Below are 188,000 nucleotides of genomic sequence, written 5' to 3'. Positions count from 1 at the left end.
CACCTATGGAAAAGCGCAATAAAGTGCTGATGGTTTCAAAAACAATGAGCCAGAAACGCGCAGAAGATCTGGAACGGATCACAAGTGAGTATGGAACGATGCTCCGTATGAATCGCAGTATTCAGGCAGAAGGTTCTTTTGCTGACGTAAAAGAGGACATGAATTTTCGAAGATATCTGTATCGTGGAAAGGCAAATGCACTGGCAGAGAGCATCCTTCTGGCGATGGGACGAAATATCAATAAGCTTCATTGCAAGATTCAGACCGGAAGAACGGGAAGTTATCTTTTTCCATTAAAAAGGGCATAGATTTTGATAGTTGAAAACAAAACAGCCTGAAATCAGGCATGCCGAAAGGGATGCCTGGGAATGAACTGCGTTTATAAAGAATGGCATCGAAAACATAACCGATTTCGATGCCATTTGGGCATAAAGCAGGGCTGCCGCCCAGCAAAAAATATTTGCTAATGCGACAGCCCCCTTATAAAAATCGGGGCAACAGGATTTGAACCTGCGACCTCTCGGCCCCCAGCCGAGCGCGCTACCAAGCTACGCCATACCCCGGAAGTAAATTCATTATATCAGAATCCAGGGAAAAATCAACAAAAAAATCATGGATCTTTCTGTGCCGTTGCAAAGCTGCACGGGAATTGATATAATGAAATACATGAAAACAGGAAGGAATCAGAAAAATATATGAAACCTACGATCCTTTTATACCATCTGCCGGAGGGCGAGAGACTGTTAAAGATCAAAAAAGCGCTGTTTCCACTTGGAATGAAGCTTCGCGCAGTGAAGAAGGAAGAGTATCTGGAACCGGTGGGATATCTCGCAGGAGTGAAGGAGATCACTTCCTGCGGCGAGATCTACGACGGAGAGGACTTTGAAAAAGAGATGATGGTGATGGCAGGTCTTACGTCCGGACAGGTGGACCGGGTGATCCTGGCGCTCAGAAAGGCAGGAGCCGGACGGATCGACTACAAGGCAGTGCTCACACCGACGAACCAGAACTGGAATGCGCTGAAATTGTATGAAGAGCTTGCGGGAGAGCACGCGCGGATGAATCAGTAAAAAGCATACCCGGACGGGAATTGGAAGAAACTGATGACAGATCGTGCCAGGGCGGAAAAACTGCAAATAGGCATGGGAAACAAAAATGGTTAAGAATGTCTGATCGGACCATAGAGTGGAGGAATCAGCCGATGAAAGATGAAAAAAAGCAGAAAAAAGAAGTCCTGAAAAAAGAGATGGAAAGACTTGGAAGCCTGCAGCGGGAATGTAAGGAGGAAAAGATCCCGGTCTATCTCCTGTTTGACGGGTATGATGGCGCCGGAAAGGGCGTTCAGATCGGGCGTCTCATGCAGGCGCTTGATCCGAGAGGATTTGACGTTTACACCGGAGACAAGGATACCGAGGAGGAGGCACTCCGCCCGTTCCTCTGGAGGTTTGCGGTCCATGCCCCGGCAGCGGGGCGGATCGCGATCTATGACACGAGCTGGTACCGGGGAGTCCAGGCGGACCGCTTTGAGGGGATCCTGAAGGAGAAACAGGTGGATGCAGCGTTTGAGGATATTCTTGCATTTGAACGCTGTCTCGTGGACGGCGGAACAGTCATCGTGAAGCTGTTCCTCGAAATATCGGAAAAAGAACAGGCAAAACGGTTTGAAAAACTCCTGGGATCAAAGGATACCGCATGGCGCGTGACAGAAAAAGAGCGTGAGAGGAATGCCCACTACGGAAAATACAAAAAGATCAGCGACGAGATGATCCGCCGGACCGATATGCCTTACGCACCCTGGTATGTGATCGATGCGAAGGATAAGACGGAAACGGCCCTTACAGTGATAAAGACGGTGGCAGATGTTCTGGAAAAGGCGCTTGAGAAAAAACGGGCAGGAAAAGAGCCGGAACTTTTTGAAGCTCCGCTCCCGCCGGACCGGTATGAAAAAGGGATTCTTGCGAAAGCGGATCTTACGAAGAGCCTCAAGGAGGCAGAGTACCGGAAAAAACTGGCAAAGCTCCAGAAACGCCTGGAGACGCTCCACGGGGAACTCTATCGTCTGCGGATCCCGGTGATACTGGGATTCGAGGGATGGGATGCGTCTGGAAAAGGCGGCGCGATCAAGCGTCTGACAAGCCACCTCGACCCGAGAGGTTACAAGGTCTGCCCGACGGCATCCCCGAATGACCTGGAAAAATCCCACCACTATCTCTGGAGATTCTGGAACAATGTGCCGAAGGCCGGACATATCGCGATCTTCGACCGGACCTGGTACGGAAGAGTCATGGTGGAGAGGATCGAGGGATTCTGCTCCGAGGCAGACTGGCATCATGCCTACCGGGAGATCAACGAGATGGAAACGCATTTCGTCAATTCCGGAGCACTTGTCCTGAAATTCTGGATCCAGATCGACAAAGATGAGCAGGAACGGCGCTTCAATGACAGGATGAAAAATCCGAAGAAACAGTGGAAGATCACGGACGAGGACTGGAGAAACCGGGAGAAGTGGGATTCCTATGTCCTTGCAGTGAATGAAATGCTGGAAAAGACCTCCACGAAGGACGCACCCTGGATTGTCGTGGAAGGAAATTCCAAATGGTATGCGAGGATCAAGGTCCTCGAGACTGTGGCGGACGCCATGGAGAAAAAGATAAAAGAAGTGGAAAAAGATAAGAAGAAATGAGTAAAGTTGTGATTATCGGCGGCGGGGCAGCGGGAATGGCTGCTGCCATCGGCGCCGCGGAGTGCGGACATGACGTCTCCGTCTATGAAAAAAATGAAAAGCTTGGAAAAAAGATCTATATTACAGGAAAAGGAAGATGCAACCTGACAAACGGCTGCGATACGGAGGACCTGTTCAGACACATGGTCTCCAACGGAAAATTCCTCTACAGTGCGATCTACGGGTTCACGAATTTCGATATCGTGGATCTCGTGGAGGCAAATGGCTGTCCGGTAAAGGAAGAGCGCGGCGCAAGGATGTTCCCGGTATCGGATCATGCATCCGATGTGACAGGGGCTCTGGAGCGGAAGATGAGATCCCTCGGCGTAAAGATCTTTCTGAATGAGCCGGTAAAGGATATCGTGATCCGCGAGGAAAAGGCAGCCGGGATCATCTTGGAAAAATCAGGAAAGACCGTAGAGGCCGACGCGGTGGTGATCGCCACAGGCGGACTTTCCTACCCGTCTACAGGGTCTACCGGGGACGGATACCGGTTTGCAAAGGAGGCAGGCCATACGGTGACACCGCTGTCACCGGCGCTTGTCCCGTTCGTGTGTGCGGAGGACGATGTGAAAGAGCTTCAGGGACTTTCCCTGAGAAATATAGAGGTGACGGTCTGGAACGGAAAGAAGGTTCTCTGGAAAGAATTCGGGGAAATGCTGTTTACCCATTTTGGCGTCAGCGGACCGGTCGTTTTAAGCGCCAGCAGCTATGCTGCGAAGATCATCAGAAAAACGCCTCTTAAGATGGATATCGACCTGAAACCGGCGCTCTCGAAAGAGCAGCTGGACGCCAGGATCCTGCGGGATTTCGACGAGGCGAAGAATAAGCAGTTCAAGAACGCGCTGAACCATCTCTTCCCGGCAAAACTGATCCCTGTGATGATCAAAAGAAGCGGGATCGATCCGGAAAAACAGGTCAATGAGGTGACGGCTGAGGAGCGGAAGCGCCTGGTTGACCTCACGAAGGCATTCACGGTAACGCTCACAGGACTTCGCGGATATAATGAGGCGATCGTGACCCAGGGCGGCGTGAATGTGAAGGAAGTAAATCCGTCCACGATGGAGTCGAAGAAGTTAAAAGGTCTCTACTTCGCCGGAGAGGTCCTTGACCTGGACGGCGTCACCGGCGGATTCAACCTGCAGATCGCCTGGTCGACGGGAATGCTGGCCGGAAGAAGTGCGGAATAAATGAACAGTCACGAATAAATAAAAAAACTTGAAATAAACTAAGGGGAGAATGACATGTCTTTTAATGTAGCGATCGACGGCCCGGCAGGGGCCGGAAAGAGTACCGTGGCAAAATCTGTCGCGGCACTGAAAAACTTTATCTATGTGGACACCGGAGCGATGTACCGGGCCATGGCACTCTATTTTCTTCGAAAAGGCATCGACAAAACGGACGAGAGTGCGATCAACGCCGCGTTGGGTCAGGTGGAGATCACGATCCGCTATGAGAACGGTGCGCAGCAGGTGATCTTAAACGGTGAGAATGTGTCCGGTCTGATCCGCACCGAGGAGGTCGGAAATATGGCATCTGCGACTTCTGTCTATAAAAAGGTCCGGGAGAAGCTTGTAGAACTCCAGAAGGAGCTGGCGAGACAGGCGGACGTCATCATGGACGGCCGCGATATCGGAACCTGCGTCCTTCCGGATGCCGACGTGAAGGTGTATCTGACTGCAAGCTCCGCAGTCCGTGCAAAACGCCGCTACAATGAGCTCAAAGAGAAAGGCACTGACTGTGATCTCGACGAGATCGAGAAGGACATCATCGACCGGGACTACCGGGATATGCACCGGGAGAATTCTCCGTTAAAGCAGGCGGAGGATGCGGTGCTTCTTGACAGCTCCGACATGACTCTGAAGGAAGTTGTGGACGCGATCGTTGCGATGATCGAGAAAAAGCAGGGTGCGTGACATGGAAGTAACAGTGGCAAAGACAGCGGGCTTCTGCTTTGGCGTGAAGCGTGCTGTGGAAAAAGTATATGAGCAGATCGGAAAGACGGAAAAACCGATCTACACCTACGGTCCGATCATCCACAATGAACAGGTCGTGGGGGATCTTCAGGAAAAAGGAGTGGAGGTCATCGACACTCTGGAAGAGCTGAGGACGATCCGCGATGCCGTTGTTGTGATCCGTTCCCACGGCGTCGGAAAAGATGTCTATGACATTTTGAAAGAAAACGGAGTGGAGATCGTCGATGCCACATGTCCGTATGTAAAAAAGATCCACCGGATCGTGGAAAAACAGACCGCAGAGGGAAGAAGAGTCCTGATCGTCGGCAGTGAGGACCATCCGGAAGTGCAGGGCATCAAGGGCTGGGGTGATGAGAGGACAAAAGTCATCGAAAACATGGATGATTTCCGCAGACTGGAATTACCGGAGGACGAAAAGCTTTGTATCGTATCCCAGACGACATTTAATTACAAGAAATTTCAAGATCTAGTTGAAAAAATTTCTAAAACGCGGTATGATATAACTGTTTTAAATACGATTTGCAATGCAACACAGGAAAGACAAGTGGAAGCGATGAGGATAGCCTCGCAGGTGGACGTGATGCTGGTTATCGGCGGGAAACACAGCTCGAATACCCAGAAGCTATACGATATCTGCCGGAAGGAATGTAAAAACACCTATTACATCCAGACTCTGGGCGACTTTAATCCTGAATGTATTAGTTCTGTGCGCAGTGTAGGTATTACGGCCGGGGCGTCAACCCCAAACAATATTATCGAGGAGGTTCATACTAAATGTCAGAATTAAGTTTTGAACAAATGTTAGAAGAATCATTAAAAACAATACGTACAGGAGAGGTTGTCACCGGTAAGGTCATTGACGTAAAAGAAGACGAAATCGTTTTAAATATTGGTTACAAGTCTGATGGCATCATTACCCGCAGTGAATACACAAACGAGTCCAATGTAGACTTAAGAAATCTTGTACATGTTGGTGACGAGATGGAAGCCAAAGTCGTAAAGGTGAACGACGGTGAAGGTCAGGTTGCTCTTTCTTACAAGAGACTGGCTGCAGACAGAGGAAATAAGAGACTTGAGGAAGCATTCGAGAACCATGAAGTTCTTACTGCCAAGGTTTCCCAGGTTCTTGACGGCGGTTTAAGCGTGATCGTGGACGAAGCAAGAATCTTCATCCCGGCAAGCCTTGTATCCGACGTATATGAGAAAGATTTATCCAAATATGCTGATAAAGAGATCGAATTCGTGATCACAGAATTCAATCCGAGAAGAAGAAGAGTCATCGGTGACCGCAAGCAGCTTATCGTTGCTAAGAAGGCTGAGATGCAGAAAGCTCTCTTCGAGAAGATCGCTGTAGGCGACAAGGTAGAAGGAACTGTTAAGAACGTAACTGATTTCGGTGCATTCATCGATCTCGGCGGCGCTGACGGTTTACTCCACATCTCCGAGATGTCCTGGGGCAGAATCGAGAACCCGAAGAAAGTATTTAAGGTTGGCGATAAGGTAACAGCTCTCATCAAAGACATCAACGGTGAGAAGATTGCCCTTTCCATGAAGTTCCCGGAGACAAATCCGTGGGCAAACGCTGCTGAGAAGTACGCAGTAGGCAACGTAGTTACTGGTAAAGTAGCTCGTATGACTGACTTTGGTGCATTTGTTGAGCTTGAGCCGGGCGTAGACGCTCTGCTTCACGTATCCCAGATCTCCAGAGAGCACGTTGCAAAACCGGCTGATGTACTTTCCATCGGTCAGGAGATCACTGCAAAGATCGTTGACTTCAACGAGGCAGACAGAAAGATCAGCTTAAGCATGAAGGCTCTTGAGGCTGACAACGCACAGGAGCAGACAGAGGAGTAATCCGGAAGTCTTTGATCTGAAATGAATTTTTTGGGACATCACAGTTGTGATGTCCCTTTTTTGGCTTAACGGGAAATTTCAACGGAACTCCCTGTTAAGCAAAAGGGCATTGCCTGCCCGGGGTGCGCACTCCAAAGTGCCCGGATTGCCGCAGAAATGCCGCAATCCGGATCCTTTCTACAAAAATGCGTAAGGGATTTGTAAATGAAATCCTAGTGTATTTTCAAGAATTATATGCTAAGATATGCCTACAAAAAAGAAAACAGCTGCGACAACTTTTTTGAAATCTGGAAAATTTGAGGAGGAACTGATATTATGAAGAATATGAAAAAAATGACTGCGCTGGCATGTGCAGCGATGATGATGGCATCTATGGGAATTACCGGATGTGCAAAGGCGGACGGACAGACAAAGGAAGAGACAAAAGCTGTTGTCGTTGAGACTCCGGCAGGAACGGAAACTTCCGCAACGACAGAAAATGAGGCGACAATGCTTCCAGGCGGCGAAAACCCGGAGGGCACAGGAGCGGAGGCAGAGAGTGAAGACGCTCCGTTTGTCGGCACCGTTGTTTCCATGGAAAACGGTGAGCTTACGATGAACCGCCAGGTCGGGGATTCTACCGAGGAAGTGATCATCACGATCTCTGATGATACAAAGATCCTCGACGGCGTCAACGGTTACCCGGTTGAAGCAGATACTCTGACGGAAGGAAAAGCAGTGAACGTTTATGTGGGACCGGCGATGACAATGAGTCTGCCGCCGATCGCGAACGGGATCATGATCATCACGGATGTTCCGGAGGACGCGGCGTTCCCGAAATATACCCAGGTAGAGAGCCTTGATCAGGGAAGTGCAGACGGAGAGTTCGTTTTAACAACCGTGGATGGCAGCGAATACACGATCACGGCTGAGACAAGACTTCTTCCGTATCTGACTAAAAATATCGTTTCCGAGGAAGATCTCACAGAGGGAACCGATATCCTCGTCTGGACATCTGCAGATGATGCCGCAAAGACAGAGAAGATCGTGATCTTCCAGAGCGGAAACTAAGGGAATAAAAAGACAGGATCCGGGCATACTTCCTTTACGGAAGGAGTGTGGACCATTGTCTAAAAAGAAAAGGGAACCGATCGATCCGGAGCATATAAAGCCGGAGGATCGGATGAAATTTGAGATCGCGAAGGAACTGGGACTTGCCGACAAGGTTGTAGCCGGCGGGTGGAGGTCACTCACTGCAAAGGAGAGCGGACGGATCGGCGGTCTTATGACAAAAAAGAAAAGAGAGCTGTCTGCGGGGGAAGAACACATCTGATGAGGAGAAAAAGGAAAATTTTCGGACCGAAAATTCCTACCCGCAAAAAGTAACAGGAAAACTGCCGTTGAACAACCGGCAGTTTTCTTTTATAATGAGGAAGAAAGAGTTTGGCTGAATGCAAGTGAGACATGATCCGGAGAGGATGGAAGATGATGAAGGTATCGCTCGTCTGCTTTACGAGAATGGGATTTGAAACGATGAAAAAGATCGCCGGGACGGGGAGTGCCGGCGGAAATGAGGAAAAATGGGACACGTCGCTGTGGGTCGCAGGGCGTTACGCGCTCCGGCTTGCCAGGGAAGATGCCGGTCTTCCTTATCAGGCGATCGCGGAGGGCGGACTTTCCGCGTGGACCGGGGCGGAGTTTCAGCGCTCGGATGCGCTTATTTTTGTCGGCGCCTGCGGGATCGCTGTCCGCGCCATCGCCCCGTTCGTGCAGGATAAATTCCATGATCCGGCCGTTCTCTGCGTGGATGAGGCGGGAACGTTCGTGATCCCGCTCCTTTCCGGTCATGTCGGAGGAGCAAACCGCCTGACGGAGTTTGTGGCCGGTGGGATCGGGGCGGTCCCTGTCGTCACGACGGCGACGGATGTGGAACGGAAATTCGCAGTGGATGTCTTTGCAAAGGATCACGGGCTTGTGATCACAGACCGGGTACTTGCAAAAAGGATCTCGGCGGATATTCTTGCGGAGGAACCGGTTGGCGTGTTCTCGGATTTCGGCTTTTCAGGATGGAAAAAAATACCGGAAGGACTGTTTCACGACCGGCTCTGTAAACGGAATATCCGGATCACGGTGTCGGACCGGGAGAAGGACGGGATCCCGTCAGACCGTGTCCTGCGCCTCGTACCGAGGTGTGTGGCACTGGGGATCGGATGCAAACGGGGAACTCCCGCGGAGAAGATCCGAGAGACGGTGGAGGACGCTATGAGGCGGAACGGGATCGACCTCAGAAGCGTCTTTGCGGTCGCGAGTATCGATATCAAAAAGCAGGAACAGGGGATCATCGATTTTGCAAATACGCTGCAGGTCCCGTTTCTCACCTTTTCCAGTGAGGAGCTGAACAGCCAGCCGGGAACGTTTACAGAGTCGGAATTTGTCAAAAAGACGACGGGAACCGGAAATGTCTGCGAGAGATCTGCGGTGGCAGCCTGCCGGATGGGAGTCAGAGACTGCCGGATCTTATTTAAAAAGGAAGCGGGAGATGGCGTGACGGTGGCGGCGGCGTATGATCCCAGGCTGTAAAAAGATGCTATGCGGCAGCGCTTGTGATGTACACGGATAATAGGAGAGAAGAGACTATGATGATTCTTGTAAACGGAGGCAGTTCGAGCGGAAAATCGGCATTTGCGGAATCGCTGATCCTTGAACAGGATAAAAGAGAACGGGCGGAAGAAAATAAGACCTGCCCATCCTGGTATCTGGCGACGATGATCGCCTGGGATGAGGAGTGCAGGGAGCGGATCCAGAAACACCGGAATATGCGGGCGGAGAAGAATTTCAGGACGATCGAATGTCCGGTGGATCTTGAAACGGCGGAGATCCCGGCTGGGAGCCGCTGTCTTCTGGAATGCGTTTCAAACCTTGCGGCGAATGAGATGTACCGGGGAGATATGAAGAATCCGGAGGAACATGCAAAAGAGAGGATCCTTGCCGGAATCGAAAAGGTCAGGAAGAAGTCCGGCTTTTTCGTGATCGTGACAAATGATGTCTCCGGAGATCAGGGGGCATACTCGGAGGAGACGGAAGAGTACCGGAACCTTCTGGGAGAGATCAATATTGCGCTGGCCGGGGAGGCCGATGAAGTGTATGAGGTCCTCTGCGGAATTCCGGTAAAGATAAAAACTGCGGAGAAGAACACGGCTCAGAGAGAGGACAAGGAGAAAATGGAGCATATGACAGACGGGATCACGCTGATCACAGGGGGAGCGCATCAGGGGAAAGCGAAATTTGCCATGAAAAGGGCGGTGGAGAACAGAGAAGACCGCTTTATCTGTGCGGCGGACGGAGAAAAAACGCGATTTGCCGATGCGTTCAACGCGGAGGTGATCTTAAATCTTCATATATATATAAGAAGAATGATCAAGGATCCGGACGAGTCGGGACTGCGGACGGAATATCCGGCTGGAAATGAGGAAAATTGCGGGGACAGGGCGGAAGCGTGCATGTACCGCTTTCTGGATGAAATTCTGGAAAAAAATCCGGCAGCAGTCATCACCTGTGATGAGATCGGCTGCGGGATCGTCCCGGTGGACGCGGATGACCGCCTCTGGCGTGAGATGACCGGGGACGCGTGCCAGTATCTGGCAGCACGCGCGGGAACGGTCTTTCGCGTTGTCTGCGGGATCCCGGTGCTGTTAAAAGGCGGTGAGCAGTGATGGAATACGGACACGGCGGTGATGTTTACCGGAACCGGAACGTGGAGCTTGACTTTTCGATCAATGTAAATCCACTGGGGATGCCGAATTTTGTGTGGGAGGCGGCGATGAAGAGCATCGCACTCAGCACCAGATACCCGGACAGTACCTGCGGAGCACTCCGCGCGAGAATGTCGGAACTTACCGGGATCCCGGGGGAGATGATGATCTTCGGGAACGGCGCTGCGGAGCTGATCTTCCGGCTGGTGCAGACGTTATGCCCGAAGAAAGCCGCGATCCCCGCCCCGTCTTTTATGGAATATGAGACCGCACTGAAAGCATGTGGGACGGAAGTTTCCTTTTTTTACTTAAAAGAATCGGAATCCTTTTTTCTAAACATTTCCGAATATCTGGAATTTCTGAAAAAAGAACGCCCCGATATGATCTTTTTGTGTACACCGGCAAATCCGACCGGTGCGATGATGAGAAAAGCGGATCTCTTAAAGATCCTCGACTACTGCAAAAGAGCGGGGATCGTTGCCGTGATCGATGAATGCTTTATCGAATTCTTAAATGAAGAAAAGGCGGATGGCTGTATCCGGGAATTTCTGGCGTGGAAGGAAGGAATGCCGGAAAATGGGGGAACGTTATTTCTCCTCAGGGCATTTACGAAGACATACGCGATGGCGGGACTGCGGATCGGCTATGGATTCTGCACGGATCCGGGACTTATCGAGCGGATGGAAGAAAACTGGCAGCCGTGGAGCGTATCGATCCCGGCCCAGGAAGCTGGGCTGGCGGCTCTTTCGGATGAGCGGATCCCGTTCCTGAAAAAAATGCGGGAGCTGGTGGAAAAGGAGAGAAAGGTTCTCTCGGACGGACTCACAAAGGCGGGATTTACAGTGTTCCATTCGGAGGCGAATTTCCTTCTGTTTAAGGATTTTAAGACGGAGCAGGAATCGTGGCTGTACGAGTTTTTTCTGGAACACGGGATCCTGATCCGGTCCTGCAAAAACTACAGGGAACTCGATTCGAGATTTTACAGGATCTGCGTCCGGACGCACGAGGAAAATCTTGAGTTTCTGGAGATCCTGAAAGAGTACCGGTAATTCCGTATGGCGAGGCTGGAACTGCCGGGCTGAAAAATTTTCGGAAATTTATAAGCAAAAATAATAAAAAAGTGAAAAAAATTATATGAATTGACGGTTGCTAAAATTCGACAAAGCTGTTATACTCTAGGATAATAACTGGAACTGACGCAACGACAGTTTTTAGTTATATTTTTTTTAAACATAATAAAACAGAAGAAAGAGAGGGAACCATAAAATGGGTAAGATCATTGGTGAAGGTATTACATTTGATGATGTGCTCCTTGTACCTGCATATTCTGAAGTAATCCCAAATCAGGTTAATGTTTCAACACACCTGACAAAGAAAGTCAAACTCAATATTCCATTTATGAGTGCCGGCATGGATACCGTTACTGAGCACCGCATGGCGATCGCTATGGCGCGACAGGGCGGAATCGGTATCATTCACAAAAACATGTCGATCGAGGCGCAGGCTGAAGAGGTAGATAAGGTAAAACGTTCTGAAAACGGAGTTATCACAGACCCATTTTATTTGTCCCCGGAACATACATTAAAAGATGCAGATGAGCTGATGGCAAAATTCCGCATTTCCGGTGTTCCGATCACTGAGGGTAAAAAGCTTGTCGGAATCATCACAAACCGTGATCTGAAATTTGAGGAAGATTATTCCAAGAAGATCAAAGAGTGCATGACTTCCGAGCATCTGGTTACAGCTAAAGAAGGCGTAACCATGGAAGAAGCAAAGCGCATTCTTGCAAAGGCAAGAGTCGAGAAGCTTCCGATCGTCGATGAAAACTTTAACTTAAAAGGACTCATTACGATCAAAGATATCGAGAAACAGATCAAGTATCCGAACTCCGCAAAGGATGACCACGGAAGACTTCTCTGCGGTGCCGCAATCGGAATCACAGCAAATGTTCTTGAGAGAACGGAAGCCCTTGTAAATGCAAAGGTCGATGTTGTTGTTCTCGACTCTGCGCACGGACACTCTGCGAACGTTATCAACTGCGTAAAGATGATCAAGGAGAAATATCCGGATCTTCAGGTAATCGCCGGTAACGTTGCAACGGGTGAGGCTACAAGAGCCCTGATCGAGGCCGGCGTTGACGCTGTCAAGGTTGGTATCGGACCGGGATCGATCTGTACGACACGTGTCGTTGCAGGTATCGGTGTTCCGCAGATCACTGCTGTTATGGACTGCTATGCAGTTGCGAAGGAGTACGGTATTCCGATCATCGCCGACGGCGGTATCAAGTATTCCGGAGATGTTACAAAGGCTCTCGCAGCCGGCGGTAATGTCTGCATGATGGGATCCATGTTCGCGGGCTGCGATGAGAGCCCGGGAGACTTCGAACTTTATCAGGGAAGAAAATATAAAGTTTACCGTGGAATGGGATCTATTTCTGCTATGGAGAACGGCAGTAAGGACCGTTACTTCCAGTCGAACGCGAAGAAGCTTGTTCCGGAAGGCGTTGAAGGACGTGTTGCTTACAAGGGATTCGTTGAGGATACCGTATTCCAGATGCTGGGCGGTCTTCGTGCCGGTATGGGATATTGCGGTGCTCATGATATCAAAGAGCTTCAGGAGAACAGTCGTTTTGTTAAGATCTCCGCAGCCGCACTCCGCGAGAGCCATCCGCATGATATCCACATCACAAAAGAGGCTCCGAACTACAGCGTAGACGAATAATTTTAATCCCGAGAGGGCAGCAAAAGGCTGTGCAGGCGGCGGAAACGCTGTTCCCTGCACAGCCTTTTTTCGGACTGTGTGTATTTAGAAATAAGGGACCAGATGGAAAATTTTATGAAGATGCTTTCGACCCAGGCGATCCTGCTCGTGTACATGGCGGTGGGATTTTACTGCAGAAAGCGTGGAATTATTGAAAAAAAGATGCAGGGAAAGCTCACGGATTTTGTTCTCAGGATCACGCTGCCCTGTATGATCTTTAACTCCTTCAGCATGCATATCACATTGGACATGTTAAAACAGGCGGCCCTGTGTCTCGGAGTGGCGTTTTTTATCTGCTTCGCGGCATGGCTCGGTGGAAAAGTTGTCTACAACATGTATCCGAAGGAGAAAAAATCCGTCTTACAGTATGCCACACTCGTCAATAACGCGGCGTTTTTGGGGCTGCCGATCGTGAAGGCGGTGCTCGGCGAGGCGGGAATGTTCTTGGCGTCGATCTTTATTATCCCGAACCGTATCTTTATGTGGACGGCGGGAGTATCGATTTTCACGGCGGAGGCGGATAAAAAGGCTGCGTTTAAGAAGGTCATGCTGAATCCGTGCGTGATCGTGATCTTTATCGGACTTTTCAGGAGCTTCACAGACTTTACTCTGCCGGAATTTCTGGCAAAGTCTATCACAGGACTTGGAAACTGTACAACTCCGCTGTCCATGGTCCTGATCGGAACGATGATGACGGAACTGACACCGGCGTCCTTTAAGGACTGGAGTACTGTGTACCTGGCGTTTATGCGCCTTGTGGCACTGCCGTTTCTGGCGCTCTTTATCATGCGCCTGTTAAATGCAGATCCGATCATGACAGGGTGCGCGGTGATTCTTACAGCGATGCCTGCGGGAAGCACGACGGCGCTTCTGGCGGAGAAATATGGATCGGATCCGGTGTATGCGTCGAAATGTCTGCTTACCAATACACTGTTCTCTTTGATCACAATTCCGATCATGACATTATTTATATGATATCAGGGTCAAAAGGTCTGAAGTCCGACGCAAGCTTGCTTGCAGTAGTATAGGTTTACCTGGGGTTCCAGGAGAAAGGGAAAACGGCTGAATTATAAGGAAAAGCCGGAATAAAAGAAGTTTTATGAGTATTTTAAATGTAGAACACCTGAGCCATGGTTTCGGAGACCGGGCTATCTTTACGGACGTTTCTTTCCGCCTGTTAAAGGGGGAACATATCGGTCTCATCGGAGCAAACGGTGAGGGAAAGTCCACATTTATGAATATCATCACCGGAAAGATGATGCCGGATGAGGGAAAGGTCGAATGGTCGAAGAATGTCCGTGTGGGCTACTTAGACCAGCATACCGTGCTTGAGAAGGGTATGACGATCCGCGACGTGCTTAAGAGTGCCTTTTCCTTCCTCTTTGAGATGGAGGAGAAGATGAACGACATCTGCGCGAAGATGGGAGACGCCTCTGAGGAAGAGATGAACGCCATGATGGAGGAGCTGGGAACGATCCAGGATCTTCTGATGGCGCATGACTTCTATATTATCGACTCCAAGGTGGAGGAGATCGGACGCGCCTTCGGCCTCGACGAAATCGGTCTTGACAAGGATGTTGACGAGCTCTCCGGCGGACAGAGAACGAAGGTCCTCCTTGGAAAGCTTCTTCTTGAAAAGCCGGATATCCTGCTCCTCGACGAGCCGACAAACTATCTGGATGTACAGCATATCGAGTGGCTGAAGCGGTATCTTCAGGATTACGAGAATGCCTTTATCCTGATCTCCCACGATATCCCGTTTTTAAACAGCGTGGTAAACCTGATCTACCATATGGAGAACCAGAAGCTTGACCGCTATGTGGGTGACTATGACCGGTTCATGGAAGTCTACGAGATGAAAAAGAGCCAGTTGGAGGCAGCTTACAACCGCCAGCAGGCAGAGATCGCGAAGCTTCAGGATTTCGTCGCGAGAAACAAGGCCCGCGTCGCGACGAGAAATATGGCGATGTCGAGACAGAAGAAGCTGGACAAGATGGAGGTCATCGAGCTTGCAAAGGAAAAACCGAAGCCGGAGTTCCATTTCCTGAATGCAAGGGCAACCGGAAAACTGATCTTTGAGACGAAGGATCTTGTGATCGGTTATGATGAACCACTTTCAAAACCGCTTAATTTCCTCATGGAGCGCGGCGAGAAGATCGCGGTCATTGGCGCCAACGGTATCGGAAAGACCACCTTCTTAAAGAGCATTCAGGGCCTGATCCCGGCAATCTCCGGAAGTGTTGAGGTCGGTGATTACCAGTTTCCTGGCTACTTTGAGCAGGAGATGGCACCGGGAAATACGACGACCTGTATCGAGGAGATCTGGAAGGAATTTCCGTCCTACACCCAGTACGAAGTCCGCTCTGCTCTTGCAAAGTGCGGCCTGACTACAAAGAATATCGAGAGCCAGGTCCGTGTTCTCTCCGGCGGTGAGCAGGCAAAGGTCCGTCTCTGTAAGCTTATGAACCGGGAGACAAATGTCCTTCTTCTCGATGAGCCGACGAACCATCTGGATGTGGATGCGAAGGATGAGCTTAAGAGAGCACTTCAGGAGTACAAAGGAGCAGTCCTCCTCATCTGCCACGAGCCAGAGTTCTATGACGGACTGGTGTCGAAGGTTTGGGATCTCAGTAAGTGGTCGTTGAAGATTTGATATATTTACAATTGAAGAAATCCGTGTCCTGTACAACGAAATCTGCAGGACACGGATTTTTTGTGCAATGGGAAATTCCGGTAAATGAAATGCATCAATACGGAATTTACCGGAAAATGGTCAGCGTTTATTTTTCTCTGTATGCGGCAGCCGTCCCCGGAGGAATCTCTTTTTGATCTCCGGCCACGAAAACGGGATCAGCGGATAGATATAGCTCTTTCCGGCGATGGTGCGGTTGAATACGATGGAGCAGACGGCGATGGCGGTGCCGAGGATGAAGCCCCAGACGTTTAAGAGGGAGGTGAGGATCAGCAGGATCACACGCATGAATTTTAGCGCGTAACCCATCTCGAAGCTTGCCTGAGAGTAATTGGCTATGGTGACAAACGCCATGTAGAGCATGGTTTCGGAATTGAACCAGCCGGATTTTACAGAATATTCGCCGAGAACAATACCGGCGATAACACTTAACGGTGTGGTCAGCATGCTCGGCGTATTGACTGCGGCGAGACGCAGGCCGTCAATGGCAAATTCCAGGATCAGAAGCTGGAAGATCAGGGGAACGTACATGTCATCTGCCAGTTTGATAAATTCCAGCCAGCCTGGGATCCAGTTCTGATTCTGCATAAAGAGAAGCCACACCGGGGTCAGAAACAGGGTGAGAAATGAGACTGTCATTCTGGAAAGACGCAGGTAGGTTCCGGTCACCGGCGGGAAGTAATAGTCATCTGCCTCCTCGATAATGTCAAAGACTGAGGATGGCAGGATCATGCAGGCGGGGGAATTGTCAACAAGGATGACGATGTTTCCCTCCAGAATAGACGCCGCAGCCGTGTCCGGACGTTCAGAAAAACGGAATTTTGGGAACGGGTTGAACCATTTGTGGGGAAAGATACATTCTGCCAGACTTTCCTGATTCATAGTCAGAGCATCTACATGCAGATTTTCGATGCGGTCCTTGATCTTATTTAGCAGATCCTCGTCCACACGACGTTTCATGTAGCAGATCGCGATGTCTGTGTGGGAGCTTTCTCCGGTCTGCATGATCTCCACCGTGAGATTCACGTCCCGGATCCGGCGGCGGATCAGGGCGGTATTGAAGATCATGGTCTCCACGAAGCCATCCCGGGAGCCTCGGAGCACCTTGTCTTTTTCGGGCTCCGAAACCCCACGGGCCGGGTAAGTACGGCAGTCGATGAGGATTGCCCGGTCATACCCGTCGATTAAAAGACAGGAGAGGCCGGAGAGAAGCTGAGTGAAGATGATGGTATCATCGGTCTCGATGGTGGTTTCGCCGTAGTGGACATGCTGCTTTGCAAAGTCATGGGCGGATGCCGGGAAAGCATCCGGCTTTATGGAGGCGAAGTCCTGCATCAGCCGCAAAAGGATCTCATCCTTTGTGAAGCCGTCCACAAAGTACAGGCAGGCATTTTTGCCGGCGATGGTCAGCGTGCGGTAGACAATGTCAAAGTTCTTTGAAATGTCCAGAATTTCGTGAAAGTGTGAGATGTTCTGGTCGAAGTTGGTTGAAATATTCATGGCTCATTGGTCCTTTCGAGGATAATTACAGTGTAAAGGCAACGCTTCAGCAAAGCTGCGGATTTACTGTGATGGCTGCAGTACAGTATAGGATTTCTTAAAAATATGAAATTATGCGGGGATACATGGCATCTGTATGTCACCAGCAAATGTGTGCAGTATACAAAATTCTGACTATATCGGACAGAACGGCCATAGAATGGATTGTTTTTTTGTAAAAACAACGAATTTGCTTTTCTGTGACGGACGTTTGTACGGAAGATAGTAAATATATACAATAAAATTGTGCAAATTTAACTATATTTACCATAGCATTTCCGGTAATATTTTGTTATACTGCATAAGCATTGAAATTGAAGGGGTATCAATTTCGAGGAACTGTATAATGCAAGGAAATTGTACGTGAATGAAAGGCTGTGCTCAGTGGGGGAGCACAGCCTTTCGCCATTCCAGCGTTGCCCATATGCAGTTCAGCGAATGCGAGTGTCTATGCAGGCAGGTTTGCAGCGCACACGTACTTGCTGAACTGACACATGGTCGAACGATTCATGAAATATATATAAAACAATCGAAAAGCCATAGCTCTTTTCAGAAAAAAAGTGTATAATAAAAAGTAATCATTCAGCCATGCGGAAATTTTCAAAACAATAGAAAGCACCGTTTATGACTGAATTGTTGTATAACGGGTAGCTGCGAAGATACGGAACAGTTGCTGTAACGGAATACACTCCAGGATTGACTGAACATCTGCGCGCAGCGCGGCCATCAAAGTCAGAATAGATTAAGGAGAATAGACATGAAAGATGGATTTATCCGGGTGGCGGCAGCCACCCCAGATTTAAAGGTTGCGGATCCGGTGTTTAACCGGGAGCAGACCTGGAAGATGATGCAGGAGGCGGCGGATCAGGACGTAAAGATTCTGGTGTTCCCGGAACTGGGGCTTACCGGATATACCTGCGGTGATCTGTTTTTACAGGATACGCTGGTCGATCAGGCAAAGGAAGAACTCTTATGGCTCTTAAATGCATCAAAAGCGATGGATATGCTGACCTTCATCGGACTCCCGTGGATGAAGGACGGAAAACTTTATAACGTGGCGGCTGTTATCAAGAGCGGAGAATTATTGGGACTCGTTCCGAAGAGACATCTCCCGAACTATTCTGAGTTCTACGAGCTCCGCCACTTCAATCCGGGTCCGGTAAAGCCTGATGTGGTAGAGTGGGGAGAACGCCTGGTCCCGTTTGGAAGCAAGGTTTTATTCCGCTGTACAAATATCCCGGAACTTGTAGTTGCCGCGGAGCTCTGTGAGGATGTTTGGACGATGGATCCGCCCAGTGTATCCCACGCGAAGGCCGGAGCTACCGTGATCGCAAACTGCTCCGCCAGCGATGAGACCACAGGGAAAGCGGGATACCGTGAGACACTGATCGCCGGACAGTCTGCCCGCCTCGTATGTGCGTACATCTATGCCAATGCCGGAGAGGGCGAGTCCACCCAGGACCTCGTCTTCGGCGGACATGATATCATTGCCGAGAACGGAAATATCCTTGCGGAATCCGAGCGTTTCAAAAACGGCATGATCACGGCGGACATCGATCTTTACAGACTTAAAAACGAGAGAAGAAGAATGACCACATGTCAGCCGGGTGCGGAGACTGAGGACTATGATTACATGGACTTCACCTTAAATAAAACGGAGCTCACATTAAAACGCTATGTCGATCCGGCACCTTTCGTTCCGTCAAACGAGAAAGAGAGAACCGCACGCTGTGAGGAGATCTTAACGATCCAGGCGATGGGCTTAAAGAAACGTCTCGCCCACACCGGTGCCAAGAGCGCGGTTGTAGGAATCTCCGGCGGACTCGACTCCACCCTGGCACTTCTCATCACAGCGAGAGCCTTCGATATGCTGGGCATTTCGAGAGAAAATATCCTCTCCGTCACGATGCCGTGCTTCGGAACTACGGACAGAACCTACAACAACGCAGTCACGCTCACAAAGAAGCTGGGTGCGACATTAAGAGAGGTAAATATCAGAAAAGCAGTTTCCACCCACTTCGAGGATATCGGACATGATCCGGCGATCCATGATGTGACTTACGAGAACTCTCAGGCGAGATACCGCACATTGATCCTTATGGATCTTGCGAACAAGACAAACGGTATGGTCATCGGAACCGGAGATATGTCCGAGCTGGCTCTCGGCTGGGCTACTTACAACGGTGACCACATGTCCATGTATGGCGTGAACGCTTCTGTTCCGAAGACACTGGTCCGCCATCTTGTCCGTTACTACGCGGATACCTGCGGTGACAAGGCCCTTGCGGATGTTCTTTACGATGTTCTCGATACCCCGGTGAGCCCGGAGCTTCTGCCGCCGGAGGACGGAAAGATTTCCCAGAAGACGGAGGACCTGGTCGGACCTTACGAGCTTCACGATTTCTTCCTCTATTATATTCTCCGTTACGGTTATCATCCGGCGAAGATCTACCGCCTGGCGAAGATCGCTTTCGCGGGAGTTTACGAGGACAAGGTGATCTACAAGTGGTTAAATACCTTCTACCGCCGGTTCTTCGCACAGCAATTCAAGCGTTCCTGCCTGCCGGACGGCCCGAAGGTCGGATCTGTTGCGGTTTCTCCGAGAGGAGATTTGAGAATGCCGAGTGACGCGGCGAGACGGATCTGGATGGATGAAGTGGAGAAACTTGACCCGGAGGCAGATCGATGATCACGAGTACAAAAAATGATCAGGTAAAAGCGGTCATCGAGTTAAAGAAGAAAGCGAGAGCGAGAAACGAACAGGGACTTTTCGTTGTCGAGGGAGTGCGGATGGCCGCTGAGCTCCCGAAGGATCAGGTTAAAAGTATCTATGTTTCTGAAACCTTCGCGAAAAATCCGGAGAATGCCGCAATTCTTGCAGAATACCCGGGATATGAACTTGTCAGTGATCAGGTGTTTGCGGCAATGTCCGATACACAGACGCCTCAGGGTGTGCTGGCACTTGTCAGACAATTTTCCTATGGAATGGAGGATCTTTTAAAGAATGATCGTCCCGCCCACCTGATGGTTCTGGAAAATCTTCAGGATCCGGGAAATCTCGGAACGATCTTGCGAGCCGGAGAAGGTGCGGGGATCACGGGACTTATCATGAGCCGTGACACTGTGGACCTCTATAACCCGAAGGTGATCCGCTCCACCATGGGATCCGTGTTCCGTGTCCCGTTCTATTATACGGATGATCTGGAACAGACGGTCCTGGATCTGAAGGCGCGGGGAATCCGTGTTTTTGCGGCCCATCTTGCAGGAAAGAATAATTACGAACAGGAAGATTATACTGGTAATACAGCATTCCTGATCGGAAATGAGGGAAACGGGCTGACAGAAAAGCTTTCCAACCTGGCAGATACCTGGGTGAAGATCCCCATGGCGGGAAAGGTGGAGTCCTTAAATGCCGCCATCGCAGCATCGATCCTGATGTTCGAGACGGCGAGACAGCGGCGCGCGTAAAGGAGTGATTTTATGGATATGATCGGATGGCTGGTAGCCTTTGTAATTCTGATCGGAATCGAGGCGGCGACTATGGCGCTCACGACGATCTGGTTTGCAGGCGGCGCGTTGTTTGCGTTTTTCGTTGCGATCTTTGGCTTTTCTGTCAAAATGCAGCTTGTAGTATTTCTGGTCGTATCGTTTCTCATGCTGCTCTTTACGAGACCGCTCGCAGCACGGTTCATCAACCGGGAAACCGTGAAGACGAATGTGGACGGACTGATCGGAAGAAAGGCGAAAGTGATCACAAAGATCGACAACAATGAGCCGTCCGGAGTTGCAGTCGTCAATGGGCAGGAGTGGACGGCGAGATCTGCGGATGACGCAGTGACGATCCCTGTGGGGACCCATGTGCTCATAAAGGAAGTCCGGGGCGTGAAGCTTATTGTGGAACCGGTTTCCGAAACCTCTGAAAGCCAGAAATAAAATTTTTCCCAAAACTCATAAAGGAGGATTTAAATATGCCAGCAATTTTAGTATTAGTACTGATCTTTATCATTCTGCTGATCCTTGTTTCCTGCATCCGTATCGTGCCTCAGGCACAGGCGATGGTCGTGGAGAGGCTTGGCGCATACCTGGAAACCTGGAACGTGGGAATCCACTTTAAGGTTCCGTTTATCGACCGTGTTGCAAAGCGCGTTCTCTTAAAAGAGCAGGTCGTTGACTTTGCACCGCAGCCGGTGATCACAAAGGATAACGTAACCATGAAGATCGATACGGTCGTGTTCTTCCAGATCACGGACCCGAAGCTCTACGCATACGGCGTTGAGAACCCGATCATGGCGATCGAGAATCTGACCGCTACTACGCTCCGCAACATCATCGGTGATCTGGAGCTCGATCAGACGCTGACCTCCCGTGAGACCATCAATACAAAGATGCGTTCCGCGCTGGATGTTGCGACAGACCCGTGGGGAATCAAGGTCAACCGTGTGGAGTTAAAAAATATTATTCCGCCGGCAGCGATCCAGGATGCCATGGAGAAACAGATGAAAGCTGAGCGTGAACGCCGTGAGGCGATCCTCCGCGCGGAAGGTGAGAAGAAGTCTACGATCCTTGTGGCAGAAGGTAAGAAACAGTCCGCGATCCTCGATGCGGAGGCAGATAAGCAGGCAGCGATCCTTCACGCGGAGGCGGAGAAGGAGAAGCGGATCCGCGAGGCGGAAGGACAGGCTGAAGCGATCTTAAAGATCCAGCAGGCAAATGCTGATGGTATCCGGATGATCAAGGAGGCAGGTGCTGATCAGGCAGTTTTACAGTTAAAGAGTCTTGAGGCATTCGCGAAGGCGGCAGACGGTAAGGCAACAAAGATCATCATTCCGTCTGAGATCCAGTCCCTGGCCGGCCTTGTGACAAGTGTAACGGAGATTGCAAAGAAGAGTGAAACTGAGAATTGATCTTGAAAAAGAATATGGGATCGTCTTAGAGGGCGGCGGAGCCCGGGGTGCGTACCAGATCGGCGTCTGGAAAGCGCTCCGGGAAGCCGGCGTTAAGATCAGGGGAGTCGCGGGAACGTCAGTAGGGGCGTTGAACGGCGCACTGATCTGTATGGATGACCTGGAAAAAGCGGAGGAGATCTGGGGGACTATGACCTACTCCACGGTATTCCGGGTGGATGATCCCATGATCGCAAAACTAAAGAAATTCGGCGTTCGATCCATGAAAATGACCGACGCGGCGGCAGAATTCAAACGGCTGTTTTCAGACAGGGGGCTTGATATCGCCCCACTCAAAAAACTTCTGGAAGAGACGGTGGATGAGGAGCGGATCAGGCGCTCACCACGTGATTTCTGTGCCGCGTCATTTTCAGTCACGGACCGGAAGGAAGAGGACTTTGATGTGAAGGAAGCGCCGCCGGGAACCATGAAGGACATGATGATGGCCAGCGCTTACTTTCCGGGCTTTAAGCAGGAAAAAATCGGCGGAAAGACGTATCTGGACGGCGGCAGCGTCAACAATGTCCCGGTCGATCTTCTGACGGACCGGGGATATAAAGATATCATCGTGATCCGCCTTTACGGGATCGGCGTGGACCGGAGAAAGTTTATGGAGATTCCGGCGGACGTGACGATCCATGAGATCGCACCGGGGAGAAATCTTGGCGGGATCCTGGAGTTTGACAGCGCAAGGACGAAGAAAAACATGAAGCTCGGCTATTTCGACGGGCTGAGATTTCTTTACGGACTCTGTGGGCGGAAATATTATCTTGACATGCCATATTCCGAGGCGTATTATTTTGGCAGGATCATGTCGGAGCTTGACCTCTTTAAGATCTGGCTGAAACCGTATGTGAAAGAGGACGAATTCGCGAAGCTCACGGGTTACCGTGTCTACACGGAAAAGATCTTTCCGTTTCTCGCAAAGAAGCTGAGGCTTTGCAGCGAGTGGGACTACAGGGATCTTTACGGTGCGGTCCTTGAGCTGTTTGCAAAAAAGATGCAGTTGGAAGTCTACCGTGTATACACGCCGGATGAGATCGTTGGGAAGATCCATGAACTGCTTTCGGATAAGCTGACGGTAGGATAGAGATATGAGGAGAACGCTGAAATATGGCGGAAAACAATAAAAGAAGAAGGGTCAGGAGCGAATCCATGGCGCTTGATGCCATGCATATCATCATCGGGATCGCCGTGGTGGTCATGTCCGTCATTTCGTTTCTTGACACGGAGAGGTACATGTTCCTCTTTCCGGTGATCTTTTTCCTGGCGGCGGTTTTAAATCTCGCCACAGGAAAATACTGGCTCTCCCGGACAAAGCGGGAGCGGCGGAGAAGAACTGCGGCGGTGTTCCAGATGGGATTCGGAACGGTCCTGCTGATCTTCACGATCTTAAGCGCGGTTAGCATTTGGTAGGAACTGTTGGAGGTAATGAGATGAAGGGAGAAATCCTGAAATTATTAAAAGAGACAGACGGCTATATTTCCGGACAGGAGCTCTGTGAGAAGTTCGGTGTATCGAGGACAGCAATCTGGAAGGTGATCAATCAGCTGAAAGAAGAGGGCTATGAGATCGAAGCGGTCCGGAATAAAGGATATATTCTGAAAGGATCTGCGGATGTGCTCTCGAAGGAAGAGTTGGAAAGTACGATCCATACGAAGTGGGCAGGAGAGAATGTCGTATTCTTTGAGGAGACAGTCTCCACAAACAACGAGATCCGGAGCCTTGCGGAACAGGGCGCGCCCCACGGGACTCTGGCAGTTGCGGAACAGCAGCTTGGAGGAAAGGGAAGACGGGGCCGTGTCTGGACATCCCCTGCGGGAGTCGGGATCTGGATGAGCATGCTGTTGAGACCTCAGATCGATCCGCTGGCTGCGTCGATGCTGACGCTGGTCATGGCTCTTGCGGCGAAAAAGGGAATTGAAATATCGACGGGACTGAAATCGGAGATCAAATGGCCGAACGATCTTGTATTGAATAAGAAGAAGATCTGCGGGATCCTGACGGAGATGAGCACGGAACTCATGGAGATCCAGTATGTGATCCCGGGAATCGGCATTAACGTAAACCAGAAGGATTTCCCGGACGACATTAAGGCTACCGCAACTTCCCTCTACATAGAGAGCGGAAAGATCCAGAAGAGAAGCGAGATCATCGCAGCGATCATGGAGGCCTTTGAGGGATACTATGACACGTTTATCAAGACTCAGGATATGTCGGGACTCATCGAGGAGTACAATGCGAATCTCGTAAATCTCGGCAATGAGGTGTGTGTCCTGGACCCGGCGGGCGAGTTCCGCGGCGTTTCCGAGGGGATCAACAAGGAAGGCGCATTGCTTGTACGTCTCGCTGACGGCACGTTAAAGGAGATTATCTCCGGGGAAGTTTCAGTCCGCGGAGTCTATGGATATGTATAAGGAAGAAATGAATGTTTCGGGGGCGGATCTCTATTCCGGCCTCCAGAAAATCTTTCCGGATGAGAAGAACCTCACCCTGACGGAGCGTCTGGATGCCGCGAGAGGACCGCTCCTTTCGTGGTATCGGGAAAACAGGAGAGATCTCCCGTGGCGTGAGAACCGGGATGCCTACCGGATCTGGATCTCGGAGATTATGCTGCAGCAGACGAGAGTCGAGGCAGTAAAACCGTACTTTGCCCGCTTCATGGAACACTTTCCGACCGTGCAGGCGCTGGCGGATTGTGAGGAAGAGGAACTTTTCAAGTGCTGGGAAGGTCTTGGCTATTACAGCAGAGCGAGAAATCTGAAAAAAGCGGCAGAGATCATCGTCTCCGAATACGGAGGAGCGCTTCCGGCAGACCACGCGGCGCTTCTCTTACTTCCCGGGATCGGAAGTTACACGGCGGGAGCGATCGGCTCCATCGCGTTTGGTCTTCCTGTCCCTGCAGTTGACGGAAATGTTATGCGGGTCCTGTCAAGAGTGGCGGGAAGCTATGAGGATATCTTAAAGCAGGCAGTGAAAAAGAAGATGGAACTGGCGGTGGAGGAGACCCTGAAAACTTTAAAAGAAGGAGAAGCCGGGGACTTCAACCAGGCTCTCATCGAGACGGGAGCGATCGTCTGTGTGCCGAACGGAGCGCTGCTCTGCGGAGCACCGTGCCCGTTCTATACCGTCTGTGAGGCGAGAAAAAAGGCTCTGACCGCAGAGATCCCGGTGAAAACACCGAAAAAGAAAAGGAAAATAGAGGAAAAGACCGTATTATTAGTGGAATACGGGGATAAAATAGCCATTAGAAAGCGGGATGACACAGGGCTTCTGGCATCCCTCTATGAGTTTCCGAACCTGGAGGGAAAACTTTCCGGGAAAGAAGTGCTGGAGCAGATGAAATGCAGAGCTGTGATCGAGAAAGAACTCCCGACGGCAAAGCATATTTTCAGCCATGTGGAATGGCATATGAGCGGATATCTGATCCGTGTAACAGAAGAAATTCCGGGACTGCTGTTTGCAGATCGGGAAGAGCTGAAGGAAAAGTATCCGATCCCGAATGCGTTTGCGGCTTATAGAAAGATTGCAGCTGCGCAGACAATGGACAGCTGCGAGAGCTAGTTGAAAGTATGGAGCGTGATCATGATGAAAAAAATGATATTTCTTTTTAATCCCCGTTCAGGGAAGGAAGCCATTAAAAATCAGTTATCCGATATCCTCGGGATCTTCTGCAGGGCAGGTTATCTGCCGTCCGTCTATGTGACCCAGGAGCCGGGAGATGCGGCAAAGATCGCCGAGGAGTATGGCAGTGAGGTAGAGCTTTTTGTCTGCAGCGGCGGGGACGGCACATTAAACAGCGTGATCTCCGGCATCATGAAGTTAAAAAAAAGACCGGAGATCGGGTATCTTCCGTCCGGTTCCACGAATGATTTTGCAAGAAGTTTAAAGATCCCTGCAAACCTCACGGAGGCAGCGCGGGATGTGGTGAGCGGTAAATCCTACGGTGTCGATATCGGAAAATTCGGGGATCAGAGGTATTTTGTGTATATCGCAGCGTTCGGAGCGTTTACTGAGGTTTCCTACAGTACGCCGCAGGATGTCAAAAATGTTCTCGGACATCAGGCGTATATCCTGGAATCAATCAAGGCGCTGGGAAAGCTGAAGTCTTATAAAATGCATATTGCATGGGATGACGGCGAGGCAGACGGGGAATTTATCTTCGGAATGGTGACAAATACCACGAGTGTCGGCGGATTCAGCGGACTCGCTCCGAAGGATGTTTCGTTCCATGACGGTCTGTTTGAGGGCTTGTTTATCCGGACACCGAAGTCACCGGTGGACCTTCCAAACATCTTAAGCGGACTCCTCCTGTTCCCGGAACAGGAAAATAAGGATATGATCCGGTTCAAGTCATCAAAATTCACGGTGACTGCAGATGAGGATGTCCCGTGGGTCCTCGACGGTGAGTTCGGCGGGGCGGTAAAAGAGGCGAAGATCGAGAATGTAAAGGAAGCAGTCACTCTGAGCTGCAGCCCGGAACCGGAAAAAAAGGAAGAGAAGACGGAAAACTGATCGCAAAGCGGCATGAGATATTTCGAATATGCTAAAAATCAGTGAAAAATTCAAGGAAAAAAGTTGAAAAATGTCGCTGGATGGTATATAATGAACTATCGTGGAGCAGTTTGAGCAAGCCCCAACCTGAAAGGACGTTATTCAGTGGAAAAAGAAGTATTTTTAGACAAACTTAAGAAACTTGTCGCACTCGGCAAGTCAAAACAGAATGCCCTTGACGCGACGGAGATCAACGACTTTTTTGCCGGAGATAACCTCGGACCGGAGCAGATGGACGAAATTTATAATTACCTGGAGCATAACAATATTGATGTTGTGCCGGTAATCGATGACGCAATGCTTGCGGATGATTCCATGCTTCTGGACGATCTGGATGATGACTACCGTGAAGACAAGGACGGAGAGGACATTGACTTAGACGCCATCGACCTTCTGGAAGGTATCGGAACAGAAGATCCGGTCCGCATGTATTTAAAGGAGATCGGTACTGTGCCGCTTCTTTCCGCGGATGAGGAGCTTCGTCTCGCGAAGAGAAAGGCAGAGGGAGATGAGTCTGCGAAAGAGCGCCTGATCGAGGCAAACCTGCGTCTTGTTGTAAGTATCGCAAAGCGTTATACAGGACGTGGAATGAGTTTCCTGGATCTTGTTCAGGAAGGAAACCTTGGTCTTATTAAGGGCGTTGAGAAGTTCGACTATACAAAAGGATATAAGTTAAGTACATATGCAACCTGGTGGATCCGTCAGTCCGTGACGAGAGCGCTTGCAGATCAGGCGAGAACGATCCGTGTTCCGGTTCATATGGTAGAGACGATCAACAAGATGTCAAAGATGCAGAGAAAGCTGACCCTGGAACTTGGCTATGAGCCGTCCGTGACAGAGCTTGCGGAAGCGCTTGATATGTCAGAGGACAAGGTCATGGAGATCATGCAGATCGCAAGAGAACCTGCATCCTTGGAGACTCCGATCGGTGAGGAGGATGACTCCAACCTGGGCGATTTTGTTGCGGACAGCAACGCGGTTACCCCGGAGGGAAATGTAGAGTCTGTAATGCTGAGAGAGCACATCGATGCATTATTAGGCGATCTCAAAGAGAGAGAGCGTCAGGTCATCGTGCTTCGATTTGGTCTTGAGGATGGACATCCGAGAACACTTGAAGAGGTAGGAAAAGAGTTCAACGTAACGAGAGAACGTATTCGCCAGATCGAGGCGAAGGCGCTCCGGAAACTCAGAAATCCGGTCCGCAGCAAACGGATCAGGGATTTCCTGTAGAAACTCGTTTCAAAAAAGATGAAAGCGGATCGCAGGTGCGGATGTGTCTGGTGGATCCGAAAAAGAGATACAGGCAGCAGGAGAAGATCCGGCTGCCTTTTTTCTCTTCCTTTATTGGAGAATTTATGAATAAACGAAATTATCAGAAAGAATTAGAAAAAAAACTGGAGGAACTTCAGAGCGGGGGAGGGGTGCCGACGCTGTTTCTCCATAGCTGCTGTGCACCGTGCAGCAGTTATGTCCTGGAATATCTCTCCCGGTATTTTGAGATCACGGTCTTTTATTACAATCCGAATATCTACCCGCCGTCCGAGTACGAGGAACGGACTTCGGAGCAGGAGCGCCTGATCCGGGAATTTAACGGAGAGTGGGAAAACGAGGCGAACCGCCATCCGATCCATTTCGTGGCGGGAACGTATGTGCCGGACGATTTCTACACGGCGGCAAAAGGCCTGGAACAGGAGCCGGAAGGCGGCGCACGGTGTACGGAATGCTTTAAACTCCGCCTTTCCGAGGCTGCGAGGGAGGCAAAAGCCGGCGGGTTCGATTTCTTTACAACGACCCTCACGATCAGCCCGTTAAAAGATGCGGAGCGGCTGAACCGGATCGGGGAAGAGATGGGAAAAGAGTACGGCATCGAATTTCTGCCGTCGGATTTCAAGAAGAAAAACGGATATAAGCGATCCACGGAGCTCTCCAGAGAACACGCGCTGTACCGGCAGAATTACTGCGGGTGCGTGTTCTCGAAGAGAGAGGCGGAGGAGAGGACCGGGCGCAGCGAATAGGCGTCACCGGAGAGACCAGTACAAAACTCCGTCCTTTTCCGTGCGGTCGATCACACCGGTCTCGAAAAGCCAGTCGAGGCAGGAAAAGAGCTTTGGCCAGGTGTGGAGATAGGAGAACAGGAAGGAGTAGCGGTAAGTCTGCATGCGCTGGATGTAGAGCGCCTGGTCGAGTTCCAGGAGAGTCATCGGGCGATTACTTTCTGCCAGTACCTGACGGAGCTGTGTGCAGCGCTCCCCGTATCCGGCGATGATCCGGTCGGTCTCTTCTTTGATCTCTGTGAATTCACCGTAGTGCCCCGGGAGAAAACGGTATCCGCTGTAATCAGATGCGAGTTCCCTGAGGGAAGCGAAGTATTCGGTGAGGAGATGCTGATCCTTTCCTGAGGTGATGACGATGGGAACAAGGCCGAGGATCACCTGGTCGGCGCAGAAGAATAACTTTGCATTTCGTTCAACAAGTCCGCACTGACCGGAGGTATGTCCGGCAAGGGAGACGACTTCGAAGTCGTAACCGCCGTAAGAAAGACGGTCTCCGGGGGCGATGGGCGTGAATGGAAAGTCGAAATTCACGTTGTTATCCCTGGCGAGCTGGTCGGCGCCTGCCTTGATTTCCTGCCATGCGTCCGGAGTCCGTTCTTTTGTGACTCCGACTTCACTTGTGTAGGAGCGGCGCATATCATTGTCCTCATAAAAACGATGGTAGCGGTCGGAAGAGGCTGCGATCTCTACCGGATTCATGAACGCCCGGGCGCCGTGGTCGGTGAAAAAGGAGACATAGCCGCTGTGGTCTACATGATTGTGGGTCACGAAGATGTCGAGATTCCTGCAGTCGATGGAGAGCTCGTTCAGGGCTTGTTCCATCTCCGACAGACACTCCGGCACGTTCCAGGAGGTGTCGATCATGAGGCTTCGTTCGCTGCCTTTTATAATATAGAGGTTTCTGGATGAAGTCCTCATGTTTTTGTTCGTCAGGATGATCTTATATAAGTTTGGGGCAAGTATTTTCATTGGGGAAAACTCCTCGTTGGATATTTGGACGTGCCGGCATTCCAGTCGGGACAGGATCGTGAAGGCTGGCCGGACACGTTGCTTGTGCACGATATTGTTTTGATTGTAGCCCGGTGAGGGGAAAATGTCAAACGATTCCGGGGGATGCTCCGTTGACATTAGGGGAATTGTAGTATACAATGAAACTGCCTGGTCATGAATAAAAACGTCGTAAATGAGGAATGGTCATTTGGGGCGGTTTTTACTTGTTTATGAACTTACAATCAGAATAGGAGGAATTAGGTAATGGTAGAAAGAAAAGTTACAGTCGTAAACCCGACCGGTCTTCATCTTCGCCCGGCGGGACTGCTCTGCCAGACATCCATGAAGTTCGATTCTAAAGTGATGATTTTTTATAAAGAAAAGGAAATCAACGCGAAGAGCGTATTAAACGTAATGGCATCCGGGATCCGCTGCGGCGATGAGATCACCGTCCACTGTGACGGACCGGACGAGAAAGAGGCCATTGAAGCAGTCTGCAATCTGATCGAGACAGGACTCAAGGAATAAGATCCGGAGAGCAGTACAGGACGATCAGGTTATGCTCTGTACATAAAATGCAAGGCAGAATGTATGCTTGAATGTAACTATTCAGTAGGTCTGCGCACTTGCTGCGCTGACCGTAATAAAACACAGGTCTGGAGGCAAAAATCCCATCGGCGAAGCCGATCTGGAATGGATTTTTGCTCGTAACTGTGAGGGTACTGAACAGTTACGCCTGAATAACAGTTAGAAAGTGAGATAGTAATGAGCGAAACAGCAGAAAATTGTACCCATAACTGCGGAACCTGCTCCGCAAACTGCGGAAGCAGAACGAGCGAGCCGCAGAGCTTCCTTGAGAAGTTAAATCCGGCGAGTTCCGTAAAGAAAGTGATCGGCGTAGTCAGCGGTAAAGGCGGCGTCGGAAAGTCTTTAGTTACATCCTTAATGGCATGCCGGATGCGCGCGACAGGTGCGAAAGTCGGAATCCTTGATGCCGATATCACAGGACCGTCGATCCCGAATGCATTTGGGATCCATGACGGCGTGACCGTGACACCGGACGGAAAACTCCTTGTTCCGGCGACATCCTCCACCGGGATCGATGTGATCTCCTCCAACATGCTTCTGGAGAATGAGACAGATCCGGTGATCTGGCGTGGTCCGGTGATCGCCGGTGCGGTAAAACAGTTCTGGAGTGAGACACTCTGGCAGGATATCGACTACATGTTCGTTGATATGCCTCCGGGAACCGGCGATGTGCCGCTTACTGTATTCCAGTCACTTCCGGTCAACGGGATCATCATCGTGACATCCCCGCAGGAGCTTGTCTCCATGATCGTTGAGAAGGCCGTCAACATGGCGAAAAAGATGAACGTTCCGATCCTCGGACTTGTTGAAAATATGAGCTATCTCGAATGTCCGGACTGCGGAAAGAAGATCGCAGTATTCGGAGAGAGCCGTATCGAGGAAGTCGCGAAAGAATACGGAATTCCGGTTCTCGCGCAGATCCCGATCCGTCCTGAGATCGCAAAGGCTGTTGATGAGGGAACGGTCGAGTATGTGAAGGCGGATTTCCTTGATCAGGCTGTGAAGGCTGTGGAAGAAGCGTAAGAAAAGAGAAATAGATCAGAACACGAAGTACAGGGCGGCGAACATGGTTGCTGCCCCGTACTTTTTTGCGTGGCGGGAATTGATAAAAAACGCTTTGCTATAGAAAAAACCTATAATAACTTATTTCTTATCTATATTGGACGAATAGGTTAAAACGTGGTATCTTATTAGCACACACAGAGATTAGAAAATGTACGGCTGACACGTACATGGGAGGATAAAATTGATTCAGTTAGACCATATTACAAAGACGTTTGATACCGGTGCGGAAAAAGTCCATGCGGTCTCTGATGTCACACTTCATATCAGGAGTGGTGAGATCTTCGGTATCATCGGATTCTCCGGTGCCGGAAAATCCACACTGGTGCGATGTATCAACTTACTGGAACGACCGACGAGCGGAACCGTCACGGTTGACGGAAAAGTTCTCACGGATCTTCCGGCGAAAGAACTCAGGGAAGCGAGAAAGAAGATCGGAATGATCTTCCAGCATTTCAACCTGATGAGATCCAGAACAGTCGGAGAGAATGTCGCTTACCCGTTAAAGGGAAGCGGACTTTCCAAAGCACAGATCAAGGCGAAAGTGCGGGAGCTTTTAGAGCTTGTCGATATCGCAGAAAAAGAGAATGCGTATCCGAGTCAGCTTTCCGGCGGACAGAAACAGAGAGTTGCGATCGCGAGAGCGCTTGCGAATGATCCGAAAGTTCTCCTCTGCGATGAGGCGACGAGCGCCCTGGATCCGCAGACGACGGGGGCGATCTTACAGCTCTTAAAACACTTAAATGAAAAGCTCGGCATTACCATCGTGATCATCACCCATGAGATGGCGGTCGTCAAAGAGATCTGTGACCGCGTAGCCGTCATGGAACACGGTAATGTCGTGGAGGAAGGCGATGTCTACTCGATCTTCGCAGCACCGAAGGCGGGGATCACGAGAGACTTCATCCGCACGACATCCAACCTTCAGAAGATCGAAAAGCTGGTCGAGGAGAAGTCACCGCTTGTCGCATTAAAGCCGGGTGAAAAGATCCTGCGGCTGAATTACATTAAGAAGAATACGTCGGAGGCACTGATCTCCGAAGCTTCCAGAAGATTCAGCGTGGATCTGAATATCATCTTTGCAGATATTGAGATCGTTCAGGACGCCCCGATCGGCGGAACTGTGGCGATCGCAAGCGGAACGAAGGAGAATATCGAAGCCGCGATCGAATATCTGAAGGAGAAGAATGTTGGAGTGGAGGTGATCGAGAATGCTTGATTTCTTAAATGCGATTATCCCGAATGTCATGTCAAAGCCGGATGAGCTTTTCGAAAGCTTCGGTCAGACGATCTACATGGTCATCGTGTCAGGTGCGATCTCCATGGTGTTCGGTCTTTTCTTTGGGATCATCCTCACTGCGACAGCTCCGAAGGGTGTCCTGAAAAACAAGGTGATCTTCAATATTTTAGATAAGCTGGTCAACATTTTCCGTTCGATCCCGTTCGTAATCCTTCTGACAGCGCTGATCCCGCTGACCCGTATGGTCGTCGGAACAGCGATCGGTACAAAGGGTGCGATCTTACCGCTTATTTTCGGAACGGTCCCGTTCTTTACGAGACAGATCGAGAGTGCGCTCGCTGAAGTTGACTACGGTCTGATCGAAGCTGCGGAGAGCATGGGAAACAGCCCGTGGGAGATCATCCTCCGCGTATACTTAAAGGAGAGTGTCCCGGGGATCGTCCGTGCAATGCAGATCACATTTATCAGCCTGGTCGGTCTTACCGCGATGGCCGGTGCGGTCGGCGGCGGCGGACTCGGCGATTTCGCGATCCGTTATGGTCACTCCAGAGGGCAGACCGATGTCACCTATGTAACCGTCATCATCATTCTGATCATGGTAAGCCTGATCCAGAGTACCGGTTCCTATGTGATCAAAAAGACGACTCACTAGAACGGTGGTTTCAGATTAAAATTGCTTGAAACGGAGAGGAACTATTTCCGGGCCGTATCAATAAAAGGAACTGTCCGGTCCGCACAGCGAATGCGAATGAAAACGGGCAGTGACAAAGAAAGTTCAGGAGGAGAAATATTATGAAGAAAAGAGTTTTAGCACTTGGCGCAGCAGCAGTTTTAGCATTATCCTTAACCGCATGCGGCAGCAGCCAGAAGACAGAGACAACAGCGGCAGCAGCCGATACAACCGCAGCCGGTTCTGAGGCAGCAGCTGATACAACAGCAGCCTCCGGCGAGAAGACAGTCATCAAACTCGGTGTTGTAGGTGAGAACAACGAGCAGTGGCAGCCGGTCATCGACAAGCTTGCTGAGGAGAACATCGACCTTGAGCTTGTAAAATTTGCGGATTATCCGCTTCCGAACCGTGCATTAAATGACGGTGAGATCGATCTGAACTCTTTCCAGCACATCGCTTACTTTGAGGATGACTGCAAGAACAACGGTTATGATCTTTCTATCATCGGTGAGACCATCATGGCTCCGTTAGGCCTCTACTCCAACAAGATCAAGGACGTATCCGAGATCAAGGACGGTGATATCATCGCGATCCCGAATGACGCTACAAACGGCGGCCGTGCATTAAAACTTCTTGAGTCCGCAGGTCTGATCAAGGTTGATCCGGCAGCAGGCTACACACCGACAAAGAAAGACATCACAGAGAACCCGTTAAACCTTGACATCAAAGAGGTTGAGGCAGCAAATACAGCAAGCCTTCTTCCGGACGTTGCAGCAGCAGTCATCAACGGCGGTCACGCAGTTGACAACGGTTTAAACCCGAAGAAAGATGCGATCTTCCTTGAGAGCGTGGAAGAGGGATCTGACAACCCGTACGTCAACATCATCGTTGCAAGAACAGCTGATAAGGACAACGAGCTTTACAAGAAAGTAGTCGATTATTTCCGTACACCGGAAGTTGCAAAAGTGATCGAGGACACTTACAAGGGAGCTTACATCCCGACATGGGAGTAACTCCTGAAATCACGGCCATAAAATAAAAAGATGGGAAAGACAGGACAGGGTACCGAAAAGGGATCCTGTCCTTTTCTTGTGAACGAGAGAGAAAAAGCCGGAGAAAGCTTCTGAAGGCGAAAAGAATGCCCGGGCAGACCAGAAGAACGGGGTACAAAAAAATCATGTGCCGGATACAAAAATTTCCTGTGGGATCAACAAAAGAGAACAGCTTGCTTTTTAACGGAAAATCCCGTATGATTTACATAGATATTACAGAATGACGGCAGATTTTACATATTTCGTACACATGCGATCGCAGAAAGGGACAAAAGAATGTCAAAAATTACATCCGGCAGAAAAGGCAATATCGATATGACACAGGGCGTGATCTGGAAACAGCTGGTTCTTTTTGCAATCCCGCTGATCATGGGAAATATCTTCCAGCAGCTCTACAACACAGTGGACAGCATTGTCGTGGGAAACTATCTCGGAACATCGGCGCTGGCTGCGGTCGGCGCGACGACGGCGATCTGCAATACGCTGGTAAACTTCTTTAATGGGATCTCGATCGGTGCCGGAGTTGTGATCAGCACGTGTTTCGGTTCCCGGAATCATGAAAAGCTCCACGAGGCGGTCGAGACGACGATCCTGTTTGCAGTGATCGTCGGATGCTTTGTCTCTCTGATCTCGGTCTGGGTTGTCCCGCTGATGTTAAAATGGATGTCAACGCCGGATGATGTGATCGGACCGGCGGGAGAGTATTTAAAGATCTATTTTGCCGGAGTTCCGGTCCTCTTTCTTTACAATATGAGCAGTGCGATCTTAAGGGCTGTGGGCGACACGAAGCGCCCGTTAAATTTCCTGATCATCAGCAGCTGTTTAAATATCGCTCTGGATATTCTCTTTGTTGCGAAATTTGGCTGGGGGATCAGCGGTGTCGCGATCGCTACGGTGATCGCCGAGGCAGTTTCTGCTGCTTTTGCGTGCTCGACTCTTATGAGGACGAAGGAAGCACATCGCCTTGTTCTTCGGGACCTTCACATCAATAAATCCTGCCTCGGCGAGATCTTCCGGATCGGTCTTCCGGCGGGAGTCCAGCAGGGACTCACTGCGTTTTCCAACGCGCTTGTGCAGTCGTATGTAAATGGACTTGGCTCTTCTATCATCATGGCGGGCTGGAGCTGCCACTCAAAGATCGACCAGTTCGCAATCCTGCCTGCCCAGAGTATGGGACAGGCCGCGACAACGTTCGTGGGACAGAATCTCGGAGCAAAGAATGTGAAGCGTGCGAGAGACGGCGTCAAACAGGCAGTGTTCATGGGTGTGGGCGTGCTGATCTGCATCTCCGGCGCGATGGCAATTTCCGCAAGATCCCTGGTATCCCTTTTCAACCAGGATCCGGATGTGCTGCACTATGGAACCTTATTTATCCTGATGACGGTCCCGTTCCGCTTCTGTAGTTCCTTCAACCAGATCCTTGCGGGTTCCTTGAGAGGATCCGGGGATGCAAAGGGACCGATGTGCATCATGCTCTTCAGCTTCGTTGTCTGCAGACAGATCTATCTCTTCTTCGTGACAAAGATCGCATTCAACGAGTATACGGTCGGAATGGGATATCCGGTCGGCTGGATCGTATGCGCGATCCTTTCCTTCCTGTATTACAGAAGGAGCAGATGGGAAGAAAAGGTAAAAGAAGATTAAAAAATCAGTATAAACGCAGAAAACGACCTCTGTGTCAGGATCCTGATGAAAATCATAAGGGCTTGACCTGAGGTCGTTTTAAATAGTGGGTGGAATTTCCAGTTGTTTTGCTATGAACAGGCAGGGAAAGTGGGACGAATCGCCTTTCCATTGCCGGTGTCATTCGTCTGGCAGAATGTCGGGGAATGCCGAGACCGGAAAACTTGGAGATAGACGAAAATATGATTTTGTGCTATACTTCAATTTGCATGTATACAGGCGATCACGAGCGCAGGAGAGGGAAAAAGCCTGCAGATTGCCGGAAAACAGCAAATGCGGATCACGATCACCGGATAAGCAGCCAAAAGTGTGAAAACTGCGGATCGTGATATCATGACAGAAGAAAAGAGACAACTATGTTCGGGCTTGGAACGATCATCAATGTCACTGCGATCGTCGCGGGCGGCGTGATGGGGTTATTATTTGGAAAGAAACTGACGGAGCGTTATCAGAGCAACCTGATGATGGCGTCGGCGCTCTGCGTATTGTTTATCGGAGTCTCCGGCTGTATGGAGCAGATGTTAAAACTGACGGAAAACGGGCTTTCTTCATCGGGATCCATGATGATGATCGCCTGTTTTGCTGTCGGGGCGGTTCTCGGCGAGTGGATCGATCTCGACACGAAAATGGAACGGTTCGGGGAATGGCTGAAGGAGAAGACGAAAAGTGACGGCGACAATGCGTTCGTGGATGCATTTGTGACGGCTTCCCTGACCGTCTGTATCGGAGCGATGGCGGTTGTCGGATCGATCCGGGACGGAATTTACGGCGACTATTCGATCCTCACGGCAAAAGCTGTTCTCGACATGATCATCGTCGCGATCATGACGGCGTCCATGGGAAAAGGCTGTATTTTCTCGGCGATCCCGGTCGGGATGTTCCAGGGGGCGATGACGCTCCTTGCGAAGGTGATCGAGCCGTTCCTGACGGATGAGGGACTGGCGGACATGTCCCTGACAGGATCGGTCCTGATCTTCTGCGTCGGAGTGAACCTGATCTGGGGAAAGAAGGTCAAGGTGGCGAATCTGCTGCCGGCGATCTTTCTTGCGGCGGTGTGGCCGTATTTCCCGTGGGCGTAACGCAGAAGTTGAGAAAAGGCAGAAATTCTGTGAAAAAGAGTAATCCTTTTTTCAGGACAACAATGAAAAGATTAACGACAGATTTTTATGCATGACGGTGCAGGAACGGAACCGTTGTGCGAGGAAGAAAAACGTCGTCTGGAAAAATACAGAAGCCGTATGAACGAAGGAAATAGCGGCTGTACAACAAGAAACAGGAGGATTTTATGATATTATCCTGCAGCAATATCTGCAAATCGTTCGGAAGCGACGATATTATCAAGAACGCTTCCTTTCATATTGAAGATCATGAAAAAGCGGCGATCGTCGGCATCAACGGCGCCGGAAAATCAACATTGTTAAAGATCATCGTGGGTGAGCTGGCACCGGATTCCGGCGAGGTCGTGCTGGGAAGCGGAAAGACACTGGGGTATCTGGCACAGAATCAGGATCTTTTAAGTCACCGGACGATCTATGAGGAGATGCTCGATGCGAAAAAGTCGGTCATCGAGATGGAAAACCGGCTGAGAGATCTGGAAAATTCGATGAAAACGGCCTCCGGGGAAGCGCTGGAGACCATGATGAACCAGTACAGCCGCTTGAGCCACGAATTTGAGCTCATCAACGGCTATGCCTGGAAGAGTGAGATCGTCGGAGTCTTAAAGGGACTCGGATTTACGGAGGAAGAGTTTTCCAAACAGATCTCCACACTGTCCGGCGGACAGAAGACAAGAGTTTCTCTGGGTAAACTTCTTCTCACAAATCCGGACATCATTCTCCTCGATGAGCCGACGAACCACCTGGATATGTCCTCCATCGCATGGCTGGAGACATATCTCTTAAATTATCGCGGAGCGGTCCTGATCGTTGCCCATGACCGGTATTTCCTCGATAAGATCGTAACAAAGGTCATCGAGCTGGACAACGGACATGCGATCGTGTACTCCGGAAACTATACGGCCTACAGTGAGAAGCGGGCGCAGATGCGCGCGATCCAGATGAAGGCGTACTTAAACCAGCAGCAGGAGATCAAACATCAGGAAGCGGTCATCGAGAAATTGAAGTCCTTCAATCGGGAAAAGTCCATCAAGCGGGCGGAGAGCCGCGAAAAGATGCTCGATAAGATCGAGGTCCTGGAAAAGCCGTCGGAGGTCAACGACGCAATGGACATCCGCCTGGAGCCGAATATCCTGAGCGGAAATGATGTACTGACGGTCAACGGACTTGCGAAGTCCTTTGGCTCCCAGACCTTGTTTACGGACCTCAGCTTTGATGTCAAGCGCGGCGAGCGCGTGGCGATCATCGGGGATAACGGAACGGGAAAGACGACGATCTTAAAGATCATCAACGGTCTTGTCGAGCCGGATGCCGGTGAGATCATTCTTGGTTCCAGAGTCCACATTGGCTATTATGATCAGGATCATCAGGTCCTGCACATGGAAAAGACGCTGTTTGAGGAGATCTCCGACGCATATCCGGGAATGTCCAACACACAGATCAGAAGTACGCTGGCGGCGTTCCTGTTCACCGGGGATGACGTGTTTAAACGGATCGGGGATCTGAGCGGCGGTGAGAGAGGACGTGTGTCGCTTGCAAAGCTCATGCTCTCCGAGGCGAACTTCCTGATCCTCGATGAGCCGACAAACCATCTGGATATCACATCGAAGGAGATTCTGGAGAACGCGCTGAGCCACTACGGCGGAACTGTGCTCTATGTCTCCCATGACCGTTATTTTATCAACAAGACCGCGACGAGGATCCTGGATCTCACCGGAAAGCGGATGATGAATTATATCGGAAATTACGATTATTATCTGGAAAAACATGACGCGATGATGACGGCCCATTTCGGAAACGAGGCGCCGGAGAGTGCCGGCGGGATCGTCGGATTCGGCGCGTCGAAGACAGGAGCGGCGGCGGAGACTGCCGGAAAGGCTGTGGAGAATCCGGCAGCGGATGCCGGCGGAAAGCTCGACTGGAAGGCTCAGAAGGAAGAACAGGCCCGCCAGAGAAAACGCCAGAACGATTTAAAGAAGGTCGAGGATGAGATCCACAAGCTGGAGACAAGAGACGGGGAGATCGACGGCCTCCTCTGCGATGAGAGCGTCTTCTCCGACGTTGCGAAACTCATGGAGTTAAACAAGGAAAAAGAGGAGATCGCAGGAAAACTGGAAGTTCTCTACGAAAAGTGGGAAGAACTTGCAGAATGATCATGACTGTCTAACAGCCCGCGCTGCAAAAGGGGCAGGCTTTTATACAGAGTGAGCTCTCGGCCCTGTGGGAATGCAGGATTGAATGCTTACGAATACAGACATACTCAAAGGAAAATGCTTCGTCCGGTCTGGGGAGATTTCGGGCGGGGCATTTTTCCGTCTGGGCAGTTTGCGCATTTTACTGACAAAGATTTGACAAATAATATAGATATAGGTATAATAAAAGACAGCGTTATACTGAGAAGGTGGAACTATAAAATGACAGACGAGAGACAGATCTCAAAGGCGGTAATCTCAAGACTTCCGCGTTATTACAGATATCTGGGCGAACTGATGGAGGAGGGGATCGAGAGGATCTCTTCCAACGAACTGAGTGCCAGAATGAAGGTGACAGCGTCCCAGATCCGTCAGGATCTTAACAATTTCGGCGGCTTTGGACAGCAGGGATACGGATACAATGTGAAATATCTCTACACCGAGATCGCGAGGATCCTGGGGATCGACAGACAGCACAACCTCATTATCATCGGTGCCGGAAACTTAGGTCAGGCGATCGCCAACTATACAAATTTTGAGAAGCGCGGCTTTATGATCAAGGGAATGTTCGATATCAACCCGCGCCTGATCGGTCTTGTGGTCCGCGGAGTCGAGATCCGTGGGATCGATGACCTGGAGCAGTTTATTGTCGACAATGAAGTACAGATCGCGGCTCTCACGATCCCGAAGTCCAAAGCACCGGAGATCGCGGAGCGCCTGGTAAAAGCCGGGATCAAGGCGATCTGGAATTTTGCCCATACAGACTTAAATGTGCCGGATGATGTAGTCGTTGAGAATGTACATCTTTCCGAGAGCCTGATGCGTCTTTCCTACCGTGTCTGCAGCATGCAGGATGAGCGGGAGCGGAAAGCAAAGGAAAAAGCAGAACAGACGGGAACCAATGAGACATGTTGATTGGAGTTGGCTGTGATTTGATCGAAATTGAGCGTGTGAAAAAAGCCTGTGAAAAAGAGGCTTTTTTGACGCGTATCTATACCGAGCGCGAGCGCCGGCAGGCAAAGGGTGATCCCCGGGTCCTTGCCGGCACTTTTGCGGTTAAAGAAGCAGTAGCGAAGGTGTTTGGAACGGGATTCCGGGACTTTATGCCGGTCCATGTGGAGGTCTTAAGGGACCCGCTTGGAAAGCCGTATGTCGAACTTCATGCGGGAGCAGAGATGAAGGCGGAGGAGCTCGGGATCAGGACGATCCAAGTGTCGATCTCTGACACGAAGGACCATGCGATGGCGTTTGCCGTCGGAGAGGGGGATGCCGGATGAAAGCAGTTCTGAGCGGAAAAGAAATGAAAGCGTTTGACACCAGGTCCATCAGGGGGTACGGGATCCCGTCCCTGGTGCTGATGGAGCGGGCGGCTCTTGCCGTTGCGGAGAAAGCGGAAGAGATCCTTAAGAGAGAACAGGCAGAGACAGTCTGGTCCGTCTGCGGTTTTGGAAATAACGGGGCAGACGGAGTGGCCGCCGCCAGGATGCTGTTCTTAAAGGGATATAATGTGAAGATCCTGTTCCCGGGACGGGACGGAAAAGGGAGCGAAGAGCTGGAAGCCCAGTTAAATATCGTGAAAAGGCTGGGGATCCCGGTGATGACGGCGGAAGAACTGCCGGATGCAGAAGAAAAACGATCCCCGGCGCATCCGTTTGCAAAGACGGTGACAAAGGCGAACGCATGCCGCGGCGTGATCCTGGATGCGGTCTTCGGGATCGGTCTTTCGAGAAATGTGGAAGGTGCATACAAAAAGCTCATTGACTGGATCAACCGCAATGAGGATATGAAGACGATCGCTGTGGACATTCCCTCCGGCATCAGCTCCGACACAGGAGAAGTCATGGGGGACGCGGTCCGCGCGGATGTGACGGTCACTTTCGGAATGAAAAAGCTCGGACAGGTTCTGTTCCCGGGAAGAGAATACTGCGGAGAGCTTCTGGTCAGGGATGTCGGTTTTGTGCCGGAGAGCAGCGCGGAGCAGGAAAAACACGTGCAGATGCTGGATCGGGAAGATCTTTTGAGGATCCCGGAAAGGACGCCGGATTCCAACAAGGGAACATACGGAAAAGTCCTCGTGATGGCGGGGGCAAAGAACATGGCGGGAGCAGCCTGCCTCTCCGCGAGAGCGGCATACCGGATGGGAGCCGGACTCGTGAAGATCTTTACACCGGAGGAAAACAGGATCATCGTCCAGGAAAAACTCCCGGAGGCGATCCTTTCCAGTTACGATGCGAGAGAAGCCGGAAAAGATCCGGAGAGCTTTGCGAGAAAGATCGCAAGGGAGACGGAATGGGCGGATGTGATCGTTCTGGGGCCGGGGATCGGCATGGAGGATCATGCGCGGCTCATGGTGGAAAACGTCTTAAAGGACGCGTATGTGCCGATCATTCTTGACGCGGACGCGCTGAATCTCGCCGCGGAGTACCGGGAACTCACCGGTTATTTTACAGAAAATATCATCGTGACGCCGCATATGAAGGAAATGTCGCGGCTCACAGGAATTCAGATAGAGGAGATCAAGGAAAATCCGATCCGTGCAGCGAGAGAGTTTGCAGATCAGTACGGAGTGGTCTGCGTCTTAAAGGACGCGGCGACCGTGATCGCGGGAAGAGACGGAAAGACCTTTGTCAATGGAAGTGGGACGCCCGCTATGGCAAAGGGAGGTTCCGGGGATGTTCTGACCGGTGTGATTGCGGGACTGATCGCGCTGGGGCTTGAGGAGAGCGATGCGGCTTCCCTCGGAGTCTATGTGCACGGTCTGGCAGGGGAAAAAGCGGCGAAGCGCTTCGGCGTCCACGCAGTCCTTGCCGGGGAGATCGCGGATTGCCTTTCGGAGGATAGAGAAAATGAAATTTGACAGAATTTATACAGAGATCGATCTGGGTCATATAGAGGAAAACATGGAGGCGATGGAGAAAAATCTCCGCCCGGGGACAAAGATGTACGGAGTCGTGAAAACGGATGCTTACGGACACGGCGCCGTTCCGGTCGCGAAGACGATTGACCGCTTTGTATGCGGATATGCGGTCGCGACCGTTGAGGAAGGTGTGCAGCTGCGGAAACACGGGATCACGAAGGAGATCCTGATCCTCGGTCCGGTCGCTGCTCCGAGATACGAGGAGTGCGTCCGGCAGGAGCTCTGCATGCCGGTCTTTGAACTGGATAAGGCAGAGGGAATGTCAGAAGCTGCAGAAAAGCTGGAAAAGACAGCCCACGTCCATATCGCGGTGGATACCGGAATGAGCCGGATCGGACTCAGACCGGACACGGCGTCCGTGGAGATGGTAAAAAAGATCGCGGCGCTTCCGGGAGTGAAGATCGACGGCATGTTCACGCATTTTGCGAGAGCGGATGAGGCGGATAAGACTGGTGCGAGACAGCAGTATGATCGGTTTAAGAACTTCTGCGATGCTGTGAAGGCAGCAGGCGTGGAGGTTCCGGTCTGCCATTGCTCCAACAGCGCCGGGATCGTGGAGATGCAGGAGATGAACATGGATGCAGTCCGCGCCGGGATCACGATCTACGGTCTGTACCCGTCGGATGAGGTGAGAAAGGATATCCTCACGATGAAGCCGGCGATGGCACTGAAGAGCTTTATCACGTATATCAAGGAGATCGGGCCTGGAACTGAAGTCAGCTACGGAGGAACGTTCAAGGCAGACCGGACGATGCGGATTGCGACAGTCTCCGCCGGTTACGGGGACGGATATCCGAGAAACCTGTCCGGCCGCGGGGAAGTGCTGATCCACGGAAAGCGCGCGAAGATCCTCGGCCGCGTCTGCATGGACCAGTTCATGGTGGATCTTACCGGGATTCCGGAGGCCAAAGAGGGAGATCTTGTGACCCTGATCGGAAGAGACGGGGAGGAAGAGATCACGATGGAGGAGATCGCAGAGGTTTCCGGCGGCTTCCATTACGAGATCCCGTGTCTGATCGGAAAGCGGGTTCCGCGTGTGTATGTGAAGAACGGAAAGGTCCTCGGGATCATGAACTGCCCGGATGAGGAGTATGTCGGATTCTGACCGGCACGCCGCCGCGATTTCTGAATAAAATATCATAAGTGGGGAACAATCTGAATACGGAAATGTCAGGGAAGCTGTCAAAAAAGATGCCGTTATGGCTTTGACAGCAGCCCCGGACTCTCCGCAGAAATTCAGACGGAGCGTGAGACTTGTGATCATCAGACGGGGCGATATTTATTATGCGGATCTAAGACCGGTGGTAGGTTCTGAGCAGGGAGGTGTGCGCCCTGTGCTCATCATCCAGAACGATGTGGGAAACAAACACAGTCCGACTGTGATCTGTGCGGCGATCACATCGAGGATGAATAAGGCGAAGCTTCCAACTCATGTGGAGTTATCCGCGAGGGACTGCGACATGATGAAGGATTCGGTGATTCTCTTGGAACAGTTGAGGACCATCGACAAGCAGCGATTAAGGGAAAAGATCTGCCATCTTGACGGGGACCTGCTGGACCAGGTAAATGACGCATTGAAGGTGAGTCTGGAACTTGGCGGTTTTTGAGGACCGTGCGGGGAGAAAAAACTGCTACATAATCGCAGTTTGGCGCTGCAGTGCGCGGGCATGGAGGACCCGTGTACTGTAACGTGAAAAGTGATACGGCGGAATGATTCCTTGACGGGCATGGAAATAGATGTTATAGTGGACGAAATACGGAAAAAAGTAACTGAAAAAATAGGATAGTTATGGAAAGATAAAGGAGTGTTGGAAAATCTCATGGACGATGGCAATTCATGGATAGGAATTGTTCTGTTTGCCGCATCAGTGATCCTGTTTGCGGTGATGTACGGATTCGGTGCGGCCGTTCAGGCCCTGAACACCAGTGCGCTGGAGGATGAGCGCGACGAAGGAAACAAGCGGGCGGAAAAACTTTTAAAGATACAGGAAGACCCGTATCTCTTCATCCGCACGAACCAGCTCGCGACGAGTATCCTGACGCTTGCGATGGGCGCGTCCTCGCTGGCGTTTGTGGTAAAAAAACTCACGGCTTTAATCGGGACGCATACACAGATCCCGCATCCGGCAGCGGTGGGGATCGCCTACATTGCGGGACTCGTCGGGATCGCATTTCTGCTCACGGGGCTCGGGATCGTGATCCCGAAGCGCATCGCGGCAAAGAGCCCGATCCGCTTCTGTTATAAAGTTCTGCCGCTCGTGGAACTTGTGACAAAATGTCTCTTTCCGTTTGCGTGGCTGATGGACCAGTTTGCCTATATTTCCTTAAAGACGGTTGGGATCGATATCCGCGAGAAGGATGACAACGTGACTGAGGAAGATATCATGTACATGGTCAATGAAGGCCATGAACAGGGCGTTCTGGAGGCCAGCGAGGCGGAGATGATCACGAACATCTTTGAGTTTGACGATAAGGTGGCGGCGGATATCATGACACACAGGACCGCGGTCATCGCACTCGACGGGGAGATGACTCTGAAGGAAGCGCTCGATTTCGTTGTGAAGGAAGCAAATTATTCGAGATTTCCTGTTTATTCCGAAGATATCGACAATATCATCGGCATCCTTCACATGCGCGACATGCTCCACTATACGGATTCCAAGGACCATCTGAACACGCCGATCGCAAAGATCAAGGGCCTTTTGAGAAGTCCTCATTTCATCCCGGAGACGAAAAATATCAACGCTCTTTTTAAGGAGATGCAGTCCCAGAAGATCCACATCGAACTTGTGGTGGATGAGTATGGTCAGCTTGCCGGCATCGTCACGATGGAGGACATTCTCGAGGAGATCGTCGGAAATATCCTCGACGAGTACGACAAGGAAGAGCCGGATATCGTATCCCGGAAAAACGGTACATATGAGCTCACGGGTCTCACCCTTCTGGACGACGTGGAAGAGACGCTCGGAGTGGAATTTGATAAGGAAGATAAGGACAATTTTGATACCCTGAACGGTTTTATGGTATCGAGGATCGGACATATCCCGAAGGTTGGAGAGAAGGGAAGTGTCAGGATCGGGGATTACCTCTTAAAGATCATGAAGGTGGAGAACAAGGTGATCCAGACCGTTCTCGCGATCCCGCTTCCGAAGGAGAAGAGCGGAACAGAAGCGAAAAACGGGAACGAGATGAATGAGAAAACTGACAGGAAAAAATAAAAAAACATCCTGCGGCCGGTACATTGGGTACTGACTGCAGGATGTTCTTTTTTATTCAACAGGAAATTCCGATGGAACTTCCTGTTAAATAAAAAGGCACTGCGTGCCTAAGATGCGCACTCGCGCGAAGATGATGGTTGTCGCAAGCGACCGCGCTCGGCGCGAGAATGTGCCGAGGCACATTCTTTTCTATTCCTGGCTTCGGAAGTTAACGGTTCCGGTGGCCGGATCCATGGAATCTACGATCGCCAGGGACTCTAAGTGGTAGCCGAGATTTCGGATGACCTGTCCGCCGATCTGGAATCCTTTCTCGATCGCGATGCCGATTCCCTCAACGGTAGCGCCTGCGTCATGGACGATCGAGATCAGTCCCTGAAGCGCGTAGCCGTTCGCAAGGAAGTCGTCGATGATCAGAACGTGATCGTCCGGGGAAAGGAACTTTTTTGAGACGATAACCTGGTTCTTGCATTTATGGGTGAAGGATTCAACTTCCGCCACATACATTTCGCCGTCGAGGTTGATGCTCTGGGATTTCTTTGCAAATACGACCGGCACATGGAAGTGCATTGCCGCGATACAGGCGATACCGATACCGGATGCCTCGATCGTCAGGATCTTGTTGATATTTTCATTGGCAAAACGGCGCTTGAATTCCGCACCCATCTCGTCAAAAAGCTCGATATCCATCTGATGGTTTAAAAAGCTGTCAACCTTTAATACGTTTCCTTCTTTTACCACACCGTCTTTTGCGATGCGCTCTTCTAAAAAGTTCATGTTTTCTCCTCCGTCAATCACTCTTTTTGAGTATCTTTGTATTGTATCCAATTATAGCAATATCGGGGAGAGATTACAAGATAAAAAGCGGCGGGCCGTGGATGAGATAAAAAGTTATTTTTCGCAGGCAGGAATTTTCTGAATTGAAAATTCTGTATCATACAGTAGTGGTTGCCGGTTACTTTTCACGGGTAGGAATTTTCTGAACTGAAAATTCCGTATGATACAGTTGTGGTCGCCGATTTTGCCGATTCGGAATGCGGAGCATCGGCAAAATCCTGTTACAGTGCGCGGGCATAGAGTGCCCGTGTACTGTAACGGTTGCCGATTTGTTTATGAAATTTTAATGGCGGTCATACTTGCGGGGGCGGCGGGAGAGTGATATCATGGACAGACAACTGGAAAGCGGTTCACCAGCTGCAGCCAACTGATCAACGATAAAAAGGTTCCCGGCAGCAATTGGCGGGTGTGGAAAGGGATCATTACTTTTATGGATAAATATGAGGTTCTCAAACAATATTTCGGTTATGACGCGTTCCGGGACGGGCAGGAGAAGATGATCGATGCGATCACTTCCGGCAGGGATGTGCTGGGGATCATGCCGACGGGCGCAGGAAAGTCCCTGTGTTATCAGATCCCGGCTCTGATGGCGGGGGCAAACGGGGGGATCACGCTGGTGATCTCGCCCCTGATCTCACTTATGAAAGACCAGGTCAGCGCCCTGAACCAGGCGGGCGTTCATGCTGCGTACCTGAACAGTTCCCTGACGGCGGGACAGTATTATAAGGCGCTCGGATATGCGAGAGAGGGACGGTATCCGATCATCTACGTCGCTCCTGAGCGGCTTCTGACTCCGGAATTTCTTGATTTTGCCGTCCATGCGAAAATCGCCATGGTGGCGGTCGATGAGGCGCACTGCGTCTCCCAGTGGGGCCAGGATTTCCGGCCAGGATACTTAAAGATCGAGGAATTCCTGCGGGCACTTCCGGAGCGCCCGGTCGTCAGCGCCTTTACGGCGACCGCGACTGCGGAAGTCCGGGATGACATTATCGATCTCTTAAAGCTGCAGGATCCGGTCGTGACGACGACGGGATTTGACCGCCCGAATCTCTACTTTGAGGTTCAGAGCCCGAAAGATAAATATGCGGCAGTAAAAACATATATCGAAGAACATGCAGGACAGTGCGGCATCGTCTACTGCCTGACGAGAAAACTCGTGGAGGAAGTGACGGAGAAGCTGATGAAGGACGGATTCTCCGTGACGAGATACCATGCGGGACTTTCCGACAGCGAGAGAAAGCAGAATCAGGAAGATTTTATCTTCGACCGCGCCCAGATCATGGTGGCGACAAACGCGTTTGGAATGGGGATCGACAAATCGAATGTCCGCTTTGTGATCCACTACAACATGCCGAAAAATATGGAGAGTTACTATCAGGAAGCCGGGCGCGCAGGGCGTGACGGGGAACCGGCGGACTGTCTGCTCCTGTACGGCGGGCGGGATGTCGTGACGAACCAGATGTTTATCGACAACAACCGTGACAACGAAGAGCTCGACGATGTGACAAGGCAGATCGTTGCGGAGCGCGACCGGGAACGGTTAAAAAAGATGACATTCTACTGCTTTACGAATGACTGCCTCAGGGAATATATTCTCCGGTATTTCGGGGAGTACGGAAGCGGATACTGCGGAAACTGTTCTAATTGTAAGACACAGTTTGAGGAGACGGATGTGACGGAGATCGCGAGAGCCATCGTCGGCTGCGTCGCGGAGTGCCGCGGGCGGTACGGGACAACGGTGATCCTCGACACGGTGCACGGAGCTTCGACGGCGAAGATCAGGAATTATCACATGGATGAAAATTCCTTTTACGGAAAGCTGGCAAAAGTCCCGGTCTACAGGTTAAGACAGGTTTTAAATTTTCTGCAGATAAAAGAATATCTGGTGGTGACCTCTGACGAGTACGCGATCGTGAAGCCGGGAAAGAATGCGGAAGCGCTTTTAAACGACGGTGAAACGGTCATGATGAAGCTTCCGAAGGAGCAGGAGAGAGTGAAGACGGGGAAGATCTCCGGCACGAAGAAGCCGAAGATGGCAGCCGGTACCGAGTCGTTTACGGAGGTGGAGACGACACTGTTTGACCGGTTAAAAGAACTGCGCCGTGAGATCGCGCGGGAGGAGAAGGTTCCACCGTATATCGTATTTTCCGATAAGACTCTGGTGCATATGTGTCTGATCAGACCGAAGAATAAGGAAGAAATGCTGACGGTCTCCGGAGTCGGGGAATTTAAGTATGCGAAGTATGGGGAGAGATTCCTGAAAGTTTTTGCGGATAAAACGGATTCCGTTTCCTGACAAAAATCGTCTGACAAATTGTGGAAAACCTACAATTATTGTGGGATATTGAGAAAAGGTTACTTTTCACGGATAGGAATTTTCTGAACTGAAAATTCCGTATGATAACGTTGTGGTCGTGGATTTTGCCGATTCGGAATGCGAAGCATCGGCAAAATCCTGCTACAGTGCGCGGGCATAGAGTGCCCGTGTACTGTAACAAGAAAAGGTAAAAACAGGAAAATCAAGCTTGACGAATCCGGCGTATAGGTGTATGATAAGGACAGTTTCACTTACATGCGTTAAAGCGTAACGCAACAACGCATTTGAGAATGTGAGATCCCGTCTGAAGGGGAGGATCTATAGATCCTGAAAATGACAGCGGGATGTTACAAAAAAGAAAAACTGAGGGGAGATCGATATTATGAAAAAAGTAACAGCACTTGCAATGGCGGCCGTTGTAGCGGCTTCCGCATTAACCGGATGTGGATCCAGTTCCACAGCAGAGACAACAGCAGCTGCAGCAGAGACAACGACAGCAGCGGCCGATTCCACAGAAGCAGCAAAAGAAGATGGAAAGACCTACAATGTGGGAATCTGCCAGTTAGTACAGCACCCGGCACTTGATGCGGCGACAGAAGGCTTCGAGGCTGCATTAAAAGATAAACTCGGTGACAATGTTAAATTTGATCTTCAGAACGCATCCGGCGATTCCGCTACCTGCGCAACGATCATCAACCAGTTCGTTTCCAACGATGTGGACCTGATCCTTGCAAATGCGACTGCAGCACTTCAGGCAGCGGCAGCAGGAACCAGCGAGATTCCGATTCTCGGAACTTCCATCACAGATTACGCGACAGCGCTTGATATCGACAACTGGACAGGTACGACAGGTCTCAACATCTCTGGTACCTCCGACCTTGCTCCGCTCGACCAGCAGGCAGCAATGTTAAATGAGCTGTTCCCGGATGCAAAGAATGTCGGCTTATTATACTGCTCCGCAGAGCCGAACTCCAAATACCAGGCAACAACCGTAAAAGGATATCTTGAGGATCTCGGATATACCTGTAAGGAATACACCTTCGCAGACTCCAACGATATCGCTTCCGTAACAACAACAGCAGCAGGCGAGAACGATGTTCTCTATGTTCCGACTGACAATACAGCTGCTTCCAATGCAGAGATCATAAACAATATCTGCCTTCCGGCGAAAGTTCCGGTAATTGCAGGTGAAGAAGGAATCTGCTCCGGATGCGGCGTTGCAACTCTTTCCATCGACTACTACGATATCGGATACAAAGCCGGTGAGATGGGCGCAGAGATCCTGATGGACGGCAAAGATGTAAAGGAAATGCCGATCGAGTTTGCACCGGAGGTAACAAAGAAATACAATAAGGCAAACTGTGAGGCACTTGGAATCACGGTTCCGGATGACTACGTTGTGATCGAAGAATAATAACGACTTGAAATTATGAGGACATCAGGGTGGCAAACAGCAAAAACTTTTGTCACCCTGTTTGTTATCATTAGCCATAGGAGGAAAGAAACGTGAATTTTGCAACATTGTTTAATGCATTGCCGGGTGCCTGTGCACAGGGACTCATCTGGGGCATCATGGCGATCGGCGTTTATATTACATATAAGATCCTCGATCTTGCAGACCTTACCGTGGACGGAACCATGTGTACGGGAGGTGCTGTCTGCATCATTTTCATGTTAAACGGACATTCTGTGGGAGTGTCCCTGTTTGCGGCGTTTATCGCGGGAATGATCGCGGGCCTTGTGACCGGAATCTTTCACACGGCGATGGGGATCCCGGCGATTCTCGCGGGAATCCTGACTCAGCTTGGTCTCTACTCTATCAACCTTCGCATTATGGGTGGTAAGGCAAATCAGGCCATCAGTGTGGATAAGTATGATCTTTTAGTGTCTCTCCGTTATGTAAAGGGAGTCGCTTTTTATAAGAACACGATCTTCGTGACGGCATTGATCATTGTGATCCTGATCGGAGTCCTCTACTGGTTCTTCGGAACGGAGATCGGATGTTCCATCCGTGCCACAGGCTCCAATCAGAACATGTCACGTGCTCAGGGTATCAATACCGATTTCACAAAGATCTTAGGTCTTATGATCTCCAACGGAATCGTTGCCTTTGCGAGCGGCTTATATGCTCAGTATCAGGGCTTTGCGGATGTCAATGCAGGCCGTGGTGCCATCGTGATCGGTCTTGCAGCCGTTATCATCGGTGAGGTCGTTTTCGGAAAGATCAGCCAGAACTTCGGTTTCAAGCTGTTCTCCGTTGCCTTCGGCGCGATCATTTACTATCTGGTACTTCAGGTCGTACTCTGGATGGGATTAAATTCCAACGATTTAAAACTCCTGTCAGCTCTTGTTGTTGCGGTATTCCTTGCGATCCCGTACATGAAAGGCAAATATTTCTCTAAACCGGTAAAAAGAGGAGGTGCACCTCGTGCTTGATCTTCACAATATTTATAAAACCTTCAATGCAGGAACCGTCAATGAAAAGACTGCGTTAAACGGATTAAATCTTCATTTAAACGAAGGCGATTTTGTCACCGTCATCGGCGGAAACGGAGCAGGAAAATCTACCATGTTAAATGCGGTCGCAGGAACGTGGCTTGTGGACGAAGGAAAAATCACCATCGATGATATCGACGTGACAAAACTCCCGGAGCATAAACGTGCGAAGTATCTTGGACGCGTATTTCAGGACCCGATGACAGGAACGGCTGCCACCATGCAGATCGAGGAGAACATGGCCCTGGCGGCGAGAAGAGGAATGACGCGCTCCCTGAGACCGGGGATCACCGCGAAAGAGAGAGAATTCTACAGAGAACAGTTAAAGATTCTGGGACTTGGCCTGGAGGAGCGCCTTACATCGAAGGTCGGTCTTCTCTCCGGCGGACAGAGACAGGCGCTGACACTTCTCATGGCAACCTTAAAGAAGCCGAGACTTCTTCTCTTAGATGAGCACACGGCGGCCCTCGACCCGAAGACGGCGGCGAAAGTCCTCGAGACGACGGATAAGATCGTAAACAGTGAACATCTGACCACTCTGATGATCACTCACAACATGCGTGACGCCATCGCACATGGAAACCGCCTGATCATGATGAATGCGGGCCATGTGATCTACGATGTGGCAGGTGAGGAGAAGAAGCACCTGACGGTTCAGGATCTTCTCGCGAAGTTTGAGGAAGCCGCGGGCGGCGCGCTCGCGAACGACCGGATGATCCTCTCATAGGCTTTTGAGATGCGGAATCAGAAGCGATATATTATATAGAAGAAACAGATCAGAAGATGGAAAGAGGCAGTCGATTTTGCGAAAATGCGGGACCGGCTGTCTTTTTTTATGCGGCAGTAAATGCAGCGAAAAATGGTAACTGTTCAGCAGGTCTGCACACTTGCTGCGTTGACTGTAATAAAATACAGGCTTAAAGGTACAAATATGTGGGCGGACATTCTTTTATAGAAAAGACTGGATTTTTTTACAAAGACGTTGTATAAAGAAGATGCGGTCGAGAGGATGTGCAGCCGGCTGCAGTCAAAGGCGGCAGAGAGAATGTCGCTTTCAGGAGGAAAAATTTATGAGCAAATCTGCAAAAAATGATAAAACAAAGACAAATGTGATGCGGCTTTTAGATGCCGCAAAGATCTCGTATGAGTCAAAGGAGTACCCGGTGGATGAACATGACCTATCCGGGAGCCATGCGGCTGACATGCTGGGAGTGGACCACGGGAGTGTGTTTAAGACTCTCGTGCTGAAAGGAGAGCGCACAGGTTTTCTCGTCTGCTGTATCCCGGTGGATGGCGAGGTGGACTTAAAAAAGGCAGCAAAAGCGGCAGGAGATAAGAAGGTGGAGATGCTTCCGATGAAGGATCTTTTGGCCACAACAGGCTATATCCGCGGCGGCTGTTCCCCGATCGGCATGAAGAAAAAGTTCCCGACATTTATCGATGAAGCGGCTTTAAATTATGAAACGATCGCGGTCAGCGCCGGCCAGAGAGGCTTTCAGGTCCTGCTTTCCCCGCAGGCTCTTGCGGACTATGTCGGGGCAAAACTTCTGGATCTTCAGCAAAATTAGTTGACATAACTGAAAACGTTATGGGAAACCACTCAAAAATGGGAACTCAATATTTAACAAAATTGTAATATTTGCAATATTTTATACTTGCCAATACTACCAAAAATCCAGATTTTGTGCGGATTATATTTGGAAAAACTATTAAAAAAATGTAACAATCTTTAAAAAACAGACTGTAAAATGTAACAAAGTTGTGCAGGACTTATTGACATTCGCCCCCTCATTCTCCTATAATCACAGACACCGGCCGGAAAACGGTCGGAATGAACAACCGGCGACAGGACGGAGAAAGAGGGTATTCAAATGAATCCATGGAACTCATTTCTTCAGACAGTCTTTCAGTTTGTGAAATCACTCTTCGGCGGTGTGACAAAGAAGATGCACCGGAATGCGGCAGTCCTCACGATGGGCGCAACACTGATCGCAGTGATTCCATTTACAGCGGTGGACTTCCAGGGCGGAGGCAAAAACGCGATCGTCGCGTATGCCGAGACGCAGGGAGGTTCGGATGAAGACAGTCTGGAGGAGACAGAAGATACTGCTCTTCCGGAAACAGACGGAAATGTTTTAGAGGATGAGACGACAGCGGATGAAGCATCATCCGCAGAGACGGAAGCAGATATCAGGACAGAAACAGAAAATACAGAGACGAAAGAGGAGAGCATCACAGAGCCTGCTGCAGGATCGGAAAATGCGGACACGGATCATGGTCCGGAAGAAGCTGTAGAAACAGAAACTGCGGCTGCGGCGGATGAAGTGAGCGGGATCACGCAGGCAGAGCCGGAAACAGAGGTGTCCGGGGAAGCCAGGGTACAGGCGGCAGCAGAAGAGACCGTCGTGGCAGAGGAACCTGCAAGAGAAGCGTTCACGGGGTATTCCGAAAGCGACTACAATGTTCTTCTCCGGATCGTTCAGGCGGAAGCCGGAAACTGCGACATCGAAGGACGTGTCATGGTGGCAAACGTGATCTTAAACCGTGTGGAGGACGATGCATTCCCGAACACGATCACGAAAGTCGTTTACCAGAAGCACCAGTTTTCCCCTGTGGGAAACGGATCCATCAAGCGTTGCAAGGTCACGGCCGAGACCGTAGAGGCAGTCGAGAGGGCACTTTCGGGTGAAGATCTGACAGACGGCGCCCTGTATTTCATGAACCGGCGGGCATCCTCCAGGAAGAACGCGAGCTGGTTTGACAGACATCTGGAATTCCTGTTTAAACATGGAAATCACGAGTTTTTCCGGTAAAAACTCCGGGTCAGATAAAAGGATTAGAATAAAAAAGGATAAGGGAAAAGCGGCATGCGACAGGCGGTGAAGATCGTTTTGGGGCATGCCGCTTTTTACAATTGACATTTATACTCCGCCATGGGATAATAAGACACTGGTATCGCAGAAATACCTGTGAAATTGAAATATGGAAAAACGGTTTCGCCGTGAGCAGGAGAAAATATATGCGGCGGAACGATGATATTGGAATACATGAAAGAGGAAACAGAATGAAGTTAAAAAAAGTTTTTTTCGACCTTGACGGGACACTGACGGATTCCATGCCGGGGATCACGAAAGGCGTTCAGTATGCATTGAAGCATTATGGGATCCAGGTGGATGACCTGAATGTTTTAAAACCGTTTGTCGGTCCACCGCTCTCCGACAGTTTTAAGGAGTATTACAATTTCTCCGAGAAGGACGCGGAGGATGCGATCTACGTGTTCCGGGAATATTACGATGTGGAAGGATGGAAGGACAACGCACCGTTTGCCGGAGTTGAGGAGATGTTAAAGTCCTTAAAGGACGCAGGACTCGAACTCTATGTGGCAACTTCCAAGCCGGAGGTGACCGCAAAGCGCGTGCTGGAATATTTTCATCTGACAAACTACTTTAAATTCATCGGCGGCGCGTCCCTGGATGAAAAGCGCGTGAACAAGGATGACGTGATCCGGTATGTGCTGGAAGAAAACGGGATCGGCGAGGAAGAAAAGAAATCCGTGATCATGGTGGGCGACCGGAAACATGACGTGGAAGGCGCGAAGAAGACGGGACTTTCAGTGGTAGGCGTGCTTTACGGATACGGCAGCAGGGAAGAGCTTCAGGATGCCGGGGCAGATTATCTCTGTGAAACTCCAGGAGAGGTTGCAGAGCTGTTAAGATCGCTGGCTTTTGCAGATGGAAATTCCCTGAACTGAAAATTCTGTATCATACAGCGGCTGCGATCCTGACGGTCCGGAATGCGAAGCAGCGGCAGGATCGTGTTTCAGTTTCAGAAACCGGACGTTTTTACAGGCAGAAAAGTGTACGGATCCGACAGTAAGAAAATTGGTTACTTTTCGCGGGTAGGAATTTTCTGAACTGAAAATTCCGTATGATACCGTTAAGGCCGCGGATTTTGCCGATCTGGAATGCGAAGCATTGGCAAAATCCTGTTACAGTGCGCGGGCATGGAGTGCCCGTGTACTGTAACAAAATTGTACGGTACCATGAAATGGAACTTGAAAAATGATCGATGATGCGCTATAATAGTTGTCAGTGAAAGGGAATGTGATTCCTGGGATGTTCGACACTCCTGTCTATTTTGAACCTACATTTTGACATACGGGATTCCTACATCCTTGAACGGATGCCAGGCCTCCATCGAGTGGAAGGCAGATGTTTAAGTGCGGATGCCCACCTAGCACTGCTAGGCGTCAATTATTCAGGAAACGGCATTTTGGGATTGCGAAAGATAAAAAAGCAGCGAGAGATCGCTGCTTCTTTTCGTTTAACAGGAAATTTGCCGATGCTCTGCATTCGTTCAGATTTTGCTAAGGCTCTTTTCTAAATATGAGAAGTATGGTATGATGATGCCATGGTCGACGGTACAAAATGGTTTCGATAGACGGAAAAAGAGAAGTAACTGCAAAGGAGAAACTTTTATATGAAAAATGAACGGTTCGAACGGTACATTTATACAGGTGTGACGGCGATCCTGGTATTGATCGCGGCGGTGTTCGTCGTGTTTCTGTTTCTGGAAAGGTCGGCGGTGTTTGCCTTTCTGGGAAAGGTTCGTTTTGTGCTCGCACCAGTGATCTATGGAGCGGTTCTGGCATTTTTAATGTCCCCGGTCTACAACTGGTGCTACCGGCTGACTGTGTATACAGGAAAGTCCGGGGAGCCAAAGGCAAGATTTAAAAATGAAAAACTGGGTGCTTTTTTCGGAAGAAGCGTGGGAACAGCTGTCAGCCTTGTATTTCTTTTGGCGGTGATCGTCAGCCTTTCCAGTATGATCATTCCGCAGCTGTATTCCAGTATCGTAGGGATCATCAATATGATGCCGGAATACTTCCAGAATGTGTATGACTGGCTGACGGATTTCTTCGTGAACAATCCTCCGGTGGAGCAGGCAATCTTAAATATTTATGAGCAGTCGGCCCAGTATTTCCAGAACTGGATGGAGACAGACCTGATGTCGAATCTCTCGAACTTCCAGAATTTCCAGAATATCGAGAAGATCCTCGGCGGTGTTTCCAGCGGTGTCATGAATCTGATCACCCTGACAAAAAATCTGCTGATCGGGCTGATCGTCATGATATATCTCTTAAACATCAAGGAATCGCTCTCGGCACAGGGAAAGAAATTTATCTATTCGATCCTGCCTTTGAAGGCGGCGAACATTGTAGTCGGAGAGTTCCGTTTTATCAAAAAAGCGTTTTCCGGCTTTATCATCGGAAAGCTGATCGATTCCCTGATCATCGGAATCCTCTGCTTTATCCTGATGAACCTGTTCAAACTCCCGTATGAGCTGCTGATCAGCGTGATCATCGGAGTGACGAACATTATCCCGTTTTTTGGACCTTTTATCGGGGCTGTACCGTGTGCGATCCTCGTATTCCTCATCAGTCCGAAACAGTGCCTTTACTTTATCGGTCTGATCCTGGTACTCCAGCAGTTTGACGGAAATATTTTAGGACCGAAGATCCTTGGAAACTCCACAGGCGTTTCCAGCTTCGGAGTCCTGTTCTCGATCCTGCTGTTTGGCGGACTGTTCGGATTTGTGGGAATGATCATTGCAGTTCCGCTGATGGCGGTCATCATCCACGTTTACAGACAGATCCAGGATCATTTTCTTGCGAAAAAGAATCTGAGTCAGGAAGAAAACGACTATGTAAAACTGGACCGCATTGACGAAAAGAGCGGTGAGTATATCAGGCGCACGGACAAACAGTAAGTCCGGATGTTTTCACGCGGGAAGAACCCGTGTACAGTGACCGGGCCGGGTTTGCCCGGGAAAGGAATTATGAACGAGAGTAGGAAAATGATAAACTGGATGGCAGGGGTCACGACATTTGTCGTGGCACTGCTCATCGTGATCGTACTTCTGGACACGGAACAGGATGGAGTTTCTCTGGCGGCAGCGTCCAGAACGGTCGCTCTGACGCTGGAGTCGGAGAGCGGGATCCTGGAAAATGCGCCGGAGACATCGAACTTTGACGAAAAACTTTCTGATCAGTGGTATGTAAAATATATGGATTACCTGTATGGGCAGGGATATCTTGACAGCGGGGTGATTCAGGCGGATGAGAGGAGCGCGACATCCGCAGTTACATACGCAGTCCTTTCGGACTGGGCGAAGAAGGCATCAGAGGAGGGAAAAGGGGAAACCGATGCACTCCTTTCCTATGTGGATGCCGGGGACCGCGCAAAAAAAGCAGTTTCCAGCGAAAATTTCTGGAAATTTTATGATGCGTTCCGTGAAGCCGCAGATCCGGAAGGGGCGGTTGCCGAGGTCGAGACGGATCTTTACGGGACTCCGGACAATGTGGACGGAGCTCCGGCATGGACGGCATACACAAGGGACGGGACCTTCCAGTTTGAGGGACTTTATCTGGATAACTATATTGACCGGAAGATCCGCTTCCTGGCGAGAGACGATGAGATCTTAAAGGTGGAGACGATGGTCTCTGACGAGATCGTCTACGAGAACGCCTGGATCTCTGGATTTTCCGGGCGGACTGTGACCGTCTTTATCGGAAATATCCAGAGGGAATTTCCGGTAAAGGGAGTATTAAAGGATGAGAGTGAGATCTCCGGCCAGATCGGGGATCTGTATTTAAAGGGCGGTCAGCCAAAGCGGCTGGTGCTGAAAAAGGAAAAGATCACCGGAACCGTTCTTGCGGTCCGCGATACGGAGATCGAGATCGATGGCTACGGCAGTGTGCCGCTGGCGGATCAGTTTAAGATCTACCGCACATATGGGGTCCTGAGGGAGCAGCAGAAAAAGGACATTCTTGTCGGTTACCACATGCAGGAGTTTGTGGTCGCAGACGGGGAGATCTGTGCGGCACTCACGACGGAGAAACCGGATATCGACGCGATCCGTGTCCTGATCATGACAAATGGTTTTAAGTCTCTGTTCCACGACTCGATCACGCTTTCCTGTGATTCGATGGCGGTCCTGGAATACGGGGATGAGAAGGATGCGAAGACAGAATCCATCGCGGCAGGAGAGACGGTGACGATCAAGCCGGGCGACTCCAGACTGGCAAGCGGACGTCTCACCTTCAAATCCGCCAACGATGGCGGGATGATCACGGTGCACAGCTTAGAGCGTGCCCAGGGAACTCCGGTCTATCCGGGACATATGGAGATCACGGAGGAGCGCGACGGACTGTTGCTCTTAAACGAGGTGGATCTCGAGGAATACTTAAAACGGGTAACGCCGAGCGAGATGCCGCCGACTTATGAGCTGGAGGCACTGAAGGCTCAGGCGATCTGTGCGAGAACTTACGCATGGCGCCAGATCCAGGGCAACGCCTATTCCACTTACGGCGCCCATGTGGATGACAGCACGAATTTCCAGGTATACAACAATACATTGACGTATGATTCCACGGATGCTGCTGTGAATGAGACGTTCGGGCAGCTTCTGGAATACAACGGGGACCCGATCGAGGCGTTCTATTACTCCACATCCGACGGACATGGGACCGACGGAAGTGTGTGGGGAGCGGATGCGTCCAACACGCCGTATCTCAGAGCAGTGACGATCAACGACAAGGCGAAAAAGCTGGATCTGACTTCGAATGAAGCGTTTGAGAACTTTATCAAAGATGAGAATACAGATGCTTACGATTCCGATTTCCCGATGTTCCGCTGGAACACAAAGACGACCAGCACGATCCTGGATGAGAAGATCGGCGGTGTCGGCCGGATCACAGGACTTACGATCACGTCGAGAGGGGCCGGCGGATACGCAAAGACCCTGAAGGTCGTGGGAACGGAAGGTTCCAAGACATTCTCCGGACAGAGCAAGATCCGCAGCGTTCTTGGAAATTCATCGCTTGTATACAACAGAAAAGACGGATCAACATCCACGGGATGGGATACACTTCCGAGCGGCTTTATTTACATCGAGAATAACGGCACCGATGAAAACCAGGTGACGACGTTTACGATCTATGGAGGCGGCTTCGGGCATGGCGTCGGCATGAGCCAGAATGGCGCCCAGGGCATGGCAAAGCAGGGAAAGACCTGCCAGGAGATCCTGAAGTTCTTCTATGATGGATGTGGGCTGATGGATATCAGTGAAGTGAATTGATCGAATTGAATATCGAAAAAAGGTCCATGAAAAGTAACGAATGATCACTTTCATGGACCTTTTTTGTCTGACAGGAAATTCAGATGGAACTTCCTGCTAAACAAACTTTTTTTATTAACAAAGAAGAATGGTGCTGTAAAACTATTTCCGGTACAGATATTTCGGCACGCCGTTTTCCATCACGCGCTTCGGCTCGCCCTGGATCAGCGGGAGAGCGTAAGCGAGGAAATCATCGGTGATATCGTTTCCTGCTGCGGAGATCCATTCCTTCGGGAATTTTTTCTCCTGGTTGCAGATCAGGCTCACATCCTCCGCTGCACAGTGCATTGTGTACGGAACATCGGAGTCACGCTTGAAGGCGATCATCTTTTTTGTCTCTCCGGCGAGGACAGCCTTCACACCGGCAGCACCGGCCATGGCAGCTTCCTCGATATCAGTCTCGGATACCATCATTCCGCTGCAGCGCTGGTTGACATTCAGCTCGATCGAGCGGACTTTGACACCGAATTTATCGCGCACAAAGCTCTCTAAGACTTCGCCGCATCCGGTGAGCATCTTGTGACCGAAGGAGTCGAGTTTTGCGGCGTCGGAGTACTCACAGATGAATGTGCCGCCCTCATCGGCGATTCCCTCAGAGACGCATACGACGAGGTTCGGAGACTTTTTGAACGCTTCCTCCAGGTCTTTATAGAACTGCTCTAAGGAGAACGGAGCCTCCGGAAGGTAGATCAGATATGGATTGTCACCTTTGTATTTTCTTGCCAGTCTGGAAGCCGCGGTGAGCCAGCCTGCGTGGCGTCCCATGATCTCGACGATCGTGACGGATTTCTGCTGGTAGACAGAGGCGTCGAGGACGATCTCGCGGACAGTGGAAGCGACATATTTTGCAGCACTTCCGAATCCCGGTGTATGGTCGGTGAGGACCAGATCGTTGTCGATCGTCTTCGGAATTCCGATGAATTTCACGTCACTGCCGATCTTCTCCGCGTAGCGGGAGAGCTTGTCGACGGTATCCATGGAGTCGTTTCCGCCGACATAGAGGAAGTAACCGATGTTCATCTCACGGAAATTGTCAAAGATCGCCGGATAGACTTCACTCTCGAGGTCTGCCGGAAGCTTATAGCGGCAGGAGCCGAGGTATGCGGCCGGAGTCAGCTTTAAGAGCTCCAGTTCTTCATCGGAAAGATCTGTGGAAAGATCCATCACATGGTCTGCGAGGAAACCTTCGATCCCGTTGATCATTCCAAGTACATGTCCGTCCGTACCGGATTCCTTAAATGCTTTGACTGCTCCGTAAAGACTTGCATTGATGACGGCGGTCGGTCCGCCGGACTGTCCGATTACAAGGTTTTTCATAAGATTCTCCAATCTGAGTAAATTTGCAGCGATCCGTCTGAGAAATGACCGGTCTCGCAGCAGATGAACTTCCATCCGGATCTTTTGGGATGGAAGTTCAGGATTCGTTTCTGTATTTATTATAGAAAAAGGTGAAGGGAAAATCAATCATCTTTTGAGCAGGTTCGATAAAGTGCGTATGATACAACTGCGGTCGCAGATTTTGCTGCGGAGAAATTTTTTTAGAGGTGTATAAAACAGGAAAAACAGGCAATCCTATGATCAGTACCAAAGAAAAAGATTAATACTTATCCTCCCCTTTTTAATACCTTGCCCGTTTGCCTGGTGCAGCGGGTGAGGTATTTTTTGAAAAATGAGGAGGAATACAACGTAAAAAGTTATATTCAAAATATTTGAATGGAAAAGCTTGACAAAGCATATACAAAGGATTACTATCAGAATTAATAATATGGTTATAAAAACTACATCATATAGGATATAAAACAAAATCAATGGGAAAGGAATGCAAAAACGATGAGCAAAAAAGGATGGAAAGCCGGCGCAGTCCTGGCAGCGGGAGCAGGGATCACAGCGGTACTTGCGGCGAAGAAACGGGGAAACAGAAATGCAGAAAAGACAGACAGGTCTTTTGCGGGAAGCAGGTCTGACTACCGCAACACGGAACTCGGAAAGCATGATAAGAACAGCAAGGGGATCTACTACACAAACGGAAACTATGAGGCATTCGCCCGCCCGGAAAAACCGGCGGGGATCGAGGAGAAGTCGGCGTACCTTGTGGGAAGCGGCCTTGCGTCCCTGGCGGCGGCCTGCTTCCTTGTCCGTGATGCGCAGATGCCGGGAAAGAACATCCACATTTTAGAGGCGATGGACATTGCCGGCGGTGCCTGCGACGGGATCGACGATCCGACGAGAGGATATGTCATGCGCGGCGGCCGTGAGATGGAAGACCATTTCGAGTGCCTCTGGGATCTGTTCCACAGTATCCCGTCCCTGGAGATCCCGGGTGCGTCCGTTCTCGACGAATATTACTGGTTAAATAAACATGATCCGAACTATTCCCTCTGCCGGGCGACGGAACACCGCGGGGAAGATGCCCACACAGACGGGAAATTCCGGCTGAGCCAGAAAGGCAGCATGGAGATCATGAAGCTCTTCTTCACAAAGGATGAGGATCTCTACGACAAGACGATCGAAGACGTGTTTGACGATGAGGTGTTCCGTTCCGATTTCTGGCTTTACTGGCGGACCATGTTTGCCTTTGAAAACTGGCACAGCGCCCTGGAGATGAAGCGGTACTTCCAGAGATTCATCCATCATATCGGAGGACTCCCGGACTTCTCCGCACTGAAATTCACCCGATACAACCAGTATGAATCCCTGATCCTGCCGATGCAGAAATATCTGGAGGCAGCAGGCGTGGAATTCCGGTTCGGCACGGAAGTCACAAACGTCCGCTTTGAGATCAAAGACGGAAAGAAGACGGCCCGTGCCATCGAGTGCCGCACAAAGAACGGGGAGATGGAGATCCCGCTGACGGAGAAAGACCTGGTATTCATCACAAACGGAAGCTGCACGGAAGGAACGATCTACGGGGATCAGGATCATGCACCGTTAGGAGATGCGGAAGTCCGCAGCAGCGGCTGCTGGAGCCTCTGGAAAAAGATCGCGGCCCAGGATCCGGCTTTTGGACATCCGGAAAAATTCTGCTCCGATATCGAGAAGACAAACTGGGAGTCCGCGACTGTCACAACCTCGAATGAGGAGATCATCGACCAGATCAAAAAGATCTGCAGACGTGATCCGAGAACAGGAAAGGTCGTCACCGGAGGCATCGTGAGCTGCCGGGATTCCAGCTGGCTCTTAAGCTGGACGATCAACCGTCAGGGACAGTTTAAAAACCAGAAAAAGGATGAGGTTTGCGTCTGGGTATACAGCCTGTTCACCGATGTTCCGGGAGATCATGTGAAGAAACCGATGAAAGAGTGCACCGGTAAGGAGATCACAGCTGAGTGGCTGTACCATCTCGGAATCCCGGTGGAGGACATCGACCGGCTTGCCGGGGAAGCATGCAACTGCACACCGACGATGATGCCGTATATCACAGCATTCTTCATGCCGAGAAGAGCCGGCGACCGCCCGGATGTGATTCCGGACGGATCTGTGAACGCGGCCTTCCTTGGACAGTTCGCAGAGACACCGAGAGATACGATCTTCACGACCGAATATTCTGTCCGCACGGCCATGGAAGCTGTTTACGGACTTTGCGGCGTGGACCGCGGTGTGCCGGAGGTCTGGGGCAGCGTTTACGATGTGAGAGAACTTCTGGACAGCACCGTGAAGCTGATGGACGGAAAGTCTCCGCTCGAGATGAAACTTCCGATGCCGTTTGAGATGATGAAGAAACCACTTCTTAAGAAAATCGACAGGACGATCGTAGGAAAGCTTCTGAGAGATCATGATGTTCTGAAGGACTGGATGTTAAAATAAGAAAAACACGGGCAGCGCACGGACTGGAGAAGTCCGTGCGCTGCTGTACGCAGTAGGAATTTTCTAAACTGAAAATTCCGTACAATACAGTTGTGGCAGCAGATTTTGTCGATTCGGAATGCGAAGCATCGGCAAAATCCTGTTACAGTACGCGGGCATGGAGTGCCCGTGTACTGTGCGCTGTTTTTAAGAATTCGTAAGGGAAAATGAATGGATTCCGGGGAAGATCTGCGGTAGGATATAGAAAACGGAACGATCCGGAAAACGCGGATCCCGATCTGCGTCGGCGTTCCGGCGGATAACGACGAATAAAACAGGATTTGGAGAAGAAAAGTATGAGAAAGTATGGATTATATCTTTTGATCGCGGTTGGTCTTCTTGCGGGCTGCCAGAAAAAATATACGGCGATGGATACGACGACTGCACAGACTTCTGCGGAAGAGACAAAGACAACAGAAAGTGCAAAAGTGACGGTATCGGAAGAATCAAAAACATCCGGTGAGACAGATGCAAAGGAGCCGGAAAGCACAGGAAAGCTGGATCCGATCCCGATCGCGGTGACAGGCGAGTACGATGGGGAGTGGGACGACAGCCAGACTCCGATCATCACGTCCCGGTGTGACAGGGTCTTTGTCCAGGGAGACGGATATGAGGCGTTAAAGAGTGCACTCTCGGCAAAAAATGATGAGATGGCGGCTGCGCACAAAAAGGAATACGAGGAGTATAAAGTGGAAGCGATAGACATGCGGAAAGAGTTTACAGACGCAAAGTTCACGTATGCCTGCAATTATGAATTCCAGCCGATCCGTTTTGACGGGGCGGTTGCCAGCATGTCCTGGCTGAAGTATTATGATATGGGCGGTGCGCATCCGACCGCCTACAACGATTATTACAATTTTGATACACAGACCGGAAAACAGCTGGAGCTTTCTGATATGGTGAAAGATATGGACGGATTCCGGAGCTATGTAAAGGAAGAACTTGCGGGACGCGCGGCGGACGGAGAGCTGTTCGATGGCTATGAAGATACGGTGGACACGCTGTTTGATGGAACGAACGCAGATTCCAGCCTGGAGTGGGCCATCACGGAAAATGGGGTGAGCGTTTACTTTGCTCCATACGAGATCGGACCGTATGCGGCGGGCGAGATCGAGATCGCTGTCCCGTTTAAGGACCATGAGTTGATGTTTGAGGAAGCCTACATGGGTGCTTCCACGGATGGATGGGCAAAAAAAGTGGATCCGTGGGATACCGTGACTTATCGTTCAGGGGATGTGGACGCAAGCGTCTGCTATACATATGAAGAGCCGGAGACGGAAGATGACTTTACAAGAAAACTCACGATCGAGCGGGAACAGAACGGGAAAAAGGATACGTTTACCGAAGATGTTTACGGAAAGATCGGGGATACCTGGCTTGTCATGACGGATGACGGACGTTCCTATCTCTACATGGAGCTTTCCAGTGAAAATGACTGGAAGACCATGGAGGTGTATGATCTGAACGGTGAGAAGGTGGCGAAAGCCGGCAGTTCCACAGACAGCGTAAACGGCGCGCCGATCCAGACTCCGGATGCTTTTTATCTCACAAGACGGATCGATGCGCTCGGAACATACAGTGCGTACCGGAAATTCCATGTGGGAGCGGACGGTATGCCGGAGGCGGACGGAAATGTGTATACAAAGATCCGCACTGCCGATTCCCATGAAGACGAAATGCCGCTCGTATCGACGAGAGCGCTGCCGGTAACACTTTTCGGAGCTGACGGAAGCGAGACGGAGGCAACTATGCCGGTCGGGACTAAATTCTATGTGAGAGCGACGGATGAAGAGACGTTTGTGGACATGGAACTGGAAGACGGAAGAAAATGCCGGATCGCGGTCAGACAGTCCGGCGATGGCTGGGGATTCCTGATCGATGGTGTCTCCGAGGAGGAGTGCTTCGAGTTTGTTCCGTATGCGGGATGATGATTTGCTTGACAAACCATATCCTCATGCTAAAATGGACTTATACAGAGCTGGCGCCCGCATGCGCGGAGACGGCAGCAGAACATGATTATGAGAGATAACAGGAGGGGGAACCAATGAAATTTTTCATTGACACAGCCAATGTGGAGGAGATCCGTAAAGCAAACGATATGGGAGTGATCTGCGGAGTTACGACAAATCCGTCCCTGATCGCAAAAGAGGGAAAAGATTATGTTGAGACCCTGAAAGAGATCGCGTCGATCGTAGACGGACCGATCAGCGGCGAGGTAAAGGCAACGACAACGGACGCGGAAGGAATGATCGCAGAGGGACGTGAGATCGCGAAGATCCATCCGAATATGGTCGTAAAGATCCCGATGACCGTTGAGGGATTAAAAGCAACAAAGGTCCTTGCATCGGAAGGAATCAAAGTAAATGTTACCCTGATCTTTTCTGCAAACCAGGCACTTCTCGCAGCGAGAGCAGGTGCAGCTTATGTATCTCCGTTCGTAGGCCGTCTTGATGATATCTCCCAGCCGGGTATCGACCTCATCGAAACTGTTGCCGAGATCTTCGCACTTCATGATATCGAGACAGAGATCATCGCAGCAAGTGTCCGCCACACAATGCATGTGACAGAGTGTGCACTTGCAGGCGCTGATATCGCGACGGTTCCGTACAAAGTGATCGAGCAGATGACACATCACCCGCTGACAGATCAGGGAATCGAGAAATTCCGCAAAGACTATGAAGCAGTTTTCGGCAAATAAGAAAAATTCATGAGGACGCCTTCGGGCGTCCTTTTTTTGCGCGCTTTTTTGTGATAAAGAGGTAGAGGGAAGAACAGTAAAGACACAGAAAAGCAGATTTTGAATGATAAGAGAGAGCAGGACATTGGGAGATGTGTACTGTGTTAACCGGTAAAAGCTTTACCGGATCATAAAACAGATCAGAATAGTTTATAAAAACAAAAAAGAACAAAGAATACATATAATATAGACAATCTAAAAAGAAAGGTGATAAAGAAAACATGGAAACACCAGAAACAAAGAAAAATAAGGCGGCATCCGCCGTCATCCAGACCGCGATCATCCTGTTCTGCCTCACGGTCTATGCCGCAGGAGTCGTTCTCTTCATCCTTCCGTCGGGCATGATCGCGGCGGGGGCCACGGGCCTGGGACTTTTTGCGGAACACTACTTCGGGATCCCGCTCTCCGGCTTTGTGGCGATCTTTAATATCGCCATGTTCGGACTCGGATGGCTGGAACTCGGAAAGAAATTTGCGGCGACAACACTGATCGCGACTTTTTATTATCCATTTATCCTGAACAGGTTAAGCGCGCTGGCGGGAAACTTCGTTTTCACAAAAGATCCCATGCTCTGCGCGATCTTTGCAGGAGTGATGATCGGATTTTCGTTGGGGATCGTGATCCGCTCCGGAGCATCCACCGGCGGTATGGACATTCCGCCGCTCGTGCTCCAGAAGCGGCTTAAGATCCCGGTTTCCGTGTCCATGTACGCGTTCGACGTGGCGATCTTACTGTCCCAGCTTCTTTTCCGTGACCGGGAAAAGATCCTTTACGGGATCATCATGGTCATGATCTACACGGTGATCCTCGACAAGATGCTCATGATGGGCAAAAAGCAGGTGCAGGCGAAGATCATCAGTGAAAAATATGAGGCGATCAATCTTGCAGTACAGCAGCAGCTTGACCGCGGGACGACCCTGTTCAAGGTCGAGGGCGGTCATCTGAGAAAGCCGTCCATGGCTGTTGTTACCGTTGTTTCCGGACGGGAGCTCCAGAAATTGAACCGGATCGTCATGGATATCGATCAGGAAGCATTCATGGTGGTCCATCAGGTCGGAGAAGTCCGTGGGCGGGGCTTTACGGAGATGAAACGTCATCTGGAAGCAGGAGGTTTAAAAAATTAACTGCATCACGAGACAGGCATTAGAAAAAAAGTTTCTTAAATTTTTCTGACGAAAAGGGATAAAAATGTTGCTAAAGCGGGGAAAAACTCCTTGAATTTTGCATCAAATCCGTTTATTATTACACTAGGCAGAAATTTGATTTTCGTCAATTTAAGGAATAATGGAGGAAAGCAAAATGACAAAAACGTCGGCAATCAACAGAATTCATGATTTGCTTGATGACAACAGCTTTGTTGAAGTTGGTGCTTATATTACTGCCAGAAGCACTGATTACAACATGCAGTCTCAGGAAACCCCTGCAGATGGTGTTGTTACCGGTTATGGCACGATCAATGGCGCTCTCGTCTATGTGTACAGCCAGGACGCGTCTGTTATGGGCGGATCCATCGGCGAAATGCACGCAAAGAAGATCGAGAAGCTCTATCATATGGCTATGAAAATGGGCGCACCCATTATCGGGCTTGTTGACTGTGCAGGATTCAGACTTCAGGAAAACATGGATGCTCTGGACGGCTTCGGCAAACTTTATGTCTGCCAGGCAATGGCATCCGGTGTGATCCCGCAGATCCAGGCTGTGTTTGGAAACTGCGGCGGCGGAATGGCTGTGGCATCTGAAATGGCTGATTTTACATTTATGGAACAGGAAGCAAAAATGTTTGTGAATGCTCCGTTTGTAATCGCTGAGAACGATGCTGATAATTCCAGCGCTGAGTATCAGGCAAAAGAGACAGGAAACGTATGCGCGACTGGCTCCGAGAAAGAAATTTTCACAGAGATCAGAAACCTTGTTTCCATCCTCCCGGCAAACAATGAGGATGACATGTCTTACAGCGAATGTGAAGATGACTTAAACAGAATCTGCACAGACATCGAAAATTGCGCAGGCGATACATCTATCGCTCTGTCCATGATCTCCGACGATAGCTTCTACATGGAAATGAAGAAGGACTATGCACCGGAGATGGTAACGGCATTTATCCGTTTAAACGGAGCTACCGTTGGCTGTGTTGCAAACCGCAGCGAAGTTTATACAGACGGCGAGAAGACTGCTACTTATGACGCAGCCCTTACCGCAGCAGGATGTGAGAAAGCAGCAGCATTTGTAAACTTCTGCAACGCTTTCGAGATCCCGGTACTTACACTCGTCAATGTAGACGGCTACAAGAACTGCAAATGCAACGAGAAGAAGATCGCGAAGGCGGCAGCACGCCTGACCTACGCATTCGCAAACGCAGATGTTCCGAAGGTAACTGTCGTTGTCGGCAAGGCAAACGGAACAGCAGGTCTTACCATGAACAGCAAGTCCATCGGTTCTGACATTGTATACGCATGGAAGAACGCGAAGATCGGCGTTATGGAAGCAGCACCGGCTGTGAAGATCATGTATGCTGACGAGATCGCAAAGGCTGACAATGCGGCAGCCCTGATCAATGAAAAAGCAGCACAGTATAATGAGATGCAGGCAAGTGCACTTGCGGCAGCAAAGAGAGGATATGTAGACGATATCATCGAGGCTTCCGAGACAAGACAGCGTGTAGTTGCTGCATTTGAGATGCTGTTCACAAAAAGAGAGGATCGTCCGTCCAAAAAGCACGGAACGATCTAATATGAGGTGGCTGAAATATGAAACAGAGAATTAGAAGAATCTGGCTTGCACTCTGCATGGCAGTTTGCCTCTTCACGCTTGCAGGATGCTCTGCAGCTGCTGACACCGCTGAAACAATCGATCCACAGATCGAAATGGCGATGCAGTCCGGCTCCCAGCAGTACCTGGATCTGTTCAACCAGATGGATGACGCTTCCGTCGAACAGGCCCTTGCAACAAGCGTAAAGAACAAAGATACTGTTATGGAGAATGCGTTAAAATCCTGGGATTCCATTAAGGATGACCTTGGCGCGTTCGTTTCCAGCGAGACAGCAGTCGTTACAAAAGGTGATGACGGCTATATCGCAAGAATGAACACCGTTTACGAGAAGAGAGCGATGGAATTCACTCTGATCGCGGACGAAGATCTCAGCAAAGTTGAGACAATTTCCTTCTCCCCGGTTTACACAACAGGCGAGAAGATGGCGAAAGCCGGAATGAATACCTTAATGGGTATGGGCGTTGTATTCGTAGTCCTGATCTTCATCAGCTGGCTGATCAGCATGTTCAAATACATCAGCGTATTTGAGGCAAAGATGAAAGCAAAGAAGAATGCGGCAGCGCCAGCACCGGCAGCACCAGCAGCTCCGGCCCCTGCAGCAGCAGCGGCTCCGACAGCAGCTCCGGCTGAGGAGGAGAACCTTACCGATGATACAGAACTCGTTTCCGTAATCACAGCAGCAATCGCAGCTTACGAGGGAAAAGAGACTGTTGACAACGGACTTGTAGTCCGCTCCATCAAACGTGTTTCTAACAGAAACTGGAATTAATATTATCAGGAGGAAATCACAATGAAAAATTATACAATCACAGTAAACGGTAATGTATATGAAGTAACAGTAGAAGAGGGCTTCACAGGCGCAGCTTCCGCACCGAAGGCAGCTCCGGCTCCGAAGGCAGCACCGGCAGCAGCACCGAAGGCAGCTCCGGCACCGGCAGCAGCTCCGGCAGCTCCGGCTGGCGCAGCAGGCGCAGTAGCAGTTACAGCTCCGATGCCGGGTAAGATCCTTGGCGTTAAGGCATCTGCAGGTCAGGCTGTTAAGAGAGGTCAGGTTCTCCTGATCCTTGAAGCTATGAAGATGGAGAACGAGATCGTTGCTCCGCAGGACGGCACTGTTGCAACAATCAACGTTGCTGTTGGTGATTCCGTAGAGCCGGGTGCTACACTCGCTACATTAAACTAATTTTCTGCTGACTGCAGATTCCACATGGAGGGATTAACATGGAATACATTCAAAATACACTTTTGAATCTTCTTCAGCAGACAGCATTCCTGAACTTAAGCGTAGGAAACCTGATCATGATCTTAGTTGCGTGTATCTTCCTTTACCTTGCAATCGGTAAAGGGTTCGAGCCGCTTCTTCTTGTGCCGATTTCCTTTGGTATGCTGCTCGTAAATATCTATCCGGATATTATGCTGAGCATTGAAGATTCTTCCAACGGTGTTGGAGGACTTCTTCACTACTTCTATTTACTGGACGAGTGGAGTATTCTCCCGTCCCTGATCTTCATGGGTGTCGGCGCTATGACAGACTTCGGTCCGCTCATCGCTAACCCGAAGAGCTTCCTTTTAGGCGCTGCCGCACAGTTCGGTATCTACGCCGCTTACTTTATGGCTATTTTCATGGGCTTCAACGACAAGGCAGCCGCAGCGATCTCCATCATCGGTGGTGCTGATGGCCCGACATCCATCTTCCTTGCAGGTAAGCTTGGACAGACTGAGTTCATGGGACCGATCGCCGTAGCAGCTTACTCCTACATGGCCCTCGTTCCGATCATTCAGCCGCCGATCATGAAACTCTTAACAACGGAAGAAGAGAGAAAGATCAAGATGGAACAGCTTCGTCCGGTATCCAAACTTGAGAAGATCCTCTTCCCGGTTATCGTTACGATCGTAGTTTGTATGATCCTTCCGACAACAGCTCCGCTCGTTGGTATGCTTATGGTTGGTAACCTCTTCCGTGAGTCCGGCGTTGTTAAACAGTTACAGGAGACAGCTTCCAACGCTCTTATGTACATCGTTGTTATCGTACTCGGTCTCTCCGTTGGCGCTACAACAAGTGCTGAGAGATTCTTAAAAGTTACAACCATCAAGATCGTTATCCTTGGACTTATCGCGTTCGCGTTCGGTACAGCAGCCGGCGTTATCTTTGGTAAGCTCATGTGCAAGGTAACTGGTGGTAAGGTTAATCCGTTAATCGGTTCTGCCGGAGTATCCGCAGTTCCGATGGCAGCCCGTGTATCCCAGAAGGTTGGTTCTGAGGCAGATCCGACAAACTTCCTTCTGATGCATGCAATGGGTCCGAACGTAGCAGGTGTTATCGGTACAGCAGTTGCTGCCGGTACCTTCATGGCTATCTTCGGAGTTTAATTGAAACCGAAACTTTTGATATAGGGGAGGTCTGCTCAGGCAGATCTCCCGGTAGGAGGATAATAAAATGGCAGAAGTTCAGAAAAAGCCGGTTAAGATCGTTGAGACCGTTCTTCGTGATGCGCATCAGTCTCTCCTTGCAACAAGAATGACGACTGAGCAGATGCTTCCGATCGTTGACAAAATGGATAAAGTTGGCTACCACGCAGTAGAATGCTGGGGCGGCGCTACTTTTGATGCCTGCCTGCGTTTCCTGAAAGAAGATCCGTGGGAGAGACTCAGAAAGCTGAGAGCCGGTTTTAAGAATACAAAGCTCCAGATGCTGTTTCGTGGTCAGAACATCCTTGGATACAATCATTACGCGGACGATGTGGTTGAGTACTTCGTACAGAAATCCATCGCAAACGGAATTGATATTATCCGTATTTTCGACTGCCTGAATGATATCAGAAACCTTGAGACTGCCGTTAAGGCGACAAAGAAGGAAGGCGGACATGCCCAGATCGCCCTTTGCTACACATTAGGCGATGCGTATACACTTGATTACTGGAAGAATATCGCTTCCGAGATCGAGAGCATGGGCGCTGACTCTCTCTGCATCAAGGATATGGCTGGTCTTTTAACTCCGTATGCGGCTTCCGAGCTCGTTACGGCATTAAAGCAGGGCACTAAACTGCCGATCGACCTGCACACGCACTATACCTCCGGTGTTGCTTCCATGACATACTTAAAGGCTGTGGAAGCAGGCTGTGATATCATTGACTGTGCAATGTCTCCGCTGGCTCTCGGTACATCCCAGCCAGCAACAGAAGTTATGGTCGAGACATTCCGCGGAACCAAGTATGATACTGGTTACGACCAGAATCTGCTTGCAGAGATCACCGATTACTTCACTCCGATCCGTGAGGAAGCTTTAAAGAGCGGACTCCTGAATCCGAAGGTTCTCGGTGTCAACATCAAGACTCTCCAGTACCAGGTACCGGGCGGAATGCTTTCCAACCTTGTTTCCCAGTTAAAGGAAGCAGGACAGGAAGACAAGTACCGCGCAGTGCTTGAGGAAATCCCGAGAGTAAGAAAAGATTTCGGCGAACCGCCGCTTGTAACTCCGTCCTCCCAGATCGTTGGTACACAGGCTGTTATGAACGTTCTTTCCGGCGAGAGATACAAAATGGTTCCGAAGGAATCCAAGAAGATCATGATGGGCGAATTTGGTAAGACGGTGAAACCGTTCAACAAAGAAGTCCAGAAGAAGATCATCGGTGACGCGACTCCGATCACCTGTCGTCCAGCAGATCTGATCCCGCCGCAGTTACCGAAATTCGAGAAGGAGTGCGCACAGTGGAAGCAGCAGGATGAGGATGTTTTATCCTACGCTCTGTTCCCGGCTGTAGCGAAAGACTTCTTCGAGTACCGCGAAGCACAGCAGACGAAGGTTGACCAGAAGACTGCTGACAAAGCGAATAAAGCTTATCCGGTATAATTTTGCAGTAAATCTGAATATCAATTGACGAAAAAAGTGAGTCCGGCATTTCCGAGAGGAGGTGCCGGATTTTTTTAACAGGAAATTCCGATGGAACTTCCTGTTAAAAAAAGGCACTGCGTGCCTAAGATGCACACTCGCGCGAAGATGAAGATTGTCGCAAGCGACCGCGCGAGGCGCACGAATGTGCCGAGGCACATTCTATTTAACCAAACTTTTACAAAACCCTTAAGAAAATGCGGCAATATTTGGAATTTGTGTGAAGTTTTCCCTGCGCGGTTGACAGAAAAGTGCCTTTGTCATTATAATGGGTATGATGTCGGTTTTATGCAAAAAATCACGAAACCGGCAGTGGGAGAGAAGAAAAACATGACAAAAAAACAAAAAAGAATTCTGGCGCTGATGCTGGGAGCGGTCCTTTTGGGGGACTGCGCGGCTCGGACCGGAACGATGATATCCGGACTGTCTCTGGCGTATGCGGCGACAGGTTCGGCGACGGTAAATGCGACTACCCTGAATGTGAGAAGCACACCGGGGACGACGGGATCCGTCGTAAAAAAGCTGGCCTACGGGGCGGCCGTCACGGTGGTCTCCGAGACAGCCGGATCGGATGGAAAAACCTGGTATAAGATCCAGTTTTCTTCCGGATCCGGGACGCAGGAAGGCTACGTCCGGTCAGATTATATTAAATTCCCGGTGTCCTACAGCTATGACTCCACGTTTGAGAATTATCTGAACAGTCAGGGATTCCCGGAAAGCTATAAGGTGTCTCTGCGGACACTTCACACGGAGCATCCGACCTGGGTCTTTCAGGCTCAGAAGACGGGGCTGAACTGGAGCGACGTGATGGCGGCGGAGGGAGCTGTCGGAACGAATCTGGTATCAAAATCCAGCATTTCTTCCTGGAAATCCACAGAGTACGGTGCCTATGACTGGAATACCGGAATCTGGACAGGCTTTGACGGATCGTCCTGGGTGGCGGCATCAAAAGATATTGTCGCCTACTATATGGATCCGAGAAACTTTTTGAATGATACTTACGTGTTCCAGTTCCTGCATCATGCTTACGACAGCAATGCGCAGACGAGAGAGGGACTTACAAGCCTGATCACCGGAACATTCCTGGAAAAAACACCGGAGTCGACAACCGCGGCGACCCAGAGCGTGCAGGAGACCACCGGTTCCGGAAACTCTCCGGTCGTCAATAACAGCGGAAGCACAGGGACTTCCGGCTCGCTCCAGCAGGGAGAGAGCTATGGACCGGGAATGAGCACGGGCACATCCGGAGGAACTTCTTCGGGAAGCAGCTCCGGCAGTACCGGCAGTCAGGGCGTGAGTCTTGAGGGCCCTGGTTCCACAGTGAGCTCCACGATCAGCCAGAGAAAAGTGATTACGACGGCACTCCCGGAGGTCGAGTACGGCCCGGGAATGGATGCATCCTCGATCACCGATGACAATACCGGTGCGTCAAACACATCTCCGGTACCGACCGGGCAGACTTATGTGGATATCATCATGAAGGCGGCTGCGCAGACCGGTGTCAATCCTTACGTTCTCGGAGCGATGATCCTTCAGGAGCAGGGAACCGGAAAGTCGGGAAGTATTTCAGGAAAGACCGCAGGCTATGAAGGATATTATAACTTCTTTAATGTCGGCGCTTTTGCGTCGGGATCCATGTCTGCAATTACAAGAGGACTCTGGTATGCATCCCAGTCGGGAAGTTACGGCAGACCATGGAATTCCATTGAGAAGTCCATCATTGGCGGAGCGACCTACTACAGCGAGAATTTCCTGAAAAACGGACAGGATACCTTCTATTTAAAAAAGTTTAATGTGCAGGGCAGCAATCTGTACAAGCACCAGTATATGACCAACGTGGAGGGCGCGGCCGGAGAGGGCGCGAAGCTCGCAAGAGCATATACGGATGCGATGAAGAAACAGGCACTTGTCTTTAAGATCCCGGTGTTCAATAACATGCCGGAAACAGCGTGCGCGAAACCGACCGTGAACGGAAGCCCGAACAATAAGCTGTCCGGAATCACGATCGACGGATATTCCCTGACACCGACTTTCAGCAAGGATACGGAGAAATATGACCTTGTTGTTGATTCTTCCGTTTCCTCCGTCAATATCCGCGCGACGGCGATCGACTCCAAGGCAACTGTCAGCGGAGCCGGTACGATCAGTCTCGGCAGCGGAACGACAATCGTTAAGATCGTAGTGAAGGCAGAAAACGGTGATACGAGAACATACCAGGTTTCCATTGCAAAAGGAAACGGAAACGGCAGTACAACTGTTGTCTCCCCGTCAACGGGCAGCTCGGCGGGAAGTCAGTCCGGATCAACGGTGGGACCTGGCGGTTCGACAGGTACATCGAGCTCCGGAAGCACTCCCGGCAGTAGTTCCGGAACTTCCGGTCCGGGAAGCAGCACTTCCGGGACACAGAGTTCCTATCCGGAAGGCGCTTCCGGCTCCGGAAAGCTCGTGACGACATCTTCGGGCACGACCGGTACCTCCGGAAGTACGAATCCGGGAAGTACAGGTTCGTACCCGGAAGGCGCCTCCGGCAGCGGAAAACTTGTGACAGCGTCAAGATAGAACAAAACGTATTACAGGTCTGTTTCTGGAAAGACTATGCCTGGATCAAGATGATATAGGAGCTTATTCTGACAGGGACCGTGATTTACCCATTGCCTTTGCGGACAGGAGATCAGGTATTTGTCTGAATGAGCTGGAATAGGAGAAGAATATGAAACAATGTATGAAAAAACTGGCGGCAGGACTGCTGGCGTTCGCGCTGATGGTCATGCTGCTGCCGGCAGGATCCATGGTCTCTTTTGCGGGCTCCGGGAAACTCTCATTTTCCGACCCGACCGTTTCGGTGGGAGATCAGGTATCTGTCACGATGAAGATCACTTCGGACGGAGCTCTCGGTTCCTCGGACGTGATGCTCCAGTATGATGCGGATGCCCTTGAATTTGTCAGCGGAACAAATGCAAACGGCGGCGCCGGTTCGGTCCGCGTGACCGGTTCTGCGGAAGCCGCAGACCAGAAGGTATTCAGTTTTACACTGAAATTTAATGCCTTAAAGGCGGGAACTTCCTCCATCACGGTGACATCCCAGGAGGTTTATGATGCAGATTCCAAGGCTGTAACACTTGACCATGTCGGAAGTGCTTCCGTGAAGATCAATGCGGCGGCGTCTTCCTCCAAAGATGCGTCCCTGTCATCCCTTGAAATCTCACCTGGTACGCTGAAACCGGCGTTCTCCGCTGATGTTACGGAGTACACGGCTGCGGTTTCCAGCGATGTGACTTCCATAACGGTCAGTGCACCTGCAAAAGATGGAGCTGCAAAGGTTGCTATCAGCGGAAATGATGATCTCCAGGACGGGGAGAACACGATCACCTGTACCGTTACGGCGGAAGACGGGGAGACAACAAAGACGTACACGATCGTTGTGACAAAGTCTGACGAGGCGGCATCTTCCGATGAGGAGACAACTGCGGATTCCACTGAGACAAGCGGCGGTGTTGTCGGCGAGGAAGGCAACTGGACGGTTGCGGATACCTTTGATGATTCGGAACTCCCGTCCGGCTTTACTGCGACGGAGATCGAGTATGAGGGAAGAACCGTAAAGGCAGCGACAGATGATTCTGGAATGACCCTGCTTTACATGACCGATGATACCGGCAAGGGAGATTTCTTTGTATACAACAGTGAGACCGGAACATTATCCGCATATGTGGTCGTCAAAATGGCGGAGAAGACGGTTGTCGTTCTTCCTCCTGAGTGCATCCCTGAGGGAACAGCTCTTCCGGACGGATTTGCCGAGTGCACCATCGATATCGGAGATCATACGGTTCACGGCTGGATCTGGAAGGACAGCGGAGATTCTGCTCCGGAATACTGTGTAGTCTACGGCCGGAACGAAAATGGCGATGAAGGCTTCTACCGCTATGATCAGAAAGAGATGACGCTCCAGCGTTATTTCCAGGATCCGGATGCGGCAGATGCGCGCAGCAAGTACTTAAAGGTTGCGGAGGATTACAACAGTCTGTTAAAGGACTATGAGATTCGCGGATTCTTTGTGATCGGACTCTTTGCACTCTGCATTATCTTAGTGATCATTGTGGTCGTTCTTCTGCTCAGAAAGCCGAAGGCACCGAAGAACCCGGGCCGCGACAGATACGATGACGAATATGATGACTACGAAGACGGACGGAAAAACAGAAAGTCCGGGAAGCAGACAACGAAAAAGTCCGGAATGACAGCGAAAGCACCGGAGAGAAGACCGGCCGCAAGACCGGCTGCCCGCACAGAAACACTTCCGTGTGAGGAAGAGGAAGAAGCGCCGCGCAGAAGACAGCCGGCTGCACAGACACGCCGTCCGGCGGTACAAACCCGTGAAACGGTGAGAACGGAAAGACCTTCCGCAGAAACCGGAACAGCAGCACCGGAGAGACCGGCAAGACCTGTCAGAAAGAATGTCACAGATGTGGAAAAAGATCTGTCGAGAAATCTTGCGAAGGAAGCGGAAGCCGCGAAAGCAGCTCCTGATAAGAAGACAGAGAATGATGATGGCTTCGAGTTCATCGATCTGGATCTGTAAGGAAATGTAAAAAACAACGAGCCAAAGTCCGCGCTTGCGCGAGACCTTGGCGACTGTCGCGATAACAAGGGGAAACTCGCGAAGCGTGTTTTCACTTGCCTGATCGGCTTAAACGTTGTGTACATGGAGAATGATAGAATAAAAAAGGTCTGAGCAGCATTAAAGACTCAGACCTTTTTGTGCAAAAAGTTTTATGTGATAAAATCAGCTGTTTCTTACCGGTTCATCTCACTTACCGGACCTGTGGAATGATGTTCGCGGATGATCCGGTCGATCTCTTTGAAATCGGAGGACGGAAGATCGCCGGGTACCGTGTTTTTGACGCTCGATGTGGCATTTCCGAACTGCATGGCCTTTTCAGGGTCGCCGTATTTTAAGAGTCCAAAGAGGACACCGGCCACATAGGCGTCACCGGAACCGATCCGGTCGATGACATCGATGTCGTTGTAAGGCGCCTCTGTGTAAAATTTATCAGAGCGTGCGTCGTAGACGATCGAAGTGAAGTTGTGTTTTCTCGGGCTGATGACCGTGCGCTGGGTGGTGGCAACGATCTTTACGCCATAATCAGTGGCATAGCTCTTCATGATCTCCTTCAGGTCACCGGTCTTTTTGAACATCCGGCGGCTTGTCTCCTCGGAGACAAAGAGCACATCGACGAGCGGAAGGATCTCCTCGATCGTCTTTCTGGCATCTTCCTCACTCCAGAGGTTCGCGCGGTAGTTGACATCGAAGGAGATCGTAGCTCCAGCGGCCTTGAATCGGCGGATCAGCTCCACGGCAACATTCTGCATGTTCTGACAGAGCGCTAACGAAATTCCGCTCGTGTGGAACATTCTCGCGGAGTGGTAGATGTCATCCGGGATCTCACTCATTTTGATCCTCGTGACGGAAGCCTGATGGCGGTCATAGACGATCGTAGGCTTTCTCGGGGCAGCACCCATCTCGTAATAGTAGAGTCCGAGTCTTGCATCCGGTGTGTCGTCATAGACGAGATAGTCATCGGATACGCCGACAAAACGGATCCTGTTTTTAATGAAAGTTCCGAGCTCATTCTGCGGAAGTTTGGAAACGATACCGGTACGAAGTCCTAAAAGGGCAACGCCGGAAGCAACATTGAGTTCCGCTCCGCCGGCACGCTTTTCGAAGATATCGCCATCGACGATGCGGGCATGGCGCGGCGGGGAAAGGCGCAGCATGATCTCACCAAATGTTATCAGATCGAAAGAATTCTTGTCCATATCATTTCCTCCGGATTTTATATATTGTGAAAAATTTAGCAGGTTATAAGGACAGTATAATCCCTGAATACAGATTCGTCAAAGGATTTTCTACATTTTCAGTCAATAATTTTCACCCTTTTTCATTGGCAGAAATTTCGGTTCAGAAGATTCCTGCCGGTAAAAAGGAAAGATAACATAGTCAAGGATGTAAATCCTGTAAAATTTCCCCTTTAATTCTTTGATAAAGTGTGCTAATATTTAGTATTATATCTATAACAGTTCGATATCTGATCCTGCCGGAAAAGGAAATACGGCGGAAATTGAAAATAGAAGGATGTACGGGCATGTTATTGAAAAAACGAAATGGAGGAAATTGATATGGCTGAGAATATGACACCGGCTGAGGAAACAAAAGAAGTAGTTTCCAAAAACTTTATCGAGCAGGAAATTGATAAAGATCTTGCGGAAGGAGTATATGACCATGTCCAGACCCGGTTCCCACCGGAGCCGAACGGCTACCTTCATATCGGACATGCAAAATCGATCATCTTAAACTCCGGTCTCGCAAAAGAGTATGGCGGAAAGTTTAATCTTCGTTTCGATGATACAAACCCGACGAAGGAAAAAACGGAGTTTGTACAGTCGATCACAGAGGATGTAAAGTGGCTTGGCGCTGACTTTGAGGACAGATTGTTCTTTGCTTCCAACTACTTCGACACAATGTATGAGTGTGCAGTAAAGCTGATCAAAAAGGGAAAAGCGTTTGTCTGCGATCTTTCTGCTGACCAGATCAAGGAGTACCGCGGTGACTTCACAACACCGGGTAAAAACAGCCCGTACCGTGACCGTTCGATCGAGGAGAACCTCCAGTTATTCGAAAACATGAAGAACGGTATGTACAAGGACGGTGAGAAGGTTCTCCGTGCGAAGATCGATATGGCATCCCCGAACATCAACATGCGTGATCCGGTCCTCTATCGTGTTGCCCATATGACACACCACAACACGGGAGACAAGTGGTGCATCTACCCGATGTACGACTTCGCTCATCCGATCGAGGACGCAGTCGAGCACATCACACACTCCATCTGTACTCTGGAATTTGAGGATCACAGACCTCTCTACGACTGGGTCGTAAGAGAATGTGAATTTGAGAATCCGCCTCGTCAGATCGAGTTCGCAAAGATGTACCTGACAAACGTTGTAACCGGAAAACGTTACATTAAAAAACTCGTTGAGGACGGGATCGTGGACGGCTGGGATGACCCGCGTCTTGTTACGATCGCTGCTCTCAGAAGAAGAGGATATACACCGGAATCTTTAAGAATGTTCGTGGATCTCGTCGGTGTTTCCAAGGCAAACAGCTCCGTCGACTATGCGATGCTGGAGTACTGCATCCGTGAGGACCTGAAGTTAAAACGCCCGAGAATGATGGCTGTTCTTGATCCGGTCAAACTCGTGATCGACAACTATCCGGAAGGACAGACCGAGATGTTAAGTATCCCGAACAACCTTGAAAATCCGGAGATGGGCGAGCGTGAGGTTCCGTTCTCAAGAGAACTCTACATCGAGCGCGAGGACTTCATGGAGAATCCGCCGAAGAAGTATTTCCGCCTCTTCCCGGGCAATGAAGTGCGTCTCATGGGAGCTTACTTCGTGACATGTACCGGTGTTGAGAAGGATGAAAACGGAAATGTGACAGTGATCCACTGCACATACGATCCGGAGACAAAGAGCGGTTCCGGATTTACCGGAAGAAAGGTAAAAGGAACGATCCACTGGGTATCTGTTCCGACAGCCGGAAAAGTCGAGTGCCGTCTCTATGAGAATATCGTGGATGAGGAAAAAGGAAAGCTGAACGCAGACGGAACCCTGAACTTAAATCCGAACTCCAAGACCGTCACGACCGCATATGTAGAGCCGAAGCTCATGGAGGCAAAGGCTTACGACAGCTTCCAGTTTATGAGAAACGGTTATTATTGTGTAGACTGCAAGGACAGCGAGGAAGGAAAGCCGGTATACAACCGTATCGTTTCCTTAAAGAGCTCCTTCAAGCTTCCGAAATAAAGATTTATGGAATTGATCGTACCGTTAAATGTACAGGGGGACAGGCCTCTGTATGAACAGATCTATCAATATATCAAAGATGAGATCCGAAAAGGCAATATAAGACCGGAAAAGCAGCTCCCTTCATCCAGGGATCTTGCGAAGAGCCTTAAGGTCAGCAGGAGTACGACGCAGCTTGCGTATGAGCAGCTGGTGTCGGAAGGTTATCTTGAGGCAGTTCCGCGAAAGGGTTATTTTGCGGCGTCACTGGACGGAATTTTTCCTCCGGTGGCGCGGTCTGCCGTTGCCAGAACGGATCAGAAAAGAGAGCTGTCCTCCGGCATGGAACAGGAAAATGCCGGGGAGCAGCTCTTTTCGGAAAAAATGGAAGTGGATTTTTCCCCGCGCGGGATCGACCTGGAGGGCTTTCCCTATGCGACCTGGAGAAAGATCAGCCGTGCTGTCCTGAAGGAGGAGGACCGGGATCTTTTTTTGAAGGGGGATCCGCAGGGAGACCTGATCCTCAGGGAGGCGATCCGGGAATATCTCCATGCGGCGCGCGGCGTGAACTGCGATGCATCCCAGATCATCATCGGAGCGGGAAACGAATATCTTCTGATGCTGCTCTCCCAGCTGCTCGGAAAAGATGCAGTGATCGCAATGGAAGATCCCACTTACCGACAGGCGTACTGGGTATTATCCGGCGTGGGGCATAAAGTCCTGCCGGTGGGGATCGATAAGAATGGATTCTGTGTAAAGGAGCTTGAGGATCAGACTGCGCAGGCCGCGTATGTGATGCCGTCCCACCAGTTCCCGACAGGGATCGTGATGCCGGTAAAGCGGAGGCAGGAGCTTTTATCCTGGGCGGGAGAGCTTCCCGGAAGGTATCTGATCGAGGATGACTATGACAGTGAATTCCGGTATAAGGGAAAACCGATCCCGGCGCTCCAGGGGATGGATCAGACGGGTTCGGTCGTGTATATGGGAACCTTTTCGAAGGCTATCGCCCCTGCGATCCGTGTGGGATACATGGTGCTTCCGGAAAGTCTGCTTTCCGTATACCGCAAAAAGGGAAGATTTTATTCCTCGACGGTATCCAGAGTCGATCAGAGGATCCTGGCGAATTTTATTTCCGGGGGATATTTCGAGCGCCATCTGAACAGGATGCGCGAGATCTACAAGGGAAAGCATGATGTACTCCTTGGTGCATTAAAACCATTGGAAAAACGGTTCGAGATCAAGGGGGAATACGCGGGACTTCATGTTCTTCTGACCGACAGAAAGGGTGAAGCGGAACAGGCGCTTTTAGCGAAGGCAGAAGAAAAAAAGGTCCGCGTCTACGGTCTGTCCGGATTTTGTATGGAAGAAAGGCGGGCAAAGGAATCCCACACGATCGTTCTTGGGTATGCAGGACTTACAGAAGAGGAGATCCGGAAGGGCGTGGAACTGTTGCGCGAAGCGCTGGAGTGAAAAAAGGATAGAGGAAAAGATACAAAAAGGGATATACATTTGAAAATGTATATCCCGAAGATTCAAAAGTGACTATTGAAATACATCGTGCTTCTCGTATCCGAGGTCGGAGGAGAGGGCGGATGCATAAAACTGGACAAGATCTCTCTGGGTCTCAAGAAGTTCCGGAGAGCCGATCCGGATCTCCGGGGCAATAATGCCGATGGAACCTGCAAGCTCGCCCTCAGAGTTGAAGACCGGGGCACCGATCCCGACAGCATCGTTGACATATTCTCCGCGGGTAATGGCGTAGCCGTCCTGGCGGATCTTTTTTAACTCTTCGCGCAGATCATCCGGGCGGACATGCGGGAACGCCTGGTCGTGGATGATGATGGTTCGGAAATATTCGTCGATGAAGGTCGGACTCTGCCATGCAAGGAGGACCTTTCGGATCGCTCCGCAGTGCATATACATCTCGTAGCCGAATTCCTCGACGACCTTTAAGTGGCTCGGACCATCGACTTTCTCGATCACAAGGCCCTTATTGCCGACCGGGATCACGAGATAAGCGTCCTCCTTTGTCTGCTTTGCGAGCTGCGTCAGGATACTGTGGGCAGCATCCTGAAGACGGATCCCTCTGGCGGCAGCCTTTCCTAAAGGAATAAGTGCCGGACCGAGCCGGTAGGTGTGGGATCTGTCATCGCGGATCACATACTTTTTCTCACAGAATGTCTGAAGGATCCGGTGTACCGTACTTGGGGGAAGCTCCATCGCTTCCGCCAGTTCCGCGATCGAGAAATTGCGGTTTTTTTCTTTCAAAACTTCTAATAGCTCCATGGAGCGGAGAAGACTTTGTATCATTCAGTTTTTCCTTCCTCCGTATCGTCCTCAACTACAACGGAGGATGTTTTTTCATTTGCTGCAGATCCCTCTGCCGCAGAGCTGCTGTCTGCTGCTGTTTCGCAGGTTCCCTCTGCTGCTGAACATTCTGCTGTATCGGGATCTTCTTTTTTTTCTGCTGCAGGATCATCGGCGGTCTCTGCGTCTTTTCCAGAGTTGATCGTAATATAAGTTCTTTCCGGAGCATTTTCCGCTTTCTCTTCATTTTCATCAGAAGGGGAATCTTCTTCCTCGTATTCGTGAAAATCCTGATCGAGCTCATCATTGAAGGATTTTAATTTCAGATAGTAGGAGATACCGGCCGCAACTGCGCCGCCGAGCATCGCGCCAAATGCGATAAGAAGGCCTGATTTCTTTTTTGACATGGTTCATTCTCCTTTCCGCTGCATCCAGAGGATCGAAGATCCTGCCTGCAGCCGCCAGTCTGCTATTTATAATCATAATCGAATTCATGGGAAAAAGAAAGAGATAATTATGAAAAAAGTTAAAAAAATGTATAAAACCAATGAAAAGTTTTTACAGTATACGGACATTCCATGCCCGCCTACTGTAACAGGAAGATTCCCGGAAGGCTTGTCTGTATGAAGATTCTCCGCGTAAATTGATATATATTGAACGATTGACGGAGGAAAATGCAGAAAATTCATAGGTCACAAATTTTTCATAAAATAATTAGCACTCATGACTTGACAGTGCTAACAACATGTGCTATAACATGATTTGTGACGAGGGGTCAGGGAAAAGACCTTAGTCAGACTGAATAAGATAAAAGAAAAAAAGAATTGTGACTGAAAATTACAGAGCGGTCACAAGAGCTTGTAAAATGACAAGGAGGAGTCAGTAATGAAATTAGTACCATTATTTGACAGAGTTGTTTTAAAACAGTTAGTTGCAGAAGAGACCACAAAATCCGGTATCGTTCTTCCGGGTCAGGCAAAGGAAAAACCGCAGCAGGCAGAAGTGATCGCTGTTGGTCCTGGCGGAGTTGTTGACGGAAAAGAGATCAAGATGCAGGTAAAACCGGGCGATAAGGTCATCTACTCCAAATACTCCGGAACAGAAGTAAAAGTTGAGGAAGAAGATTACATCATCGTAAAACAGAATGATATTCTTGCAGTGATCGAATAATCACTTATTATTGATTGGAGGAATCTTAACATGGCTAAGGAAATTAAATATGGCGTTGAGGCCAGAAAAGCTCTTGAAGCTGGTGTAAATAAACTTGCTGATACCGTTCGCGTAACGATCGGACCGAAAGGAAGAAACGTTGTTCTCGACAAATCCTTCGGTGCTCCGCTCATCACAAACGATGGTGTTACGATCGCAAAAGAGATCGAACTGGAAGACCCGTTTGAGAACATGGGCGCACAGCTGTTAAAAGAAGTTGCAACAAAGACAAACGATGTTGCCGGTGATGGTACAACAACCGCTACCGTTCTTGCACAGGCTATGGTAAATGAAGGTATGAAGAACCTGGCAGCAGGTGCAAACCCGATCGTATTAAGAAAAGGTATGAAGAAAGCTACCGACGAAGCTGTTAAGGCGATCGCAGAGATGAGTGAGCCGATCAGCAGCAAGGACCAGATCGCAAGAGTTGCAGCAATCTCCGCAGCAAGCGATGAGGTCGGCGAGATGGTTGCAGACGCAATGGAGAAAGTTACAAACGACGGCGTTATCACAATCGAAGAGTCCAAGACCATGAAAACAGAGCTTGACCTTGTAGAAGGTATGCAGTTCGACCGTGGATACATTTCCGCATATATGTGCACAGATATGGAGAAGATGGAGGCAACTCTTGATGACCCGTATATCTTGATCACAGATAAGAAGATCGCAAACATCAACGATATTCTTCCGTTACTCGAGCAGATCGTTAAGACAGGTGCAAAGCTTCTCATCATCGCTGAGGATATCGAAGGCGAGGCTCTTACAACTCTTATCGTCAACAAGTTAAGAGGTACATTCAGCGTAGTTGGCGTTAAGGCACCGGGCTACGGCGACAGAAGAAAAGAGATGTTAAAGGATATCGCGATCTTAACAGGCGGTACTGTGATCTCTGATGAACTCGGTCTTGACCTCAAGGATGCTACAATGGAGCAGCTTGGACGTGCAAAATCCGTTAAGGTTCAGAAAGAGAACACGATCATCGTTGACGGTCTCGGCGACAAGAAAGCCATCGCTGACAGAGTTGCCCAGATCAAAGGTCAGATCGAAGAGACAAAATCCGATTTCGACAGAGAGAAACTTCAGGAGAGACTTGCAAAACTCGCTGGCGGCGTAGCTGTTATCCGTGTAGGTGCTGCTACTGAGACAGAGATGAAAGAAGCAAAGCTTCGTATGGAAGATGCTCTTGCAGCTACAAAGGCAGCTGTTGAAGAAGGTATCATCGCAGGCGGCGGATCTGCTTATGTTCATGCAGCAGAGAAGGTTGCAGCTCTTGTAAACGGCATGGAAGGCGATGAGAAGACCGGCGGAAAGATCATCTTAAAGGCTCTCGAAGCTCCGTTATTCCACATCGTATCCAACGCAGGTCTTGAGGGTGCTGTGATCGTAAATAAAGTAAAAGAGCTTCCGGTTGGCCAGGGCTTCGATGCTTACAACGAAGAGTTTGTTGATATGATCAAAGCTGGTATCCTTGATCCGGCTAAGGTTACAAGAAGTGCATTACAGAACGCAACAAGTGTTGCTTCCACACTCCTTACAACAGAGTCCGTTGTTGCAAACATCAAAGAAGAGACTCCGGCAATGCCGGCAGGCGCAGGCGGAATGGGCGGAATGATGTAATTTCTTCCGGATCCGTGCAATCTGAATGAAAATAAAAAAGACCATCGGCGGTTCTTTGGGCCGTCGGTGGTCTTTTTTTACAAGTTACGGCATTTTTGAAAGCTTGCTGTTCTGGTATTCTCCGGACCAGGTCACATCCCGGTCAAACCAGGGGAGCGGAGGAAAGGCTTTTGCGTCCTCCTCGGAGGAAAACTCAATCTCCGCGAGCATGAGTCCGGCGAATTTTCCTTCAAAGACATCGAATTCCACGGTGAGATCCTCGCGTCCCGGGACAGGGAGCAGGTAGCGTTTTTTCGTGAGGACGTTCCCGTCCGCTTTTGTGAGCAGGTGGGCGTAGGCCTCTTTTGTGAGCGGAAGATTATATTCTTCCCTCGCGAGAAGTCCTTTGGATTTGTAGGTGAGGTAGTAGTTGTCATCTTCCTTCCGGATCCTCACCACAGGTTCGGTGCAGAGGTATGCCTGTTCGATCTCATGAAGAGGGAAGGACCCATAGTTTTCAGGAGGTGTCGTGACGAGAAATTTGCGTTCGATTTCCATGATAAATATCCTTTCTGGGATGCCGGCGGTTGCGGCAGAAGATTTGATCGCCAGTTCTTATGAAATTACCGGCAGTGATTGAAACAAACTGTAATAAATCATATCATATCGCAAGGAAAAAGTAAGGTCTTTTGTAAAAAAACATGTTACAATATCAGTAAACAAATGTAGATGAAAGTTCAGCGGTTCCAGTATGCGGAATCCGGGAGAATGTCCTGTTTTTGCATATCGGTCAACACCGTTCATGAAAAAAGGAGGAGTGCGTATGTGGACAAGGGCAGAGTTAAAGAACCGTGCAAAAATGTGTCTGAGCAGATATTACTGGGCGGCATTTGCGGTGAGCCTGATCTTTGCGATCCTCAGCGGATTCGGCGGATCGAATGCAAACACGCAGAGAGTTACAAGCTACCTGGAGCAGAATGCGACGGGAAGCAGCCGGGATGACCAGAGCGGTCTTTTGATCGGTGAATTAGGAGGCGACGGCAGCCTCAGTGGAAGTACCCAGAGTGGTCTTGCCAGCGGGATCGAGCTTGTCCCTGGACTTGGCGACGCTTACGGACCGGGAGCCGGAAATGCCGGATCCATGGTTGCGAGCAACCTGTTTTACCGTCTTTTCGCGGGAGCGGTGGTCGTTATTGTGATCGTCTCTGTCGTGATCGGAATTTTTGTACAGCCATTGTTTGAAGTCGGACGGAACCGGTTCTATCTGGAAAGCCGTGTGACGGGGCAGTCGGCGGGTGTCGGAAAGATCTTCTGGGGATTTTCCAATGGATATTTAAAGATCGTGGGAACCCAGTTCCTTCGGGGACTGATCACAGAGAGTGTTGTGATCCTGGCCAGTCTGTTGGGATTTCTTGTGATCTTGTTTAATGGTGTTGAATGGATCGGTAGTGTATTTTGGGCAGTAATGATATGCGCTACGATAGGAGCTTTTGTTTCTGTTTATTTCCAGTACTGCTATCTGATGGTTCCATATATTCTTGCTGAAAACCCGGATATGAAGACGATGGAAGTTTTAAGACTCTCGAAAGAGATGATGGATGGACAGAAATGGAACGCCTTTGTACTCGGCCTTTCCTTCCTGGGATGGCAGCTTTTAGGAACCCTGCTCTGCGGTATCGGAACCTTCTTCGTCCAGCCGTATGTGGATGCAACCTTTGCGGAGCTTTACGCAGTGCTTCGCGGACCATATTCGGGACGCCTGAATGGATTCGGAGGGGAACCGTTTGTACAGAATAACGCGCGCTATGGCGGACAGTATGTGGAACCGGACAGTGTGAGAGATGTCGGTGGGAATGAAAACCCGGGCGGCGGATACGGTGCGTATGGAACCGGAAATATGAACGGCGGCTATGGACAGAATGGCGGAACCGGTTATTCGTACGGACAGGGACAGAACAGCGCCTCGGACAGCTGGAATGATATGCCGCAGGAGCCGTATCAGTATCATGGACCAGAGCAGACCGTGGATTCTTCCGCACAGCAGCAGGCGGATGCAGAGGATCGCGGAACAGAAGTAAAACGGTCGGAGGGCGGACCTGGACGCGGATATTATCTGAACGGGAAATTTTATCCGTATACGGATGATGAGAAAGACGGACAGTGATGTTGAAAAAATGTAACTATTCAGTAGGTCTGCGCACTTGCTGCGCTGACCGTAATAAAGCACAGGTCTGGAGGCAAAAATCCCATCGGCGAAGCCGATCTGGAATGGATTTTTGCTCGTAACTGTGAGGGTACTGAACAGTTACGAAAAAATGAGATTTGCGGGGGATTTCTACTGCGTTATAAGGCAGGGATTTCCCCCGCACTGCGATCAGAAAGGTGCGTAAATGAAAATGGCAAGAGTATATGCGTTTGTGGCAGACGGAATGGAAGAGGTGGAGTGCCTCGCGGTGTGTGACTGCCTGAGAAGAGCGAAAGTGGATGTGAAACTGGTCTCCATCATGGGAAGAAAGATGGTGACGGGATCCCACGGTTTTAAGATTGAGGCGGACTGTCTGTTCGAGGAGATCGGGGATGACGCAGATGTGCTGTTCCTCCCGGGCGGACTTGTCGGAACGAATAACCTGAAGGCACACAGAGGTCTGGCAGAGATGCTGAAGGCCCATGCTGCAGCAGGAAAGCGGCTTGCGGCGATCTGTGCGGCTCCGAGTGTTTTAGGGGAGCTCGGTCTTGTCGAAGGTCATCGTGCGACCTGCTATCCGGGGTTTGAGAATCAGATGAAGGGTGCGGACTGCCGCGGCGACGGTGTGGTGACGGACCGGCTGATCAGTACCGGACGCGGAATGGGATGGGCGATCGACCTTGGGTTGGAGCTGATCCGTATTCTGGTGAGTGAGAATGAGGCGGAGAAGATCAGAAAGGCGATCCAGTATGAGAGATAAATAGACTCGCTGAGGGTGTTGGCTGAGGTACGCGGTGAGTATCCGGGCAGGTGCACGCGGGGATGCGGGGACGGTTCCGCTAAGCTTGCGTGTGCCTGCTAAAGGCGGAACACAGATGCCGCAAACTCGCTGCGCTCAGACAGTGCGGCATCTGTGTTCCAACGCAGTCACCCGCGAGCTAAGAGGAACCAGATCCCCGGATCAAGGTGCGCCTGCCTGGATACTCACCGCTGTGAGGCAGGCGCGTTATGTGAGCGTGGTGTGCCGGGAATGGTATGGACTGGCAGGCGTGGGGAGAGAATGCAGGTATTTGCAGCAAGAATATCCCGTATTTTCTGGATTTTTTGTAATTTAGGTCTGGTCTTTTTATGCGTCTTATGTTATAATTTCATGCGGCGCTATGTGCGCGTGACGGAGAAGTGATGCCTGCGGGCGGATTTTTCGCTGAGCGGCCATCATAATGCCGGAAAACGTGTAACGCCCAAAAAGCGGCAGTTACGAGATCATACGGGCGGGACCATCCGATCCCCGCTATCGATATATTTAAGGAGGAACTCATAAAATGAGCGTACAGGTTGAGAATTTAGAGAAGAATACGGCAAAACTTACAATCGAAGTGCCGGCAGAAAAGTTTGAGGAGGCTGTACAGCATTCCTATAATAAGAATAAGGGTAAATTCAATATCCCGGGCTTCAGAAAAGGAAAAGCTCCGTTCAACATGATCAAGAAGATGTATGGTGTTGGCGTATTCTACGAGGATGCCGTTGATGAAGTGATCGACGCAAGCTATCCGGATGCTGCAAAGGAGAGCGGACTTGAGATCGTTTCCCGTCCGGCTGTTTCCATCGAGCAGATCGAGGAAGGAAAGTCCTTCATCTACACAGCAAAGGTTGCTGTTAAGCCGGAAGTTACTCTTGGCCAGTACAAGGGCGTAGAGGTTCAGAAGACAAAATCTGACGTTACAGAGGAAGATATCGAGACAGAGATCAAGCGCGCAAGAGAGAAAAACTCCCGCCTGATCACAGTTGAGGACAGAGGCGTTGAGGATGGCGATCAGGTAACGATCGACTTCGACGGTTCCGTAGACGGAAAGAGATTCGAGGGCGGCAAGGCTGAGGACTATCCGCTTACGATCGGTTCCCATACATTCATCGACAACTTTGAGGAGCAGCTCATCGGCAAGAAGACCGGCGAAGAGTGCGAAGTAAACGTAACATTCCCGGCTGAGTACCATGTAGAAGAGTTAAAGAACAAACCGGCTGTATTCAAAGTAAAAGTAAAAGAGATCCAGAGAAAAGAGCTTCCGGAAGCAAACGATGAGTTCGCAAGCGAAGTATCTGATTTCGATACAATGGAAGAGTACAAGAAAGACCTTACAGAGAAATTACAGGCTGAGAAGATTGAAGCAGCTAAGACAGCAGACGAGGATAAGGTCGTTGCTAAGGTAATCGAGAACGCAACAATGGAGATCCCGGATCAGATGGTTGAGGAGCAGGTTAACGGTATGGTCAACGACTATGCGCGCAGACTTGAGAGCCAGGGTATCTCCTTCAAGCAGTATGTTGAGATCACAGGCATGACAGCTGAGAAGATCGGCGAGCAGATGAAGCCGCAGGCGATCAAGAGAATTCAGACAAGACTTGTTCTCGAGGCAGTTGTAAAGGCTGAAAACATCCAGGCTGACGATGCTGCAGTTGAGGAGCAGTTCGACAAGATGGCTGCAGACTTCAAGATGGATAAAGAACAGATCAAGGGTATGTTTGGTGAAGAGCAGATGGCACAGTTAAAAGAAGACCTTGCTGTACAGAAAGCGATCGACTTCCTTGTAGCTGAGGCAAAGTTCGTTGACTAATCAGGGCAACATACTTTAGACGGATCTGCACAGAAAACATGGTGGAAAGTGGTCCGATGACGGACCATGACCCGCATTCAGAGGGGGTTGCTGCGGAGAGCTTTTCGCGGCAATCCCCAGTCGGTTATACAGGGATAGTTCCGAAATGTGTGCAGACAGCCGGAATTTTGACGGTGAGCACAGGTTCCGGACAGATATTTCTGTGTGCCGCGATCATAAAAGAAAAGATGGAGGAAATAATATGAGCTTAGTACCTTATGTGCTTGAATCTACAAGCAGAGGAGAGCGTTCCTACGATATCTATTCCAGATTATTAAAAGACCGTATTATTTTCCTCGGTGAGGAAGTAAACGATGTGAGCGCGAGCCTTGTTGTGGCTCAGCTCCTGTTCCTGGAATCCGAGGATCCGAATAAGGACATCAACCTTTATATCAACAGCCCGGGCGGTTCCGTAACGGCCGGTATGGCGATCTATGATACGATGAACTATATTAAATGCGACGTATGCACGACCTGCATCGGTATGGCTGCAAGCATGGGAGCATTCCTTCTCTCCAGCGGTGCGAAGGGCAAACGTTTTGCGCTTCCGAACGCTGAGGTCATGATCCATCAGCCGTCCGGCGGGGCACAGGGTCAGGCGACGGAGATCAAGATCGTTGCGGAGCAGATCTTAAAGACAAAAGAAAAGCTCAACAAGATCCTGGCTGCAAACACAGGGCAGCCGCTCGACGTGATCGCCCGCGATACGGAGAGAGATAATTATATGACAGCGGAAGAGGCAGCCGCATACGGCCTGATCGACCGCGTGATCACAGGACACTAGGTCCGGTTATAAATTTAGAATTGAGGTGCGAACATGCCAGTAAGACCTGAGGAAAAGATCAGATGTTCCTTCTGCGGAAAGAATCAGGATCAGGTAAGAAAAATGATAGCCGGCTCCAACGGCGTCTATATCTGTGATGAGTGTATCGAACTCTGCAGTGAGATCCTTGAGGAAGAACTCGGAAACGAGGAGGAGGAAAGACCGGATTTCTCCGGAATCAACCTCTTAAAACCGAAGGAGATCAAAGAATTTCTGGACGACTATGTGATCGGACAGGATGAGGCGAAGAAAGTTCTTTCCGTGGCTGTTTACAATCATTATAAGAGAATCACATCGAAGAAGGAAAGTGATGTTGATCTTCAGAAGAGCAATATCCTGATGCTCGGTCCGACCGGATCCGGCAAGACTTATCTTGCGCAGACACTTGCGAAGCTTTTAGGTGTTCCGTTTGCGATCGCAGATGCAACGACGCTGACTGAGGCCGGTTATGTCGGCGAGGACGTGGAGAACATCCTCTTAAAATTGATCCAGGCAGCAGATAACGATGTGAGCCGTGCGGAGTACGGTATTATTTACATCGATGAGATCGATAAGATCACAAAAAAATCCGAGAATGTGTCCATTACCCGTGATGTTTCCGGCGAGGGCGTCCAGCAGGCGTTGTTAAAGATCCTGGAAGGTACTGTTGCAAGCGTTCCGCCTCAGGGCGGCAGAAAGCATCCGCAGCAGGAGCTGATCCAGATCGATACGACGAACATCCTGTTCATCTGCGGCGGTGCTTTCGATGGCCTTGAGAGAATTATCGAGTCCAGACTGGAGACAAGTTCCATCGGCTTCGGCGCGAAGATCGTGGATAAGAAAAATACGGATATCAGCAAGCTGTTGAAGCAGGCGATGCCGCAGGATCTTACGAAATTTGGTCTGATCCCGGAGTTTGTCGGAAGAGTCCCGGTGATGGTATCCTTAGATCTTCTGGATGAGGATGCCCTTGTGCGGATCCTCACGGAGCCGAAGAACGCGCTCGTAAAACAGTATCAGAAGTTATTTGAGCTGGATGACGTGAAGCTGGAGTTCACTCCGGAGGCTGTCCACGAGATCGCCCATATGGCGGTGGAGAGAAAGACGGGAGCAAGAGGACTCCGTGCGATCATGGAATCTGTCATGATGGATACGATGTACGAGGTTCCGTCTGATTCCAACGTGGGTATCTGTACCGTTACGAAGGATGCGGTGGACGGAAAGGAAAAGCCGGAATTCGTATACCGCGATGTGACGGTGCCGAAAAAGGCGTTGTCCGGAAGATCCAGAAAAGATGGAAACGGGGAGATCGCGTAAGAGAACGGCTCTCCTTACAAAATGAACCTGCAGGACCCGTATCCCGCAGATAAGAGGGGCTGCTGCGCACAGAAATGTCACGGCAGCCTTTTTGACGCAATGTATCCGGAAACTGCCGGAGACGTTTTTTACAAATACGATCGATAGGACAGCCGCATTATCCGATGGGATGCGCTGACCTGTCTGAAACTGTCTCATAGAAAAAGGCGGAAATCACGACGATCGGAATGTCGGAAACGGATTTCCGCTCAGGAGAAATGAATGGAAGATAAGAAAATTACGATGCCGGCTGTGGCACTCCGGGGACTTACGATCCTCCCGGGAATGGTGCAGCATTTTGATATCAGCCGGGAAAAATCTGTCCGCGCGGTGGAGACAGCCATGATGGGAGACCAGAAGGTCTACCTTGTGACGCAGCGGAATCCACAGCAGGAGGTGCCGACGGCCGCAGATCTGTATCAGATGGGAACGGTATCCCAGATCAAACAGATCGTGAAAATGCCGAACGGGATCCTGCGCGTGATGGTGGAAGGATTAGAGAGAGCGGCTCTTCTCACACTGTTCGAAGACGGACAGTATCTGGAGGCGGAGATCGAGGACGCTCCGATGCAGGAGGAGCAGCTCTCGGATACCGTGAAGGAAGCGATGAGCCGGATCGTCAAGGAAAAACTTGAGGAGTTTGGAAACGCGAACCCGAAGGCGGTGAAGGACTTTATCGGAAGTCTCCTCGTGATCACAGACCTGGAGCCGCTCCTGACCCAGACAGCGAACGAATTCCCGTGGGATTTTGCTGTAAAGCAGGAGCTTCTGGAATGTGACTATGTAAGCCACCTCTACGACCGGATCGTGTATTATCTGATGCGTGAGATCGAGATCCTGATGATCAAGCGTGATTATCAGGGAAAAGTAAAGGAACATATCGATAAGAACCAGCGCGACTACATCCTGAGGGAAGAGCTGAAGGTCATCCGTGAGGAGCTGGGAGATGATGCCGGGGCGGAGGACGCTGACGGGTATCTGGAACAGCTTGAAAAGCTGAATGCGGATAAGGAGACAAAGGAGAAGATCAAAAAAGAGATCCAGCGTTTCAAAGGCATGCCGGGCGGAAGCCAGGAGGCAAATGTCCTGCGCACCTATATCGAGACGGTCCTCGAGATGCCGTGGAAGAAGACGTCCAGGGACAATCAGGACATCATCCATGCGAAGGAAGTGCTGGAGGAAGATCACTATGGTCTGGAGCAGGTAAAAGACCGCGTTCTGGAATTCCTTGCGGTCCGCGCCCTCACAAAGAAAGGCACAAGCCCGATCCTCTGCCTTGTGGGACCGCCGGGAACAGGTAAGACCTCCATTGCGAGATCCGTGGCCCGCGCGCTCGGAAAGAAGTATGTAAGGATCAGCCTCGGCGGCATTCACGATGAGGCGGAGATCCGCGGCCACAGAAAGACGTATGTCGGCGCGATGCCGGGCCGGATCGCCGATGCGATGCGCCAGGCAGGCGTGGCGAACCCGCTGATGCTCCTGGACGAGATCGATAAGGTCTCCGCGGACTACAGGGGAGATGTCTCGTCTGCGCTCCTTGAGGTCCTTGACGGAGAGCAGAATGGGAAATTCCGCGACCACTATCTGGAAATCCCGTTAGACCTTTCCGGAGTCCTCTTTATCGCGACAGCCAACGATGTGTCCACGATCCCGAGACCGCTCCTTGACCGTATGGAAGTGATTGAAGTGTCCAGTTACACGGAGAATGAGAAGTTCCATATCGCGAAGAAATATCTCGTTCCGAAGCAGTTAGAGAGAAACGGACTCACAGGGGAAATGCTCTCCTTCAGCGATAAAGCGCTGGAAAAGATCATCCACAACTACACGAGGGAAGCCGGAGTCAGGAACTTAGAGCGCCGGATCGGCGAGATCTGCCGGAAGGCGGCAAGAGAATTCCTTGAGAAAAAACGGAAATCCGTGCATATCACAGAGGGAAATCTTCAGAAGTATCTCGGAAAAGAAAAGATCACCTTCGAGAATGCCAACGAGGAGGATGAAGTCGGGATCGTGAGAGGTCTCGCATGGACCAGCGTTGGCGGGGATACTCTCCAGATCGAAGTGAATGTGATGCCGGGCGACGGAAAACTCCAGATGACAGGCCAGATGGGCGATGTCATGAAGGAATCCGCGCAGATCGCACTGACGTATGTAAGATCTGTGGCTGACCGGTATGGTGTGGAAAGCAAATATTTTAAGGAACATGATCTGCATCTTCATATTCCGGAAGGTGCGGTGCCGAAGGATGGCCCGTCCGCGGGCATCACGATGGCGACTGCGATGCTCTCCGCAGTGACCGGCAAAAAGGTCCTCGCCAGCGTTGCAATGACCGGCGAGATCACTCTGCGGGGGTGTGTACTGCCGATCGGAGGCTTAAAGGAAAAGACACTTGCGGCGAGAATGGCACATATGAAGAAGGTGCTCGTGCCGGACAAGAACCGGCCGGATATGGCGGAGATCTCGAAGGAGATCACGAAGGGCATGGAGATCGTGTTCGTGAAGACCATGGACGACGTGGTGCGCGAAGCGTTCGCGTGATACAGGAAAGCTGCACCAGCCAGATAGAAGGAGAATAGGAATGGTTATCAGAAATGTGGAACTTGAGACCGTCTGCGGTGTGACGAGCACACTGCCGGAGAATACGCTTCCGGAGTTCGCGTTCGCGGGAAAATCAAACGTGGGAAAATCTTCCCTGATCAACGCACTCATGAACCGGAAAGCGTTGGCGAGAACGTCCTCCCAGCCGGGAAAGACCCAGACGATCAACTTTTATAACATCAACGGAGATCTCTATTACGTGGATCTCCCCGGCTACGGTTACGCGAAAGTTCCGCAGTCTGAGAAGGTAAAATGGGGCAAGATGATCGAGAATTATCTCCATAAGTCCCAGATGTTAAAATGCGTCTTTCTTCTCGTGGACATCCGTCATGAGCCGTCTGCCAACGATAAGACTATGTACGACTGGATCGTTTACAACGGCTTCCGCCCGGTCATCATTGCGACGAAGCTTGACAAGATCAAGCGGAGCCAGATCCAGAAACAGGTAAAACTCATCCGGACCGGTCTCGGAATGGAGAAACAGGATATCCTGATCCCGTTCTCCGCTGAGACCAAGCAGGGAAGAGAGGATATCTGGACGCTCATCGACAAGATGGCTGCCGGAGAAGATCTTCTGACCGCCGAGGAGGAGATCCAGGCGGAGAAAGCCGCGGAATGGGCTGCGAAAAAGGCTGCGAAGGAAGCGGAAAACGCAAAGAAGGAACAGGAATAAGAGAATGTAAACAAAAAAGCGGCATTGCCACAGAACATGATCTGTGGAAATGCCGCTTTTGAATATCATCCCTTCATCAGCGTTTTCATCACATAGGAGTAGATCTCCTGGCTCCGCTCCTTCCAGTGGCTGGCCATCGTCTCGGCCTGGTCTTTGTCGGGGACGGAGAGATCGAAGCCGATGAGGATGGATTTTCCCTCCCGGACTTCGCAGTGAACGATGTAGTCCTGGTTTGTTGATTTATAGAAGTCGGAGATGACGCCAACCTCGTTGCGGAGGCGGAATTTGTTCTCTTTTAAGTAGCTGTCGATATCCTCGATGATCGCGGGGGAGATATTGTTTCCGAAGAAGGAGAGCGTGTCGTCACCCTCTTTTGTGATCTCGTAGCGGGAGGAATTGTGGGTGGATTCCATCCGGATCAGCCCCGCCTCTTTCAGCTCATTTAATGCCTGCTGGAGCGTAAAATACGTTGTATATTCATGATCCAGGAAAAAATCCGTGAGCTGGGAGTTTGTCAGCGGAAAGTTGACATGGTCCAGCATATATAAGATCATCAGTTTGTAGAGCGTGATCGGATCAGATAACATAGGGGTTGCTCCTTTATTTTAGAGTCTGTAAAAATCTTTGCGAATACATCTATTTTACAGGTTTCACTGAACGGATTCAAGTCCTTTTTCCGGCTTCCCATGAAAAAGGTCGAAAATTGTAGTGAATTTGAACGGAAAATGTGCTATGATGATACCACGAATATTTCAGCAGATCGCAAAAGCGCGGGGCGCAGAGCGATCGGGTATCGGATAATGAATTTAAGGTGAATGAATATATGAGAGAACGGATCATGCGCCTTTCCAGAGGAATCGTGGACGCGGAGACGCCGAAGCTGTTCCTTGAACCTGCGAAGGTCGAGGAGACTCTGGGGAGCGATACAGTTTATAAAAGAGAACTATACCTGGCAAGCGAGAATAATTTGTATATCAAAGGTCTTGCCTACTCAAGCCACAGCCGTGTAAGGATCTTAAAGAGTGCCTTCGGAGGCTTAAGAAACCATATTGTCTACGAGGTCGACACCTCCTGGTGCGAGAACGGAGACCTGATCAGGGGAAACTTCACGCTTGTCACGAACAGCGGAGAACTGGAGGTTCCTTTTCTTTTTCGTGTCGAGATGATCGAGTCCGTCCGTGTCCTGTCAACCCTGAAGACGATGGAAGACTTTGTGGAGCTGGCAAAAAGAGATATGGATCTGGCGCTGCGACTTATGGAGTACCGGGATTTTACGGAAGCGCCGTTCTTTAAGGACCTGAAGATCCGCACGATCTATGAGGGATTGAAGGGACATGGAAACCGCCAGAATGCATTGGAAGAGTTCTTCCTGGCAGCAGGCGTGAAGGAGCCGATCGAACTGACTCTTTCGACGGCGAAAAAGGTCTACGACAGACCGAAGGATATCGTGAGCGATAAAGTAGTCCTCCGGAAGAACACCTGGGGATATATCTATATGGAAGTCCGTGCTGACGGTGATTTCATCGAGATCCCGAAAAAAGTCATCACTCAGGCGGATTTTGAGGATGACCGTCTGGATCTCCGCTTCCGGATCCATCCGGAGCGGATGCACCGCGGAAAGAACCTGGGTGCGATCCGTCTTCTCACGGTCCACGGAGATACGGTGATCCGGATCGAGGCAATGGGAGAGGAACCGGAGAAAAAGCGCGCCGAGGGCGAGATCAGCAAGGCCGGTGTCTGCCGGTATATGAAACTCCGCGAAGCTTATGAGAGCGGACTTTACGACAAAAAACTCGTTCTCGGAAAGATCCAGAATGAGCTGGATGCGATCCGCGGCGCAAACGGCGGTTCCGTGATCCTGTCCTTACTCCAGGCGGAGACGTATCTGGATGCGGGAAGACCGGATCAGGCAGCGTTATGCCTGGATGATTCCTGGGAGACGGTCGCGGCTCTGAGAGACCGTCTCGGAACACTTTACTGCTACTATCAGTACCTTCAGTACCGGTTGGAGCCGGATGAGGAGAAAAAGGACGCGGTGATCCGCCTGTTCCGGAAGAAACTGGAGGATGCCAACGGGAGATTTTATCTGCAGCTTTTACAGCTGAAAATGATGCCGGAGATGTATGAGGAGGAGGAAGCGCTCGCGGAGAGCTTTAAGATGCAGTATAAGAACGGCTGCCGCAGCCCGTTCCTCTATATCGAGACGATCCGGCTTTTCGGGAAGAACCCGGAGCTTTTAAAGACGATGGATGTCTTTGAGATCCACGCTCTCTACTACGGGGCGATGAACGGACTTGTGGGGGAGGAACTGGCGGAGCGGATCTGTGCGCTGGCGCCGGGGGCGAAATTCTTCCACCGCCTGTATTACAGACTGCTCGCAAAGCTTTATGAAAAGTATCCGACGAAGGAGATGCTGACTGCGGTATGCTGTCTCCTGATCAAGGGAAATGTCCGCGGAAAAGAGAGCTTTTCGTGGTATGAAAAGGGGATCAGCCAGGAGATCAGTCTCACGAGGATCTATGAATATTTCCTCTATGCGCTTCCGGATTCCTACGAGCAGATGATGCCGCGCCAGGTCCTTTTATACTTCTCCTACGAGAGCGCCCACCTGGACCAGAAGAGCCGGGCGGCTCTCTACGCGAACGTGGCTGCCTATATTCCTCAGGATGATCCGCTCTATAAAAAATACGAGCGCGAGATGGAAAAGTTTGCCATGGAGCAGCTGTTCGAGTCCCGGATCAATAAGAGACTCGCGGTGATCTACAAACATATCATCTACCGGGACATCATCGATGAACAGGTGGCGCGGGTCTTACCGGGGATCTTAAAGGCGAACCGGATCCGGGTCAAAGATTCGGCGATGAAATATGTGATCGTCTCCAACGAGATCCTGACCGGCGAGGACGCTTACCCACTGCAGGACCAGACGGCCTATGTGCCGCTGTTTTTTGAGGACAGTGTGATCATGTTCCAGGATACCTTCGGAAACAGGTATCTGGACGTGGAATATACGAAAGAACCGGTTCTCGACGAGAAAGAACTGGAAGAAAAATGCTTTGAGATGTATCCGGAGCACCCGATGTTAAAGATGAAGGCGTGCCTGGAGATCATGAAGAAAAAAGATCTCGATAAAGAGGATGTGACTGAGCTCGAGACGGCTCTGGACAACCTCCCGGTGAAACCTGCCTATCAGCAGAAGATGCTGACGAGGATCATTTCCTATTACCGCGCGGCTCTCTCAGGCGATGATGAGGTGATGGACGCGGAGGGCGGTGCGTACCTCTTAAAACTTGATAAAAAGACACTCTCCAGACCGGAGCGTGTGGATGTCTGCGAGACGCTGATCGTCCAGAGTTACATGGTCCAGGCCTACGAGATGATCAAAGAGTTCGGCGAGGAGCAGATCCGCGTGAAACGGCTTGCGGCCCTTGTATCCCAGCTGATCCTGGACCGGATGTTCGAGGAGGATGAGCTGCTTCTCCACCTCGCGGGCCGCGTATTCGCGGACGGTCACGGAGACAGCGTGATCCTTGATTATCTCTGTGAACATTATAACGGCAGCGGCGAATCCATGTACCGGATCCTTGCGGAGGCTGTGAAGAACCATGTGGAGACATACGATCTGGAGGAGCGCCTGCTTGCCCAGTACCTGTTCTCCGGCTGTGAGAAACATATGGACACGGTATTTGATCTCTATGCGTCGAGAAAAGAGACCAGCGATGTGATTGTGAAGGCGTACTTTACGGTGAAGTGTACGGAGTATTTTCTGCGGGATGTCGTCCCGGGGGATAAAGTGTTTGCGTACCTGGAAGGCGCAATCCATGGGATGGAGCTTCGGAAAGTCCCGGAAATCTATCTTCTGGCACTGGCAAAATTCTACTCTGGCCAGGCATCCATCTCCGAGGAGCAGAAAGAGCTTCTCTCCCGGATGATGGATATTCTCTCCGCACGCGGCATGGTATTTGCGTGGTATAGGGATCTGGCGAGATATGTGGAAATGCCGGGCGAAGTCATGGACAAGGAGATCATTGAGTACCATGGACGGCCGGACGGAAGACCGATCTTAAAGATCCGGATCCTGCCGGATGAGGAAGAGTTCCATGAGGAAGAGATGAACATGGTCTATAAGGGGATCTATGTGCGTCAGAAGCTCTTATTTGACGGCGAGATCATGGAATACGAGATCTGGGAGAATGAGGACGGAACGATGGTGAAGAAGGCGGAGGGCGAAGTGACCTGCAGCGAACCGGCGACCGGGGACAAAGGCAACCGCTTTACGGCTCTGAATTCCATGAATCTCTATCTCGGAATGAAGGATGACCGGAAATTGAAAGAAAGCATGACAGAATATGTGACGGACAGTCAGATCGCGAAAAAACTGTTCCGTCTGGCGTAACGAGGACAAAGGAATGGAGAAACTGATCATTGGCATCGACCTCTGCGATAACTACACCCAGGCAGCTGTCCTGGGGCGTGAGGATGCGTGGATGCTCCCGACCGTCATCTGCAGAAAGAAGGCTGCGGAAGAGTGGTATGTGGGGGAAGATGCGTACAAATATACGCTGGTGGGCGAGGGAGTCATCGTTGACAAGCTCCTTAGCCTGGCGGCAAAAGAAGGAACGTCCACTATCGGAGGCGTGAAATACGGCGGAATGGAGCTGCTGCAGAGATTCCTGGGCAGCATCCTCGCCATGGTCCGGGCAGAGTACGGCGGGCAGAAGATCGACGAGCTGGTCATCAGCCTGAAAAACATGGAGATGAAGCTTTTAGAAGGTCTTACGGCCAGCGTGGAGGCCCTAGGCGTTCCGAAGGGATGCATCCATATCGCAAGCCACACGGAATGTTTTGTCCACTATGTGTTAAACCAGAGGAGAGACGTCTGGGGAGGCCAGGTGGGGATGTTCTCCCTGTCGGACGAAGATCTGCGCTACTATGAACTGAAGGTCACGAGAGGACCCCGCCAGATGACGGCCATGGCGGAGCACGAGGAGCTGGAAGAGGGCTTTAGCCTGAGCGTCCTGGATACAGGCTCCGGGGCAAAGATGGCGGATAAGATCCTCTGCGCCTGCGGGGAGCGTTTTCTGCAGAAAAAGATCTTTTCCTCGATCTTCCTGACGGGAAAAGGCTTTGCGAGAACAGACTGGGCGCCGGAATTCATGAAACAGATCTGCAACAGGAGAAGAGTCTTTGTGGAGACGGCTCTCTTTGCGAAGGGCGCTGCCATGAAGGCGGAGGAATACTTAACCGAGAGCGATTCCCCGTCATTTGTCTGCCTCTGTGAGGGCAAATTATGGTCCACGGTCTCCATGGAGGTCATGAAGCGGGACGCGAAGTCGGAGCTCGTCCTGGCATCTGCCGGTGAGAGCTGGTATGAGGCGAGAAGTGTGGTCGAAGTGATCCCGGACGGGGAACGTGAGATCATGTTTACGATCACGCCGCAGCAGGAGCCGAAAAAGAAACGCCAGGTGAAGGTTACCCTTGACGGATTCCCGGAGCGTCCGAATAAGACGACGAAGATCCGGGTGGCTGTCGGCTTCCTCGATGAGAAGACGATGGTGGTCAAGCTCACAGACCAGGGATTCGGGGAGCTGTTCCCGAAGACGGACGCGGTGGTCCGCCAGGAGGTGACGTTATGAGTCTGATTCTCTGCAGACAGGAGCCTGTGAAGATTCCTCTTTATATCGAAGATCTTGGGATCCATATCTATTCTTCCCAGGAGCTCTGCTATGTGATCTACAATAATCCGCTGCTGGTTCTGGAGGACTTTATCGACAGCCGCCTCACGGAGTTCCTCCGGAGTGAGCTGCGCATGCCGTTCCTCGCGGAGAAGATCGAAAAATGGATGGAGAGCCGCGGTGCGACGGAGGAGATCCTGTATCTGATCCTTCAGGAGTGCAACTATTATTCCCCGAAGGAGCAGGCTGTTTACCGTCAGACGGTAAACGGATTAAAGAAACTCACGGAGGAAGAATACAAGAAACGCCGTGCGGATTATTTTTACGGTCTTGATCTCTTCGGAAAAGCAGTCACGATCTACGAGCAGATCTTAGACGGGGCAGGACGCCATCTCTCCGGGGATTTCCGCGGGAAAGTCTGGAACAACATTGCAGCCTGCTATGCGAAGCTTTTCTGCTACCAGAAGGCGATGCATGCCTACGAGAACGCCTGGAATGCAAAGGCGGAGGCGGAGTATGTGAAGCGCATGTACTTCCTCACGGCGCTGAATCCGGAGCTTAAATTAAAAGATAAGTTCCAGGAGATGATCGGGGAGGATGACAAGGAAGTCTGGGATCAGGAAGTGAAGGAGGCAAGGGAAGAGGCGGAAAAAGCGCCGGAGACCTTAAAACTTGCCGCTGTGTTCGAGAAAGACCCGGCCGGCCGGATCGCGGCGGCGGGGGATGTGCTGAACCGCTGGAAGATGGAATACAGGAGAATGCTGTAAGATCATTTTCACGGGCAGAAGTTTTTGGACCGGAAAATCCTGTGTGATACAGGGACAGTGGTGGATTTTGCTGACTTTTTCCTTGACATTTTATCAGGATTCTACTATATTAGGAAAGAGCAGTCGGAAAATATTTGCGGCTGTGAAGCGAACCGGATGAAAGAAAGAGCCGGTCTGGGAAACAAGTGAAAAGCTGGGAAGAAGAGGAGTACATTTTTTGCGCCTCCAGAGAGAACTGTCCATTGGCTGGAAGACGGTTTGGGAATGCGGAAATGGAAGGTAGCTTCGGAGCCGGAGCAGTGAACGGAAAGTAGCTGTTCCCGGGGAGAAACCTCGTTAAGAACAAATGAGATACTGTCTGAAGGATCGGAAGGTCCTGGGGATGGTGAATAAAGGTGGTAACGCGGTGATTCGCCCTTTGCATGAATGTGCAGAGGGCGTTTTTGTTTTAGCGGGAAAGTCCGGCAGGATTTCCGGAAAAACAAAAGGCATCGGCAACAGGAGTACAAAACGATGACAAAGAAAGATTCCAAACAGAAAAAAGTACAAATCACAAACTGCGAGACCTGCGCCTTTTACACATATGATGAAGAGTATGGCTACTACGTCTGCGAGGCGGATCTGGACGAGGACGAGATGTCTGCGTTCCTTCGGGGAAGTGATTTTTCCTGCGGGTTCTACCAGCTTGATGATGAATATGCCATCGTAAGAAAACAGATGTAGAAAAGAATAAGGAGAAGACCATGAAAGAACTGGAAAAGACCTACAATCCGGCGGACATTGAAGACCGCCTGTACCAGAAATGGCTGGACAACAAGTATTTCCATGCAGATGCGGAGAGAGGAAGACGTGAGGGCAAGAAGCCGTTCACGATCGTAATGCCGCCGCCAAACATCACAGGACAGCTTCATATGGGCCACGCTCTTGACAACACGATGCAGGATATCCTGATCCGTTACAAGAGAATGCAGGGCTACGAGGCACTCTGGCAGCCGGGTACTGACCACGCAGCCATCGCTACCGAGGTCAAGGTTATCGACAAGTTAAAGAAAGAGGGCATCAACAAGAACGACCTCGGACGTGAGGGATTCTTAAAAGAGGCCTGGAAGTGGAAAGAGGAGTACGGCACAAGGATCATCAAGCAGCTCCACAAACTCGGTTCCTCCGCGGATTGGGACAGAGAGCGCTTCACGATGGACGCAGGCTGCTCCGAGGCTGTTTTAGAGGTATTTACACGCCTTTATGAGAAAGGATATATCTATAAAGGATCCAGGATCATCAACTGGTGTCCGGTCTGCAAGACATCCATCTCCGACGCTGAGGTTGAGCACAAGGAGCAGGACGGCTTCTTCTGGCACATCAACTACCCGATCGTAGGCGAAGAGGGAAGATTCGTTGAGATTGCGACCACAAGACCGGAGACACTGCTCGGCGATACAGCCGTTGCCGTAAATCCGGAGGACGAGCGCTACAAAGATATCATCGGAAAGATGTTAAAGCTTCCGCTCACAGACCGCGAGATCCCGGTAATCGCAGATGAGTATGTTGACAAGGAATTCGGAACCGGCTGCGTAAAGATCACACCGGCTCACGACCCGAACGACTTCGAGGTCGGAAAACGCCACAACCTGGAAGAGATCTGCATCATGAACGACGATGCGACGATCAATGTTCCGGGCAAATACTTCGGCATGGACCGCTATGAGGCGAGAAAAGCCATGGTCGAGGATTTGAAGGAAATGGGACTTCTCGTGAAAGTTGTTCCGCACAGCCACAATGTCGGCACCCACGACCGCTGCGGCACGACCGTAGAACCGATGGTAAAACCGCAGTGGTTCGTAAAGATGGATGAGATGGCAAAACCGGCGATCGAGGCATTAAAGAGCGGCAAATTAAGATTCGTTCCGGAGAGCTTCGGAAAAACATATCTCCACTGGCTCGAGGGAATCCGCGATTGGTGTATCTCCAGACAGCTCTGGTGGGGCCACAGGATCCCGGCTTACTACTGCGAAGAGTGCGGTGAGATGACGGTTGCAAAGATGATGCCGGAGAAGTGCCCGAAATGCGGCTGCACACACTTAAAGCAGGATGAGGACACCCTCGATACCTGGTTCTCCTCCGCATTATGGCCGTTCTCCACACTCGGCTGGCCGAAGGAGACCGACGAGATGAAGTATTTCTATCCGACAGACGTTCTCGTTACCGGATACGACATCATCTTCTTCTGGGTCATCCGTATGGTATTCTCCGGACTTGAGCAGACCGGCGAGTGCCCGTTCAATACGGTCCTGATCCACGGCCTTGTCCGCGATTCCCAGGGACGCAAGATGAGTAAGTCCTTAGGAAACGGGATCGATCCGCTGGAAGTCATCGACAAGTACGGTGCAGATGCTCTCCGTATGACTCTTATGACAGGAAATGCTCCTGGAAACGATATGCGTTTCTACTGGGAGAGAGTCGAGGCGAGCAGAAACTTCGCAAACAAGGTATGGAACGCGAGCCGTTTCATCATGATGAATATCGAGAAGGCACCGGCAGGCGAGGCGAAGCTCAGTGACCTTACGGCAGCAGATAAATGGATCCTCTCCAAGGTCAATGATCTTGCGAAGGAAGTTACGGAAAACATGGACAAGTACGAGCTCGGAATTGCCCTCCAGAAGGTTTACGATTTCGTTTGGGAGGAGTTCTGTGACTGGTACATCGAGATGGTAAAACCGCGTCTCTGGAACGATGAGGACCAGACGAAGGCGGCGGCGATCTGGACCTTAAAGACAGTCCTGATCAATTCCTTAAAGCTTTTACATCCGTTCATGCCGTTCATCACGGAAGAGATCTTCTGCAATTTACAGGATGATGAGCCGTCCATCATGATCTCCTCCTGGCCGGTATATAAGGAAGAGTGGAATTTCGCTGAGGATGAGCATGCAGTCGAGGTCATCAAGGAGGCTGTCCGCGCGATCCGTAATGTGCGTACATCCATGAATGTTCCGCCGAGCAGAAAGGCGAAGGTGTTCGTTGTGACTGAGGATGCTGATCTCACAAAGATTTTTGAGAACAGCCGTGTATTCTTCAGCACGCTTGCTTCTGCGAATGAGGTTGTGATCCAGAAGGATAAGACAGGAATCGGCGAGGATGCCGTATCCGCAGTGATCCCGAAGGCAGCGATCTATATGCCGTTTGCGGAGCTTGTTGATATCGAGAAAGAGACGGAGCGCCTGAAGAAGGAAGAGGAGCGTCTTACGAAGGAGCTTGCGCGTGTAAACGGAATGCTTGCGAATGAGAAGTTTGTGAGCAAGGCGCCGCAGGCGAAGATCGATGAGGAGAGAGCGAAGCTTCAGAAGTATACAGAGATGATGGAGCAGGTGAAGACTCGGTTGGCGCAGCTTGGAAAGTAAGTGATAGCGCGAAAGTGCTGATGATGTAGGGGCAGCCGCAGGTGTTTATTACCTGTGGCTGTTCTGTTTTGAAGGGAAGGTTGTCTGAGAGGTTGGCGGAAGTACGCGGTGAGCGTCCAGGCACTCCTGTCCGGATGCTCACCGCTGGTGGCTGGCAATGATATATGGGTCGCTCGCTGGCGCTTTGCTCGGTGATGGCGGTGAATGTCCATGTGTGGTGAGTTTTGCTGGAATGCGTCGAATTGTTCCGACAGGTTCAGGTTGCAAATTTGATGAGAAACGGGTATCATATGTGAGAGAAGCAGGTCACGACGAGGAGGAGTTTTCTTGGAGTACATAACGATGCAGGAGGCGTGGGATCAGATCGAGGCAATCCCGGGGTATGCGAGGAAGAAGAGCGGGATCCCGAAGATACGGGAGTTTCTCGGGCTTTTGGGCGATCCGGACCGGGAGTTTCAGGTGATCCATGTTGCCGGGACGAACGGAAAGGGTTCGGTTTGTGCTTTTTTGACATCGATGCTCTGCGAAGCGGGAATCCCGTGCGGAACGTTTGTTTCGCCGCATCTGGTGGATATCCGGGAGCGGTTTCTGATCGGCGGGGTGATGGTCCCGGAGGCGGATTTTGTAAGGGCGTTTCTGGAGGTGCAGGCTGCCTGTGAGAAATGGACTGCGCGGGGAACGCTTCATCCTACCTACTTTGAGTTTTTGTTTTACATGGGACTTTGTATTTTCCGGAATGCCGGTGTGGAGGTTCTGGTCCTGGAGACGGGAATGGGAGGTACATATGATGTGACGAACGTGGTGGAGGATCCGCTTGTTTCGGTCATCACGTCCATCAGCATCGATCACACGGCGTTTCTGGGATCGACGATCGCGGAGATCGCGGCGCACAAGGCGGGGATCATAAAGCGGGGCCATCCTGTGGTATATGACTGCAGTTCTCCGGAGGCGGCAGCGGTGATTTCTGCGAAGGCTGAGGAGCTGGGAGTACAAAAGTTTCCTGTGACGCCGGAGACGGCAGGTCGCGGGATCCGAACCCATCTCGCGGGTATGGAGGCTGATACGGCTGCCCGGCTGGACAGAAATCTGCTGGAGCTGTCTTACCGCGGAAGAGATGTGCTGTTTGAGATCCCGTTTGAGGCGCCTTACCAGTTTATGAACGCGGCGCTGGCGATCCGGGCGTTAGATATCTCGGGACTTCCTGTGACACCGGAGCAGGCGAAGGCAGGGGTTCGGAAAGCAAAATGGCCCGCGCGGATGGAACAGATCTGTCCGGGCGTATACCTTGACGGGGCGCACAATGAGGATGGGATCCGGGCGTTCCTGGATGCGGCCTGCAGGCTGAAGAAATTGCGGGATCCGGATCATGTGAGGATCCTGTTTGCGGTCTCCGCGGACAAGAAGTACCCGGAGATGCTGGCTGAGATCAGAGAGCGTCTGCAGCCGGATTTCTGGATCCTTGCGAAGATGGAGTCCCATCGGACGCTTTCCGTCAGGGAACTGGAGGAGGCGGCAAAAGTGCTTGCCGATCAGGAATGCGGGAAAAAAACGGAAATCCTGGTTTGTCCGGATGTGAAAGAGGCGTTAAACCGTCTGTTCCGCATTCACGGGGAGCATGATCTGACTTTGATCGCCGGATCGCTGTATCTGGCGGGGGAAGTGAAGGAGTGTTTCGGGAACTCAGGCTGAGAAAAGTGATAACGGATGCCGCGGAAGATACGAAAGCGGCAGCAGGAGCGGCGGTCTCGTGCATGGAACGGACTGCAGCGATAAAGGAGAGACAGATATGATCAATTTTGAAGAAGAGATCGAGCGTTTTAAACCGAGTCTGGAGGTCGAGGCGGTCAGCGATGCGATCGTAAAGAGTGACCTCACAGATATGGCTGACATCATGATGGACATCATGAAGGATATCAAGAAGGAAAAGTAATATATGGATGAAATGCAGAAGATCCAGTACGCGGCGAACAGCTATTATAACCGTGGTCTGGAAATGGCAAAGGAGAGAAACCTTTCAGGGGCGGCGAGATTTTTAAAGCGCGCCCTGCAGTTTAATAAATACCACACGGATGCCAGAAACCTTCTGGGACTCATCTTTTACGAGATGGGGGAGACGTCGGATGCGCTGATCCAGTGGGTCATCAGCATCAATCTCCAGCCGGACAACAACCGCGCGGACCATTACCTTGACGAGGTGCAGAGAAAGCCGGGACAGCTGGAGATCGCGAGCCAGATGGTGAAGAAATTCAACCAGGCACTGTTTTATGCGCAGAATGACAGCGATGATCTCGCAGTTCTGCAGTTAAAGAGGATCGTCGACGAGAAGCCGAATTTCGTGAAGGCGCATCTGCTCCTCGCGCTCCTCTACATGGAGCACGGCGATTATGTGAAGGCGGGAAAGTCCCTGGTCAAGGTGCTCCAGATCGACAACAACAACGAGAAGGCCACCCGGTACATGGAGTATGTAAAAGAGCATACCGGAAAGGCGGAGGTGGAAAAGAGAAAGCTGAAAAATGCGTTCTCCCACCGGGAAATGCAGGATGATGATGTGATCCTGCCGCCGACTTATAAGGAGAATACAGGCTGGCAGTCGATCATCAATATCGGCATCGGTCTTGTCCTGGGCGCGGTCATGGTCGTATTCCTCATCATGCCGGCGAGAGAGCGGGCGCTCAATTATGAACATAATCAGGAGATGCAGTCCTACACGGATAAGCTGAATCTCGCAAACCAGGAGACGGACAAGTTAAAGCTCCAGGTTGAGGATTACCAGAAGCAGAAGGAGGACGCGGAAGGTCAGTTAAATGACCTGAAGGGGGATTCAGGAAGCACGGTAAACCAGTATGCGACACTCGCAAAGATCCTCGATGCGTACCGAAAAGGGGACATGAACACGGCGGTTTTAAGCTATGTGGACATGGATCAGTCGAAGATCACGGATGACAGTTCTGTGGCGATCTTAAATGAGATCAAAGCGGACATGGACACAAATGCCCCGGCGGTCCTTATGGCGGCGGCTGCTCAGTCCACAGCTGCCGGTGACTATGACACAGCGCTCCACTATTATGAAAAATACATGGAGATCGACGACAAGAACCCGGAAGTCATCTACGACATGGGCATGGTGTACAAGTCAAAGGGCGACACCGACAATGCGAACCAGATGTTCGGACAGGTCATCATGAACTTTGCGGATTCGGAGTTTGCGGAGAAGGCGAAGACGGAGCGGGGATACTAGAAATCAAATAAAAATGATCAAGAGACTTTACAGAAGAAAAGCTGTGAGGTCTCTTTTTGTTTGGCCGGAAATAATCAGATTATAGAAAAGGAGAGGAAGAACATATGGAAGATTCATTTGTATACGAGGCGAAAGGTCCGACACTTATCATTCATCTGCCGAAGGAGTTTGACCACCATAACTGCAGGAATCTGCGTTATGAGACAGATCTTCTGATGGCGGAAAATTATGTTTCCAGGATCATCTTTGATTTTACGCGGACGCGGTTTATGGACAGCTCCGGCATTGGGGTCCTCTTAAACCGCTACAAGCAGATGAAGGCGGGGCACACAAGCTTTTACGGCGCCTGCCCGCAGGTCATGCGCGTTCTGAAGGTTGCGGGGATCCTGGGACTGATGCACCAGTATGAGTCAAAGGAAGAAGCGATCTACAGCAGGGAGGTATAGGGATGGAGACGACGGTGAAGAATGTGCAGAATGGGAAAGGCGAGGAGACGGCGGCGTGTGAGACGATGGAACTCGTGATGGAGAGCCGGTCCGAGAATGAGGAGTTTGCGAGAGTTGTCGCGGCTGTCTTTGCGAGCCGCCTGGATCCGACCCTGGAAGAGCTGGATGACATTAAAACGGCAGTCTCGGAGGCGGTGACGAATGCGGTGATCCACGGATACCGGGGCGGGAAAGGGAAAATAACTCTCGCTGCGACGGCATGGGAAAAAGAGCGGCTGTTTTCCGTGACGGTCCGTGACGAGGGCGTCGGGATCGCGGATGTGGAGCAGGCGATGGAGCCGATGTTCACGACATGCCCGGAGGACGGTCGGTCCGGCATGGGATTTTCCTTCATGGAGGCGTTTATGGACCAGGTGGAGGTCGTCTCCGCGCCGGGAAAGGGAACCTCCGTCACGATGAAAAAGAAGATCGGCAGGTGACGGGATGGCGGACACTGCGGAACTTTTAAAATGTTCACACGCAGGGGATAAAGAGGCGAGAGACCGGCTCGTTATGGAGAATGCAGGACTTGTCTGGAGTATTGTAAAGAGGTTTGCGGGCCGTGGAACGGAAGTGGAAGATCTGTTCCAGATCGGAAATATCGGGCTCATGAAGGCCATTGACCGGTTTGACACAGAGCTTGGCGTCCGGTTTTCAACGTATGCGGTGCCGATGATCCTCGGGGAGATCCGCCGGTTTCTCCGCGACGACGGCATGATCAAGGTCAGCAGACCATTAAAGGAGCTTGCCGGGAAGGTCGGAGCGGCGAGAGAGAAGCTGGAAGCGGATCTCGGGCGGGAGCCGACCGTGGAGGAACTTGCAAAGTCCGTGGGGGCGAGCCGTGAGGAGGTGGCGGCATCCATGGAAGCCGGGGCGAGAGTCGGCTCCATCTATGAGCCGTTTGATCCCGGTGACGGGACCGGAGGCTGCCTGGCCGATAAGATCGCGGAAAAGACATCAGAGAACGACCGCGTCCTGGACAGGATCGTTTTGTCAGAGCTTCTCTCTGACCTCGGGGAGCGGGAACAGCAGCTCATAAAGCTGCGCTATTTTGAAAACCAGACCCAGACTGCAATCGCATCCCGACTTGGAATTTCACAGGTTCAGGTGTCACGGCTGGAGAAGAAGATCCTGCGGGAGATGCGGGAGAGGATGATGGGGTGAAGGGGACATTATAGAGTGATTTAAGGAAAATGATAAGAGTGTATTGGCTGTAGCTGATACACTTTTTTCTTTGGAACGAACAGCAGGTAAAGAAAGATCACATTTGCAGATCAGAATTGCAGTCATAATAAATTTAAAATGCGAGTTTGTAAAGCATGGATACGAAAAAGTGCTGTATTGATTGTACTGTTCGCATTCCTATGGTATGATAAAAGAAGTGAAATACTGAAGATGAAATAGATAATGGTAAGAGGTGACAATATGGCAGTGTGCTATAAAAAACTTTGGAAAATGTTGATCGATAAAGATATGATAAAAAAGGATTTACGCCTGCAGACTGGTTTCAGCACGACAACCATGTCAAAGCTGTCTAAAGATGAAAATGTCAGTATGGATGTAATTGAAAAAATTTGTACTGTGTTAAATTGCGATGTTGGAGACATCATGGAGTTTATACCTGATAAAAAAGAGGAACAGTAGAAAAAGCGGATTCTTCGGAAACAGAAAGCGACTCAAAATAATCAGGTGGCGAATGCTACCAAAGAGAGCGAGGTGTTACAATGACCATAGAAGAAATTCTTGCAGGAGAATCGAAGAATGTGGAGTTCAAAGAGAACCTGCCGGAGAAAAGCATTAAATATATGAAGTCTGTGGTTGCATTTGCAAATGGAACCGGAGGAAAAATCATTTTCGGAATTGCAGATAAAACCAGAGAGGTTATTGGCTTTGACAAGGAAGATGTGTTCAAAAAAATGGATGCCATTGCCAATGCCGTATCGGATAGCTGCGAACCGGCAATTATTCCGGATATTACATTACAGACAGTTGACGGTAAAACAGTCATTGTAGTGGAAATTTCTGAAGGCAGACAGCGACCGTATTATATCAAAGCTCTTGGCAGAGAAGGCGGTGTATATGTCCGTGTTGCCGGAACTACCCGCCTTGCCGATGAGTACATGATAAAAGAGCTGATGTTTGAGGGAAGTAACCGTTATTTTGACCAGGCTTTGTGCACCGGACTGACCATTACAGATGAAGATATTGATGCTCTTTGCAAAGCAATGAAGGATCAGGCAGTTAAAAATGCTCATAACGAGGAGCAAAAAGCGTCCATCAAAGACGTTGGCAGACAGCAGCTCCGTTCCTGGGGAGTATTGATTGAGCGTGAAGGAAAAGATTATCCATCCAATGCTTTTGCGATTCTAACGGGCAAGGGAGGACTGCATGTTGCAACGCAATGTGGCGTGTTCAAAGGAACAACAAAAGCGGTATTTGTTGATCGTAGAGAGTATACAGGTCCGCTTTGGGAACAGATAGACGAGGCATTTCAGTTTGTTTTGCGAAATATTCACCTGGGTGCGACGATTGTGGGGCTTTATCGACAGGATGTTTATGAAATTCCACCGGATGCTATTCGTGAGTTGATTATCAATGCAATGGTGCATCGGAGCTATCTGGATCATGGTACGATACAAGTTGCAGTATATGACAACCGCCTGGAAATTACTTCTCCTGGAAAGCTGCCAATGGGACAGACCATAGAGCGCATGAAAAAAGGATATTCTAAAATTAGGAATGAAGCACTTGCTCATGCATTTGCATACATGAATCTGATCGAGCATTGGGGAAGTGGTATTCCGAGAATCATTGATAAAGTAAAATCTGCTGGACTGCGGGATCCGGAGTTTATTGGCGGTGAGGTTGACTTGCGTATCAACATTTACCGGGAGCAAAATAATGCCATTAGCATTAAGAATGGCGTTGATACAGAAAAAAATGGCATTGATGGCGTTAAAAATGGCACTGATGGCGTTAAAAATGGCATTGAAAATGGCGTTGATGAAGTGTTATACACAGATAAAAATCTCTCAGATCATATTCAAAAACTACTGAAGATCATTACCAAATATCCGACAGAAACGCAGGCACAGTATGCAGAGAAGCTTGGGGTATCTAAAAGAACAATCTCCAGAATTTTTTCGGAATTAAAAGAACAAGGCATACTTGAACAGCAAGGGACCAGAAGAAAAGCAAAGTGGATTATTTCCAAAAACAAATAGGAGGGACAGCAAAGCGTCCGAGACGAATGTGCAGCCGGCGTTGCTGGGGCTGCTTTGCGAAGAAATTGGAGTGGGGTTCTCCCATACAAGAAAATGAGCGTGGATAGCGTCCATGCTCTGCGTGCGCAAGACTTGAGACTTATGAGATAACTTATGAACTTATGAGATGTCGGCATTTTTTATTTACTCTTAAAGCGTGATATATTATAATGTTAATATAATTTTGGATGTTTAGGAAACCACTTTGAAAGTAATAAGGCGATGAAAAATGGCAGTATCATACAAAAGATTATTCAAACTTATGATCGACAAAAAGATGCGAAAAAAGGATTTATGTGAGCTTGCTGGTGTCAGCACAAGCACTATGAGTAAGATGGGGCGGGATGAGATTGTTTCACTTGAAGTTATTGACCGGATCTGTCAGAAATTGAACTGTAATATTGAGGATGTTCTTGAGATTCTGCCTGACAGTCCCGATAGTAGGACATCAAGAGATGTAGAATAAGGACTAAAACAAAGGTAGGTGAAAGAATTGAAAGTACTTGATAATATCACCAGTACGGTTCGGGATGATCTGCAGGTAGAAATCAAAAGAGGCAGCAAGGTGTCAATAGCGGCAGCCTGCTTTTCGATGTATGCGTATAAAGAATTGAAAAAGCAGTTGGAATTGGTGGACGAGTTCCGCTTTATTTTTACTTCGCCCACCTTTGTTAAAGAAAAAGCCGAAAAGCAGAAGCGTGAGTTCTACATTCCCCGGCTTTCCCGTGAAACCAGTCTATACGGCACAGAATTTGAAATCAAGCTGCGCAATGAAATGAACCAGCGGGCAATCGCCAGGGAGTGCGCTGATTGGATCAGGGAAAAAGCGAAATTCAAGTCAAATACTACAGGTGAAAACATGGGTGGCTTTATGACCGTGGATTCGGGCGCGATACAGACAACCTATGTTCCAATCAATGGTTTTACCACAGTAGACATTGGCTGTGAACGTGGAAACAACAGCTACAACATGGTCACCTGCATGGAAGCTCCGCACTCTCAGCAATATATGCAGCTTTTTGATGGTCTTTGGAATAACCGGGAAAAGATGCAGGATGTCACGGACGTAGTTTTGGAAAACATTAGTACGGCTTATGCGGAAAATTCTCCGGAGTTCATCTATTTCATGACACTGTATCATGTGTTCAGTGAATTTTTGGATGATATCTCTGAAGATGAACTGCCGAACGAGGCTACTGGTTTCAAGCAGAGCAAAATCTGGAGTATGCTTTATGATTTCCAGCGGGATGCCGTGCTTGCCATCATCAACAAATTGGAAAAGTACAACGGCTGCATTCTTGCCGATAGCGTTGGTCTTGGTAAAACATTCACTGCTCTTGCAGTTGTAAAATATTACGAGAATCGAAACAAGTCGGTGCTGGTGCTATGTCCGAAAAAGCTGGCAGAAAACTGGAATACATACAAGGATAACTATGTCAATAACCCGATTGCATCGGACAGGCTGAACTACGATGTTTTGTTCCATACGGACCTTTCCCGCAATGGCGGACAGTCCAATGGTCTTGATCTGAACCGCCTGAACTGGGGCAATTACGATCTGGTAGTCATTGATGAATCGCACAACTTCCGCAATGGTATCGGTACGCACAGCAAGACGCAGGATAACCGTTATCAGCGTCTGATGGATAAGGTGATCCGTTCCGGCGTTAAAACCAAAGTTTTGATGCTCTCGGCAACGCCGGTCAACAACCGCTTTGTTGATTTGAAGAACCAGCTTGCCCTTGCCTATGAGGGGAACTCGGAGTTCCTTGATGAGCGGCTGAATACATCCAAAAACGTGGAGGATATTTTCAAGCAGGCGCAAAAGGCGTTCAATGCCTGGAGTAAATTGCCCCAAGAAGAACGAACCACAGATGCACTGCTGCGCACATTGGATTTCGACTTTTTTGAGCTATTGGATAGCGTGACCATTGCCCGCTCCCGTAAACATATTGAAAAATATTACGACACCAACGAAATAGGAAAATTTCCCGAACGGCTCAAGTCAATTTCCAAACGTCCCTGCCTGACGGATTTGAACAACGCCATCAACTACAACGAGATTTATGAGCAGCTCATGCAGCTTTCCTTGTGTGTGTATGCGCCGTCCAATTACATTTTCCCCAGCAAGCTCCAGAAATATAAAGAGTTGACCCACAACAAGGGTGAAAACCTGACCCAGACAGGCCGTGAGCAAGGTATCCGCCGCTTGATGAGCATCAACCTTTTGAAGCGTCTGGAAAGCTCGGTTCATTCTTTCCAACTGACATTGACCCGAATCAAAGAGCTGATCAATGGTACGATTCAGTCCATTAACCAGTTTGAGAAATACGGTCGGGCAGATTTGGATATGTACGATGCCGGCGGCGATGACTTTGATATAGACGATGAAAACACGGATTTCTTTACCGTTGGCAAAAAGGTAAAAATTGACCTTGCTGATATGGACTGGAAGAGTTGGCGCACGGAGCTTCAGCGGGATGCAGAGGTTCTGGAACTGCTGACCTTTATGGTTGCCGATATTACCCCGGAGCATGATGTCAAATTGCAGGAACTGTTAAAACTGCTATCTGAGAAAATTGAGAATCCGATCAATTCTGGGAACAAGAAAGTGCTGATCTTCTCGGCGTTTTCTGATACAGCCGAGTATCTGTATGACCATGTCAGCAAGTATATCAAAGATAAATACGGACTGAACACAGCGGTAATCACCGGTTCCATTGATGGTAAAACCACGATCAAGGGATTTCAGGCAACACTGAACAATGTTCTGACCTGCTTTTCCCCTATCTCCAAAGGTCGGGATGTTCTGATGCCTGGCAGTACCACGGAGATTGATGTGTTGATTGCAACGGACTGTATCTCGGAAGGACAGAACTTGCAGGACTGCGATTATCTGATCAACTATGATATCCACTGGAATCCGGTTCGCATTATTCAGCGGTTTGGCCGTGTTGACCGTATCGGCAGTCGTAACCAGTACATACAGCTTGTAAACTTCTGGCCGGACTTGACGCTGGATGAGTATATCAATCTGAAATCTCGTGTGGAGACCCGCATGAAAATCACGGTTATGACCTCTACCGGCGATGATGACCTGATCAATCCAGAGGAAAAGGGAGATTTGGAATACCGCAAAGCGCAGCTCAAACGCTTACAGGAAGAAGTGGTTGATATTGAGGATATGTCCGATGGAATCTCAATTATGGATTTGGGGCTGAATGAATTCCGGCTCGACTTATTGGACTACATAAAACGGAATGGAGACATGGACAAAAAGCCTCGTGGGCTTCATGCTGTGGTGCCTGCCACGGATGAACTGCCGGATGGCGTGATCTTTGTGCTGAAAAATATCAACAACAGCGTCAACGTGGATAACCGGAACCGCATCCATCCGTTCTACATGGTTTATATCGGAGTGGACGGTCAGATTATCTGCGATTACCTGAATCCGAAAAAGATGTTGGATGATATTCGCTTGCTCTGCCGTGGAAAATCCACACCGATCAAAGAGGCATACGAACGCTTTAACCGGGAAACGGATGATGGGCGGAATATGGCGGAAATGTCTGAGCTGCTGAGCGAAGCAATCAATTCCATCATTGATGTGAAAGAGGAAAGCGATATTGACAGTCTGTTCTCTGCCGGTGGAACATCCGCTTTAATGAGCGACATATCCGGGCTGGATGATTTTGAACTGATTTGCTTCCTTGTTGTGAAATGATTGTCTGGAGGTGAGATGCCGTGCTGGGATTGCCAAAATCGACGGAGTTTAACAAACGTATCCCTAAGCAGAAGTTTTATGAAAACATTGCTGTGACACCGGCTATGAAAAAAGCGTTCGTGGAGCAGATCAGGATTATCTACTGGCGCAATAAAATTGCTGCCACCACCCTGAATCTGGCTGCTGGCGAACAGGTGACAGAGATTGAGGTGTTCGAGGTGAGGTTGTCTGCCCCGGAACTGGACGAATGCGTGTTGCGCCAGATCGACCGGGAAATCCCGTATCACATCTTGTTTTTGCTGGAATACGAGGGCAGGTATCAGGCTGCTATCGGTTACAAGGAAGCTGCGGCGGGTAAAACGGCCTTTAAAGTTGACCGCTATTATTATACGGATTGGCTGGAAGAAAGTGAACTTCCGGTGCATCTGGACGGGCTTTCGCTGGATGCCGTGTATGAGAATTTTGTACGGCAGATTGCGGGGACGGCTCTCGGTTCAGATAAATCCTCTACTCTGAAAGAAAGTGTAGAGCAGCAGAAACAGCGAGAACAACTGGAAAAGCAGATTGCGGCTTTGGAAGTAAAAATCAGGAAAGAAAAACAACCAAAGAAGAAATTTGAATTAGTACAAGAGCTGAAGAATATGCAGGGAAAATTGGAAGGTGCGGTGATAAGTTGAATATGGATGAAACATACAATCTTCCAGAATCGTTACGCAAAAGCATTGAGCTTCAGAATAGGTTGCAGGAAAGCTGCAAACCAATTTTAGAGCAGCAGGCTCGTATACAGCAACTTACTGCCCCTTTGCTAAATAGTTTACCTACAAGCAACCTTGCGGTATCTGCCTTGAATGGTCTTGCTCATATGACAGAGAGCCCGGCAGTACAACTGATTCGAGAGAATTCGATGCTGATGCAGAATGCAACGGCATCCTTATACAAATCTATCCAACCGTTCAGACTTGACAATTCGATATGGGAGCAATTTCATACAAATACCGCAGCTATATTAGATTCATATAGAGATGCTGTTTCGGGTAATTTGGCAACAGGCCTTTGTGCATCCTTGGCTGTGGTAAATGCACAGATTGCAGCTTCGCCAGCCTTGCAATGGATTCATAGCATTGATTTTTCACCGTGGATAGATACGTTGAGAAATCTACACATTGGGGACGATTTTCTAAAACGTTACCGTGAGCTAAATGACGTTTGTCTGACAGCTTTGTATGAATGCAAATGGTTCCCCTATGCAAGTTGGTCTGCTGATCTGAGGTTGACAAGAGAAATATATCATGTCTTGTCAACCAGTCGAGGAGCCAGTAAAAGGCGAGAAAAGAGAGTCGATAAACTGATTCTTGGATACTATACTCCACAACGTATCAAAGAAATTAAACGGACGTGGAATGATTCGGATTTAGAACCGCACATTAAGAAAATCCTTGGGCAAGCACTTGAAGCACACCTGCGTGGCGAATATGCGCTATCAATAGCATGTTTATCAACCATGTGGGAGGGATTGATTCATCATAAGCTGCATATTACGGGGCGGTACAGTCAAAAGAAGACCGGCAGAGATTTTAGCGAGTTGATAAAAGAAAATGATTTGAAGCCTGTGTTTGGAGAGTTTTACGAGAAGCTAATCGTCTGTGATTGTAATACGGTGGATGAGGTTGTTGAGGGAATCCCCAACCGGAATGGTGTTTCTCACAGCAAATATAAAAAATATCCAAACAAAAAAGCCTCACTGAATGCGATCTCAATAGCGGATTTTATCATACACTTGGAGCCAAAACAGGAAACGGAGGAACAATCAAATGGACAAACTGAAAATGCACAGCCTTGACGGCGTGGAGAGAAATATAGAGCTGATCGGCAAGCTGTTCCCCAATGCCATCACCGAAGTGATGCGTGACGGCAAGGTGGAACACGCCATTGATTTTGACGTTCTGCGGCAGGAACTTTCGGATTCCATCGTGGAAGGCCGAGAGGAACGCTATCAGTTTACCTGGCCGGACAAGAAAAAAGCCATGCTGGCGGCCAATGCGCCCATCACGGCAACACTGCGTCCGGTTGTGACGGACAGTGTTGGCAAAGATGGCACGCCCGGTGGCTTTGACAGCGAGAACCTTTATATCGAGGGCGATAATCTGGAAGTGCTGAAACTCTTGCAGGAAACCTATCTTGGCAAGGTCAAGATGATTTATATTGATCCGCCCTACAACACCGGCAACGATTTTGTCTATGAGGACGACTTTGCCCAGAGTGCTGACGAATATATGGGAAACAGCGGTCAGTATGACGAAGAAGGCAACCGGCTTGTGACCAATACGGAGAGCAATGGTCGTTTTCATACAGATTGGTTGAATATGTTATATCCACGACTGCGGTTAGCAAAGGATTTTTTGAGTGATGATGGGGTTATATTTATAAGTATAGACGATAGTGAATTGCGAAATGTGCTTAAAATTGGTGATGAGGTTTTGGGAAACGCAAATTTTGTTGCATGTTTGACTCGAGTGGCAAAGACAACTAGCTTCAGAGGGAATTATTTTGTGCCAAGTAAGGATTATATTGTTGCCTATTGCAAGAATATTGTCCTTCTTCCAGCGTTCCAGGATGAAGTTACGAATGACGAACAGTTTAAGAAAATCGAAACAGATGGACCGCGAAAGGGTGAATACTATCGTGATGATATTGCTTTCTATTTATCCACATTGCAGACACGTCCTAATCAGCGATACTTTATTGAATGCCCAGATGGAGAGTTAGTGGTTCCTCCGGGAGAGACAATTCCAGGAATAAAAAAAGACGGTGAAAAAGTGTTGCCGCATGATGGTGATGGTGTTTGGAGATGGGAACAGAAACAATACCTAGCAAAAAAGGATTTGTTGTCATTTAAGCAAACAAAAACATCTCCATTATTGAATCAAAATGGAGAGAGAGCAAAATGGAATATTTATACCAAAAGTTACTTGAATGATAAAAAGGAGAAAGGGAATATTCCCAGAGATCTCTTAGAAGGCTTTCTGAATCGAAACGGAAGCGAAGAACTTAAAAAACTAGATATTCCATTTTCGTTTCCTAAACCAAGCAGCCTAATAAAATATTTGATTAAAATATTAAATGCCGATAAGGATATAATTGTAATGGATTTCTTTTCGGGCTCTGCTACTACTGCTCATGCCGTTATAAGGTTAAATGCTGAAGATGGGGGCAATCGTAAATTTATTATGGTGCAGTTGCCGGAAAAGACGGATGAAAAGAGCGAAGCATACAAGGCTGGCTATAAGAACATCTGCGAAATCGGCAAGGAGCGTATTCGCCGGGCGGGCAAGAAAATCAAAGAGGATGCCGGCCTGACGGCTCCGGCGGATCTGGATATTGGTTTCCGCTGCCTGCGTCTGGACGAAAGCAATATGAAGCCTGTATACTACACTCCGGATGAAGTCGGTCAGCAGGATCTGTTCTCTCTGGTGGACAACGTGAAGGAAGACCGCACCCCGGAGGATTTGCTGTTCCAAGTGATGCTGGATTTGGGCGTGCTGTTGTCCAGCCCGATCGAAGTAAAAGAGATCGCAGGCAAAAAGGTGTTCAACGTGGCAGACGGTTTCCTGCTGGCCTGCTTCGACCATAATGTGACCGAGGAAACCGTCAAGGCCATTGCACAGATGAAACCTTACTATGCCGTGTTCTGTGACAGCAGTATGGCAAACGACAGCGTTGCCACAAACTTTGAGCAGATTTTCGAGACGTACAGCCCTGATACTGTAAGGAAGGTGCTGTGATATGGACGATAAGAAGAAAAAGGAACTTGCCATTCGTAGCTCCGCAGCAGAATACCTGACCTTTGTTGCCTCTACCGGCGAAAGTGATGCCAGCTTTGAAATGCGTTACGAGGATGAGAACATCTGGCTGACGCAGAAGATGATGGCGGCACTGTATGATGTTTCGGTTGCGGCAATCAATCAGCATCTGAAGCGGATTTTTGAGGATGGAGAGCTGCGGGAGGAAGCAGTTGTTAAGAAATACTTAATAACTGCCGCAGACGGGAAAAACTATAATACGAACCATTATAGCTTGCAGGCAATCATTGCCGTTGGTTTCAAGGTGAACAACCAGCGGGCTGTGCAGTTCCGCAAGTGGGCGGGGCAGATCGTCAAAGACCACACCATTCAGGGCTGGACGATGGATGTTGACCGCCTGAAAAAGGGTCATATGTTCACCGATGAGTATTTCGAGCGGCAGTTGCAGCAGATTCGGGAGATTCGTCTGTCTGAACGCAAATTCTATCAGAAAGTGACGGATTTGTACGCCACTGCGTTTGATTACGACAAAAACGCAAAGACGACCCGCCTGTTCTTCCAGACGGTGCAGAACAAGATGCACTATGCCGTCCACCGCCACACGGCGGCGGAGCTGATCGTAGAACGTGCGGATGCCAACAAGGAACATATGGGGCTGACCACATGGGAGAATGCCCCGGATGGGAAAATTCTGAAAGCAGATGTGTCGATTGCGAAGAATTATCTGAGCAAAGAAGAAATGAATTATCTGGAGCGCATTGTGTCGCTCTATCTGGATTATGCCGAGTTGCAGGCCGAGCGCAAAATCCCCATGAGCATGGAGGACTGGGCGAAGCGGCTGGACGGTTTTCTGGAGTTCAACGGTAACGAGCTGCTTACCGGGCCGGGCAAAATCAGCGCAGAACAGGCAAAACTCCATGCAGAAACGGAATATGAAAAGTACCGTATCATTCAGGATCGCCTGTATGAGAGCGATTTTGACCGTTTCCTGATGCTGGAGCAGGAGGTGAACCACAAAGATGAAGTTTAGTTTTAAGATTCAGCAATACCAGACCGATGCCGTGGATGCCGTGGCTCGTGTCTTTCAGGGGCAGCCTTACAGTGCGGGCGTGTCCTATCTGCGTGATATGGGCAGCCTGTCTGCAAAGCCCCAGCAGTTGAGCCTTGTACCGATGGACGAGGACGCTGCACAGTTGGAATTGCAGGATTTGATCAACGATTCCGGCTTCAAAAATGAAGCCCTGCAACTGACCGATGCGGACTTGGTACAGAATATCCGTGCATTGCAGGCAGAAAGCAATATTCATCAGTCGGACAAGCTGGTGGCACCGCTCGGCAGATGTTCTCTTGATATTGAGATGGAGACCGGTACCGGCAAGACCTATGTTTACATCAAAACCATGTTTGAGCTGAACAAGCGATATGGATGGAGTAAGTTTATCGTTGTTGTGCCGAGCATTGCCATCCGTGAGGGCGTAAAAAAATCTTTTGAGATCACCGCCGATCACTTTATGGAATGCTATGGCAAAAAAGCACGGTTCTTTATCTACAACAGCAGCAACCTGAACCAGTTGGATTCGTTCTCCAGCAACTCCGGCATCAACGTCATGATTATCAATACCCAGGCATTTGCCGCTTCCATGAACGAGGACAAGAACGTGGAAGGCCGCAAGGGTGATGCTGCGGCAAGAATTATCTATACCAAGCGGGATGAGTTCGGCTCCCGCCGCCCGATTGATGTGATTGCTGCCAACCGTCCGATTCTGATTCTGGACGAGCCGCAGAAGATGGGAAAAGAAGATTCTGCCACCCAGAAAGCGTTGAAGAAATTCAATCCTCTGTTCGCACTGAACTACTCCGCTACCCATGCCAAGCAGCACAACCTGATTTATGTGCTGGATGCGCTGGATGCTTACAACAAGCGGCTTGTCAAGAAAATCGAGGTCAAGGGCTTTGAGGTCAAGAACCTGCGTGGTACAGACAAATATCTGTATCTGGAAAGCATCATGATCTCCCCCAAGAATCCGCCAAGGGCAAAGGTGGAGTTGGAGGTCAAACACCAGAGCGGCACAAAGCGGGAATTCCGCACACTGGATGTGAGTGATAATCTCTACTATATCTCCGGCGAGATGGAGCAGTATAAGGGCTTTGTCGTTTCTGAAATTGACCCGATCACCGGCGTTGTGACATTTACCAATGGCGATACCATCCGCAAGGGTGATGTGACCGGCGATGTCTCTGAGGATGATATGCGCCGGGTGCAGATCTGGGAGACGATTATTTCCCACTTTGAAAAAGAGCAGGAACTGTTCAAAATGGGTATCAAGACTCTTTCGCTGTTCTTCATTGACGAAGTGGCAAAATATCGCCAGTACGATGAAGACGGTAATGAGCTTCTGGGCGAGTATGGCAAGATTTTTGAGCAGGAATACATGGCTGTTATGAACGAATATCGTTCTATTCTTGACCCGGAGTATACGGCCTATCTGGACGCCACCGATGTACATGATGTGCATAAGGGCTATTTCAGCATCGACAAGAAAGGACGCAGCGTCAACAGCTCGGTCAAGCGTGGAACCGATATGTCCGATGATATTTCGGCCTACGATCTGATTTTGAAAAATAAAGAACGGCTGCTGTCCTTTGAAGAGCCGACTCGTTTCATCTTCTCCCACTCTGCCCTGCGGGAGGGCTGGGACAATCCGAATGTGTTCCAGATTTGCACTCTGAAACACAGTGACAGCACCACGCAGAAGCGGCAGGAGGTTGGCCGTGGACTGCGCCTGTGCGTGAATAAGGACGGAAACCGCATGGATGCGGAAGTGCTGGGCGATAAGGTGCAGGATATCAATGTCCTGACTGTTATTGCAAGCGAGAGCTATGCAGGCTTTGTGGATGGGCTGCAAAAGCAGACCGAAGCCGTGTTGTATGACCGTCCCCGCAAAGCTGACATTGACTACTTTGTTGGAAAGAGCATCAAGCTTGATGGCAAAACGGTCAAGGTGGATGACCGTCAGGCACGGGCTATCTATCAGTATCTTGTCCGCAACAACTATGTGGATGAGCAGGATAATGTTACGCAGGATTATCGGGACGATGTGCAGGCCGGAACACTGGCACCTGTGCCGGAGACGCTGAAGCCTATCGAAGAGGGCGTACATACGCTGGTTCAGGCAATTTACGATGACAGTATGCTTAAATCCATGTTTGAGGATGGCAACAAGCCGAAAGTGCTGGAGAATCCTCTGAATGACCGATTTGAAAAAGCGGAGTTCCAGAAACTCTGGCAGACCATCAATCACAAATACGCCTATACGGTGGATTTTGATTCTGAAGAGCTGATTCAGAAGTCGATTGCGCACATCGACAGTGAACTGTATGTCAGCCGTCTGCAATATACCGTCACCTATGCTGGACAGAAAGACAAATTGAATGCCGATATGATACATGAGGGCAGCAGCTTTTATGACGCAAAAAGCAAGACGACTGTACTGAAAAATGCACACACCAGCCAGGTGGCGTATGATTTGATCGGTAAAATTGCGGAGGGTACAACGTTGACCCGCCGCACGGTAGCCCGTATTTTGCAGGGTATCATGCCGACTACCTTTGCAATGTACCAGAACAACCCAGAAGAGTTCATCACAAAGACGATCCGTTTGATCAAAGAACAGAAAGCAACAATGATCGTGGAGCATATCACCTACGACACCATAGAAGGAAGCTATGACAGCAGCATTTTCACTGCAGAAAAGCACGCTCTGACAATGGACAAGGCCTATAAAGCGCAAAAGGCGATTCAGGATTATGTTTTCACCGATGGCATCGCAGAAAAGAGCGTCGAGCGTAAGTTTGCGGAGAGTCTGGACGGCTCAGAGGAAGTATTTATCTACGCAAAACTTCCGAAAGGTTTCTTCATTCCGACTCCTGTGGGACATTATTCCCCTGACTGGGCAATTGTGTTCCATGAGGGCAAGGTGAAGCATATCTATTTTGTGGCTGAGACAAAAGGCACGATGGAAAGCCTAAATCTGCGTCCAATTGAGAAATCCAAAATCGACTGCGCAAAAAAACTTTTTGCAAAATTGTCGGATGGCCTTGTGACCTATGATCATGTAGACAGTTATCAGGAGCTTATGAACAAGGTACTGCAATAATAATGCATGAAAGGCGAAGAATATGACAGATCTGCGAAAAAAGTATCAATGGCGTAGGTCATGAATGCTATGCAGTTTGAAATGACATTGATTCAGAAAACTCTGCATAAAACCATTCCATCCTGCGCATCCTTCTCCTGACAGAAAAGTTTGGATGAAAAGGTGGAATGTGAAATGAAACCGTTGAAAGACTATGTGGAGATTATTTTTGCGGTGCTGGCGCTGGCGGTTCTGGTATTTGTGTTCTGGTATTTTCTTGTGGCGGTTCCGGCGAAACATGCGGAGCAGTCCGGGACGTTTGTGATGGTTCCGGGGGCGGAAGCTCCAGTCCGGAAAGGAAGTGTCACAGGGATCTTAAAGACACTTGAGGACGTGGAAAGAAAGCCGTGGAAGGCATGAGCAGTACGACTGTCTACTTAAAGATCCCTCAGGTGAAAGAGGTTTATGCGACGGAAGTGTATCTGGGGATGATCGCAGATGTCCACAGCAGCGACAGGGCTGCGGAGGCGAAGGCGAAAGCCGTGAAGGTCACCTCATTTTCCGGAAAGGGAAAGGAGGCGGCCTATGTCGGAAACGTCATGGATCTTGTGGAAAAGATCGAGAAGACCGGGCAGAATATCCAGGTGGACAATCTCGGAGAAACAGATTTTGTTGTCACATACCGGGCGAAAAGGAGGAAAAGCCGCCTCTGGGAGTGGATGAAGACGGGACTTGTCTCTGCGGTGGCTTTTTTCGGGGCAGCATTTGCGATCATGACCTTCAACAATGACGCCAATGTGACGGATGTATTCGCGAAGCTCTACGAGATGGTCATTGGGACACGGGCGGACGGGCCGACGATCCTCGAGGCATCTTACTCCGTAGGACTTGCAGTGGGAATCCTGCTGTTTTTCAATCATTTTGCATCCTGGAAGATCACGGTGGATCCGACTCCGATCGAGGTGGAGATGCGCCTGTACGAGGAAAACCTGAATAAGACGCTGATCAAAAACGGCGGGAGAAAGGAGTCGGGGATCGATGTATCTTAGACTTGGACTCCTGGCGTTTGCGGGTCTCGGAGCGGGTGCTGTCATCGCGGCCGGAATCTTTGCCTTTCTTGCGATCATCGGTGTTTTTCCGCGGCTCATCGGTGTGACGCACACGGCAGAACATGTGCTGCTCTATGAGACACTGCTGATCCTCGGGGGAGTATGGGGAAATCTGGCGGATCTCTACCGTGTACCGTTTCCGTTTCCTGGGAGAATCGTGCTTGTAATATGCGGCATGTCTGTGGGGATCTTTGTCGGTTGTCTCGTGATGTCACTTGCGGAGACGTTAAAGGCGCTTCCTGTTTTAAACAGACGGATCCAGCTTGCGGTGGGACTTCAGTATGTGATCCTGGCTGTGGCAGCGGGGAAAGCGTTTGGGGCAGCAGTGTATTTTATAAGAGATTTCGGATAATGAAAAGCTGCTTTCGGGCAGCAAAAAGCCCATGGCTGCAGAGAAATCCTGCAAAGTGCCTGTCAGTCTGTGCCGGTTGAAATTCTGCGCCGGAGTGTATGTGTGTCTGAGTTGAAAATTATGAGGTGAAACTTATGGAGATCGACAAAAAAGAATACGGAAACTATGTAAAGCAGGTGACGCCGGTCCACAACACCTGGAAAAATCTCTGGCGCGCATTCCTGGTCGGCGGACTGATCTGCATGCTGGGGCAGATTCTGATTTCTGTCTATATGTCTTTCGGTATCGAAAAAGAGAGCGCTGCATCATGGACAACCTTAAGTCTCATCGGACTCAGCGTGATCCTCACGGGAACCCATATATACCAGAAAATCGTAAAATTCGGCGGTGCCGGAGCGCTCGTTCCGATCACCGGTTTTGCAAATTCGGTGGTTTCGCCGGCAATCGAATATAAGGCGGAGGGCCATGTCTTCGGGATCGGCTGCAAGATCTTTACGATCGCCGGACCGGTGATCCTCTATGGGGTCTTTGCGAGCTGGGTACTCGGAATGGTGAAATTTTTCTGGAGATTCTAGGAAAATTCGGATCTTATACAGTCGAACGGTCTCTTCGTATGCTTTTGTATTTTACAATATTTTAGCTAAAAAGTCCTTGACTTAAACCTAAGTTTAAGTTTTATAATCATATCAGAAAATGAACTTATGCGGCTGTGTAAAAGAACAGCCGCAAACTTTTTATCACAAAAAGGAGGACATTGTGGCACAGAAAATTTTACCGGGAACCGGCGGAGAACATTATATTCCATATGAAGAGAGAACGGGGGAGGAGTCTGTTGTATACTTTACAAGAGATCTCTCCCCGGAAGGTCTGAGAAAGATCTACGAGCGCGTCAATGAGAAGATCGAGGGAAAGATTGGGATCAAGCTCCACACAGGCGAGAAGAACGGTCCGAATATCATCCCGCATACATGGGTGAAGGAACTGGTCGAGAAGGATCTTCCGGATGCAGCGATCGTGGAGACGAATACATATTATGAGGGAGACCGCTATACGACAGAACAGCACAGAGAGACTTTAAAGGTCAATGGCTGGACATTCTGCCCGGTGGATATCCTGGATGAGAACGGAGCGACGATGTTCCCGGTAAAGGGCGGAAAATGGTTTACCGAGATGTCTGTGGGAAAAGATCTTGCAGATTATGATTCCCTGGTTGTCCTGACTCACTTTAAAGGTCACACGATGGGCGGTTTCGGCGGTTCCAATAAGAATATCGGGATCGGCTGTGCGGACGGACGGATCGGAAAGGGAATGATCCATACAGTAGAGGGTTCCGACAATATGTGGAGCATCAGCATGGAAGAGCTTATGGAGCGCATCGCGGAATCCACGAAATCAGTTGTGGACCATTTCGGTGAACACATCACATTCGTGAATGTTCTCCGCAACATGTCCGTATCTTGTGACTGTGAAGGATGTGCGGCTGCTCCGGTCGTAACACCGAACATCGGAATTGTTGCGTCCCGCGATATCCTTGCCGCGGATCAGGCTTCCGTGGACCTTGTGTACGCATTAAAGGAAGATCAGCATAAAGATCTCGTAGAGCGCATGGAGACCCGCCATGGTCTTCGCCAGCTTTCCTATATGAAGGAACTCCACATGGGCAACGACAAGTATAAACTCATCGATATCGATGATGAGGACCATGAGATCATTCCGAAGGAAGCAGTCAAAGATGTAAAGCCGTTTGAGGGCTGATCGTAACGCGCGAAACGCAGATATGGAAATAAAATATGGAAATGAAAAAGATGCTGAAATTCAGAGAGTGCTGGATTTCCGCATCTTTTTTTTCATTTTGGGGAAGATATCGGTATCAAACATTTGCATGCTGTCACAGTGTACGGAAACTTCTTGACCATGAATGGCAACGGGAAAACCGGAGCAGCAGATCATATGGGAGAAGTTGCGGAACGGTTGTTTGGCTATGAGCAGGCAGCGAAAGCGGATTGCAAATATCCGCTGAGAAATAAAAGACAGGAGCAGGAATGAAATGAAAGGAAAAACAGGAGAAGGAAAAAAACAGCGGGGTCGGGCGAGCATTGTATTTGAAACTCCGCCAGTGATTACCGCCGCAGCTTCAACCGTGGGAAAGAAGGAGGGGGACGGGCCGTTGGGGACATGTTTTGACCGGGTGGAGCTGGATCCCATGCTGGGGAAGAAAACGTGGGAGGAGGCGGAGAGCGAGCTTCAGAGCAGGACTGCGGGGCTTGTGATCGAAAAGAGCGGGCTTTCCAGGGAGGAGATCCGGTACTCGTTTGCGGGCGATCTTCTGGCTCAGCTCATTGCGACGTCGTTCGGGAATGTGAATCTGGAGATCCCGATGTTCGGACTTTACGGGGCCTGTTCCACGATGGGAGAAGGACTGGGGCTGGGTGCCATGTGCGTGGAGGGCGGATTCGCAGACCATGTGCTCGTGAGCGCGTCCAGCCATTTTGCCTCGGCGGAAAAGCAGTTCCGGTTTCCGTTGGAGTATGGGAATCAGCGGCCGTATTCGGCGACATGGACGGTGACAGGCTGCGGTGCGGTGATCCTATCTTCCGGGAGTTATCGGGGAGAGGAGCCGCCGCTTGCGAAGATCACGGCGGTGACGACCGGAAAGATCGTGGACATGGATTTTCATGATTCCATGAACATGGGCGCGGCGATGGCGATGGCGGCGCTCGATACGATCGTCAGGAATTTCCGGGATCTCGGGGTGGATGAGACGCATTATGATCAGATCATCACCGGTGATCTCGGGACTGTCGGAAGGAGACTTCTTCTCGATTATCTCATGCAGGCGGGATACCGGATCGAGAGCCGATATATGGACTGCGGGATTGAGATGTTTTCACCGGAGGAGCAGGATACCCACGCCGGAGGAAGCGGCTGCGGGTGTTCGGCTGCGGTATTGTGCGGATATATTCTGCCGAAGATCCGGAGCGGGGAGTGGAAGCGGGTGCTGTTTCTGCCTACGGGAGCGCTGCTTTCGACGGTGAGTTTTAATGAGGGGAAGAGTGTGCCGGGGATCGCGCATGCGGTGGTGCTGGAGGTGTCGTAGCTTGTGCCGGTGGCTGTGCGGCTGAAGGTAGTGTTCACTGCGCGCAGTAGTAGCTATGAGGTTGAAAATAACTGCTGGAGATTTTTATATTAGAGAATTATATCAGGAGAAGGTGCCACTATGGAATATATAAAAGCGTTTGTGGTCGGTGGATTGATCTGCATGCTGGTGCAGATCCTGATGGAAAAGACAAAGATGATGCCGGGGAGAATCATGGTGTTGCTGGTGGTCAGCGGGAGTGTTCTGGGATTCCTTGGCGTTTATGAGCCGTTTGCAGAGTGGGCGGGGGCCGGAGCGACGGTTCCGCTTTTAGGGTTTGGGAATACGCTGTGGAAAGGCGTTGTGAAGGCGATGAGCGAGGATGGTGTGCTGGGAGTCTTTAAGGGAGGATTTACGGCGAGTGCGGTCGGGATCAGCGGGGCGCTGGTGTTTGGGTATCTGGGGGCGATCGTGTTTCGGCCGGGGATGAAGGAATAGGGGGGTACGCGGCGGGGAGACTCCGGGCGCGGACGCTTGGTGGATTCCGGAATCAGGCGGTCCGTGCCCGGAGTCTCCCCGCCGCTGTGTATTGGCATGGGTGGGCTGTTTTTGCCCTGGAAGGGCAAAAAGGCGCGGATGTTTGGAATGTGGGGAGATGAGGAGGTATGATAGATGATTTTGCACAGTAAAGGATGTTTCTTCTCCAGGGGATAAAGAGTGATGGCGGCATGTAAAAATACATGGAATCTTTTGCGAATACACGTTATAATCATACATTATGAGAACACTGGTCAGTGTTGCCGGAGCGGAGGAAGATGGATGGCTCATGGAGGGGATGCTGTATGTGGGGAGTCTATCGTATGGATATGGTGTGGGATGACTGACAGGAGGAGACAGGATCGTTTATGGCGAAGGTGAGTGATGTTTTGAAGCTTCCGGTCATGCGGGGAGTGCGTGTCCTTGCAGGGGAAGCGGGGCTTTCTGGGAAAGTGGAGCATGTGACGGTGATGGAGGTTCCGGAGATCAGGCAGTGGTTGAAGGGGAATGATTTTCTGATCACGAGTTTTTATTCTGTGAGGAAGAGTGAGGAGGAGCAGTGTGCGCTGATCCGGGAGGTCGCGGACATTTGCTGTTGTATCGCGGTGAAGACGGGGCCGTATGTGGCGTGTATCTCAGATCGTGTGCGGGAAGAGGCGGATGAAGTGGGGCTGCCGATCCTGGAGTTGCCGGAAGCTCTTCCTTATATTGATATTATCGTGAACGTGATGAACCTGATCTTTGAGGAGGAAGGAAATTCGGCGATCCTGGAGAAATATGTGAAGGATATTCTATACGAGAATTACAGTGACAGGGTCCTGATGGCGGAGCGCGGGAGACTTTTTGGGATGGATGTGGAGCATGACTGGTTTGCGGCGGTCGTGATCAATTTTAGGAAGATGGTCGTGCCGGACGAGCAGGATTGGAAGGGGATCCGTTTTCTTGCCAGAGCGGTTCTTGGACTCTTTAGGGAGAGAACGGAGATCACGGAGTGTATCCGGATCCCGTTAAAGAAGGGATATCTTCTCCTGGCAGAGGGAGAGACGGAGGACAAGGTCAGGACGGTCCTTGCGGATCTGTTTACGGAGGAGAAGATCCGGGAACTCTGGGATGCCGGGGCGGACCGGATCGTCTGTGCGGCCGGATCGGTCCGGAGAGGTCTTACCGGGATCCGGGATACATACAGCGATGCGTTTCAGGCGATCCGGGTCCAGAGAAAGCTCTGGCCGGAGACGAGTGTCTGTCAGTATGAAAAAGTCCGGGCATTCTGTGCGCTTCAGGAGTTTTTTGAATCCGGAAGGGGAAAAACATTTGAAGAAATCTTAAAACCTGTGGAGAGTCAGGAGTTCCTCGATACACTTGCAACTTATTTTAGCTGTTCCGGAAACCTCGATCAGGCAGCGGAACTTCTCCATGCACATAAGAATACCGTGAAATACCGCCTGGGGCGGATCCAGGCGCTCACGGGGCTGGATCTTAAGAAACCGGAGGACAATTTTATGATCTATATGGCGGTACTGGCGTGGAAGCTGGGAGCGGGGGTATAGCAGTATAGAATGCAGGGTTCTTTCTTGGTTTACATGACTTCGATTCCCTGAAAATGAAAAACGGAAAACCGTGATCCGGGTGGAAGGAGTTGTTTGTCTGTAACGCCAAAAACAATCCTCTTTTTTTGTCGTAATACACATATGATTCTGAGTATTTTGCGTTTATAATGATATTATCAGAAAAAGCATACTGGAAATCTGTTTCCTGAAGGAGAACAGGCGGACAGTTACGATAAACATGAGCATACGCAGGAGGAAGCGCATATGAAGCATAAACCCAAGGATATTCAGTACTGTGAAAGACTGTTTCAGAGTTTTTATGAGATCGGGAGCACGCCGCAGGGAGGTGTGACAAGACTTGGCTATACGGAGACGGAGGACGCGATGCATGAGGTCTTCAAGGGACTCGGCAGGGAACTCGGCGGATCGATCCATACGGATGAGGTCGGAAATACTTATGTGGCCAATACGGATGAGATGGGGTATACGCTGATCGGTTCGCATCTCGATTCCGTAATCGACGGCGGCCGCTATGACGGCGTCGCGGGTGTGATCGCGGGACTTATGGTGATGAAGTGGGCGAAGGAGGACGGTCTCCGGATCCCGCTGCGGGTCGGTGCATTCCGCTGTGAGGAGTCGAGCAATTTCGGCTGCTGTACGATCGGAAGCGGACTGATCACGAAGGAAGTCTACAAGCAGGATATCGGACATCTGACTGCGAAAAACGGGGAGACTCTGGAGCAGATCTTTGCCAGCCGCGGTCTGAACCTTCATCCGAAACAGATCTCCGGTGTGGGGCGTTATCTGGAACTCCATATCGAGCAGGGAAAGGTCCTCGAGGAATATCAGACGGAGGTCGGGATCGTCGGCACGGTCGCGGGACCGATCCGGTACCGGGTGTATTTGAGAGGAATGGCGGAACATTCCGGAGCGACGCCGATGGACATGAGGAGTGACGCGCTGTGTGCGGCGGCGGAGATTATCCTGGAGTTAGAAAAGATCGGAAAGCAGGAATCTGCGTACCAGTCCGTTGCGACCGTCGGCGTGATCCAGAATTATCCGAACGTTTTAAATGTGATCCCGGGACGTGTAGAGATCGGCGTGGACATGCGCGGGATCGATCAGGACAGCTTAAACTGCATGGAACGGAATTTCAAGGCCGCTGTGCGGGAAAGCTGCAAAAAGCGCGGCGTTGAGTATGTGGCGGAAAAGATCAACAGCATCCCGCCGATCAGGATGAGCTCCGAGGTGGAAGACGGCCTGGAACAGGCGGCAAAGAAGCTCGGGATCTCGAGCCGGAGAATGCCGAGCGGTGCCGGCCATGATTCCATGTCTTTTGCGGATATCTGCGACACCGGCATGGTATTCATCCCGTGCCGCGGCGGAATTTCCCATAACCCATCTGAGCACACAGAAATTTCAAGTATCTGTGACGGGGCGCGGGTGATGTATGAATATCTGAAAACAGTCGCCGGTTTGCAGGGACAGGAATAGGCAGTGAGTTTGAGTGTGGTGCCTTCGGGTACATGCAGGAGAAAAATTCGGTGCACAATGAAATTCCGGGTGAAATTCTGTGGACACGATCAGAAAGCAGTTCTGGATTTTTACAGTGGATGATGGTATAATATCTACATTGCGACATAGAAGTACGATCAATGAGGAGGAACTGATTATGGATATCGTGTGTCTTGACCTGGAAGGAGTTCTCGTGCCGGAGATCTGGATCGCATTCGCGGAGGAGAGCAGGATCCCAGAGCTTAAGAAAACGACGAGAGATGAGCCGGATTATGATAAATTGATGAACTGGAGACTTGGAATTTTAAAGGAACACGGTCTTGGTCTGAAGGAGATCCAGGAGACGATCGCAAAGATCGACCCGCTCCCGGGCGCGAAAGAGTTTTTGGACAAGCTTCGTGAGATGGGACAGGTTATCATCATCAGTGACACCTTCACGCAGTTTGCAAAGCCGCTGATGAAAAAACTCGGCTGGCCGACGATCTTCTGCAACTCTCTGGAGGTTGCCCCGGACGGAACGATCACAGGGTTTAAAATGCGGATCGAGAAGTCGAAGTATACGACGGTAAAGGCGCTCCAGTCGATCGGATTTGAGACGATCGCGAGCGGCGACAGCTACAATGACCTCGGAATGATCGAGGCGAGCAAGGCGGGATTCTTATTCCGCAGCACGGAGCAGATAAAAAAGGATCACCCGGAGCTTGCGGCATATGAGACATATGACGAATTATTTGATGCGATCAAAAAGGCAATGGAAGCGTAATAACGGAAAGGCGTGAAAGACTACAGCCGGTACATGATACCGGCTGCAGCTTTCAATTATCATGTATCCGAAAGGAGCTGCCGGCGGCTGCGAAGGACATACGAATGTGCCATGGCACATTCCTTTTTTCTATCCTGAAGAGGAAAAATTCCGTTACTTTTAGCGGGTAGGAATTTTCTGAACTGAAAATTCCGTATGATACCAATGGGGTCGCGGATTTTGCCGATTCGGAATGCGGAGCGTGAAAGGCATGACGGTTCCGGACAGGAAATGATTTGGTGGAAAGGATCAGAAACGATGGAGAAATCCTATGAAAAAGTCATTGAATATGTAAAGAAAGGGATCGGAAGCGGAGAGATCCAGGCGGGAGAAAAACTTCTTCCGGAGCGGGAGCTCGCCCAGAAACTGGAGATCAGCCGCAACTCTGCAAGAGAAGGACTCCGGATCCTGGAGAACATGGGAGTCCTGGAGAGCCAGCAGGGAGCCGGGAATTATGTCTCCGGAAATTTTGATGAGATCCTCGCGGAGATGCTCTCATTCATGTTCATCTTAAAAAAGATCGATGTGGATAAGATCACGGAATTCCGGTCCACCCTGGAATGGGGAGCGCTTGAGAGCGGGGTCCGCCAGGCAACCGCGGAGCAGCGCGAAAAAATGATGACATATCTGGAAAAACTGGAGAATGCTGAGACGGAGGAGGAGCGTGTCCGCTGGGACAAGGCGATCCACTATCTTCTGATCGAGGCGGGCGGGAATCTCTGCATGATCGCGAACTATAAAGCACTCAATAAGATCATGGATGAGTATATCCCGAAGATGCGCGGAAAGATTATCGAAGGAATGCACAGCGAACAGTTTTTGAGCCGTGCGCACCGGACGCTGGCGGAAGGTTTTGCGGAAGGAAATATCGAGAAGGCACGAGAGGGACTGAAACTCCATTTCCATTATATTTATCAGTATATGTAAGGAGCAGGAGAGAACCGGAATCAGGAATCGTAAACGATTCAGAGGAACTGGAAAGAGATCCGGCCTGCAGAGCACGGAGAAAGAAAAGAGGAGCAGACTTCCTGAGATTGACAAAAATCAGACAATCTGTGCGAAATTCATGCAAAGAAAAACAAAATGTCTTGACAAAAATACAAGACAGCGCTATCCTTGTATCAGAAAAAATACACTGCTTATGAGAGCAGTTATTTTTTAAGACTAATTGGTTCTACCAATAAGAAGCGAAGAAACAACAATGTGCGCATAGTAAAAACAAATGTTCACATTGTTTTAAAAGCAATATGATTGGTACTACCAATAAAAAACGATGATCGATACGATCAAAAAGATAGCAGGAAAAGGACAGGAAAGACAGGAAACGACATTTCATGTCAGACTGGAGGGGAATATGGCAAACATCACACTTCCGTACGGAAGAGAGAACAAGACGGTCTGTATTCCGGACGAGCGGCTGCGGGGGATCCTGGTTTCCGGAGCGCATGGATACCATGCAGAGAAACAGGAGCGCGAGATCGTGAGGGATGCGATGGAGCACCCGATCGGATCACCTCGTCTGAGAGAACTTGCGAAGGGAAAAGACAACATCGTCCTGATCGCAAGTGACCACACGAGACCGGTCCCGAGCAAAGTGATTTTTCCGGAAATGTTAAAGGAGATCAAGGAAGGCAATCCGAATGCGAAATTAACAGTTCTGATCGCGACAGGTTTCCACAGGGAGACCACGAGAGAGGAGCTGGCAGATAAGTTCGGTGAGGAATACCTGGACCGCGACGATATCCGCTTTGTGGTACATAAAAGCCACAACAAAGAGGAGATGAAGGAGATGGGAGTTCTCCCGTCCGGCGGGATCTTAAAGGTCAACCGGATCGCTGCGGAGGCGGATCTTCTGATCTCGGAGGGCTTTATCGAACCGCATTTCTTTGCCGGATTTTCCGGAGGGCGAAAGAGCATTCTTCCGGGAGTTTCCAGTGCGGAGACGGTCATGGCAAACCACTGCTCCAAATTTATCGACAGTCCGAATGCAAGAACGGGAATCCTTGATGGAAATCCGATCCACAAAGATATGGTATTTGCGGCAAAGACCCTGAAGCTTGCCTTCATCGTCAATGTGGTCCTCGATGAGAACAAGAAAGTCATCCGGGCGTATGCCGGGAACTTCGATCAGGCACACAGAGAAGGATGCCGCTTCGTCGATAAACTTTCCGGAGTTGACGCGATCCCGGCAGACATCGTGATCTCCACAAACGGAGGTTACCCGCTCGACCAGAACATTTACCAGTCGGTAAAGGGAATGACGGCTGCGGAGGCCACCTGCAATCCGGGCGGAGTGATCATCATGGTCGCAGAGTGCGGACAGGGTCACGGCGGTCAGTCTCTCTATGACACCTTTGCAGGCGGAAGAGACAAAAATGCGATTATGAAGCAGTTTCTCGACACACCGATGGAGAAGACGATCCCGGATCAGTGGGAAGCACAGATCCTGTGCAGGATCCTTTTAAAACACAAGGTGATCATGGTGACCGGTGCACCGGAATCCATGGTGCGGGATATGCAGATGGATTACGCGGAAAGTGTGGAGGAAGCGATCCGGATGGCGGATGCGTACCTTGGCAAAACGGATGCGGGGATCACCGTGATCCCGGACGGGGTATCCGTGATCGTGAGAAACACGAAAAAATAGAAAGACAGCAATACGGAATGACTGAAAATTTAGGATATGAGAAGAGGAGAAACAAACATGGAAGCAAAGAAGTACAATCAGGTGACGCCTGAGATCCTGGAACAGTTCAAAGCGATCGTTCCGGGAAAAGTATACGCAGGTGAGGAGATCAACAGCGACTATTTTCATGATGAGATGCCGATCTACGGAAAGGGAATCCCGGAGGTTGTGATCGAGGCGACAACCACAGAGGACATTGCAGCGATCGTGAAAGTCTGTTATGAGAACTCCATCCCGGTGATCCCGAGAGGAGCAGGAACCGGTCTTACCGGAGCGGCGGTTGCTGTTGATGGCGGCGTCATGATCGACATGACCAAGATGAACAAGATCCTCGGATATGACCTTGAAAACTTTGTTGTCCGCGTAGAGCCGGGCGTTCTGTTAAACGACCTCGCGGAAGACGCACAGAAACAGGGACTCTTATATCCGCCGGATCCGGGTGAAAAATTCGCAACACTCGGTGGCAATGTTTCCACAAATGCAGGCGGCATGCGCGCAGTAAAATATGGATGCACAAGAGATTACGTGCGCGCGATGACGGTTGTCCTTCCGACAGGTGAGATCGTAAAAATGGGCGCGACGGTCTCCAAGACAAGTACCGGCTACAGCCTGCTGAACCTGATGATCGGTTCTGAGGGAACACTCGGCATCATCACCGAGCTCACCTTAAAACTCATCCCGGCTCCGAAGGAGACGATCAGCCTGATCATCCCGTATGAGAACCTGGAAGACTGTATCGCGACCGTTCCGAAGTTCTTCATGAATCATTTCCAGCCGCAGGCAGTGGAGTTCATGGAGAAAGAGATCGTCCTCGCTTCCGAGCGTTATCTCGGAAAGAGCGTATTCCCGAAGCAGGCCGAAGGTGTTGACATCGGTGCTTACCTTCTTGTGACATTCGATGGTGACAGCATGGACCAGCTGGAAGAGCTCACCGAGCAGGTTGCTGAAATTGTTCTTGACGCGGGAGCAGTCGATGTTCTCGTTGCGGACACACCTGCAAAGAAGAAAGATGCATGGGCAGCGAGAAGCTCCTTCCTCGAGGCGATCGAGGCGGAGACAAAACTCCTCGACGAGTGCGACGTTGTTGTTCCGGTCAACCAGATCGCAAAATATCTGACATATGTCAAAGGTGTTTCCGAGAAATATGATTTCGCAGTCAAGAGCTTCGGACATGCAGGAGACGGCAACTTACATATCTACACCTGCGCGAACGATCTGGATGAGGAGACCTTCAAGAAAGAAGTTTCCGAGTTTATGGCAGACATCTACAAGAAGGCAGCAGAACTCGGCGGCCTGATCTCCGGTGAGCACGGGATCGGCTTCGGAAAGAAAGGCTACCTCGCAGAGTTTGCCGGTCCGGTCAACATGCGCCTGATGCGCGGTATCAAGGAGACCTTCGACCCGAAGATGATCTTAAATCCGGGCAAGATCTGTTATGACCCGAAGGAAGAGGCATAACGATCCGTTTATGATTCCCCCCGGCGGCAGCCGCTTTCCTCCCCATTTGGCAGCCGCCGTACACCATATTTGTCAAATAACTGCCGGCCGGTGTGCTCCCACGCACCGGTCAAACAAAAAGAGACACGAAAGGAAATCGATTATGGCATATTTAATTTCTGAAGAAGCGCAGGATCTCCTGCAGGATGTAAAAAATTTCTGTGACAAAGAAGTTGTTGAACAGTGCAAAGAATACGATGTTTCCGGCGAATGGCCGAAGGCAATTTATGAGAAAGCGATCGAGCAGGGATATCAGGCTCTCGAGGTTCCGGAAGAGTACGGCGGACCGGGACTTTCCCGTGTGGATGTAGCAGCACTCATCGAGCAGATGGCGATCGCAGATGCCGGATTTGCGACCACGATCTCTGCGAGCGGCCTTGGAATGAAGCCGGTTCTGATCGCAGGAAATGAAGAGCAGAAACAGCATGTCTGCGACCTCGTTCTCGACGGCGGTTTCGGTGCATTCTGCTTAACAGAGCCGGGTGCAGGTTCCGATGCCAGTGCAGGCAAGACGACCGCAGTCAAAGACGGCGATGAGTATGTATTAAACGGAAGAAAGTGCTTCATCACAAACGGCGGCGTCGCTTCCTTCTACTGTGTAACGGCGATGACAGATAAGTCCAAAGGCGTAAAGGGAATCTCCATGTTCCTGATCGATGCAGGGACTCCGGGTCTCTCCACCGGCCATGAGGAGAACAAGATGGGAATCCGTACTTCCAACACCTGCGATGTTGTTCTGGAAGACTGCAGGATCCCGGCAGCGAACCTCATCGGTGAGGAAGGAAAGGGCTTTGGCATCGCAATGAAGACGCTCGACCAGGCGCGTGCATGGATGGGCTGCGTGGCGACCGGTATTGCACAGAGAGGCATCAATGAGGCTGTCGCATACGGCAAAGAGAGGATCCAGTTCGGCAAACCGATCATCAAGAACCAGGCATTACAGTTTAAGGTAGCCGATATGGAGATCAAGACCGAGACTGCCCGTCAGATGGTCGCACATGCCCTGACAAAGATGGATATGGGACTTCCGTACAGCAAGGAATCCGCGATCGCGAAATGCTACGCATCCGACATTGCGATGGAAGTTGCTTCCGAGGCGATCCAGATGTTCGGCGGTTACGGCTACAGCAGAGAATACCCGGTCGAGAAGCTCTTAAGAGATGCGAAGATCTTCCAGATCTTTGAGGGCACCAACGAGGTACAGAGGATCGTTGTTGCAAATAATGTGATCGGGAAATAAATAATGAAATAAGGGAACTGTTCAGCAGGTCTGCGCACTTGCTGCGCTGACCGTAATACCTGTGAGGGGACTGAACAGCTGCGAATAAGTTTGGAGGATAACATGGAAATTTTAGTTTGTGTAAAACAGGTTCCGGACGATTCCGTAGAGATCGCTCTGGATCCGAAGACAGGCGCACCGGCGCTCGACGGTGTGACACCGGTCGTAAACGCATTTGATACATATGCACTGGAGATGGCAGTCCGCTTAAAAGAGGCAGCAGGAGGAGAGGTCACAGTTCTTTCTATCGGTGATGAGAGCGTTAAGAACTCTTTAAAGAACTGTCTGGCAGTCGGCGCTGACTATGCATATCTGGCAGCAGATGACGCATATCAGAATGCGGATCCGGAGGTCATCGCAAAAGAACTCCAGGCCGCAAAAGCAGAGATCGAGGAGAAGACAGGAAAGAAATTTGACATCGTATTCTGCGGCAAGGAGACTACAGACTTTGCATCCGGACAGGTTGGAACGATCCTCGCAAAGGAGCTTGACGTTCCGGTAACTGCTGACATCGTTGATATCACAGCCGGCGAGGGCAAAGTGACAGCAAAACAGGAGACTGAGGAAGGTTACCGCATGATCGAGTCCGTTCTTCCGTGCGTTGTGACCGTCAATAAGCCGGAGTATGACCCGCGCTATCCGACGATCAAGAGCAAGATGGCAGCGAGAAAGAAACCGATCGAGGAGCTCGCAGCGGCAGAAAAGGCAGAGGCTCAGGTAACGGTCCTCAAGGTCTATGAGCCGGCAAAGAGAGCTGCAGGAACAAAGATCAAGGTGGAAGATCCGGAGGAGGCAGTGCACCAGGCACTTGCCATGATGGATGAGGCAAAGGCGCTCTAAGACTGCCTGATTTGCCGGTCTGAATGCAGTTCATGGCAGAAATGTTCATGAACTGCAGCAATCTAGTCGTGGAAGGAAATGAAAAAATGAAATATACAGATGGAAAGAATATCATGGTCTGCGTCCAGAGCGCAGACGGCGCTGCGATCGGAGCTGCACTCGAGACAGTCAGCAAGGCAGCAGAGCTTGCGAAAGCAGCAGGAGAGGAAGTCCTCGCAGTCGTATTCGGGAAAGATACCGATACAAAGCCTGTGATCGCAGCAGGAGCGGCAAAAGTCCTCACAGCAGGAAGCAATGAGCTTCAGGCAGCAGAGAAAGCAGAGATCCTTACAAAGCTTGTGGAAAAATATCAGCCGAAGGCTCTCTACATGGCAGGAACACCGGAAGGAAAGATGATCGCTCCGGCAGTTGCGGCAGCGTTTGAGTCCGGCTGTGCGACGGATGTGACAGGGATCACTGCAGACGGTGTTTACACAACACTTTCCTACAACGGAAATGTATTAAACGACATGAAGATGGGAGAGAACCTTCCGCATATCGCGACTGTCCGTTCCGGATCCTTCGCAAAGAATCTGGATGAGAGCAGGAGCGGAGAGGTTGCAGATGAGGATGTGACAGCAGAGGATGTCCGCACAAAGGTCGTTGAGACTGTAAAGGAGATCGCTGAGAGCGTCAACCTCGAGGAAGCCCAGGTCATCGTATCCGGCGGAAGAGGAATGGGAAGCAAGGATAATTTTGCTCTTGTGGAACAGCTTGCAGAGGTACTTGGAGGCGTTGTAGGCGCTACAAGACCGGCGATCGAGGAGGGCTGGGTATCCAGAGCCCACCAGGTCGGACAGTCCGGCAAGATCGTCGCTCCGAAGCTCTACATCGCATGCGGAATCTCCGGTGCGACCCAGCACGTATCCGGTATGATCGGTTCCGGATATATCGTAGCGATCAATAAAGATGAGGACGCATCCATCTTTGATGTGGCCGATGTCGGAATTGTCGGAGATGTCACAAAGGTTCTTCCGGTGATGATCGAAGAGATGAAGAAGAGAAAAGCAGAATAAAGCGAGCGGATCACAGTCAGAATTTACAGAAAATGCCATGATGTAAATGAAAACACGCTTCGCGTAAATTAAGAAAAATCCCCCGGTATGGAAAGTGCCGGGGGATTTTTCTTAATGGAAAAGAGCTTACTTTTATGCAACGTCTCAGACTCTTTTTTGTATACAGGGAAACCGGATATATGCTCATAAAAATACGCCATGCAGGAATTTCTGTATGGCGTATTTCCTATGGATTTTATTCGTATCCGGGACCTCTCGGGATATATACCTGGTCAAGCGGCGATTTCGGCGCTGCCTTTGTGGTCTCGGGAACCGTTTCCTGCGTGGTCTCAGCCTGAGAGGAGCTGTTTTCATCAGACGTCTCATCGCTCGGGACTACAACGGAAGACGATCCGTGGATCGTGCAGGTTCCAGGTGAGCGGTACTTTGAATCATCCGTTCCGCCGGACTCACCTTCCGGGATCACCATGAAGGTTCTCGTGGTCTTTTCCGGACAGTATTCGGTCGCAAGACCGCCGGATTCACTGCAGACGGTCAGCTGGACGTGATGATCGCAGACCTCGGTGGGAACTGTCCCCTTTGCGAAATATTCCGTGTAGACGGCGCTTCCTCTCGGGTCATGATCGCAGACGCCTGGGATCGCGAGTTTTCCGGATTTCCGGCAGATCTGGGCGGTCGTGACGGAAGACGGAACCGGGAAACCGGTATCTGCAAGTCCTTCGTGGATTGTTGTCATGATCTTTTTCCAGATCTTCTTGTGGTAGGAAGTGCTGCTTCCGATCGCGGAGATCTTCTGGTTATCATCACATCCGGACCAGATTCCCGCCGTGTAATACGGGGTAAATCCGACGAACCAGATATCGTTGTTGCTCGTTGTCGTACCGGATTTACCGGCATTGGACATCCCCGGGATATTAGCCACCGCACTGGTGGAGTTTAAGCTGACTCCGGAGGAGGCGAACATGCGGCTGCTCTCCATCGACTGTGCCATCGCATCCGTGAGAAGGAATGCGGTGGAATCCTTGAGAACACGTTTTGTCTCCGGCTCATTCTCCAGAAGAACTTTTCCGCTGTGGTCCAGGATCTGGGTGAAGAAGACCGGCTTCGTGTAGATACCGCCGTTTGCGATCGCAGCGAACGCGTCCGTCAGCTCCAGGTTGGAAACACCTTTTGTAATACCGCCGAGAGCGGTAGAGGCGTTGTAATCGCTGTCCGTCAGGGAGGTGATCCCGAGGTTTCTCGCGTATTCCACGCCGAGCTGAGGTGTCACAGTCTCGATCATACAGCGCACGGCAACGATATTCATGGAGTAGACGATACCGTCACGGATCGTACTGTAGCCCATATAGCCTTTGCTGCTGTACCAGTTCCGGAATGTCTTTGTTCCCATCGTGTACGGAGCATCATAATAGACACTTCCGAGGGTAGCTCCGCATGTATCGATCGCCGGAGCGAAGGATGTGATGACCTTGAAAGTAGATCCAGGCTGGCGGAGCGTGTTTGTCGCACGGTTTAAGGAACGGCTGACTTCTTTCTGCCCGCGGCCGCCGCTCAGGGCTTTTACATAGCCGTTGGACTGGTCAATGAGGACGAAGGACGCCTGCGGCTGGAGTACGTAGTGTACGGATTCACCGAGAATCGTATCGCCTTCCTTTGTCATCGCCGTCCGGTATTTCTCGATCGCCTCATCCGCCTTTTCTTTCGAGGTGAACAGGCCGTCAAAGTTAGATTCTCCGAGATCCTTGCGGAAATATGTCTTTAAAGTCTCATCAGAATAGTTCGTTGTTGTCTGGTCTGCGTGCTGGATCGACAGCCGATAGTCGATCGAGTAGTAGACCACGTCATAGTTTTCAGGATTGCTGATCTCCGTATCCACAACGGACTGGATATCAGGATCCTGGGTGGTGTGGATCTCAAGACCGCCGGAGAAGAGGAGATTGTAGGCCTGTGTCTCCGTGTAGCCTTTTTTGTCCTGCAATGCTTTTAACACCTGGTCGATCAGCTCGTCGGTAAAGTAGGAGTACGGAGTCTGGGTCTCCTTTGTGACGATATCCACGTTTTTGATGCGGGAGTAAACGTCATCGGCGAGAGCCTCTTCCTGTTCGTCCTTCGTGATCTTTCCCTGCTCGTACATGTACTGGAGGATGACGCGGCGTTTTTCCTCGTTGCGCTTTCTTCCGTTTTCGGAGAGCGGGTTGAATCTCGACGGGTTCTGGGTGATACCGGCGATGACCGTTGCCTCTGAGAGCGTGAGCTCCGAGACGTCCTTGTCAAAGTAGCGGAGAGCCGCCGCCTTTACGCCCAGGGTGTTGTTTCCAAGGTTGATCGTGTTTAAATAGTTTTTGAGGATGATCTTTTTATCCATGATCTTCTCTAACTGGATCGCCAGATACTGCTCCTGGATCTTTCGCTCAAGCTTTTCTCCGAAGGTGTCCTCATTTCCGCCTTCAAAGATATTGTTTTTGATGAGCTGCTGGGTCAGGGTACTTCCGCCGCCGGCACTGGAGTCGCCGGTGATGATCCCGACGGCCGCACGGACCATCGAACGGACGTCAACGCCCTTGTGGGACCAGAACCTGGAATCCTCGATCGCAACGAAGGCGTCGATCAGGCACTGGGGAAGTTCCTCGTAGGATGCCTCAAGACGGTTCGCTCCGGATTTTACGAGCGTTTCCGTGAGGTTTCCCTTACTGTCATAGACCATGGTGGCATAACCGCTTGGTTCGATGCTCGCCACATCAATCTCCGGGGCCGCATCGATCACGCCCTTGAAGATCCCGTAGCCGAAGCTGATCCCAAGCACCGCCGCAAACAGGACAAGGATCAGGATGATCTTTGTGAGAAGAAGTACCAGATGTGAGGTAATCTTCTGAGCCCTGGAATTTGTTTTGCAGAGTGTCTTTTCCACCTCGTTTTTTCCATAATTCATTCAGGATGCCTCCTTTGTCATTCCCTAATTATAGCAAAGTTTCTTTCATTTATAAATAGTTATTGTGGAAAAGTTTGGTTTGTATTATGATATTTTTGACCGCAAAGTGGGGAAATATGAAGGAAAAATTACATTTTGTGGTCGGATTCGTCAAAAATATGACAAAAAGATAAATATCATGGGCGACTTTCCATGATGTGGAATTCAGAAACGACACTCAGCTATATACAGGGAACATAGAAAAATACACCGTTGGATTGGTTGCATTTGTACATTTCGGCGGAAATTTTCTGTCATATGCAAATGAAAACAGGAAGCAGGGAATGGCTGAGCTGACTTTTGAAAAAGGAGATAAGATATGGCTGCTGACAGCGTAAAAATTTTGTATAAAGGCGGAACGGCGGAGACTGAGGTGAAGAAATCCCGCTTTATCGCGAACTTAAAGCCGGTGGAGTCCGAGGAGGAGGCGACGGCATTTATCGCGGAGATGAAGAAGAAATACTGGGATGCCCGCCACAACTGCCAGGCGTTTACAATCGGGATGAACCACGAACTGACCAGGTGCAGCGATGACGGGGAGCCTGCCCAGACAGCGGGACGCCCGATGCTCGATGTGCTCCTCGGCGAGGATGTCCACAATGTCTGCGTTGTGGTGACCAGGTATTTCGGCGGAACACTGCTCGGGACCGGAGGACTTGTACGGGCTTATTCGGGTGCGGTGAAGGAAGGACTTGCGGCCTCCGAGATCGTGGAGAAGAAGCGCGCCTTTGAGATGAAAATCGTGACCGATTACACGGGAGTCGGAAAGATCCAGTATATTCTCGGGCAGGAAAACATGACGGTGCTCGACAGCGTGTATACAGATAAGGTGGAATTCTCCGTTCTCGTCCCGGTTGCTGCTTACGACGGTCTGGAAAAGAAGATCACGGAAGGAACGAGCGGCAGCGCGAAGATCGAAAAGGGCGACGAGGTGTGGTACGGCACACTTAATAAGGAAGTGATCCTTTTCTAGACCAGCCATCAGCACCAGGACATAAGAGGCTGAGGGCTGATTTCCCACGGAAATGGCAGAAGAGAAGATAGAGGGCGGCAATCTGTACGGTGTAGACTTTCGCGCTCGCATGCCGTAGGAGGCACACAGTCTGAACATAGGCAGACTTCGGCTTTTTAGCAGCCTGTTTTCTCAGGCGGAAACAGAGGCGCTCTCCAGAGAGTAAGAGATGTCTAACCGCAAATTGCTCAGAAATAAACACAAAGAATGGCGAATTCACCCCGAATTTTGGATGATTTTGTATTGCATTTTGATTTCATGAATGCTATAATTTTGAGTCGGTAACGCAAAAATCAGGAAATGTAACAGATACAAGATAAGATGACTGTGCAAAACGGGTCGGAAAATGATCGGTGTGCGGACAGTTATAGATGAAGAAAGAGGATTGATTATGAAGATCAAACGCGAAGATATCAGAAACATTGCGATCATCGCCCACGTTGACCACGGTAAAACGACCCTGGTAGACCAGTTATTAAAGCAGAGCGGCGTATTCCGCGCAAACCAGGAAGTAGAAGAGCGTGTCATGGACTCCAATGACATCGAGAGAGAGAGGGGAATCACTATCCTCTCCAAGAATACGGCTGTATTCTACAAAGGAGTAAAGATCAACATCATCGACACCCCAGGCCATGCGGACTTCGGCGGTGAGGTTGAGCGTGTCCTTAAGATGGTAGACGGTGTTGTTCTCGTTGTCGATGCATTTGAGGGACCGATGCCGCAGACAAAGTTCGTTCTCCAGAAGGCACTTGACCTTGACTTAAGAGTTATCGTCTGCATCAACAAGATCGACCGCCCGGAGGCAAGACCGGAGGCAGTCATCGATGAGACACTGGAGTTATTCATGGACCTCGATGCATCCGATGAGCAGCTCGACTGCCCGTTCGTATATGCGTCCGCCCGTGCAGGTTTTGCAAAGAAAGAATTAGATGATCCGGAAGTGGACATGAGTCCGTTATTCGAGACCATCATCGACTATATCCCGGAGCCGGAAGGTGATCCGGATGCTGAGACCCAGGTCCTGATCAGCACGATCGACTACAACGAGTTCGTTGGCCGTATCGGTATCGGTAAGATCGACAGCGGTTCCTTAAAGTTAAATCAGGACTGCGTGATCGTAAACCATCATGATCCGGACAAGATGAAGAAAGTAAAGATCGGTAAGCTCTATGTATTCGATGGCTTAAAGAGAGTTGAAGTACAGAGTGCGACGATCGGTGAGATCGTTGCGATCTCTGGTATCCCGGATATCCACATCGGTGATACCCTCTGCTCCCCGGAGAAGCCGGAGGCGATCCCGTTCCAGAAGATCTCCGAGCCGACGATCTCCATGAACTTCATGGTAAACGACAGCCCGCTCGCAGGTCAGGAAGGTAAGTTCATCACTTCCCGTCACCTCCGCGACCGTCTGTTCCGTGAGTTAAACACAGACGTCAGCCTTCGTGTCGAGGAGACAGAGTCCGCAGACTGCTTCAAGGTTTCCGGACGTGGTGAGCTCCATCTGTCCGTCCTGATCGAGAACATGCGCCGTGAGGGCTTTGAGTTCGCTGTCAGCAAGGCAGAGGTTATCTACAAATACGATGAGAGAAACAGAAAGTTAGAGCCGATGGAGCTTGCTTATGTGGATGTTCCGGATGAGTTTACCGGAGCTGTCATCCAGAAGCTCACGAGCAGAAAGGGCGAACTTCAGGGAATGAGCCCGACAAACGGCGGCTACACAAGACTTGAGTTCTCCATCCCGTCCAGAGGTCTCATCGGTTACCGCGGTGAGTTTATGACAGATACAAAGGGTAACGGTATCTTAAATACAAGCTTTGACGGATACGCTCCGTTCAAGGGTGAGTTAAGCTACAGAAAGACGGGTTCCCTGATCGCATTCGAGGCTGGTGAGTCCATCACTTACGGTCTGTTCAACGCTCAGGAGAGAGGTACTCTGTTCATCGGACCTGGTGTAAAGGTTTACTCCGGTATGGTCGTCGGACAGAGCCCGAAGGCAGAGGATATCGAGATCAACGTCTGCAAGACAAAGAAGCTGACAAATACACGTTCCTCCAGCGCGGACGAGGCATTAAAGCTTGTTCCGCCGAAGATCATGAGCCTGGAGCAGTGCTTAGACTTCATCGATACCGACGAGCTTCTTGAGATCACACCGACGAGTCTTCGTATCAGAAAGAAGATCCTCGATCCGACTCTCAGAAAGAGAGCAATGATCAGCAAGAAGAGCCAGATGTAATCTGATCCGGAACGAATTGAGATACAAGTGAAGAGGGGATTGCGAAGACGCAGCGTGATCTCTGAAAATAGAAAGAGAAAGCAGGATCGCTTCCGCAGGTTGATTTGTGGGGCGGTCCTGCTTTTTTCGAACAGATGGCCTGCATTGGCAGATGATCGAGCGAGCGTGAAAGAGCTGGATTTGCGGTTTGCGCGAGCTGGTCTATGAAAGAGGGAGAATTATGATACATATTCTTATCAGTGCCTGTCTCATCGGTGAGAACTGCAAGTGGGATGGGACGAACAATCGGAATCAGGGTGTGCTTGAGTTTATGAAAAAGATGGAGGGAAAGGCCGAGTTCCATCCGGTCTGTCCGGAACAGCTGGGCGGTCTTCCGACTCCGCGTGCGGCTTCCGAGATCCATATGCCGGATGAGGCGGTGATCAATACGGAGGGCGAGGATGTGACGGGAGAGTTTCTTCTCGGTGCGGATGCGGCATTGCAGACAGCGAAGAAGTATGGATGTGAGATCGCGATCCTGAAGGATAGAAGTCCGTCCTGCGGATCGAATGGGGTTTATGATGGGAGTTTTTCGCATAAGCTGCGTGAGGGAATGGGGAAGACGGCGGCGGTGTTGGCCGGGTATGGATTGAAGGTGTATGGGGAGAGCCAGATGGAGGAGCTGGTGGATCTTCTGGATAAAGGTATGAAGGAATGATGTGATTGGCGAGAGGGACGCGGTGAGCTTCCGGGCAGGGGCGCTGGGGATGCGGGGAGGGTTCCTCCAGGCCTGCGTGAGACTGCTAAGGGCGGACGAGTGGAGGTAGCCAGCGCCTTTTATATAGGAATTTTCTGAACTGAAAATTCCGTATGATACAGTAGCGGTCGCGGATTTTGCCGATTCGGAATGCGAAGCATCGGCAAAATCCTGTCACAGTGCGCAGGCAGGAAGGCCTGCGTACTGTGACACAACTCGCTGCGCTCAGACAAGTGTTCCCTGCTCTCCAACGCAGTCACCCGCGGGCCAAGAGGAACCCTCCCCGCATCCCCAGCTCCCCTGCCCGGAAGCTCACCGCTGTTGGTTGGCGTGAGATGATAAATGCAGAGGGTTCGAAAGGCATGGAAACGTTGTGAACGTGTTTCCATGCCTTTCTAGGTTTTGTAGAATTTAGTTTGCATCGATTGGTTTTACATTTTGAGTTCTACAGTTTGCTTGCCCGCTCCTTGATGTTCTGGTGGAAGTTGATGATCTGGTGATCATATTCTTCGTTCATGAGTGGGGAGGTGATCATGAAGTCGGCGGTCGCGCGGTTGTTGGCGATCGGGATATCGTAGACCTGGGCGATGCGGAGGAGAGCTTTTACGTCCGGGTCATGTGGCTGGGCTGTGAGGGGATCGGAGAAGAATACGACGAAATCGATGCGTCCTTCGACGATTTTTGCGCCGATCTGCTGGTCTCCTCCGAGAGGACCGCTGTTGTAGCCTTTGACCGGGAGACCGGTGGCTTCGGTGATCATTCTGGCGGTTGTTCCTGTGCCGCAGAGAAAGTGTCCCTTTAAGATTTCTTTGTTTGCTTCGCACCAGTCGATCATTTCATGCTTTTTGCTGTCATGGGCGATCAGGGCGATGTTTTTTTGTTTTCCGATGGTTAATGTCAGAAAATCCATAGGAATCCTCCTTTTCTTGAGGTTGTTTTTCGTTTGTTTTGCGGGCAGATCATATATAAATTCCATGGAATGGAATATTAACAGATTATTCCTGCCTATAAACTGATGATGCCATAAATGGCTGGATGTGTCAAGAAAGTGAGAGAAAATTTCGCTGAAATTTTACACTTATTATGCGGGGACAGTGTCTGTTAGAAGGTTTGGGCGGGAAACTGCGTTGCGTGCAGCTTTGGTGCTGATTTTGCCTCTGCCCCGGTGAGACTTGACAAACCAGTGGGAATGTGCTACCATCGGACATGTGTGAAACGCAATGATAGAGACAGTACAGGAGAGTTCCGGTATGACAGAGAGAAGGTTCACCGGCTGAAAGACCTTCCGAAGGAAACTTTTGTAAATTCACTCTTGAGCAGCCTGTGCGAAAGGGATCTAAGTAGTGCAGGACGGGAAGTCCCGTTACAGACGTTTGAGTGCCGCATGAATGCATGCGGAATCTGGGTGGTACCACGGAGAGTCAGCTTCGTCCCATGGCGGGACGGAGTTTTTTTTGTCCTCGCACTGATAGAATGTAAAACCATACCGAAAGAATGAGGTGGACTATGGAAGAGAAGATCAAAGCACTGAAGGAGCAGATGGAAGCCGCTCTCGGCAGTGTACAGTCCAAGGAACAGCTTGGTGAGTTCTGGCAGAGCTTCCTTGGCAAGAAAGGCAGCATCGCAGACCTGATGAAGGGTCTTGGAAGTGTTCCGAAGGAGGAGCGCCCGAACGTCGGAAAGACGATCAATGAATTTAAGAACCAGGTAGAAGCCCGCTACCAGGAAATGAAGAATAAGATGGATGAGCTGGAGCTCGCAGCCCGCAATAAGAGCGAGCAGGTCGATATCACGATGCCTGCAAAGATGCGTCCGGCCGGAGGTCTCCATCCGCTTACCGTAACAGAGAATGAGATGATCGATGTTTTCGCAGGAATGGGCTTCGAGATCTTCGACGGTCCGGAGATCGAGGATGACGACCACAACTTCACAAGATTAAACGTTGCGAAGAATCATCCGGCGAGAGATATGCAGGATACGTTCTATGTAGCGGAAGATATCTTACTCCGTACCCATACAAGCCCGGGACAGATCCGTGTGATGGATGCGAAGAAGCCGCCGATCAAGATGCTGGCACCGGGACGTGTATTCCGTTCCGACAGTGATGCGACTCACTCCCCGATGTTCCACCAGATGGAAGGCCTTGTTGTCGATAAGAAGATCACGCTCTGCGACCTTCAGGGTATGCTCGACAAGTTTGTACAGGCGATCTTCGGCAGCAACGTAAAGACACGTCTCCGCCCGAGCTATTTCCCGTTCACGGAGCCGAGCGTTGAGGTCGATGTCAGCTGCTTCGAGTGCGGCGGAAAAGGCTGCCCGCTCTGCAAGCACACCGGCTGGATCGAGGTATTAGGCGGCGGTATCGTACACCACAAGGTTCTTGAGAACTGCGGCATCGACCCGAATGAGTATTCCGGTCTCGCTTTTGGTATCGGTATCGAGCGTATCGCCATGTTAAAATACGGTATTAACAACATCAACCTGCTTTATGAGAATGATCTTCGTTTCCTGAAGCAGTTCAAAGGCTAATAAGGGAGGGAGAAGATCATGAAAGTACCATTTAGTTGGCTGAAAGAATATGTTGACATTGATGTCACTGCCCAGGAGCTGGAAGACAAGCTCTTTGGCTGTGGATTTGAGGTAGAGGAACTGATCGATCTCTCCGCTGAGATCGACCGTGTCGTTGTCGGCGTCGTAAAGGAATGCGAGCCAATCGAGGGAACACACCTCTTCAAGTGTAAAGTAGACTGCGGCGAGTATGGAAATGATATCCAGATCCTCACAGGTGCTCCGAACGTCTACGCAGGCATGCACACACCGGCGGCTCTTGATAATTCCACACTGCCGGGCGGCATCAAGATCAAGGCAAAACCGATGCGCGGCATCGAGTCAAACGGTATGCTCTGCTCCGGTGAAGAGCTCGGCTTAAACGATGACCTGTATCCGGGCGCTGAGGTTTACGGTCTCCTGGATCTTCCGAAGGACACCGTTCCGGGAACTGATATCGCAAAGGTTGTTGGTCTCGACGACTACATCTTCGATATCTCCGTAACGGCAAACCGTGCAGACTGCCAGTCTGTTCTCGGTATTGCGAGAGAAGTTGCAGCAGTTCTTGATAAACCGCTGAAAATGCCGGCTCTCGACTACAAACAGAGCGATTATAAATATGAAAATCTTGATATTAAAGTAGAGGCACAGGATCTCTGCCCGCGCTACTTAGGACATGGCGTGAGAAACATCACTCCGGGCCAGTCCCCGAGATGGATGCGCCGTCATCTGGCTCTCTGCGGTCTCAGAAGCATCAGCAACGTGGTCGATATCACGAACTACGTAATGCTCGAGATCGGTCAGCCGATGCATGCATTCGATATGAGCACATTGGAGAGCTCCCAGATCATCGTCCGCCGTGCAAAGCAGGATGAGATGATCCAGACACTTGACGGCAAGGAATTCAAGTTAAACGAGAATAACCTTGTGATCTGCGACGGAAGCAAGCCGGTTGCTCTTGCGGGTATCATGGGCGGAATGAACAGTGAGATCACAGAGAATACGACACAGCTTCTCTTTGAATCCGCAAAGTTCATGCGCGACAACATCCGTAAAACTGCGAGAAGTCTCGGACAGAACACAGACGCATCCAGCCACTACGAGAAAGGTATCGCGGAGTACACCGTTGAGATCGGTATGGCGCGTGCCCTTCACCTGATCGAGGAACTCGGCTGCGGCGAGATCACAGCGAGCGCATTCGATGTGGATGCGGGAGCACCGAAGGAAGGAAAGAAATTTACCGCAACGTTGAGCGGCATCAACAAGATCCTCGGCATCGAGGTCCCGGCAGAGAATGTTCTCGATATTCTCCGCAGACTCAGCTTCGAGGTTGAGCGCGACGGCGATGTCATGACTGTCACAGCACCTCGCTACAGAGAGGATATCGAGGTTGGCGAGCCGGATCTTGCGGAGGAAGTCATCCGTGAGTACGGTTATGACCACATCGTTCCGACCTTCTTAAAGGATTCCGCAGTCACAAACGGCGGATTAAACCCGGCACAGAAGAGAAGAACAAAATTAAAACAGGTGATGGTATCCCAGGGTTACTTCGAGGTATCCACGCTGGCATTCTATTCCGACGCTGACCTTGACGCGCTTCATATCGCTGAGGACGCGAAGGAGCGCAATGTGATCCGCCTGTTAAACCCGATCACGACAAACCTTTCCATCATGCGCACCACACTGGCTCCGTCCATGTTAAATACAGTCGTTGAGAACGTGAAGAAAGGCAACACAGCCGGACGTTTCTTCGAGTATGCAAACGTATACTATCCGAAGGCACTTCCGCTCACAGAGCTCCCGAACGAGATCCCGCATGTCGGCTTCGCGGCATTCGGCGAGCAGGAAGATTTCTTCACTGTAAAGGGAACGATGGAAGAGCTTGCAGCTTCCTTCGGTGTAAGCTTTGAGTATGAGAGAGCGGAGGATGTTCCGTATCTCCATCCGGGAATCTCCGCGTATGTCCTCTGCGACGGCGAGCGCGTTGGTTCCTTCGGTAAGCTGGCAAACAGCGTTGCCGGTGAGTTAAAGCTTCCGAAAGACAGCAAGGCGAACAACCAGATCTACATCGGTGAGATCGACTTCGCAGCACTTTCTGCCCATATGCCGGAAGGTCTGCGCTACAAACCGATCTCCGAGTACGATACCGTGACCCGTGACCTCGCGATGGTCGTTGACGAGGAGACAAGCTGCGGCAGCCTGATCGATGAGATCAAGAAGGCTTGCAAGCAGGTCGGAGATGTTGAACTCTTCGATATCTACCGCGGTGACCAGATCGGCAAGGGCAAGAAGAGCATGGCATTCAAGATCTCCTTCATCCCGGAGGACAAGGCACTTGATCCGACGGACGTCGAGCGCTTTGTAAAGAAGATCCTCGGAAACCTGAAGTTCCGTCTCGGTGCGGATATCCGATAAGTGACATAATACAGAACGGTCATTCCTGTGGGAGAAATCCTGCGGCGGATGGCCGTTTTTTGACCCCTAAGTCACGATCAGCGAATGATGTGCACTTGCAAGACGAGTGAGATTGATGCAAGCAGCCGCGCGCGGCACACTCCTTTATATGCCGGAAAATCAGTTCCGGCCCGGAAAATACGAGGATTGACAGCCATCCTATTTTATGTTATGATGACTTTAATTGTGGACAGGAGGTGTAGTCGGTGATTAGAATTATTCTGACGATTGTATTCGTTATCTTATGTATTGCAATGACAGTGATCGTGTTAATGCAGGAAGGAAAGACTTCCGGACTTGGTGCGATCAGCGGTGTGGCTGAGAGCTACTGGGGAAAAAATAAAGGTCGTTCTATGGAAGGCAACCTTGAGAAATTTACAAAAATTGCGGCAGTCCTGATTTTTGTACTTGCCCTGGTATTAAATTTAAAGGTAATCTAATTCTAAGATGACGAACACTCCTGCAGCGATCATTCCCGTGCAGGAGTGTTTTTGTTTAACACGAAGATCGGAAGCTGCACTGTCTGAGAACTGTCCGCAGGATCTATCCGGTTATTTGCGGCTGCCCGGCGTGAAGTCTGTGCCGGGAACTTTTGAAAAACTGTTTTTGATATGACAAGGAGAAGAATGGAAGAAACGTTAATGGAAGAGCGGAAACAGATGCTGCTGACCCTGATGAAGGATCCGACATATGTTCCGATGAAATTAAAAGAACTCGCGATGCTTCTCGGAGTTCCGAAGGAGCAGAGAAAAGATCTGGAAGAGGTCTTAAATGAACTGGTCGCTTCCGGCAAGGTCGGGATCTCGAAGAAGGGAAAGTACGCGAGATCCGAGGTGTTTGCGCAGACGGGGATCTTTTCAGCGCATCACAGAGGCTTTGGATTTGTGACGATCGAGGGACGCGACGGCGATCTATTTGTCCCGCCGGATGATACCGGGGACGCGATGGACGGGGATACGGTCCAGGTCATTATTGATGAAAACGGAAGAGGCGGCCGCGCGGAGGCGAGAGTTTTAAAGGTATTAAAACATGCCAACGAGACGCTGATCGGTACCTTTGAAAAAAATAAAAGCTTTGGCTTTGTGATCCCCGACAATCCACGGATCACGATGGACATCTTTATCCCGCAGGGGAAAGAGAACGGCGCTGTCTCCGGACACAAGGTAGTCGTGAAACTGGACACATATGCGACCAGAAATAAGAATCCGGAGGGACATGTGCAGGAGATCCTCGGACATATCAATGACCCGGGAGTCGATATCCTGTCGATCGTCCGTGCCTACGGACTTCCGGAGGAGTTCCCGGAGGACGTGATGGAAGAAGTTTCCTATGCGCCGGAGGAACTCTCCGCAGACTATGTGGCGGAGGAGATCGGGAAGAACGGAAGAGTGGATCTCAGAGATGTCCCGATGGTGACGATCGACGGCGAGGACGCGAAAGACCTCGACGATGCGGTCAGTGTGTCTAAGGAGACGATCAACGGGGAGACGATCTACCATCTCGGAGTCCATATTGCGGATGTGAGTCACTATGTGAAGGAGGGAACGCCTCTCGATGCGGAGGCATATAAGCGCGGAACGAGCGTGTATCTCGTGGACCGTGTGATCCCGATGCTGCCGCACCGGCTTTCCAACGGGATCTGTTCCCTGAATGCGGGCTGCGACCGCCTGGCAATGAGCTGTCTCATGGATATCGATGAAAAAGGGATCATCGTGGGACATAAGATCTGTGAGTCGGTCGTCCGGATCGACCGCAGAATGACATACACGGCGGTGAATGCGATCCTGGAGGCAAAGAATGGGACTGAGGAACCGCAGACGGATGCGCCGGAGAAAGAGAAATCGAAGGAAAAAGCGGAATTTGCAAAGAAGTGCCTCGAAGAATATGCAGATTTCGTTCCGATGTTCCTGCTTCTCGACGAGACGGCCCGTGTGCTGAGGAAAAAGCGCATGGCGCGCGGTGCGGTCGACTTTGATTTCCCGGAGTGCAAGATCATCCTGGACGCAAAGGGACGCCCGGTCGAGATCAGGCCGTATGAGCGGAACGCGGCGACGATGCTGATCGAGGACTGCATGCTGGCTGCGAACGAGACGGTCGCAGAGGATTATTACTGGCAGCAGATCCCGTTCCTGTACCGGAGCCATGAGAAACCGGACGGTGAGAAGATCAAGCGCTTCGGCATTCTGATCAACAATTTTGGCTATTCGATCCGGCTCCAGAACGGCGAGCTTCATCCGAAGGAGATGCAGAAACTGCTCGAAAAGGCAGCGGGATCCCCGGAGGAGGCGCTGCTCGCGAGACTGGCACTCCGCTCAATGAAGCAGGCAAAGTACACGACGGAATGCATGGGCCACTTTGGTCTCGCAGCAAACTATTATACGCACTTCACCTCCCCGATCCGAAGATACCCGGATCTCCAGATCCACCGGATTATCAAGGAAAATCTCCACGGCGGTCTCACGAAAAAGAGGATCGCCCATTATGAGAAGATCCTTCCGGAAGTTGCGATCTGGACATCTTCCCGGGAGCGTCTCGCAGACGAGGCGGAGAGGGAGACCGATAAGGCAAAGAAAGTTCAGTTCATGGAGCGCCATATCGGGGAAGAATTTACCGGCGTGATCTCCGGGATCAGCAATTACGGCTTCTATGTGGAGCTTCCGAATACGGTGGAAGGCATGGTACGCTTAGCGAACCTCGACGGTGACTACTATGTGTTTGATGAGGAACACTATGAACTGGTGGGAGAGCGGACGAGAAAGAAATTCAAGCTTGGCCAGACCGTGAAGATCCAGGTCGTCTCTGTGGACCGGTATCTGAAAACGATCGATTTCCTTCCGGTGCGGAATTTCGACAAACGATAGCACGGTTTCGTTTTTTGCAGCGGACAGACCTTGTGATAGAAATGATTCTGGCATGGGACACTCCTGCCGGAACGGAAAAGAGGACGAAGTTATGGCAAAGAGCAGCGGATTTAAGCTGATCGCAAACAATAAAAAGGCATATTTTGATTTCTTCATCGATGACAAATTTGAGTGCGGTATCGCGCTTGCGGGAACCGAGGTAAAATCTCTCAGGATGGGAAAATGCAGCATCAAGGAATCTTTTGTGCGGATCACGAACGATGAGGTCATGATCTACGGCATGCACATCAGCCCGTACGAAAAGGGAAATATCTTTAATAAAGATCCGCTCCGCGAGCGGAAACTCCTGATGCACCGCTATGAGATCAACAAGCTGAAGGGAAAGATCCAGGAAAAAGGATACACGCTGGTCCCGCTTCAGGTGTACTTTAAGGGAAGTCTCGTAAAGGTTGAGATCGGTCTGGCGAGAGGTAAGAAATTGTACGACAAACGTGCGGATATCGCGAAAAAGGACCAGAGAAGAGAGCTTGAGAAAGAGTTTAAGGTGAAAAACCTGTATTAATAGCGGAGAAAATTGTTGTAAAGAGACCTCAGTCCGGAAAGAGACGATCTATCAGGTGCATTTTGGAGCAAACTACGAGACCGGGGAATACGGCTGGACAACAAATCTCGAGAAGGTGAAAAAGCAGATCGACTGGCAGTTAAAAGAATTTCCGGGGATACGATGGCGGCGGACCACTACGCGACACTGGAAAAACATGCTTCCGACTGTATCTCCTGCGGTCACTGCGATAAGCGCTGTCCGTTCCATGCCGTACAGACGGGAAGAATGAAGGAGATCGCGGCGTATTTTGGAAAATAGGCGGAAAGCTCTGTAATGGAAAAGCGGCAGAGGATCCGGAATCTGAAATGACAGAAAATAAAAATGAGGAAAAGAGAACTGAGCCTGCCGGGGCAAGGTTCTTTTTTTTAATTTACGCGAACAACGAGCCAAAGTCCGCGCTTGCGCGAGATCTTGGCGACTGTCGCGATAACAAGGGGAAACTCGCGAAACGTGTTTTCACTTGTTTACGCGAACAACGAGCCAAAGTCCGCGCTTGCGCGAGACGCCCGAATGTGACAAGGCACATTCTTTTCATATCGAAGAACATGCCTTTACAGCAACATGCCGGTACTACCAATTCTGACAATCTAAAACATATGTCGAAACTGCACAAAAAAAGCAGAAATACGAAACATAATTATACAAAATCACAGGATTTCACAAACTATCGCAGTTTTGTCCACTGTTAAATTTTTCTGCGCACCGCTATAATAAAAGTACAAAATGAGTCGTGAGAAAAAAAATGACCCAATCAGATGAAGGAGGAACAGTTTTATGAGAAAACGTACTTTGTCATTGGCACTTGCAGTTTCCATGGCAGCGATGTCCCTCGCAGGATGCGGCGGCGGTGGAACCACAACGGCAACCACAGCGGCGGCAGGCGGTGAGACAGCGGCAGCCGGAAGTGAAGCGGCAACGGAGGCAGCGAAAACGGACGATGCTGATCTTTCCGATGTAGAAAAGATCATCAAGGAAGCCGAAGGAATGTCGATGGAAGAGCTTGCAAAGAAAGCCATCGAGGAGTCCAACGGAAAGACCTTCTACGGTGTCGGAAACTCCAGCCGTGGTAAGAGCGCACTCCCGTTATTCATCGAATACCTGCAGTCGATCGACCCGTCCTACAATATGGAATATGAGTGGCAGCAGCCGAAGAACAACAAGATCTTTGAGCAGCTGACCGCAGATTCCTTAAAGACTGAGGGAACTTTCGCGATGACCCTGATCCAGGACGGCAACCAGATCCAGACGAAGATGGTAGAGCCGGGAATCTTAAAGACTTATATCCCGAAGGAATGGGCAGAGGCAAACGGGACCACACCGGATGCATATGAAGGATTCCTTCCGTTGCAGACCTTAAACAAGGTATTCATGTACAACAGCACCGGAAGCGCAGAGTACAATAACTGCTGGGATTTCGTGGCAGAAGGCGTTCATCCGTTATACATGGATATCGATTCCGAGATCGTCGGAAAGAACTTCTTATACATGCTGACAGAAGATAAGTATGCGGGATGGTTAAAAGATGCTTACGATGCTCTCGATGATACAAAGAAAGCATACTTCAAGCCGGTCATCGACGAGATGGCAGCAGATGCCGAGGATCTTGGACTTGGCGAGAACGGCGCATACGCACTTGCATGGATCAAGCTCTGGGTTGAAAATTACAACGAGCAGACAGATGATGGTCCGATCTGCAACACACTTGTATCTGATTCCGCAACGGATCAGGCTGGCCTTTTAGTTTACTCCAAACTTCGTTCCGTAGAAGAGTCCGCAGGCGTTTCCTTAAATAACATTAAGGTTGCCGCTTATCAGGACGGCTACAAAGGCATCGGCGGTTACGGTTACTGCCATTACCTTTTCGTTACAAACAACAGCCCGCTTCCGTGGACTGCATGTGCATTCATCCAGTACATGACATGCACAGAGGACGGTTTCTCCGCATGGGGCAAAGACATGGGCGGCTACTCCGCAAACCCGGAAGTTGCAGCAGCGATCGAGGAAACTTATCATCACAGCAAGGGCGGCTACAACGAGGCCGGCGAAGATGTATATCCGTGTAAAGATGACCGTGGATATGACTGGTGGACAACTGACGGCGAGTTAGTTCTGGAAGATCCGGACTACTGCGCATCCGTTTCCTTCACAGTCGGAAGCTGGATCGAACTTCTCACGAAGTACAGTGACTCTGCTAAGTAAATCTGACTGACACTTGAGAGGGTGCCGTACATGCGTGCGGCGCCCTCGTGTTACATATGGCATCTGCCGTAACAAACGGCATCCATGTTTTAGGAAAGGAGCGGACATTTCTGTGAATGGATATAACCGGGTAAAAACATATTTTTCAAAACCGCAGAACATCATCCTTCTCCTGTTCGGCATCGTACTGACTTTCTCCACTGTTGCACCAATCGTTGCGATCGTAAAGGATACGATCACGATCCATCCGGGAACCATCGACGCCCACCTCGCGGGAAAAGCGTCCGGTTACACGCTGGTCAACTATGTGGACCTCTTTACAAGCCGTCTGGCGAAGACAAACCTCTGGAAGCCGCTGTGGAATACGATCCTCTTAGCAGTATTTACCTGCACGATCTCCATCATTTACGGCGGAACCTTCGCATTTTTAGTAACAAGAACAAACCTGAAATTCAAAAAATATTTAAGCTCTATTTTCATTTTTCCGTACATCATGCCGCAGTGGACACTCGCCGTTGTATGGCAGAACGTGTTCAACAGCAACGCGGTTGTCGGAACGTCAAACGGACTTCTTGCATCTCTTGCGGGGATCTGTATGCCGAAATGGTGGTGTCAGGGGCTGTTCCCGAGTTCCGTTGTCTTAGGACTCCATTATGCGCCGTTCGCCTATATCCTGATCGGCGGTATTTTCCGGAATATGGATGCGAACCTTGAGGAGGCAGCGACGATCCTTGATACACCGAAGCTCAAGACGATGTTCCGGATCACGCTCCCGATGGTAAAACCGGCGATCCTCTCGACGATCCTTCTTGTATTCGGAAGTTCGATGGGAAGCTACCCGGTACCGCATTACTTAGGTCTTACAACGCTTTCCACAAAGTATATCTCCTTAAACTCCAAGTACACAGGTGAGGCGAGTATCCTGGCGATCATCATGATGATCTTCGGAGTCGCGATCCTCACGATGAACCAGGTGAGCTTAAAGAGCCGGAAAAATTACACGACAGTCACCGGTAAATCGGGACAGCTGTCAAAGATGAACCTTGGAAAAGTCGGAAAATATGCGATCGGTATCGTGATGATCGTCCTGACATTCTTTACAAGTATCTTCCCGATCTTCTCCTTCGCACTTGAGACCTTCCTTCCGAACCCGGGCGATTACAGCTTCCTCTATACAGGAGATCTGAGCAACCTGACAACGAAGTGGTGGATCACAAAGGAGAATATCACCGAGAACGGTATGTACGGACAGCACGGCATCCTCTACAACAATACGATCTGGCATGCATTTGCAGGAACCTTGCTCGTCGCTGTCTGCTGTGCCCTGCTTGCCGGAACGATCGGTACCCTGATTGGATATGCGGTCGCGAAGAACCGCAGAAGCCGGTGGGCGAGCTATGTAAATGGTGTGGCATTTCTTCCGTACCTGATGCCGTCCATCGCAGTTGGTGCAGCGTTCTTCATCCTGTTTTCGAATGAACATATCAACCTCTTTAATACATATACGCTGCTGATCATCGCAGGTACGATCAAGTACATCCCGTTTGCGAGCCGGAGCGCGCTGAACTCCATGCTGCAGATCAGCAATGAGATCGAGGAGGCGGCGATCATCCAGGATATCCCATGGACGAAACGAATGTTCCGGATCATCATCCCGATCCAGAAGTCAGCGATCATCAGCGGATACATGCTCCCGTTCATGACATGTCTCCGTGAGCTGTCCCTGTTCCTGCTCTTATGTACGCAGGGCTTTATCCTCTCGACAACGCTCGATTACTTCGACGAGATGGGACTTTACGCGTTCTCGAGTGCGATCAACCTGATCCTGATCGTTACGATCCTGATCTTCAATACATTAGTCAATAAGCTGACAGGTGCAAGCCTTGATGATGGAATAGGAGGAAACTAATATGCCGGAAATCACATTGAGAAATATCACAAAACGCTGGGGGAAATTTTACGGGGTCGATCATCTGAACCTGGATATCGCGGATAACTCCTTCATCACACTGCTTGGACCTTCCGGATGCGGAAAGACGACGATCCTCCGTATGATCGCAGGACTTGAAACGCCGACGACCGGTCAGATCAAGATCGGGGACAAGGTGGTCTTTGACAGTGAGGCGGGGATCAACATTCCTGCCAACAAGCGAAAAGTCGGTTTCCTGTTCCAGAACTACGCACTGTGGCCGAACATGACCGTCTACCAGAACATTTCCTTCGGTCTCAGCAATATCAAGGAGAAACTCCCGAAATATGATTTTGATGCCATGACGACCGGGGAATTGATCCGGGCTTTAAAGAGCGGAAAGAAGATCAAAGAGCTCGTGGAAGAGTGCCGCGATAAGCGCGGAAAACTCGACACGGATAAGGTATATCTGAAGTTTATCGACGCGTTCATCCTCTCGATCTATACAGCAAAAATCCTCTACGGATACGGGATCCAGGATGCAGCGGATCCGGATGCGGCTGCGAAGGCGAAGGCGGAGGAGCTGAAAAAGAAACTGGACGGGATCAGAAAATCCTATGAAGCAAAAGGACAGTCCCTGAATGACGAATATGCGATCGTATCCGGCGGAAAAGTCCTCACCGAGGAGAGAAAACTCACAAAAGAGGAGATCGATAAATCCGTCCGCAGAGTCTCCCGGATCGTAAAGATCGGGATGTTCATGAACCGCTACCCGGCAGAGCTTTCCGGCGGCCAGCAGCAGCGTGTCGCGATCGCGAGAACGCTTGCCCCGGAGCCGTCCGTGCTCTTCATGGATGAGCCGCTGTCCAACCTGGATGCGAAGCTCCGTCTTGAGATGAGATACGAGCTGCAGAGACTCCATGTGGAGACGGGAAGCACCTTTGTCTATGTCACACATGACCAGATGGAGGCGATGACGCTGGCGACGAAGATCTGTCTGATCAACAACGGGGTCCTTCAGCAGTATGACGCACCTCTTGATGTATACAACCGACCGGCGAACCTCTTTGTTGCGGACTTCGTCGGAAATCCGTCGATCAACTTTGTGGAGGCGAAAGGAAAGGAACAGGCGGACGGAAGCTTCCGCTTTACGATCCTGGATGACCTCGAGGCGACTTTCCGGCCGAATGAGCCGATCGATATGGATGCCTGGTTCAGAAAGCGTGATCAGGATGCGGCGGACCTGGAAGCCCAGCGGCTGGAGATGTTAAAGGATAAGAAGGCTGTCGAGAAGAGTAATAAGGATGAAGTATTTAAATATCATATCGCGAAGGTCGATGAATCCGACTATGCGGTTGAGGAAGAGCCGGAGATCACCAACGAGGATTTTGTCCTTGCGATCCGGCCGGAAGCATTAAAGCTTTCGAAAGACGGTTCTGTCGCATCTACGATCTACGGAGCGATGCCGACCGGTATGGAGTCGACCGTGAAGTTAAAGATAGGAAAGTACCTCCTGACAGGCGTGATCTTCGGAGGCGTTACCTTTAAGCTCGGCGAGGAGACAGGTGTGGACATCGCAGGTACGGATATCCTGCTGTTTGACAGGAAGTCCGGGAAGGCGATCGCGGCCGGAAGTCTCAGCGTGAAAGGGTGAAAAGCTGATATTGGATTTATAAAATTGAATGATGAGTAGAGGAGTGCGGCAGATCTGTGAGTGGGTCTGCCGCACCTTTTTGCGTATGCAGCCGGTCGCGTTGCACAGCGCAGTTGTGAGAGGTTGACGTTACTTTTCACGGGTAGGAATTTTCTGAACTGAAAATTCCGTATGATACCGTTATGGCCGTGGATTTTGCCGATTTGGAATGCGAAGCATCGGCAAAATCCTGTTACAGTGCGCGGGCATGGAGTGCCCGTGTACTGTAACAGGTTGGCAGTTCAGGAATGGTTGTGGGGATTAAAGCGTTGCATGGGAGGGAAAAGTCTGGTAAGATGGAACGAAGGAGAAAAATCGAAAGAAACCAAAGAAAAGAAAGGTGGAACCGAAAGAGCGTTTCCTTGCGGTAAGAGTATATTATGAGAAAAGAAACAGCAGCTGGCTGGCTGACGGCAATTCTGACTTGTGTCTTGCTTACAGGCTGCGGAAGTCAGGCAGCCGGGGCAGCGAGAACGGCGGCAGCCATTGAAAGTCAGGCCGGGAGTACGGAAGAGATAGCTGATCATTCTGAAGAAAAGGCGGAAAAACCGCGCGTGGTCCTGCAGCAGGAGGAGATGGGAAAAGAGACAGAACGGTCGGAGAGCGAAGCAGGAACAGAGCCGGAACCTGAGACGGATACGCCGGATCCTTACGCGGATCTTTTAAAGGATCCGGAAGTGATGGCGGCAAATAAGATCTATGCGAAGGAGACAGCAGAGCCCGGAAAGACGCGGATCGTCTTTGCGGGTGATATCCTGTTTGACTCCCACTATGCGATCATGGCATCGCTTTTAAAGCGCGGACAGGGAATCGAAGGCGGGATCTCCGCGGATCTTCTCTCCATCATGCGGGACGCAGATATTTTTATGGTAAACAACGAGTTCCCGTACACGAACCGCGGGACGCCGACGGCCGGAAAAAAGTTTACCTTCCGGGCGGATCCGAAGTATGCGTCCTGGCTGTTTGACATGGGCGCAGATCTTGTGTCGCTCGCGAACAACCACGCGTATGATTACGGGGAGGTGTCCCTGACGGACACGCTCGATACGCTGGAGTCCATCGGAATGCCGTATGTCGGAGCCGGGAGAAACCTCAAGGAAGCGGTCAGACCGGTTTCTTTTATCGCAAACGGGAAGAAATTTACGTTCATCTCCGCGACACAGATCGAACGGCTGAATCCGCCGGATACGAAAGGGGCGACGGAGACATCCCCGGGCGTGTTCCGGTGTCTCGATATCACAAAACTCCTGGAAGTGATCGGGGAGGCAAGAGCGGACAGTGACTATGTGATCGTGTACATCCACTGGGGGACCGAAGGAACTGACAAGCTGGACCACTGGCAGACGGAACAGGCTGCGCAGATCGCGGCAGCAGACGTGGATCTCATCATCGGGGATCACCCGCATGTGCTGCAGCCGATCGGGTATGTGGGGGAAGTTCCGGTCGTGTACAGCCTCGGAAATTACCTCTTTAACTCAAAGAGTCTCGACACCTGCCTCGTCGAGGCGGTGTTTGGAACGGAGGGACTGGAGTCCCTGCAGTTTATCCCGGCAAAGCAGGAAAACTGCCGTGTCACGAAGGCGGAAGGAGCGGAGAAGGAGCGGATTCTTGCATATATGAGGAAGATCTCCCCGGAAACTGCGATCGATGACAACGGGTTTATCACTGCCAGATAGGACGTTGCTTTTTTGAGGGAAAGATCAGGAGAATCATGAAAATGCTCTGCTGAAAATACAGACCGTAGCAGAGACTCGGAAAACGCATGGGATTGCAGACAGAAGATGTGTCGGAATCCCATGCATTTTTTATCAATAATACTGCAGATTACAGTGCGTTCCAATAAGCAGCGGGGTGCTTGATGATCAATGGAGAACGGACTGTCTGAATCTGCAGCCCGACGGATAAAGAAGAACGGATCGAGGATTCTTTTAGAAAAAATTCATAGGAAATTTATTTTTTTCATAAATATTCAACAAAAGGTTGCAAATGAAAAACTTTACCGCTATAATATATTAAAAAAAATAAAGAGCTGCCTAATCAATATGGCAGTGGAAAGAAGGGGTCATCTATGAGTGAGAACAGTTCCGCAAAGAAAAGCCGCCTTGATCGTATTCTGGATGCGATTGAGCGTGCCGGAAACAAACTTCCGGACCCGATCACGATGTTCCTTGGACTGGCGATCATTGTCACGATCATTTCAGCGATCTGCAGTGCAGCCGGCGTCTCCGCGGTAAACCCGGCGGATGGATCAACGATCGAGGTATTTAACCTCCTGTCCCTCGATGGAATTCGTTATCTCTGGACGAATGTCATCACAAACTTCTCCGGCTTTGCACCGCTCGGCATGGTGCTTGTCGCTGTCATCGGTTCTTCCGTTGCAGAGAAGAGTGGTTTCCTCGTTGCCGTCATGGTCAATTTCCTTGGCAAGGCAAAAGGATGGATCGTCACCATGGTCATCATGTTCCTCGGAATCAACTTAAATATTGCCGGTGATGCAGGCTTTATCGTACTGCCGCCGCTTGCAGCGATCCTGTACATGTCCATCGGACGTCATCCGCTTCTCGGAATGTACACCGCATTCGCATCGGTTGCAGCCGGTTTCTGTGCGAACATTCTTCTCGGTCTTTCCGATGCACTTGCATACGGATTCACAGAGCAGGCAGCACAGATGATCGATCCGAACTATCAGCAGTCCATCGCGATCAACTGGTATTTCCTGATCGTCTCCTGCGTACTTCTTACGATCGTGGGTACGATCCTGGTTGAGAAAGTTCTTCTTCACCGTTTCCCGGTTTCAAAAGAAGAACTTGCCAAATACGATTTTGATGAAGATAATTCCAATATCACACCGATCCAGAAAAAGGGAATTGCAGCAGCAGGTCTTTCTGTTCTGATCTATGCGGCTGTCGTAGTCTTCATGTGCCTGCCGATCTTCGGCGGACGTGCGATCCTCGCAGATGAGAACGGATCCATCACAAGCGGTGCATCCCCGTTCTCAAAGGGTATCGTCTTTACGGTCACTTTATTCCTCATGATCCCGGGTATCGTTTACGGTGTTGTGATCGGAAAGTATAAAAATGATAAAGATGTCTGGGCAGATATCAGCCAGGGCTTTGCCGAGATGGGAAACTATGTATTCATGTGCTTCTTCATCGCCATCTTTACAAACTTCTTCTCCGTATCAAAACTCGGAACTGTCCTTGCGATCAAGGGAGCAAACCTTTTAAGCACGATCGGATTTACAGGAATCCCGCTGCTTCTTGGCCTGATCTTCCTTTCCTGTATCGTCAACATCTTTATTGGATCTGCTTCTGCAAAATGGGCGATCCTTGCACCGGTATTTATTCCGATGATGATGTTGATGGGCTTCGATCCGGCGATCACACAGGTCGTTTATCGAATCGGCGATTCCATCACAAACCCGCTGTCTCCGTTATTTACATACCTTCCGGTCATTCTGGGCTTTGCTCACAAGTATGACGAGAAGGTTGGTCTCGGAACTGTCATCGCGAACATGCTTCCGTTCTCGGTAACATTCGCGATTGCATGGATCCTTCAGGTTGTGATCTGGGTTCTCTTAAACCTTCCGCTTGGACCTGGAGGAGCGATCTATCTGTAGAAACAAACGGAAATGTTTGAGCAGATAAAAGAACTATAGTAAAAAAGAGCACCGCATGAGATGGCAGTTATGCCGTGCAGTGCTCTTTTTACTTGTTAAGAAAGGAGCACTTATGAATTTTGCAAAAAGAGCAGAGGAAACAGAGAGTGCGATCATAAAAGACCGCCACTTCCTCCATGAACATGCCGAGCTTTCTTTCGAGGAGAAAGAGACAACGGCATATCTCGTCTCAGAACTTGAAAAAATGGGGATCCCGGTGCAGACATTCCCGGATTATACGGGCTGCATCGCGACCATAAAAGGAGAAAAAGGAGACGGACCAACGATCCTGCTCCGCGCGGACATCGATGCACTCCCGATCATGGAGGAGAGCGGAGTCGATTTCGCGAGCAGGACTCCGGGCGTGATGCATGCCTGTGGCCATGACTGCCACGCGTCGATACTTTTAGGGGCGGCGAGACTCTTAAAGGAGCAGGAAAAGGAATTAAAGGGAACTGTAAAACTCCTGTTTCAGGCGGCGGAAGAGGCGTTTATCGGAAGCCATTACTATGTGGATCACGGATATCTGGAAGGGATCGACGCGGCGATGGGAATGCATGTGTGGCCGACAGGCCCTGCCGGACAGGTCCTTATCAAAGATGGAGAGCTGATGGCAAGCTGTGACAACTTTAAGATCACGGTCCATGGCGTTTCGACTCACGGCTCCATGCCGCATCTCGGAAAGGACGCGATCGTCGCGGCGAGCTCGATCCTGCTCGGACTCCAGCACATTGTGAGCCGTGTGAATGATCCGTTGAATTCGCTGGTCGTTTCGGTCGGAAAGGTCTCCGCGGGAACCCAGTTCAACATCATCACGGACACCGCTGTCATGGAAGGAACTGTCCGCTGTTACGCGAAGGAGACACGGGCGATGGTCGAGGAGACCATGAGAAGGATCGTGACGGATATCGCAGCTGCGGAAGGATGCACGGCGGAGCTCGAATATTCCTATCTGGAGCCGTCGGTTGTAAACGGGGATCCGGAGCTTACGAAGATCGCCAGGGAGGCTGCGGAAAAGCTCTACGGACCGGGTGCATGGGCTGAGGCGAAGAAGGCAAGCGGAAGTGAGGACTTCTCCTATGTGATGGATCATATCCCGTCTTCCATGTTCGCATTTTTAGGCTGCTATGATGAGAACGACAAGGACATCTATCCGCTCCACAACGGAAAATTCAGAGTCAACGAGAAGATCCTGAAAAAGGGAGCTGCGTTCTACGCGCAGTTTGCCGCAGATTATCTGGAGAAAAAGGGAGGAGAAGAGCGATGAGAGTACAGGAACTTGCAAAAGAACAGGAAGCATATGTGATCGCGTGCCGCCGCCATCTCCATGAACATCCGGAACTCAGCACGCAGGAAGTTGAGACGACAAAGTTCATCAAAGCGGAGCTTACAAAGATGGGGATCCCGGTACAGGAATTCGACGGGATCACCGGCTGCGTCGGAACGATCGAGGGGACGATGCCGGGAAAGACCGTGATGCTGCGCGCGGACATCGATGCGCTCCCGATCCAGGAAAATCCGGGGAAATCATACTGCAGCAAAAATCCGGGCGTGATGCATGCCTGCGGTCATGACTGCCACACGGCGATGCTGCTCGGAGCTGCGAAGATCTTAAGTGCAAACCGTGATAAAATTCACGGGACCGTGAAGCTGATCTTCCAGATGGCGGAGGAGATCGGAAGAAAATCGGAGGAATATGTAAAACGCGGGGCGTTGGAAGGCGTGGATGCGATCTTCGGAATGCATATCTGGGCGACGATGCCGACCGGAACCGTAAACTTTGAATCCGGCGAGCGGATGGCGTGCAGCGACCGCTTTACGATCAAGATCCATGGTCAGAAAGCACACGGAAGTGCCCCGAATCTCGGCAAGGACGCGATCCTGGCGGCTGCCGCTGCGATCCAGGTCCTCCAGACGATCCCGAGCCGGATCAACGATCCGTTCAATGCACTCGTCGTCTCCGTCGGAATGTTCCACGGGGGAACAAAGGAGAACATCATCGCGGATGAGGCGGAGCTTGTCGGAACCGTGAGAGCCTTCAACCGGGAATTCCGGAACGGAATGCCGGAGCTGATCAAAAAGGTCGTGGAGCCGACGGTCGAAGGATATGGCTGTACGGCGGAGTTTGACTACTATTTCGGACCGAGCCCGCTGATCAATGACAATGAGGAACTCGTGAAGACAGCGAGACGCGCGGCTGCAGAGGAGATGGGCGAGGAAGCACTTGTTCCGTTAAAGAAGATGACAGGGGCCGAGGATTTCAGCGTCTACACGGAACATGTCCCGGGCGTGTTCGGCTATCTCGGCTGCAGAAATGAGGAAAAAGGCGTCACAGCACCGCATCATCATCCGGCGTTCGATGTGGACGAGGATGTTCTGTTCCACGGCACAGGGATCTATGCGCAGTTTGCATTAGACTATTTGGAATAACCTTTTGCCAATTTTCCTGTTTACAGAAAAAATATCCTATGTTATAATACGCTCTAGACGTTTCCTGTACCAGTCTGCCCTTTTGGAGCTCGGCGGTGCGGAAAAGAATAGAAACAGTATACGAAAAGGATGGAACTGATATGGCAACATTACTTGAAACATGGAGAAACCTCGCTTACGGCGACGGTCTCGATGATAAAAAGAAAGAAGAACTCTGGACAAACTATTTTACGATCGAGAAAGGCATCTATGAGAAGATCCTCTCCAACCCGACAGAGGTTGTTGAGGGAACTGTAAAAGAGCTTGCTGAGAAGTATGGCACAGAAGTTCTCATTATGACCGGTTTCCTCGATGGAATCAACGAGAGCTTAAAGGGATATGAGAACCCGATCGACACAATGACAGAGGATACTGTTGTTAAGATCGAGATCGATCCGGAGAAGCTTTACTACAATATGGTAGAGGCAAAGGCTTCCTGGCTCTATGAGCTTCCGCAGTGGACAGAGATCCTCTCCGCTGAGACAAGAACCGAGCTCTACAAGAAGCAGAAAGCTTCCGGAACCGTACGCCGCCAGGGCCACAAGATCTACCCGAACGATCCGTGTCCGTGCGGAAGCGGAAAGAAGTACAAAAAGTGCTGCGGCCGCAACGCATAAGATGAAACGTAAGCCATTACCTATTGCGGGTAGTGGCTTTTTCATTACTGTACACGGGCAGGAATTTTCTGAACGGAAAATTCTGTGTGATACAGTTGTGACCGCGGATTGATAAGGAGAAAAAACAATGCAGGCATATACAGGATTTGCCGCTGTCTATGATACGTTCATGGACAATATCCCATATGAAGAGTGGTGTGAGTATCTCACAGGACTTTTAAAAGAGCAGGGAGTTTCAGAAGGACTGCTCCTGGATCTCGGCTGCGGGACTGGAAGTCTCACGGAGCTTCTGGCAAAGTCCGGCTACGATATGATCGGAGTCGATAATTCCGAAGAAATGCTGGAACTTGCCCTGGAAAAGAAGGAAAAATCCGGAAGCGATATCCTCTATCTCTGCCAGGATATGAGGGAATTTGAGCTTTACGGCACGGTGGCGGCGGTTGTCTCCATCTGTGACTGTATGAATTATATTCTGGAGCCGGAGGATCTGACGGAGGTGTTCCGCCTGGTCAACAACTATCTCGATCCGGGCGGAGTCTTTATCTTTGATCTGAATACCGAGTACAAATACCGGGAGATCATGGGTGACAGTACGATCGCCGAGGACCGGGACGACTCCAGCTTTATCTGGGACAACCAGTACGAAGAAGAGGAAAAGATCAATATCTACGACCTGTCGATCTTCGTCCGGGAAGAGGGAGACCTTTTCCGGAAATATCACGAGACGCACTACCAGCGGGCGTATTCCCTGGAGGAAGTGAAACGCGCGATCAGTGAGGCAGGCATGGAATTTGTTGCCGTTTATGACGCGTTTACGAAAAATCCGCCGCGAAAAGACAGCGAGCGTGTTTATGTGATCGCGAGAGAACATGGAAAAGAAAGGAAATAGAGCATGAATGATTATATGATCCGTGCGACGGCTGCGGACGGACAGATCCGCGCCTTTGCCGCAACGACAAAAGAGATGGTGGAAACCGCGAAGAATGCCCACAATACAAGCCCGATCGCGACGGCTGCCCTGGGACGTCTCATGACGGCGGCTGCCATGATGGGATCCGACTTAAAGGGGGAAGGAGAACTCCTGACACTCCGGATCGAGGGAGACGGCCCGATCGGAGGACTTTTAGTGACTGCTGACGGAAAGGGCGATGTAAAGGGATACGCGTTCAATCCGGATGTCATGCTGCCGCCGAATGCGCAGGGAAAGCTTGATGTCGGCGGTTCCCTGGGACTCGGCGTCCTGAGTGTGATCAAGGATATCGGTTTAAAAGAGCCGTATGTGGGACAGACACAGCTCATCACGGGTGAGATCGCGGAAGATCTGACTTACTATTTTGCAACATCCGAGCAGGTTCCGTCCTCCGTCGCTCTCGGAGTCCTGATGAACAAAGACAATACCGTCCGTCAGGCCGGCGGCTTTATCATCCAGCTTCTTCCGGGCGCATCCGATGAGATCATCGACCGCCTTGAGGCAAAGCTTTCCGGAATTTCCTCCATCACATCCCTTCTCGATGCAGGAAAGACTCCGGAGGAGATCCTGACAGATATTCTCGGGGAGTTCGGACTTGAGATCTTAAAGAAGATGCCGGTGCAGTTCCACTGCGACTGTGAGCGCTCCAGAGTGGAGAAGGCGATCATCAGCATCGGAAGAAAAGAGATCCAGGATATGATCGATGAGGGAAAAGAAATCGAGGTCAACTGCCAGTTCTGCAACAAACATTATAAATTCTCTGTGGATGAACTGGGTGAGATGTTAAAAAAGGCGACAAGAGAGTAACTGAGGATCCGCCGTGGGCAGACCTCTGCAAAAATATGGATCTTTGCCGGATCGCACACCGGAAGATGGAACGGTCCGGAAGATAAGGAAATAAAGATATGAGTTCTGTTAAGTTAAATGATGAGGAAAAACGGCTGCTTTGCAATGCATGGCATCATTTTCTGACGATCACGCACCACAAGCTGGTTGTCATGGAAGGATGTTTTAAGGTGGGGCTGTTTAAACAGGGACTGCTCCATGACCTGTCAAAATATTCCTGGGAGGAATTTCGGACAGGAGTAAAGTATTATCAGGGAACGAGAAGCCCGAATGCTGCGGAGAAGGAAGAGAAAGGATATTCCTCCGCATGGCTTCATCATAAAGGAAGAAACAAGCATCATTTTGAGTACTGGACTGACGTGTCTACAGCGGAAAACAACTGGAAGATCGTCGGAGTGAAGATGCCGGTGAATTATCTGGCAGAGATGGTCATGGACCGGATCGCCGCATCTAAGATCTATCAGGGAAAGAATTACACGGACGCGGCGCCGTATACCTATTTCTCCAGAAACAAGGAATTTATCGTCATGCATCCGGAGACGAAGGCATGTCTCGATAAGATCCTTCTGATGTTAAAGGAAAAGGGCGAGAGAAAAACGTTCGCATATATCAGAAAACTTCTGAGAGACGGGGATTATTAGAGGAACAGATGTGCAGGCAAAACGACAGCAGCGGGAAGAGAGAAGGATCTCACAGTCGGCTGCTGTCATCATTGTCATGCCGGTTCCCGGAAAATGACGATCGTGGGCGGGATCTGTGTTCATGTGCGGTCATTTCAGAAATGAAAAGATCTCATGGATGTAGTGATTCAGTTTTTCGGCATCGGAAAAACAGTCTTCCCGGACTTCAAAAAATCCTGTTTTATCTTTGCAGGAAGTTTTAAATTCCGGTTCCCAGATATCCGCGGGCTGAGGGAGAAAGACGCTGTCTTTTTTCGTATAGCAGGTCTCCTTCGTTGCCTTGATCCGGGCGTCCTTGTCAACAAACTCGCCGACGCTCTTATGGATCGCAGTGTCCTCGTAGATCAGATAGTAGTAGTCTTTATAGTTCGGATAGTAATATTTCAATGTGCCTTTGTAGACCCGGATGGAAAGCTCCATCCGGTCTTTGTCTGCCCGAAAAGCGTAGGCGGGGACAGAGGCACTCACCGGGGCCGGAAGGATCGTTTCCGGATCTCCGGCCAGGGAGAGGAGAAGCCGGTCCGTCTCACCGGAAGCTTCCCTCACAGAGCTCAATGTGAAATCCTGAGCGAAAAAGTCCGGATAGAAGAGGACTGGGAGAAGTGACGGCATTCCTTTTAAGTCATCCTCGTTGTGGAGGAGAAGAAGGCGCTTCTCTTCCTCATCCCGGGTCTTCAGATAGTCCAGATAGACTTCGATCAGCTCGCCGCCGTTATAGAGATCCTCGCGGCTGATCTTTAAAAACCGCTCGATGGTCTTCTGCTTCATGTCAGGCAGACCGAGGAGTTTTTTGAATGGTTTGATCCGGCGGAAGATATCGATGCTTTCCACGCAGTCAAACGTGGGAGTGAGCTTTAATGTGCCGGCGCGCTTTGTGACAAAGGGGATATCGAACATGTCCCCGTTGAAATGGACGAGGGTGCGGAAATTCTTTAAAAATTCAAAAAATGCATTGAGGACATCGGTCTCGGCAGTTTTTGTGTCGGCAAACCACTGGATAAAGCGGAGCTGATCTCCTTCCGGCCAGATACAGCCGATGAGATACACCGTGTTGTAGCCAGCGGAGAATCCCGTGGTCTCGATGTCAAAAAAGACGAGTTTTTCCGGGTCGCCGAGGCGCTCTAACGGGTAGGCGATGGTGCCGGGAAATGTTTTTTCTATTGTGATCATACGTTTTTCCTGTAGTGTTTATGTTCGGTGTCTGCGTTTTCTGATTATACCTGTGGGCTTTTGGAAAGTCAATGAAGCATCGATAAAATAAAATCGAAAATATGTTCGATTCCACCGGCGGTTTTGCTTGCACTTAAATGGCGGCTATGGTATGATTACGACATGCATTATGATTAAGGAGGTTCATCCAGTGATTTCATATATACGTGGTCCTCTGGAGGAAAAGAGAGAAGATTCCGTCGTTGTCGAGGCGGGGAATATCGGCTACCGGATCTTTATTCCGTCGTCGGTTCTCGGGGAACTGCCGGGACTTGGGGAAGAAGTAAAGATCTATACCTATTTTTCTGTGCGCGAGGACGGAATGAGCCTCTATGGATTTCTCTCGAAACAGGATCTTGAGATGTTCCGCCAGCTGATCGGAGTGAACGGAGTGGGACCGAAGAGTGCGCTCGGGATCTTATCCGCCCTGAAGCCGGATGTCCTGCGGATGGCGGTGCTCTCCGGCGATGCGAAGGCGATCTCAAAGGCACCCGGTGTCGGAGCAAAGACGGCCCAGAGGATCATTCTTGACCTCAAGGACAAGGTAAAAGCGGAGGACGTCCTGTTTGCCGGGGTGGAACCGGAAGAGACAGGAAAAATGGAATTCTCCGGAATGGCGGAAGCTGGAAAAGAGGCAGTGGAGGCACTCACGGCGCTCGGATATTCCGCATCCGAGGCACAGACGGCCGTGAAGAAAGTGACGATCACGGAAACGATGACTTCCGAGGATGTGTTAAAGGGTGCGCTGAAACATCTTGCGTTTTTATGATACCGCAGCGTATGAGGCAATTCGGTATCAGAGGAGCAGAAACTAAGACAGGATAGGAAATATTATGAGCCGGAAAATCATTACGACCGAAGAGACGGAAGAAGATAAGAAAATAGATGGGACTCTGCGCCCGCAATATTTAAAAGATTATATCGGTCAGGAGAAGATCAAATCCACATTGAAGATCTTCATCGATGCGGCGAAGAGCCGCGGGGAGGCGCTCGATCATGTGCTTTTCTACGGTCCTCCGGGACTCGGAAAGACGACGCTCTGCGGGATCATCGCGAACGAGATGGGCGTGAATCTGAAAGTGACCTCCGGTCCCGCGATCGAGAAACCGGGGGAGATGGCTGCGATCTTAAATAATCTCCAGGAAGGCGATGTCCTGTTCGTGGATGAGATCCACAGACTGAACCGCCAGGTGGAGGAAGTATTATATCCCGCGATGGAGGATTTTGCCATCGATATCATGCTGGGAAAAGATTCCTCGGCCCGCTCGATCCGGCTGGATCTTCCGAAATTTACGCTGGTGGGCGCAACGACGAGGGCAGGACTTTTGACAGCCCCGCTCCGTGACCGTTTCGGCGTGATCCAGCGGCTGGAATTTTATACGCCGGAGGAACTCTGTGTGATCGTAAAGCGCTCCGCGAAGGTTCTCGGCGTTGAGATCGATGAGGAGGGCGCGTTTGAGATCGCCAGAAGATCCAGAGGAACTCCGAGACTGGCAAACCGCCTCTTAAAGAGAGTGCGCGACTTTGCCCAGGTAAAATATGACGGCGCGATCACAAGAGACGTGGCGGACTTTGCCCTTGATATCCTGGATGTCGATAAACTCGGTCTCGACAATAATGACAGGACCTTGCTCCTCACGCTGATCCAGAAATTCTCCGGCGGTCCGGTGGGACTGGAGACGTTAGCAGCATCGATCGGGGAGGATTCCGGGACGTTAGAAGACGTATATGAGCCGTATCTTCTGATGAACGGGCTCATCATGCGCACTCCGAGAGGAAGAATGGCGACGGATCTCGCCTACAGACATTTCGGACTTGAGACGGCAAAAGAATGAAAAAATATGACAGCTGTGAGAATATGAAACAGTTACCAGTTAAGATAGATCTTTTCGCTGACCGGAAGGCAGAAGAACGGTCATGCGGGGAGAAAAAGTGAGGAATATTGGAATGGAAGAGAAGAATTATACAGAAGTACTGATCAATGGAAACGTCTATACACTGGGCGGAGCGGAAGACCCGGAATATCTGCAGAAAGTGGCTGCCTATATCAATGAAAAAGTTGCCGTATTAAAGGCGCAGCCGGGTTTTACAAGACAGAACAAAGATTACCAGGAAGTCATGATCTACTTAAATCTTGCGGATGATTATTTTAAGACGCTTCAGGAAGCGATGATGCTGCGCGCCCAGAAGGATGAGATGGAGAAAGAGATCTACAGCCTGAAACATGAGCTGATCAGCCTTCAGATGAAGCAGGAGGCTGCCCAGAAAGAGGACTAGCCGGGGAAAATACGGGTTGTCCCCGGAATGTGACTGTAAATATGTGCGGATCTGCAGCCGCTGGATGTTGGCGGCAGGCGGATCCGGATATGTAGAAGGAGAGGACATGAAAAATAGAATGGTTGAGATCCTCGCACCGGCCGGATCCTACGAGAGTATGGTGGCAGCGGTGAACGCGGGAGCGGACGCAGTCTACATCGGCGGAAGCCGGTTTGGCGCGCGTGCTTATGCGAACAACCTGGATGAGGAGACGATGGTAAAGGCGATCGATTTTATGCACCTTCACGGATGCAGGATCTATATGACAGTCAATACTCTCGTCAAAGAAAAAGAAATGTGGGATCTGTATTCCTATCTGAAACCATATTACGAGGCGGGGCTGGACGCTGTCCTGGTCCAGGACATGGGCGCACTCACCTATATCCGGAAACACTTTCCGGATCTGCCGGTGCATATCAGTACCCAGATGACTGTGACGGGAAAGTACAGCGCGAGGGACTTAAAGTCGTTAGGCGCTGTCCGCGTGGTCCCGGCGAGAGAGCTTTCACTGAAGGAGATCCGCGAGATCTATGATGATACAGGGCTTGAGGTGGAGACGTTCGTCCACGGGGCGCTCTGCTACTGCTATTCCGGCCAGTGCCTGTTTTCAAGTCTGATCGGCGGGCGCAGCGGAAACAGAGGGCGTTGTGCCCAGACCTGCCGTCTGCCTTTTGACGCGGAGCAGAATGGAAAATATGTCAACAAAAAGAACGAGAAGTATCTTTTAAGCTTAAAGGACCTCTGCACCCTGGATCTGATCCCGGATATCCTGGAAGCAGGAGTCTGTTCCTTAAAGATCGAGGGACGGATGAAGAGCCCGCGCTATACGGCCGGTGTCGTGAGCATTTACCGGAAATATGTGGACCTCTATTTAAAAGAGGGCCGCGCCGGGTACCATGTAGACCAGGCGGACCGTGACGCCCTGCTCGCCCTTTTTGACCGCGGCGGGCAGTCACAGGGCTATTACAGAGCCCACAATGGCCGGGATATGGTAGTCCTGAAAGAAAAACCGGAATACCGCGACGTGAACCAGGAGCTTTTCGACTATCTGGACCGCACCTATGTAAATACGGAGAAGAAGATCCCGGTGACGGGAAATGCGTATATCGCGGTTGGAAACGCGGGATATTTTTCTGTGTCAGATGAGGCCGGAAATACGGCCTGGGAGGAATCCCAGCCTGCTGAGGAGGCAAAGAATGCCCCGATGGACGCGGAGCGCATCCGGAAACAGCTCTCAAAGACGGGAGATTCCATGTTCACCTTCACAGATCTCTCCGTGGAGTGCGAGGGAAATGTGTTCATGCCGGTACAGGCGTTAAATAAGATGCGTCGGGATGTCCTGGAAAAACTTAAGGAAGAGATCCTTTCCGGATATCGGAGAAACAGCTCAGTTCCTCCGACAAAGGAAGAGGAGACGCTTCCTGTAAGGAAACCGTCGGAAAAGATCCCGGAATTTACTGCGTTTGTCCAGACAAAGGCACAGTTCGAGACAGTTCTCGGGAAGTTCAAGATGTACCGGAAATTATCCGCGGGAGAATACGGGATCTATCTGGCGTCGGAGAGCTTTGATGCCCAGGAGTGGAAAAAACTTGCGGACCGCTGCCATGAGGCCGGAGTGAGATGTTATCTGATGATGCCGAGAATCTTCCGGAAAGAGGCGGAGCAGTATTTTAGAAAGCAGATGGATCTTTTAAAGAACGCCGGTTTTGACGCTCTCGGGATCGGATCAATGGAAGAACCGGGATTCCTTAAGGAAGCTGGGATCGGGCTGCCGCTCTTTTTTGACCAGGGAATGTATTCCTGGAACCACCTGGCCGGGGAGGCGATGGAGCAGTACGGGGCGGACCGTCTGACCGTTCCTGTGGAGTTGAATGAGCGGGAGATCCGGGATTCCGGGATCCACGGAGAGATGATCGTATACGGCTATCTGCCGATGATGATCTCCGCACAGTGTATCAGGAAGACGACGCTCGGATGTTCCGGAAAACCGGAGATCATGTGGCTGAAGGACCGCAAAGAGATGCGTTTCCCGGTGGTGAATCAGTGCCGTTTTTGTTATAACACGATCTACAACTCGGCTCCGCTTTCTCTTCTTGGACTTTCGGCTTCGGTGGAAGGACTCGGACCGAAGGCGCTCCGCCTGAACTTTACGGTAGAGGAACCGGCGGCTGCGGGCGAGATCCTGGACGCGTTTTTCGAGGAGTACGCTCTGGGAGAAAAGGCAGCAGAACCGTCTGTTTTGAAAAATCAGTTTACGCGCGGACATTTTAAGCGCGGAGTAGAGTAGGTGATAAGTTTTGACGAATCTGATCATACAAATATCGAGATACCTGATGATCCTCCTCATTGCCCTGGATACTTACTATAATTTCCGTTTCTTTTCCGTGCGGGATGAGGAGGGAAAAGACCGCGTCTGCGGGCGTCAGCTCGTGTGCCTGTTTATGCTTCACTTTCTGGCGAATGTCCTGATCTGGCTGAATACGGGATCTGTGACGATGCTGGCCTTTTATGGGGCGCAGGTGCTGTTTTTCCTGCTGTATATCTATCTGACCCGCCTGTTTTACCGGAACAGCTCCAGGCTTCTCGTCAACAATATGTGCACGCTCCTGGCAACGGGATTTATTATCTTGACAAGACTGAATCCCGACCGGGCGATGCGTCAGTTTGCGATCGTTGCGGCGGCAGCAGTCGTGACATGGATCATCCCGTTCATCATCGACCGGGTGTGGCAGCTTGTCACGTTTCCGTGGGTCTACGGGATCCTGGGGCTTGTGCTTCTCGCCGTGGTGTGCGTGATCGGAAATACTTCCTACGGAGCCCAGCTCTCCCTGACGTTCGGGGGATTTACGGTGCAGCCATCCGAGTTTGTAAAGATCAGCTTTGTATTCTTTGTGGCTGCCATGTTCTACCAGTCGACAGACCGGGACACGATCATTAAGACGACCGTTGTTGCGGCGGTCCATGTTCTGGTCCTGGTGCTCTCGAAGGACCTGGGAAGTGCGCTGATCTTTTTCGTGGCCTATATGACGATGCTCTTTGTCGCGACATCCAGTTATCTGTGGTTCGGTGCAGGCATCGCAGGCGGATCCGTTGCAGCGGTCGCGGCTTACTACCTTTTCCCGCATGTGAGAAGACGTGTGGAGGCCTGGGCGGATCCGTGGTCTGATATCGCGAACAAGGGCTACCAGGTTGCCCAGGCGCTGTTCGCGATCGGAACAGGCGGCTGGTTCGGAATGGGATTATACCGCGGAATGCCGGAGAAGATCCCGGTGGTGGACAAGGATTTTGTCTTTGCAGCGATCTCCGAGGAGATGGGAGCGCTCTATGCGCTCTGTGTTCTATTTTTGTGCCTTGGCTGCTATATGCAGTTCATGATGATCGCGATGAAGATGCAGGCGATGTTCTACAAACTGATTGCATTCGGGCTTGGAAGCGTCTATATCACACAGGTGTTCCTGACGATCGGCGGTGTGACAAAGTTTATCCCGTCGACGGGTGTGACGTTGCCGCTTGTGAGCTACGGCGGAAGTTCCATCGTCTCCACATTTATCATATTCCAGGTCATTCAGGGACTCTACGTCTTAAAACGCGGAGAAGAAGAGGAGGAGGAACATTCAAGTGAAGAAGAGTAAACCGAATCCGAAAGCAAACCGGAATATCCTCTGGTTTGTGTATGCAGCAGTATTTTTATTTCTGACGATGGGGATCTATCTGGGATACTTTCTCGTTGTGAAGAGCGATACGGTGATCGACAATCCTTACAATGCCAGAGCGACGATCTTCGAGGACCGGGTCACCCGCGGAAAGATCCTTGCCGATGACGGGACCGTGCTTGCGAGGACCGTGACAGCGACCGGTTCTGACGGGACAGAGACCCGTGAGTACCCATACGGCAGTCTGTTTGCCCATGTGGTGGGGTATTCGACGGTGGGAAAGACCGGAATCGAGTCGCTGGCAAACTTTGACCTCCTGCGGTCCCATACAAACCTGATCGAGCAGACGGCGGATGAAATCATGGGGAGAAAGAGCGTCGGTGACAATGTGGTGACAACCTTAAATGTGAATCTGCAGCAGATCGCCTCGGACGCACTCGGAAAGAACCGGGGAGCGGTCATTGCCATCGAGCCGGATACCGGAAAGATCCTCTGCATGGTGTCAAAACCGTCGTTCGATCCGAACACGGTGGCGGCAAACTGGCAGGACCTTGTAAACGGGGACAGCACGGAGGCAAAAATGTTGAACCGTGCGACCCAGGGACTTTACCCGCCGGGCTCCACCTTCAAGATCGTCACGGCCCTGGAGTATATGAGAGAGCACCCGGGCGCATACAATGACTATCACTTTGACTGCAGCGGGATCTTTTCATTTGAGAATAATAAGATCCAGTGCTACCACAAGACGGCTCATGGGTCCCAGGACTTTACGCAGGCGTTTGCAAACTCCTGCAACGGAGCGTTCGCGAACCTCGGCACAGAGCTTGATCTGACAAGCTACCGGAATCTTGCGGAGCAGCTGCTGTTTAACCGGAGTCTGCCGCTCGACATTCCGTACAGCAGGAGCACCTTCAAGATGCAGCCGGACGCAGAGACATGGGAAGTCCTGCAGACAAGTATCGGACAGGGACAGACACTGATGTCCCCGATGCATAACCTCCTGATCACTGCAGCGATCGCGAACGGCGGGATTCTGATGAAACCGTATCTGATGGATCATGTGGAGAATTCCGGCGGCGATGTGATCCGGAAGTTTTCCCCGTCAGTGGCGGGAGAACTGATGGTGCCGAACGAGACGGACGCCTTAAAGAATCTGATGGTACAGGTTGTCAACGTCGGAACAGGATCCGCCTTGAAGCGGGATTCCTACCAGGTGGCAGGAAAGACAGGATCTGCGGAAGTTGACAAGGCAAAAGAGACCCACGCCTGGTTTGTAGGCTTTGCTCCGGCGGATGATCCGAAGATCGCAGTCTGCGTGATCGTCGAGGAAGGCGGTTCCGGCGGACACACTGCGGCTCCGATCGCGGCTAAATTGTTTGACGCGTGGCTGCAGTAAAGGAAAGAAATCTGTATAAGATAAAAGAAAAATGATATTCCCTTTTATCTGCAGCGGTGTTAAAATGATAACGAAAAAGTAAAATAACCGTATCTCAGAACGGCAATATTCGGGGAGGGTTCATCATGAGAATTTTAGTAACCGGCGGCGCAGGATATATCGGAAGCCATACATGTCTGGCACTTTTAGAGCAGGGACATGAGGTCGTAGTTTTTGATAATCTCTACAATGCGTCGGAAGAGTCATTGAAAAGAGTAAAACAGCTCACAGGAAAGGATATCACATTCTACAAGGCGGATATGCTGGACCGTGATGCGATGGAAAAGATCTTTGACGCGGAGAAGATCGACGCAGTGATCCATTTCGCTGGATTAAAGGCAGTCGGCGAGTCCGTGGCAAAACCGTGGGAATATTACCACAACAATATCACCGGTACGCTGATTCTTCTCGACGTGATGAGAAAGCATGGCGTGAAGAAGATCATCTTCAGCTCCTCCGCTACCGTATACGGAGACCCGGCGTTCGTCCCGATCACCGAGGAGTGCCCGAAGGGACAGTGCACAAACCCGTATGGACAGACGAAGAGCATGCTGGAGCAGATTCTTACCGATATGCAGAAGGCAGATCCGGAGTGGAATGTGATCCTGCTCCGCTACTTCAACCCGGTTGGAGCTCATGAGAGCGGCCTGATCGGCGAGGATCCGGAGGGAATCCCGAACAACCTGACACCGTACATCACTCAGGTTGCGATCGGAAAGTTAAAAGAGGTCGGTGTATTCGGAAACGACTACGATACTCCGGACGGAACGGGCGTCCGCGATTATATCCATGTGATGGATCTTGCGGAAGGTCATGTAAAGGCGTTAAAGAAATTTGAGGACAAGCCGGCGGTATATATCTATAATCTCGGAACCGGTCACGGATACAGTGTTCTCGATGTGATCCACGCATTCTCAAAGGCGGTCGGAAAAGAGATCCCGTATGTGATCAAGCCGCGCCGCGCGGGAGATATCGCGACCTGCTATTCCGATGCGACAAAGGCGAAAGTGGAGCTCGGCTGGGAAGCAAAGAGAACACTCGATGATATGTGCCGTGATGCATGGAACTGGCAGTCCAAAAACCCGAACGGATATCGTTCATAAAAGAAAACAACAGGCGACCTGAAAATGGTCACGGATGTGAAAACTCCGGCGGAATGTCGATATTCCTGCCGGAGTTTTCTTTTTAACAGGAAATACCGATGGAACTTCCTGTTAAAAAAGGGCACTGCCTCCCTAAGATGAGTACTCGCGCGAAGAGGAAGGTTGTCGCAGGCGACCGCGCGAGACGCCCGAATGTACCTTGGCACATGCCTCCTGGTGTCAGGGTCAGAGAAAACGTGGTTGCAAACACGGATAAAAAGAAGTATACTAAACACAGTTAAAAACACACCTGCGGAATCTGCTTTTAGCGGAGTCCCTTGAATGCCTGTCAGGAGGAAATTGCGATGATAGAAGCAACGAGCTGTGGCGGTGTGGTTATATTTCGGGGCAAGATCCTGGTCCTCTATAAGAACTACAGAAATAAGTATGAAGGATGGGTTTTGCCGAAAGGAACTGTGGAAGCAGGAGAAGAGTTTAAAGAAACGGCTCTCAGAGAGGTGAAAGAGGAGACCGGGGTTCAGGCCCAGATCATCAAGTACATCGGAAAGAGCCAGTATTCATTTAACACGCCGCAGGATACCGTCGACAAGGAAGTCCATTGGTATCTGATGATGGCGGACAGTTATTACAGTAAACCACAGCGCGAAGAGTACTTCGTAGACTCCGGATATTATAAATATTATGAGGCGTACCACCTTCTGAAATTCTCAAATGAGAAGCAGATCCTGGAGAAAGCCTACCACGAATATCTGGATCTGAAAAGATGTAATCTCTGGGGCAGCAAGAAATATTTCTGATCCCGGGATCACAACTGTGTCATGCAGAATTTTCGGTCAGGAAGATTCCTGACCGTGAAAAGCAACCGGCAAAACCTCTGGAAACAGAGGTTTTTGCTGTATATGAAGACCGGAAAGCAGCAAGTGCGGCAAAACAGTACAGGGAAAGACATAAGGAGTGAGAATATGAAAATTATTGATGTACATCTTCACTTTGTGCCGGAGAATCCCTATTTTCAGGAGATCGCGGTGCGGGCGGAACATAAAAATACAGAAGAAGATTTAAGGGCAGTCTATCAGAAATACGGGATCGTCGGCGGTGTCGTTATGGGAAACCGCGGCGTTGATCCGGCGGCACATTCCTACCCGGATTTTCTGAAATACTGTGTCGGACTCGACCGGGATTTTCTGGTGAGTCAGGATAAAAAGAAGAGTCTGGACCAGGTGGAGGCAAACTTAAAGCGGGAGGACTGCGTCGGGATCAAGCTGTATCCCGGCTACAATAAAGCGTATGTGACGGATGAAGTGTATGAGCCGGTCTATGAGCTTGCAAAGGCATATAATAAGCCGGTTGCGATCCACATGGGGCAGACGGCCGGTTCCCGCGCTTACTTAAAGTACAGCCACCCGCTGACCCTGGATGAGGCAGCAGTCCGCCATCCGGATGTGACGTTCGTGATGTGCCATTTCGGAAATCCGTGGCTCATGGATGCGGCGGCTGTCGTGGAGAAAAATGAGAATGTGATGACGGATCTCTCCGGACTTCTGGAGGGAAAGATCGATTTTCCAAAGCTTTTAGAACAGCAGAGAGGATATTTTGACACGCTGAAGACCTGGATCTCCTATTGCAGCCAGTATGAGAAGTTCATGTTTGGAACCGACTGGCCGTTAGCCAATTACGGAGATTACATCGAGGTCGTAAAATGGCTGATCCCGGAGAAAGAGTGGGAGAAAGTCTTTTACGAGAATGCAAAGAGGATCTACGGATTTTAAGAATTGCTCCGCAGACCGACCGGTCTGAAACTCAAATCTTTGTAGTAGGATCCGAGGCAGTTTTCTTCTGTGAAATTTGGATCCTTTCCCTGTAAAACAGCAGAAACCAGTTGATCTCCGCCCCCACAAACAGAATGCAGATGGAGGCATAGAGCCACAGCATAAAAAGGATCACGGCGGTCAGACTTCCGTAGGTGACAGCGTATGAGCCGAAATACCGGAAGTAGACAGAGAATGCCAGGGAAGTGAGTGCCCAGCCTGCGGCGGAGAACATTGCACCGGGGATCTGTCCGGGGATTGAAAGCCTGCGGTGCGGAAGCGCAGTGTAAAGCGCAATAAAAAAGATCGTCAGCATGAAAAACATGACAAGACCGCGGCACAGGGAGATCGTTCCCGAGAGGTACACCAGGGCAGGGATCCATTTTAAGAGCATTCCCTGAAGGAAGTTTCCGAAGACGAGGAGCGCGAGACTTGCCACGCACATCAGGGAAAAACAGAGCGTGTAAACGCTGCAGAGTGCCCTGCGGAGAATATAATTCCGCGGGGACGTGACTCCAAATACCCGGTTTAAGCCCTTTTCGATCCCGAGCATCCCCTTTGATGCGGACCAGATGGCGGCTAGCGCAGTCACGGAGATCAGGGCTGCCGGGGAGTCGGAGCGCAGACTGTCCAGAAGGTAGATCAAGAGTCCGCGAAAGCGGTCCGGGATCGCCGGGAGCAGAAAGCGGAGAAGGTCCGCTTCGTGGATCATAGGAGCGACCTGGATCAGGGCCAGGAGGACCATGAAAAACGGGAATGCTGCCATTATGATGAAAAATGATGCCTGTGCGGCATATACGGACATTTCGTCCGCAGAATATTTCAAATAGACCTGTCGTCCGAAGAGAAGCAGGTGGATCATAAAAGTCTTTTCCTTTTCACAACAGCCCAGGGATCCCAGGGCTGTTGTCCTTTCATATATTCATAGAGTGGAAGGCAGAAATCCCATCGGCGGAGCCGATCCGGAATGGATTTTTGCCCGTAACGGTGAGGGTACTGAACAGTTACGACGATCTTTATAAAATATTAACATGAACAGAAAAAAATAACAAGTACAGGCAAAAATGAAGAGGTCCCGTGAAGAGTTCCAGGGAAAATCTGCTGTCGTAACTGCATTGTCCGGGATTTTCAGCTCGGAAAATTCTTATCCGCGAAAAGTAATAATTCTGCCTGCATATGGTAAAAATGGGGGTTCCTGTCAGAAACTGGAAAAACAAAAGGAGTATTGTCGACAAAAACAGGGAAAAAACGGACACAAAACGGTTCTGAAATACGTTCTGATTACATACAAATATACGGTAAAAGCTGTATAGCGGAAAAAACAATCAAAAAGGAGAAAATACTATGACAGAAAAAGGAATGGAGAACAATAAAGTAACCGTAATCGGAACGATCGTTTCAGGATTCACATTCAGTCATGCAGTGTTCGGGGAAGGATTCTATCTGGTGGATCTTCTCGTAAATCGTTTGAGTGAGCAGGCGGACACGATCCCGCTTATGATATCAGAACGTCTGATCGATGTGACGAAAGATTACCGGGGCTGTACAATGGAAGCTTCCGGACAGTTCCGCTCCTACAACCGCCATGAGGGGACGAAAAACCGTCTGGTCCTGTCTGTGTTTGTCAGAGAAGTCCGTTTCATGGAGGAGTTCACGGATTATACGAAGACGAACCAGATCTTCCTGGACGGGTACATATGCAAGGAGCCGGTCTACCGGAAGACCCCGCTCGGAAGAGAGATCGCAGATCTTCTCGTGGCAGTGAACCGGCCGTACGGAAAATCTGACTATATCCCGTGCATCGCCTGGGGCAGGAACGCGAGATATGCATCCGGATTCGGCGTCGGAACAAGGATCCTGATCTGGGGGCGTGTCCAGAGCAGGGAGTACACAAAAAAAGTCAGTGAGACAGAGTGCGAGAAACGCGTGGCGTACGAGGTATCCGTGAGCAAACTGGAATGCGCGGAACACGCAGAAGTGTAGAAGATCCTGCTGCAGTGCACGGGTATGGAGTGTCCGTGTACTGCAGCATACTGCCGTCCGGATCCCGCCGGCATACAGGCAAATCTCTTGCAAACGGAAGTAAGGTGTGATAATATAGCATAGCAGAAGCCCTGAAAAGCTTCAGCGAATGGTATACACAAAGAGAGGGAATGATCATGGCAAGTGGCAGAGTCCGTGTGATCTGCGGAGCGGGTAACGGAAAGTCCGCATCGGCGCTTGGATACGCAATGATGGGAGTTTTCCGCGGAAAAAGGGTCATTATGGTACAGTTCCTGAAAGGAATGATCGGAGAGGAAGCGGCGGACGTTTTAAAACGTCTGGAGCCGGATCTGAAATTTTTCTGCTTCGAACATTCAAAGGAACGGTTTGAGGACCTTCCGGAGGAGCAGAAGCACGAGGAACTGATGAATCTGCGAAACGGCTTCAATTTCGCGAAAAAGGTAATGACAACGGGGGAGTGTGACGTTCTGATCCTGGATGAGATCCTTGGGATCGTGGACCAGGGGATCATCTCAGCCGAAGAATTCCAGAGTTTCCTTGAGGCAAGAGATGAGGAGACCGATCTGGTCATGACCGGGCGTGTGTGTCCGGAGGGAATCGAGAAGTATGTGGATGAAATTTCTGTAGTTTCCACAGGAAAGAATTCACGGATTTCACAGGCAGAAAACATAGACATTGACAATCATCAGGAATGATGATACCATAAATGATAAGTAGAGGTCGCGCCTGACATGAGTAGACCGGCAGATAGAGGGAAATGGCTGCCGGAGAAAAGGGGAGGGCGCCGAAGAGACAGGAAAATAAGTCCCTAGGGTTCCCGTTTCTGGGCATGCGGTGAAGAATCGTATGACTGTCATCTTTAGAAAAAGATGGAGGGCTGCTTAATCTGGAAGATTCGGGAGCTGACATCTTATTTGATCTCAGCTCCTTTTCTTTTGACATGATATTTTACATAATAAAGAGGAGGACGCAGTATGGCTATTTTTGAAGGAGCCGGCGTAGCACTTGTAACGCCATTTAAGGAAAATGGATCAGTAAATTATGAGGTACTGGAAAGCCTGATCGAGGAACAGATCGCAGGTGGAACTGATTGTATCGTAGCGATGGGAACCACAGGCGAGTCCGCGACAACATCCGAGGAGGAGCACATCCAGGTGATCCGTTTCGTATGCGAAGTCGTAAACGGAAGGATTCCGGTCGTTGCCGGAACAGGATCCAATTGTACGCAGACAGCGGTTGAACTTTCCGTTGAGGCTGAGGAAGCTGGTGCGGACGGTGTCCTGTTAGTCTCCCCGTACTACAATAAAGCGACACAGAATGGCTTAAAGGCACATTTCACAAAGATCGCAAACTCCATCAAGATCCCGGCGATCCTCTATAACGTACCGAGCCGTACCGGCGTCAACATCGCTCCGGAGACCATCGTTGATCTCTGCAAGAATGTCGAGAATATCGTCGGAGTCAAGGAAGCGAGCGGAAACTTCTCCGCAGTTGCGAAGATCCTCCAGCTCTCCGGCGGATATGTGGATGTATATTCCGGAAATGATGACCAGGTTGTTCCGATGCTGGCACTCGGCGCAAAGGGCGTGATCTCCGTTCTCTCCAACGTTGCTCCGAAGCAGACCCACGATATGTGTGCAGAATTCTTCAAAGGCAATGTGGAAGCCAGCAGACGAATCCAGTTAAAGGCTCTTCCGCTGATCGAAGCTCTGTTCTCTGAGGTAAACCCGATCCCGGTAAAGGCAGCGTTAAACTTAATGGGTAAGAATGTCGGCGAGCCGAGACTTCCGCTTACAGTGATGGAGCCGCAGCACCAGGAAGTATTAAAGAAGGCAATGCAGGATTTCGGTATCCTGTAGGAAACGATAGGAAAAAAGCCGCGGCGGAGCTGCAGCATGGCGGCGCACTGCCGGTCGGTTTCAGATGAGGAGAAAACAATGATCAGAGCAATTATGAATGGATGCCACGGTGTGATGGGACATGTGATCACGGATATTATCTCAAAGGATGACGCGATCGAGATCGTCGCAGGCGTGGATATGAACACAGAAACTTACGCAGGATATCCGGTATTCAAATCTCTCGCTGAGTGCCCGGAGGCCGATGTCATCATCGACTTCTCCACAGCGAAAGCGGTTGACGGACTCCTGGATTACTGTGAGGAGAAGAAGGTTCCGGTCGTTTTATGTACCACAGGACTTTCTGAGGATCAGTTAAACCATGTAAAAGAGGCGAGCAAAGTGGACGCAGTCCTTCGCTCTGCAAATATGTCCATCGGGATCAATCTTCTCATGAAGACATTAAAAGAGGTTGCCCCGGTCCTTGCGGCAGCAGGATTTGATATCGAGATCCTGGAGAAGCACCACAACCGTAAGATCGACGCGCCGAGCGGAACAGCCATCGCTCTTGCAGACGCTATCAATGAGAGTCTTGACAATACCTACCACTATAAATATGACCGTTCCTCCGAGCGTGTCGCAAGAGATCCGAAGGAGATCGGGATCCAGGCTATGCGCGGCGGCACCATCGTCGGCGAGCATGATATCATGTTCGCAGGCCGCGATGAAGTCATCACCTTCACACACACCGCTTACTCCCGCGAGATCTTCGCAAAGGGCGCTGTGGAGGCTGCGAAATTCCTCGCAGGAAAACCGGCAGGACTTTATGATATGTCCGACGTGATCGGTTGATATCCATTTTTTTCCAAAATACTTCTCCTTTCTATGGCACATAATAGCCGTAGAAAGGAGATTGTTTTTTATGGGAAAAATCAGATGGATCAGAGTATGTGTGCTTCTTGTGATGACCGTGACCGTCATGACAGCATGCGGAAGAAAGAACGGAAATAATATGACCACGGCTCCGGATACGGGAAGCGCCGGAGCGGGAACGACCATGGAGAGCCGGACCGATGGAACGAACCAGAGTACGAACGCCCCGTCCCAGACGGCCGGCGAGAGCGGAGGAGTCCTGAGGGACATGGTAGATGATGTGGGAGACGGCATCAATAACCTGACGGACGATGTGACCGGCATGTCGGGGACCACCGCGGCGGGAGCGGAGAGCAGCGCGCGGGAGACAACCCGGGCAGACTAAGAGGGAACGCGAAACCGTTGCAGTACACGAGCGTCCCATGCCCGTGTGCTGCAACATGTTTCTGCCGATGCCCTGCATTCCGGACCGGCATGTCGGGAACCAATGCGACGGTATCATGCGGAATTTTCCGGCCGGAAAATTCCCGCCCGTGTGCAGGAATGTGAAATACCGCAGTATGATCCTGCGGCTGACTTGAAAAAGTAAATTCCAGTGAAAAAGTAAATTCCACCGCTCTTTTAAAAGTTGCTTATAATCTAGTGATTTTTAAGAAGAAAAGCGGAATCTATGCTATAATACAAGTAATCTATGGCGA

155 protein-coding genes, 1 tRNA gene, 1 other RNA gene, 1 riboswitch and 2 other annotated features are annotated in these 188,000 nt (G+C 50.4%); of the genes, 143 read left to right on the top strand and 14 right to left on the bottom strand.

Features of this window, described 5'->3' with window-relative positions:
* The coding region (locus V2546_RS08425; protein WP_329751987.1) for a transposase at positions 1-308 on the top strand (308 nt) is incomplete at its 5' end.
* Positions 309-489: 181 nt separating this feature from the next.
* Here the strand turns inward: V2546_RS08425 and V2546_RS08420 are convergent.
* Positions 490-563 (bottom strand) — tRNA-Pro (locus V2546_RS08420).
* Positions 564-695: 132 nt separating this feature from the next.
* Here V2546_RS08420 and V2546_RS08415 point away from each other — a divergent pair.
* The 14 genes from V2546_RS08415 to V2546_RS08350 all read left to right on the top strand — a co-directional run bounded on the left by V2546_RS08415 (position 696) and on the right by V2546_RS08350 (position 15,696).
* On the top strand, positions 696-1,070 hold the full coding sequence (locus V2546_RS08415) for a DUF3783 domain-containing protein (protein ID WP_118531855.1): 375 nt from the start codon (positions 696-698) through the stop codon (positions 1,068-1,070).
* 131 nt (positions 1,071-1,201) lie between these two features.
* The gene (pap, locus tag V2546_RS08410; RefSeq protein ID WP_329752051.1) at positions 1,202-2,683 is read left to right on the top strand and encodes a polyphosphate:AMP phosphotransferase; all 1,482 of its coding nucleotides are present in this window, start codon (positions 1,202-1,204) and stop codon (positions 2,681-2,683) included.
* Complete coding sequence (locus V2546_RS08405) at positions 2,680-3,912, top strand: BaiN/RdsA family NAD(P)/FAD-dependent oxidoreductase (protein WP_142411190.1); 1,233 nt, start codon at positions 2,680-2,682, stop codon at positions 3,910-3,912. Before pap ends, V2546_RS08405 begins: the two co-directional genes overlap by 4 nt.
* 54 nt (positions 3,913-3,966) lie before the next feature.
* Positions 3,967-4,638, top strand: a complete 672-nt coding sequence (cmk, locus tag V2546_RS08400) for a (d)CMP kinase (RefSeq protein ID WP_118297828.1) — start codon at positions 3,967-3,969, stop codon at positions 4,636-4,638.
* 1 nt (position 4,639) lies between these two features.
* Positions 4,640-5,485, top strand: coding sequence for a 4-hydroxy-3-methylbut-2-enyl diphosphate reductase (gene ispH, locus V2546_RS08395; protein ID WP_329752050.1), 846 nt, complete (start codon positions 4,640-4,642; stop codon positions 5,483-5,485).
* Positions 5,473-6,552 (top strand): 30S ribosomal protein S1, encoded by a 1,080-nt coding sequence (gene rpsA / locus V2546_RS08390; RefSeq protein WP_118297830.1) that lies wholly within the window; start codon positions 5,473-5,475, stop codon positions 6,550-6,552. The genes ispH and rpsA overlap by 13 nt, the downstream gene beginning before the upstream one ends.
* A 315-nt stretch (positions 6,553-6,867) precedes the next feature.
* Complete coding sequence (locus V2546_RS08385) at positions 6,868-7,602, top strand: hypothetical protein (protein ID WP_329752049.1); 735 nt, start codon at positions 6,868-6,870, stop codon at positions 7,600-7,602.
* Positions 7,603-7,714: 112 nt separating this feature from the next.
* The gene (locus V2546_RS08380) at positions 7,715-7,864 is read left to right on the top strand and encodes an alpha/beta-type small acid-soluble spore protein (RefSeq protein ID WP_118297892.1); all 150 of its coding nucleotides are present in this window, start codon (positions 7,715-7,717) and stop codon (positions 7,862-7,864) included.
* 152 nt (positions 7,865-8,016) lie between these two features.
* On the top strand, positions 8,017-9,111 hold the full coding sequence (locus V2546_RS08375) for a cobalt-precorrin 5A hydrolase (protein WP_329752048.1): 1,095 nt from the start codon (positions 8,017-8,019) through the stop codon (positions 9,109-9,111).
* Positions 9,112-9,167: 56 nt separating this feature from the next.
* Positions 9,168-10,244: a bifunctional adenosylcobinamide kinase/adenosylcobinamide-phosphate guanylyltransferase gene (locus tag V2546_RS08370; RefSeq protein WP_329752047.1), complete on the top strand. Its 1,077-nt coding sequence runs from the start codon at positions 9,168-9,170 to the stop codon at positions 10,242-10,244.
* Positions 10,244-11,332, top strand: coding sequence for a pyridoxal phosphate-dependent aminotransferase (locus V2546_RS08365; protein ID WP_118531843.1), 1,089 nt, complete (start codon positions 10,244-10,246; stop codon positions 11,330-11,332). Before V2546_RS08370 ends, V2546_RS08365 begins: the two co-directional genes overlap by 1 nt.
* Positions 11,333-11,549: 217 nt before the next feature.
* A complete protein-coding gene (gene guaB, locus V2546_RS08360; RefSeq protein ID WP_118531841.1) occupies positions 11,550-13,004 on the top strand; it encodes an IMP dehydrogenase in 1,455 nt (484 codons plus the stop codon).
* Between the two features lie 102 nt (positions 13,005-13,106).
* Entirely contained in the window at positions 13,107-14,018 is a 912-nt protein-coding gene (locus V2546_RS08355) for an AEC family transporter (protein ID WP_329752046.1), read from the top strand.
* A 124-nt stretch (positions 14,019-14,142) separates the two neighbouring features.
* Positions 14,143-15,696 (top strand): ABC-F family ATP-binding cassette domain-containing protein, encoded by a 1,554-nt coding sequence (locus V2546_RS08350; RefSeq protein ID WP_118531837.1) that lies wholly within the window; start codon positions 14,143-14,145, stop codon positions 15,694-15,696.
* A 120-nt stretch (positions 15,697-15,816) separates the two neighbouring features.
* Here V2546_RS08350 and V2546_RS08345 read toward each other — a convergent pair whose 3' ends face one another.
* On the bottom strand, positions 15,817-17,235 hold the full coding sequence (locus V2546_RS08345; RefSeq protein WP_329752045.1) for a spore germination protein: 1,419 nt from the start codon (positions 17,233-17,235) through the stop codon (positions 15,817-15,819).
* Positions 17,236-18,031: 796 nt separating this feature from the next.
* On the opposite strand from V2546_RS08345, the gene V2546_RS08340 reads away from it, so the two are divergent.
* The 11 genes from V2546_RS08340 (at position 18,032) to V2546_RS08290 (ending at position 28,786) form a co-directional block, all read left to right on the top strand.
* Entirely contained in the window at positions 18,032-19,963 is a 1,932-nt protein-coding gene (locus tag V2546_RS08340; protein ID WP_329752044.1) for an NAD(+) synthase, read from the top strand.
* Positions 19,960-20,742: a TrmH family RNA methyltransferase gene (locus V2546_RS08335; protein WP_118531830.1), complete on the top strand. Its 783-nt coding sequence runs from the start codon at positions 19,960-19,962 to the stop codon at positions 20,740-20,742. Before V2546_RS08340 ends, V2546_RS08335 begins: the two co-directional genes overlap by 4 nt.
* A 12-nt stretch (positions 20,743-20,754) precedes the next feature.
* Positions 20,755-21,207 (top strand): NfeD family protein, encoded by a 453-nt coding sequence (locus V2546_RS08330; protein ID WP_118531828.1) that lies wholly within the window; start codon positions 20,755-20,757, stop codon positions 21,205-21,207.
* A 35-nt stretch (positions 21,208-21,242) separates the two neighbouring features.
* On the top strand, positions 21,243-22,178 hold the full coding sequence (locus V2546_RS08325; protein WP_118531826.1) for an SPFH domain-containing protein: 936 nt from the start codon (positions 21,243-21,245) through the stop codon (positions 22,176-22,178).
* On the top strand, positions 22,162-23,307 hold the full coding sequence (locus V2546_RS08320) for a patatin-like phospholipase family protein (protein ID WP_329752043.1): 1,146 nt from the start codon (positions 22,162-22,164) through the stop codon (positions 23,305-23,307). Before V2546_RS08325 ends, V2546_RS08320 begins: the two co-directional genes overlap by 17 nt.
* A gap of 23 nt (positions 23,308-23,330) precedes the next feature.
* Entirely contained in the window at positions 23,331-23,633 is a 303-nt protein-coding gene (locus tag V2546_RS08315; protein ID WP_329752042.1) for a DUF6637 family protein, read from the top strand.
* A 20-nt stretch (positions 23,634-23,653) separates the two neighbouring features.
* Positions 23,654-24,634: a biotin--[acetyl-CoA-carboxylase] ligase gene (locus tag V2546_RS08310; protein WP_118531824.1), complete on the top strand. Its 981-nt coding sequence runs from the start codon at positions 23,654-23,656 to the stop codon at positions 24,632-24,634.
* Entirely contained in the window at positions 24,627-25,781 is a 1,155-nt protein-coding gene (gene mutY / locus V2546_RS08305; RefSeq protein WP_329752041.1) for an A/G-specific adenine glycosylase, read from the top strand. The genes V2546_RS08310 and mutY overlap by 8 nt, the downstream gene beginning before the upstream one ends.
* Positions 25,782-25,802: 21 nt before the next feature.
* Complete coding sequence (locus V2546_RS08300) at positions 25,803-26,732, top strand: diacylglycerol/lipid kinase family protein (protein WP_346011239.1); 930 nt, start codon at positions 25,803-25,805, stop codon at positions 26,730-26,732.
* A 144-nt stretch (positions 26,733-26,876) separates the two neighbouring features.
* Positions 26,877-28,001 (top strand): RNA polymerase sigma factor RpoD, encoded by a 1,125-nt coding sequence (rpoD, locus tag V2546_RS08295; protein WP_118297844.1) that lies wholly within the window; start codon positions 26,877-26,879, stop codon positions 27,999-28,001.
* 125 nt (positions 28,002-28,126) lie between these two features.
* Complete coding sequence (locus tag V2546_RS08290; protein ID WP_118531820.1) at positions 28,127-28,786, top strand: epoxyqueuosine reductase QueH; 660 nt, start codon at positions 28,127-28,129, stop codon at positions 28,784-28,786.
* A 3-nt stretch (positions 28,787-28,789) separates the two neighbouring features.
* Here the strand turns inward: V2546_RS08290 and V2546_RS08285 are convergent, their stop codons facing one another.
* Positions 28,790-29,794, bottom strand: a complete 1,005-nt coding sequence (locus V2546_RS08285) for an MBL fold metallo-hydrolase (RefSeq protein ID WP_329752040.1) — start codon at positions 29,792-29,794, stop codon at positions 28,790-28,792.
* 285 nt (positions 29,795-30,079) lie between these two features.
* Here V2546_RS08285 and V2546_RS08280 point away from each other — a divergent pair, with 285 nt between their 5' ends.
* The 14 genes from V2546_RS08280 to V2546_RS08215 all read left to right on the top strand — a co-directional run bounded on the left by V2546_RS08280 (position 30,080) and on the right by V2546_RS08215 (position 45,552).
* Positions 30,080-30,343, top strand: a complete 264-nt coding sequence (locus V2546_RS08280; RefSeq protein ID WP_118297848.1) for an HPr family phosphocarrier protein — start codon at positions 30,080-30,082, stop codon at positions 30,341-30,343.
* A gap of 237 nt (positions 30,344-30,580) precedes the next feature.
* Positions 30,581-31,426 carry an Mrp/NBP35 family ATP-binding protein gene (locus tag V2546_RS08275; protein WP_118531816.1) on the top strand — a complete coding sequence of 282 codons (846 nt, stop codon included), beginning with the start codon at positions 30,581-30,583 and terminating at the stop codon, positions 31,424-31,426.
* 223 nt (positions 31,427-31,649) lie between these two features.
* Positions 31,650-32,684, top strand: a complete 1,035-nt coding sequence (locus V2546_RS08270; protein WP_118531814.1) for a methionine ABC transporter ATP-binding protein — start codon at positions 31,650-31,652, stop codon at positions 32,682-32,684.
* Positions 32,677-33,357 carry a methionine ABC transporter permease gene (locus tag V2546_RS08265; protein WP_215702845.1) on the top strand — a complete coding sequence of 227 codons (681 nt, stop codon included), beginning with the start codon at positions 32,677-32,679 and terminating at the stop codon, positions 33,355-33,357. Before V2546_RS08270 ends, V2546_RS08265 begins: the two co-directional genes overlap by 8 nt.
* A 140-nt stretch (positions 33,358-33,497) precedes the next feature.
* On the top strand, positions 33,498-34,388 hold the full coding sequence (locus V2546_RS08260; protein WP_329752039.1) for a MetQ/NlpA family ABC transporter substrate-binding protein: 891 nt from the start codon (positions 33,498-33,500) through the stop codon (positions 34,386-34,388).
* Between the two features lie 315 nt (positions 34,389-34,703).
* Positions 34,704-36,071 carry an MATE family efflux transporter gene (locus V2546_RS08255; RefSeq protein ID WP_329752038.1) on the top strand — a complete coding sequence of 456 codons (1,368 nt, stop codon included), beginning with the start codon at positions 34,704-34,706 and terminating at the stop codon, positions 36,069-36,071.
* A gap of 395 nt (positions 36,072-36,466) precedes the next feature.
* Positions 36,467-37,189, top strand: coding sequence for a DUF554 domain-containing protein (locus V2546_RS08250; RefSeq protein ID WP_142411205.1), 723 nt, complete (start codon positions 36,467-36,469; stop codon positions 37,187-37,189).
* 206 nt (positions 37,190-37,395) lie between these two features.
* Complete coding sequence (gene abc-f, locus V2546_RS08245; protein WP_215702843.1) at positions 37,396-39,378, top strand: ribosomal protection-like ABC-F family protein; 1,983 nt, start codon at positions 37,396-37,398, stop codon at positions 39,376-39,378.
* Between the two features lie 261 nt (positions 39,379-39,639).
* On the top strand, positions 39,640-40,332 hold the full coding sequence (locus tag V2546_RS08240) for a redox-sensing transcriptional repressor Rex (protein ID WP_118531806.1): 693 nt from the start codon (positions 39,640-39,642) through the stop codon (positions 40,330-40,332).
* On the top strand, positions 40,326-40,694 hold the full coding sequence (gene acpS, locus V2546_RS08235) for a holo-ACP synthase (RefSeq protein WP_118531804.1): 369 nt from the start codon (positions 40,326-40,328) through the stop codon (positions 40,692-40,694). Before V2546_RS08240 ends, acpS begins: the two co-directional genes overlap by 7 nt.
* Positions 40,691-42,274, top strand: coding sequence for an NAD(P)H-hydrate dehydratase (locus V2546_RS08230; RefSeq protein WP_329752037.1), 1,584 nt, complete (start codon positions 40,691-40,693; stop codon positions 42,272-42,274). The genes acpS and V2546_RS08230 overlap by 4 nt, the downstream gene beginning before the upstream one ends.
* Positions 42,264-43,439 (top strand): alanine racemase, encoded by a 1,176-nt coding sequence (gene alr / locus V2546_RS08225; RefSeq protein WP_329752036.1) that lies wholly within the window; start codon positions 42,264-42,266, stop codon positions 43,437-43,439. Before V2546_RS08230 ends, alr begins: the two co-directional genes overlap by 11 nt.
* 151 nt (positions 43,440-43,590) lie before the next feature.
* Positions 43,591-43,941 (top strand): type II toxin-antitoxin system PemK/MazF family toxin, encoded by a 351-nt coding sequence (locus V2546_RS08220; protein ID WP_118531922.1) that lies wholly within the window; start codon positions 43,591-43,593, stop codon positions 43,939-43,941.
* Between the two features lie 213 nt (positions 43,942-44,154).
* Positions 44,155-45,552, top strand: a complete 1,398-nt coding sequence (locus V2546_RS08215; RefSeq protein ID WP_215702839.1) for a hemolysin family protein — start codon at positions 44,155-44,157, stop codon at positions 45,550-45,552.
* 189 nt (positions 45,553-45,741) lie between these two features.
* Here V2546_RS08215 and V2546_RS08210 read toward each other — a convergent pair whose 3' ends face one another.
* Positions 45,742-46,326 (bottom strand): xanthine phosphoribosyltransferase, encoded by a 585-nt coding sequence (locus V2546_RS08210; protein ID WP_118296890.1) that lies wholly within the window; start codon positions 46,324-46,326, stop codon positions 45,742-45,744.
* 490 nt (positions 46,327-46,816) lie between these two features.
* Here V2546_RS08210 and recQ point away from each other — a divergent pair, with 490 nt between their 5' ends.
* From recQ to V2546_RS08160, 10 genes are all read left to right on the top strand, one after another.
* Complete coding sequence (gene recQ, locus V2546_RS08205; protein ID WP_329752035.1) at positions 46,817-48,682, top strand: DNA helicase RecQ; 1,866 nt, start codon at positions 46,817-46,819, stop codon at positions 48,680-48,682.
* Positions 48,683-49,085: 403 nt separating this feature from the next.
* Positions 49,086-50,117, top strand: coding sequence for an ABC transporter substrate-binding protein (locus V2546_RS08200; RefSeq protein ID WP_329752034.1), 1,032 nt, complete (start codon positions 49,086-49,088; stop codon positions 50,115-50,117).
* Between the two features lie 92 nt (positions 50,118-50,209).
* The gene (locus V2546_RS08195) at positions 50,210-51,139 is read left to right on the top strand and encodes an ABC transporter permease (RefSeq protein ID WP_117469854.1); all 930 of its coding nucleotides are present in this window, start codon (positions 50,210-50,212) and stop codon (positions 51,137-51,139) included.
* Positions 51,132-51,926, top strand: a complete 795-nt coding sequence (locus V2546_RS08190) for an ABC transporter ATP-binding protein (protein ID WP_329752033.1) — start codon at positions 51,132-51,134, stop codon at positions 51,924-51,926. The genes V2546_RS08195 and V2546_RS08190 overlap by 8 nt, the downstream gene beginning before the upstream one ends.
* A gap of 343 nt (positions 51,927-52,269) precedes the next feature.
* A complete protein-coding gene (ybaK, locus tag V2546_RS08185) occupies positions 52,270-52,767 on the top strand; it encodes a Cys-tRNA(Pro) deacylase (protein ID WP_118531786.1) in 498 nt (165 codons plus the stop codon).
* Positions 52,768-53,070: 303 nt separating this feature from the next.
* Entirely contained in the window at positions 53,071-54,012 is a 942-nt protein-coding gene (locus tag V2546_RS08180) for a cell wall hydrolase (RefSeq protein ID WP_142411216.1), read from the top strand.
* A gap of 251 nt (positions 54,013-54,263) precedes the next feature.
* The gene (locus tag V2546_RS08175) at positions 54,264-54,950 is read left to right on the top strand and encodes an HAD family hydrolase (RefSeq protein ID WP_215702837.1); all 687 of its coding nucleotides are present in this window, start codon (positions 54,264-54,266) and stop codon (positions 54,948-54,950) included.
* Between the two features lie 353 nt (positions 54,951-55,303).
* A non-coding RNA gene (gene ssrS, locus V2546_RS08170) (6S RNA) lies at positions 55,304-55,482 on the top strand.
* 196 nt (positions 55,483-55,678) lie between these two features.
* Complete coding sequence (locus V2546_RS08165; protein WP_118531782.1) at positions 55,679-56,968, top strand: AI-2E family transporter; 1,290 nt, start codon at positions 55,679-55,681, stop codon at positions 56,966-56,968.
* 87 nt (positions 56,969-57,055) lie between these two features.
* The gene (locus V2546_RS08160) at positions 57,056-59,338 is read left to right on the top strand and encodes a SpoIID/LytB domain-containing protein (protein ID WP_252197403.1); all 2,283 of its coding nucleotides are present in this window, start codon (positions 57,056-57,058) and stop codon (positions 59,336-59,338) included.
* 141 nt (positions 59,339-59,479) lie between these two features.
* On the opposite strand, the gene V2546_RS08155 is transcribed toward V2546_RS08160, so the two are convergent.
* Positions 59,480-60,694: a 6-phosphofructokinase gene (locus V2546_RS08155; RefSeq protein WP_215702835.1), complete on the bottom strand. Its 1,215-nt coding sequence runs from the start codon at positions 60,692-60,694 to the stop codon at positions 59,480-59,482.
* 513 nt (positions 60,695-61,207) lie between these two features.
* Between V2546_RS08155 and V2546_RS08150 the strand changes: the two genes are divergently transcribed.
* From V2546_RS08150 to V2546_RS08100, 11 genes are all read left to right on the top strand, one after another.
* Positions 61,208-63,181, top strand: coding sequence for an oleate hydratase (locus tag V2546_RS08150; protein WP_142411219.1), 1,974 nt, complete (start codon positions 61,208-61,210; stop codon positions 63,179-63,181).
* Between the two features lie 335 nt (positions 63,182-63,516).
* Positions 63,517-65,148: an RsiV family protein gene (locus tag V2546_RS08145; protein ID WP_329752032.1), complete on the top strand. Its 1,632-nt coding sequence runs from the start codon at positions 63,517-63,519 to the stop codon at positions 65,146-65,148.
* A 116-nt stretch (positions 65,149-65,264) separates the two neighbouring features.
* Positions 65,265-65,918 (top strand): fructose-6-phosphate aldolase, encoded by a 654-nt coding sequence (fsa, locus tag V2546_RS08140; RefSeq protein ID WP_118320870.1) that lies wholly within the window; start codon positions 65,265-65,267, stop codon positions 65,916-65,918.
* Positions 65,919-66,178: 260 nt separating this feature from the next.
* On the top strand, positions 66,179-67,081 hold the full coding sequence (locus V2546_RS08135; protein WP_118531774.1) for a YitT family protein: 903 nt from the start codon (positions 66,179-66,181) through the stop codon (positions 67,079-67,081).
* Positions 67,082-67,256: 175 nt separating this feature from the next.
* Entirely contained in the window at positions 67,257-68,687 is a 1,431-nt protein-coding gene (locus tag V2546_RS08130; RefSeq protein WP_329752031.1) for a carboxyl transferase domain-containing protein, read from the top strand.
* A gap of 17 nt (positions 68,688-68,704) precedes the next feature.
* The gene (locus V2546_RS08125) at positions 68,705-69,496 is read left to right on the top strand and encodes an OadG family transporter subunit (RefSeq protein ID WP_329752030.1); all 792 of its coding nucleotides are present in this window, start codon (positions 68,705-68,707) and stop codon (positions 69,494-69,496) included.
* Between the two features lie 21 nt (positions 69,497-69,517).
* Positions 69,518-69,910 carry a biotin/lipoyl-containing protein gene (locus V2546_RS08120; RefSeq protein ID WP_215702830.1) on the top strand — a complete coding sequence of 131 codons (393 nt, stop codon included), beginning with the start codon at positions 69,518-69,520 and terminating at the stop codon, positions 69,908-69,910.
* 38 nt (positions 69,911-69,948) lie between these two features.
* Complete coding sequence (locus V2546_RS08115) at positions 69,949-71,097, top strand: sodium ion-translocating decarboxylase subunit beta (protein WP_015554843.1); 1,149 nt, start codon at positions 69,949-69,951, stop codon at positions 71,095-71,097.
* Positions 71,098-71,164: 67 nt separating this feature from the next.
* The gene (locus V2546_RS08110) at positions 71,165-72,577 is read left to right on the top strand and encodes an oxaloacetate decarboxylase subunit alpha (RefSeq protein WP_118320878.1); all 1,413 of its coding nucleotides are present in this window, start codon (positions 71,165-71,167) and stop codon (positions 72,575-72,577) included.
* A gap of 369 nt (positions 72,578-72,946) precedes the next feature.
* On the top strand, positions 72,947-75,175 hold the full coding sequence (locus tag V2546_RS08105) for an SH3 domain-containing protein (protein ID WP_329752029.1): 2,229 nt from the start codon (positions 72,947-72,949) through the stop codon (positions 75,173-75,175).
* Positions 75,176-75,326: 151 nt separating this feature from the next.
* On the top strand, positions 75,327-77,189 hold the full coding sequence (locus V2546_RS08100) for a cadherin-like beta sandwich domain-containing protein (RefSeq protein ID WP_329752028.1): 1,863 nt from the start codon (positions 75,327-75,329) through the stop codon (positions 77,187-77,189).
* 215 nt (positions 77,190-77,404) lie between these two features.
* Here V2546_RS08100 and V2546_RS08095 read toward each other — a convergent pair whose 3' ends face one another.
* The gene (locus V2546_RS08095) at positions 77,405-78,427 is read right to left on the bottom strand and encodes a sugar kinase (RefSeq protein ID WP_118296870.1); all 1,023 of its coding nucleotides are present in this window, start codon (positions 78,425-78,427) and stop codon (positions 77,405-77,407) included.
* 360 nt (positions 78,428-78,787) lie between these two features.
* Between V2546_RS08095 and V2546_RS08090 the strand changes: the two genes are divergently transcribed.
* Positions 78,788-80,476, top strand: coding sequence for a glutamine--tRNA ligase/YqeY domain fusion protein (locus V2546_RS08090; RefSeq protein WP_118320882.1), 1,689 nt, complete (start codon positions 78,788-78,790; stop codon positions 80,474-80,476).
* A gap of 6 nt (positions 80,477-80,482) precedes the next feature.
* Positions 80,483-81,925 carry a MocR-like pyridoxine biosynthesis transcription factor PdxR gene (gene pdxR, locus V2546_RS08085; RefSeq protein WP_329752027.1) on the top strand — a complete coding sequence of 481 codons (1,443 nt, stop codon included), beginning with the start codon at positions 80,483-80,485 and terminating at the stop codon, positions 81,923-81,925.
* Positions 81,926-81,997: 72 nt separating this feature from the next.
* On the opposite strand, the gene V2546_RS08080 is transcribed toward pdxR, so the two are convergent.
* Together V2546_RS08080 and V2546_RS08075 are read right to left on the bottom strand one after the other, a co-directional pair.
* Entirely contained in the window at positions 81,998-82,765 is a 768-nt protein-coding gene (locus V2546_RS08080; RefSeq protein ID WP_329752026.1) for an IclR family transcriptional regulator, read from the bottom strand.
* On the bottom strand, positions 82,762-83,169 hold the full coding sequence (locus V2546_RS08075) for a hypothetical protein (RefSeq protein WP_118531758.1): 408 nt from the start codon (positions 83,167-83,169) through the stop codon (positions 82,762-82,764). Before V2546_RS08075 ends, V2546_RS08080 begins: the two co-directional genes overlap by 4 nt.
* 478 nt (positions 83,170-83,647) lie before the next feature.
* Here V2546_RS08075 and V2546_RS08070 point away from each other — a divergent pair, with 478 nt between their 5' ends.
* On the top strand, positions 83,648-83,932 hold the full coding sequence (locus V2546_RS08070) for a co-chaperone GroES (RefSeq protein ID WP_015554836.1): 285 nt from the start codon (positions 83,648-83,650) through the stop codon (positions 83,930-83,932).
* A 30-nt stretch (positions 83,933-83,962) separates the two neighbouring features.
* The gene (gene groL, locus V2546_RS08065; RefSeq protein ID WP_118296864.1) at positions 83,963-85,588 is read left to right on the top strand and encodes a chaperonin GroEL; all 1,626 of its coding nucleotides are present in this window, start codon (positions 83,963-83,965) and stop codon (positions 85,586-85,588) included.
* 84 nt (positions 85,589-85,672) lie between these two features.
* Here the strand turns inward: groL and V2546_RS08060 are convergent, their stop codons facing one another.
* Positions 85,673-86,125 (bottom strand): CYTH domain-containing protein, encoded by a 453-nt coding sequence (locus V2546_RS08060; protein ID WP_118531756.1) that lies wholly within the window; start codon positions 86,123-86,125, stop codon positions 85,673-85,675.
* Positions 86,126-86,390: 265 nt separating this feature from the next.
* Between V2546_RS08060 and V2546_RS08055 the strand changes: the two genes are divergently transcribed.
* The 7 genes from V2546_RS08055 to yihA all read left to right on the top strand — a co-directional run bounded on the left by V2546_RS08055 (position 86,391) and on the right by yihA (position 95,829).
* Complete coding sequence (locus V2546_RS08055; RefSeq protein ID WP_118531754.1) at positions 86,391-87,731, top strand: DUF975 family protein; 1,341 nt, start codon at positions 86,391-86,393, stop codon at positions 87,729-87,731.
* 232 nt (positions 87,732-87,963) lie between these two features.
* Positions 87,964-88,512 carry a DJ-1 family glyoxalase III gene (locus tag V2546_RS08050; RefSeq protein ID WP_215702824.1) on the top strand — a complete coding sequence of 183 codons (549 nt, stop codon included), beginning with the start codon at positions 87,964-87,966 and terminating at the stop codon, positions 88,510-88,512.
* A 562-nt stretch (positions 88,513-89,074) separates the two neighbouring features.
* A complete protein-coding gene (gene tig / locus V2546_RS08045; protein WP_118531752.1) occupies positions 89,075-90,364 on the top strand; it encodes a trigger factor in 1,290 nt (429 codons plus the stop codon).
* A 241-nt stretch (positions 90,365-90,605) separates the two neighbouring features.
* Complete coding sequence (gene clpP / locus V2546_RS08040) at positions 90,606-91,187, top strand: ATP-dependent Clp endopeptidase proteolytic subunit ClpP (RefSeq protein WP_118296855.1); 582 nt, start codon at positions 90,606-90,608, stop codon at positions 91,185-91,187.
* Positions 91,188-91,220: 33 nt separating this feature from the next.
* Positions 91,221-92,522 carry an ATP-dependent Clp protease ATP-binding subunit ClpX gene (gene clpX / locus V2546_RS08035; RefSeq protein ID WP_329752025.1) on the top strand — a complete coding sequence of 434 codons (1,302 nt, stop codon included), beginning with the start codon at positions 91,221-91,223 and terminating at the stop codon, positions 92,520-92,522.
* A 261-nt stretch (positions 92,523-92,783) separates the two neighbouring features.
* The gene (gene lon, locus V2546_RS08030) at positions 92,784-95,096 is read left to right on the top strand and encodes an endopeptidase La (RefSeq protein WP_118531747.1); all 2,313 of its coding nucleotides are present in this window, start codon (positions 92,784-92,786) and stop codon (positions 95,094-95,096) included.
* A 40-nt stretch (positions 95,097-95,136) separates the two neighbouring features.
* Positions 95,137-95,829: a ribosome biogenesis GTP-binding protein YihA/YsxC gene (gene yihA, locus V2546_RS08025; protein WP_118296849.1), complete on the top strand. Its 693-nt coding sequence runs from the start codon at positions 95,137-95,139 to the stop codon at positions 95,827-95,829.
* Between the two features lie 65 nt (positions 95,830-95,894).
* Here yihA and V2546_RS08020 read toward each other — a convergent pair whose 3' ends face one another.
* On the bottom strand, positions 95,895-96,416 hold the full coding sequence (locus V2546_RS08020) for a DUF4364 family protein (RefSeq protein ID WP_118296847.1): 522 nt from the start codon (positions 96,414-96,416) through the stop codon (positions 95,895-95,897).
* A 236-nt stretch (positions 96,417-96,652) separates the two neighbouring features.
* Here V2546_RS08020 and V2546_RS08015 point away from each other — a divergent pair, with 236 nt between their 5' ends.
* The 36 genes from V2546_RS08015 (at position 96,653) to V2546_RS07840 (ending at position 140,607) form a co-directional block, all read left to right on the top strand.
* Positions 96,653-100,225: a DUF5717 family protein gene (locus V2546_RS08015; protein ID WP_329752024.1), complete on the top strand. Its 3,573-nt coding sequence runs from the start codon at positions 96,653-96,655 to the stop codon at positions 100,223-100,225.
* A 13-nt stretch (positions 100,226-100,238) separates the two neighbouring features.
* Positions 100,239-101,465: a DUF5716 family protein gene (locus V2546_RS08010; protein WP_329752023.1), complete on the top strand. Its 1,227-nt coding sequence runs from the start codon at positions 100,239-100,241 to the stop codon at positions 101,463-101,465.
* On the top strand, positions 101,462-102,271 hold the full coding sequence (locus tag V2546_RS08005; protein ID WP_329752022.1) for a hypothetical protein: 810 nt from the start codon (positions 101,462-101,464) through the stop codon (positions 102,269-102,271). Before V2546_RS08010 ends, V2546_RS08005 begins: the two co-directional genes overlap by 4 nt.
* A gap of 186 nt (positions 102,272-102,457) precedes the next feature.
* Positions 102,458-102,693: a binding site (T-box leader), on the top strand.
* A gap of 91 nt (positions 102,694-102,784) precedes the next feature.
* Positions 102,785-102,994 carry a DUF6472 family protein gene (locus V2546_RS08000; protein WP_021906052.1) on the top strand — a complete coding sequence of 70 codons (210 nt, stop codon included), beginning with the start codon at positions 102,785-102,787 and terminating at the stop codon, positions 102,992-102,994.
* Between the two features lie 20 nt (positions 102,995-103,014).
* Positions 103,015-105,666, top strand: coding sequence for a valine--tRNA ligase (locus tag V2546_RS07995; RefSeq protein ID WP_118650249.1), 2,652 nt, complete (start codon positions 103,015-103,017; stop codon positions 105,664-105,666).
* Positions 105,667-105,993: 327 nt separating this feature from the next.
* Entirely contained in the window at positions 105,994-107,355 is a 1,362-nt protein-coding gene (locus V2546_RS07990) for a folylpolyglutamate synthase/dihydrofolate synthase family protein (RefSeq protein ID WP_329752021.1), read from the top strand.
* A gap of 97 nt (positions 107,356-107,452) precedes the next feature.
* Positions 107,453-107,596: a hypothetical protein gene (locus V2546_RS07985; protein WP_015554816.1), complete on the top strand. Its 144-nt coding sequence runs from the start codon at positions 107,453-107,455 to the stop codon at positions 107,594-107,596.
* A gap of 3 nt (positions 107,597-107,599) precedes the next feature.
* Positions 107,600-108,904 (top strand): tetratricopeptide repeat protein, encoded by a 1,305-nt coding sequence (locus tag V2546_RS07980; RefSeq protein ID WP_329752020.1) that lies wholly within the window; start codon positions 107,600-107,602, stop codon positions 108,902-108,904.
* Positions 108,905-109,008: 104 nt separating this feature from the next.
* Entirely contained in the window at positions 109,009-109,350 is a 342-nt protein-coding gene (locus tag V2546_RS07975; protein WP_015554814.1) for an anti-sigma factor antagonist, read from the top strand.
* Positions 109,351-109,415: 65 nt separating this feature from the next.
* Positions 109,416-109,829 (top strand): anti-sigma F factor, encoded by a 414-nt coding sequence (gene spoIIAB / locus V2546_RS07970; RefSeq protein WP_118297118.1) that lies wholly within the window; start codon positions 109,416-109,418, stop codon positions 109,827-109,829.
* A 4-nt stretch (positions 109,830-109,833) separates the two neighbouring features.
* On the top strand, positions 109,834-110,553 hold the full coding sequence (locus V2546_RS07965; RefSeq protein ID WP_329752019.1) for a SigB/SigF/SigG family RNA polymerase sigma factor: 720 nt from the start codon (positions 109,834-109,836) through the stop codon (positions 110,551-110,553).
* A gap of 261 nt (positions 110,554-110,814) precedes the next feature.
* Positions 110,815-111,033 carry a helix-turn-helix domain-containing protein gene (locus tag V2546_RS07960; RefSeq protein ID WP_118320908.1) on the top strand — a complete coding sequence of 73 codons (219 nt, stop codon included), beginning with the start codon at positions 110,815-110,817 and terminating at the stop codon, positions 111,031-111,033.
* 80 nt (positions 111,034-111,113) lie between these two features.
* Positions 111,114-112,613: an RNA-binding domain-containing protein gene (locus V2546_RS07955; protein ID WP_329752018.1), complete on the top strand. Its 1,500-nt coding sequence runs from the start codon at positions 111,114-111,116 to the stop codon at positions 112,611-112,613.
* Between the two features lie 268 nt (positions 112,614-112,881).
* Positions 112,882-113,118, top strand: coding sequence for a helix-turn-helix transcriptional regulator (locus tag V2546_RS07950; protein WP_329752017.1), 237 nt, complete (start codon positions 112,882-112,884; stop codon positions 113,116-113,118).
* 18 nt (positions 113,119-113,136) lie between these two features.
* Positions 113,137-116,376, top strand: a complete 3,240-nt coding sequence (locus V2546_RS07945; protein ID WP_486463577.1) for a helicase-related protein — start codon at positions 113,137-113,139, stop codon at positions 116,374-116,376.
* A gap of 20 nt (positions 116,377-116,396) precedes the next feature.
* On the top strand, positions 116,397-117,053 hold the full coding sequence (locus V2546_RS07940; protein WP_329752015.1) for a DUF4391 domain-containing protein: 657 nt from the start codon (positions 116,397-116,399) through the stop codon (positions 117,051-117,053).
* Positions 117,054-117,055: 2 nt separating this feature from the next.
* Positions 117,056-118,216 carry a hypothetical protein gene (locus V2546_RS07935; protein ID WP_329752014.1) on the top strand — a complete coding sequence of 387 codons (1,161 nt, stop codon included), beginning with the start codon at positions 117,056-117,058 and terminating at the stop codon, positions 118,214-118,216.
* Positions 118,188-120,158: a site-specific DNA-methyltransferase gene (locus V2546_RS07930; protein ID WP_329752013.1), complete on the top strand. Its 1,971-nt coding sequence runs from the start codon at positions 118,188-118,190 to the stop codon at positions 120,156-120,158. Before V2546_RS07935 ends, V2546_RS07930 begins: the two co-directional genes overlap by 29 nt.
* A 1-nt stretch (position 120,159) precedes the next feature.
* The gene (locus tag V2546_RS07925; protein ID WP_329752012.1) at positions 120,160-121,206 is read left to right on the top strand and encodes a virulence RhuM family protein; all 1,047 of its coding nucleotides are present in this window, start codon (positions 120,160-120,162) and stop codon (positions 121,204-121,206) included.
* Positions 121,196-124,333 carry a restriction endonuclease gene (locus tag V2546_RS07920; RefSeq protein WP_329752011.1) on the top strand — a complete coding sequence of 1,046 codons (3,138 nt, stop codon included), beginning with the start codon at positions 121,196-121,198 and terminating at the stop codon, positions 124,331-124,333. Before V2546_RS07925 ends, V2546_RS07920 begins: the two co-directional genes overlap by 11 nt.
* A gap of 174 nt (positions 124,334-124,507) precedes the next feature.
* The gene (locus tag V2546_RS07915) at positions 124,508-124,732 is read left to right on the top strand and encodes a hypothetical protein (RefSeq protein WP_118531721.1); all 225 of its coding nucleotides are present in this window, start codon (positions 124,508-124,510) and stop codon (positions 124,730-124,732) included.
* Positions 124,729-125,361 (top strand): stage V sporulation protein AA, encoded by a 633-nt coding sequence (locus V2546_RS07910; protein WP_329752010.1) that lies wholly within the window; start codon positions 124,729-124,731, stop codon positions 125,359-125,361. The genes V2546_RS07915 and V2546_RS07910 overlap by 4 nt, the downstream gene beginning before the upstream one ends.
* Positions 125,351-125,773 (top strand): stage V sporulation protein AB, encoded by a 423-nt coding sequence (locus V2546_RS07905; protein ID WP_329752009.1) that lies wholly within the window; start codon positions 125,351-125,353, stop codon positions 125,771-125,773. Before V2546_RS07910 ends, V2546_RS07905 begins: the two co-directional genes overlap by 11 nt.
* Before the next feature lie 134 nt (positions 125,774-125,907).
* Positions 125,908-126,348, top strand: a complete 441-nt coding sequence (locus tag V2546_RS07900; RefSeq protein WP_329752008.1) for a SpoVA/SpoVAEb family sporulation membrane protein — start codon at positions 125,908-125,910, stop codon at positions 126,346-126,348.
* Positions 126,349-126,529: 181 nt separating this feature from the next.
* Positions 126,530-127,528 (top strand): DUF362 domain-containing protein, encoded by a 999-nt coding sequence (locus V2546_RS07895; protein WP_329752007.1) that lies wholly within the window; start codon positions 126,530-126,532, stop codon positions 127,526-127,528.
* 292 nt (positions 127,529-127,820) lie between these two features.
* Complete coding sequence (locus V2546_RS07890; protein ID WP_118531712.1) at positions 127,821-128,870, top strand: stage V sporulation protein AD; 1,050 nt, start codon at positions 127,821-127,823, stop codon at positions 128,868-128,870.
* Between the two features lie 120 nt (positions 128,871-128,990).
* Positions 128,991-129,347 carry a SpoVA/SpoVAEb family sporulation membrane protein gene (locus tag V2546_RS07885; RefSeq protein WP_118320933.1) on the top strand — a complete coding sequence of 119 codons (357 nt, stop codon included), beginning with the start codon at positions 128,991-128,993 and terminating at the stop codon, positions 129,345-129,347.
* Positions 129,348-129,754: 407 nt separating this feature from the next.
* Positions 129,755-130,933, top strand: a complete 1,179-nt coding sequence (locus V2546_RS07880; RefSeq protein WP_329752006.1) for a PucR family transcriptional regulator ligand-binding domain-containing protein — start codon at positions 129,755-129,757, stop codon at positions 130,931-130,933.
* A gap of 264 nt (positions 130,934-131,197) precedes the next feature.
* Entirely contained in the window at positions 131,198-132,427 is a 1,230-nt protein-coding gene (locus V2546_RS07875) for a hydantoinase/carbamoylase family amidase (RefSeq protein WP_215702816.1), read from the top strand.
* Between the two features lie 178 nt (positions 132,428-132,605).
* Positions 132,606-133,211 (top strand): bifunctional phosphoserine phosphatase/homoserine phosphotransferase ThrH, encoded by a 606-nt coding sequence (thrH, locus tag V2546_RS07870; protein WP_329752005.1) that lies wholly within the window; start codon positions 132,606-132,608, stop codon positions 133,209-133,211.
* A 297-nt stretch (positions 133,212-133,508) separates the two neighbouring features.
* The gene (locus V2546_RS07865; protein ID WP_329752004.1) at positions 133,509-134,177 is read left to right on the top strand and encodes a GntR family transcriptional regulator; all 669 of its coding nucleotides are present in this window, start codon (positions 133,509-133,511) and stop codon (positions 134,175-134,177) included.
* 427 nt (positions 134,178-134,604) lie between these two features.
* Positions 134,605-135,897, top strand: coding sequence for a nickel-dependent lactate racemase (gene larA, locus V2546_RS07860; RefSeq protein ID WP_329752003.1), 1,293 nt, complete (start codon positions 134,605-134,607; stop codon positions 135,895-135,897).
* 57 nt (positions 135,898-135,954) lie between these two features.
* Entirely contained in the window at positions 135,955-137,394 is a 1,440-nt protein-coding gene (locus V2546_RS07855) for an FAD-binding oxidoreductase (RefSeq protein ID WP_329752002.1), read from the top strand.
* Between the two features lie 142 nt (positions 137,395-137,536).
* A complete protein-coding gene (locus V2546_RS07850) occupies positions 137,537-138,673 on the top strand; it encodes an acyl-CoA dehydrogenase family protein (RefSeq protein WP_118296809.1) in 1,137 nt (378 codons plus the stop codon).
* Positions 138,674-138,775: 102 nt separating this feature from the next.
* Positions 138,776-139,552 (top strand): electron transfer flavoprotein subunit beta/FixA family protein, encoded by a 777-nt coding sequence (locus tag V2546_RS07845; protein WP_118531704.1) that lies wholly within the window; start codon positions 138,776-138,778, stop codon positions 139,550-139,552.
* A gap of 86 nt (positions 139,553-139,638) precedes the next feature.
* Entirely contained in the window at positions 139,639-140,607 is a 969-nt protein-coding gene (locus V2546_RS07840; protein WP_118320939.1) for an electron transfer flavoprotein subunit alpha/FixB family protein, read from the top strand.
* A 235-nt stretch (positions 140,608-140,842) separates the two neighbouring features.
* Here the strand turns inward: V2546_RS07840 and V2546_RS07835 are convergent, their stop codons facing one another.
* The gene (locus V2546_RS07835) at positions 140,843-143,536 is read right to left on the bottom strand and encodes a transglycosylase domain-containing protein (RefSeq protein WP_118531700.1); all 2,694 of its coding nucleotides are present in this window, start codon (positions 143,534-143,536) and stop codon (positions 140,843-140,845) included.
* A 197-nt stretch (positions 143,537-143,733) separates the two neighbouring features.
* Between V2546_RS07835 and V2546_RS07830 the strand changes: the two genes are divergently transcribed.
* From V2546_RS07830 to V2546_RS07815, 4 genes are all read left to right on the top strand, one after another.
* Positions 143,734-143,913, top strand: a complete 180-nt coding sequence (locus tag V2546_RS07830; RefSeq protein WP_215702813.1) for a hypothetical protein — start codon at positions 143,734-143,736, stop codon at positions 143,911-143,913.
* The gene (locus V2546_RS07825; RefSeq protein ID WP_118296801.1) at positions 143,895-144,548 is read left to right on the top strand and encodes a YigZ family protein; all 654 of its coding nucleotides are present in this window, start codon (positions 143,895-143,897) and stop codon (positions 144,546-144,548) included. Before V2546_RS07830 ends, V2546_RS07825 begins: the two co-directional genes overlap by 19 nt.
* Before the next feature lie 430 nt (positions 144,549-144,978).
* Entirely contained in the window at positions 144,979-146,820 is a 1,842-nt protein-coding gene (gene typA / locus V2546_RS07820) for a translational GTPase TypA (protein ID WP_118531696.1), read from the top strand.
* Between the two features lie 220 nt (positions 146,821-147,040).
* Positions 147,041-147,517: a 2-thiouracil desulfurase family protein gene (locus V2546_RS07815; RefSeq protein WP_329752001.1), complete on the top strand. Its 477-nt coding sequence runs from the start codon at positions 147,041-147,043 to the stop codon at positions 147,515-147,517.
* Positions 147,518-148,001: 484 nt separating this feature from the next.
* Here V2546_RS07815 and V2546_RS07810 read toward each other — a convergent pair whose 3' ends face one another.
* Positions 148,002-148,466, bottom strand: coding sequence for a methylglyoxal synthase (locus V2546_RS07810; RefSeq protein ID WP_118531692.1), 465 nt, complete (start codon positions 148,464-148,466; stop codon positions 148,002-148,004).
* 301 nt (positions 148,467-148,767) lie between these two features.
* Positions 148,768-148,994 (top strand) — a binding site (T-box leader).
* A gap of 68 nt (positions 148,995-149,062) precedes the next feature.
* Between V2546_RS07810 and pheS the strand changes: the two genes are divergently transcribed.
* The 17 genes from pheS to V2546_RS07725 all read left to right on the top strand — a co-directional run bounded on the left by pheS (position 149,063) and on the right by V2546_RS07725 (position 171,024).
* Positions 149,063-150,085: a phenylalanine--tRNA ligase subunit alpha gene (gene pheS / locus V2546_RS07805; RefSeq protein ID WP_142412572.1), complete on the top strand. Its 1,023-nt coding sequence runs from the start codon at positions 149,063-149,065 to the stop codon at positions 150,083-150,085.
* Positions 150,086-150,103: 18 nt separating this feature from the next.
* Positions 150,104-152,518: a phenylalanine--tRNA ligase subunit beta gene (gene pheT / locus V2546_RS07800; protein WP_329752000.1), complete on the top strand. Its 2,415-nt coding sequence runs from the start codon at positions 150,104-150,106 to the stop codon at positions 152,516-152,518.
* Positions 152,519-152,763: 245 nt separating this feature from the next.
* Positions 152,764-152,997, top strand: a complete 234-nt coding sequence (secG, locus tag V2546_RS07795; protein WP_118296789.1) for a preprotein translocase subunit SecG — start codon at positions 152,764-152,766, stop codon at positions 152,995-152,997.
* Positions 152,998-153,183: 186 nt separating this feature from the next.
* The gene (gene rnr / locus V2546_RS07790) at positions 153,184-155,418 is read left to right on the top strand and encodes a ribonuclease R (protein WP_486463576.1); all 2,235 of its coding nucleotides are present in this window, start codon (positions 153,184-153,186) and stop codon (positions 155,416-155,418) included.
* 91 nt (positions 155,419-155,509) lie between these two features.
* Positions 155,510-155,980: an SsrA-binding protein SmpB gene (smpB, locus tag V2546_RS07785; RefSeq protein ID WP_118297114.1), complete on the top strand. Its 471-nt coding sequence runs from the start codon at positions 155,510-155,512 to the stop codon at positions 155,978-155,980.
* A 162-nt stretch (positions 155,981-156,142) separates the two neighbouring features.
* Positions 156,143-156,280, top strand: a complete 138-nt coding sequence (locus V2546_RS07780; protein ID WP_118531686.1) for a 4Fe-4S binding protein — start codon at positions 156,143-156,145, stop codon at positions 156,278-156,280.
* Between the two features lie 516 nt (positions 156,281-156,796).
* Positions 156,797-158,221, top strand: a complete 1,425-nt coding sequence (locus V2546_RS07775; protein WP_118531684.1) for a hypothetical protein — start codon at positions 156,797-156,799, stop codon at positions 158,219-158,221.
* Between the two features lie 112 nt (positions 158,222-158,333).
* The gene (locus tag V2546_RS07770) at positions 158,334-160,130 is read left to right on the top strand and encodes an ABC transporter permease (RefSeq protein ID WP_243021210.1); all 1,797 of its coding nucleotides are present in this window, start codon (positions 158,334-158,336) and stop codon (positions 160,128-160,130) included.
* A gap of 1 nt (position 160,131) precedes the next feature.
* Positions 160,132-161,784, top strand: a complete 1,653-nt coding sequence (locus V2546_RS07765) for an ABC transporter ATP-binding protein (protein WP_021904241.1) — start codon at positions 160,132-160,134, stop codon at positions 161,782-161,784.
* A gap of 419 nt (positions 161,785-162,203) precedes the next feature.
* Positions 162,204-163,499 (top strand): CapA family protein, encoded by a 1,296-nt coding sequence (locus V2546_RS07760; RefSeq protein ID WP_329751999.1) that lies wholly within the window; start codon positions 162,204-162,206, stop codon positions 163,497-163,499.
* A gap of 392 nt (positions 163,500-163,891) precedes the next feature.
* On the top strand, positions 163,892-165,442 hold the full coding sequence (locus V2546_RS07755) for an AbgT family transporter (protein WP_118531680.1): 1,551 nt from the start codon (positions 163,892-163,894) through the stop codon (positions 165,440-165,442).
* A 112-nt stretch (positions 165,443-165,554) separates the two neighbouring features.
* The gene (locus V2546_RS07750; protein WP_329751998.1) at positions 165,555-166,748 is read left to right on the top strand and encodes an amidohydrolase; all 1,194 of its coding nucleotides are present in this window, start codon (positions 165,555-165,557) and stop codon (positions 166,746-166,748) included.
* Entirely contained in the window at positions 166,745-167,911 is a 1,167-nt protein-coding gene (locus V2546_RS07745) for an amidohydrolase (protein WP_118531675.1), read from the top strand. Before V2546_RS07750 ends, V2546_RS07745 begins: the two co-directional genes overlap by 4 nt.
* Positions 167,912-168,051: 140 nt before the next feature.
* Positions 168,052-168,567: an SEC-C metal-binding domain-containing protein gene (locus V2546_RS07740; protein WP_021904246.1), complete on the top strand. Its 516-nt coding sequence runs from the start codon at positions 168,052-168,054 to the stop codon at positions 168,565-168,567.
* A gap of 127 nt (positions 168,568-168,694) precedes the next feature.
* Positions 168,695-169,456, top strand: coding sequence for a class I SAM-dependent DNA methyltransferase (locus V2546_RS07735; RefSeq protein ID WP_215702807.1), 762 nt, complete (start codon positions 168,695-168,697; stop codon positions 169,454-169,456).
* Positions 169,457-169,459: 3 nt separating this feature from the next.
* A complete protein-coding gene (gene hslO / locus V2546_RS07730; RefSeq protein WP_118296771.1) occupies positions 169,460-170,344 on the top strand; it encodes an Hsp33 family molecular chaperone HslO in 885 nt (294 codons plus the stop codon).
* Positions 170,345-170,442: 98 nt separating this feature from the next.
* On the top strand, positions 170,443-171,024 hold the full coding sequence (locus V2546_RS07725) for a DUF5662 family protein (RefSeq protein WP_118296769.1): 582 nt from the start codon (positions 170,443-170,445) through the stop codon (positions 171,022-171,024).
* A gap of 129 nt (positions 171,025-171,153) precedes the next feature.
* On the opposite strand, the gene V2546_RS07720 is transcribed toward V2546_RS07725, so the two are convergent.
* Complete coding sequence (locus tag V2546_RS07720) at positions 171,154-172,233, bottom strand: ribonuclease H-like domain-containing protein (protein ID WP_118531671.1); 1,080 nt, start codon at positions 172,231-172,233, stop codon at positions 171,154-171,156.
* A gap of 190 nt (positions 172,234-172,423) precedes the next feature.
* Between V2546_RS07720 and ruvA the strand changes: the two genes are divergently transcribed.
* The 9 genes from ruvA to V2546_RS07675 all read left to right on the top strand — a co-directional run bounded on the left by ruvA (position 172,424) and on the right by V2546_RS07675 (position 182,548).
* The gene (gene ruvA, locus V2546_RS07715; RefSeq protein ID WP_118531669.1) at positions 172,424-173,041 is read left to right on the top strand and encodes a Holliday junction branch migration protein RuvA; all 618 of its coding nucleotides are present in this window, start codon (positions 172,424-172,426) and stop codon (positions 173,039-173,041) included.
* A 64-nt stretch (positions 173,042-173,105) separates the two neighbouring features.
* Positions 173,106-174,107, top strand: coding sequence for a Holliday junction branch migration DNA helicase RuvB (ruvB, locus tag V2546_RS07710; protein WP_118531667.1), 1,002 nt, complete (start codon positions 173,106-173,108; stop codon positions 174,105-174,107).
* A gap of 112 nt (positions 174,108-174,219) precedes the next feature.
* Positions 174,220-174,549, top strand: coding sequence for a cell division protein ZapA (locus tag V2546_RS07705; RefSeq protein WP_118296761.1), 330 nt, complete (start codon positions 174,220-174,222; stop codon positions 174,547-174,549).
* A 106-nt stretch (positions 174,550-174,655) separates the two neighbouring features.
* Positions 174,656-176,875: a U32 family peptidase gene (locus V2546_RS07700; RefSeq protein ID WP_329751997.1), complete on the top strand. Its 2,220-nt coding sequence runs from the start codon at positions 174,656-174,658 to the stop codon at positions 176,873-176,875.
* A gap of 10 nt (positions 176,876-176,885) precedes the next feature.
* Positions 176,886-178,220 (top strand): FtsW/RodA/SpoVE family cell cycle protein, encoded by a 1,335-nt coding sequence (locus tag V2546_RS07695; RefSeq protein WP_329751996.1) that lies wholly within the window; start codon positions 176,886-176,888, stop codon positions 178,218-178,220.
* Positions 178,207-179,637, top strand: coding sequence for a penicillin-binding transpeptidase domain-containing protein (locus V2546_RS07690; protein WP_329751995.1), 1,431 nt, complete (start codon positions 178,207-178,209; stop codon positions 179,635-179,637). The genes V2546_RS07695 and V2546_RS07690 overlap by 14 nt, the downstream gene beginning before the upstream one ends.
* 125 nt (positions 179,638-179,762) lie before the next feature.
* Positions 179,763-180,779, top strand: coding sequence for a UDP-glucose 4-epimerase GalE (gene galE / locus V2546_RS07685; protein WP_118296755.1), 1,017 nt, complete (start codon positions 179,763-179,765; stop codon positions 180,777-180,779).
* Between the two features lie 344 nt (positions 180,780-181,123).
* Entirely contained in the window at positions 181,124-181,576 is a 453-nt protein-coding gene (locus V2546_RS07680) for an NUDIX hydrolase (protein ID WP_118296753.1), read from the top strand.
* A gap of 165 nt (positions 181,577-181,741) precedes the next feature.
* The gene (locus tag V2546_RS07675; RefSeq protein ID WP_329751994.1) at positions 181,742-182,548 is read left to right on the top strand and encodes an amidohydrolase family protein; all 807 of its coding nucleotides are present in this window, start codon (positions 181,742-181,744) and stop codon (positions 182,546-182,548) included.
* A gap of 31 nt (positions 182,549-182,579) precedes the next feature.
* On the opposite strand, the gene V2546_RS07670 is transcribed toward V2546_RS07675, so the two are convergent.
* Entirely contained in the window at positions 182,580-183,449 is an 870-nt protein-coding gene (locus tag V2546_RS07670; RefSeq protein WP_118531657.1) for a YihY/virulence factor BrkB family protein, read from the bottom strand.
* 482 nt (positions 183,450-183,931) lie between these two features.
* Here V2546_RS07670 and V2546_RS07665 point away from each other — a divergent pair, with 482 nt between their 5' ends.
* From V2546_RS07665 to V2546_RS07645, 5 genes are all read left to right on the top strand, one after another.
* Complete coding sequence (locus V2546_RS07665) at positions 183,932-184,570, top strand: single-stranded DNA-binding protein (protein ID WP_118296745.1); 639 nt, start codon at positions 183,932-183,934, stop codon at positions 184,568-184,570.
* A gap of 176 nt (positions 184,571-184,746) precedes the next feature.
* A complete protein-coding gene (locus tag V2546_RS07660) occupies positions 184,747-185,286 on the top strand; it encodes a cob(I)yrinic acid a,c-diamide adenosyltransferase (protein WP_329751993.1) in 540 nt (179 codons plus the stop codon).
* An 11-nt stretch (positions 185,287-185,297) separates the two neighbouring features.
* Positions 185,298-185,479, top strand: a riboswitch (Lysine riboswitch).
* Between the two features lie 86 nt (positions 185,480-185,565).
* Positions 185,566-186,450 (top strand): 4-hydroxy-tetrahydrodipicolinate synthase, encoded by an 885-nt coding sequence (gene dapA, locus V2546_RS07655; RefSeq protein WP_118320957.1) that lies wholly within the window; start codon positions 185,566-185,568, stop codon positions 186,448-186,450.
* Between the two features lie 78 nt (positions 186,451-186,528).
* Positions 186,529-187,281 (top strand): 4-hydroxy-tetrahydrodipicolinate reductase, encoded by a 753-nt coding sequence (dapB, locus tag V2546_RS07650; RefSeq protein ID WP_118296741.1) that lies wholly within the window; start codon positions 186,529-186,531, stop codon positions 187,279-187,281.
* 70 nt (positions 187,282-187,351) lie between these two features.
* Positions 187,352-187,687 carry a hypothetical protein gene (locus V2546_RS07645; RefSeq protein ID WP_118320958.1) on the top strand — a complete coding sequence of 112 codons (336 nt, stop codon included), beginning with the start codon at positions 187,352-187,354 and terminating at the stop codon, positions 187,685-187,687.
* The last annotated feature ends 313 nt before the right edge of the window (positions 187,688-188,000 follow it).

Source organism: Clostridium sp. CM74B_53, from assembly GCF_036318045.1.
Classification (GTDB): domain Bacteria; phylum Bacillota; class Clostridia; order Lachnospirales; family Lachnospiraceae; genus Pilosibacter.
The sequence above is the reverse complement of the archived record's forward strand: the minus strand, read 5'-3'. Positions and strand labels throughout refer to the sequence as shown.

What these genes read in the sequence shown, in the direction of transcription:
- V2546_RS08415 (WP_118531855.1), top strand. Translation starts at nt 696, where the DNA reads ATGAAACCTACGATCCTTTTATACCATCTGCCGGAGGGCGAGAGACTG.
- pap (WP_329752051.1), top strand. Translation starts at nt 1,202, where the DNA reads ATGAAAGATGAAAAAAAGCAGAAAAAAGAAGTCCTGAAAAAAGAGATG.
- V2546_RS08405 (WP_142411190.1), top strand. Translation starts at nt 2,680, where the DNA reads ATGAGTAAAGTTGTGATTATCGGCGGCGGGGCAGCGGGAATGGCTGCT.
- cmk (WP_118297828.1), top strand. Translation starts at nt 3,967, where the DNA reads ATGTCTTTTAATGTAGCGATCGACGGCCCGGCAGGGGCCGGAAAGAGT.
- ispH (WP_329752050.1), top strand. Translation starts at nt 4,640, where the DNA reads ATGGAAGTAACAGTGGCAAAGACAGCGGGCTTCTGCTTTGGCGTGAAG.
- rpsA (WP_118297830.1), top strand. Translation starts at nt 5,473, where the DNA reads ATGTCAGAATTAAGTTTTGAACAAATGTTAGAAGAATCATTAAAAACA.
- V2546_RS08385 (WP_329752049.1), top strand. Translation starts at nt 6,868, where the DNA reads ATGAAGAATATGAAAAAAATGACTGCGCTGGCATGTGCAGCGATGATG.
- V2546_RS08380 (WP_118297892.1), top strand. Translation starts at nt 7,715, where the DNA reads ATGAAATTTGAGATCGCGAAGGAACTGGGACTTGCCGACAAGGTTGTA.
- V2546_RS08375 (WP_329752048.1), top strand. Translation starts at nt 8,017, where the DNA reads ATGATGAAGGTATCGCTCGTCTGCTTTACGAGAATGGGATTTGAAACG.
- V2546_RS08370 (WP_329752047.1), top strand. Translation starts at nt 9,168, where the DNA reads ATGATGATTCTTGTAAACGGAGGCAGTTCGAGCGGAAAATCGGCATTT.
- V2546_RS08365 (WP_118531843.1), top strand. Translation starts at nt 10,244, where the DNA reads ATGGAATACGGACACGGCGGTGATGTTTACCGGAACCGGAACGTGGAG.
- guaB (WP_118531841.1), top strand. Translation starts at nt 11,550, where the DNA reads ATGGGTAAGATCATTGGTGAAGGTATTACATTTGATGATGTGCTCCTT.
- V2546_RS08355 (WP_329752046.1), top strand. Translation starts at nt 13,107, where the DNA reads ATGGAAAATTTTATGAAGATGCTTTCGACCCAGGCGATCCTGCTCGTG.
- V2546_RS08350 (WP_118531837.1), top strand. Translation starts at nt 14,143, where the DNA reads ATGAGTATTTTAAATGTAGAACACCTGAGCCATGGTTTCGGAGACCGG.
- V2546_RS08345 (WP_329752045.1), bottom strand. Translation starts at nt 17,235, where the DNA reads ATGAATATTTCAACCAACTTCGACCAGAACATCTCACACTTTCACGAA.
- V2546_RS08340 (WP_329752044.1), top strand. Translation starts at nt 18,032, where the DNA reads ATGAAAGATGGATTTATCCGGGTGGCGGCAGCCACCCCAGATTTAAAG.
- V2546_RS08335 (WP_118531830.1), top strand. Translation starts at nt 19,960, where the DNA reads ATGATCACGAGTACAAAAAATGATCAGGTAAAAGCGGTCATCGAGTTA.
- V2546_RS08330 (WP_118531828.1), top strand. Translation starts at nt 20,755, where the DNA reads ATGGATATGATCGGATGGCTGGTAGCCTTTGTAATTCTGATCGGAATC.
- V2546_RS08325 (WP_118531826.1), top strand. Translation starts at nt 21,243, where the DNA reads ATGCCAGCAATTTTAGTATTAGTACTGATCTTTATCATTCTGCTGATC.
- V2546_RS08315 (WP_329752042.1), top strand. Translation starts at nt 23,331, where the DNA reads ATGGCGGAAAACAATAAAAGAAGAAGGGTCAGGAGCGAATCCATGGCG.
- V2546_RS08310 (WP_118531824.1), top strand. Translation starts at nt 23,654, where the DNA reads ATGAAGGGAGAAATCCTGAAATTATTAAAAGAGACAGACGGCTATATT.
- mutY (WP_329752041.1), top strand. Translation starts at nt 24,627, where the DNA reads ATGTATAAGGAAGAAATGAATGTTTCGGGGGCGGATCTCTATTCCGGC.
- V2546_RS08300 (WP_346011239.1), top strand. Translation starts at nt 25,803, where the DNA reads ATGATGAAAAAAATGATATTTCTTTTTAATCCCCGTTCAGGGAAGGAA.
- V2546_RS08290 (WP_118531820.1), top strand. Translation starts at nt 28,127, where the DNA reads ATGAATAAACGAAATTATCAGAAAGAATTAGAAAAAAAACTGGAGGAA.
- V2546_RS08285 (WP_329752040.1), bottom strand. Translation starts at nt 29,794, where the DNA reads ATGAAAATACTTGCCCCAAACTTATATAAGATCATCCTGACGAACAAA.
- V2546_RS08280 (WP_118297848.1), top strand. Translation starts at nt 30,080, where the DNA reads ATGGTAGAAAGAAAAGTTACAGTCGTAAACCCGACCGGTCTTCATCTT.
- V2546_RS08275 (WP_118531816.1), top strand. Translation starts at nt 30,581, where the DNA reads ATGAGCGAAACAGCAGAAAATTGTACCCATAACTGCGGAACCTGCTCC.
- V2546_RS08265 (WP_215702845.1), top strand. Translation starts at nt 32,677, where the DNA reads ATGCTTGATTTCTTAAATGCGATTATCCCGAATGTCATGTCAAAGCCG.
- V2546_RS08260 (WP_329752039.1), top strand. Translation starts at nt 33,498, where the DNA reads ATGAAGAAAAGAGTTTTAGCACTTGGCGCAGCAGCAGTTTTAGCATTA.
- V2546_RS08255 (WP_329752038.1), top strand. Translation starts at nt 34,704, where the DNA reads ATGTCAAAAATTACATCCGGCAGAAAAGGCAATATCGATATGACACAG.
- V2546_RS08250 (WP_142411205.1), top strand. Translation starts at nt 36,467, where the DNA reads ATGTTCGGGCTTGGAACGATCATCAATGTCACTGCGATCGTCGCGGGC.
- abc-f (WP_215702843.1), top strand. Translation starts at nt 37,396, where the DNA reads ATGATATTATCCTGCAGCAATATCTGCAAATCGTTCGGAAGCGACGAT.
- V2546_RS08240 (WP_118531806.1), top strand. Translation starts at nt 39,640, where the DNA reads ATGACAGACGAGAGACAGATCTCAAAGGCGGTAATCTCAAGACTTCCG.
- acpS (WP_118531804.1), top strand. Translation starts at nt 40,326, where the DNA reads ATGTTGATTGGAGTTGGCTGTGATTTGATCGAAATTGAGCGTGTGAAA.
- V2546_RS08230 (WP_329752037.1), top strand. Translation starts at nt 40,691, where the DNA reads ATGAAAGCAGTTCTGAGCGGAAAAGAAATGAAAGCGTTTGACACCAGG.
- alr (WP_329752036.1), top strand. Translation starts at nt 42,264, where the DNA reads ATGAAATTTGACAGAATTTATACAGAGATCGATCTGGGTCATATAGAG.
- V2546_RS08215 (WP_215702839.1), top strand. Translation starts at nt 44,155, where the DNA reads ATGGACGATGGCAATTCATGGATAGGAATTGTTCTGTTTGCCGCATCA.
- V2546_RS08210 (WP_118296890.1), bottom strand. Translation starts at nt 46,326, where the DNA reads ATGAACTTTTTAGAAGAGCGCATCGCAAAAGACGGTGTGGTAAAAGAA.
- recQ (WP_329752035.1), top strand. Translation starts at nt 46,817, where the DNA reads ATGGATAAATATGAGGTTCTCAAACAATATTTCGGTTATGACGCGTTC.
- V2546_RS08200 (WP_329752034.1), top strand. Translation starts at nt 49,086, where the DNA reads ATGAAAAAAGTAACAGCACTTGCAATGGCGGCCGTTGTAGCGGCTTCC.
- ybaK (WP_118531786.1), top strand. Translation starts at nt 52,270, where the DNA reads ATGAGCAAATCTGCAAAAAATGATAAAACAAAGACAAATGTGATGCGG.
- V2546_RS08180 (WP_142411216.1), top strand. Translation starts at nt 53,071, where the DNA reads ATGAATCCATGGAACTCATTTCTTCAGACAGTCTTTCAGTTTGTGAAA.
- V2546_RS08175 (WP_215702837.1), top strand. Translation starts at nt 54,264, where the DNA reads ATGAAGTTAAAAAAAGTTTTTTTCGACCTTGACGGGACACTGACGGAT.
- V2546_RS08165 (WP_118531782.1), top strand. Translation starts at nt 55,679, where the DNA reads ATGAAAAATGAACGGTTCGAACGGTACATTTATACAGGTGTGACGGCG.
- V2546_RS08160 (WP_252197403.1), top strand. Translation starts at nt 57,056, where the DNA reads ATGATAAACTGGATGGCAGGGGTCACGACATTTGTCGTGGCACTGCTC.
- V2546_RS08155 (WP_215702835.1), bottom strand. Translation starts at nt 60,694, where the DNA reads ATGAAAAACCTTGTAATCGGACAGTCCGGCGGACCGACCGCCGTCATC.
- V2546_RS08150 (WP_142411219.1), top strand. Translation starts at nt 61,208, where the DNA reads ATGAGCAAAAAAGGATGGAAAGCCGGCGCAGTCCTGGCAGCGGGAGCA.
- V2546_RS08145 (WP_329752032.1), top strand. Translation starts at nt 63,517, where the DNA reads ATGAGAAAGTATGGATTATATCTTTTGATCGCGGTTGGTCTTCTTGCG.
- fsa (WP_118320870.1), top strand. Translation starts at nt 65,265, where the DNA reads ATGAAATTTTTCATTGACACAGCCAATGTGGAGGAGATCCGTAAAGCA.
- V2546_RS08135 (WP_118531774.1), top strand. Translation starts at nt 66,179, where the DNA reads ATGGAAACACCAGAAACAAAGAAAAATAAGGCGGCATCCGCCGTCATC.
- V2546_RS08130 (WP_329752031.1), top strand. Translation starts at nt 67,257, where the DNA reads ATGACAAAAACGTCGGCAATCAACAGAATTCATGATTTGCTTGATGAC.
- V2546_RS08125 (WP_329752030.1), top strand. Translation starts at nt 68,705, where the DNA reads ATGAAACAGAGAATTAGAAGAATCTGGCTTGCACTCTGCATGGCAGTT.
- V2546_RS08120 (WP_215702830.1), top strand. Translation starts at nt 69,518, where the DNA reads ATGAAAAATTATACAATCACAGTAAACGGTAATGTATATGAAGTAACA.
- V2546_RS08115 (WP_015554843.1), top strand. Translation starts at nt 69,949, where the DNA reads ATGGAATACATTCAAAATACACTTTTGAATCTTCTTCAGCAGACAGCA.
- V2546_RS08110 (WP_118320878.1), top strand. Translation starts at nt 71,165, where the DNA reads ATGGCAGAAGTTCAGAAAAAGCCGGTTAAGATCGTTGAGACCGTTCTT.
- V2546_RS08105 (WP_329752029.1), top strand. Translation starts at nt 72,947, where the DNA reads ATGACAAAAAAACAAAAAAGAATTCTGGCGCTGATGCTGGGAGCGGTC.
- V2546_RS08100 (WP_329752028.1), top strand. Translation starts at nt 75,327, where the DNA reads ATGAAACAATGTATGAAAAAACTGGCGGCAGGACTGCTGGCGTTCGCG.
- V2546_RS08095 (WP_118296870.1), bottom strand. Translation starts at nt 78,427, where the DNA reads ATGGACAAGAATTCTTTCGATCTGATAACATTTGGTGAGATCATGCTG.
- V2546_RS08090 (WP_118320882.1), top strand. Translation starts at nt 78,788, where the DNA reads ATGGCTGAGAATATGACACCGGCTGAGGAAACAAAAGAAGTAGTTTCC.
- pdxR (WP_329752027.1), top strand. Translation starts at nt 80,483, where the DNA reads ATGGAATTGATCGTACCGTTAAATGTACAGGGGGACAGGCCTCTGTAT.
- V2546_RS08080 (WP_329752026.1), bottom strand. Translation starts at nt 82,765, where the DNA reads ATGATACAAAGTCTTCTCCGCTCCATGGAGCTATTAGAAGTTTTGAAA.
- V2546_RS08075 (WP_118531758.1), bottom strand. Translation starts at nt 83,169, where the DNA reads ATGTCAAAAAAGAAATCAGGCCTTCTTATCGCATTTGGCGCGATGCTC.
- V2546_RS08070 (WP_015554836.1), top strand. Translation starts at nt 83,648, where the DNA reads ATGAAATTAGTACCATTATTTGACAGAGTTGTTTTAAAACAGTTAGTT.
- groL (WP_118296864.1), top strand. Translation starts at nt 83,963, where the DNA reads ATGGCTAAGGAAATTAAATATGGCGTTGAGGCCAGAAAAGCTCTTGAA.
- V2546_RS08060 (WP_118531756.1), bottom strand. Translation starts at nt 86,125, where the DNA reads ATGGAAATCGAACGCAAATTTCTCGTCACGACACCTCCTGAAAACTAT.
- V2546_RS08055 (WP_118531754.1), top strand. Translation starts at nt 86,391, where the DNA reads ATGTGGACAAGGGCAGAGTTAAAGAACCGTGCAAAAATGTGTCTGAGC.
- V2546_RS08050 (WP_215702824.1), top strand. Translation starts at nt 87,964, where the DNA reads ATGGCAAGAGTATATGCGTTTGTGGCAGACGGAATGGAAGAGGTGGAG.
- tig (WP_118531752.1), top strand. Translation starts at nt 89,075, where the DNA reads ATGAGCGTACAGGTTGAGAATTTAGAGAAGAATACGGCAAAACTTACA.
- clpP (WP_118296855.1), top strand. Translation starts at nt 90,606, where the DNA reads ATGAGCTTAGTACCTTATGTGCTTGAATCTACAAGCAGAGGAGAGCGT.
- clpX (WP_329752025.1), top strand. Translation starts at nt 91,221, where the DNA reads ATGCCAGTAAGACCTGAGGAAAAGATCAGATGTTCCTTCTGCGGAAAG.
- lon (WP_118531747.1), top strand. Translation starts at nt 92,784, where the DNA reads ATGGAAGATAAGAAAATTACGATGCCGGCTGTGGCACTCCGGGGACTT.
- yihA (WP_118296849.1), top strand. Translation starts at nt 95,137, where the DNA reads ATGGTTATCAGAAATGTGGAACTTGAGACCGTCTGCGGTGTGACGAGC.
- V2546_RS08020 (WP_118296847.1), bottom strand. Translation starts at nt 96,416, where the DNA reads ATGTTATCTGATCCGATCACGCTCTACAAACTGATGATCTTATATATG.
- V2546_RS08015 (WP_329752024.1), top strand. Translation starts at nt 96,653, where the DNA reads ATGAGAGAACGGATCATGCGCCTTTCCAGAGGAATCGTGGACGCGGAG.
- V2546_RS08010 (WP_329752023.1), top strand. Translation starts at nt 100,239, where the DNA reads ATGGAGAAACTGATCATTGGCATCGACCTCTGCGATAACTACACCCAG.
- V2546_RS08005 (WP_329752022.1), top strand. Translation starts at nt 101,462, where the DNA reads ATGAGTCTGATTCTCTGCAGACAGGAGCCTGTGAAGATTCCTCTTTAT.
- V2546_RS08000 (WP_021906052.1), top strand. Translation starts at nt 102,785, where the DNA reads ATGACAAAGAAAGATTCCAAACAGAAAAAAGTACAAATCACAAACTGC.
- V2546_RS07995 (WP_118650249.1), top strand. Translation starts at nt 103,015, where the DNA reads ATGAAAGAACTGGAAAAGACCTACAATCCGGCGGACATTGAAGACCGC.
- V2546_RS07985 (WP_015554816.1), top strand. Translation starts at nt 107,453, where the DNA reads ATGATCAATTTTGAAGAAGAGATCGAGCGTTTTAAACCGAGTCTGGAG.
- V2546_RS07980 (WP_329752020.1), top strand. Translation starts at nt 107,600, where the DNA reads ATGGATGAAATGCAGAAGATCCAGTACGCGGCGAACAGCTATTATAAC.
- V2546_RS07975 (WP_015554814.1), top strand. Translation starts at nt 109,009, where the DNA reads ATGGAAGATTCATTTGTATACGAGGCGAAAGGTCCGACACTTATCATT.
- spoIIAB (WP_118297118.1), top strand. Translation starts at nt 109,416, where the DNA reads ATGGAACTCGTGATGGAGAGCCGGTCCGAGAATGAGGAGTTTGCGAGA.
- V2546_RS07965 (WP_329752019.1), top strand. Translation starts at nt 109,834, where the DNA reads ATGGCGGACACTGCGGAACTTTTAAAATGTTCACACGCAGGGGATAAA.
- V2546_RS07960 (WP_118320908.1), top strand. Translation starts at nt 110,815, where the DNA reads ATGGCAGTGTGCTATAAAAAACTTTGGAAAATGTTGATCGATAAAGAT.
- V2546_RS07955 (WP_329752018.1), top strand. Translation starts at nt 111,114, where the DNA reads ATGACCATAGAAGAAATTCTTGCAGGAGAATCGAAGAATGTGGAGTTC.
- V2546_RS07950 (WP_329752017.1), top strand. Translation starts at nt 112,882, where the DNA reads ATGGCAGTATCATACAAAAGATTATTCAAACTTATGATCGACAAAAAG.
- V2546_RS07935 (WP_329752014.1), top strand. Translation starts at nt 117,056, where the DNA reads ATGGATGAAACATACAATCTTCCAGAATCGTTACGCAAAAGCATTGAG.
- V2546_RS07930 (WP_329752013.1), top strand. Translation starts at nt 118,188, where the DNA reads ATGGACAAACTGAAAATGCACAGCCTTGACGGCGTGGAGAGAAATATA.
- V2546_RS07925 (WP_329752012.1), top strand. Translation starts at nt 120,160, where the DNA reads ATGGACGATAAGAAGAAAAAGGAACTTGCCATTCGTAGCTCCGCAGCA.
- V2546_RS07920 (WP_329752011.1), top strand. Translation starts at nt 121,196, where the DNA reads ATGAAGTTTAGTTTTAAGATTCAGCAATACCAGACCGATGCCGTGGAT.
- V2546_RS07915 (WP_118531721.1), top strand. Translation starts at nt 124,508, where the DNA reads ATGAAACCGTTGAAAGACTATGTGGAGATTATTTTTGCGGTGCTGGCG.
- V2546_RS07910 (WP_329752010.1), top strand. Translation starts at nt 124,729, where the DNA reads ATGAGCAGTACGACTGTCTACTTAAAGATCCCTCAGGTGAAAGAGGTT.
- V2546_RS07905 (WP_329752009.1), top strand. Translation starts at nt 125,351, where the DNA reads ATGTATCTTAGACTTGGACTCCTGGCGTTTGCGGGTCTCGGAGCGGGT.
- V2546_RS07900 (WP_329752008.1), top strand. Translation starts at nt 125,908, where the DNA reads ATGGAGATCGACAAAAAAGAATACGGAAACTATGTAAAGCAGGTGACG.
- V2546_RS07890 (WP_118531712.1), top strand. Translation starts at nt 127,821, where the DNA reads ATGAAAGGAAAAACAGGAGAAGGAAAAAAACAGCGGGGTCGGGCGAGC.
- V2546_RS07885 (WP_118320933.1), top strand. Translation starts at nt 128,991, where the DNA reads ATGGAATATATAAAAGCGTTTGTGGTCGGTGGATTGATCTGCATGCTG.
- V2546_RS07880 (WP_329752006.1), top strand. Translation starts at nt 129,755, where the DNA reads ATGGCGAAGGTGAGTGATGTTTTGAAGCTTCCGGTCATGCGGGGAGTG.
- V2546_RS07875 (WP_215702816.1), top strand. Translation starts at nt 131,198, where the DNA reads ATGAAGCATAAACCCAAGGATATTCAGTACTGTGAAAGACTGTTTCAG.
- thrH (WP_329752005.1), top strand. Translation starts at nt 132,606, where the DNA reads ATGGATATCGTGTGTCTTGACCTGGAAGGAGTTCTCGTGCCGGAGATC.
- V2546_RS07865 (WP_329752004.1), top strand. Translation starts at nt 133,509, where the DNA reads ATGGAGAAATCCTATGAAAAAGTCATTGAATATGTAAAGAAAGGGATC.
- larA (WP_329752003.1), top strand. Translation starts at nt 134,605, where the DNA reads ATGGCAAACATCACACTTCCGTACGGAAGAGAGAACAAGACGGTCTGT.
- V2546_RS07855 (WP_329752002.1), top strand. Translation starts at nt 135,955, where the DNA reads ATGGAAGCAAAGAAGTACAATCAGGTGACGCCTGAGATCCTGGAACAG.
- V2546_RS07850 (WP_118296809.1), top strand. Translation starts at nt 137,537, where the DNA reads ATGGCATATTTAATTTCTGAAGAAGCGCAGGATCTCCTGCAGGATGTA.
- V2546_RS07845 (WP_118531704.1), top strand. Translation starts at nt 138,776, where the DNA reads ATGGAAATTTTAGTTTGTGTAAAACAGGTTCCGGACGATTCCGTAGAG.
- V2546_RS07840 (WP_118320939.1), top strand. Translation starts at nt 139,639, where the DNA reads ATGAAATATACAGATGGAAAGAATATCATGGTCTGCGTCCAGAGCGCA.
- V2546_RS07835 (WP_118531700.1), bottom strand. Translation starts at nt 143,536, where the DNA reads ATGAATTATGGAAAAAACGAGGTGGAAAAGACACTCTGCAAAACAAAT.
- V2546_RS07825 (WP_118296801.1), top strand. Translation starts at nt 143,895, where the DNA reads ATGGCTGCTGACAGCGTAAAAATTTTGTATAAAGGCGGAACGGCGGAG.
- typA (WP_118531696.1), top strand. Translation starts at nt 144,979, where the DNA reads ATGAAGATCAAACGCGAAGATATCAGAAACATTGCGATCATCGCCCAC.
- V2546_RS07815 (WP_329752001.1), top strand. Translation starts at nt 147,041, where the DNA reads ATGATACATATTCTTATCAGTGCCTGTCTCATCGGTGAGAACTGCAAG.
- V2546_RS07810 (WP_118531692.1), bottom strand. Translation starts at nt 148,466, where the DNA reads ATGGATTTTCTGACATTAACCATCGGAAAACAAAAAAACATCGCCCTG.
- pheS (WP_142412572.1), top strand. Translation starts at nt 149,063, where the DNA reads ATGGAAGAGAAGATCAAAGCACTGAAGGAGCAGATGGAAGCCGCTCTC.
- pheT (WP_329752000.1), top strand. Translation starts at nt 150,104, where the DNA reads ATGAAAGTACCATTTAGTTGGCTGAAAGAATATGTTGACATTGATGTC.
- rnr (WP_486463576.1), top strand. Translation starts at nt 153,184, where the DNA reads ATGGAAGAAACGTTAATGGAAGAGCGGAAACAGATGCTGCTGACCCTG.
- smpB (WP_118297114.1), top strand. Translation starts at nt 155,510, where the DNA reads ATGGCAAAGAGCAGCGGATTTAAGCTGATCGCAAACAATAAAAAGGCA.
- V2546_RS07780 (WP_118531686.1), top strand. Translation starts at nt 156,143, where the DNA reads ATGGCGGCGGACCACTACGCGACACTGGAAAAACATGCTTCCGACTGT.
- V2546_RS07775 (WP_118531684.1), top strand. Translation starts at nt 156,797, where the DNA reads ATGAGAAAACGTACTTTGTCATTGGCACTTGCAGTTTCCATGGCAGCG.
- V2546_RS07765 (WP_021904241.1), top strand. Translation starts at nt 160,132, where the DNA reads ATGCCGGAAATCACATTGAGAAATATCACAAAACGCTGGGGGAAATTT.
- V2546_RS07760 (WP_329751999.1), top strand. Translation starts at nt 162,204, where the DNA reads ATGAGAAAAGAAACAGCAGCTGGCTGGCTGACGGCAATTCTGACTTGT.
- V2546_RS07755 (WP_118531680.1), top strand. Translation starts at nt 163,892, where the DNA reads ATGAGTGAGAACAGTTCCGCAAAGAAAAGCCGCCTTGATCGTATTCTG.
- V2546_RS07750 (WP_329751998.1), top strand. Translation starts at nt 165,555, where the DNA reads ATGAATTTTGCAAAAAGAGCAGAGGAAACAGAGAGTGCGATCATAAAA.
- V2546_RS07745 (WP_118531675.1), top strand. Translation starts at nt 166,745, where the DNA reads ATGAGAGTACAGGAACTTGCAAAAGAACAGGAAGCATATGTGATCGCG.
- V2546_RS07740 (WP_021904246.1), top strand. Translation starts at nt 168,052, where the DNA reads ATGGCAACATTACTTGAAACATGGAGAAACCTCGCTTACGGCGACGGT.
- V2546_RS07735 (WP_215702807.1), top strand. Translation starts at nt 168,695, where the DNA reads ATGCAGGCATATACAGGATTTGCCGCTGTCTATGATACGTTCATGGAC.
- hslO (WP_118296771.1), top strand. Translation starts at nt 169,460, where the DNA reads ATGAATGATTATATGATCCGTGCGACGGCTGCGGACGGACAGATCCGC.
- V2546_RS07725 (WP_118296769.1), top strand. Translation starts at nt 170,443, where the DNA reads ATGAGTTCTGTTAAGTTAAATGATGAGGAAAAACGGCTGCTTTGCAAT.
- V2546_RS07720 (WP_118531671.1), bottom strand. Translation starts at nt 172,233, where the DNA reads ATGATCACAATAGAAAAAACATTTCCCGGCACCATCGCCTACCCGTTA.
- ruvB (WP_118531667.1), top strand. Translation starts at nt 173,106, where the DNA reads ATGAGCCGGAAAATCATTACGACCGAAGAGACGGAAGAAGATAAGAAA.
- V2546_RS07705 (WP_118296761.1), top strand. Translation starts at nt 174,220, where the DNA reads ATGGAAGAGAAGAATTATACAGAAGTACTGATCAATGGAAACGTCTAT.
- V2546_RS07700 (WP_329751997.1), top strand. Translation starts at nt 174,656, where the DNA reads ATGAAAAATAGAATGGTTGAGATCCTCGCACCGGCCGGATCCTACGAG.
- galE (WP_118296755.1), top strand. Translation starts at nt 179,763, where the DNA reads ATGAGAATTTTAGTAACCGGCGGCGCAGGATATATCGGAAGCCATACA.
- V2546_RS07680 (WP_118296753.1), top strand. Translation starts at nt 181,124, where the DNA reads ATGATAGAAGCAACGAGCTGTGGCGGTGTGGTTATATTTCGGGGCAAG.
- V2546_RS07675 (WP_329751994.1), top strand. Translation starts at nt 181,742, where the DNA reads ATGAAAATTATTGATGTACATCTTCACTTTGTGCCGGAGAATCCCTAT.
- V2546_RS07670 (WP_118531657.1), bottom strand. Translation starts at nt 183,449, where the DNA reads ATGATCCACCTGCTTCTCTTCGGACGACAGGTCTATTTGAAATATTCT.
- V2546_RS07665 (WP_118296745.1), top strand. Translation starts at nt 183,932, where the DNA reads ATGACAGAAAAAGGAATGGAGAACAATAAAGTAACCGTAATCGGAACG.
- V2546_RS07660 (WP_329751993.1), top strand. Translation starts at nt 184,747, where the DNA reads ATGGCAAGTGGCAGAGTCCGTGTGATCTGCGGAGCGGGTAACGGAAAG.
- dapA (WP_118320957.1), top strand. Translation starts at nt 185,566, where the DNA reads ATGGCTATTTTTGAAGGAGCCGGCGTAGCACTTGTAACGCCATTTAAG.
- dapB (WP_118296741.1), top strand. Translation starts at nt 186,529, where the DNA reads ATGATCAGAGCAATTATGAATGGATGCCACGGTGTGATGGGACATGTG.
- V2546_RS07645 (WP_118320958.1), top strand. Translation starts at nt 187,352, where the DNA reads ATGGGAAAAATCAGATGGATCAGAGTATGTGTGCTTCTTGTGATGACC.